Source organism: Dyadobacter crusticola DSM 16708 (assembly GCF_000701505.1).
Classification (GTDB): Bacteria; Bacteroidota; Bacteroidia; order Cytophagales; family Spirosomataceae; genus Dyadobacter; species Dyadobacter crusticola.
The window spans coordinates 345434-576119 of the sequence record NZ_JNJB01000001.1 but is presented as its reverse complement, the minus strand read 5'-3'; the positions used below and the strand labels follow the sequence as shown (position 1 = coordinate 576119).

The following is a 230686-nucleotide window of genomic DNA, read 5'->3' as shown; positions in this document are numbered from 1 at the left end:
GTCGGGAATTAAGGATGCAATGCGGGCTAAGGATCAGGATACGCTTCGTGCGCTTCGTGCTATCAAGTCGCTTATACTTTTGGAAGAAACCAAAGGAGGAGCAACAGGAGAGCTTTCTGCTGATGACGAACTTAAACTTTTGACCAAAGCCGCCAAACAACGCCGTGAATCTGCGGATATCTACAAAACGCAGGGGCGTGCAGATCTGTTGGAAAAGGAAGAAGCGGAGCTGGCCGTGATCGAGCAGTTTTTGCCCAAGCAACTTTCCGAAGACGAGGTAAAGGCGAAATTGCAGGAGATTATCGGCCGGGTAGGAGCATCCGGACCTTCGGATATGGGTAAGGTAATGGGCGTAGCTACCAAAGAGCTTGCCGGACAAGCAGAGGGAAAAGTGGTTTCAGCATTGGTGAAGGGATTGCTCGCATGAAGTTACTGGATGTGATCATCCTCATTCCGCTCCTCTGGGGAGCTTTACATGGTTATCGCAAAGGTCTGCTGATTGAAATCATCGGAATAGCCGGATTTGCGGTGGCAATGGTACTTGGATTTAAGTTTTTAGGTCTGGGCATGGAAGTGCTCACGCCTTATTTCAGCGATAATATGGCGAAGAAAATATTGCCTTACATCGGATTTTCGGCTATTTTCTTCCCTACCATATTTTTGTTAAACCAGTTTGGCTACATGATCCGCCGCTCGCTTAGGTACTCCATTCTGGGCACTTTCGACAGTTTTGCCGGCGCTATGGTGGGTGTGTTCACGTGGGTTTTTGGCATCAGCGTATTCTTCTGGTTGGTTAATATGATCGGGGTGAAAATACCTGCACACCGAACAGATGAGACTTATCTTTACCCGCTCGTAGTCCCCATTGCGCCTAACCTGATCACCAAAGCTTTGGCGCTTATGCCCGATGGTACCGCCCTGATCAGTGAATGGAAGAGCGAATATCTGGACGATTGAACTTTCAGAAACAGCCTAGGGTTAAGCTTTCGATATTGATTTTCAATAACTTTGCAGTTAAAACCGGTTGAATGTACTATGCATTTGACCAAATAAATTAAGATGACCGGATTAGAGGAAAAGCAGGATATCCGCAAAATGAGCGTTGATCAGCTTAAACAATGGATGGCTGAGCATGGGGAAAAAGCTTTCAGGGCAAAACAGATTTACGAGTGGATCTGGAAAAAATCTTCGCATTCATTTGCCGAAATGACCAACCTTTCTCTTGGCACGCGCCAGTTAATGGATCAGCATTTCGTGATCCGGAATATGGAAGTAGCCAAGCAGCAGCAAAGTAACGACGGTACGATCAAATCCGCATTCCGGCTGTTTGACGGTAATCTGGTGGAGGGTGTGTTGATACCTGCTGCGGACAGAATGACGGCTTGCGTAAGCAGCCAGGTGGGTTGTTCGCTCACATGTAAATTTTGCGCGACGGGCTATATGGACCGTAAGCGTAATCTCGAAGCTGGTGAAATTTATGACCAGGTTGTCGCAATTGCCAGGCAGGCAGAGGGCAGCTTTAAAGCGCCTCTTACCAACATCGTATATATGGGAATGGGAGAGCCGTTGCTGAATTACGCCAATGTATTTCAATCTATCGAGCACATTACCTCTCCCGAGGGATTGAATATGTCGCCGAAGCGCATTACGGTTTCAACCGCCGGTATCGCTAAAATGATTAAAAAGCTGGGAGACGATGAAGTGCGTTTTCGCCTTGCATTATCGCTGCATGCTGCTAATGACGCGAAGCGTAACCAGATCATGCCAATCAATGAATCCAACTCACTGGAAAACCTGGCAGAGGCGCTGAATTATTTTTACAGGAAAACGGGTAACCGCATTACCTTCGAATACATCGTTTTCAACAATTTTAATGATACACTGCAGGATGCCAAGGAGCTTTGGGAATTTACCAAGAAGGTTCCTGCGCGGGTAAACATCATCGAGTACAATCCGATTGCAGAAGCTGATTTTAAGAACACGGAAGGAGACAAGCTAGATAAATTCGCGGGCTTTCTGGAAGATCGGGGCGTATCGGTGCACGTTAGGAGAAGTCGGGGCAAAGATATCGATGCAGCTTGCGGGCAGCTGGCTAATAAGGAAACAGCGTAGCACTTTGGCTTAACAATTTGTTAATATTGCATCGCTTAAGAATAAGTAGCTTTGTGCTGTTATAGATAAACTTATATACTTCTTCTATGTTTGGTCTTGAAACCGACATTTTTATTCTCCTCGCTTTTAGCATTTTAGCAGCCTGCGCATTCGAATTTGTTAATGGTTTTCACGATACTGCCAATGCGGTGGCAACTGTGATTTATACAAATTCCCTGAAACCAAATGTGGCCGTAATCTGGTCGGGTTTTATGAATTTCTGCGGTGTTTTCTTCGGTGGAATTGCGGTTGCAATGGGAATTGTCAACCTGCTGCCTGTCGAATTGCTGATCGACCAGAATGTTTATCACAGCGCCGCCATGGTTTTTGCATTACTTTTCAGTGCGATTATCTGGAACCTGGGTACGTGGTATTTCGGATTGCCCAGCTCAAGTTCGCATACGCTGATCGGCTCCATTCTTGGAGTGGGACTTGCTTTCACGTTTATGCCTGAAAATTCAAGTGCCACCGGTGTAAACTGGTCCAAAGCGAAAGAACTCTTCATGTCGCTGCTCACTTCACCGATTTTCGGTTTTGCACTTGCAATCATCATTATGTTCATATTGCGCCGCTCGCTTTCCAAGCCGTTGCGCGAAGTTGTTTTCAGTGAACCCAAAAAGAACCAGGCTCCCCCATTGTGGATACGGGCGATTTTGATCACGACGTGTACTCTTGTAAGCTTTTTCCACGGCTCGAACGACGGTCAAAAAGGAGTTGGACTTGTGATGTTGATTCTGATTGGAATCGTTCCTGCTCACTTTGCATTGGACAATAGTCTGGATCCCGGCAAAATGAAGTCGGACCTGATCGGGATTGAACAGGCGGTAAGCCGGATCGATTCATCAAGATTATCCGTTACCGATCGCGTGAATTTGGCTACGATCAAACAGGAAGTTGCCAACCTGACAGTTCAGATCAACGATTCACTGCCGGAGCATAAACTACCGATGGAAAAAAGAATGGACGCCCGTCGCTCATTGCTTTTGATCAGCCGCAATACAAAGACGATTCTTGACAATGGTCACGCGAACCTTAATTCTGCTGATGTTTCTTATCTGAAAATGCAGTCAGGGAGTGAGAATGGGATCCGCCGGTATACGGATTACGCGCCAGATTGGGTTATTCTAATGATTTCCCTTTCTCTTGGCCTGGGGACAATGGTAGGCTGGAAGCGGATTGTAGTTACAATTGGCGAGAAAATCGGAAAGCAGCATTTGACTTACGCCCAGGGCGCATCTGCGGAGCTGGTAGCCGCCAGTACCATCGGGGTTTCTTCTTACCTGGGACTTCCGGTTAGTACCACCCACGTACTATCTTCGGGTATCGCGGGTTCGATGGTCGCCAGTAAAGGTGTGAAAAACTTGCAAGGCGGTACAATCAGAAATATTGTCATTGCATGGATACTGACATTGCCTGTCACCATGGTTTTGTCAGGTACACTCTATGCGTTTTTCCGCTGGATTTTGTAGAAATTAAGAATTTATAGTAAATGAAAAGCCGCAGGGATCGCTTCTGCGGCTTTTCATTTATCCGGGCGTCGCACTTTCTTTGCTTTGGATTGGTTTTAATGTTGTAATTTCGAAATAGAGTTTTAAGATCCATTAAAGCCAATTATTCACCAGAATGACTACTATTGAAGAGCAGGTAAACCGTTACGGTTACGTTACGGAGGCAGTTGCAGAAGACATTGATTTGATTGCCGAGATCAAGAGATTAAAGAAGGAAAAGAATGCGGTTATTCTCGCTCACTACTATGTTGATGCAGAAATTCAGGACCTGGCCGACTACATTGGCGACAGCCTCGGACTCTCGCAGCAGGCAGCAGCAACTGAGGCTGATATGATCGTTTTTTGTGGAGTGCACTTCATGGGTGAAACTGCCAAAATTCTCAGCCCGAACAAAAAGGTTGTTATCCCTGATCTGAATGCAGGCTGTTCGCTTGCTGACTCAGCACCTGCAGATAAGTTCGCCGCTTTCAAAGCGCAGTATCCGGATCATATTGTGATCAGTTATATCAACTGTTCAGCGGAAATCAAAGCGCTGACTGACATTGTTTGTACTTCCTCCAATGCATTGCAGATCGTAGAAAGTCTTCCGAAAGATCAGAAAATCATTTTCGCGCCAGACGCAAACCTTGGCAGATATGTAGCCCACAAAACCGGCCGTGATATGGTTTTATGGGACGGTGCCTGCATTGTACATATTGATATTTCGCGGGAAAAGTTGAAGCAGCTGCAGGAGGAAAACCCCGATGCATTGCTTATCGCGCACCCGGAATGCAAAGAAGATATCCTCAAACAGGCAGATTTTGTAAGTTCAACTACCGGACTTTTGAAGTTTGTAAAAGAATCCCCTCATACCAAGTTTATTGTTGCAACCGAGGCTGGCATTTTACACAAAATGAAACAGTCGGTCCCCGATAAAAAGCTGATCCCGGCTCCCGGCTCGGATAACAATACCTGCGCCTGCTCCGAATGTCCGTACATGAAAATGAACACATTAGAAAAAGTGTATAATGCACTTTATTATGAGCAGCCGGAGATTTTTGTTCCGGAAGATGTCAGGTTAAAAGCCTATGAATCAGTTGCCCGAATGCTTGAATTAAGCAAAGGTATCTGATCAAACTGTTATGTAATTTTATTCTGATTTATGCCCCAATTTGATTTTCTGATCATCGGTTCGGGAATTGCCGGACTTAGCTACGCAGCCAAACTTGCCCGACATTTCGATTCATCGAATCAGGAGAAATCCATTGCTGTAATTACCAAAGTTCAGGTGGATGAAACCAATACCAAGTACGCACAAGGTGGAATTGCGGTTGTTTGGGCCGAATCAGATTCTTTTGAGAAACATATTCAGGATACAATGGACGCGGGCGACGAGGTCAACAAGCGGAACATTGTAGAGATCGTGGTGAGAGAAGCGCCCGAGCGGATACAGGAACTGATCGATTACGGAACCCGCTTTGACAAGGAAAGCGGGGGAGAATACGATCTGGCGAAAGAAGGCGGGCACTCGGATCACCGGATTTTACATTTCAAAGACATTACTGGCGCGGAGATCGAGCGCGCATTGCTTGAAGAAGTCAGCAGACATAAAAGCATTCAGATTTTTACGCATTATTATGCAGTCGAACTGATCACCCAGCACCATTTGGGAGAAACAGTTTACCGGTATCAGGAGGATATCAAATGTTTTGGCGCGTATGTGCTGAACAGACAAACGGGAAAAGTCGAAAAATTCCTCGCTAAAACCACCATGCTCGCGACAGGCGGCATTGGCAATATTTACCAGAGTACTACAAATCCTACGATCGCAACCGGCGACGGTATTGCAATGGCGTACCGGGCCAAAGGTATTTGCGACAACATGGAATTCATCCAGTTTCACCCTACCAGTTTTTACAAACCCGGACAAAAGCCTTCTTTCCTGATCTCAGAAGCAGTACGTGGTTTTGGAGGTATTTTGAAGCGCGCTGATGGGAGTACCTTTATGGAAAACTACGACCTGCGGCTCTCATTAGCGCCAAGGGATATTGTCGCACGTGCAATCGACTCTGAAATGAAGAAGAATGGGGTCGATCACGTTTATCTGGACGTGCGGCATTGCGACTATGAAAAGTTTGTCGAGCATTTCCCGAATATCACAGAATACTGCCTGAATGAGGGAATTGATGTAAGACAAGACATGATCCCGGTGGTTCCGGCGCAGCATTATATGTGCGGCGGGATCAGGGTAAATGAGTGGGGAAAAACCAATATCGACTTCCTGTATGCAGTAGGTGAATGTTCATGCACCGGTTTGCATGGTTCCAACCGACTGGCTTCCAACTCGCTGCTGGAAGCGGTGGTATTTGGCCACCGGGCTTATGAAGATACACTCGCCAGCTTCGAAAGAGCACAAACGCCGGGTAACATACCGGAGTGGGACGATTCGGGCACAACACACCCGGAAGAGCAGGTGCTGGTTACTGAAATGACGCGCGAGCTAAATAGCATTATGTCCAACTATGTGGGTATTGTTCGCACCGATCGCAGGATGAAACGTGCCTACGACCGGCTTGAATTGTTACATCAGGAACATGAGCAGCTCTACCGCGAGTCAAAGGTGTCGGTCGCCATTTGTGAGCTCCGTAACATGATTTCGGTCTCTTATCTGATCATCAAAATGGCAATGGCACGCCGCGAGAACATTGGTCTGCATTACAATTCCGACCACGTTCACCAGGTTATTTCTTAGCCAGAGTTTCCCTGTTTTTTCTGGTAACTACCCGTGTCAGTACGTTTTGGCCGATTTTTTCGCCGAGATGTGTTCCTTCTTCAACTCCGTCACGGTAATGTATCCCGCCATAAACACGGCTGATGGAAGCATCCCAATAAGCATCTTCAAATGACTTAAAGGATTTCACGCCGTGGCCGTACTTCTTTTCAGTAGTATCTGTAAAAGCCACATTGTCGCCTATCAAATGCGTCAGTACTGTTCCGCAAGCTGCCGAAATGGAGCTGTGACCACTTACATATTCAGGAAATGCGGGCGTTTCCAGGAACGGTCGCCAGTCGGGTGCCCAGTTGTTATTAATTACCGTTTCAGGTCTGATCCGCACTGTTCTGTACTTCTCATCCCAGCATGCTACAAACGCATCGAATATAGATAACGCGCCGAGTGTGTAAGCTTCGGTCGCCTGCATTAAATCCAGCTTCTTGTCAGTCGTTACGGTGCGTATAATGGCGAGCCAGTGTCCTGCGGGAGTCATTTTCTTGTTGGCGAACATTGCGTGCCCCACGACATTGGTCACAAATGCATTATCATCCCAGAAATAAGCAGTCGCTTTCTGATCGTCTGTCAGATTGTTGCCGATATCGTACACTTCCATAACCAGCTTCATGAACTTGCTGTCTTTGTTCAGGTCGTACTTAGCCGGCGGCGGGCAGCGGAATTGTGTAACCGAATCCAATGTAAATGTCCGCACGGTGTTCCACATCGGCTCGCACGCATCAGCGTAAGCAGGCGGCGTAGGTACCCAGGTGCCGGGGGCATTTGTAACTGTATACCGGTATCCGCGGATCTCCTTATAATGATCCTTTGCAGAGTAGCGAATAATGTGTTTTGCAACTGAATCACCATACGCAAGTGACCGCGTATATACATCTTCGGGAATGCCCATTTGCGCGTATTTCTCGAACAGGTCTTTTTCGTATTTGTCCCACATATCGCCTGAGAATGTCAGCGTGCGACCAACCGATGTAAACGCTTTAATGCTCGCCAGCGGGTAGCAGTAAGCAAGCGATGAATCCGGCCGGGGAGGTGTTTCAAATTTCACAAGCTGACCTGCAAGTGACTGATATTCGGGATATCCTGGTGCAAGTGCTTCGTAAGCTGCCAGAAACGAATAGCTGTAAATTCGGCTGGCTACCGGGGGTTTGAAGATATCATGAATGATCACATCAGTAAGGTATGTCGCCGTTTGATGGAACAGCTGCGGGTCTGCCGCTTTGGCATTGTACTCGGCCGGTGACAGCTCTTTCCGGCAACTGAAAAACAAGGGAACAAGGATCAGAGGGAGTAAGCGAAATCTCATTAGCAATATGCAGGTGAATCAGGATCTTTTGAATGAATATACGAAGATAATTAAGATTGGAATGGATACCAATTCTGGATTAAATAACGAATAATTGTAACTTATATACTACTAAATAAGCCATTTATGCGGTAAAACAGACATTTCGTTGTTATTTTTCTATAAATTATATTCCAAAAGCAAGAACACTTTTTATTGTGAAAAAATTGATATCTTTTTGTACAATCAGACGAGTAAAAAAGATGTCAATGCGCTTATGCTAGCAGTTTTTAGCAGTGCTGCGGATCGAATTGTGTTATTAGTACACCCTTTCATATCAGTGCCCGGCTATCTATTCACTTAACAAGAAAACTATGTAATAGACTTTCCGAACTACTCTTTACAGATTTGTAGACAGGCTTCCCGGAGATGGAAGCAATGCAAGCTCTACGTTCCGTGCTTATACGGTTAAGCAATTTTCAATACCACTTTCTAACTCTAAATTTTAATCTATGAGATTTTCTACTGAATGGATACCTCGTGTCATTTCACGTGGTGTTTTTTCACTTATCCTTCTCGTTGCCACTGTCATGATCGCTCATGCTCAGAACACAGTCAAAGGCCGGATCAAGGATGAGCAAGGCCAGGCATTGCCGGGCGTGAGCGTCGTTGTGAAAGGCACAACGGCGGGAACTGTGACCGACAATGAAGGCAATTACTCCGTGAATGCGGAAAGAAATTCGACACTGGTGTTTTCGTTCATCGGTTACCTGACTCAGGAAGTCGCGATCGGGAGCAAAAACTCAGTTGATATTACATTGGCAGCAGATACCAAGGCGCTGGAAGAAGTGGTGGTTGTAGGTTATGGTACTGCCAAAAAAGCTACTTTGACAGGATCGGTTACCGCAGTAAAAGGCGCCGAGCTTCAAAAAGCGCCCGCAGCAAACCTTTCCAATACCCTGGGTGGTCGCTTGCCGGGTGTTTCGGCTGTACAAGCAAGCGGTGAGCCAGGTTATGACGGATCAGCGATCCGTATCCGTGGTACCAACTCGCTTGGTAACAGCAATGCATTGATCGTAGTAGACGGTGTACCTAACCGGAGTGGTGGTTTGGACCGCATCAATCCGGCTGACATCGAAAGTATCTCCGTTTTGAAAGATGCGGCGGCAGCTATTTATGGTTCGCGCGCGGGTAACGGGGTAATCCTCATCACTACAAAGCGTGGCAAGACAGGCAAGCCAATGATCTCCTACGATATGAACCTGGGTATCTCGGCTCCGACACGTACACCTGAAATGTCGAACGCGGAAGAATATGCAACGATCCGTAATGAATTGCAAATTTATGATAACCTGCCGGTAGGAGAGTGGCAAGGTGCTTACCAGGGATTCAACTCAACCGGTTCCTATACACGTAAGGATAATGGAAACGTGATCAACGCGGTTTTCAAGCCGGAAGATATGCAGAAGTTCAGGGATCAATCGTCGCCTCTGCTTTATCCTGATACTGACTGGTACGGTTCTGTACTTCGGAAATGGGCGCCTCAGCAGCGTCATAACTTGCAGTTGACAGGTGGAAGCGAGAACATCAAATATCTTGCCTCACTGGGTCACATCAGTCAGGATGGTTATTATGTGAACTCGGCAACGGGCTACAAGCAATATGATATGCGCGTAAACCTCGATACCAAGATCAACAAATATGTAACTGCAAACCTGGGACTTACATTGCGTGAAGAATACCGTCACTTCCCGAGTGGTGGAAACAGCGCACAGGCGATCTTCCGGATGTTGATGCGCGGTAAACCAACTGAAATCGCAATCTGGCCAGACGGTCGCCCCGGTCCTGACATCGAAAATGGTCAGAACCCGGCGGTGATTACTACCAATACAACAGGTTATAACGACGATAAAAGAGATTACATCCAGACAAACGGCGGACTTGAAATTCAAATTCCGGGTGTAAGCGGACTGAAAGTGAATTTAATGGCGGCTCTGGATAAGCAACTGCGTCGTCAAAAGAACTTTGAAACTCCCTGGACACTGTTTTTCTGGGATAAGAAAACCTACGAAGCTGACGGTACAACTCCGGTGCTTACAGGAACAGTTCGTTCTACATTCAAAGACCCACGTTTGAGAGAAAGCGCTTCTCAGGAACTTTCCATCCAGCTTACAGGTCAGGTTTCTTACGAGAAGTCGATCGGCAGCCACAACTTCAATGTAATGGCGGGTATCCAGCGTGAGAAAGTGGATGCAGACGGTTTCTTCGCTTTCCGCAGGTATTTCATTTCGCCGGTGGTTGACCAGCTTTTTGCAGGAGGTAACCCGGAGCAGGATATCAACAACTTCGACTTGTACAAAAGAGCACGTTTGAGCTACTACGGTCGTGCGGGTTACAACTTCAAAGAGAAGTACCTGGCTGAGTTCCTGTGGCGCGTGGATGGTTCTTATGTATTCCCGAAAGAAGGCCGTTTTGGTTTCTTCCCCGGGGTATCTGCCGGTTGGAGGGTTTCAGAAGAAGATTTCTGGAAAAACAACATCCGCTTCCTGAACAATGTAAAAGTGCGTGGTTCATGGGGTCAAATGGGTGCTGAGCCTTACTTCCTGGGAACAGAAACATTGGCTGAGTACCAGTATTTGTCCACAATGGGCTTTGGCAGCTACATTATCAATGATCAGGTTGCTAAAACTCTGCTTGAAACGCGTGTAGCTAACCAGAACTTTACATGGGAAGTTGCAAACAATACCAACGTAGGTATCGAGGGTACTTTGTTCAATGATAAAGTTGCATTCGAATTCGATTACTTCGTAAACAACCGCTCCAACATCCTGATCCCGAAAGCAGGTTCAACTCCGTCTTCCGCGGGTATCGACGGCAAGCTTCCTCCTCAAAACCTGGGTAAACTGCAGAACAAAGGATGGGAGTTTAAAGTGAGCTACGACGGAAATGCAGGCGATTTCACCTATTCTGTTAGTGTGAACGGTGGTTTTGCCAAAAACAAAATCAAGTACTGGGACGAAACGCCAGGTGCTCCATCTTACCAGAGATCAACCGGAATGCCTTACAACTCATTCCTGGTGTATCAATTTGACGGTGCATTCAAAGACCAGGCTGAAATTGATGCAAATACGCTTGATTACAGCCCGATCACTGGTAACCTCAGACCTGGTGATATGAAGTTCAAGGATGTAAACGGCGACGGAAAAATCAGCGCTGACGACCGTTTGCGTACCGAAAAAGTACAACGTCCATGGTTTACAGGTGGTGCTTCAATCAACCTGGGCTACAAAGCATTTGATTTGTCAGTATTGTTCCAGGGTGCAACAGGTGGTTTGCAGATCATCGGTCTGACAGAGTCCGGTGACATTGGTAACTACCTAAAATACGACTACGATCACCGCTGGACAATCGATAACCCAACTGACAAGTACCCACGTTTGACCAACCGTAACAACAGATACTACACCAACACAGGTCAGGCTGGTATCAACAACTATTTCCTGAAAAGCAGCAACTACCTGCGTTTGAAAAACATCGAATTGGGTTACAACCTGCCTTCTGAAATAGGTTCCAGGATTGGTTTGAGCAACCTGCGCATTTACGTGAATGGCTTGAACCTGCTCACAATCGACAAGATCAAGGTATGGGATCCGGAAGCGACCAGAAATGACGGTCAGTATTACCCACAGGCAAAAGTTATGAGCGCTGGTGTTCGTTTGGCATTTTAATGAAAATAAATATGAAATTGAGATATAAAGGTTTAGCTGTTATAGCAATGATGGCGGGCGGTTTAGCCTCTTGTGATACCGAGTTTCTGGACGTAACACCGCCTACCGAAATCCCTAGTGAAGAAGTTTGGAAGGACGGGGCGTTGGCAGAGGGTTTTGTGACAGGTAACTATTCCGGACTGCAGCAGGGAGGTTTTAGCGAGCAAATGCTTGCTTCTCTGACGGACGAAGCCGTATTTACACATACCGGGCGGAATATCAACACGGTAAATGAAGGTAGTTTAAGTCCTTCTAACCTCGGTTGGGTGGATGCTACTTACGGTTGGGGTCCGATGTATACGCAGGTTCGTAATGCGAATATCGCCCTCAATAACCTGCCTACTGCTACTTTCACGGATGAAACGCTGAGAGCAAGGTTAATGGGAGAAGCTTACTTTTTGAGAGCTTACTATTATCAGCAGCTGGTGCGTTACTATGGTTCCGTGCCTTTGATCAAAAAGGTGTACAAGCTCAATGAAGATTACTCAGTACCCCGCAGTACTTTCGAGGAGTGCATTAAATCAATCGTAAGTGACTGCGATAGTGCTGCATTGCTGCTTGAAGGGAAAACGATGGCAAAAGGCCGCGCTACCAAAGTAGCTGCGCTTTCGTTGAAAGCACGCGTGTTGCTTTACGCAGCCAGTGACCTGCACGATATCCCAACTGCAAAGGCGAAATCGGCGGTAATTGCTGCTTATCCGAATCCGGAATTCCTGGGTTACACTTCCGGCGATCGCAAGGCCCGCTGGCAGGCAGCTCAGGCAGCAGCAAAAGCCGCGCTTGACTCCTACAATGGCGGTTATAAGTTAAATCTGACCGCACCCGTAACGCCTGAGCAAGGTAAGATCAACTACATATCTGTTGCAATGGCAGGAGCCAGCGGCGATAAATCACTGGATGCAAGTGCAGCTTCTGAGATTATTTTCGGCCGCTACTTTACAGCGAGCTTAAATGAAGGAGCGCGTCAGACAGGTTTGAACAATGGTCCGAACGGATACCACAACTGGGCTGGAAATACACCGATTGGTCTGCTGGTTGATGATTACGAAATGATGGACGGATCGAAGTTTTCGTGGACAAATCCTGTTCACAAAGCTAGTCCGTACGTAAACCGTGACCCTCGCCTTTATGCAACAGTAATGTACGACGGTGCACCCTGGAAACCACGTCCGTCGGATGCGAAAGATCCTGCGAACCAGATCCAGACTGGCGCTTATGACCTGCTTGACGACAAAGGTGCTTTGATTAACCGCAAAGGACTTGATACCAGAAGCAGCAGCATTGAAGACTGGAATGGCAGCCGCACAGGTTACTACATGCGTAAATTCATTGATCCAAACCCTGCATTGTACGATAATACGGACCGTCAGAATATCCCCTGGCCGTTCATCCGTGTAACTGAAAACGTGTTCAACTATGCTGAGGCAAGTATCGAGCTGGGTGAAGAGGCAGTGGCGCTGGAATGGTTGAACAAAATCCGTTTCCGCGCTGGTATGCCTGCGTTGAAAGTTTCAGGTGCTGCATTGAGAGATGCATTGCGCCACGAAAAGCGCATTGAAATGGCCTACGAAGAGCAACGCTACCACGATGCACGCCGTTGGATGATCGCTGCCGAAACGCTCGGCCGTCCATTGCAGTATATCAACGTGATCGGGAAGTTCAAGCCTGGTAAGTCAATGAAAGAGCCTTACCATTATGACACAACGGTTTACGATTATACTTACACGCCGGTGGAAGAGAAGTCGCACGAAAACCGGAAGTGGGTGGACAAAATGTATTTCCGTCCATTCAGCCGTGATGAGATCAACCGTAATGCCAAGTTGGTTCAAAACCCGGGCTACGATAAATAGTAATATTTTATTGATTAATTTTACTGAAACTATGTCTTCGATGAGGAGACATAGTTTCTTTTTTCTATCCCTTTTAAATCTTCTTTCGCTGTATGAAGCGCTTTAAATCCTGGAAATCAGGTGTTGTGGCTGGGTTAGCAGGTCTGAGTCTCATCTGTTGTAATAAAGAGGCTGAAAACAGTAAGCAGAAAGAAAACAGCGGCCCGCCACTTTTTACATTGCTGGCTCCCGAAAAAACCAAGGTTGACTTTAGTAACACACTCACAGAGGGTTTGAATACCAATGTGTTGATGTACGAATATTTCTATAATGGCGGTGGTGTAGCAGTCGGTGACGTAAATGGAGACGGTCTCGACGATATCTACTTCACCGGAAATATGGTATCCAATAAACTGTACCTCAATAAAGGGGATATGGTTTTTGAGGATATCACAACGCAGGCGGCTGTTGGTGGCAGGGAAAAACCCTGGAAAACGGGGGTTACAATGGCGGACGTAAATGGCGACGGGAAGCTGGATATCTATGTATGCTACTCCGGAAATGTTTCACCCGAAAGTTTGCGCAACCAGTTGTTTATCAATAAGGGAAACAATCCGGCAGGTATACCGCAGTTTGAAGAAATGGCTGGCCAGTACGGACTTGCCGATCCGAGTAATAGTACCCAGGCTGCTTTTTTTGATTTTGACAAAGACGGAGACCTGGATATGTTTTTGCTCAACCACAATCCTAAGTCGCTGCCAATCCTCGACGAAGCCAGTACAGCCGACATTCTGAGTAAAGATGATCCGGTAACCGGAGTGCGCCTGTTCCGCAATGATCCGCAGGGTACCGAGCCTTTTTTTACGGATATTACTAAGAAAGCAGGCATTCACAGCTCTCCGCTGACTTACGGATTGGGTATTGGCGTTGCCGACGTTAATCAGGACGGCTGGCAGGATATGTACATTTCCAACGATTATTCAGTACCCGATTTTTTATACATCAATAACAAAAATGGCACTTTCACCGATGTGCTGGATGAAAGTATCGGTCATACTTCGCATTCCTCGATGGGCAGCGATATCGCCGACTTTAATAACGACGGGCTACCTGATATTTTTACGCTGGACATGCTGCCCGAGGACAACCGGCGGCAGAAGCTGCTATCCGGTTTGGATAACTACGAACTTTTTGACTTCAATGTAAAAGTGGGCTTTCATCACCAGTATATGCGCAATATGCTGCAAATGAATGAAGGTGTGGGCAAAGGTTCAAAGGTGCCGGTTTTTTCCGAAGTAGGACAGCTTGCGGGGGTTTCGAACACGGATTGGAGCTGGGCTTCGCTCTTTGCCGATTACGATAACGATGGTTGGAAAGACATTTTCGTGACCAATGGAAACCTGCGTGATTTCACCAATATGGACTTTGTCAAATTCATGGGAGATCATTTGAAGCGCATTGAAGGACAGGTTAAGCGGGAAGATGTGTTGCAGCTGGTATATCAAATGCCTTCTTCTAATATGAAGAATTACCTTTTTAAGAATAGTAAAGACCTTACATTCAGTAATGTAGTGGATAGCTGGGGGCTGGGCGAAATATCAAATAGCGGCGGCGCAGCTTACTCCGATCTGGATAATGATGGCGACCTTGATCTGATTGTCAACAACATTAACAAACCGGCATTCATTTACCAGAATGAAGGAAACAAGCTTTTGCAGAACAATTATCTCAAAGTGAAGTTGGCAGGCGAAGGGAAGAATACATTGGGCGCCGGCGCGAAAGTAACGATCTATCAAAAAGGGCAAAAGCAGTATCTTGAACAAATGCCGACGCGCGGGTACCAGTCGAGCGTTTCTCCCATTCTGCATTTTGGTTTGGGTAAAAATGGGATTGTGGATTCGCTTTCTGTCACCTGGCTGAGCGGCAAGCAGCAGAAAATTGTTGCGCCGAAGAGCAATCAGCAGCTGGTATTGCAAGAAACGGACGGAAAAATGACGAAACCTTTTCCGCCAAAATACAATCCGGCTTTCTCTCCCGTAGCTTCCCCGATCGCATTCAAAAGTCCGGCAATTCAGACAAACGATTTCAAGCGCCAGCCGCTGCTGATCAACCCAATCTCGTTTTCGGGACCTGGTTTGCGAAAAGGCGACGTGAATGGCGACGGACTGGAAGATGTTTTTATAGGCGGAGCGGCCGGCCAGTCTGCGCAGCTTTATATACAGCAAAAAGGTGGTGCATTCACAAACAAGCAGGTACCTGCATTGGAAGCGGACAAACAGTCGGAAGATACAGATGCATTGTTTTTCGATGCCAATGGTGATGGTTCACTGGATCTGTTCGTGTGCAGCGGAGGTTATGCGAGCTTTCTGCCCGAAGATCCTTTGTTGCAAAGCCGGTTGTACCTGAATGATGGAAAAGGGAATTGGACCAAAAGCACTTCCCTGCCGAAAATGCTGACAAGTGCAAGCTGCGTACGTTCGGCTGACCTGAATGGGGACTCGCATCCCGACCTGTTTGTTGGCGGGCGGGTTATTCCCGGCAGGTACCCCGAAGCGCCGAGAAGTTATGTGCTCATCAATGACGGAAAAGGCAATTTCTCTGACCAGACTACAAAGTGGAATGCAACTCTGGAAAAGATCGGCATGGTTACCGACGCAGCCTGGGCGGACCTGAACAATGATAAAAAGGCAGATCTGATCGTTATAGGAGAATGGATGCCGGTAAGTGTTTTCATCAATTCAAATGGAAAGCTGGAAAACAAAACGACCGAGTATTTTGCCAAACCTTACAAGGGATGGTGGAATAAGATATTGGTAGAAGATTTCAATGGAGATGGAAAGCAGGACCTGGTAATAGGCAATATGGGGCTGAATACGCAATGCAAAGCCAGCGATTCGGAACCTGTCCAGATGATCTACAAGGATTTTGATGATAACGGATCTATCGATCCGATCATGAGTTTTTATATTCAAGGCAAGAGTTATCCCTATGTGACACGTGACGAATTGCTTGATCAAATGAGCATTATGCGTACCCGTTTTCAGGATTACAAAAGCTACGCCGATGCTTCTGTTAAAGAAATTTTCACAGCAGAAGAACTCGAAGGCGCGCAGGAACTGGAATCGAATTATCTGAAAACGGCTTATTTCGAAGGCAATGCGGCAGGTAAGTTCGTTGAAAAACCACTCCCGCTGGAAGTGCAAAGTTCGCCGGTTTATACGATTACCAGTCTGGATTACGATGGCGATGGACAAAAAGACTTACTGCTTTGCGGGAATGTGAGCAAGGCGCGGTTGAGATTTGGTAAATATGATGCGAATTACGGGGTCCTGTTGAAAGGCGACGGGAAAGGGAAGTTCGCCTACGTGCGGCAGACTGAATCGGGTTTCAGCCTGAAAGGAGATGTGCGCAGCGTACTCCCTCTTGGTAATAAATTGTTGTTTGGAATAAATCAGAAGGAAATAAAAGCTTATCAGATTGGTAAAGTTCAGTAAAATCTTTGCGCTGCTTTTTGCACTTGGACTTTTGGCGGGTTGCACAAAAAAGCAAAAAGAGTATAACATCAGTCCCGAAACGATCGGGCAGGTTACTTTGCAAATGACCGACGTCATGGTGCATGATGTAACTAATCCGCCATTGAGTGCGCGCTTCTTTTCATATGCTTGTCTTGCAGGGTACGAAACACTGGCGCAGCATGACAGCGCGTACAAAAGTATGCACGGCGTTTTGAACGATTTTCCTGAAATAGCGAAACCTCCCATTGAAACATACTCTCACCAGCTTGCTGCGGTAATGGCGATGCTGGAAACTGCGAAGAAAATGCAGCCCTCGGGCGCACTTCTGCAGAAATATCAGGATAGGCTGCTCGATTCGTGCAGGACACTCGGGTGGGACGATGAAGTGCTCGAAGGCTCACGAGAATATGGAATTGCGATCAGCAAGCAGATCCTCAAATACGCAAAAGCGGACAAATACAACCTGATCAGCAACTTCCCAAGGTACGAGCCGCGAAATACGCCAGGTACCTGGTACCCGACGCCGCCGGGTTATTTCCCGCCGGTAGAGCCTTTTTTTAGTACGGTCAGGCCATTTACGCTGGATTCTTCCTCACAGTTTATCCCGCCGCCGCCTGTTGCATTTTCCGAAAAAAAGGATTCCGAGTTTTTCAGGCTTATGAAAATGAATTATGACGATACCCGGGAGCGGGAGCATGAAGTGACCGCAGCATTTTGGGATTGTAATCCATTCGCATTGGAAAACACAGGCCACCTGCTGGTAGGAATGAAAAAAATATCCCCGGGCGCGCATTGGATGGGCATAACCGATATTGCTTGCAAGCAGGCGAAAGCAGATTTCGGTAAGACTCTGCTCGTTAATACAAGTGTGGCGATTGGGTTAATGGACGGTTTTATGGCTTGCTGGGATGAGAAATACAGAAGTAACCGCATTCGTCCTGAAACTGCAATCCGGAAATACATTGACCCAACCTGGAAACCTTTCCTGCAAACCCCGCCATTCCCAGAATACCTGAGCGGTCACTCGGTTATCTCGACCTGCTCAGCCGTGATACTGACGCATTACTTCGGCGAAAATTTTGCCTATACAGATTCGGTTGAAGAGCGATTCAACTTGAAAGCACGAAAATTTCCTTCATTCAAGGCCGCTGCCCTTGAATCCGGTATGTCAAGATTTTATGGCGGTATCCATTTTATGGACGCAATCACGAATGGTCAAAAGCAGGGGCAGCAGGTAGGAGAGTGGGTCGTTAAAACTTTGCAAGGAAAACAGTAGCCAATTAACTAGGTTAATGTGTTTTTAAGCCTGCTGATATCAACACTTTGCAGTAGCCCGGCTGTATATGAATATCCTGCGTCAAATAATTCCTTTGCTTTCCTGAAATCAAAAATCCCGAAGCGGTTCAATGCAGGCGGCTCAATGAGCAGGTTGCACTTTTTGAAACGCTCGCGGTTTTTCGTGTGCATGGCCAGGATCAGGCTGCGGTAAACGATCTCGGTGGTTGTTTTTAGGGGTTTGTTCAAACTGAATGGATTGCAGTGACTGCCGATGATCGCGTCAACTTCGCCTTCAATCTGCTCGACTGGTAAGTTATTGAGTACGCCGCCATCAACAAGATCGTGGCCGTTTACCCTGATCGGACTGAAAAGGCCGGGAATGCAGCAGGACGCGAGCAGCGGCAATGCAAGTTCACCATTCCGAAATAATACTGCTTCCCCCGAGACAATGTCCGTGGCATTAATTACAAGTGGTATTTGAAGTGATTCAAATGAGTTTTCGGGAATGTACTGACAAATCACCGTTTCGATACGTTTCATTTGCAACAATCCACTTGCGCCGAAACCTGGCCGCAGATAGGGATAAAAGCTGGTTTGGACGATTTTATCGAGAATATCAGCGGGCGGGAAACCATAGGCGATCATGGCGCCGACAAACGCGCCGGAGCTGGTCGCACTGATGATATCGGGCTTTATACCTTGCTCTTGTAAAGCCTGGATCACACCTAAATGCGCAATTCCACGGGCGCCGCCGCCAGATAATACCAAACCAATCTTCATGTTAATTGCCGATAAAGTCGCTCAAAGGTCCGCGCGTACCTATTCTGATCCTTTTTTCGGTATGTACCACAATGCCCGCTTCGTAAACCGGATCGTGCTCGAAAATCAGCACGTGCTCCTCATCGGCTGCATTTTGAAGTACCAGCTGCTTTTCGTCCATTGTTTGCAGCGGTCGCATATCATAGCTCATAATCCACGGAATGGGCACGTGGAAGGAGGAAGGAAGCAGGTCGGCTGCGTAAACCAGTTTTTTGCCTTTATACGAAATAACGGGCAACATCATCTGCTCGGTGTGGCCGTCGACAAAAAGAAAGTTAATGGACGAAAATGGGGATACCTGGTGTTCGATAAACCGAAGCTGCCCCGCTTCCTGCAACGGGAGTATGTTTTCTTTAAGAAATGAGGCTTTCTCGCGCGGGTTCGGGTTGGTAGCCCAGTTCCAATGTGCCTCATTGGACCAATAGGTTGCATTTGGAAAGGTAGGCGTGAGTTTCGTGTAGTCTTTACTGAAACGCACAGCTCCACCAACGTGATCAAAATGCAAATGCGTCAGAACCACGTCGGTAATATCTGCTGGCTCAAAACCTTTGCTCCGGATAGAACCAAGCAGGGTAGCATCGCCGTGCAGATCATAATGTCCGAAGAAACGCGCGTCTTGCTTGTCGCCCATTCCGGTATCAACCAGGATCAGCTTTTCACCGTCTTCAATTAGCAAACAGCGCATTGCCCAGGAGCAGAGATTTTTCTCATCCGCCGGATTCTGTTTGTTCCAGAGTGATTTGGGTACGACGCCAAACATTGCCCCGCCGTCAAGTTTGAAAAAGCCTGTATCGATGATATGGATATTCATAAGGGATGAACCGATTTTTGATCGTCCTTCACGGGAAGGTCCGAGTGTATTGTGTTGATCTAACATAACATTATTTTCTCGATCTTCCGACTTTGACAGCCAATAAGCGCCTTAACATGCATTTTAAAAAGCTACCATTTCTTTATCTCTTTCCGGCATCTCTTTGTTTTTACGCGCAAGTATCCGCGCAAAAGACACCGGTTCAATACGTAAATACCAGGATCGGCACTGCTCCCTCCACCACCGAAAGCGCACGGGCGCACAGTGAAGCAGGTAGTGAGTTGAAGGGACAGACAATCCCGTCGGCCGGTGTGCCAAATGGCATGACGCAATGGACTGCCCAGACGCGGTCGACAGAAACAAAATGCATTGCTCCCTACTATTATACCGACAATAAATTTCAGGGATTCCGGGGAACTCACTGGCTGAATGGCTCCTGCGTTCAGGATTATGGTACGGTTACAATTATGCCAATGGCTGGGGAGCTGGTCACTAAACCCGAATTGCGCGCCAGTACTTTTTTACATGAAAAGGAACAAACCTCGCCGGATTATTACGGGATTTACCTGGAAGACGAAAAAATACATGCTGAGGTAACTGCATCAGCCCGCGCCGCGATCATGCGGTTCAGCTTTGAGAGCGGAGGCGAAACTTTCATTGTCATTGAACCAAACAGTGACGAGGGCCAGGGGTTTGTGGAAGTAAATCCGGAAAAAGGAGAGGTGGTAGGCTATAATCCGGTTCACCGGATCTACCAGGGAGCGGGGGAGCCGGCAGGGTTTAGCGGGTATTTTGTAATGAAATTTGATAGAAAGATTTTTCAGTCGGGCGTATGGCTGGCCGATACGATCACTCCGATAGGCAAGACCCTCGAAGGTCAGGGTAAAGGAGAGAAGCTAGGCGCCTACGTAGGGTTTGGAGATGGCGTGCAGACTGTAACTGTGAAGATCGGTACTTCGTTCACCAGCGTGGAAGGTGCCAGGCAGAACCTGGAAAAGGAAATCGGCAACACGGATTTTGAAACTGTAAGAAAATCGGCTGAAAAAGCCTGGAATGAAGCGCTTGGCAAGGTTCAGGTAAAAGGAAGTGAAAACGACAAAACACTTTTTTACAGCGCACTATACAGGACCAAGCTGCTGCCGCGGCTCTTCTCTGACGTGGATGGAAGTTATCCCTCTTTTGCGGGAGGTACTCCGGTTCAAAAAGCGGAAGGGTTTGACTATTACTGTGATTTCAGCTTGTGGGACAGTTTCCGGGGCGCTATGCCGCTTGGTATTCTGCTCGAACCTGCGAAGGCCGGGGATATGATGCAGTCACTTGTGAAAAAAGCAGAACAAGGTAACTGGATGCCTATTTTTCCGTGCTGGAACCACTATACCGCCGCAATGGTGGGCGACCACGCGCTGTCTGTTATTGCTGATGCATATAGTAAGAACGTCCGTAATTTCGACGTAAATACAGCTTACAATGCATTACGTAAAAACGCATTTGAAATTAATACTGATCCTGAAAGTTATGCATCGGGGAAAGGCCGCCGGGCGCTTGAATCCTATTTAAAATACAATTACGTTCCGCTCGAAGACAGTGTTCCGCTTGCGTATCACCAGCGCGAGCAGGTTTCCCGGACGCTGGAATATGCTTACGATGATTTCTGCCTTTCTGAGCTGGCTAATGCGCTTGGAAAAACAAAGGATGCCGAAATGCTTCGCAAAAGGGCATTTAATTACAAAAACGTGATCGATCCGTCCACAGGTTATGCGCGCGGTCGTTACGCGGACGGGCAATGGATAGGCGATTTCGATCCTTTTGCCAAACGCGCCAGCTTTATCACCGAAGGTTCACCTGCACAGTATACCTGGTTTGTCCCGCAGGATATTGCAGGTTTACAGAAAATAATAGGAGGTCGGGAAGCTCTCATCAGAAAGCTGGATACGCTTTTTGACCAGGGACATTACTGGCATGGCAACGAGCCCAATCACCAGATCGCTTACTTATATGCATTTGCCGGACAGCCCTGGAAAACGCAGCAGAGGACGCGCAAAATCATACGAGATGAATATGATACCAGTATCGGCGGGCTAAGCGGTAATGAAGATGGAGGACAAATGTCAGCGTGGCTGGCTTTCAGTATGATGGGCTTTTATCCCGTTACGCCCGGCATCAATCAGTATGTGCTTGGAAGTCCGATTTTTGAGGAAACAACCATTGACGTTTCGAAGGGCAAGAAATTTAGTGTCATTGCAAAAGGCATATCAGATACTGCCCCTTACATCCAGTCTGCGACTTTCAATGGAAAACCTTTTAATCGTACTTACATCACCCACGATGAAATTGTAAAAGGCGGTACACTTGTTCTAAAAATGGGCGAAAAGCCTAATACCCAATGGGGAGCAGCCGCGGATAGTGCTCCTTTTTCACTCACGGAAAGAAAGTGAAAAGGTAAGTTTGTTTGGTATAAATTAACGGAATACTTGGATAAAAGGAGATATTCTGAAATAATATTCTGGCTTACTGTTGCCCGGCAATACATTGTTTGTAAATATCGCCATTAGTCTTTAATTTTCACCCAATCATTCCTGTTTACTCCAACCCGATGAACCGTCGAAATTTCTTTGAAAAAGCGATACCAGCCAGTTTTGCATTAGGTACCATTGCTGCTTCATGCGCTCCCAAAACGCAGCAGTATTATCCTGACAAGCATTTTCACATCAGCCGTGGCTACCATCAGATCCCTAAATTAAGGCTTTCAATGGACCGAATTGTGAAAGAAACCGTGGGTCTTCGCCCCTTCCGTGCATCGGGACCCCGGCTTGACGTGGAGCAGCTTGGGAATAAAACACTTGTGCATAACTACGGACATGGAGGCAGCGGCTGGTCGCTTTCGTGGGGTACCGGCAATATTGCCCGTAACCATGTGCTCAAAACCGGGGAGAAGAAAGTCGCCGTCCTGGGTTGCGGTACCGTCGGCATTGCTACTTCACGGCTTTTGCAGGAAAGCGGCTGCGAAGTGACGATTTACACGAAAGATGTTCCACCCAATATCACAAGCAACCTGGCAACAGGTACCTGGTCTCCGGCTTCGCGGGTTTGCGACAAGAAGGTAGCCAGGCCCGAATTCCACGCGATCTGGGAAGAGGCAACGCGGTTTTCGCATCGGAGATTCCAGTTCCTACTCGGAATGAACGACATCGCCTGCTGGGCAGAGGAATACGGTGTTTTCAACCAGGCACCTGTGTATACGCCGGGAGCCGGCGGTGAAGATTTCGAAATAGAAGGCTTGCTGCCGGAACGTGTGCGGCTAAGTGCCAAAGAGCACCCTTTCAAAGCAGATTATGTGACGCGCCGCTCCAACATCATGTTCAATATCCCTACTTACCTGCGCCACCAGTTACAGGATTTTACCATGTTTGGGGGTGAAGTGAAAATTCAGGAGATTAGACGGTTAGAAGATATTGACGCATTGCCGGAAAAGGTGGTGGTGAACTGCATGGGGCTGGGTGCCAAGCCTGTTTTCAATGATGAAGAACTTACGCCGGTTTCTGGCCAGCTTTCCTGCCTGATCCCGCAGAGTGATGTCAATTACAAACTTTACACCCAGGGAGCTAATTTCATTTCCCGCAAAGACGGAATTTACATTGGAAGCAATGGGATTGTAGGTAACTGGGACACTACGCCAAGCAAGGAGCAAACCGAGAAAACGGTTGGTATTTTAATGAAAGTAATGGAGGATATGAAAGGCTAGTCTGCTATTCCTCTTTCACGTGATATCTTCTTCTGATTTCGTTGATCAGAAATTTTTTGTGCGCCGTAAAACTCTCGGGGTGCATTGTGGCAAATATGCTGCGCCACTCCTCAAAGCGGGCATTATCCTCCTTTTGGAATGCTGCCGGATCTATCTTTTTCAGGGTAAGGTATTCTTCAAACTCCATATCTCAGATTTTAGACGCAATATATCGGTTTAAAAGTATTCGCAACTTATCATGACTACTTGCGTTATTCGTTGATATTTGAATTCGCAACGTTCGTTGAGGACAATACTTTCGAAATTATTAAAAATGAAAATTGATTTACGCAGTGACACGGTCACCAAACCTACTCCGGAAATGCAGCAGGCAATGTGGGCGGCGGAAGTGGGAGACGATGTAATGGGCGATGATCCGACCGTGAATACATTGCAGGAAAAAGCCGCACAGCTATTTGGAATGGAAGAAGCATTGTTCTGCGCGTCGGGTACATTGACGAACCAGCTAGCGATTCGTGCGCACACACAGCCTGGCAGTGACGTCATTTGTGACAAATACTCCCACATTTACCTGTACGAAGGCGGCGGGATCATGCTCAATGCACTTTCGTCGGTGAAGCTGCTGGACGGCGACAGGGGCAGGCTCACAGCAACCCAGGTAGCAGATGCAATCAGCAACGAGCACGACATACATTCCACGGTAACACGCCTCGTTTCGCTTGAAAATACCATGAACAAAGGCGGGGGGAGTTACTATGCTATGGAGGAAATCCGTGCGATCAGGGATGTTTGTGATGCAAAAGGAATTCCATTGCACCTCGACGGCGCGCGGCTTTTCAATGCATTGGTGGAAACGGGTGAGCAGCCGGCCGAATATGGCGAACTTTTTGACAGCATCAGTATCTGTCTTTCCAAGGGGTTGGGCTGTCCGGTGGGTTCATTGCTGATCGGGACCAAAGAGGTAATCCGAAAAGCAAGGCGGTTTCGTAAAGTAATGGGCGGCGGCTGGCGCCAGGCAGGTTTTCTGGCGGCAGCGGGAATTTATGCACTGGATCACCACGTCCAACGCCTGAAAGAAGATCACCTGCGCGCCCGTGAGATTGGGGCAATGTTTGCAGCTAAACCGGAAGTAGAGGAGGTTTTTCCGGTTGATACCAATATCGTTATCATCAGACTGGCAGATGGAATGTCCGAGTCTGAGTATGTAAAGGATCTGGCTGAAAAGGATATTCTTGCTGTTGCTTTTGGAAAAAGCCTGGTGCGCTTTGTAACGCATCTTGACTTTACCGATCAGCATTTGGAAGAGTTAAGAAAAAGAACAGCCTGAACGATAACGTGCCAGGCTATACTTCGGGGATCGTTTCCTCGTATTCGTACTCAGAATTTGGTCCCTGGTAGATCACCGTCATTCCCGTGAGATCGGCTACGTAGGTATGTATGCCTGCGGCGCCTATCTCGCGCAGGAAAGTAGGGTAATCGGTTTCGCCTTCCTGTGAGCGCTTAATTGCCTTCTTCACTTCTTCCAGTTCAAAAGCTTCCGCACATTCAAATTCCGGAAGTTCGCCCGGGATCATCAGCTTGTCTCCATTCGCAGCAGTATAGGTACGCTGGTAGTTTCTCACTTTAACCTCATAATTATCCACCCCGATTGATTTCAGGGCCTTTACAAAATAAGGATAAGGTTGTCCCGCCGACCGCTGCTCTGCCGACCTGATCAGTTCTTCCGTTAATTCAATCATTTCCATAGCTATGTGTTTTTATTTAACTCCTAACCTTTAAAATTGCTGTGCCAGCTATTATTTGCGCCTTTTTGCCAGTCATCAGGCGATTCTGGCTGTATTGAGTGAGGGTACCCATTCATCTCGTTTACAAACCCGGCAGGTATGTGTCCCTGCTTTTAGCTCTTCGGTATTGCCGCAAAATGAACAGGAATGAAAACCGTCTTTAAAAACTGTCTTGCTTTTCTTGTAATACAAATTCGGTAACAGCGGCAGTCCGTATTTCACATCTTCGTCTTTGTAAAAAAAGATGCTCACTTCTCCCGAAGGTTCCAGCAAAGCTGTCCTGACCTGCCCCAGGTGCTCAATGCTTTTTGACCGCAGTTCCGAGAAGAATTCATCCTGTGCCAATGTTTCCTTTGAAAATTCGCTGATCGAAAACCTGCCTTCGTTGATCAGGCAAACGGTTTTTCCCTCAATCAATTTTTCAAAAAACTTACTCTTGCCTGTTAGCCAGGTTACAAGGCGATAGAGCATGATTATGGTCGCGAATACCACCAGCGCCGGGATAATCCCTACATCTTCATAAAACATCGGGTCACCTGCTGCCGAGCCCAGTGCGATAATGATGACCGTTTCGAAAATGGATAACTGCCTTACGCCCCGCTTACCCGTGATACGCAGGGCAGCGAGCAGGAAGACAAACATCACGGTCGATCGCAGGAGTACTTCCAGCAAAAAAATGGGAGGGAGTTCATTAAACAAAACCCGATCCCATTCCAGGATTTCCGTCATTTAGCAGAAAGATTTGAGCAAATGAAAAGATGTTACTTTACACCTGACGGGTAAGGTAACATCTTTTTGCACTTGTTTAGTCGAGGTATAGTGTGACTGGCGATTTTAATTCGCTACATCTTCATCATCGTGATGCACGATCAGAGAACTTCTTGTATCCAGCTTCTTAATCATTTCATTCGTCATAGTATCCGCATAAACCCCGTAGCTGCTGATCAGTGTTCCTTTAAGACCATCCTTTGATTCAATCGCATAAACAATGGACATATCTCCGGGGTCTGTCATACCTTCAAAACGGTAAACCTGAACAATGTCAAAATCCTCGGGCGAGAGGTTCAGGCAAATTCCATCCTCCTTGTGCACTTCTAACGCGTGTGCAGTAAGGTTGAAATCGTATGTGAAACCCTCTTTTTTCAAATCTTCAAGCGTCCCCACCAGAGTATCCGGTTCTGACATGTTTTTATTGGAAGGATGTTCCTTTTTGGTTTGATCCTTATCCGTTCCTTGCAAGTCCATATCTAATTTGTTTAAGGTTATAATTGGGATATCATATCTCCCGATATGTATATGTTCTAAACCTCTTTGTTTTTAGAGGCAGGTGATTCTGTTTGTTTTAAAAACGCTGCGCTGTTTACGGCCTCACCAGAAAAAAGTATGCCTTGCAGTCGCAATGTCACCGGTTAGTGATTTGCGAGTGCGTTAAATGCCTTCGCAGCTACGCAAATGTCCTTTTCACAACCTGCGAATGCCGGGTTGCGGTTGTTTGTAGATTGTTTTTGTACAGCTAAATCTTGCCAAAATTTTAAATTTGACACGTACATTTTGAGGTGCTTTGACCTCAGTTTGTCTTAAAATGTAGAAAGAAAAATGCCCTTGGAGCGACAGGAACTTACTTCGGGCGGTAAACCAGCTGTCCGGTATGGTAAGCTGCAAAGCAGCCTAGCCCGCCGTCGATATTGGTGAACACGAGCGAAGGCTCTACAAACGGATTATCGGCGTTTCGCGCATTGTCCAGTGACTTATGGTACCTGTAATAATCTTCATCGGTGTTCAGTACCTCCATAATTATCGCGATGATCTTCGGATTCGGGTATACCGTGAAGTAAGGTCCGCTGCCTGCGCCATAGCCCTGGGGAACAGGCAGGCGCAATGTACCCCGCGGGGAGGTAAAAACGGTTCCGTCGAGGTTAGCGTCGCTTTGGAAGTTATCGCGGCCGATCGTCTCTTCCCAGCTCACGTTGAATCGGTTTCGCACCCGGCGCTCCTTGTACTCAGTCGCAATCGGATCGTCGGGAATGCTGTATTCAAGATCAATGAATGCTCTTACACGATAATAGTTGCGCTCTCCCGGAATGTCATTCCATTTCATTTTCAATGTCAGCGTAGTATCGCCGAAGTTGGAATAGGTTGTATCCAGTTCAAAGTCTGTGGGTACTGCCACTTTACGGGGTACTACGCAAGAGGAGGTCACGGTGCGCTTTTCATCGGAGACCGTAATCTTGTAAGTTTTACCCGGTTCAATAGGGAATCTGAGTTTGTCGATAACATAAAGGTTATTGGCTGAGTCGAACGGGACGATTACGTCCCGGGTTCCGTCGGAAAGCTTGACCGATGCATTACGGATAATTCCAGGCGTAGCATTTGGCGCTCCGAAAAGCGGGCGGGATTGGGTGACAACTACGTAAGTACGCTGGTTCTCAGGAGCAATAAAGGCCTGAACTGTTAGCTTGGATTCTGTTTTGGGTAAATCGGCATCGTCAATTTCCGTCACCAGCGATTCGCAAGCAGACAAGCCGATCCACATTATTAAAGCCATTATAGTGCTGATTTTCATAGATCAAAACTTGAAATTATAGCTGAATGAAGGAAGTATAGGGAAAAGCGAGTAGCGTTTCAATGTTTTTTTGTTCCTGACGAATGGGCCTTCCGTTACCGTTTCACTGTCGATATTGTAAAAGAATGGATTGCGCCTGTTGTAGATATTGTAAACGTCGAATTCCCAGGTGCGCTCGTGTCTTTTTTTCTTTTTGTGAAACTGAATTGCGACATCGCCGCGGTGAAAAGGCTCAGCACGATAGCTGTTTTTTTGTCCATATTCATTTACTTCTCGGCCACCATAGTCGATTATGGTTTGTCCGTCTGGCATCACGCGCGGGATGAAATTGTCCCTCAATCCTGTATAAGTGGCGACAGGCAGCGTCAATGCATTTCCGGTACCGTAAACCCAGGTTGCACTCAGGGTAATGCGTTTACTAAGCTCGTAAATTCCCACAACCGACAAATCGTGTCTCCGGTCGTAGCGTGGGAAGAAGGTGCGTCCGAAATTCAGCTCGGGAAATTTCCAGTAAGTCCAGGACAGCGTGTAGCCGATCCAGCCAGAGAACCGACCTGTTTTCTTTTGAATTAAAAATTCAGTTCCATAGGACCAGCCTTTGCCGGCAGTAACATTTTCTTCCCAGCTCAGCTCATTTGCATTTTCCCCATTGAAACTCAAAAAAGAAGATCCTTCCTTGTAGTTGAGAATATTGTCCATTGCCTTGTAATAGCCTTCCAGCGTTAATGTAATAGCCGGTTTTTCGAGGTCCTTTGCAAAGCCAACTGCTACCTGTCTGGATTGCTGGGGAGCCACGCGGTCGGTAGTAGGTACCCAGAGATCGGTAGGCAGCCCAAGGCCGGTGTTGGACAACAAGTGTACATATTGGTTCATTTGTGCATAGGAGGCTTTGAACGAGAAATCTTTGGCCAACCTTAATGCAGCTGAAAACCGGGGTTCCGGTCTGATATAATTTTTGGTCTCGGTTTGAAAAGAGCTCAATCTGAACCCTGCATTAATTTTAAGTGCATCAAGTGCCTGCCAGGTGTCTTCAATGTACAGGCCGGCTTCGAGCGAGTTCACCGGCCTGACAGAGCGTTCGATAGCATTATTGATAAATGAGCCTTCAATCGCGAGTGCCGAAGGTATAAACCGGTGGAAAGTCGCAAGGCCGCCGAATTTCACGGCGTGCTTCGTTGACGGGTAAAAGTCAAAGTCTATTTTACCTCCCAGGTCACGTATTTTTGAGCTGTAAGCCAGGCTGAATTCATCCGTATTGCTTCCGCTGATCTCTTTGGAATAACTTGAAACCCCGAAGTCGAAATTGCTGTAAATGAAGGAGGTATTTACGAAAAGCTTTTGATTAAGTACGTGGTTCCAGCGCATGGTTGCAGTTGCATTCCCCCAGGCGAGTCCGGCCTTTGTTTCAGAATCAGAGCTTTTTTCATTGGCGTGGAACTTGTCTCTTCCAAAATAGCCGCTGATATAAAGCTTGTCTTTCGAGCCCAGATCGTAATTCATTTTCGCATTCAGATCATAGAAATAATAGCCAGGCTTTACCTGGCTGTCTGATCCCTGCTGTGACTGGGCTATAAAAGGAGCTGCCAGAATATCAATGTAAGTACGTCTTCCCGAGATCAGAAAAGAGGATTTACCTTTTGAAATAGGGCCTTCCAAAGTAAGTCTTGAAGATATCAGTCCGATTCCTCCTTCTCCGTGCAGCTTTTCTTTGCTGCCTTCTTTCATATTCATTTCCAGGACCGACGAAAGCCTGCCCCCGTAACGCGCCGGAAAACCGCCTTTTGTCAGTTCCACGCTTTTCAATGCGTCGCTGTTGAATATGGAAAAAAAGCCGAAAAGGTGATTGGCATTGTAAACTACCGCGTCGTCGAGAATGATGAGGTTTTGGTCTGGTCCGCCGCCGCGTACGTAAAGGCCGGTTTGTCCCTCAGTCCCTTTTTGAACGCCCGGCATCAGCTGCAAAACGCGGAGTACATCTTTTTCACCAAAGAAAGCGGGTATCTTTTTAAGCTGCTGAATGGGAATTTCCACCTTGCTCATTTGCACGTCACGGCTCACATAATCTTCCTGCTTTCTTGCAGAAACCAACACTTCTTCCAGCTGGGTAATGGTAGCAAGGAATATATCCAGCTCAGCATTGCGGCGTAAGCTTACCTGGCGGGTTACTTTTTCGTAACCGACAAAAGAAAATGAAATACTGGCAGAGTCGGCCTTTGGAAGGGTGAGTGAGTAAAATCCGTATGTGTTGGTAACTGTGCCGTAAGGAGAATCCTCGATGTACACATTCACGCCTGGCAATTGTTCCTGACTTCCGTTTTCTTTCACGAAGCCGCTGATTGTTATACGTTCCTGCGCCAGGGCAGCTATGGAGAGAAGAAAAAGAAGAGGAGTAAACAAAAATCGCATAGCGCGGGAGCTGGTTCGCTTTTGTAACGACCTGATAAAATTAATATTATGGTACGTATCAGCATAACCAGCCCGCCGCAGCGCTCCTTCTTAGTTCATACTTATCGCATTGTCTTCCATATTGTTCCGTAACATCAACCCCGAAGAGACACTCGCCAGAACAAGTTTGAGATTTGAATCCAGATCCTTCTTAAACCAGACTTTTCCATTGTTGATTGTAGATACTGCCGCCACTACCTTTCCGTCCAATGTAAATTGATAACCGTAAACGTCATTTTGGGTCAAAAACGAAGAGGAGCCTTCTAGTTCGCGAATACCTTCGATCTCTATTTTAGTACGATTCGTGCGTACAAAGCCGACTGTGCTGTTTTTACCTAAACTCCGGCTTGCTCCGTCTACATTGTGGACCAGAAAGTCCCAGGATTCATCGGATTCTGCTACTTTGACTGTTCCAGCAAAGTAGTTTTTGTATTTAAGAGAAATAGAAAAGTAATCTTCCAAAGGCTCGTATTCGGTTTCCTTAAACCTGCTGACAAGCGCTACATCGGCAGAGGCGCCATTTAAACCGAATTGCTGGAAGCTGATCTTTTCGCGGGCTCCATTGAACTTGACAATAAATGGAAGCGAATAGCTAAATGTCCACCCACGCTTAACCTTGCTGGTTGTGTAGTCACCGAAAGAAAGTACCTGACCGATCTGAAATCCCTGGCGGCCTTTTACCTGGTAAGTTTCAGTTTCGGTTTTAAGCTGGTTGTTCACCGCGACCTCGGCAGTCCGGCAGGCAAATAGAGAAATTGAGAAAGCGGCCGTGAAAAGAAGGCCTTTTGCAAAGTGTAAAGAGGATTTGAATCGCTGGTTCATGGTAATCAATTATTTTTTTATTTCCAGAACCAAGAAAAGACAGGAAGGTTGCAGCTGTGAGCAAAATTCTTCGTAAACGGCAAAGGAGGCCCATTCGAGCCTCCCTTAAAGTTGATTGCCGAAAGCCGACAGCCGAAGTCATTTCACCCCCTTAACCCTCATTTTTAATCCATAAACAGTGGTCTCCGCGGTTATAAAAAGCAAGTCACGGTTTTTGCCTCCAAAACAAAGATTTGCAGTCCAGCCGTTGTGAACCGGGAAGTGCGCAATTTGTTCACCTTTTTTATCAAAAACGGTCACTCCCTTCCCGGTAATGTACAGGTTTTCTTCCTCGTCCAGGATCATTCCGTCAGAACCTTTTGAAACAAAAAGCGTCCTGTTGGTCAATGTTCCGTCGTTCTGAATGTCGTATTTGTAAGTCTTGTTGTCGCCGATATCTGCGACATATAATGTTTTGCCGTCGGGTGTGCCGATGATACCATTTGGTTTTTTGATGTGCTCGTCTACACGTATCAATTTCTTGTGATCCGGGGTTAGATAATAAACGTGCTCGCCGTCCTGCTGCATAGCAGGGTCGCGTTTCCAGTAATCGCGTTTGTAGAGCGGATCGGTCAGGTAAATGCCGCCTTTTGCGTCTATCCAGAGGTCGTTTGGTCCATTCAGCAGCTTGCCTTCATAATCTTTGACAAGCACGGTTGCTTTTCCATTCTTATCAAAAGACCACACCTGATTGTCCTCATCCGAACAGGCCACGAGATTCCCTTTTTGATCAAAATACATTCCGTTTGCTCGACCGGGATTATCAGAAAAAACGGAGAATTTGCCTGTTTCTGCATCCCAGCGAATGATTTTGTTGTTGGGCTGATCAGTAAAGAATACATTTCCGTCTTTATCGGGAGTGGGTCCTTCCGTGAATTTGTACCCGTCACCTAGTTTCTCGACCTGTGCGCCCGGGGCTACTATTGATTTTGAATCCATGATTTGTGCTGAAAGTAAAACCGGAATGAACAATGCTGTTAATCCCGAGAAAATAGAAAATATACCTGCTGTTCGTTTCATAGTAAAAACAATGCCGGGTTGAGTTGCTTCGGCAATGTTCTAAAAAGTCGGTATGCGCTGTTTCCTTACTTATCAAATCCTGGACGGAGCGACGCCGTAGGCTTTTTTGAATGCGAACGAAAAGTGCGAGAGGTCTTCAAAACCAATTTCGAGGTACACATCCGAAGGCGCTTTTCCTTTTTCTTTAACGAGGTAATAAGCTTCCTGCAGCCTGCGCTGCACAAGCCAGCGACTGGGTGAAATGTGGAAGATCTTTTCGAAATCACGCTTGAATGTCGCCAGGCTTCTTCCTGTGAGGTAGGCGAAGCGTTTCAGCTGCACATTAAAATGAAAGTTCTGGTTCATAAAACCTTCCAGGTCAATTTTGCCCGGCTCGGTGAAATCAAACAGAATGTCTTTCAAATGCGGATTTGTTTGTAACAAAACCAGCAATGCCTCGCGCAATTTCAAAGCTACCAAATTTGGATTATCGGGCTGACTCGCCTCGTAATAGGGGATAAGCGAGTCGATAAAGCTTTTCAGCAGCTTGTCGGAATGCAATTCTATCACCGATTCGTTCCGCTGGTGCGGTTCTGCGCGGTAACCATATTCCAGACTGAAATTGCGCAACGTTGGCTGATCGAAAAAGATAGAGATCGCTTTGAAATCGCCATTTTCAGGTGGATACTTACTGAACTTGATCAGACTGTTTCTCCTGCTCAATCTGAAATCTCCTTCGTTGCTTTGGTACTCGCTACGCCCATCATTGAGCACCAGGGAGCCAGCAATCTGGAAGCTGAAAACATGTTCCTGAACAAACTGTTCGCCTTCGCGGCTCCTCGAATGGTAGCAGGAATACACAATGGGCGGTATTTTGGAATCTTGAACCGGCTCGATCATCAGTATCGAATTATATCAAAGAAACAGCATTGCAGGCGCGAATTGTTCTGCAATGCTGTTTTCGGTTTCAAATGCAATTTGACTAAATACCCTTCATTGTCTGATAAACCTTGCCGGCTTCTGATTCAAAGAAGTTCTCAGATTCATCGTGATCTGTGGAAAGACTTACCTGCATCCACCTTTCGAGTTCCGCCTGCCGGGTCGCGTCGGCGCGCTGTAAAATACCGACCGCCTCACTTCCAAGCACCAGATGCAGCGGAGGCTCGGGGTGATTGGCTACATCCACCATTACTTTTGCAGCCTTGTCAGGATCGCCCACTGGGATGAATGCGCCGCTTGCGAGAAATTTCTGGATTCCACCTACTGTTTGTTTATAGTCTTCTATCTCAGGCGCATAGCTCATGGAAGCACCTGCCCAATCCGTGCGGAATCCGCCTGGTTCAATGCATGTCACTTTGATATTCAGCGGCGCTACTTCCTTGGATAATGCCTCGCTAAATCCTGCCAGTCCGAATTTGGCGGCCTGATACATTGTCAGCCCGGCGCCACCTACACGTCCGCCGATGGAGCTGATCTGCAAAATGCGGCGGATCGTTGTTTACGCATGTGCGGAAGCACGGCACGGGTTACTTCAATGGGTGCGTACAGATTAGTATTCAGCTGACTTTGAACCTGTTCATCGGTAAATGCTTCTGCCGCTCCGGTGATGCCGAAACCTGCATTATTCACCAGCACGTCAATTCTTCCAAAATGCTGAACAGCGTCGGCCACCGCAGCGTAGATCTGTTCCTTGTCCGTTACATCCAGCTGTATCGGATAAATCTGGTCTGGATACCGGTGGACTAACTCTTCTAGTTGTTCTGTATTTCGGGCAGTCGCAGCCACTTTATCGCCGCTTGCAAGTAGTGCTGCTGTGAGGCTTTTTCCCAATCCACGGGAGCTGCCTGTAATAAACCAAACCTTTGTCATCGTATTTTCTTTTTGAATTAACGATAGCAAAGTTCGGCGGAAATGGATGGGTGAGCTTTGCTGAAAAGCTCAAATTTGGTTTGTTGAAAAGCTCAGATGATTGCAGCAGTCCGGTGATTTACAAAGGAACACAACTGACATTTTCTCCTGCAAACACTAATTTAAACGTTCGTGCACTTTCGTGCATTCGTGGCAAAAAACACTAAGGCGGTTAAAAGTCAAGCTGGCAAGCAAAATAAAAAAGGTGCCGCATGTGGCACCTCAATAACTATGGAATTAACCTCTGTTGGCTTTTTTCAAGACCTTCCAGAAACTGCCTGGCTCGGGCTGTTTTCTTTGGAAAGAGGTCACGGTCACCTATTTTTATCAGTAACTGCCGCAAAAACTCGGCTTGCTCTTCCGGGTCATTTGGAATGTTAGATGTATATTTTTCTTTTGTTTCCATGTTTTAAAGTTACAGTTATTTTTTAAAAAAGAGAATGGCATCATACAAGCGTCCTGGTATATAAAGCTCAGTTATAAGGCTGCTGTTTTCTTTTAAAAATCCACCTAAAAACCAGTAGTGTAAACCCAGTACCTGAAAGTTTTTCTCAACGTAACCGCGATAAAGCGTGATTCGCTGATTAAACTTACGGCAAGTTTTGGTGCAGCGTTTCATGCATGTTTCCCTGCATCTCTCTGCGAAGTCTGTACTGCTGTCGCTTCCCTGCACCATGATGATTGCTTCCGGGAAATTTTCAAAGAATGGTGGAATGGTAGAGAGAACGGTTCGAAATACCTTGTATGCATCGCCATTGTTAGACTTTGCCTGATCAATAATGTCGTCTGATTGCGGATCATAATCTCCAAACCCAAGGTTATATACATTTTTACCTTCAAACTTTTCGATAAAAGTGTACTGCACAGCCTTAATTATAGTAGCAGAGCCTTTGCTCGTAAACATGAATTTATATCCAACCGGTAATTTGATTTCCTGAATCCTATAAGCATCGGACAAGTTTGCCATTCAGAAGATGTTACATGAATTGGCAAAAGTTAGGAAGGCGTTTTAACTTCTTTGTCTTCGATTAGCAGAAGGCAATTGCAAAATGATCGTCCGGCTTCATTCCGGATTTAAAGCGCGCCAAGCTGCCGCAACACTTCCCTGGTGATTGTCTTCCGGCAATTTCCAAACTCCGCATTTACAGTACTTCGTTTCTTACTTACCCGCGTCGCAAAGAAATACACATTATCTTTCCGTTCCACATAGCCAACCCACCATCCAATGTCATTTCCATCGACGCGCGTCCAGCCGGTTTTGGCGCGGAGCGTGTAATCGGCAGTTTGTTCATTGATCATTACCTTTTTAAGAATGTCAAGATTCCGCTTTGAAAATGGCACTTTTCCAGCGTAAACCGCTTCGAGAAAGGCAACTTGATTGCGAGGTGAAACACCGAAGGCCCCGAAATTCCAAAAGTCGTCGCCTTTTTCTGACAGGATATTATTCCCGTATTTGGCAGCTTTCAGGTAATGCAGGTATCGTTCCCGGCCGATCCTTTTTGCCAGTTCAATAAACGCCCATCCAGCTGACTCCTCAAATGCTTCTTTGACAGAAATATCATGGTATATTTCTGGCCGGTAACCATACAGCGTCGTGTCGGTCGAACCTGGCCACTTGACGATCTCGTTTTCATCTTGAATCACCACCTGTTTGGAGCGCGATGAGCAGGTTGATGATCTTGAATGTAGAAGCGGGCTGCGTCTCCTGACGTGAATCCATTTCATCATTCGTCAGCCATTTTCCCTTTTTGTGATCGTAAATGGTGATGCTGCCGGTAAGGTTGCAGGACTTGAATGGAGTGGTAAGGTCCTGTGCGAGAGTGGCGAGGGAGAGGAGCAGAAGGAAAAGAGTATGTGTAACCGTTTGCATCAGGATGTTGGTTGCTATAGATTGATGAATATAAATTGTTTCTTCGATCATTAATAAGCTTTAATATGGAATGTGTTTCTCTGTAGCACTTACTAATAAGTATAATGTGACTAATGGTTACAGGAAGTCAATCCCAGATCTCCAATTGAGGATTTCTCCTCAATTCCCCCGCAGGCTCAATAATCAACTTATCGTCTTCCATCCGCACTGTAATGTGCTCGCCACAATCAAAGCCCAAATCTTCCAGCCATTTTCCACAAAGACGGATTTCGGGAACGAACTTGAAGTTCCATTGAGAAGTCTGCTGGAATTTGGGATAGATTTTTAGTCGGCGTTCTTTGAATTTATTCATCAATAAGAGATCTGTTTGTCATCACAAATGTTTACAGTAAATGTAGAGTAAATTCTGAAATGTAAACACATGTGATGACATCTTTTTTCCGTCAATGCGACAGCTTGTGTCGTGGAAAAAACAGAGCTTCAAAAATTAGTAGGAAAAAGAATCATCCAACTTCGGACAGAAAAAGGTTGGAGTCAGTCAGATCTTGCCCGGGCTTGTGAAAAAGACAGGCAATCAATAGAAAGGATAGAGAATGGAAAAGTTTCGCCTTCGCTTTATACGTTGTATGAGATTGCGACGGCGCTGGAAACCCGTTTGGAAGAGTTGGTCCAAGTATGATTGATGTGCGTGTGATCAAAGGATCTATTAGCTGCGCTGATAGACCGGGGACACTACCAACTCTTCAATTTCAGTCCATGCAATACGTCCGATCAGGGACTATCGCATTAACTGTGTAAACTTTCAATCGGGGTTGGGAAAGACTTAAAGCCTGACCCTGTTTTCAAAAATAGTTAAAAATTGATTCAGGATCATCCCCCAGTTTCGGATGGGCATGGTCCATTTTTTCGAAGCCTCTCTTAAAGCTAGATATACCGATTTGATCACTGCTTCATCAGTCGGAAATGACAGTTTGTTCTTCGTGTACTTTCTTATTTTCCCATTCAGGTTTTCAATGAGATTTGTGGTATAGATGATCTGCCTGATCTCTAATGGAAAATCAAAAAAGACAGTCAGCTCATCCCAGTTCTCACGCCAGCTTTTAATGGCATAGGAATATTTGCTGTTCCATTTTAGTTCAAGGCTATCCAGGGCAGCTAAGGCCGCCTGTCGGGTGGGAGCACCGTAAATGTCTTTTAAATCGCGGCTGAACTCCTTTTTATCTTTCCAGACCACATACCGGCAACTGTTCCGGATCTGGTGGACTACACAAATCTGGGTTGCCGATTCAGGAAAAACAGACCGGATTGTTTGGGTGAAGCCGTTGAGATTGTCGGTGGCCGTGATCAGAATATCTTGTAATCCGCGTGCTTTCATGTCCGTCAAAACACTCATCCAGTAGGCAGCAGACTCATTTTTGCCAAGCCACATGCCTAAGATTTCCTTGTAACCATCGCGTTTAAGCCCAACGGCGATATAAACTGTCTTGTTAACTACCTTGCTGTTTTCACGCACTTTGAAGACGATCCCATCCATCCAAACTATCAAATAAACAGGTTCCAAAGGCCGGTTCTGCCAGCTGACAATGTCTTCTACTATCCTGGAAGTGATGCGACTGATAGTTGATGTCGAAACCTCAAAATTGTAAACATCCCTGATCTGGTCTTCGATATCAGCAACGCTCATTCCCTTCGCATACAGCGACACAATTACCTCTTCAATTCCGTCTACCATATTCTCCCGCTTGGGAACAATCATGGGATTAAAACTGGCATCCCGGTCGCGGGGCATACGTATTTCCGACTCACCATAGCTGGTTTTAACCCTCTTTTTTCCATAACCATTACGGGAGTTAGTATTGAGCGACTGTTCATGTTTGTCATACCCCAAGTGGCCATCCAGCTCTCCTTCCAGCATTTTCTCAATGCCCCGCTTCTGTAACTGGCCAAGAAAGTCGTTTAGCGTGTCGCGGCTCTTGAACTGCTTTAAAAACTCATCAGTCAATAAATCTTCTGGTCTCATAAACTGTGCTTTGTTAAAAGTAAAAAATCGGAGTTACAAACCCCGATTTAAACTTTACACAGATTTTGAGATAGTGTCTCCGATCAACAATCGTAAGGATAAAACCCGTTGATATATACATTCGCGATTTCCGATGATCGAATTTGGAAATGTTTCATCATTGTTCATACAATCTTCCAAAAAGCCGGTTTATCGATCAATGCACAGAGAATTCTAGTTTCTTCCCTAAGCCAATTTCCAGAATTCGATAAAGAGTTGACAGCTGAATGTCTGTATGACCATTCTCAATTCTAGAAATGAAGCTCTTTTTTGCTCCGATTTTATCAGCAAGTTGCTCTTGCGTCAATTTTGCTATTCGTCTTTCTTCTTTGATAATCTCTCCGATCAGAAAGGCTTTCGCCTTTAACTCAAACTCCACGCGCTCTTTTGTTCCAGGCGCACCATGATAGCGCGTGAAATGCTCTTCAGCTGTTGTTATTTCTGGATTTGCATTCATTTGTTTTTTCCGTCAAAATACTCGTTCATTAGCTTCACGGCCAACCTAACCTCTTCACTCGGTGTCTTTTGTGTTTTCTTTTGAAATCCGTTGAAAAGAATGACGAGGTTACCTTTATCAAAACAGCAAAAGATTCTAAATATATTGGTGCCGACCTCTACTCGTAGCTCATACAAACCCTTTTCACCCTCTATGTGTTTTAAGAATTTTTCAGGAACCCGATCGAAGTGCATCAATAGATAGATTACATAATCCACCTTGTCTCTAACTTTTTGAGTTTGGCTACGATAAAAATCGTCAAAATGATTCCGAAAGTAAACCAGCTCTCGATGCTTCTCCATTATTAAACTATCTAGTGTGTGTGTAATGTAAAGTTAACCTTAAATGTAACATTTAGCAAGGTTCACCTCCCCTTCACAACCCCATCAATCTCCCCCAACAGCGACTTTACCCCAGTACTATCCTGCAACAACTGCCAGATCATCACTCCGCTTACCTTCTCCTTGGCCAGCTCAGTTTTTTTCCGGATCGTTGGCAGCCCATTGTAATAAACCATCCCGCCATTTAAATGCATTTGATCCTGGTTTACGGAATCGGGATATTGACGAAGAATGCTCTTGTAAGACATGCTTTCCGGAGCAGTACCGCCGAAACCGTAGCCGTAGAACGGGACGCCAAGGGTCAGTTTTTCTTTGGGGATTTTGCGGGTTTCCAACCAGTATTGAAGATCTTCTTCGGCCATTGAGTAGGGGGCGTGCGGACCGGGTTTCTCAGGGCGCCAGGGTCCGGTGCGGTCGTAGGACATAATGTTCACCAAGTCGAATTGGGCGAGGGCTTTGTCGGTGAACTGGGTCTTGTAAACAGTGGCTATTGCGGCCGTAATGAGCTTATTTTTCTGTCTCAATGCAGTTGCCAGGTCCACGACAAAGTTCTCGTAGTTCGCGTCTATCAATTCACCTTCCAAGTCTACATCGATGCCGTCGAGATTGTTGTCAACGGCAAGATTTACCAGGTCTTTGATCAGTTTATTTTTCTTTTCTCCGATTAAAAACGAAGGATAATACTTCGGCGCACCGCCGCCTCCGATGGAAGCCATAATCTTCACATTTCTGGAATGGGCAAGCGCGGCCGTTTCTTTCAAACCTTCGGTTCTCGTAAGATTCCCCAAAGAGTCGGGGTTGATGAAGGCGATGTACAAATGCGTGATTTTGGCGAAATCGACCTGATTGGCAGCAGCTTGTAGATTATTGCCATTGGGTAAATAGCCGATTACTTTGAACCGGTTGTCTGCATCCGCGCCGTTGGAAACGGTGACGCTTTTCTTACTGCAACTGGTAGTAAATGCAAGAATCACCATGAAAACGGAGATGCCTTGTTTGAACAACTTTGAAAATTTCATGGTAATTCCTGATGAGTTTAATTTGTTATTTACCCGCTAACATAACCTTCGCGCCGCCCTTGCGGATGGATTCATAAACTGCGTCGATGACGATCATATCCTTCAAACCTTCGGCCCCGCTTACATTCGGGTCGGGTTTGTTGTTGAGAATAATGTCAGCGATACCGTCCATTTGCAACGTTTGGTGCGTGATCACGGGCTGGTCCATCGGACCTTTGTGCGTGCGACCTTTAATCGGACCGTAGCTGAATGCGGGACTGAGTTCTACAAAACCTTTTTCGCCAATCACGTACAATCTTTCGTAGTTATTGAAATTGTAAGTCGTGCCGCAGCTCGCTACTACACCGCTAGGGAAACCCAGCTGGAACATAATCGTTTCGTCCACTTCCTTGAATTTCACCGGATCGGTTTTGGTCTCCTGCGCTGTTACCCAAATCGGCTCTTCACCCGTCGCGTATCTTGCGCCGTTCAATGCATAAATGCCCACGTCCATCATCGCGCCGCCGCCAGCCAAAGCTTTTTTCAGTCTCCATTGATTGGGATCGCCGGATTTGAAACCCATATAATTGTTCACATGCATGATCTTGCCCAGCTCGCCGGCTTCGCGCATCCGGATGAGCTCGCGGGTATGCGGCTCAAAATGCATGCGGTAACCAATGTAAAATTTCACCCCCGCCTTATCACAAGCTGCTATCATTTCACGCGTTTGCTTCGCATTGTCGGCTACCGGTTTTTCGCAAAGTACGTGTTTGCCAGCCGCGGCAATTTGCAACACATGTTTGTGATGCAGCGAGTTAGGTGTGCAAACGTAAACAAGGTCAATATCCGGATTATCCTTGATCTTGCTGACCGTCTCGTAATTGTAAGTGTTCTTTTCAGGAATGTTGTACTTCTTTTTCCATTCTTCCAGCTTCGCCGGAGTACCTGATACCGCACCAACGAGTGTAGCCATTTTACAATCTTTCATCGCATCTGCCACGCGTGTTCCATAGCTGCCAAGTCCCATAATCGCGACACGCAGCTGCTTGTCGGCTTTTGGTCCGGAATACAAGTCCCGCGCCGCCGCAGGCAGGTCCGCCAATGCAGTTACACCTATTCCAAAACCTATTTTTTGCAAAAAATCACGACGAGAATCCATAGTAATTGGGTGTTATTTTTTGTTGATAAATACTTGCGCTCCATTGAAAAAGGGGTGTAGAGGTTGTATCTCCTTATAAAAAGGCGAGATAAGCTTCTGGCGTAACTATTCTTATTTCTGCCAATTTATAATCCTTGAGATTTTTGGTGATCAGCACATGAATGCTATTCTCGATCGCCGTATTGTATTGAATTGCGTCTTCAAAGTTCGCAAAACCGGAGGCAATAGCACGATCTATTACTTTACTGTTCACGGATAATATCGTAACTAATGTTCTGAAACGCGCAATTAATAGCGTCGGCTCTTTGACACCATACTGGGCATGCAAAACATAGTGAATGTTAGATATCGAAAGTGCGGAAATACAGATCTCAATTTTTCCTTGCTCTGCCAATGTAAATATTCGCTCGGCGAAACTATTGAAAGGTTTCCGTCCGGATAATAAGTCGATACAAACATCAGTGTCAACGAAAACCTTTTCCAAATCGCTATTTCGAATATTTTTCTAGTATGTGTTTTTGGTAAGCTTCCTTTTCATCGTACTTCTCAGGCAGCGTGACTGCGCCGGAAAGACTTTTTACAAACGGTGTTATATCAGAAGACTGCTCGTCGACAGTTGTGACGAAATTCAAATAATTTTCAATCAAATGCGATAGACTCACTTTTTTAGTCCTCGCATAATTCTTTGCACGTTCAATGGTTTCCGTGTCGAGTCTTAAAGTCAGCTTGGTGTCCATATTTTTGAGTCTGTACGTCTAAATATAATTTATTTGGACGTACAAATCAAAAAAAAGCTCCCGAGGCGAACCCCGGGAGCTTGATCTGAATCTTAAAAAGTAAATTATTTGACGGTGACGATGCGTTCCACTTTTTGTTCTGACAGCTGGAAAGTTTTAGATTGAACCTCACTTCCGCTGATCACGTCCAGCTTGTACTGGCCAGCTTCCATGTTGTCCAGATTTAAGGTACGGCCGAATTTCTGTTGTCCTTTACCAACTGTCTCGCGGTAAACAACGTCGCCACTTTCGTTTTTAAGCAACAACGTAGTGCTTGATTCTGCATTAGATTTGTCGACCAGCACATTGATCTTACCTGATTTAGTTGGGTAAATACCTGTTCCCAACACAGCTTTCTTAGCGTCTTTGTCCTCTGCGTTGGCAGTGAAAGTAGTTGCTACGAATGCAAATGCTAATGCGAAAATTTTGATTGAAGTTTTCATGGCTAATTTATGTTTATGGCTGTTGTTTTGATTTGTTTTTCTTTTTTGTCCCTGAGGACATAACAAAGGTGGTGTAAAACCCAGTACTATGTATTGCAAAGTACAGGAATGGTGGTCTAAGTAAATGAGCGGCGGATATCTTTCATGAGCAATTAAATGTTTTGATGTGGTGGACTCAAATTCGGTCTAATGATGGGCGTATGAAGGTGAAAGTTGCATAGTGGAATGTTAATAACTGTTAAAAAAAATGGCTGCCCGCAATGCAGACAGCCATTTCCTGGTAAAGACGATAAGACCTGGAACTATTCCTTTTCAACAAAATCCATGTCTTTCGTAAAAGTTTCTTCGAGATAATACAAAGCCAGCAGAGCCACAGCCGAAGTTGCTACTCCAATTACCAACCCACTTTGAATCACACCCAGGTCGGGTTTGAAGCTCACGAATAACGCCGCCAGCGGAATTGTAGCGCCCCGTACAAAGTTGGGAACGGTTGTGGCGACAGTTGCCCGCAGGTTTGTTCCGAAAAGCTCGGCTGCAATCGTGATAAATAAAGTCCAGTATCCATTGCAAAAGCCCAGCAATGCGCACATCAGATAAAAAGAGAACAGATCCGTCATCGGGATCATCAAATACCCGACTACCATGGCCAGCGAAAGCAGGATAAACAGCCTGATTACCTTTTTTCTGCTTTTTAAATATTGACTCAATAACCCGCTGACAATATCCCCGCCGACTTGTCCGGAGAATGCGATCATAACCGCTTTCCCGGCATTGATATCTATAATACCTTTGGCAGCTCCGAATTCAGGTGAAAACGTGATCAGGATACCAACCACAAACCAGATCGGCAGGCCCACGAGGATTGCCATCATATATTTACCAAACCGTTTTCCATTGGTCAGTATCATCATAATATTCCCCCGGTCGACTGACTTTTCCTTCACGTGTTTGAACATCCCCGATTCAAAAACGTTGAACCTGAGCACCAATAGGAGCAAGCCCATTCCGCCCCCAACAAAGTAAGATATCCGCCACGCGAAAAGATCTGCCACAAAATAAGCCAGAATAGCCCCCAGCACACCCAAAGTTGCCACCAGCGTAGTTCCATAACCCCTTATTTCTTTTGGCAAAACCTCGGTTACCAGCGTAATTCCGGCCCCCAGCTCACCCGCCAAACCCACTCCTGCTATGAAGCGCAATACCGCATATTGATCAAGTGAGGTCACAAAACCATTCCCGATATTAGCCAGAGAATACATGATAATGGAGCCAAAAAGCACTGAAAGGCGACCTTTCTTATCAGCAATAACACCCCACAAAACGCCACCGATCAGCATTCCCGCCATTTGGTAGTTCAATAAACTGATACCTTCCGTGAGCAGCTGGTCTTCCGGCACATTAAGCGCTTTTAAACTTGGTACGCGCACGACACTGAACAAAAACAGATCGTACATGTCGACCAGGTAACCCAGCGCCGCCACAATAACCGGCACCTGCATTAATTGCGATAAAAGAGAAGGACGGGAAGTAGGAAGTTCGGACATGGAACAGTTTGTTTACTTCGGCTGTCGGCTTTCGGCAGTCGGGTTTTTGTTTTACTTCGGCTTTCGGCCGTCAGCAGTCGGCCTTTTTGAATTTCATTCATCAATTCAAGACAATAAAGCTGACAGCCGATTGCCGACAGCTGACAGCTATAATCTATCAATCAACATCCCCCCATCTACACCAATCACCTGGCCGGTGGAGTAGGGGAAGTCGCCTCTGGTGAGGGAGGCTACGGCTTTGCCGACATCGTCGGGCGTGCCCCAGCGTGGCTGCAATGCAATGCCGCTTTGGAACAGGTTATCATATTTTTCCTGGACTTTGGATGTCATGTCAGTCGAGATAATGCCGGGGCGGATCTCGAAAACGGGAATATTGAACTCGGCCATTCTTACTGCAAAAAGTAGGTTCGTCATCGCCAGTCCCGCTTTTGAAACACAATACTCTCCCCGGTTTACAGAAGCTACTGTCGCCGAAATGGAGGTGACAAAAATGATCGTCGCTTCAAATGCATGGTTATTCTGCTTCGTATGTGCCATTCTTTTTGCAACCGCCTGGGTAAAGAAAAACGGTCCCTGCAAATTGGTGGTCATTACTTCCTCGTAGTTCTCAACGGTAGTTTCAAGAATGTCGAGTCGCACGCGGGGTGCGATTCCTGCATTATTGACCAACACATTGATCTCCCCTAAAACAGCATAAGCTTTTTCAATAATTGCTTCGCGATCAGCGGCGGAAGCGATACTTCCCTGGCAGTAAACCACCTCTGCGCCGAGTGCTTTCAATTCTTCTAACGCTTCGGTCACGCTCTCTTCACCGCGCACACCATTGATCGCGAGGTTGTAACCTTCTTTCGCCAGTGCTTTTGCAATACCGAAACCGATTCCGCGACTTCCTCCTGTGATCAGAGCGGTCTTTTTCATAGTTCCTCAATATCAACCCAGGCGCGTTTTGCCCAGCTTTCCAAACCTTTTTCCGCCAATTGTACACCACGCGCGCCCGCCTTCAAATCCCAGGGGAACGGGGTGTCTTTTACAATGTGTTTCAAGAATAGCTCCCATTGTGCTTTGAATGCATTGTCGAAAAGCTCCTGCTCAGGCACTTTTGCCCAACCTTCAAAGAATGGGATCGGCTGTGGAATGTCGGGGTTCCATACTGGCTTAGGCGTATTTCCGTAATGCTGAATGTAGCAGTCACGCAAGCCGGCCACGGCTGATCCATGCGTTCCGTCCACCTGCAAAGTCAAAAGATCATCGCGGCGCACGCGTACTGTCCAAGAAGAATTGAAATGTGCGATCACATCGCCTTCCAGCTCAAAAGTGGCATAGCAGGAATCGTCGGCGGTGGCTTTATAAGGATTTCCGTTTTCGTCGATGCGCTCGGGTATGTGGGTAGCGCCAAGGCAGGAAACTGCTTTTACTTTGCCGAAAAGATTATCCAGCACATAGCGCCAGTGGCAGAGCATATCTACGATAATGCCGCCATCATCTTCCTTACGATAATTCCAGGAAGGCCGCTGAGCCGGGATACTGTGCCCTTCGAAAACCCAGTAGCCAAATTCACCCCGAACAGAAAGGATTTTTCCGAAGAAACCATTTTCCATTAGTCGCTTCAATTTCAGCATGCCCGGCAGCCAGAGCTTGTCCTGTACCACACCATTTTTCAAGCCGGCGGCAGTTGCCAGTTCGTAAAGTTCCAATGCTTCCTCGGTGGTGGTACCGGTTGGTTTTTCACAATAAATATGCTTTCCGGCCAAAATCGCTTTTTTCACAGCAGCAGCGCGGCGACCGGTTACCTGCGCGTCAAAATAGATCTGGTAATTCGGGTCGGACATCACAGAATCGAGGTCTGTCGTATATTTTTCTACACCCGATTGCTTGCAGAGTGCCTGCAATTTTGATTCATTCCTGCCCACGAGAATAGGGTCCGGCATGATCACTTCTTCCGCCGAAATTTTTACACCACCTTGTTCCCTGATCGCCTTGATCGAGCGCAGCAAATGCTGGTTCGTTCCCATGCGGCCCGTCACGCCGTTCATGATAATACCAATGTTATGTGTAGTCATTGTGTTGGCTGTTAGCTATTTAGCAGTTAGCGATTATTTTTTTATACTGTTTTTAGAAAGGCGTCTGTGATTTCTTTGAGGAAGATGTTCTGGTCTTTGGCCCAATGGATGTTTGAAAATATTTCTACTTCGCAAAATCCATTAAAGCCCGTTGCTTCGACCCAGGTCCTGATTTTTTTCAGGTCAATGCAGCCTTCGCCCATTAACCCGCGGTCGTTGAGGAGGTCAATGGTGTTGACTTTCCAGTCGCAGACGTGGTAGGCAAACAAATTTCCCTTTGCGCCGCAGCGGGCTATTTCTTTTTCAAGATCACCGTCCCACCACAAATGGTAAACGTCTACCGCAACTCCTACAAAAGGTGAGTTGAAATACTCTGCGAGGTCATTTGCCTGTGCCAGTGTGTTAATCGCCGAGCGGTCGGCCGCATACATGGGATGCAGCGGTTCGATAGCGAGTTTCACATTCAGTTTTTCGGCAAGCGGCAATATCGCCTGGATACCTTCTTTGATCTGCTCACGCGATTTTTCGAGCGACTGATCGGGTGAAGCGCCGCAAACGAGCACGATCATCGGCGCGCCCAGTGCAGCGGCTTCTTCCAGTAATTTCTTATTATGGTCAATCGCCTGCGCGCGGCCCGCGCTGCTGGTGTGCGGGAAAAACCCGCCGCGGACGTACGACACAATTTCAAGCCCGGCAGATCGGATCAGCTCTCCGGCATGGTGAGGGCCGATCCGTTCTATTGAACTCTGCCAGACGCTTATTCCTTTGACCCCCGCCGCCGCATACTTTTCCACCGCCTCAGAAAGCTCCCAGGGCTTGGTACTAATGGTATGAATGCAGCAACGATCGAGTGTTATATTTCCCAAGGTTTTGTTTTTGTTTTAATGAATGCGTTTGTACATGTTGCTTCGACTGCGCTCAGCATGACAAGTCCTTCGATAGTAACTTCTTCTTTTGTCACCCTGAGCGCAGTCGAAGGGACGTGCACAAAAGCATCCTGCATGTCCCTTCGACCGCCCGGCGGCCCGGTCCGCTCAGGGTGACAAGGAAAGATGCAGAAAATACTTTACCTCACAGCCCCCAGATAAGTATAATACGGCAATCCTTTATTAACTCTGTCCAGGTAGAGCGCTACTTCCCTCGCGTGGTAATCGCCCCACATGCTGGATTCGTTATTCGGGATTTTCTGCCCGGTAGGTATATTATCCCAGCCATTTGGCCGGTGGTAGATCGAATGCAGGATCAATCCCTGGTGCGTCGGATCTGTTGACAGATAGGGTTCTGCAAATAGTGAATCCAATGCAGTCAGACCGGCTTGCCAGTATTTTTTGCCATTCTCATTTTCACCTTTACCCTCTAAATATTTACCCAACCTTAACAAACCCTGCGCCCCGATAGCGGCGGCTGAGCTGTCGATTGGTTCAAATGCATTGTAAGGATCAGAAGTACGGCTCGTGTAGTCGCCCAATTTGTGCAGCTGCGGAGCGCCTGTGTCCCAGTAGGGAATTCCGTCTGCGGCAGTATTTTCAATGTAGAAGTCGCAGGTAGCTTTGGCAGCTTTGAGGTATATTCCTTCAATTTCTACTCTGCCGCCCATTGCGGCAAGTTCTTCGTCTGCGAAGCTGGAAAGGGATTCCAGCTGTTCGGCGAAGCCGAGCATTGCCCAGGCCAGGCCGCGGGTCCAGGTTGTAAATCCGGAAAAACCTTGCTGTGAATTCGGGCAGCGGTAGTTACCATCGTTTGTATTAAAAACACTTTCATGTGCCGTGCGACCCCATAGATCGTAGCTGTCCCGGCCTTCGCCGTAGTAAACGGAATAGTTGGCGGTAGCAATGGAATGCAATGTGCCACGTTCCAGCAGACTGGTTTTTACATCATTTTCACCCATTAAACTATGTCCCATTAAATGCGAAACCATCAATGCGCGAACCGAGCGGATAGTATCTACAAAAAGAGAATGCGGACCATTAAATGAGTGAATAAATCCCTGACCGTTTTTGGTATTGGTCCAGCGGCGAGCCTGGACAGCCCCCGATATTTTTAGGGCAATCTCATAAAAATTGCGCTCCCATTCATTTTCTTCAATGCGCCCCTCATTCATCAATCTCAACAAGTTGCCGTAGGTACTTACATTGTTAAATCCATGGTCATGGACACCGAAGTGGCCCACGTGGGATGCCATAAATCCGACTGTCTTCTTCTTCGCTGCATCGAGGAAAGCAGTGTCGCCGGTTGCGTCGAACTGTAAAACCTCAGCCCCGTACTGAAATCCTTGCGTCCATTCTGTCCAGCCTCTCAGCGTGTATTTACCATTTACCGTAAATACCGGCGTGCCTTTCGAGTTATCATACTCCCTGTTAATCAGGTTGATTTTCTCGGCGGAAACCTGCCAGAGTCGATCGAGTTTGGATTGAAGTGATGCGGCGGTAAGGTCGTTCCTGATCTGCATAGTATCCTGATAGTATTATTTAGTATTTTATTTATAGGATAATACAAAGATATAATGGCCAAAAAACCTGATCAAGGTACAAATCGGCTAATGGATGGTACTTTTCCGAACTTGCTCGCGGTATTCGTTGGGTGTTAAACCTGTTTTCTTTTTAAAGATCCGGCTGAAGTAGGAGGGATCGTCGAGGTGAATGTGATAGGCTATCTCTTTGCTGCTCAGTCCGGTAAAAACAAGTAGTCTCTTCGCTTCGAGCAGCAATTTGTCGAGGATATATTCCTGGGATGGAGTACCCAGGTATTTTTTGATGATTTTACTCAAATAATCGGGAGAGACTGAAAGTGCATTGGCATATTGCTGTACTTCATGCATCTGCAGAAAATTCTTCTCTACCATTTCCTGAAATCGGCCAACCAGTTCCGGTATCGGCTGTGTTGCTGACTCTTCCGGCTGCGCATTCTGGTGACTTAGTAGCGCGCATTTTTGTAAAAAAACACCCAGGTACCTGCCAATCAGCGCCTGGTCTGCTTCGTTGCTCAGGTGATCGGAAACCATGTTTTCCAAAATATTATGGAAATAGCGCTTCTCAGATTCTGATAGCGTGATAATGGGCTGGCGGCGGGTTGGCTGAAAGAATGTAAACTGGGAAAGCGGCTGACCGACGGGATTATAGAAGTTGTAAAAGTCCTCCGAGAAAGCAACTATAAAGCCTTGGAAGGAGTTGGAAAATGTAAGCAAATGCACCTGCCCCGGCGTAAGAAAATGCAGTCCCGCACCGAGCACGGGATAAGAACGAAAATCAATCTCGTGAAATCCCTGGCCTTCTTCTACAAACAGTATTTCATAGTAAGTGTGCCTGTGGGGCGTGTCGGTGGGTAAAGGCGTGATCGGGAGCGGAATGGAGAGCTCCCTATTGATCTCAATGCTGTTTTTAAACCGGAATATTTTCAATGCAGAAACCTGACTGGGTGTTTTCGGCAGGGAGTGAACCGGTATTGCGTCTGACACGGGAATCATAATCTACTTTTTCAGTTGCTACAATCTTTCCAAAGCCGCAGGATCATTAAAACTACCAGCAGAGGCAGTTTTTTGAAGTCGTTGGTGACATTTTTATAATTTACTTTGTTGGTCATTGACAACCACAACAATTTAATTTCAAGGTGAACCAGGAAACCAAGAGCGGCCAGATATTCGATCTTCCTACGTTAAGACGTCTATATGCATTCGTTCGCCCTTACCAGCGCCAGTTTTATTTATTGATCGGGATCATCTTGCTCAATGCGTTACTAGCTCCTCTCACGCCGCTGCTCATCAAGTATACTATTGATACGCCCATTGCAAATGGCGATTTTCAGCAGCTGACAATCATGCTGATCGTGATGGTGGTAGTCACTCTTTTTCAAGGTGTTGCTCAGTTCTGGAATACTTATATGTCGGGCTGGCTGGGGCAGTTCATCATCCGTGATATCCGGGTGCAGCTTTATCAGAAGATCATTGGTTTAAGATTAAAGTTTTTTGACAACACCCCGATTGGCCGGCTCGTTACTCGTACTATTTCAGATGTTGAGACGCTTTCCAATGTATTCAGTGACGGAATGGCGGCCATTGCCGGAGATATCCTGCAATTGATACTGATCATTGCTGTGATGTTTTATACCGATTGGAAACTGTCGATCATCAGCTTGTCGATGATCCCGCTGATGCTGATTTGTACCTATATATTCAAGGAAAAGATCAAGGATTCATTCAATGAGGTGCGCGCCGCGGTTTCAAACCTGAACTCGTTTGTACAGGAACATTTGACAGGAATGGGCATTGTGCAGATTTTCAGCAGCGAGGATATTGAGTATAAAAAATTCAGGGAGATCAATAAAGTGCACCGCAATGCGAATATCCGGTCTATTCTTTATTACTCCATTTACTTCCCGGTGGCTGATGTGATCGCCGCCGCAGGTACGGGGCTGGTAGTTTGGTACGGGTCAAAACAGATACTCGATAGTGAAGTGACATTTGGTACCGTTACCGCATTTGTAATGTTTATCAACCTTTTCTTTCGCCCCATTCGTCAGCTCGCAGACCGTTTCAATACTTTACAAATGGGTATCGTGAGTACGGATCGTATTCTGAAAGTACTCGATAGCGACGAGTACACCTCCAACGAAGGCACCTACGATCCTCCGATGATAAAAGGCAATGTCGAATTCAAAGATGTCTGGTTCGCCTACAATGAGGAAGAATACGTTTTGAAGGATATAAATTTTAAAGTAAACGAAGGTGAAACAATCGCGCTTGTGGGTGCGACTGGCGCGGGTAAATCTTCTATTATCAATTTATTGACACGCTTTTACGATATCAATAAAGGAAGCATTTATGTAGATGGAGTAGAGGTGCAAAACTATGAGTTGAATGCGCTTCGCAAGTACATTGGGATCGTATTGCAGGATGTTTTTCTTTTCTCAGATACAATTGAAAACAATATCCGTCTCGGAGACTTTTCGATTACCCACGAAAAGATAATAGAAGCTGCTAAACTGGTGGGTGTGCATGACTTCATTGAGCGGCTGCCGGGTGGTTACAGCTACAATGTCATGGAGCGCGGCGCAACGCTATCCGTTGGTCAGCGCCAGCTGATTTCGTTTGTTCGGGCAATGGTTCACGAACCAAAGATCATTGTTCTCGACGAGGCAACCAGCTCGGTAGACAGCGAGACCGAAGAGCTAATCCAGCACGCCATTGAAACACTGATGAAAGGCCGCACTGCCATCGTAATCGCGCACAGACTTTCGACAATTCAGGAAGCCAATAAGATCATTGTAGTTGACAAAGGCCGCATTGTAGAGGAAGGAAACCACGAGCAGCTGCTGGAAAAAGAAGGAGCTTACGCGAACCTGTACCGGATGCAGTACAAGGAAGTGTTGAAGATCGGGGCTTAAAACGTTGTCATGCTTCGACTCCGCTCAGCATGACAAAGCTGGATACTGTTAATTCCTCCTGCCGGTATCCAATGGAATAGGTGGCGGACCGATCAGGAATTCGTCTTCGTCGCTCCTTCCAGCTGGTGTACTATCGCCTTCAATGCCAAGTGAGTCGCTTACACTAGGCGCATATAGTGTCGGGCAGTTGTAATTTTTAGTGATTTTGAAGCTCGGTTTTGGGAATGGCCCGGGTTCATAGCCGATTGATTTATCACGATATACTTTTTCCAAGAAGCTTCCTACAATCGGCAGCGCGGTTTTTGCTCCTTCACCCAGATTCGTAGTCCGGAAGTGGATACTGCGATCATCGCCACCGACCCAGGCGCCAACTACCAGGTCGCGGGTGATGCACATAAACCAACCGTCGGAGTTATTGGATGTGGTTCCTGTTTTACCGCCCAGTTCATTTCCATTGCGGGTTACATCAAATTTCCAGCGAATGCTGCCCGATGTTCCGCCTGGTTCTTCAACACCCGCTTTCAGCATTTGCACCATCAGGAATGCCGATTCCGGCCTGATCGCCTCGCGGTGTTCTGCCTGGAATTCCTCGATGACTTTTCCGTTGCTATCTTCAATTTTTGTAACCAGAATCGGCTTTGTGTAAGTCCCGTTGTTTACAAACACGCTGTAAGCAGCCACCATATCATAAAGAGACACATCAAACGGCCCTAAGCCAATGGAGGGTAATCCTTTTAGAGGTGTTGTAATGCCCATCTTCTTGGCATATCTGGCTACGTTATCCGCTCCAACCTGATCTGTAAGCTCCGCTGTAACCGAGTTGATAGATTGTGCCAGAGCGCGGCGCAATGTCATGCTTGCGTAAGAGAAGGTACCTGTCGCATTGCGCGGTCTCCATTCCTTTTGCTCGCCGTCTTCCATATAAATTTTCTCAAAAGGCTTATCAACGATCTGATCACACGGCGTCATGTTGTAAGTAGTATCGTCAATCGCGGTTGTGTAAACAAAGGATTTGAACGTCGATCCCGGCTGCCTTTTGCCCTGCTTTACAGCGTCGTATTTGAAATAATTATAATCCAAACCACCTACCCAGGCTTTGATCTGGCCGCTTTGCGGGTTCATCGCCATCATACCTGCCCGCAAAATCCGCTTATAGTAATCCAGCGAATCCATTGAACTCCAGTACTTCTTCATTTCACCACTGTTTTTCCAGTCGTAAACTGTCATGGTGTCCTTTTTATTCAGGTAGTAATTGATACTATCCGGGTTGTTCGGGAATTTAGCTGCAAGCGATTTGTACTTGCTGGTCCGCTTCACCACATTCTGAAGAAAGTCGGTGATTTCCTTGCCTTGTTCGTCTACCCACGGGTTCTGGTTGCGCCAGTGGTCTTCAAAAACGCGTTGCAGCTGCTTCATTTTTTGCGTCATCGCCTCTTCCGCTTTTTCCTGCATCCGCGAGTCAATGGTAGTGTAGATTTTCAAACCATCGGTATACAAATCATAGCCGTTTTCGTCACCCCATTTTTTTACAAAATCAACAACCGCATTTTTGAAATAATTGGCATTACCATCGTAAGGTGTTTCAAACTTGGTTTTCAGCTCAATTGGCAGGGCGCTGATGGAGTCAGCCTCTTTTGCGCTGATATAGCCGTACTTTTCCATTTGGGCGATCACCACATTGCGGCGTTCAAGTGACCGCTTCATGTTGCGGATCGGATTGTAAGTAGTAGTGGCTTTTTGCAAACCCACCAACACCGCCGATTCCTGCACATTAAGACTGTCCGGCGATTTACTGAAATACGATTTGGCTGCTGTATTGATCCCGTAAGTGTTATTACCGTAATCAACGGTGTTAAAATACATGGTCAGGATTTCTTCTTTGGTGAAATTCCTTTCCAGTTTAATGGCAGTCAGCCACTCTTTTGTTTTGTAAATCAATGTACTAAACCCTGGAACATAACCCAGCGCACCCCGCGCGCCGGATTTACGGGTTTTGAATAGTTTTTTTGCAAGCTGCTGTGTAATAGTGCTTCCTCCTCCACGATCTGTCGCGCCGGTCATAATGCCCATTGCGACGCTCGCCATAGCTTTATAGTCAATTCCTGAATGTTTATAAAAACGCACATCTTCGGTGGCTATCAATGCTTTTACCAGGTTCGGCGATATCATTTTATAGGTAACCGGAGTCCTGTTCTCGGTGTAGAACTTACCAATCATCACGCCGTCAGCAGTATATATCTCAGAAGATTGGGCGACTTTTGGATTTTGAAGATCTTCAACGCTCGGCATACTTCCCATGAGCCAGAGAAAGTTGGTCTCCACGCAGAAGATGTAAACGGCAAATGTAACGAAGCCATAAGCAAATGTTTTCCATACAAACATGATCGGGCGGTAAAAACGGGATTGGGTATCCACGTTGTTCTCCCACCAGCTGCGCAGGGATCTTTTGTTATGGCGATAGGAATGGAACAGGTTATCGGCGCGTTTTTTACCAATAACCAGAGAAATAAGCTTGTATGCGATACGGTTGATGAGTGTGGCAATGAATCTGAATACTGCCTTTATTTTGTTAATAAACGATCGGATAACTTGCATCAAACGTTATGGTTCGTAAGAATTCAAAGATAAGAAAAGCCGGACATTTATGATTGCGTCCGGCTTTTACGGTATACTATTCGGCTTTGTGAAATTTCAGGGCAGCGCCGTTCATGCAGTATCTTAGTCCGGTTGGCTTCGGGCCGTCATTGAAAACGTGTCCAAGGTGCCCGCCGCACGTCCTGCAAACTACTTCAGTCCGGATCATTCCATGACTTTTATCGACAATCTCCTCCACATTCTCCTTTGCAACAGGCTGGAAGAAGCTCGGCCAGCCCGAGCCTGATTCGTACTTGGTTTCGGAGCTGAACAACGGTGTACCGCAAGCTGCACAAACATAGGTACCCTCTTCTTTATTATCATTATAGGGATGCGAAAATGGCCTTTCAGTCCCTTTCTCGAACAACACAAAACACTGTTGCCCAGTAAGTTCCTGCTGCCACTCTTCTTTTGTTTTCTGTACCTCTCTCATTTTGTCAGATTTGAAGATATGTTACGTGTTTAGAAAAATTGTACCACATCTATACGTAACGTAAGACAGCCCTTTATCGTTTAGAAAAAATGCGTCTGATCCATGAATCTTCGCGCGGCCAGCATTGGTTGGGCGACTCCGGCGGGCGGCGAAAAAGTCCGGCTGAAATACCGAAATAAAGGTTAAATGCTTTCGGGTTGCCAATGTTCAACAGTCCCGTTAAATGATCGGTACCAATCCACAAAGGACCCGCGCGGCCAGCCAGCCCTATCGCGGGTGATCTGTATCGGTTCATTAAAGATACAGGTACAGACAATTCATACCATTTATGTTCAATGCGGGGTGTTACTGACAGAAAGGATTCTGCTTTCATGCCAAATGCACCCTGACTGATCAGATTCTGTACCCAAAGTCCGTTCACGTAAATTTTTGAACGCACATGGTAGTCGACACTTGCCTGGAATGCAGTTGGTAATACAGATTTGAAGTTAGGTGCGATTGTTGGGCCGCCGTCAAGCGAAGAATTAATCGCATTGAAAAGCCCCTCGGATCCCTGCAGTTTTTGGAAAGAATCAAAACGGAATTCCTTATCTCTCGTACTGGTCTCCTGTTGTAGCAGGTAAGCAGGATTTTTGAAGTGTACCCGACCGATATCCGTCAGCGAAACCGCGACACGATAGAGGTACTTATTCTTGGAAGGATCACGCTTCCGCTCGCCGCGTTCTGTATAGGAAAATTTATTAATGTCCGGGCGGTATTCGTACACAGCGCCGATATCAAATCCCCAGCCGCTTCCCGGAGGTGCGCCGCCTAGCAGCCAGGCTGGGGAAGGTTTGATGTTTTGAAATCCCTCATCGCGGGTAATCGCGTATTTTACATTAATCTGCTGCACATTGATATACTGGCGCCGGTTTTCGTAAGCTTCGTCGGGCAGGATATTGTAGGTGGAATTATCGATGATCGCGTGCGCATTGTACAGTCCGATCAGTCTTTTTACAGTGAAACCGACTTTCAGAAACTCAGTCTCGTTATCCATTACAATACCGCCCAGCGTCAATGCGACTTCCCCTAATCCGTTGAAATGCAGCTGGCCAGACTGGTTCTCAAACGTAGTTTCCTGAAGATCTTTCATCTGCGTCGTCTTGCTGATCAGCCGGGCAAGTGGCTCGGTGAGCTGGGTAGTATTCAGGATGTACCGCGCCCTCGTTGAAATACCCACTCCCACTTTCCCTTTCAGCATATTGAACATAATGGACGGGAGCCGCGTATCTCCCCCTGCGTTCAGATATTTGTAATTACCGTTCAGCTTTTCTTTCAAATAGGCTCGCGGAAACATGAGCACACCGCGCTCATTTCTGTACTGATCCGGGACAGAGTTGGTCATCAAAGAAAGAAAGGAAAAGGGCGCGTCGTACTTAATATGGTTGTTTCCCGTGTAAAACTGCGTTCCAACCAGGTTCACGTGGATCGCATAACGGCTATCGGCGACAAAGGCAGGATTATGGTACAATGCATTGGTACCCGCGTAATTTCCCATCGCAACGCCAGGCAAGTGCTGGGCCGATCCATTCAATGCTATCCCAAATAAAATAAAGGATGCGAGTATCAGACTTTTGGGCATAGTCACTAGAAAACGTTGAATCGGCGAATTTTATATCCGTGTGCAAAGAAAAGCGGAACTGCACGGAGTTGCAACGAATGTTCATCGATTGGGAATATTTAATCTTCCGTGAGCGGCATGATTTTAATGTGATCCAATTTAAACACCGGAGCTGAAAATGATATTATCCCGGGATTAAATATGGGCGCTCTCATAAAAAGGGTTAGAAAGGTACAAAGGTGTAGGTTTGCCGTTTTAAACGATTAGGTGCAATCCGGAAGTGAATTCCCGATTGTTTTGTTAATTGAAACATAGACCATATATTGTTTTGTTAAAAACGGATATAGACTTATTCAAATTTTGTATTGTATGAATTTCTCTTTTTCAAATTATCAAAGTGAAAATTTCTTCGATGAAATGTTTTCTCCCGATGGACAGACTCGTCCCGGGTACGAGCATTTGAAGAGCAAATTTGAAAATCTGACCCACGAAGACCTTACCAATCGCCAGCTTGCGACCGAGCGGGCGTTGCTTTCAATGGGGATTACTTTCAATGTCTATTCCGAGGGAGAGGGGACCGAACGGATTATGCCGATTGATATCATTCCAAGAGTGCTGCCGAACGCAGAATGGGAGTGGCTGGAAAGAGGCCTGAAACAACGCATTAAAGCGTTGAATATGTTTATCGATGACGTTTACAATGAACAAAATATTCTTAACGACGGTGTGGTGCCGCGTGAGCTGATCGAGTCCAGTAAATGCTTTTTGAAGCCGTGTATTGGGCTTAAACCACCCAAAGGGATCTGGTGCCACATTACCGGAACCGATCTGATCAAAGGCGACGACGGCACTTTCATGGTCTTGGAAGATAACCTCCGTTGTCCATCGGGAGTATCTTACATGCTGGAAAACAGGGAACTATCCAAGCAGATTTTTCCCGATGTGCTGGCACGAACAGGCGTGCGGCCCGTTTCTGATTATCCTACGCGGTTGTTGCAAATGCTGCAGCACCTTGCCGACCGTCCTAATCCGACTGTGGCGGTTCTTACGCCGGGTATCTATAATTCAGCCTACTTTGAACATTCGTACCTCGCGCAGCAAATGGGCGTGGAGCTCGTGGATACACGCGATTTGGTTGTTTCCGATGGTTATGTGAAAATGCGGACAACCAGCGGATTGCAAATCGTAGATGTGATCTATCGCCGCATTGACGATACTTTCATGGATCCGGAAGCATTTAACCCGGATTCATTAATAGGTATCCCAGGTATTTTTGAGGTTTACAAAAAGGGACGTGTCGCACTTGCAAACGCACCTGGTACCGGCGTGGCAGATGATAAGGTTGTGTACGCCTACGTGCCGCGGATCATCAAATACTATTTGAATGAAGAAGCCATTATCCCGAATGTGCAGACTTACATTTGCGGTGAAGAAGAGGATTTCAATTATGTGCTTGAAAACATCAGCGAGCTGGTTGTGAAGGAAGCCAATGAGGCTGGCGGTTACGGTATGCTGATCGGGCCCAAAGCTACCGAGCAGGAACACGAACTTTTCAGACAAAAAATCCGGAACAATCCCAGAAACTACATTGCGCAGCCGACTATCTCCCTCTCCCGCGTACCTTGCATGGTCGACGGGCACGCCGAAGGTAGGCACGTAGATCTGCGTCCGTACATATTGTATGGTGACGATATCAGCGTGATCCCGGGCGGACTAACCCGGGTTGCATTGCGTAAAGGTTCTTTGGTTGTTAACTCGTCCCAAGGTGGAGGCGGCAAGGATACCTGGGTTTTGTATTGATTTATCAGCACAGTTACTGGCAGGCTGTTGATGATAATTGGTTCGAATATTGAACCGTGTTTGAAACATGCCTGTTAATCGTTAAGTAACTTAAATGGTAAGAAAATGCAACGTGAAGTAACCGGTTGGTATAGTCCGGCGCTGAATGAACATATGGATATTGCGGTTTACGGACACTATGGTTTTGCACTCCTGCTGATACCAACCGCCGCTTCTAATTACATGGAATATGAGGAAAATGGCCTGATTGAAAGTATTCGACCATTTATCGAATCCGGAAAAGTTAAAGTTTACTGCATTAACAGCATCAACTCGGAAAGCTGGCTTAATCCTTACATGCACGGTTACGACAAGGCAGTGAGGCACCAGCTGTTCAATGATTACGTAATTAAGGAGGTTATCCCATTTATAAAGGACACGTCAAGCCCGACTAATGAGATTATTGCAGGAGGCGCATCGTTTGGTGCTTTGCATGCAGCTAACCTGTTTTTCAGGCACCCGGACTACATTCATGGGATCATCGCAATGAGCGGTTGCTACGATCTGAGTGTGTACACCGACGGGTATTATGATGATAACGTATATTTTAATTCGCCCGTCCATTATCTGCCGCAATTGAAGGCGGAATGGCATTTGTCGATGTACCGGGACAGCCGGCACATTCATTTCATATCCGGCTCAGGTGCATACGAGCGGCCGGAATATTCTCGACAGATTTCGGCGATTCTTACCTCAAAGAATGTCCCGCATGAATTAGATATTTGGGGAACTGACATTCCACACGAATGGTGGGTTTGGAAGAGAATGCTTCCTTATTACCTGGAAACAAGATTTTAATATTGGAAAAGGTTTCGAGCAAACAGGCGCTTACCCGAAACCCTTTCATTTATGCTCCCTCGAACTGTCTGAGAAAGCGCACATCATTCTCTGTAAATAAACGCAGGTCATTGATCCCGTAACGCAGCATTGTAATACGCTCGATACCCATTCCGAAAGCAAAACCTGTATATTCCTCACTATCTATTCCGCAATTTTGCAGCACGTTCGGGTCCACCATTCCTGATCCCGCGATTTCTACCCAGCCGCTGTACTTGCATACATTACAGCCTTTTCCCTTGCATATAAAGCAACTTACATCGATCTCTGCGCTCGGCTCGGTGAATGGAAAGTAGGAGGGGCGCAGGCGGATTTTTGAGTCTTTCCCGAACATTTCTTTTGCGAAATGATAGAGTGTGTCTTTCAGATCCTTGAAGCTGACATTTTTATCTACATACAAACCTTCCACCTGGTGGAACACGCAGTGTGCGCGGGCAGAAATAGCCTCATTACGGAACACGCGGCCAGGCATAATTGAACGGATAGGCGGTTTTTGCCGCTCCATTAAACGAACCTGTACGTTGGAAGTGTGCGTGCGGAGCAGCACATCGTCCTTCACTTCACCTTCACTTTTGGAAATGAAAAAAGTATCCTGCATTTCACGGGCAGGGTGGTTATCGGCAAAGTTCAATGCGCTGAAATTGTACCAGTCCTTCTCGATTTCCGGTCCGTAAGACACATTGAAACCCATTCTTTCAAAAATCTCGATAATGCGGCGACGTACAATGGTAAGCGGGTGCAGGCTGCCCTGTAAGTTTGGAACAACCGGCAGGGTAAGGTCAATTACCATTTCCGGGTTCGCATCTGCGGCATTTTCCATTGCCGTCGAAAATTCCTGAAAACGGCCCTGCGCAAGATTCTTCAAAGTATTAAGCTCCTGTCCGACTGCACGCCTGTCTTCCGGCGCGATATTTTTCAAACCGTCGAACAGCTCGGTAACAACTCCCTTTTTGCTGATATATTTCAATCTGAAAGCTTCCAGTTGTTCTTTGTTTTCAACCGTGGCTTTCTCAATTTCTGATACTAATTCTTTTACCTTTTCGGTAATCATAACGCTTTGGATGTTATTGGTAACAGACTTATTTGTCGCCGTTTCTGCAAAAACTGACCGGCGAAATCAGGGTAAAGATAATCAAAGTTCAGGCGCGTATAGACTGGTAAGCTGTCTCGGATGCTGATTTTCCCTGTTTAAAGCACAAAATCCTACTTTTTGGGACTACGTAAAATTACGCATTTTGCTAAGGTCTGTTACGTCATTTCACCTTTGGTTCAACCGCAAGGGCCTTTAAATCAGGATATTGAAAAAACATGCGTAGTTCTACGTATTTTATTTGAGGTGCAGTATTGACTAATTTTGAATCAACAATCAAACATTATTAGTCATACGTTACCATGAAAAATTTCACAGCATTTACTCGTTCCAATCTTTCTGAAAGAACTTACAACGAGAATCGCAACTCCATTTCTGTACAATCAATGGGGCGCACCATCTTTTTGACTCCCGACGTAATCACTTTCCTGGAAGGTGAAGGAAACTATACATTTATATATACAAACACTGGTAAGAAATATCTGGTGTCGAAAACATTGAAATCACTTGCTGAGCAGCTTAACGCTAATTTCATGCGGGTACATAAATCTTACCTGGTGAACTCGGACTATATAGTGGAGAGACTGGAAGACGATCGCATGCTAAAACTTTCCTGCGGAAAAGAAGTGGCAGTATCTCGCAGAAAGATCAAAGAAGTAAGCGGCATCCTCAACCACAACAGCCTGCGCATCAGCGCATAACTTATTAAGGTATTTTGGTGAATTAAATTAGTGGGTTATTCATAAAAACAGCAGCCATCGCATGATCGAAGGCTGCTTGTTTTGTTTTTAAAAAAGGTATAATGGAGGAAGGAGGAAGGGGAGGAAAGGTTGTAAGTTTATGAGTTGAAGAGTTTATGAGTCAATTATTCAGTCATTCAGTCATTCACTCATTTTAAATCCTTCATTCCTTCCTTCATTCATTCATTCATTCGATCATTCAAAATTAAAACAGCTTCAACCCCAGCGTCACCTGCCAGGAACTGATCTTTTGTTTCACATCTCCTCCCTGACCGTCGGCTCTAAAAGCGGCTACGTTTGTGAAAGAACCTTCTTTTCGAACATCCAGACTAAAACTACCCAGGTCAAGTCCGCCTCCGAGCTGGTATCCGAAAGTCGCCTGCGATAATGAGTTATTTAAATCAGAAGTGTAGTATTTGAAAGCATCACGAAGCTTCTGGTTATCACCGATCCTGAAAGAAGTTACCGGCCCGGCCAATATCCGGAACGGTCCGCCTTTTAAACCAATCAGCAACGGTACGTCGATATTACTGTATTTGATGTTGATTGTTTTAGAAATCGGTTGCTCTTTATCCATTTCAATGATCTCAAATGAGCCTCCCTTGGTAGATACTAAAACTTCGGGCTGAATGAAAAGCGTGCGTCCGAATCGCGCGTAAATACCGCCGACTGCACCTGTTTTGGTGTTAAAACTTTGTTTAAGGTTGTCCCTCACCGCCTTTCCGTCATAACCCAGGTATGGGTTGCCTGCATCATCATACCGCGTTGTAAATACATCACCCATCGTAAGACGCGACAAATTCACCCCTCCTTTGATACCGAATGCAAAACCTTTTTTCTGAGCTTGTGCTGATCCAATCGCAACAATGCATAACATACAAATACAAGCTACTTTTGTCAGGATGTTCATGGATAATATCATTTTTTAAGTAAGACGGATAATAACGCCAAAAAGGAAAAAACTATACCTTACCTTCATTCTTTTTGATTTTGTGGGGAAAACATCCAATTTCCAGCTTCGGATCGATATTATCAGCTTAGTTGTTATACACTTATAAATTAGATTATTCTACTTATGGCCAAAGCCAAAACTGCCTACTTTTGTCAGGAATGCGGGTACAATTCACCAAAGTGGGTGGGGAGATGTCCATCATGCGGCGAGTGGAACACATTTGTTCAGGAGGTGATCGAAAAGGAGGATCCAAAGACTGCCGTTTCCTGGAAATCAGTAAACCTGGCCAGCAAGCCACGCGCCATTTCCGAAATAGAGTACCATAATGAGCCGCGCATAAAAACCTCTGATGAAGAACTGAACAGGGTCCTCGGCGGCGGAATCGTGCAGGGGTCATTGGTGCTGATCGGTGGAGAGCCGGGGATTGGTAAATCTACATTAATGCTGCAGATCGCGCTGACACTTTCGAATAAAAAGGTGCTTTATGTTTCCGGTGAAGAATCAGATCAGCAGATCAAAATGCGGGCGGAGCGAATGGACGCTAAAAGTGACAAATGCTATATACTGACCGAAACGCACACCCAAAACATATTCCGGCAAATTGAAGACTTTCAGCCACAGGTTCTGATCATCGACTCCATTCAAACAATGCAATCAACTTACATTGAGTCGGGAGCTGGTAGCGTATCGCAGGTACGCGAGTGTACTGCTGAATTCATGAAATATGCCAAGGAAATGGGCGTGCCCGTTTTTCTGATCGGTCATATTACCAAAGATGGCTCATTGGCCGGACCCAAGGTACTGGAACATATGGTGGATACCGTTTTGCAGTTTGAAGGCGACAGGCACAATACTTACCGAATATTGAGAACTGCCAAGAATCGCTTTGGAAGTACCTCGGAGCTCGGCATTTACGAAATGCACGGGACTGGCTTGCGGCAGGTAAGTAACCCTTCCGAAATCCTGATCTCACAACGGGAAGAGCCGGTCAGCGGCATCGCGATCGGTTCGATGATGGAGGGTAATCGTCCTTTGCTGATCGAAATTCAGTCGCTGGTGAGTGTCGCCACTTATGGTACTCCGCAGCGAAGCAGCACGGGTTATGATGCAAAAAGACTGCAAATGTTATTGGCTGTACTTGAAAAGCGGGGCGGATTTCGTCTCGGTACGCAGGATGTTTTCCTGAACGTAGCCGGTGGATTAAAGGTGGAAGATCCTGCGATTGACCTCGCTGTTGTGGCATCTATCGTTTCTTCTTATGAAGACAAATACATTCCGCCGTCCGTGTGTTTTGCTGCCGAGGTCGGACTGGGAGGAGAAGTAAGGGCTGTGAACAGAATTGAAAACAGGATTTCGGAAGCAGAGAAGCTGGGATTTAAAAAAATGTACATTTCCAAATACAACAGCAAAGGACTGGAATTGAAGAGAGGCAACATTGAGGTGATCCCGGTAGCGCATTTGGATCAGCTTTTTATGTCATTATTCCTGAACGAGGCTTAATGCAACTACTTATCGCATTTTGGCGTGTTTCACCAGGTACGCCATCAGGATCGGGTCAAAACCTTGTGCGATATCAGCCTCAATGAAGTCAATTTTGTATTGGCCGCATTTGAGTTTGAGTTTTTGGTAAAAATCGCTGACAAACTCTTTGTAAGAGTCCCTGACCTGATCAGGTTGTACTTTAATCTTCTCGCCGGTTTCCAAGTCTACAAATTCGTAAGGCCGGTTCTCAAACTGGAAGTTTTCCTCCGTTTTGCGGTCTGTAACATGAAAGAGCAATACTTCATGCAGGTTGTGGCGTAAATGCTGTAGCGAGGAGAATATCTTTTCAGCGTTTTCCAGATTGTCGAACATATCACTGAAAATAACGACCAGTGAACGTTTATGGATTTTTTCGGCGATCTGGTGGAGAACTTCGGCAACTGAAGTTTTAAGAAGCGGCCGGCTGCTTGTCAGCTGGTTTTCAAGTTCCAGCATGATCTTGTGCACGTGTGAAGGCGTCGACTTCACTGCAGTCTGCACTTCTATTTGTTCCGAAAATGTGCAAAGACTTACTGCATCTTTTTGACGTTGAAGCAAATACGTCAAACTCGCCGCTGCCATAACACTGAACGTCATTTTACCAAAATTCTCCTCCGGATAGTACATGGAAGACGATGTATCCAGTAAAATATGGCAGCGGAGATTGGTTTCTTCTTCGTACCGTTTTACGTAAAGCCGGTCAGATTTCGCGAAGACTTTCCAGTCAATATTCCGGGTAGATTCGCCGGTATTATAGAGCTGATGCTCGGCAAATTCCACAGAGAAACCGTGGAAAGGCGACTTATGCAAACCGGTGATAAATCCTTCAACGAGCTGTTTAGCAAGGAATTCCAAATTTCCGAATTCTCTGACTTTGGCTAAATCAAGCTGCCGGTTGCTCATTGAAGTTTTACATTATTGTTTACCTCTCATTGCGATTACTTTGCCGGATTTGGGATCAATATGTTCATTGGATTCCAGCAGTACCATTCCCTCCATTCCTACAACTCTTACTGAAACAGCTGCTACTCCTTTTGCAACAATACCTAACAATCTGGCGGCTTCCTTGCTAAGGTCAACGATCCTGTTCCGGGAGAAAGGACCTCTGTCGTTCACTCTGACGATCACTTTTTCATCATTTTCAAGATTCGTAATTTCCAGCATCGTATTCAGCGGGTAACTCCTGTGAGCGGCTAACAATTCAGTGCTTTTGTGCACTTCTCCGAAAGAAGTTTTTCTTCCGTTAAACATCGACGCATAATAGGAAGCGTGACCTGTTTCTGTTTTGCCTAATTTGACCTGGGCGAAAACCTCAGGCGAGGCAGCGAATGCTAATAAGATGAGAATCAGAATCCGACGATAAGTCATATCTCAGGATTTAAGTGAAACATAATAAGGGGAAAACGCCCTTACTTGATACTTGTTGCCCGGCTGTTCGTAGGAAATGGACAGCCCGGAATTTCAAAAGTAATAGAAAAAGATCAGAAAAGAGCAAATACTATGGCTAAAGTACAACTGAAGGGTCGAATAGTGTAGTTCTCAACAGGGTGCGCCGTAATATGTCAGCGTTTTTTTTGTTCGCAGCAATAAACGTTTTATTTTAGCGTTTGAAAACCTATTTAAAACTAAACATAGTGGAAGACAGAGAGCAAATCTACTCCAAAAGGGTTAGGGCGGGAAAACGGACTTACTTCTTCGATGTTCGCTCTACGCGATCTAACGATTATTATCTCACCATCACTGAAAGCCGTCGCCACCCACAGGGAGACGGGTTTACGTACGAAAAGCACAAGATGTTTTTGTACAAAGAGGACTTTGATAAATTCGTGGACGCTTTGAAAGAGGCCGTTGACCACGTGAAAACAGAGTTGATGCCAGAAGTTGACTTCTCTCAGTTTGAAACCAAGGCCGACGAGGTGGATGTGGTTGGAGAGTCGGATCTTAAGTGGGATTAAAAACATTACATGAATAGAAAAGCCTTTGCAATCAATTGCGAAGGCTTTTGGTTTTTGTACTCGCTAAATGGTAATTTTGCAAAAAATTAAATTTAGCAGACAGGAGTTCTTTGCTTTTCAACAAGAAGAATGCCTGCTATTCACTGCATACTTCTTAAAATATGAGTCTTCAATGCGGGATCGTCGGGTTGCCAAACGTAGGTAAATCCACTCTCTTTAATGCCATTTCTACGGGTAAAGCCGAAGCCGCCAATTATCCATTTTGTACCATTGAGCCCAATGTTGGTGTAGTTACAGTTCCTGACGAACGTCTGGAAGTACTTACTTCCCTTGTGAATCCTCAAAAGGTGATCCCAACTATTATTGAGTTCGTGGACATTGCCGGTCTTGTAAAAGGTGCAAGCCAGGGCGCGGGGTTGGGTAATAAGTTCCTGGCCAATATCCGCGAAGTTGATGCGATTGTGCACGTAGTAAGATGTTTTCAGGACGAAAATGTCGTGCACGTGGAAGGACGTGTTGATCCTGTTTTCGACAAAGAAATAATCGACGCGGAGCTTCAATTGAAAGATTTGGAATCAATTGAAAAGAAGATCCAGAAATCGGAAAAAGGCGCGCGGGCTGGTGACGCGAAAGCGAAAGTTGAACTGGAATGGTTGAAGAAATACAAGGCTACGCTCGAAGCGGGCAACAATGCAAGAAGTGTTGAAATCGACGAAGAGACCAAGGAGGCGGTAATTGGCGATTTGCAGCTCTTGACTGCTAAACCTGTTTTGTATGTAGCTAATGTGGATGAAGGATCAATGCTGACCGGAAATGAGTATTCCGAGAAGCTTAGAGAGACCGTAGCAAAGGAAGGCGCAGAAGTAATTGTGCTTTGTGCCGCAATAGAATCCCAGATTTCAGAAATCGAAGATCCGGAGGAGCATGAAATGTTTTTGGGTGAATATGGATTAAAAGAGTCAGGATTGAGCAAGCTTATCAAAGCTTCTTATAAGTTGTTGAACCTGATTACCTATTTTACAGCTGGTGTGAAAGAGGTACGCGCCTGGACAATCGTAAAAGGATGGAAAGCGCCACAAGCAGCCGGAGTAATCCACTCGGATTTCGAGAAAGGTTTTATCCGTGCGGAAGTAATCAAATTAGCTGATTACGAACAATATAAAACAGAGGCTGGCGTGAAGGAAGTTGGTAAAATGGCAGTTGAAGGAAAAGAATATGTAGTTGCCGACGGAGATATCATGCATTTCAGGTTCAATGTATAGATAATTATAAATCCAAATGAAAAAGAGCAGCCACCAAGGCTGCTCTTTTTCATTTAAAGCTACCGGCGCCGGTTCCATTCAACTGTGCGGTAACCTACCAGCAGGTCTGCCCTGCCTGCGGGTGGACGGTGATAGATCAGGATATCGTAATCATTTTCCGTAGCGCCGTAGTTGCCTTCGATAAAAGATTCGTCTGCTTTTCCATTGGCTGTTTTCATGGTGTAATCGTAATTGATTACGCCTTGTTTAAGCATGATTTCCGCTTCGTAAGCCTGAGTGCCTGGATTGTAGGTCATTTTGTTGCGATCATTTAATTGCCAAAGATTAAATGCGCCATTGACATAGAAGGTAGCGCCAGGCTCTTCCGCTATTTTCAAGGTGAACAACACCGGTGTATAGTCAGCTTCCACGCTTCCGCGGCCGGATTCCCTTTGGTCCACAATGTAGTTACCATTAAAATCATCGACCTGAATGTAAGCGCCTGTACTTCGTGGCTTATCCGGAAAGAGGCGGAGACTGGTAAATTCATCGGTACGCTCCATTTCACCAATTCCAAAACCCCTGGCCGATAAAGTACGGCTGTCGAAATAACGGAATTCATTGCCACCTGGGAATGTATTTTCCAAATCAAAAAAAGTGTATTCAAGCAGCCGGTCAAAAGGTCTGACACTGGTAGGCTTGAAACCGCTTTTCATTTGATCAAACCTGAAATTTTTACGAATAATCACTTTCAGGTCAGTTTGCGGCGCGATCAATTCGTAACCTTTGTAATCCACGGAAAAATCAATCTGCTGATCAGAAAATTGTTCCTGAATACCCTGTGAGAACCGTGCCCTGGCATTGATATTGACCCTGTTTTCAAAAAGCATAAACCTCCTGCTCAGCACCGGCTTGCGGTCACGATCTGAATAAACATAAATCACGTAGTTGCCGGATAACTTCAATCGGGGCAATTCCAGCCGGTAATGGAAGTAAGGTACTTTGGTACTGAATGCCTGCTCGGGACTATTGACTGGATATTCGTTGAACTCGTAGGTAAATTCTATATCATTCAGGTTCGACTTTGTCCAGTCTGCATTGCAATGGATAATCTTGGCCCGATATGTATTGAATTCTGCCGACAGATCGTCAAATTCCAGAACGAACGGCGCGCCTCCATTGAGCTGCTTCACCGGAGCAGTAAGCAGGCGGGTAGGGTTTTCAGGATCTTCGAGCGAAGGGTATAGTAAAACAGTACGGATTTTTTCATCATATATATAGTCTTCCAGCCGGAGCCCGTTCGGCTGCGCCTGTGCTTTCAAAGCACAAATGGTAAGACAAATTACAAGCAGTAGTCGCATTGGAAATCTTTCAAATAGTAACGTTACTTTTTGGGTCAAGGTACGTATAGTTAGTAAAAGTGATTTGAACATTATTAACTATTTTTGTTTACACACGTATGACAGCACAACCTATCACCATGTATTCAGCAGAAGAGTATCTCGAACTAGAAAGAGCCGCGGATTACAAAAGCGAGTACTATCGCGGGGAGATTTTCGCAATGGCCGGAGCCGGACGGAATCACAACCGCATTAAGGAGAATTTGTCAATTGAAATAGGGTCTTTCCTCAAAAGCAAATCCTGCCAAAGTTTTTCAAGTGATATGCGGGTGCATATTCCGGAAAGTACATTGTACACATATCCGGACTTGCTGATTGTATGCGGCAAGGCAGAATTTTTGGATAGTCACACAGATACCTTGCTCAATCCGTCTGTAATCATCGAAGTATTATCTCCAAGTACCGAAAGCTACGACAGGGGCAAGAAGTTTCGGTTTTACCGCGGCATCGACTCGCTGGTAGAATATATCCTGATAGATTCCACTGAGCTTAGCGCAGAAGTGCATCGCAAAGGAAGCGGTGATATTTGGGGCCTTTCGTCTGCGGCTTACGATTTGGAAAGCAGTATTGAAATCAGCCAGGCAGGTCTCACATTGAAAATGTCCGACATTTATTCTCAAACGGAAGGTATATTCTGAGTACAAAAAAGGAGCTATTTTCTAGCTCCTTTTTAATAACTTTATTTCCCAGCCAGTTCTTCCACTTCCATCATCAGGTTTTCCCAATCTTCGGTGGTTTTTTCCAGCTTTTGTTTGATATCTGTGTAAAAGCGGTTCATTTCAGCAAGCGCGACAGAATCGTTGTAAATCGCAGGATCTCCCAGCTTTGTCTCTGTCTCTGCCTTGCGGGTTTCCAGATTGTTAATGGTTGATTCCAGTTCTTCAATCTGTTTTTGGGCTTTTTTCAGCTTGGCTGAATCTTCGCTTGAATGCATTTTTGGAGCATTCTTAGCGGACGTGGCTTGTTGTTCAGATTTCTGAGGAGGCGCGCTGCTAACTGTTGCTTTTTCACTCACAGCAGACTGCAAACCTCTTTCTTCAACCCAGATTTCATATTCCTGATAAGTACCTGGATATTCCTTGATCTGGTGGTCTTCGATATACCAAATTTTGTTCGCAATATTTTCAACAAAATACCTGTCGTGGGAAACGACGATGTAACTTCCTTCATATTGCTGCAAAGCCTGGATCAGGATATTAACTGACTGCATATCCAAGTGGTTGGTAGGCTCATCGAGCAGCAGGAAGTTGGCCTGTGACAACAGTACTTTTGCCAATGCAACGCGGGATTTCTCTCCCCCGGATAGTACCTTGATTTTCTTAAAAACATCGTCCCCCGTAAACAGAAAGCAGCCCAATACAGTCCTGAGTTCCGTTTCTGTTTTGGTAGGATTGGCGTATTTGAGTTCTTCAATCAGATTGTGCGCGATATTCAAAGATTCAAGCTGGTGCTGCGCGTAGAATGTAAATGAAACATTGTGCCCCAATCTCCTTTTTCCTTCGATAGGCTCTGTTCCGGCAACAACGCGAAGTACCGTGGATTTACCGCGACCGTTTGCTCCGATCAATGCAATTTTGTCGCCGCGCTCCATGCTGATGCTCGTATTATCGAGGATTACCTTTTCTCCGTAAGCTTTGGATGCATTTTCCAATTGAAAAACGTGCCTCCCTGGCTGAGTAGTAAATTGAAAACGGAAATGGACTTTCGCGTTTTCATCAACGACTGCATCCACTACTTCCATTCTGTCAAGCGCTTTTACGCGGCTTTGTACCTGACGGGATTTGGTCGCTTTGGCTTTAAACCGCTCGATAAAACGCTCTGTCTGCCGTATTTTGGCCTGCTGGTTTTCATAAGCGCCGCGCTGTATTTCATTACGCTCTTCTTTTTCTTCCAGATAATAAGAGTAATTCCCCGCATAGTAAATCAGCTTTCCACCTGATACTTCTATGGTCGTGTCGATTGTATTATCAAGAAATTGCCTGTCGTGGGAAACGACAATCACGGCTCCTTCGTACGACTGAACATATTTTTCAACCCATTGAATGGAAGGTAAGTCAAGGTGGTTGGTAGGCTCATCGAGCATGAGCAGCGATGGTTTTTGCAAAAGCAGTTTCGCCAGCATTACGCGCATTCTCCATCCACCCGAAAACAACCTGAGTGGTTGGTTTAAATCGCCAGTCGAAAAGCCAAGGCCTTCAAGAATGGCTTCTGCCTTCGATTGTACTGAATATCCGTCGAGTGCCTCAAATTCGTCCTGCACTTTTGCCAGCTTATCTACCAACGCATCGGAGTAATTGTGCTCCATATCGTGCAAAATCTTGTCGATCTGCACTTGCAGCTGATTTTGTCTTTCAAATGCCTGCATGGCCACCGACAGAATGGAATCGTCACTTTGATACGAAAGCAGGTCCTGGTTCAGAAACCCGATTGTGCAGTCGCCTGACTTAGAAATATGTCCCTCATCGGGCTGGAATTCTCCATTGATCATCCGCAGGAGTGTGGATTTTCCTGTTCCGTTCAGACCAATTAGGCCAATTTTTTGTTTCGGCTTTATATGTAGCGACGCACCGTCGTAAAGTGCTCTGTCGCCAAGGAAATAACTGATGTTGGTAATTGCGATCATAGTACAAAGTTACACGGAAAGAAGCAGATAGTAAATGTCGCATTGTTGGAATAGTTATAAACCAGACCCAACAGGTAGAATGCAATCTAATTTTATAGTAAATTTGATTATAATCCATTCATCTAAACAACAAGCTGTGAACGAGCTTTTCCCTATTTTTATCAAGCTTGAAAACCTGCATACTCTGATTGTAGGGGGAGGTTACGTGGGGCTGGAAAAAATCACCGCGGTACTGGACAATTCACCAAGAGCTACGATTACACTTGTCGCGCCTGAGATCCGTCAGGAGATTCTGGATCTGGCTGCGGAAAAAGAAAGAATCACATTGATCCGGCGGGTTTTTGAAGATCAGGATCTCGACAATAAAGACCTGGTCATTGTGGCTACCAACGATAAGGAAGAAAATAAGCGTATCTGGAATACTGCAAGAGCGCGGCATATTCTTGCCAATGTGGCCGATACGCCCGCAATCTGTGATTTTTATCTCTCTTCGGTTGTCCGCAAAGGAAATCTCAAAGTGGCTATTTCCACTAATGGAATGTCGCCTACTTTGGCCAAAAGATTGAAAGAAGTATTGGGTGAAGCGCTGCCAGATAATCTTGAAACTGCAATGCAGCAGTTGAAGGCAGTCAGGGATATGCTCAAAGGGGATTTTGCGTATAAAGTGGACGAACTTAACCGCATTACTTCAGTTTTAACAAGCCCTGCCAAAAGTTCTGAAAACAATGCGAAAATAGATTAGATAACACCTCAGAAGGTTACAATAAATCTCGCGCTAAATTGTTTTAATAAAGATATTTATACCAATACTTATCGCACCCTCCACATCAGCTATAATTTCTGCGTACCCGGATTATCAACTCTGGAACTGAAATTCCATTCATCGTTTGCATGCTCTTGTCAAAAGCGAAAAAATGAGTTCGTTTTTTAAGACTATAATATGTATTATTGAACATACTAATTAACCAAAGCCGAGTAGTCGGAAGCCCAATAATTTTTGAGATAGACTTATACACAATCATATGGATCGTTTTTACCGGAACAGTGGCCAGGGTCGGCTTTCGTTGTGGCTTCTTGGTGTTTTATTCTTTTCAATTTTCCTTTCTCCCCGTTATTCCTTTTCGGCTGCGCTCGCTATCGAGGTGAGGGGTGTTGTTAAAAGCACTTCCGGCGAAGTGCTGATCGGCTCTACAGTGCGCGTCAAAGGCACGCAAAAAGGTACTGTCACCAACGAAAGAGGTGAATTCGTTATTTCTGATGTAAATGAAGGGGCTACGCTGGTGGTGACAATGATCGGTTTTTTGCCAAAAGAGTTGCCTGCCGCACGGAATATGACAATTGAGCTGGCTGAGGATGCCGTTGGTTTGCAGGATGTCGTGGTCACCGGTTTCCAGCAGATCGACAAGGATAAGTTTACGGGCTCGGCTGTTACGCTCAAAACGGACGATGTAAAGATTGACGGACTTCCCGATGTGAGCCGCATGCTGGAAGGCCGCGCTGCGGGGGTTTCTATTCAGAATGTGTCGGGTACTTTCGGAGCCGCACCTAAAATCCGCATCCGCGGCGCAACTTCTTTGAATGGAGACAACAAGCCACTTTGGGTGATCGACGGTGTAGTTCAGGAGGATATCGTTAATATTTCCAATGACCAGCTTTCCAGTGGCGATCCTACCACATTGCTCGGTTCGGCGGTAGCGGGACTTAACCCGAACGATATCGAGACTTTTGATATCCTGAAAGATGCCGCTGCGGCTGCATTGTACGGTGCCCGCGCGATGAATGGGGTAATTGTGATCACAACCAAAAAGGGTAAGAGCGGGAAGCCGGTGATTACTTACTCAGGTAATTTCAGCACTCAGCTTACGCCATCCTACCGCAATTTCAACATCATGAATTCTGCCCAGCAAATGTCGGTACTGGGCGAATTGGAGCGGAAAGGGTACCTGAATTCCGATATTCTCTCCAAACCTGACTTCGGTGTGTATGGGAAATATTACAATTCACTCAATGGCGACAGCCAGGGTAATTTCCCGATTCCCAACACCCAGGCAGCCAAGAAAAACTACCTGCTGAGGTATGCAAATGCCAATACCGACTGGTTTGATGTACTCTTCCGTCAAAATTTCATTCACGAACATTCGGTCAGCATTTCGTTTGGTACTGATAAATCAAGTTCCTATGCTTCCGTAAGTTACCTGGATGATAATGGATGGACGATCGCCGATAAGGTGAAACGGTACACATTGAATTTTAACAACACTTACCAGCTTTCCGATAAGCTGAGTATCGGCCTCACCACGCTTGCTTCCGTGAGAAGGCAACAGGCCCCAGGCTCCCTAAGCCGCCAAAGCAACCCGGTGGAAGGTAAGTTCGACAGGGATTTTGATATTAATCCATTCAGCTATGCACTGAATACCAGCCGAACTTTGACAGCTTACGATGAAAATGGCAACCTGGAATATTTCAGAAGGAATTTTGCGCCATTCAACATTGTATCCGAGCTTGCTAACAACAGGATTAACCTGAACCTGGCAGACATCAAACTTCAGGGAAACCTATCCTATAAGCTCACTGACCATATCAGCTACGATTTCCTGGGCGCATTGCGCTACATTCAGACGGGCCGCGAGCACATTATTACTGAGCATAGTAATATGGCGAATGCATACCGCGCTGCTGATAATTCAACTATTGCTCTGGCTAACAAATACCTCTACACAGATCCTGATGTGCCCAATGCATATCCTGTGATCGTGTTGCCGAGTGGCGGTTTTTACAATCGGAATGAAGATCAGATGCTGTTTTACAACATCCGGAATAATTTCAGGTTCAACAAGATTTTTGCTGAAAGGCACCAGATTGACCTGCTGGCTGGTCAGGAGATCAAGTATACGAATCGCCAGAATTCCAATAACACCGGATACGGATTTCAGTACGATCAGGGAGGAACTCCGTTTGTAGATTACCGCATATTGAAACAAACCATTGAGACAAACTTCCAGTACTACGGAATGCGAATGGACTATGAACGTTTCGCGGCATTCTACGGAAGTGCAGGGTACACACTGGATGATAAATACAACTTTACCGGCTATGTCCGCTACGATGGTTCCAATGGTTTTGGTAAATCGGCGATTGCACGCTGGTTGCCAACTTATACAATTGCAGGATCATGGAATTTTGACCGTGAGAACTTCATCAAGGGGTTCAAATGGTTGAGTATGGGCCGATTAAGAGCGAGTTATGGACTTTCAGCTGATACTGGCCCGGCCACCAACTCCGCCGCTTTGTTCCAAAGTATTATCACGAGAAGGCCTTTTGCAGACGAAAAAGAATCCGCAATCGCGCTGTCATCGCTTGAAAATACCGAACTGACCTGGGAGAAATTATACAGCGGGAATCTCGGACTCGATCTCGGCCTGTTTGCCAATCGGGTGAACCTCACAGTGGACGGTTATATCAGGAACAGTTTCGATTTGATTGATGAAATAAGAACCTCAGGTATCGGAGGGCAGATCTACAAAGTTGCCAACTACGCGGATATGCAATCTTATGGCGTCGATTTTTCAGTTGATGGTGTTTTGTACAAAAGCAATGACTGGGACTTCCGGTCCAGGATCACTGTGGGATATGCCAAAACCCACATTACCAATGTTGATAACTCCCCTGGCATTTTTGATCTTGTAAAAGCCGAAGGCGCGAATGTAAAAGGCCGGCCGGTGAGAAGCCTCTTTTCCATTGATTACCGCGCATTAGATCCGAAAGCCGGTGTGCCGATCTTTGTGAATGAAAATGGGGAAGTAAACTCCGATGTTTATTTGCAGGATCAAAATGTGTCTTTTCTCAAATATGAAGGTCCGGTGGATCCACCCGTAACCGGCGGGTTTAACAATACACTTACTTATAAAGATTTATCCCTAAATGTATTCTTAACTTACCAATATGGTAACAAGATCCGCCTGAATCCATTGTACAAAACTGTATTCAGTGATCTTGATGCAATGCCCAGAGAGTTTCTCGATCGCTGGTTGATTTCGGGCGAAGAAGGCGTAACGCCCGTGGCATCAATTCCTGACAAGCTACAAGCTCAGTATCTTGCAGGTACTTATCCTTACAATATTTACAATTACTCAACTGAACGGGTCGCGAAGGGTGATTTTATCAGATTAAAGTCCGTTTCGCTTTCCTATAAAGTTCCTGTTTCCATTGCTACTCGCTACGGTTTGAAGGGAGCAAGCATCCAGCTGTCGTCGATCAATCCGTGGTTGATCTATTCTGATAAGAAGCTGAAAGGACAGGATCCGGAATTCTTTAACTCAGGCGGAGTAGCGCAGCCTATTCAGAAGCAGTTTACAGTTGCATTGAAACTGACATTGTAACAGAGAGTAGCACGAAGATTTGATTAAAAATATTGATATGAAGAGCTATAAAAATATGAAATACGTGTGGCTCATCTTGCTGGTGACCATATCGGCAGGCTGTGAGGACTTCCTCTCCACCGAACCGGATAGCACAAGAGCTTTGATTAACACGCCGAAACAAGTATCGCAGCTGCTGACAACTGCCTATCCACAGGGCGGCTATGTAGTATTTGCAGAAACAATGAGCGATAATGTGACTGACAAAGGGATTGGTGAAGATGACAAGACAAACCGGTTTTCATTTTTCTTCGAGGAAGTGGAAGCCACAGTGGATGATCAGGATTCGCCGGACCAGTACTGGGCGGAATGCTACCGGGCAATTTCCGTAGCAAACCAGGCGCTCGACCTCATTAGTAAAGCGGAAAATCCGGAGGAATACAGTGCGCAGAAAGGGGAGGCGCTGGTGGCACGTGCTTACGCGCATTTTATGCTTGTAAACTTTTTTAGCAAATTTTACGATCCTGCCCAACCAAATACCGATCCCGGGATTCCTTATGTAACTGAGCCGGAGCGCGTGGTGCTGAAACAATATGAGCGCAGAACGGTAGCTTATGTTTACGAAATGATTGAAAAGGATCTGCTGGAAGGATTGCCGCTGATCAGCGACGGATCTTACACGGTGCCCAAGTATCATTTCAACCGTGCAGCTGCCAATGCATTTGCAAGCCGGTTTTATCTTTTCAAAAAGGATTACCAGAAAGTGCTGCAGTATGCCAACGCAGCATTTCCCGGTGGGAATATTGGTGAAAATCTGCGTCCGTGGAATACAACCTACGAAAGTTTGTCACCCGCTGAGCTGTACAACACCTATTCCCGCGCAAACCAGAATGCGAATTTGTTGCTTGCAGAAACATCATCCCTGTATGGCAGGCATGTGGCCCGATACCGTTACGGGATGAATTTCAGGAAATGGCAGGAAGTTTCAGCAGGAGAAGGGATTATTGGCGGCAATGCGAGCTGGGCGTATCCATTGTACACCCAGGGCGACAATAATTACTTGATCCCCAAACTGAATGAGTATTTTGTGCGTGAATCGGTGAATGCAGAAATTGGCTTACCTTATGTAATGCTGCCCTTATTTACCGTAGAGGAAGTTTTGTTCAACAGAATTGAAGCAAATGCGTACCTGAATAATACAACAGAAAGTATTGCGGACCTGAACCTGTTTGTAAGTAAACGGGTATCTAATTACAATCCTTCCACACACACGGTAACAGCTAGCAGAATGCGTAATTTTTTTAATGTTAATAACACGCGTTCAGCGATTATCAATACGGTACTGGCATTTAAGAGAGTTGAATTTGTACAGGAAGGGATGAGGTGGTTTGATTTGCAACGGTACGCAATACCAGTGGAACATGTAACTGCATCAGGGCAGGTGATTGCACTTGCGGCAAACGATCCGCGGCGGGTTTTGCAAATTCCACAATCCGCAACCTTGGCAGGTATAGAACAGAATAGCAGATAATTGATACAGACAATGATCACAAAGGTATTATCAAAAATATCCCTCGCCGGAATGTTGGCGCTCAGTACGCTGGTGACTTCCTGTAAGGAGGAAGAAATCGGCGAAGTGGAGGAAATTCCCGGACTTGGCGGTGACGAATGGGTACCCGGACCCGTGGATCAATGGATTCTGGATAGTCTCACCACGCCTTACAATATCTCTGCGAAGTATAAATGGGACCAGTTTGAGTTTGGCAATATCACCAAAACGCTTGTGCCGCCTGACGAAGCCCAGGTAGTTCCGCTGCTGAGCACGATCAAAAAAGCGTGGACGGTACCTTACGTTCAGGAAGCAGGGAAAGTGTTTTATAACCGTTTTTCTCCCAAATTCTTCATTCTTTCAGGCAGTAACGAGTACAATGCAGAAGGCTCTATTACGCTTGGTACCGCAGAAGGCGGTCGCAAAGTGGTTCTGTTTGGGGTTAACCTCTTCAAGATAAAGGGAATGCAGGGGTATAATGCAGGCAGGGATTCATCCTTTGTGAAAGACTGGTTCCTGCATACGATTCACCATGAGTTTGGTCACATTCTCCACCAGACGGTACTTTATCCGGTAGAATATCGTAACATCACCAAATCACTTTACCAGGGTGGGAACTGGATCAACTGGTCGGATGCGGATGCGAGGCGCGACGGGTTTGTTACTGCTTACAGCTCGCTCAATTTCGATGAAGATTTCGTAGAAATGATCGCTATGATGCTCACCGAAGGAAAAGCGGGCTTTGATAAGATCGTAAACTCCATTCCGGAAGGCACGAGCCCGCGGGGAGTAACCAAGGCTCAGGCGCAGGCTTCGCTCCGGCAGAAGGAGGCGATTGTAGTGGCATATTATAAAAATACCTGGAATATAGACTTTTACAGCCTCCAAAAAAGGGTAAGAGGGTCGATGAACCAACTTTTTTAGGATTGATGAAAAAAATCGTTTTATATCTTCTGGTTGCATCGGCAGGTCTTTTTTCCTGCGAGAACAGCGACGATACATTGTTTGAAGAATCGGCCGACACGCGTCTGAATGCAGCCCTGGCTTCTTATCAGAAAAAGCTGGTAGAAGCGCCTTATGGCTGGAATGCGGTGATTTATCCGGCTGGTGGCGGGAGCTACGGGTTTTACTTCAAATTCAATGATCAGAACAGGGTAGTGATGTATTCGGATTTTTCGACAGCCTCGGCGGAAGATTCCAAAGAAAGCAGCTACCGCCTGAAAGCAATGCAAACGCCGTCGCTGATCTTCGATACTTACTCGTATCTGCACGTTCTGGCTGACCCGGATAAGGCGGTAAATGGCGGGATTACGGGAGAAGGACTGCGGTCTGACTTTGAGTTCAGTATCTTTCCTGACTCGCTCGGGGAAGACCGTCTTGCATTTGTGGGCCGCAAAAATCAAAGCCGGCTTGTTCTAACAAAAGCCACGCAGGCACAAGCGACTTCCTACGAAAGCGGTGACCTGGCCAAAGCATTGCTTTTTAACAACATATCCAAGTACCAGGCTTATTTCAAAAGAATTACAGTAGGTAACGTTACCTATGAAATCACGCCGAACGCGAAAGCACGAACTATTAAGCTGACCTGGCTTGATGGGAATACCCCCCGGAACTTTACGACCGGGTATTATTTCAGCGGAGCGAACCTTGTCTTTCTTAATCCGCTCGTGAATGGATCGCAGACGATCAACGGATTTAGTAATTTCAGCTGGAATGAAAACGCGGTTCAGCTGAGGTTCAATGCGGGAAACCTTGCTACAACCGTGCAAGGCGCAATTAAGCCCATCTCAGTTGACCTGGCAGCTGCCAGAAGATGGTGGCAGGAGCCAATCGAATCAGGCGGTGACTGGGAGTCAAGAAACCTATTTCATATCAATGGAATAGATGATGCGCTTGGCGTGCAAAATGAAAAGTATGGGGATGCCCTATATGTTGCTTTTGTCTACCAACCAGGTGTGGATAACAGGTATGATTTGTTTGCACCGATCTTTTCCGACGGAGAGTCGTACATTTTTGAGTACGCGCACGCACCAGCCAGACCAACCTTTACGTCAGATGGGCGGGTCGTTTTTAAAGAGTATGGGAAATTAGGCCCGGTTCCTGCAACCGGCCCGGTTGCTAAGGCTGCTGAGCTATTATACGAACCAAATGGATTTTATCTCATTCAAACCTCAGAAACTACCTATGATATGGTAAGTGCGAAAGATGCGAAGGCCTGGATCAGCTGGCGATAGTCGAATTTTTTTCTATTTTAGTCAAAACAAAAAGACACTCCTCGTTAAGAAGAGTGTCTTTTTTGCTTGAATGCTTGTTGCAGATTAATATCCCTCGTTTTGTACCAGCTTTCTATTCACATCAATCTCACGCTGCGGAAGTGGCAGTATCAGTCTTGGTGAATTGTAGGGTAATGCGCCTACATTGCCTTTGGTACGTTTGATATCATGCAGCATGTGACCTTCAAAAGCAAGTTCCAGGTGTCTTTCCTTCAAAATGGCAGGTAATGTCAATGTTGTCAAATCCTTTATACCGGCACGTTTGCGAATGCGGTTGATGTCAGCAAGCGGCGTTGCGCCCACAGCTGTTCCAAGCCGGAAATTCGCTTCTGCGCGTGTCAGGTACATTTCTGCCGAACGGAATTGCAGCACATTTCCAAACTGATCAATGTGCTTCTGCGTGTAAGTATTGATAGAGCTTACAAAGAACTGACCGCGTACGTCGCCCGCTTCATACATATTGCGGTGCCGCGGAAGAATCCTGATGTCGCCACGTCCGGAGCTGCCCGAGATATCGTCAATAGTAGCGCCGAAATAGGTATTCAGATCATTTATTCCGTCTTGCTGCGTTACAATCATGGAGAAAATGTATTCTCTCGGATTAGCTCCGCCATTTCTCAGGAAAGTGTAGAACAATGAGGTAAAATCAGTTGCCAGTGGATATTCACCTGATTCAATCACTTCATTCGCTTCGTCGCGGGCCTGTGCAAAGTTTGACTGCATCAGATAAACACGGGACAGCTGGGCAGAGGCGGCATATTTGTTTGCATAAATGGTGTTACCCGCAGGCAGGAGTGACTTCGCCGCATTCAGATCTGCCAGCACTTGCTGGTACACTTCGGCAACAGAATTTCTTGCAATCTGATCAGCTTCTGTTACCACCCGCGTTGGTTTGAGTACAAGCGGTACACCCGGGTTCTGTGCCGCATCGCCATCGCCCCATGCTCTTGCAAACAGTCTTACCAGATCAAAATAGACAGATCCACGAATGAATCTCGCTTCTCCTTCCACGCGTGCACGTTTGTCCTCGTCTACAATGTCGAGTGCAGCAAGCACATTGTTACAGCGGTTGATCGCCACATAAGAATCGCGCCAGGTGGCCAGGGAGGTCACATTCTGAGTGGTAATTTGCTTGTTGTACATTTCGAGCAGGTTTTGGAAAGTCCCGCCGAAACCCAGCTCATCACTGTTGCCCAGCAGTTCAGAAGCATACTGGAAAGCGCCGCCGTAAACATCCGGATCCTGCAATGCATCGTAGGCGCCGACCAGCGTCACTTCTACGTCGCGTGAGGTACTTAGTGCAGTTTCCTCTCCGATACTTTGCGTCGGAGCTACGTCCAGTCTATTGTCACAAGCTGTGAGCAAGAAAGATCCCGTAGCAAATGCCAGGGAATATATATATGTTCTTTTTTTCATAATTCAGATAATTTAACAAGCTGAATGCGATTAGAAACCAACATTGATACCAACCATGATCGTGCGTGGCTGAGGTGCTGTATAAAAATCATTTCCCAAAGCAAATTTTGTATCCACCTCAGGCAAGTCGTCCGTGTTCACTTCGGGATCCCAGCCTTTGTAGTTGGTAAATGTCGCCAGGTTAAGTCCTGATACGTAAACGCGCACGCGCTCCATTTTAAGTTTGCTTGTGATGCTCGAAGGCAGGTTGTAGCCCAATGTCACTGAGCGTAAGCGCAGATAAGATCCGTCGAGAATGTAGCGGGTAGATGCCTGGTTTCCGTTTCCACGATAAAAACGCGCTTCCGGAACATCTGTGTTCGGGTTTTCAGGAGTCCACGCATTCATTTGGTCTGCGGTTTGGTTATCCTCATAAATCCCGTTTGCAGAAGAATACTGGCCTACTCCGTAAAAATTGATCTTGTTACCGGCAACTCCATTAAAGAAGACATTCAGATCCAGCCCTTTGAAGGAGAATGTGTTGGTGATACCACCTACAATTTTCGGGTTAGGACTTCCTGCTGCAATTCTTTGCGCGCTGTTATATCCGCTGTTGGTAACTGTACCGCGCGGGTCTGCTTCTGTGTTTTTGTAAAAAAGCGCATCGCCGTTTGCAGGATCAACACCTGCGTACTCCACTGTATAAAACACGCCCACAGGCTGGCCTTCCATGACGCGGTTCATGTTGCGGATACCACCTTCGATGATTTGTCCCTGAATGTCAGTCACCTCATTTTTGTTGGTTGCAAAGTTTAGCGAGGTGTTCCATTTAAACTTGCCGATCAGGTTCTGTGTGTTCAATACAAATTCAAAACCTTTGTTTTCCAGCTTACCAACATTGGCATATAGCGTGGAAAAACCAGTAGTTGCGGGAACGTTTACTTGAAGCAAAAGACCTTTCGTTTTCTTTTCATAGTAATCTATTTCTCCATTGATCCGGTTGTTGAATAATCCGAAATCCAACCCGATATCGGCCTGATTGGTTGTTTCCCATTGCAAATTCGGATTTGCAAGCTGTGATGGGCGCTGTCCGGCTGCTCCTGCATAACCTGCATCACCTGCAAATAAACCAAGCTGCGGAAAGTCGCCGATCTCGGAGTTACCTGTCGTGCCGTAGCTTCCTCTCAGTTTCAAGAAGCTAATTGTTACATTGTCTTTCAGGAAATTTTCTTCTGATAGGACCCAGCCTGCGGACACAGAAGGGAAAAATCCGTAGCGTGAATCAACACCAAAACGGGAAGATCCGTCGATCCTGGCGCTGGCAGATAACAGGTATTTGTCAGAGAACTTATAATTTACCCGGAGGAAGTACGAAAGGAAACGGTAGTTGGTTTCAGAGGAGCTACCGCCGGATTTAGTAGCAGCACTTGCGATCTTTTTGTATGAATTCGAAGGGAACTGGGTTCCTTCAATGGAGTTCTCCCTGCTTTGTGACTGTTGGTAAGACATCCCCAATGTACCGTCAAAAGCATGGTTATTCACTACCTTCTCGTACGAGAAGAAGTTGTTTGTATTATAGTTGGTAATGAAAGTGCCAAAATTCTCACCCAAACCAGCAACTGCTGTACTTACATTCCTGATATTCTGGGTTTGATAGTAACTCTCTTCGTTTTGGTTCAAAATGTCAATCCCCAACTCGCTTCTGAATCTCAGACCAGGCAATAAATTCAGCTGTCCGTATGCGGTCGTCAGGTTTCTGGACGTAGTTGCCACGAAGCTCGCATATTTGATGGAGATCATCGGATTGAAATAGAGCGGAACGCCGACTTCTCCCGGAGGGGTACCAGTAGGCAAGCCGGTAGCGGGGTCGTTGAAAGGCGTTAATGGAGTTAATGCAGCCATTTGCAATGGGTTGGAAAACGCATTGTCACCCGGCAGACGTTTATTAACTGTTCTCGATAAACCCATTGAAAGTCCTACCTGCAACCATTTGTACGCCTGGTGGTCAAGATTCAAGCGGCCGGATAGGCGGTCGAGCTTATTTCCGATGATGGTTCCTTTTTGATCCAAATACTGGCCGGAGACGAAGAACTTCGTTTTTTCATTTCCACCATTCAATTGAAAATCAAGCTGCTGCTGTGGAGCTTTTTGAAAAGCCTGGTCTTGCCAGAGGTATTCTTTCTGGTCTGGTGTTCCGTAAGTGCCGAGGCTGTACGTGTCCAGGAAACCACCTTCGCCCAGCATGTATTGCGTGTACGAATCAGGATCATTTGGATCCACACCATCAATGCGATCGCGGTTGTTGGCCGCCATTGTATAAAACTTTACATACTGTTCAGCATTCAGGAAGTCGACACGGCGGGTAGCTTCCGAAGAACCGATCTGGTAATTAACACTTACATTGGTTTTTCCCGCCTTACCTCTTTTGGTTGTGATAAGCACCACCCCATTCGCTGCACGAGAACCATAAATGGCGCCGGCAGAGGCATCTTTCAGGATTTCAATGGATTCGATATCATTGGAGTTGAAGTCTGCAAGCGGGTTCGTTGCGCCTCCGGTACTATTGCTCACGTCGGAGGTAGTTACCGGCATTCCATCGATCACGTACAGCGGCTGGCTGCTGGCGCTGATGGAAGAATTTCCGCGCACACGAACATTGATCGCCTGACCAAGCTTCCCGGTTCCACTGTTCACATACACACCTGCCGCTCTTCCCTGCAATGCAGCGTCGACACTTGTAACAGGCATATTCTGGATCTCCGAACCTTTTACCTGGGCGATATTCCCTGTCACATCACGCTTGATCTGGGACCCGAAGCCCGTCACAACCACTTCACTCAGATTGCGGGTATCAGTCAGGAGCTTCACGTCGATTACACTTTGGTTACCAACAGCGATCTCCTGAGAGGTCATTCCAACGAAGCTGAAAATCAGAATGGAAGATGAATTTGGGACATTGACGGCGTAATCTCCCTGCACGTCTGTCTGCGTTCCGATGGTGCTTCCTTTCACCTGCACGGATACACCGGGCAGGCCGGAGCCGTCGTCGCTTGTTACTTTTCCTGTGATTCTAACATCTTGTCCGTTTGCTGACACCCATGCAATCACACAGAAAAAAAATGCAAATAGCAGAATTTTTTTCATAACGATAGGTTTGGTTATATTAACAATTGATAAAACAAATATATCCTTAATGTAAGTTGCGCCAAATTTTGTTATGAAAAATCTGATTTTTCAATGAAAGACAGGTATTGTGATTTTGGTAAAAGATAGGATATAAGCCAGCTGAAAACCGTTTTTGGCTGCTAATTGGGCAACTTTTTTAAATAGGAATAAAAGAAGAGTGACGCTTACCAGTACTTACCTCTTCGCAATGCAAAAACGGCTCCCCGCCAGAATATACGCAGGTGATTGAGGGCCGCGCGGATCGTTCCGAAATGCTTTTGCAGAACCAGAAAACGGTCAACAAGCGAGCGGCCGTGATTTTGCACAGAGGTACCGCCCATCAGGTAACGGCAAAGAATGAATGGAAGAAACTGCGCATTCCCGGCGCGTTTGAGGCACATGATTTCCCAATCAATATCTGCACTCAGGTTGGATATATCGTAAAATGGCACAACTTGCTTACGGGCAATAAAAGCCTGGTGGCAGATTTTCATCCCCAATGCAAAATCCGTCCATTTGATGTTCTCCGGTAAGGTATGTGGCGTAAACTGACTCCGAAGACCGTGTTCACGACTGTTTTCATCCACCATCATCGCATCACTATAATAGATATCTGCTTTGCTGGCAGTTGCTATAAGCAAACCCGCAAGTACCGTCTTGTCAAAAATTTCATCTCCCGCATTGAGGAACCAAAGGTATTGGCCATTTGCCAGCCGGATTCCTTTGTTCATCGCATCATAAATTCCCCGGTCTTTCTCTGAAACAATCCGGGAAATAATGGAAGAGTACTGTTGGCAAATCGACAGCGTAGCATCTGTCGAGAGCCCGTCGATAATCAGGTATTCGATCAGTGCAGGGTCAGCTACGTGCGAAAGCGCCACTTGTACGCTGCGTAATGTGCGCTCTACGTACTCTTCTGCATTGTAGGTGACGGTAATGATCGTGAGGATCGGCTGATTATCCATTTAATAATGAATTATAAATAGCCTGGTAGCGCGCTGCAATCAGGCTTTCTGAGTAATTGTTAACCACTTTTTCGCGGGCCGCAGCAGACAATGCAGATGATCCGTTGTTTTCCAGCACCCAGCTGATCCCAGCTGCCAGCGAGCCGGCAGACTTCTGTTCAGCCACAAACCCATTGATCCCGTGATCGATCATCTCAGGAATACCGCCTGTATCAAATCCCACCGCCGGAGTGCCGCACGACATTGCCTCCATAATCGTATTGGGCAGGTTGTCTTCCAGGGAAGGTACCACGATCAGATCGGCTGCATTATAGGCATTTACCATTGCTTCGGTATCGCTGATCTTGCCTATATAATGGACGGGTACGGGAAAATCTGCAAATCCGGAAGCATCGGCTTTCCCAAATAGCATCACCTCGATCTCAGGATAACTGGATCGGACCTGCTTCAATGCTTCTTGAAAGTAAACGAACCCTTTTCTCTTATCCTGGATGTTTGCTCCGGTAAAAAGAATCAGCTTTTTGTCAGCCGGTAACCCGAATGCATCGCGGGCGGCGAGCTTGTTTACAGGCTTGAATAATGTGGTGTCAATGCAGTTTGGAATGCAAAAAGAACTCAGATCTTTTGTAAGTGCGGCTTTCTTTGTAAGCGTATCCAGCCATAAACTTGGAGAAATCAAGGCTGTTTTTGCCAGCGAATACAATGCTTTTTTTGCCTCAAACTGTGTAAATGAAATATCGTAAATGTCAGATTTGGCCAGATAGGGGCAGTATTGACAATGGGACAAGAATCTTTCGCAGCCACGGCTATAATGGCAGCCGCCGGTCATTGTCCACATATCATGCATTGTCCAGACGACCGGTTTGTTCAATGCAAAAAGTTTTTCCAGCGATTTGAGTGAAAGAAATCCGAAGTTGATCCAATGCAAATGCAGGATCTCCGCTTTTTGAACCAAAGGATGCGCACTGATATCTGCGCCTACACCAGCAGGAGAAAACGCGAACCTGACTGATTTGTCAGCTTCCTGGGGATAAAAAAGAAGCCGCTCGGCGGTGAACCGGCCCCACATTTTTCGCAGCTCCCATTTTGAACTGCCTAATCCATAAACATTTTGCTCCTCTTTTGAAGGGAATGCAACCAGCAGACTGGACTCAGTACCTGACTTCAATAATGCGTGATGCAACCTCGCAGCTGCTACTCCTGCGCCTCCTTCCAGATGAAATGTACTTAAATGAAGTACCATGTAAATGAGCTTTGCCGACGGTTTCCGCAGGGATGTTAATGTTTGATAGAGGTAAAATTAAACAGTTCCTCGCTTAAAAATTTTATTCGTTAATCTATCTTTATCCTGAACTAAGTAAACCGACGATAATGTCTAATGAAAAGCGCAGCCACGAGGCGCATTCGGAATGGTACGATGTCCAATACGCAACAAAGGAGGCGAAAGACCGTGCAATTGAGCTGTGGGAGTATGATAATCAGCATAAAACGATCAACCACTGGATTCACCAGCGGATGCTTACCCTGACTGATCCTTTTGTGACTGAGTCCAAATCATGGCTGACGGTAGGGGACGGTTATGGATTTGATGCCAATCATTTTTACAAAAAGGGTCTGGACGTAACAGCTACCGACATTTCAGAAGCGTTTCTTCCATTATCAAAATCAAGAGGGTTCATTGAAAAATATGCCGTTGAAAATGTTGAGAAACTCACTTTTCCCGACAGCAGCTTTGACTATATTTTTTGCAAAGAAGCTTATCATCACTTTCCGCGTCCCTATTTAGGCGTTTATGAAATGCTCCGGGTCGCAAGAGAGGCTGTTATACTGGTAGAGCCCCACGATCCGATTTCCAAAATGCCCCTGCTTCTGGCGCTACGAAATATATTTGACCGTTTTGATACAAGGGCTTTACAAAAATACTGGAAGAACAGGTATTCATTTGAGGAAGTTGGCAACTACGTCTTCAAGCTCTCGGAACGTGAGATGGATAAGCTTGCAAACGGTATGGGCCTTCCGATGGTTGCATTCAAAGGCATTAATAACAATTACTATCATCCTTCATACAGCCAGGAAAAGGCCGACGATTCGTCCCCGGCTTTCAGAAAGATTAAGCGCAAGCTGGCATTTCATGATTTTCTCACGAAAGCTACATTAATGCCGTCACAGGTACTTTGTGCCGTGATTTTCAAGAAAGTACCTTCCACAACGGTATTGAATGTAATGCAGCGCGAGGGTTTTCAGGTTCACGTTTTTCCACCAAATCCTTACGCCAGGTAAATTATTCACCTGGCTTGAAACCGATGGGTTCTCTTGCTGGCTGGGGCGGATCCAGCAGGTACTGCAATGCCTGATGGATATCCTCAAATTTGGTTTCCATCTCGGTTTCAATCGCTTCGATCCGCTGCCTGAGTTCGGCAGAGTCAAGGTAGTTCTGTCGCATTGTGACAAATGCGCGCATAATTGTAATGTTCACTTCCAGCGCTTTCGTGCTTTTCAATACGCTGGAAAGCATAGCAACGCCCTGTTCAGTGAATGCAAATGGGAGGTATTTACTATGAGTTCCACGACCGATTTCTATGGTCACATTTTGTGACCTTAAAGATTGGTATTCTTTCTGCGTCAGCTCAAACATGAAATCTGCGGGAAATCTGTTCATGTTCCTGCGTACAGCCTGTTTTAAAACTTTGGTTTCAATCTCGTACATATCTGCCAGATCATAGTCGAGCATTACTCTGGAGCCGCGAATAACAAATACTTTGTTTTGAATGATTTGTAAATCCATAAACGTGTTTAAAGGTGTCCTATACAACCAATACGTCGGTTTTTAGCTTTGGTAACGGGGTAAATTGAAATTTTTTGGTAGGTTGAAATATGCATAGTTTTATGCCCGACAATAAACATGCACACAGAATGCTTCCTGAATTTCAAGGTAAAATCGCGGTGATAGGATTGGGTTATGTTGGTCTGCCAGTGGCCATCGCGTTCAGTTACAAATACGATGTACTAGGTTTCGATATCAACAGTCAGCGCGTGGCCGAGTTGCGGCGGGGTGATGATGTGACAAGGGAGATTTCGGTGGATGATCTGGCCAATGCACATCGGCTGTTGCTTTCAGATGATGAGCATGATCTGCTGGAATGTAATGTATTCATAGTGACAGTTCCTACGCCGGTAGACAATAATAAAAAGCCGGATTTGCGGCAGCTTCTGGCTGCAAGCAGTACCATTGCCAAATATCTCAAAAAAGGCGACGTCGTAATCTATGAATCTACTGTTTACCCGGGCTGTACCGAAGAAGACTGCGTCCCGGTGTTAGCTGCGAGAAGCGGACTTGAGTATAATATTGATTTCTTCTGTGGTTATTCCCCAGAGCGCATTAATCCAGGTGATAAAGTGCATACGTTTGCCAAAATCAAGAAAGTTACTTCTGGCTCGACTCCCGAAGCTGCGTATTTCGTTGATCAGCTTTACAGTTCTGTGATCGAGGCTGGAACGCATTTGGCACCTAGTATCAAAGTAGCAGAAGCGTCCAAAGCCATAGAAAATGCTCAACGGGACGTGAATATTTCCTTTGTGAATGAGCTTGCATTGATTTTTGACAGAATGAATATTGACACAACGGAAGTGCTCGAAGCTGCTGCAACCAAGTGGAATTTTCTTACCTATAAACCCGGACTGGTTGGCGGGCATTGTATCGGCGTTGATCCGTATTACTTGGCTTATAAAGCGGAGTCGCTGGGCTATTATCCGCAGGTAATTTTATCTGGGCGGCGTGTTAATGATACAATGGGCGTTTTTGTCGCCAACAAATTGGTGAAGCTTCTGATCAAAAAAGGTCACAAAGTGGAGGGAAGTCGGGTACTGCTGCTGGGAATCACATTCAAGGAGAATTGTGCCGATATGCGTAACACCAGGGTTATTGATGTATATCGGGAATTGGTTGATTTTGGCTTAGAGGTCGATATTCATGATCCCTGGGCCTCGGCAGAACAGGCGTTATCAGAGTTTGGAATTCAGCTTGCGCCCGAGCCGACAGGTGAGTACGAGGCAATTGTGCTTGTGGTGGCACATGACATTTATAATCAGCTCGACTTCAAGCAATTTACCAATGGCGATTCCGTCGTATTTGACCTGAAATCAGTTTTACCAAGAGAAATGGTGGATTCCCGACTGTGAACATAAGCTATTCCCGCCAGCCGAAAATGTTCAGTTGCAGGTCCATAATTTCGTTGCCGCGGTACCTGTGGTTTGTAAAAGGTCTGAGGCGGTGTTGATTAGTATCAATGTAATATCTGAACCCATTTTTCTCAAATACTGCGATTACAGCTGCGAGGTCCTGCGGATTGTTGACATAAGAATGAAATTCCACAAACAGGTTCTGCACATGTTGCAAGTGATCCTGGCAATCGTTTAAAACTTCTTTTTCGGCGCCTTCAATGTCTATTTTCAGAAAGTCAATGTGCTTTTCAGCAAGTAGATAGTCCCGCAAACGTATGGAGGCTATTTTCTTTTTTGCGGCTGTGGAGTAAATGGAGGATGAGTCTGCTGATTCGCTGCCAAACCAGATACCTCCCTGATCGGTCCAGACAGCTTTGTCAACTACCTCGACATTTTCAATGGCGTTGTCCGACAGATTTTTCCGGAGCAGTAATGCAATGTCGGGCTCAGCTTCAAAGGCAGTAATCCTAGCATTTGGATAGAGTTTCTTGAAATACAAAACGCTCATACCAACATTCGCTCCGCAGTCAAATATGACCGGCGCAGGGTTGGATGTTTCGAAGTAATAGAATTCGTCAGCAAAAATCTCTTTGTGCTGCCATAAAAATGACATTGTATCTGGCACTGCGAGGCGGTACTTTCCGAAACTAACCTGTGTAAGCTTGTGTCGGGCACTGTTTCCATATTTAAACAACAATCCGACAAACTCACGGCCGGCAGGAGTGTTGAGTGAATTGTAAGGTTCTTTAAGCAGATAGCGCAGCCAGTACATATAAGTGGGATCAAATGCGGTATTTGATCCAGTTTTTGATTTTAACAGAAACCGGCAGATTGTAGTACTTCCGGAACTGATTGATAAGTGATTCGTCAGGTCTCAAATGCGGATCCATTTTCACATTCCCTGTTTTCAGTTCCTGTCCGTATCCGGTGGATTTAAATGTAAAATTAGTGCCGCTGCCGTCTGTTCCAATGTTTTTTATTTTTGAATGAACCGGGTAGAGTCCGTAAGCGTGATTTTTCGCCTGGGTCAATGTCCATCGGATCGCCCAGGAATCTATAGTGCCTGTCTGCTGCTTAATCAGCATTGGCCAAAGATCATCGCCGCCTTCAATGAGCGTGTTACGCAATTCGGCTGTTCTCTGAGAATCAGAGAAATCCTGCATTCCCCAATCCGCTTTTGCCCATTTGTGCGCCCAGGTACCCCAGCCCCAGGAACTTGCGCGCGGAACCAGGAACAAATCATTTTGGTAAACTTGCGGAATGGAAAAGGGAGGCGTATATCCTGTAACGGAGAAAATATCGTCGCGGAATGCAAATACATGCAGTGCCTTGTTCATGTAATCCAGGAAGTCGGGCGTGGTGAGCATATCGTCTTCCAGCACGATCACCTTACCATATTGTTCAATGACCTCGGTAACACCCTTTATAACCGAAGACGCTAGTCCCTGGTTATGTTCTGATTTGATAATTGTGATCTTCCGGAACCCATTTAGCTGTTCGAGGTACTCTCTGATTTGCCGGATTGCATTCTGATCTGCTTCCTTTTTGGGGCCGTCGGAGTATATAAAAAGCTCGCTTTGAGCTGCCAGAGAATTTGCCTGCAACGATCCCAAAGTCTGTTCCAGGTGCCAGGGGCGGTTGTAGCAGAAAAGAACGATGGGGGCGAGCTGATCCGGCAAATCCATTAGTTTTTGAATGCGTCGATGATCAATGAGGTGTAACCCAGCTTGCCGCCTTTGTTGCGGTCGTCGTGATCGGCGGAGCGCCTTACCATTCCATCTTCTACCTTCCAGGGATATTTGTGAAATTTACCGTGCTCGTCAAAGTATTCCAGTGGCTTAACTGTGAAGCCTATCTCGTGCAGGAAACCCGACATGAGCTGATAATTGTACAAAATCTTATGATCGTCGGCTCCCTCGCCGGTTCCGCCTGGTTTTACGTAATTGATGTAGTCCGGGTCGGGATGATAGCCGTCGGGAACAGCCACGCGGAGAAATCCGCCAGGTTTCAGGAAAAGATAGCAATGCAGGAATGCAAGTTTCCCCTCTTCCGGCGTCAAATGTTCCCAAACGTGCTCAGCCAGGATCCTGTCAATGGAGTTTTCGTCAAAATACTTTTCCCAGTCACTTTTCTTTAAGAGGTTCAATGTCTCTATATCAGAATGTATCCAGCCTTTATAAACAGAATACATTGAGCCGACCACCATATTAATGGGTTTGCTGTGGTCGTAAGTAGTTAATTGAAACTTGCTGAAAGGCTCTTTCAACAAGCCGGCTACTATTTTTTGTTTAAGTGACATTGAAAAGCTGAAATTTTAAATGTGCCCAAAAGCTCAGGCGGCTGATAGTCAAAGATAGCAAAGTTAAAAACACAAATGCCAGAAAGGAATGGTGCCTCTCTCGTGGGAGCGGAATTGCAGCCGGGTTATTTTTTCTTCAAAATGCCTGTTTTTACAAAACTCCAACCTGTTCCGATACCTGTCGCAATATCCTCGGAAACCTTCCAAACTAAAATCCCGCCTCCGAAAATGACAGTTACTATAACAGATCTCAACAGCACATCGACGATTACTGCATAGAGGTCTTTCTGATCGGCGGGGTGGGGGATGAAGTAAACTGCCAGGTAAGCCAGCGCAGCGAGTGTCGCCACCTTGATAGTGCCGGTTGTGAAAGGCTGAATGCCCATTTTGCGCTTGATAAAAAAGAGCTTTACAAAGTTGTATGTAATGGTAGAAAACAGAGCGGCGGCTGCGGCTCCGTTGTAGCCAAACATAGGTATAAGTATCTGATTACTGAAAAGCAGTAGAATCGTGAAGAAAAGCATGAACACGATATCGTACCTGTAAAACTTCGAATTGGTAAGTATCTCCGAGTTCAATCCTGTCGCCATATCCGCAATGCGCGATACGCCCACCATCAGTACCACCCATTTTCCCTGTGCATAAATGTCTGATTTGGGAATCAGTCCGAAGATAGAATCAATGTTGCACCAGATGCCCAGGAAAAGAAAGGTACCTATAATGAAGAGGTTGAGAGACGATTTCTTGTAGATACTGTCGATGTGCGCTATATCATTTTTGGCATAAGCTTCGGAGATAATAGGCGCACTGATCATCACGATACTGTTCCGCGGAATGGAGATCACAAGTGCAATGCGGGAAGCAATGTCGAATATGGCAGTGTTCCCGAGTCCGCCCTCGAATGCGGGCAAAAGGACCTTTTCGATATGCGGGAGTAATGCAGCGCTGGCTCCTCCAAGTAGTACCCACAGTCCGTAACGGTACATTTCGCGGAATGCAGGATGTTTGATAAACCCGAAATCCAATGAAGTGTAGAGCCGGTTTTGGAAATACAGGTAGATCAGCATCGCCGTAATCGCAAGTGCATAGCTCAGGACAGTGAGCCACACCATTGTATCAAAAGTGATGATTTTGAAACCAAACAAAATGACCAGCAAGCTATTCGCCAGCCTGAGCCCCACTTCGCGAATAAGGGAAGGAACTGCAATGCGCAGGTTAATACGTGAATAGGATTCCAGCGCCAGTAAATAAACCATCCCGACCGTTAGGGGAATGAAAACGTAATAGTACTTAACCAGCAGAGGAGAATGGTCAAGGTAAAACTTTAAATAGAGTGGTTTGAAGAGCAAATAGAGCGAAACGAATGCTGCCAGACCCACCAGCGGGGTTACAATAATGAATGTAAAAAGCTGGCGCCTGGCTACTTCATCCTGAAACCGGCTGTGAAAACGCACTGCCACTGAGGGCACACCCAGCAGCGCAAAAGACATATAAATCACCGGGAAAGTGAGCAGGGTAGAGGCATATAAGCCAAGCTGTTCCTGCGTCATAAACTGGTTGTAGAGGATCAGTATGTTGAAAGTCCCTATGATTACTCCGACATAAGAAACAATAGAACTTTTAAATCCCTGACGAACAATAATCCCCATTTGAATGAACTTGATTGGCAGGACGAAATAAGATAAAATGCAGCAGATAGCCTATGAAAATACTGATTGTCGCAGGTGCGCGGCCTAATTTCGTCAAAATAGCGCCTCTGTACCGCGCTTTCAATGCGTGTCCTGAATTTGTAACACAACTGGTGCATACAGGCCAACATAGTGATTTTTCCATGTCAGGTATATTCTTTCAACAGCTTGGGTTGCCGAAACCGGATCATTTTCTCGGTGTAGGAGAAGGAACACAAACAGAACAGACGGCGAAAATCATGTTGGCGTTTGAGAAAATCGTGGAGAAACAGAAACCCAACCTGGTGGTTGTCGTAGGTGATGTAAATTCATCACTGGCCTGCGCGCTCGTTGCTGCTAAGTTGCATGTTCCGGTTGCTCACGTGGAAGCAGGATTGCGATGTGGAAATCGTCAAATGCCCGAGGAAGTGAACCGAATGATAATCGACGCCATTTCAGAGGATCTTTTTGCGACGGAAACAACAGCTGTTGAGAACCTACGTAAAGAAAATATTCCATCAGCCCGCATTCATTTTACCGGAAATGTCATGATTGATTCGCTCGTGCATTCCATGCCTGAGATCGACCGGGTTAACCTGATCAAAATGCAGGGAATTAAGCAGCCGTACCTGCTGCTCACCATGCACCGGCCGCAAAATGTTGATACCAAGGCAGCTCTTGAAGAATTGCTTACATTGATAAAGGTTCTGGCAATCAAGTACCCGGTGATTTTTCCGGTACATCCAAGAACCTTTCACCATATCAACAAGTTTGGACTGATTTCTACATTCAATGAAATCGAAAACTGCAATTTGCTTCTTCCCGCAGGCTATTTTGAGTTCACAAACCTGATCAAGAATGCAAAGCTTGTAATTACAGATTCGGGTGGAGTCCAGGAAGAAACTACATTTTTGCGCATTCCCTGCTTTACACTTCGCAACGAAACCGAGCGGCCCATAACAATTCTGGAAGGAACAAACCACCTTGTCGCAGATTATACTGCAAAGAAAGTTGTAGCTATGATTGACAAAATCTTGTCGGAGCCGATCAAAGAGTTTAAAGATCCTTTCGGATGGGACGGGAAAGCTGCCGAACGCATTGCGGCAGTTTTAAGAGAAAAGTACATTAATTCGTAGGTTTGTGGCAAACAATGCCAAGCAAATCGATCGATGTTAAAACAAATAAAAAACAGTGCGTGGGGTTTTTTGAATAAAGTGGGTCTTGGCGGAGTTGTCCAGCTTCATCTGGACGGGGCTTTAAAGCAATACGGCTGGTTCAAAAGCTTCCATTCAAAACAGTCCGTGGACGCGAATGGTAATCCGCTTCCCTGGTACACTTATCCATTTATTCTTTTCCTTAAACCCCGGTTGAAGGCTGGATTTCGCGTTTTTGAATATGGATCGGGCAATTCAACAATCTGGTATGCGGGGCAGGTGAAGCACATTACCGCCGTGGAACATGAGAATGCATGGATTCGACAAATCGGACCTCGCCTTCCTGTCAACACAACCTTGCTGGAGAAAGCACTGGGCGAAGATTACATACAGGCGGTAAAAGCAACAGGTGAACTATACAACATCATTGTCGTCGATGGTAGGAACCGGGTTAAGTGTGCGATTTTTGCATCTGATTTTCTGAGGGCGGACGGAGTGATCATTCTGGATAACTCAGAAAGAGAATGGTATCAGCGGGCCAAAGACTATCTTGCACAAAAAGGATTTCGCCGGCTCGATTTCATTGGTATGACGCCCATTGTGGGCATTGAAACCTGTACGAGCGTGTTTTACCGTGACGGAAACTGTCTTGGTATCTAACTAAATTTCGCGACGATAGGTGATTTTCACACACTCCCTCGCGCCGAGATTCCGTTTGAACCGGCTTAATGATTCCTTATATCGACCAAAATGATCGAGCGACGTTCCTAAGTCGAGGATCTTGCAGTTTTCCTGCTGACAGAATTCGTATAGACTCTGCGTCAGAAGAACAATGGGGCTATACGCAGCGAATGCACTATCGTAGTCAGATAGGAAAACGTAGAGTATGTGCGGTGCTACGCGGACGGCGATAATGGTGGCGACGATTATATGCTTGTGAGCGGCTGTGAATGTCAGAAAGTGGTTTGGGAAACTCTGTATCAGTTTAAATAGAGCTTCCTTAGAGATTGGTAGCGGATATCCTTTCTGACAGCGGCATTTACTGATAAACGAATATATTTCCGAAAAACCGGCATTCCGGTCCAATGCGGCCTCGAAACCGGCATTTAAACTTTTTCGCAATCTTCTCGCTTCCGGTTTGCTGATTATATCCTTAAATTTCGTTTCAGTTACAAGAAGATATTGGTTAGTAAGGGTACGAACTGCACTGAAACCAGTATTTATATAATTCCAGTGTGTTTTGTCATGAATGCTGCCGTGATAGCACGAGGGTGGAGTTTTGATAACCAGGCTTTTACACGAACTTCGTGCAAGCCAGTCCGTAATTGAATGCAGCATAAAAATCAGTTCGCTGTTGGTACAGTTTTCCTGAAAAGCAACTCCTCCGAACGGGGCGTTCTGCAGTGAAACCCAACAGCCGGTGGCATCTACATTACAGTGAAATTCAGCTATAATCTGGTGAGAACAATTTCTAATTAGTAAGAAGGTCTGAACAGGATCCGGCGACAAGCGAAGATGCTGACTGTTAAAGAACAAAAAATCGGAAAGTGCGGCCTTGTGACTGGAAAGGGGATATTCGTCAAACACCATCATAGTTATTCGACTATTGCCACAAGAAAATATGGATGCCTTTTGTAAATCCTGAATCAGCAAGTGTGTGTAATCGTTATTTGGAAATATTGGTATACTAATTTGATATTTTTTATGTTTAATACAATGCAGATTACTATTTTTGTTAATTATTCAAACAGTCCGGTTCGAGTGTACGGTAATTGCATAGGTTGGTAATCAGGTCTTTGAATTCACTTGTTAAGTGTACAACAGCGACGCTTAGCTTTAATTTAATCAGATTTCATACATATAATTGGCCCGAGCCTATCCATGAAACACATACTTATCGCCGAAGACCATGCAGTAGTGAGAATCGGTACGAAGCACCTCCTCAAATCATTGATTCCGGATTCTACGATTTCGGATGTTGACGATTTTGACAAGATACTTCAGGAAATTGAAGTAAAAGCATACGATCTTCTCATCCTGGATATCAATATCCCAGGTGGAAATACAACTAAAATGGTCGAAACCATTCGTCAGAAATCTCCCGGAACGAGGATACTGATGTTTTCCAGCTATGACGAACAGCTGTACGGATTAATGTACCTTCAAGCAGGTGCAGACGGTTATCTGTCGAAAGATGCGCCGGAAGAGGAGTTTAAAACAGCTGTAATGAGCGTTTTGAACAACAAAAAATACATGAGCGAGGATATGCAGCAGATGAATATCAACCGCCTCATCAACCCCAAAGAGTATCTTCCAGACCCGGTCGTAAGTTTGTCACCTCGTGAAACCGACGTGATGAACCTTTTGAAGGAAGGTTTAGGTACAGCCAAAATTGCTGAAAAGCTTAACCTTCAACTTTCAACCGTAAGTACTTATAAAGCACGGATTTTTGAAAAGCTCGGTGTGAAGAACATCGTTGAGCTGATCACGAAAATCAAGTAAGAGTTCAAAAGATTAATGCTGCTCCTGGATCTGATTCAGGAGCTTTTTTATTTATGTGCGATATTGCAGCTGCAATAAATGATGAATATGCGAAAGCTGGAAGTTGAGGAGATGAACCGCCTGACCGTGGAAGAATTCCGGGAAGCGGAGAAGTTTCCATTTGTAATTATCCTTGACAATATCAGGAGTTTAAATAATGTAGGTTCATTTTTCAGGACTGCGGATGCATTCCGCGCCGAAAAGATATTTCTGTGCGGCTACACCCAGGAGCCGCCGCACCGCGAAATTACCAGAAGTGCACTCGGTGCCGAGCTTTCAGTTGAATGGGAAAAAAGCACCAGCGCAGTTGATACTGTGAAGCAGCTGAAAGAGCGTGGATACCAGATCTGGTGTGCTGAGCAGGCAGAAGGCAGTACATATCTTCAAAATTTTGAGCCCGTAAGCGGAAAGCCCTGTGCATTTGTGTTTGGCAATGAAGTGGAAGGTGTAAACCAGGAGGTAATTGCAGAAAGTGACGGCTGTATTGAAATCCCGCAGTTTGGCACGAAACACTCTTTCAATGTATCTGTATCAGCCGGGATTGTAATCTGGGAATTCGTGAGAAAAAATTTAACATAAATATAACACGAAATATTTGGCCATTCTCGCCGAATAAATGCTAATTGCAGGTTCAGCATTGGTCTTTGTCTACATAGAAAATCAGATTATGAAATCGGCTACAAAAAAGTTGTCCACGGAACTTGCGGAAACGCTTACAGGTAAAATCGAAGCAGTTTCGGCAGGATCTAAAAAAATAAAAAAATCCATTGAAAAAGCAGCCGCTAAACTAGCGAAGAAGGTTGCAAAATTTGAAAAGGAAACTCAGAAGAAAAAGGCAAAAGAGGCAAAGAACGCGGAGAAGAAAGTAAAGCAGAAAACGGGTAAGAAGGAAAGCAAAAAGGGCAAAACAGAAAAAATTGCAGCACTCGTTGCAGCAGCTTCTTCAAAAGCGCCGGTTGCTGCACCTGTGAAAGCAGTTAAGCCAGTTGCAACCAAGCCGGCAGCGGCGAAGTCAACCAGAGCCACTGCTCAGAAGCCAGCCTTAGCCCAGCCTGCACCGGTACAATCGGAAACCAGTCCAGCTGAACAAGTTTAGAAAATGTCAAAGAGAGCCGACGAAAGTCGGCTCTCTTTATTTAGTAAGCTGCATTTACAAACCCTATCGTAGCCAACATTCTGCCGGTTACGCCATTTTCGCTGCGGTACGAGAAGTAATCTTCATTATGTAAGACTGTCGAGTACGGCGAGATTTCAATTTTTTCAGCAGTTAAGCCTGCTTCTACGAGTTGCTCCTGATTTGTTTTTTTGAGATCAACAAAAAACTTCCCTTTCTCTTCATCCCACCTTTTGCAGGTATCGCCGAAATGCTGTGCCACATCTTCGCCGACTTCGAATGAACATTCGTCTACGCAGGTACCAATGTAAGCCAGGCAATTTTCAGGTTTGGTTCCGAACAATTCCTGCATTTTCAAGACTGTTTTAGCAACAATTCTTCCCGCAGTACCCCGCCAGCCAGCGTGAATTGCCGCAGCTGCATTGGCTTCCGGATCGAGTATCAGAATCGGCGTACAATCAGCTACCGTTACCGCGAGCTGGATCCCTTTTTGATTCGTGATCAATGCATCATAACCTTCGAATCTGCCGGGTTCTGTCACATTTAGTATCTCTGTCCCATGTACCTGGTGCGATTTGGCGACGGTAGCAAATGGAACATGCAATGCTCCGAAAAAGAGGCGGTTGTTTTCAAGTACATTTTCGTAAGTATCCTGCGTTCCGCCCAGATTGAGTGACTGGAATGGAGCGGGGCTGATACCTCCGTGCCTGGTGCTTTCGGCTGCTACCACATTTGCGAGCTTGCCGAAAATAGCAGGCGCGCGGAATGAAGGTTTGGTTTCAGAATGGATGGGATCAATCATACTGGTTTGTGTTTGTTCAAAAATAGCGTATTAGAGTAAGCCGGAATTACTGATATGAATTTATTTTAGCTATTAAAGGTTGCTTGAAAAGCCGCTTGGACCTGAGTATGTCGCGCTGCCACAAAATCAGCAGGTTCGGCGATTGAAAAATAAATGCGCTAAATTTGCCCCGGTGAATGCCCAAAAAAGATGATGAAGTGATTATGATAAAAGTGAGCGTCTGCGTAGTTACCTATAACCACGAGAAGTTTGTAGCCCAAATGCTGGATTCCATTCTGAGCCAGCAAACTACATTTCCCTTCGAAATTGTGGTCGGCGATGATGCCTCGAAGGATAACACGGCGGCTATTTTGAAGGAGTACCAACAACGTTACCCCGATAAGATCAGGCTGTTGCTGCACCCCAAAAACATGGGTCTCAATGGTAAATTTAATGCATTGTCCACATTCGCCGCTGCAAAAGGTGAGTACATCGCTCAGTTTGACGGGGACGATTACCTGATCTCGCCGCACAAGCTGCAAAAGCAGGTGGAAATGCTCGATGCAAATCCGCATTATTCCGCTTGTTACCACAATGCACGGGTTATTTTCGACGACAATGCTGCGCCGCCTTACCTGGTGAATACGCTCAAAAAGCCCGAAATAACGGTGGATGATCTGATCGGGGAGGATGAGCTTTGTTTTATTGCGACTTCCAGCCTGATGTTCAGAAGAGAGGATTTTGCCAAACATCCTGATCCGGAATGGACGAACTTGTCAACGAGCGGGGATATTCCACGTAATATCATGTTCGCAACGCGCGGCCCGATCGGGTATATAGATGAAGTAATGTCGGTTTACAGAAAAAACAGGGGAGGAGCCAGCTTTGCTGACAACCATTACAGCGCTGATTTCCTTTTCAACCGCATTCAACTGTACGAGAATATCAACAAGGAGCTGAATTATAAGTACGACGACCGCATTAAGAAAAACCTGAGCGTATATTACTACAAGCTGCTGTTTTCAAAAGAGTACGGCAATACTTACTGGCCGCGGTTGAAATATGCGCTGAAATATCTATCCCTGGCAGAACCGGCCCCTGAGAAGAAAAAAGAGGTAATACGCGATTTCGTCATACCGGGATTTGCATTGAAAGTTTACAGTTTTATAGCGCTCAGCCTCTATAATCTCAAAAGCAAAGCAAAGGCTTGATAAACAATAAAGGGTCGGCATGCCGACCCTTTTCTTTTTAGAATAACATCTCCTGCGGCGGAGTTGCACCTTTCATACGAATGTAAGGCGTGGTTTGTCCGCGATGGTGAGTTTGGTGTTCAAATGCTTTCTCGAAAGCTTCTCCCATTGTAATATCCCTTCCGAAAACTTTTATGCTTTTGTTCAAGTCTGCTTCGCTTACACCTTGCAGCGAAGTAATCACAAAATCATAGCTCGCCAGGACAGCTTTGGTAACAGCTGCTTTGGATTGATCGGCCATTTTCTCTGCGGATCCTTCAAGTGGTCCTTTTTTACCTGTTGCTGCTGCAACGAATGCGATATTCGCATCAGCCAGGTGGTCCATTTGTGCAGCGAAAGAGCGGATTTCCGGAGTTGGTTTAAATGCATACCCGTCTTCCGGCATCGCATCCAGATACGCTTTCGTGTAGGCTTTGGCTCTTTCCCAATCCTTCACTTGCTTCGTGATCGCAGATTGCGCGAATGCTGATCCGGTGGCCAGCAGCATTAAACAAATGATAGTAATTTTTTTCATTCGACTTTGTTTTAATGGTTAAAAAAACACCGAAAGGTAGCTTTAAGCGTCACGATTGTCAACAGGAGCCTGCACTAATTAACATTCGGCAAAATATCAGGGAATCCCGGTACTATCTTTCGGAGCAACTTCGGTGATTAATCATTTTATTGCGACTGGAAGGCTCTTACCTGCCGGAACGAATTTTTGAGATACTGTGATTTGCCAACTGTATTGACAGACTATGCCTGAAACTCCCCAAGAGCGTGCACAAAAATACCTGGATCTTGGCCACAGCGAGGTCGAAAACCACGCGAAGGTCCAGCTTGAACTTTATGAAAAGCGGGTCAAAGACACAGCCTCGGTCACCAATGTGATCTCGGAGTTTTTCAAAACAAACCTGATCGATTTTGCATGGCATTACTTTAAAAGCAGGTTTGGTCCCCGGCACCCATACCAGGCGTACCCAAAGAATGGCGATACCGGCGTCTATCCTTTACAATCATCAATTCCCTCGCGAGACGAAATCAGTGTCGCATTGCTGTCTGATTGGGCCAGCGATACGGCTGAGTCCGACAAAGTAGCTAACCTGGTTGCCCGTTACGCGCCCGATTACACCATACACATGGGCGATATCTATTTTGTTGGTACGCCCAAGGAGATTGAAGAAAACTTCACAGCGCCGCATGCTTCCTGGTACTACGGGGCCTCCGGGAGCCTTGCATTGTCGGGAAATCACGAGATGTACTCCAATGGAAACGCCTATTTTCAGCATTTACTGCCAGCTATGTATGCCATGGAAGGAGAGGTGAGGAAAACACAGCAGGCGGGCTTCTTCTGTCTTGAAAATGCGCATTGGCGAATCATCGGTATTGATACCGGCTATACTTCTGTTGGTCGACCGCTGCTGGAAATCATCTCCCCACCCGACTGCCACTTGCGAAAAGAGCAGCTTGAATGGCTGCGCGACGTGGTGAAATTAGGAGATGTAAATGACAAGCGCGGATTGGTTTTTCTTAGCCACCACCCATACATATCCGCATTCCGCGAAGAATATGCAAAGCCTGGTGAGCAAATCCGGGAGTTGCTCGGTGAAGCTGAAAGGCAGGTTATCTGGCTGTGGGGACACGATCACAGGTTGGTTATTTATGAAAAAGTGAAAAACGGTAACGGACCCGTGGCTTACGGCCGGTGCATTGGGCACGGTGGCTTGCCGGTGGAGATCAAAATGCCTGATGCAAAGGATATCGGCAAGATCAGCCAGTATGATCGTCGCGTAAGAACGGTGATCAAAAGGCATTCACTCGGCTACAATGGGTTTGCAAGAATGCAGCTGAAAGGCGAAAACCTTAAGATAGAATACCGCGACCTGGAAGATACCTGCGTGTATGAAGAATCCTGGACGGTGGATAAAGAGAATGGCCAGCTCTCGTGGGAAGTTGTTCAAGCACTTCCGGAGCTGGCCATTCGGTAATGTAATGTTTATCAGCGGGCTGAATGTCAGTGGTGCCCGGCGTCGTGGCTGTTGTCACGGTAGAATGCGGCAAAAGTGACCACAAGCCCGATTGTTCCGAGAATGAAGACGAACAAATCTGCAAATACTGCGAGTATAACAAACAGGATTATGAATGCAGCAACATATGTAAAGCTGGATAATCCGGTGGTTTCGGTATGTGGTGTTTCAGACATTTTATTAAGCTATTATTGAGATCGTTTCCTTCGCGAAAATAATAATTACTGCCCAAGTTTCTGGTTTTTGGGACTGTTTTTTTTGATAACAGATGTTATTCCATAGTTTTGTTTGAATAAAATTTGCGGCTAATCCAATTCAAAAACTGATCCTGCTGCTGCTAAAATGACGTGCAATGCCCTACATGATCGGTTGTGATATCGGCACAACAAACGCCAAATCCGTTGCTTTTGATTCAGTTTCCGGTAATATCCTGGCTATTCATAGTGAAGGATATGAAATGAACCATCCAAAGCCGGATTGGAGCGAGGAAGATCCTGAGGAGATTTTTCAGGCTGTTTGTAATACATTGAAAAAAGTCACCGAAGAAGTCGGCACAAGTAACGAGCTTCTGGGTATCAGTTTCAGTGCCGCAATGCACGGTGTGCTGGCACTGGATGCAAATGGAAAACACCTTACTGCCCTGATTATCTGGGCCGATAACCGCAGCTCCGACATTGCCGTCAAATTGCGGGCTTCACAGATCGGAAAGAAGATTTACAACAACAACGGTACTCCCATTCACGCCATGGCGCCCGTATGCAAGCTGTTGTGGTTCAAGAAGAACGAGCCGGAAATATACAGGAAAGCGAAACGGTTTGTTAGCATCAAAGAATACGTCATTTACCGGCTAACCGGACAGTTTCTGATCGATTATTCCATAGCTTCGGCGACAGGGATGTTCAATATCCGCGAATTACAATGGGACCCTTATACCTTAAAAAAACTGGGACTGAAAACGGAAAAGCTCTCAAAAGCAGTCTCGCCTTATCATATCGAAGCAATTTCCGGTGAAAATCCTGCGGCATTGCCGGCAGGTACCAGGCTGATCATGGGCGCCAGCGATGGTTGTCTGGCAAACCTCGGTAGCGGGGCAATCAGTCCGGGCTCAATGGCGGTTACAATCGGTACGAGTGCAGCAGTCCGGATTTGCTCTGATAAGCCATATTCCGATCCGTTAATGCAGACTTTCTGCTATTTGCTCGACGAGAAAACCTACATCGTCGGCGGGCCTTCCAACAACGGCGCGGTTATTTTTGAGTGGCTCGTTAATACGTTTTTTACAAATGAAGAGTTCGACGTCGTCATCCAAGAAGCTTCCGAAGTTGCACCCGGGTCAGACGGACTGCTTTTCTATCCTTATTTGCTGGGAGAGCGTGCGCCGCTGTGGAGCTCTACGGTGCGAGGCGGATTTTTAGGGCTGGATATTTCACATACACGTGCGCATTTCGCCCGGGCCGTCATGGAAGGAATCATGCTCAATTTATTTGGGATCGCCAAAATCCTGCCCGATATGCAAACCATCCAGACGATTTATGCCAATGGCGGCTTCGCCAGGAGTTCTGTTTGGGTGCAGATGCTTTCTGATGTTTTTGGTATCAAAGTAAAGTTGAATGAGACCGTCGAAACCGGCGCAGTAGGCGCGGCGATGATCGGTTTGAAAGCGCTGGGCGTTTATAAGCACTTTTCAGAAATGCAGTCTTTCACAACAGTAGGGCAGGAGTTTGATCCAGGAGAAACGGCACACGATGTTTATGAAGATCTGAATAAGAAATTCAATAAAGGCGCACACGTTATGTTATCGCACGCGGTATAAACGGGTAGCTATAATTGCAGGTCCTTTTTTCTTGTAAATACCTGCTAATCATTGACTTCCGGGAGATTGTGTGAAGACCTGTAATGCATCATTCTGGCGAGAGCGAGTGATGCAACGCCGGTAACGAGCCAGAAAAGGTCTGTATAGGCTACGTACAGGTTACCCTCACCCAGCATTTTCCAAAACCAATCGCCGGTTGTAAAGCCATTTACAATCGGGACTAACATTGACGCTACGCCCCCCACAAGTAAATTAAACCAGGTAAGCCGCGCTTCGGATTTGAAAAGCAAACTACCGGCAGCTAGTACCAGCCAGGAAACAAAAAACACGGTATTGACTACGAAAACGTGATTCTTCAATGCAGGTAGCAATAATTCACTGCTGAACAGGATTGCGATTGCCGGGAAAAGCGAAAAGCAAATGGCGAGGTAAATCATGGTAACCCGGTGATGAAAACGCTTTTGCACGTCGGTATAATTATTCTTATTGCGCGCCTCCTTCCAAAGCAATATGCCACTGATGATCACAAAACAGGTGAAAAGTGCGAGGAGAAAGTAGATGCTTTTCAGTAAGAATCCACCGAACGTAGCGAAATGCAGCTTACCAATGCCAAACAGTACAGATTGTGTATAGTTTTTCTTTCCAGGTAAAAGATCAAGTTCTGTTTTGCCTGTTTTCAACCGCACCGAAATGTAACCGTCGCTTGTGAACGACCGGTCGTTGGACATAGATAAGGTAAGCAGCGCATCTTCTCTGTCGTAGTTTTTCAGCTGTAAAAATTTGAAATGCAGGTCGGGATGCTGTTGCCGGATATCTTCCAGAATAGCCGAAATTCCTGGTGTGAATGTCCGGGCAGGTGCATTGTCGTTGATTGCAATACCTTCGCTCGGCCTGATCATTTCGAAAACTTTCTTTTGATCTCCGCCGTAAAACACCATCACTACGGGGAGTAAAATCAGTATCGAGAGAATGTAAAATGCGCCTGTGACTGCGTACATCAGCTGAAAGGGGAGTCCGATCATTCCGAACACAGTATGTGCATTGGTCCAGACCTGTTTCCAGGTCCCTTTAACCGAAAACCCGTAAAATTTTGAGAAGATATTCCGCCAGTGAACCAGTACCCCGGTGACAGTTGCAAAAAGAAAAAACAGCGCTACAAAGCCTGAAATATACCGCCCAATGTAAAATGGGACCTGATCAAAGAAGTGCAGCCGATAGAGCGTTTCGCCGATTGTTGATGTCCCTTCCTCGCTGAATGTTTTTTTTTGAGGTGAGTAGGAGATGTTGTAGTGTTCTTCCGGTCTACCTTTTGATACAGTCAAATGGCCGTAAATCATCATATGCGGCTCTCTTTCTGACGGGATTCGTAAGATAATGTCTTCTGTGAGATCAAATCGGGGCTTTGCTTTCTTTAAGTTTGAAAGCACCTGATTGTAGTCGATTTTTTCAGTCAGTTTCTGCCGGCTTACCGGATTTTCCCATTGGTAAAATTCACTTTTAAAAATGGTGAATGCGCCCGCAAAGAAAATGACGTACAAGCCAAAGCTCAGCACAATGCCCGACACGGTGTGCGTGTGGAAAAATATGTTGTACAGCCGGTTAGAAAGACCTTGAAGCTTCATAACTATCGGAGAAAATAGGTGAATGCAGATAAGGCAGAAATAGCAAGCAGGTAATATCCCCACACTTTCAAGCCGCTTTTCGCTGCAAAAGCCAGTATCATAAATGCGACCCAGAGGATAAACAGGGAAAAAGTTGCTGTCATCATTACTTCTGATTTGAATGGAAGCAATGCAGCAGCAAACAAATGGATTGCAAGTGACAGAAAGTAGCCGCCAAGTAGCCCGGCCGTGATTTTCAGCGTACGCTGTCCGCGTGTGCTCAGGTATTCTTTCTTAGCGGGCATAAGTGAAAATATTAGCGACCAACAGGATGTGGACAAGTACTGTTAATGCAATGAAATAACGTTTTCCCAAAACTGCAGTAAACGGGATCAATGTAGCTGCAAGGGAGCATGCAGCTACGGCCAGCAACAGGCCGGTAGCCCATTCCTCATTGTAGACAAAAAGGGCTGTTCCGATTAAAAGGAGCAAGCTGCCCACGAGTTTTGCAAAACCCGCCGGAAGTTTGATCAGGTATTCGGGGCAGTATTTTGATTTGGAATAATACGAATAGACGCCCACCAGGATCAGGTAAAATGCAGCCATAACTGTTATGAAATCGAGTTTGGGAATCTTAACAGAACAGTTCAGGCTGTAAGGCCCGAACTGTCTTCGATTTTCGAATGCGCACTTAAAACTTGTAAGCAATGCTCAGACGGTAGTTTCTCGGTGGCTCAGCCTGCCAGTAGAATGCGGGCAGGTAGTCGTAATATCCGCCGGTGTACAGGTAAGTATCCAGTACATTGAACACATTCAACGTCAGGCGGATTTTGTCTTTTTCCCAAAACAATCCTCCGTCAAGCTTGAAGTAATCAGGTTGGTTCTGGCTGCGGTTGCTGTTACTCCAGTTAGAAGTTGCACGGTCGCCGAGGAAGGTTGCGCCGGCAGAGATACCCGCGCCTTTCAGTGCGCCATTCTGTACTTTGTAGCTCAGCCAGCCATTTACTGTATGCTTGGCATAACCGGGAATTATATCGCCAACTTTCGCGACAGTCACACCCTCAGTCACTTTTGTAACCTCGGAGTTGGTATAAGCATAGTTGGCAGTCAGGTTAAGTCCCGGCAGGATTGTTCCGCGGAGGTCAAATTCTATACCCTGCGCCCTTTTTTGTCCCAAAACAATACTGAAAGAAGAGTTCGGTCGCGAGGGGTCCCCAGTCAGCTCATTGTTTTTGATAATGCGGTAAAAAGCAATGGTAGTGTTCCAACGGCCTTCTGCCCAATCCTTTTTCACACCGAACTCCGTGTTGTTCCCGGTGATCGGCTTCACTGAGCTTCGATCCGCAATGCGGCCCGACTGTGGTAAGAACGCCTGATCGAACAAGGCGTACAATGAGGTATTCTTGGTAACTGACACGCTTAATCCAATGCGTGGCGTGAAGTGGCTTCCTTTCTGCTGCTCGCCGCCATATTGCGACTGGCTTACGTTGGTATACCTTCCGGCAAGGGTCAGACGGATTTTGTTGTCAATAAAGCCAAGTTCATCCTGTAAATAAACGCCGGTATATCTCTGATCGCTTATTCCGGCGCCAGCTGCTGCTCTTGCTTCCAGGTTAAGGGTGCGATCAAATACAGGGTAACCATTACTCGGTACGCCGTATACAGGGTTCTTAGGATCAAACGGGGTTTTCAGAGAATCCAGCAGGTGTGTTTGTGCGTAATCCGCGAAATAGTCTTTGGTACCTACATCAATTCCGCCCAGAATGCGGTGCACGATACCAGCTGTATTAATAGTCCCATTCACAAATACCTGTCCCAGTGTCATTTCACTTTTCGCGTCCCAAATCCCAACACCACGGATCATTTTGCCTAGGGAATCCACTTCGTTCGGCCACATGCTGCTGCCATTCATATTATAGTTGAGGTAGGCTACCTGGGCTGTCAGTTTCCATTTGTCAGTCAGATCGTGTTGCAGGTTTACGAAAATGCTCTGGTCTTTGATCTTAGTAGGAGAGAGGCCGGGAGGTACAGTAGTGAAATTGCGCGGCAGCGAAGCATATCCGTCTTTGGAAAATACATAAAATGATCCGACGTCTGACATTTTTGCATACTGCATGGTATACTCGGCAGTCAGCTTGGTTTTTTCGTCGATCTGGTAAGAAATCACTGGCGCTATGCTGTAACGGTTGTTGTATTCATTCGGGCGGAAAGAACCTTTATTTTGTCCGGCGATATTCAGGCGGTAAAGCAACTTCCCGTCCTTGCTCAGCTTTCCGTCAAGGTCTAATGTAGCGCGGTAAAGGTCAAAGCTGCCGATTGTAAAACTTGCTTCGCCTTTGGTCTCGCCCGTTGGTTTTTTGGTCACTACATTGTACAAGCCACTTGGGTCGCCATTTGCCAGCATAAAGCCTGCGGGGCCTTTTACGAACTCAATATGGTCAACAAAGCTCATATCTTCCGTCAGCGGGCCCCAGGAGGAGTTTACTACGTTGAAACCGTTGCGGAAAGCCTGGATCTGAGAGCCGCGCATGCTGATGTTGGCGTACATATCTCCCCAGTGTTCGAGGCGCGTGGCGCCGCTTACGTTGCGGACCAGTCCGTCGCTCATGCTGATAATCTGCTGATCTTCCAGCACTTTGGAGGTGACTACCTGAACGTTCTGCGGCGTTTCGAGAATAGGAGTGAGCAGTTTCAAACTTGGTGATAAATTGTCGTTTTTGTAGGTGTTACCTCCTTTGACAATTACTTCCTGCAACTCATTCGCATTCTCGGCCAATGTAAATGACACTTCTGTGGTTTCTCCGGCGACTACATCAATCGGTTTTTCCTGAGTGGCTGATCCTACGAAACTAATCAGCAGAATATGCGAGCCGGGTTTAACGCGCTCAATTGTGAATTTTCCTTGAGCATCAGAAACTGCCCCTCTTGAAGAACCCTTAATGCCGACCGAAACCGACTCGGCAGGCTGACCGTCTGAGCTCAGTATCTGCCCTGAGACTCTGCCATTTTGTGCAAATGCGACGGCCGTCGACAATAGGAATAAGATAAGAATGTATACCTTTTTCATCTAAGTGTAATTGGACTTTTGAGTTAATGAGCAGCAAAGATGAAACGGGAAACTTTTTGACACAAGCTTTTATTTAGATTTATTTAAAATAAGGAATCTGGTGTGGACCAAGCTTTTTTCATTTATCTAAAAACAGAAAAGCCACGTGGTCAGAGCGACCGCGTGGCTTTGTAACGTTTCAAAGGAGCTACTTTTTCTCTTCTATCTCTTCGACCATTTTCTCGGTAATCATTTTCTTTTCCGAAGAATTGCCCCAGGAGTTCATAATGTAGTTCATCACATCAGCGATTTCGTCATTTCCGAGCCCCGGGTTGGGCATCATGTTATCGTACTCCACTCCATTTACCTTGATTTTTCCCATTAAACCAAACTTCACAGCTTTGATCCCGTTTTCCGGGTTCGGCATGAAGTAGTCCGACTTGGCCAGAGGTGGAAATGTGCCGGTTACACCTTCGCCGGTTCCCATGTGGCAGGTAATGCAATTTTCGGAATAGACCATTTTCCCACGCTCGATGCTTTTGGCAAGATCGTCATCTTGCTGCGGGAAAACGGCTGAGCAAAAGATCCCTGCCGAAAGTAATGTCAGGATAATTTTCATGTATTAACTAGCTTTTCGGACTGATACGCACCACTTTTCCGGAGTTCTCTAGAACAACATAGATGTTACCATCCCAGCCCTGGCGCACGTCGCGTACCCGGCCGATTTTGTCAAAAATCACTTCACGTTTGGTCACCTTATTGCCTTTGATGGTCAGGTGGTGCAATTGCATGAATTTAAGTGAACCCACGATCAGGTCGCCTTTCCAGTCCTTGAATTTATCGCTTGTTACGAAAGTCATTCCGCAAGGTGCTATCGACGGTCTCCAAAAGATCACAGGCTGCTCCATTCCTGCTTTCGCAGTATCTTTCGAGATAATGCTGTTGTCATAATCAATACCGTAAGTAATGAGCGGCCAGCCGTAGTTTTTGCCTTTTTCAACGATGTTCAGCTCGTCACCGCCCTGAGGGCCGTGCTCGTGCTCCCAGATCACGCCGGTAGTCGGGTGGATCACCATTCCCTGCGGGTTGCGGTGTCCGTAAGTCCAGATCTCAGGTCTTGCACCGGCTGTTTTTACAAACGGGTTATCTGTAGGAATTTTACCGTCTTCAAACAGGCGTACTACTTTCCCCTGATCTTTACCCAGGTTCTGTGAGTTCTCCTTTTGGCCTCTTTCGCCTAATGACAGAAATACATAGCCTTTTTTATCAAAAACAATGCGGCCGCCGAAGTGCACATTTCCCTTCACATTCGGGATTGCCTTGAACAAGTGCTGAATGTCAACCAGCTCTTTTCCTTTCAGTTTTGCGCGCATCAATGCAGTATTTGCTCCGCCTTCATCGCCTTCTTCACCTTCTTTTTTAGGAGAAGAATAGCTGATGTAAATCCAGCCGTTTGTCTTATAGTCTGGGTGTAAAGCAATGTCAAGCAAGCCGCCCTGACCTTTGTACCAAACTTCCGGAATACCTGAGATCGGCGTAGCATCCAGCTGGCCTTTGGAAACGAGCCGCAATTTACCGCCGCGCTCGGTTACCAGCAGGTCGCCGTTTGGAAGCAGTGCAGAAGCCCACGGCATGGTTAGTCCGGTTGCAACTGTGTCCACTTTCAGGTCAGACTCAGCAATTTTCTTTTTAGGGCTGTCAGTTACATTGTTGTAGCTCATCAGGCCCACAGAGGCGGTCATTAACAAACCTCCGAGTGCGACAGGGAGGTACTTTTTTAGAATAGAAGTTTTTCCGTTCATAGGTTATGGTGAATAAAAGCTTGGTTTTGGGGGTTAAATGTTTGATTATAAAAGTAATGAAAACAAAACGCGCTGTGTATGCAGCGCGCTTGTTCCTTATTTAACTAGTTCCAGCTCATTTAAGTGTGCTGTAATCGCATTGATTTCGTCCGCGCTCAGTTCAATATCAGCCGCAGCGGCATTTTGAAGTGCCTGTTTGGCATCACGCGCGCCCGCCAGTGCAATGGTAATACCTGGCTGCTGAATAGTCCATTTCAGTACAAGCTGACCGAGTGATACGTTCTTCTCATCTGCAATCGGTTTGATTTTCGCGAGGAATGCATCTACCCGTTTCAGATTCTCGTCTTTGAAAAAGTGCAGGGAAGCGCGGTGGTCGTTTTCAGCGAATTGATGACCTGGCTTCATTTTACCGGTTAGTAAGCCCCGTTCCATTGGGCTGTAAGCCAAAATCGCCTTTTCATGTTCGATGCAATAAGGTACTAGCTCTTTCTCGATCTCCCTTTTGACCATACTATAAGGAACCTGATCAGAAACGAGATGAATGTATTTCGAAGCCTCGCGCATCAGGCTTGCATCGTAGTTACAAACACCCGCATAACGCACTTTGCCTTGCTCGATCAGCTGGCTCACCGCTTCCATTGTTTCTTCAATGGGCGTGGTTTTGTCGTGCCAGTGTATTTGGTAAAGGTCAATGTAGTCAGTACCCAGACGGGTGAGGCTATCTTCACATTCTTTGATGATGCTGTCTTTCGCAGCATACTTGTAGATGTCGATGTCCTTTCCCTCATTGTTTTTGCTGTGCATCGCAAAATCACCTTGCGTCACATCCCAGCGCATTCCATACTTGGTAAGTATCTGGACTTTGTCGCGGGGAATGTCTTTGATAGCTTCGCCCACGATCTCTTCGCTGAGACCTTGTCCGTAAACAGGTGCTGTGTCAATGGAGGTAACACCTACGTCGTACGATTCGCGGATCGCCTTCACAGCGTCGCTCCGCTCAGAGCCACCCCACATCCAGCCTCCTGCTGCCCAGGCGCCAAATGTGATCACAGATAATTCAAGATCCGGTTTTTCAGGATGATCAGACTTTCCAACTTTGCGGTATTCCATGATTTTGTTGTGGCTGTCGGCTTTCGGCGAGCGGCCGTCGGCTTTTTAGCGTTTAGTTTAGATGAAATTTTTTAGCTGTCGGCCGTCAGCAATCGGCTTTCGGCTTTTTAGTTTTTTGGAAATTCTTATGGCTTTCAGCGTCAGTTAGAGCTTCTTCAAGTTTCTTAAATTCAGCTAACAGCTAACAGCCAAAAGCCGACGGCTGACAGCCGACGTCATTTCGTCAACGAAAACGGCACTGCTTCCGGCTTGGTTCCCCATGTTTTGGATGGTTTGCTGCCCATGTTGAACTGCACTGTGCCTCCTTTTTGAATATCAGCATGTTCGAGATACGTATTTCCATAGCTTTTTCCATTCAGATTGGCCGACTGGATATAGATATTGGATTCGCTGTTTTCAGGTGCCTGCATCGTAAACTTCTTGCCGTTTTCCATTGTCAACGTAGCTTTCTTGAATAGCGGCGAGCCGATTACGTACTGCGTTGTCCCAGGAGTTACAGGGTAAAAGCCTAGTGAAGAAAAAACGTACCAGGCAGAAGTTTGCCCATTATCCTCGTCTCCGCAGTATCCGTCGGGCGTAGGCTGGTACAACCTGCGCATTACCTGCCTCGACCAGTACTGTGCCTTGTCCGGCGCGCCGGCATAGTTGTACAGGTAAATCATGTGCTGGATAGGCTGGTTACCGTGCGCATAGTTACCCATATTCATAATCTGCATTTCACGGATTTCGTGGATTGGGAAGCCATAGTAGCTGTCGTCGAAAATAGGAGGTAATGTAAAAACAGTATCCAGTTTCTGAACAAAAGCTTCACGCCCGCCCATTAACCCGATCAGTCCCTTCACATCCTGGAATACAGACCAGGTATAATGGATGCTGTTTCCTTCGGTAAATGCATCGCCCCATTTAAATGGATTGAATGGTTTCTGAAACTGTCCGTCCTTGTTCTTTCCGCGCATCCATTTAGTTTCAGGATCGAAAAGGTTGCGATAGTTCTGGCTTCTTTTCAGGTATAAATCCACCTCTTTCTGGGGCTTCTTCATCTCTTTTGCCAGCTGCGAGATACAAAAGTCAGCGTATGCATATTCCAATGTACGTGCTGCATTTTCATTCACTTTTACATCGTAGGGAACATAACCCAGCTCGTTGTAATATTCATGTCCAAAGCGGCCAACTGAACTTACCGGTCCGGCATTTTCAGTGTTTTTCAGGATTGCTTCATACAGTTTGTTAATATCGTAGCCTCTGATCCCTTTAACATATGAATCAGCAATCAGGGAAGCGGAGTTGGAGCCTATCATACAATCGCGGTGACCCGGGCTGGCCCATTCGGGAAGGAAGCCGCTTTCGTCGTATGCATTGGCCAAACCTTCCATAATCTGTCCGTTCAATGTAGGGTACATCAGTGTAAAGAATGGGAAAACCGCACGGAATGTATCCCAGAAACCATTGTCTGTGAACATATAGCCTGGTCTAACCTCGCCATTGTACGGACTGTAATGCACTACTTTGTTTGCCTTATCCAGTTCGTAAAATTTCCTGGGGAATAACAGAACCCGGTAGAGGCAGGAGTAAAAAGTGCGGATCTCGTCGATATTATCACCTTCCACCTGAATCCTGGAAAGTTCATCATTCCAGATTTTCTCACCTCTTGCTTTTGTAACATCAAAACTGTCGTTTGCCAGTTCGCGCTGCAGGTTAAGCTCAGCCTGTTCCGGACTGATGAAAGATGAAGCCACTTTAAGGCCCACTTTTTCGCCTCTTTTGGTTTTAAATCCGATGACTGCCCCAACGTGATTTGCTTTCAGTTCCAGCGTATCCTTTGCCAGCTGCTTGCCACGGAATGCGGAAGAAAATGTAAATGCTTTGTCAAAAACCAGGACAAAATAGTTTTTGAAATTGGCAGGAACACCGCCGCTGTTTTTGGTGGTATAACCGATGATTTTGCGTTCACCCGGGATGATCTTCACGTAAGATCCTCTGTCAAATGCATCCAGCAATACGTACGAACTGTCGGACTCCGGGAATGTAAACCGGAATTGTGCGGCTCTTTCGGTAGGTGCGATTTCGGTCGTAACATCGTAGTCGGCCAGGTACACTTTATAGTAATGCGGCTTGGCTGTTTCCGCTTTATGAGAAAACCAGCTCGCGCGGCTCTCCTCGTCGATCTTCAATTTTCCGGTAATAGGAAGGATTGAAAATTGCCCGTAATCGTTGATCCAGGGACTGGGCTGGTGCGTTTGCTTGAAGCCCCTGATCTTCTCGGCATCGTACATATAGCTCCATCCGTCACCCATTTTGCCAGTTTGCGGCATCCAGAAGTTCATTCCCCAGGGAAGCGCGATGGCCGGGTAGGTATTGCCGGCCGATAAGCTGAATTTAGATTGGGTACCCATCAGCGGATTTACGTAGTCGACAGGCTTTGGCTTTTCAGCCGATTGTCCGAACAGGACGGATGCATTTAATAGAAAAAGTAAAAGGTAATAGCAGTTTTTTTTCATTGAGCTGATATAAATAGAATTCTTCAATTCGAAACAGTGACAAATGTAATGGAAGGGCGTCTAAGAAGAACAGAATCAATCAAGAATTGCAAACGGTTGCAGTATGACATTTTGTACCGGCATAATTCTTTTTGCATGGAGGCAAAAGCATCACGTTTGGCGATGATCTTCCTTTGCCAATTTAATGCTCCTGTTTTCCTTGCAAACAGCTTTTATACTGACATTATTATAACAATCGATATACATTAAAATGACTGAACACTTAAATCGCCTGACTCCCAGCCAAATCGTTTTTGAGCTTGACCAGTACATAATCGGACAAAATGACGCGAAACGAAACGTTGCTATCGCATTGCGGAACAGGTGGAGAAGAATGAACAGCCCGGCAGACATTCAGAAGGAAATTATTCCAAACAACATATTAATGATCGGGGCCACCGGGGTAGGCAAGACGGAGATTGCACGCCGGCTCGCGAAAATAGCTGATGCGCCTTTTGTGAAGGTAGAAGCTTCCAAATTTACCGAAGTAGGTTACGTAGGCCGCGACGTGGAGAGTATGGTGCGCGACCTGGTGGAGCAGGCTGTTGGGATGGTAAGAATGCAGAAGAAGGAGGAAGTGAAGATCAAGGCCGAACAGGCCGTGGAAGATATCATTTTAGACGCGCTCATTCCGCCTGTACACGGTTCAGGTGTACCACGTGTGCGGCCAGAGGGTGGGGCAGACGATATGCCGGACGACGACGGTGAGCTGAACCAGCGCACACGCGAACGTTTCAGGGAAAAAATCAGGAATGGAGAACTGGACAGCCGGAAAATAGAAATTGAAGTACAGCAAAATCAAATGCCGAATGTGGGTATGATCGGAGGGACTGTTGACGATGTTTCGATGATGAATATTCAGGAAATGATCGGTAATATGATGCCGCGCCGCGGTAAAAAACGGAAGGTGACTGTGGAAGAAGCCCGTAAGCTGTTGCTCGATGAAGAAGCTTCCAAACTGATCGATATGGACGAAGTGAAGCTGGAAGCGATCAAAAAGGCCGAAAATCTTGGGATTATCTTCATTGATGAAATTGACAAGGTAGCTTCCAGCAGATCAAACGGTGGCGGAGGCCCGGATGTAAGCCGCGAAGGTGTGCAGCGCGATCTGCTACCCATCGTGGAAGGCAGCGCAGTTAACACCAAACATGGTGTTATCAACACAGATCATATCCTGTTTGTGGCCGCAGGTGCATTTCACGTTTCAAAACCTTCCGACCTCATTCCCGAGCTGCAAGGCCGCTTCCCGATACGCGTGGAGCTGAATAGTCTTACAGAATCGGATTTCTACCAAATCCTGAAAACGCCTAAGAATGCATTGACAAAGCAGTATGAAGCGATGATGGAATCAGAAGGGGTAGAGTTGATTTTTGAAGATGGTGCGCTGCGCGAAATGGCAAAGATCGCTTTCGAGGTAAACAGCGAAGTTGAAAACATCGGAGCAAGGCGCCTGCAAACAGTGATGAGTTTGCTGCTAAACGATTTCATGTTCGACATTCCCGACCTGATCGGTGCAGATTCGCAGATTACTGTTACCGCAGAAATGGTACAAGAAAAGCTCTCGCACTTAGTCAAAAACAGGGATCTGAGTCAGTATATTCTTTGAAAAAGGAGGATGGAGAAAGGGGAGGAATGGGACGAAAGGGAAAACTATCGTTCCTTCGTCCCATTCCTCCATCCTCCTTTTCCTTCTTGCTTCCATCCTCCCTTTCCTCCCTCGTTTAATCTACTCCCCGAAGAAAAGCCACTTTAATGCAATTGGAAATTCTTTGCTCCAATGCTTCTCGCTGTGATCTGCTTTGGGATTTGTGCTGGTTTTTATCTGTACGCGGTCGTAGCCAAAACGCTGATTTTCCAGTGCCTCTGTCAATTTATTGAAGTTCGGGATCATGTTCGCGCCCTCTTTTCCACCTGCGTATAGGTAAATGCGTGTGGCAAAAGGCTCGAAGAAGTGGATTACGTCAAAATAGATGCGCTGGGAAATCCATAACGAGGGTGAAAATGCCATGATCCTGCCAAAAACCTGTGGGAACATCAAGGCGGCATAAATGCTCAGCAGTCCGCCAACAGAACTCCCGCCAATACCAGTATTTAGTCGGTCGGGCTTGGTACGATACTTCGAATCGATGTGGGGTTTCAGTGTCTCCGCGATGAACCTGATGAACAACTCGCCTTTGCCCTTTCCTAGTTTAGGATTGGTGTATGGTGAAAATTCCAGGATACGGTCTTCATTGCCGTGGTCAATCGCGACGATGATCACGCCGGATTTTTCTTCCTTCGCCAGCTTGGTAAGGCTCTTGTCAATGTTCCAGTTACCGAATTCTGAACCTTCTCCAAAAAGATTCTGGCCGTCTGTCATATACAAGACGGGGAACGTAAGATCAGGGCGGTCGTAGTAATCGTGCGGGAGCAGGATCTGCACCCGACGTGTTTTGCCGAACTGAGGAATTTCAAATTCTTCGGAAACGAGCTCAACAATGGGGGATATGTCTGTTTTTTTCAAAACGTCAGTTTGCCAGCGAAGTACTGTATCCTGTATTAAGGTGTCCTTTTCAGTAATCACCCGATTTCCGTACGGATTGCCAAACCGGTCAAGTTCAACCTGGTCCCAGCCTCCGCGGGTGTATTTGTATTCTACTGGAAAATCCAGCTCTGCATCTTCGGGAAACTGAAAAGTATACTTGCCCGGAGAAACGAGCATCATTTTGTATTCTTCGAGGTCCGGCAGCCATTTGCAAAAATTTCCGGTAATGTAAACGGGCCGCTTGTCAACAGGTGTGGTACTTAATTCGACAGTCAGGGTATCAATTAATACTTGCATTTTATAGAGTCACATGGGTTACGTAACTACAAAAATACTTATTAATCAGGTCTCTTTGAATAATTAACGAATTCAAATTTAAAAGCGTGTCTCTCGTCGTGCTCGTGCACAATGCGCTCGGTTTCTGCCCATGCGGAAGGGTCGCTAATATGAAAAAAGGTATCGCCCTCAATATCGGTATGTACCTCCGTTACGTATAAGCGGTCGGCAATGGACTGCGCCTGTCTGTACAATTCACCTCCGCCGATGATGAATGCTTCCTCTTCTTCAATTTGACGTGCAGCCTCAATTGCTTCCTCCAATGAATGGACAACCATCACACCTTCCGGACGGAAATCTGCATTGCGTGTTACAACAATAGAGGTACGACCTGGCAGCGGCTTTCCGATCGATTCGAATGTCTTCCGTCCCATAATCATCGGGTGACCAAGGGTTAACTGCTTAAACCGCTTCAAATCATCCGGCAACCGCCACAACAACTGATTATCTTTCCCGATAACGCCATTACCGGATACTGCAACTATAATCGCTATTTTCATCTACAAATATTTTATCGCTCTGCGATTTTTTGATGTATTCGTATTGTTCCCGACGTTTGTCGCTTTGCGGTTTGCCGCTGTGATAGTCGCATAGCGACGCCACATCGGTAAAAACAACGCTACTTTGGAGGTTCGAAGATATATTTTTCGTTGTAGTCGACTTCGAACTTTTCGAGGATCGATTTGTATTCGGCTATGAATTCTACTTTTCTGTGATGTTCTTTTTGATTGCGGATATAGCGGATCACATTTTTTACCGCTGATTTGCTGTAAGAAAACACGCCATAACCAAGTTGCCACTCAAACCTTGAACCACAATATCCGCGACTATTAATCCATTGAGACGAATCGGCTTTTACATCTTGCATCAGACTCGCAATGCTCTGTGTCGTTTGGAATCCGATCAGCATGTGTAAATGGTCTTCCATTCCGTTAATTGCGAGCATCTTGTGTTTATTTTTCTGCACGATACCCGTAATGTATTTATACAAATCATCTTCCCACGTAGGATCAATCAGCGCAGCGCGGTGCTTTGGGGTAAAAACAAAATGCAGGTGAACCTGAGAGTAAGTGTTTGCCATTATGATAGTGTTGTAGTGTGTAAATATTTCAAACCAGCTTCTCAGATCCGGTAACCCCTGAGAAAATCGCCAATCTGCATTCTCTTTTTTCCCTCTAATTGTAAAATCTCGATCCCAATCCACCCGTCACCCGTTTTGAAGTGAAGAAATGATTTTTGGTCCGTCCTGTATTCGCCTGCTTCTCCCGGCTCGTCTGATTCAATCTGGGTTGTTTTAAAAATCTTGCATGAAAGTCCATTCAGGGTAGTCCAGGCAGCGGGGTAGGGTGATAAGCCTCTTACAAAGTTGTGAATTGCAAGGGAAGGTTTGTTCCAGTCGATCTCGCAGGTTTCGCGGAAAATCTTGGGTGCCAGCTTGATGTCCGCCGGTTCTTCCTGCGGTACTTGCGGGTAGTCACCAGCCTCAATGGCTTTTACAGTTTTTACAACCAGCGCTGCGCCTTTTTCCATCAAACGATCATGCAAAGTACCTGCGTCGTCTTCCGGGAAAATGGACTCTTTGTCCTGGAAAATGATTTTGCCGGTATCTATATCTTTTTCAATGAAAAAAGTCGTAACTCCCGTCTCCGTCTCTCCATTGATCACCGCCCAGTTAATTGGCGCGGCGCCCCGGTAATGCGGCAACAGCGAGCTGTGCAAATTGAATGTGCCTTTCGGCGGCATATTCCACACCACTTCCGGCAGCATCCTGAATGCGACTACCACCTGCAGATCGGCATTGAACGCGCGCAATTGTTCCAGGAACTCGGGGTTACGAAGCTTTTCAGGCTGTAAAACCGGGATTCCCTGTTGCTCTGCATAGATTTTCACCGGCGAGGCTGTCTGCTTCTGACCGCGGCCCGAGGGCTTGTCGGGCACAGTAACAACCGCCACTACATTAGAATTGCTTTCGACCAGACTTTGTAAACTTGGGACCGCGAAATCGGGCGTTCCCATGAAGATTATCCTTAGTGATGTTGACATATACACATGCTGCTTTTGCAGAATTATGGTGTTACCATTCACAAATATTGTTATTTTTGTCGTTCTTAAAAGCAAAATATGGTGTACTCGAAATCACATAGTAACCGAAAAGACGAGGTTTTCTAGCCTTTTTCTACGAGTGTAGTTACTCTTGTAGAGCGGTCTTAGAGCCGTTCTTTTTTTTTATCTGGTAATTCAAAAATTTATAAGACTTAAAACCAAAATAAGGTCATGGCTAAAATTTCATACTATACGGAAGAAGGATTAACAAAGCTGAGGAATGAGCTGAATGATATGAAAACCAAAGGCCGCACGGAAATTGCACGTCAGATTGCAGAAGCGCGCGACAAGGGGGATTTGAGTGAAAATGCTGAATATGACGCAGCAAAAGATGCGCAGGGAATGCACGAAATGAAAATTGCAAAGCTGGAAGAAATTCTTTCCAACGCCCGCGTAATCGACGAATCTGCCATAGATAACTCCCAGGTTTCAGTCCTTTCCAAAGTGAAGATTAAAAACCGTAAAAATGGAATGGAGGTAACATACACACTGGTGTCGGAAGAGGAAGCCGACCTGAAAGCCGGCAAAATCTCCGTAGGCTCACCAATCGGAAAAGGCTTACTGGGTAAAAAAGTAGGCGAAACAACAGAAATCAAGGTTCCAGCCGGTTTAATGGAGTTTGAAGTACTGGATATCAGCCGGTTTCTGGAGTAAATTTTTCAAACTAAGAAGTGGATCGTGGTATCTGTAAGATATAGCGATCCATTTTTTTTGCTAATAGCTAATAGCTAATAGCTAAAAGCTGACAGCCGACCGCCGATAGCCGACGCCGATAGCCCCCGACCCCTATGATCCCCAAAGGCTTTATCCTCACTGTCTCTTTCCTCTGGGTGGACGCTATGGCCCTTTTTCCGTTCATTTTGCTGAAACGAAAATCGCCCAGTCGTTTCCTGATCAATCATGAACGCATTCACTTGAAACAGCAAATTGAGCTTGGACTGATCGTTTTCTACCTCTGGTACTTCATCGAATATTTTATAAGGCTGGTTCAGTACAAAAAACATTATTTAGCCTATCTTCATATTTCCTTTGAACGGGAAGCTTTTCAGCATCAATCCGATCTTGCGTATCTTGAAAAAAGGCGTTTCTGGGCTTTTTTGAAGTATTTGCGGGATTAGTGAAGTTGCCTGATGCCAATCCGTTCTGAAGGAAAAAGTACATTTTAGTCGCAATTTTAAAAGCAAAATATGGCAGACAAGAGCGTAGAATTTCTTTATAAGTATCTAAACAATGCATCGCCAACCGGTTTCGAATCAACTGGTCAGCAAATCTGGCTTGACTACCTCAGGCCCTATATTGAAGAGGAAATAATTGACACTTATGGTACCGCAGTCGGTGTAATCGGCCCGGGGCAGGATTACAAAGTGGTGATCGAGGCTCATTCCGATGAAATTTCCTGGTTTGTGAATTACATCTCCGACGACGGCTACATTCACGTACGTAGAAACGGCGGCTCGGATGCAGCTATCGCACCTTCGATGCGTGTTAATCTGCATACTGCCAAAGGTGTTGTCAAAGGGGTATTTGGCTGGCCGGCTATTCACGTGCGTGACGTGGCCAAAGATCAGGTGCCGAAAGTACACGAGCTGTTCATCGACGTCGGCGCTGCCAAAAAAGATGAAGTTTTTGAAATGGGCATTCATGTCGGCACAGTAGTAACGTTTGCCGACGGGCTCGATGAGCTCAATGAGAAGTACTATGTAGGTCGCGCGCTAGACAACAGAATGGGCGGTTTTATGATCGCTGAGGTAGCGCGTATGCTGCATGAAAACAATGTGAAGCTTCCGTTTACATTGTATGTTGTGAATGCGGTGCAGGAAGAAATCGGCTTGCGCGGCGCAGAAATGATCGCACGCAGGTTGAAGCCCGATCTGGCGATTTGTACCGACGTTACTCACGACACGCAGTCGCCGATGTACAACAAAAAGGAACAGGGCGACTTGAAAGCCGGAAACGGCCCGGTGATCTGCTACGGTCCGGCTGTACAGAACAATGTGCGCGATATGCTAATCGGTGTAGCTACTGAGAAAAACATTCCGTTCCAGCGCCAGGCTGTGAGCCGGTCTACCGGGACTGATACGGATTCATTTGCATACGCTACCGAGGGCATCGCATCCGCATTGATATCGTTGCCGCTTAAATACATGCACACTACCGTGGAAATGGTACATAAGGAAGATGTGAAAAATGTAATTCAGCTGATGTACGACGTGCTTTTGTCCCTCAAAGGCGACGAGGATTTCAGGTACATCAAATAAGTTAATTGTCAGGCTGAGCGCAGCCGAAGCCGCGCTCAGCCTGACAAGCCTAAAAGTAGCTTTGGCTGCGCTTAGGATGACCAACAAAGGACCCATACAACCCATTTAAACATCAACAACTATGCAAATCATTAACAAATGGACAACCGTGTTCGCGGTAGGGGAGCCGCCATCAATCCCAACAACAAATTCTTCAAGCAAAGCACGGAATACACTTCCGAAGACTGGCAGCAGTGGGAAGAGCCTGAGGTAAATCCCAAGACCCAGTTCATCGAAGAGCAATCCAAAACTTTATTAAGCGTCTCTGACAGTCCGGATCTCGGCACTTTCCATTCCATTAATCCTTACCGGGGGTGTGAGCATGGTTGTATTTATTGCTACGCCCGTAACTCGCACGAATATTGGGGCTACTCCGCCGGACTTGATTTTGAAACCAAGATCATTGTTAAAAAGAATGCGCCGCAATTGCTAGAAAAGCTCTTCAATTCCAAAAAATGGGAGCCGAAGAGCATTCACATATCCGGTAATACAGACTGTTACCAACCCGGCGAGAAAAAATACCGACTCACCAGACAAATCCTGGAAATATGTCTGCGCTACCGCAACCCGGTGAGTGTACTCACAAAAAATGCATTGATCCTGCGGGATGTGGATGTTCTGGAAAAGCTCGCGAAGCTTAATCTGGTTCACGGCGCCATATCCATTACTTCGCTCAATGAGGATCTGAGACACAAGCTGGAACCGCGTACAGTCACCGGAAAGCGCCGCCTTCAAGTGGTGAAAGCCCTTACCGAAATCGGCGTACCGATGGGTGTGATGACAGCGCCGATCATTCCCGGCCTGAATGACCACGAAATTCCTGCAATCATCGAAGCCGCAGCTGACAATGGCGCGCTTTGGGCCAATTATACGGTTGTGCGGCTAAATGGCGCGATAGCTACCTTGTTCGATGAATGGGTTCACCACCATTTTCCTGATCGTGCGGCTAAGGTGTTAAACCAGATCAAAGAATGTCACGGCGGACAGGTTAATGATTCCCGCTTTGGGCTGCGAATGGTAGGCGAGGGGCATTTTGCCGAGCATATCAGGCAATTGCACGATCTGGCCTGCCGCAAGTATTTCAAAGGTAGAGAGCTCCCGCCGGTAGATACCAGCCAATTTCTGCGCGCCGGACAAATGCGGCTTTTCTAAATTTATGCCACGAATACACCGCAGCGACCGCCGCGAAGGAATCACGAAAATTCGTGGGGATTCGTGTATTCGTGGCAATAAAAACTTAGTTTTAAAGCAACCAATTCTAATCCCATGAAAACCCTTTTAACCGTATTTAGTCTGACACTGACACTTGGCTTGCTGGGCAACTGCGTCAATTCCTCCGCTTCTAAAAACCCGGTTCTTTCAACCAACGATTCCATTAACACTGCCGGGACTGAGCGGCCAGCCAAAATGCCGGTTACCGCTGCCGACCAGATCTCGGAGTACATTGGTTATCTGAAAGGTAAAAAGGTAGGGATTGTGGTAAATCAAACTTCCATTATCGGGAGCAAACCGATGGTAGACAGCCTGGTTTCGCTTGGGATCAACATTGTAACCATTTTCGGGCCGGAGCACGGTTTCCGTGGCACTGCGAGTAATGGAGATAAGGTAAGTGACAGTGTTGACCCGAAAACAGGGATTCCGGCGATTTCATTATACGGCAAATTAAAGCGGCCGACTAATGAACAAATGGCAAAGCTCGACCTGATTGTATTCGATATCCAGGATGTGGGTGCCCGTTTTTATACTTATATCAATACACTCGGCCACGTCATGGAGGCTTGCGCCGAGAATAATAAGGAAATGCTGATCCTCGACCGTCCAAACCCAAACGGTTTTCTGATCGACGGCCCCATTCTCGAAGATCATCTGCATTCAGGGATAGGGATGTACCGTATCCCCATTTCGCATGGACTGACCGTTGGAGAATTTGCGCAGATGATCAATGGAGAAGGCTGGCTGCCAAACAAGATGCAGTGCAAGCTGAAAATTATCAAAGTGGCCAACTACACGCACGATACACCTTACACCCTGCCCGTGCTGCCTTCCCCAAACCTCAATACGCAGCAGTCGGTGATGTTATATCCGCATATCTGTATGTTTGAAGGCACCATCATCAGCCAGGGACGTGGCACTTACATGCCATTTACAGTGCTGGGCGCACCTGCTTTAAAGGGTAAGTACGAATTCTCGTTTAAGCCCCAAAGTATCAAAGGCATGAGCGAAACGCCGCTGCACCAGGATCTGGAATGTTACGGATTGGATCTGCGGAAATATGATCTTACGTCGGTAAGAAAATCAGGCAAGCTCAACCTCGGGTGGCTGATGGAAATGTACAAAGCCTATCCCGACAAAGCACGCTTCTTTGACAGATCTCAAAGCAAGCAAATGGGCGATTTTGATAAGCTCGCAGGTACCGAAAACCTGAGAAAACAAATCATCGCCGGCGCTTCCGAGGAGGAAATCCGCAAAAGCTGGGAGCCAGGGCTTTCACAATTTAAGGAAGCAAGAAAAAAGTACCTGCTTTATCCCTGAGCGTGCACATATTTCCGGTGCAATTGAAGTGCCGGTCAGATAACCATACTTTTGCGCCCTAAAACAAAACATCCCAGGGATAGCTTCCCAGGGATGTTTAATTATTCTCAACGATATTTAATTAAAGGCGCAAAATGATTTAGTTTAGGTTATAAGCTCTTGAAGAATGCATGTATAATGCAAAAAAACTGCTATTTAGTGCCATTTCATATAGATACGATAGCAGGATTAAAATAGATCTGTCGCACCTTGATTTTTTTAACAGTCAGTGTAATTATTTTTTTAAAAAATTAACTAAAACACAGATGTCGATCTACATGAAAATAGTTCTATACCGTCGATCTCCCAAAATTTTGGGACAAACCCGAAGTTTATAGGGGTGAAGTCCGGTAATTAATGGGTAAAGCACGGTCAAACTTCAATGCCGGTCAGGAAAATGTTTTAACCCTGCTGAGCAGATCGTTCCGGTTGTCGTTGGTGATCGGAATTTCAATATCGTTGATCATTACATGCACATAGTCGATCGCCGTAATTGCATTCAGATTGATGATGAAGGATTTGTGTACCCGGAAAAACAGATTGACTGGAAGCTGTTGAAGCATGTTTTTCAAAGTTTCCCGGATCGTATATTTTTTGCTTCTCGTATGTAGTTCAAGATAATTGTCGTCACTGCGAATGTAAAGGATATCGGCCAGCTGAATTTTCGTAAACATCTGTTTCTCTTTGATAAACAGTGCGTCTTTAATTACCGTCGTATCTTCTTTTTCCTTGCTTTTACTCTCTCCGGCCAACATAGCAAGGCGGTAGTTTTCCAGCGCGAGCTTCACCGCAGTATATACCGTAATCTTCTGAAAAGGCTTTTGTAAAAATGCATGCGGCGCCGATTGCAAGGCTGCATTTACCACCGCAATATCATCGTGGCTCGACAAGAACAAAAACGGTATACCCAGATTTTCCCGGATATGATCGGCAAGGTCAATACCGGTCTGGTAGCCGTTCAGATTAATGTCAAGAAGCGCCAGATGGAAGATCTTGGAATTCAGCATTTCTACCGCGGTAGCGTAGTCAGAAGCAATGTCATTGGCCTCATAGCCAAATCCATTCAGGAGAAATTGGAGGTGTCTGGCTATGATAAAATCGTCCTCAACAATTAGAATATTCATTTTGACAAATTGTACTCAACACGCTTGTTGAATCGTGATTGATAAAGTGTTTGATAGAAAAGGGTTCCTTGCCGTAATTAAACTATATACGCATTGAGATACGAAATAACTTGTACTAAGGATTCCTGGCTGCGTACTAGTGTTACAATAACCAGCTTCGCAAGATATTAAAATAAATATAAAATCGATTCTCGCACAATGACTTATAAATTTTGTAGAGATATTTCGAGTGGAAAATTGCCTGTCAATTCAGAAAAACATATTCTAAGTTTGCGCTTTACCAACTTTATGAAAAAATTTCTGCTTCTTTTTGGCTTGATCGCATTGGTGAATGCAGCTGCATACGCGCACCTTGGAAGTATTTCCGGTATGGTGCAGGACAAGGCGACTAACCTGCCCGTCGCCGGCGCTTCCATTCAACTGTCAGGGCTGGGGAAAGCCACTGTTACCAATGAGCTCGGTCAATATCGATTTGAAGGGCTCGTTCCCGCGCAGTACAAGATCGAGATATCGCACCTCAGTTTCGGCGCGCAGGTAATTGAAGTGACTGTTACGGAAGATAAAACCGAGTTTGTTAAAACGGTATTGTCAAAATCGGATATCATGCTCACCGAAGTGCTGGTCTCGTCGCAGCGCGCGCACGACCAGCAGCTGATCAGCAGTCTGGATATCAAGCTCAGGCCGATCACCAATTCGCATGAGATACTCAGGATCGTACCGGGGCTGTTCATCGGCCAGCATGCAGGCGGCGGAAAGGCGGAGCAGCTTTTTCTGCGTGGATTTGATATTGACCATGGAACAGATATCCGGCTTACCGTCGACGGGATGCCGGTAAATATGGTTTCTCATGCGCACGGGCAAGGTTATGCCGACCTGCATTTTGTAATTCCCGAGCTGGTGCAGGGAGTTGACTTCAAAAAAGGACCTTACAATGCAGATAAAGGGAATTTCACCACAGCCGGCTGGGCGGAATTCCGCACCAAAGATGCATTGGACCAATCATTTGTGAAGCTGGAAGCGGGGCAGTTCGACACTTTTCGTGCTGTGGCGGGAGTTGATCTTTTGGGCAAAAAAGGAAGAGACCGGAACCAATCTGCTTATGTGGCCTCGGAGTATTCCTTTACCAACTCCTATTTCGACAATCCGCAGCATTTCAATCGCGTGAATGTTTTCGGGAAATACCACGGGCACATTGCGCCGCAAACCAGCCTGACCTTAACAGGTTCGACTTTCTGGAGTAAATGGAACCACTCAGGCCAGATTCCCGACCGGGCTTATGAATCCGGTCAGATCGGTTTTTACGGGTCCATTGATCCCACTGAGGGTGGAGAAACCAGCCGTACCAATTTTAATGCAGAGCTCGTTACGGTAACTGCCCGTGATTTTGTGATCAAAAACCAGCTCTTTTACAGTAACTACAACTTTGAGCTTTATTCCAACTTTACATTCTTTCTCGAAGATCCCGTAAACGGAGACCAGATCCGGCAAAAAGAGAAACGTAACCTGTACGGGTACAATGGAAGTATTTCCAAAAAAGCTTACTTAGGCAGTACAGTCTGGACAACTACCGCAGGCATTCAGTACCGCCACGATCTGACCGACCGGACAGAATTATCGCACACCAAAAACCGGGTAACAATGCTCGAAGCGTATAAACTCGGCAATATCAATGAAATGAACGTATCTGCCTACTTCGACGAGCTAGTTCAGGTGACCAGTCGATTAACGGTAAATGCAGGCGTGCGGGTTGATTATTTCCGCGATCAGTACGAAGACTTGCTTGGCGCGCCTGAAAAGCAGCACGCAGGTGGATCGATTGTTTCGCCGAAGCTTAATCTGTATTATACATTCAATCCAAGGTTTCAGCTTTATATGAACTTGGGCAAGGGATTTCACTCTAATGATACGCGGGTAGTTGTACCTCAGAATGGTCGTCAGATTTTGCCAGGAGCTTACGGTTCTGACCTTGGATTTATATTCAAACCTTTTCCCAAAATGCTGGTCAATGCGGCTGCCTGGTACTTGTGGATGCAGCAGGAATTCGTATATGTAGGCGATGCTGGCGTTGTAGAGCCGAGCGGAAAAACAAAAAGGCAGGGAATTGATCTTTCGATGCGTTACCAACTTACAAAAACGCTTTTTGCAGATGTGGATATCAGTACAGCCAAGCCGCGGGCTATTGGCGAACAGGAGGGAATGGATTATTTGCCGCTCGCGCCATTGTTTACTTCAACAGGCGGATTGTCACTCCAAATGCCAAATGGGCTCAGCGGCTCGCTGCGGTACAGGTATCTCGGCAACCGGCCCGCTAATGAGGATAATTCCATTGTAGCAAAAGGCTATTTCGGGAGCGATATGCAGGTCAATTATACCAAGGGGAAATTCATGCTCGGATTCTCGGTTCAGAATCTTTTAAATACCAAATGGAAAGAAACGCAGTTTGCAACCGAAAGCCGGCTCGCGAATGAAGCCGCAGCTGTGGAAGAAATACACTTCACGCCCGGAACTCCATTCAATGCAAAGCTATCTGCTACGATCTTCTTTTGAATTAATGCGTTTTGTAACGGCCTGAAAGGATAAAGAGCAATGTAACCACCGCCAGTCCGCCGAAAAACCATAGGCTTAATGCGACATTATAATAAACAATCGCCACAAGACAGACGCTGGAAAGCAGGAGTGCGACTGCCGGAAAGTAAGGGTAAGCAGGGACTTCAAACGGTCTGTCCAGCGCAGGTTCTTTTCTCCGCAAGGCAAACAGTGCGAACATACTGATCATGTACATCACCACTGCGCCCAATGCAGCCAAAATGATCACCTGATCGGTAGTGCCGAGGAGCAAAGCAGCGCACCCGGCGCTTCCACCTGCGAGCAGCGCCCAATGCGGCGTTTGAAAGCGCGCATTTACATTGCCCAGAAAGGAAGGAAGATACCCGCTTCTTGCCAATGCAAAAATCTGCCGGGAATAGCCGATTACTGTTCCATGAAAAGAGGCGATTAAGCCGAAGAGACCGAGGCTGGCAAAAAGCTGCGTAAGTCCGCTGTCGCGACCCAGCACAATGCCCAGAGCGGCAGGAAGTGGGTAGTCGATCTCACTCAGTGACTGCCAGGGCGCGATACCACCTGTAAATATCATCACTGCCAGCGCAAGTACCACCAGTGTAAGGATACCATATATGTACCCTCTCGAAATAGTACGCTTCGGATCTTCGACCTCTTCGGCTACCATGGCTACACCTTCAATGGCCAGATAAAACCAGATCGCAAATGGAAGCGCAGCAAAAACGCCAGGCCAGCCAAACGGCATCGGGTCTGTCACGTAAGTCTCATAAGAGAAATGCGGGGCAATAATGCCGATGTAGATCAGCAGCTCGCCCACTGCCAGCAGTGTAACCACCAGCGAAAACATGGCCGATTCTTTGATCCCCAACAAATTGATCACAATGAAAATCAGGTAACACCCGAATGCGACGTGAAGTACTTCAAGCTGCGGATACAAAAAATGAGAGTAGCTGCCCAATGCAAATGCAATGGCAGTAGGCGTGACCAGGAACTCGACCAGCGTGGCGTAGCCTGCAATCAATCCGCCCCACCAGCCAAATGCCCGGTGCGCGTAAGAAAATGGCCCGCCAGCCTGCGGAATGGAGGTTGTCAGCTCGGTAAAGCTGAAAATGAAGGTCACGTACATCACCGTGACTATGAGCGTGGCAATCAGGAAACCGATCGTTCCCGAGACTCCCCAGCCATAATTCCAGCCAAAATACTCACCTGAAATAACCAGTCCGACCGCAATTGCCCAGAGGTGAATGGGCTTCAATACTTTTTTGAGAGAGGCAGTTTGTTCAGAGGACATCGGGTTCAGGTTAGTGATTCAACATTATCTCGGGGCAGTGCGCAGGTAATCGCCCATTTCCCTGACCTTGTCGGTGTTCAGGTAGTCGACATTCATCGACATGAGCGTGCGCCAGGAATTGATATTATCGGGCGTTGCCCAAATCCTTACTTTTTTGCCCATATCATGAACCTGGTTGATCATTTTCATCAGGTTTTTCTTCTCTTTCTCGGGAATTGCACCTTCTCCGTTCCAGCGCGAGTATTTCTGAAATGCCTGGCTGATCAGACCGATTTTGTGCATTTGCGCAGGTGTGTAGTTGATTTCCGGGCGTCCGTCGAAGTAAATGAATGCAGGATAGCTCTCGAATTTGGCGGGCTCAGGCACGTTTCCGCTGATCACGATTTTGACCGAACCTTCGGGAGCAAATATCGCTTTGTGCGGTTCCAGCTGTTTGATCAATGCGGCCAGGGTTTCTTCACCCGGCGTTTTCAGGTCGATCAGCAACTGCAGCGGCATATCCTGCGGGTAGATCTTGCCGCTGTTTTTGCCTGCTTGTTCCAAAATAGGTTGAAGGTAAAGTGCGGCGAAAGTTTTTTTAGGATTGATCTCCTTCATTTCATGCGCCACATAAAGACTGTCTTGCACGAGATACAAATCCGCTTCAATGGATCCGAACTGTTGTTCATAAGCATCGAAGAAAGGTTTTCGTCGCGTATAGTCATTGTGTGAATGCGCCTGGGCGGTGGTGTAAGCTTTGCTTTTTTGAGCGAATGTAAAAGGCGTAACGAATGCTAAAAGCAGGAATGTAATGGTCAATTTCATGTGGCTGGTGCGGAAAGGGTAATCTTGAATCAGATCGATAACACAATCTTCTTCGGTTTGATTTATAAAGCAAGAATTTTCTTCTGAAATAACAGCCGATTTCAAACAAATTTGCAATGAAGTGCGCAGATGAGCTGAGAATATCTTTATTTTAGCCCAACTTATCGCATTCCGATACAAGGTAAATCAGCTCCTGCATGAAACAAAATTCTTCGCTATTCCGAAAAAAAACGGTTGAACAAATTCTCAAAGATGCACATACCAATGAAGGTGGATTAGCAAAAATCCTGGGAGTCAGGGACCTGGTATCGCTTGGAATTGCGGCAATCGTAGGAGCAGGGATTTTCAGTACAATTGGTCTGGCGAGCTACAATGGCGGCCCGGCTGTTTCGCTACTTTTTGTTTTTACGGCCATTGCGTGTGTGTTCACTGCATTGTCTTACGCACAGTTTGCCAGTACGGTTCCCGTATCCGGTAGTGCCTACACGTACGCATACGTTGCTTTCGGCGAGCTCTTCGCGTGGATCATCGGCTGGGCGCTTATTCTCGAATATGCGGTGTCCAATATGGTCGTCGCCATATCGTGGTCGGAGTACTTTGTGAGTATGCTCAAAGGTTTCGGGATCACATTGCCAGGCTGGCTCACGATCAACCAGGAAAGTGCATTTGAAGCATATAGCAAGCTGCAAACCGCCGGCGCCGCGGAGTTGTCGAGCTACGAACAATTTGCTGCTACTGCTTACGAAACAGCTCCCCGCATCGGCGACTTCGCGATCATGCTCAACCTTCCTGCCGGACTGGTTACATTGCTGATCACCGCATTGGTTTACATCGGGATCCGCGAATCGCGTACAGCGAGTAATATTATGGTTGTTTTAAAAATAGGGGTGGTGCTGCTGGTAATTCTCGCCGGGGCCTTTTACGTAAAACCTGAAAACTGGTCGCCATTTGCGCCCAATGGAGCCAAGGGTGTACTGAGCGGAGTAGCCGCCGTTTTCTTTGCATTCATAGGTTTTGACTCCATTTCTACAACCGCAGAAGAATGTAAAAACCCGCAGCGTGACATGCCGCGCGCGATGATCTATTGTCTGGTGATCTGCACCATTTTATACGTATTGATCACGCTTGTTCTAACGGGAATGGTCAATTATAAAGAGCTGAAAGTAAGCGATCCGCTTGCATTCGTTTTTCAGCAAAACGGACTGGACTTTATGGCCGGCGTTATTTCGGTCAGCTCCGTCATTGCAATTACAAGTGCATTGCTGGTTTACCAGCTGGGGCAGCCGAGGATCTGGATGACCATGAGCCGCGACGGTTTGTTGTGGAAGAGGTTCTCTAAAATTCACCCTAAATACCAGACACCCTCATTTGCCACGATCGTTACGGGGTTCGTAGTAGGTATTCCCGCATTGTTTTTCAAAATGGATTTCTTCGTGGACCTGACCAGCGTGGGTACCTTCTTCGCCTTCATTCTGGTATGCGGTGGCGTTCTTTACCTGGATCACAAAGGCATTTCAGCGCAGTCGAAGTTTAAGGTGCCTTATCTGAATGGGAAATACCTGGTAGGGTTGTTGTTTGTGATTGCCGTTGCCGGGCTCGCCTTGTACGGTCAGGAGGTGATTGCTGAATGGGACAAATTGTCGGGCGCTGAAATTATTGAGCACAAGCTGCTGACAATCATTTTCTGGATTACCTGGGCAGTTTTTTCGGTGTTGAGCTTCAAACACAACTTCTCAATCCTGCCCGTAGCGGGTATCCTGACAAACCTTTATCTAATGACCGAACTCGGTTCCTCCAACTGGCTGATTTTCGTGATCTGGCTGGCGATTGGGCTGGTGATTTATTTCAGCTACGGATATAGAAGAAGCAAATTGGCCCGGTAGCAGCAGCTTACAATTTCTCCACTTTCAGTTTAATCCGGCGAACTTCTTTTTGACGCACGCTGTCGAGGGTTCGTCCCGGTTCTAATGCGGAAAGTATGAGTTTGTATTGTTGTCCCCCAAACGATTTGACTACGGTGTCATTCACCACGCGGGCTGCCTGAGTACTGTCTTTACGGACAAAATTGCATTCGCCGAGGCACATCTCCACATGTTCATTAATCCTGCCTTGCTCGGTTACGCCCGTTAATTCCAGGTCCACCAAAGCGTAGCCTCCCCAGATGCAGTTGACATCCTCAGGGCAGCGGCCATCCGCGTAGTCAAAAAATGTCAGCGTGGCCTTCGGTACATCATTAATTGTGATCGTTTCCTTGTACGAGATGTATTCGTTTTTATCTATAGAATTATTCTGGCAGGAAAAAATAGCACCTACACCGGCAATCAGGATCAGAAGCTTTTTCATTATAAACACATTAAGTTTTCTGAAAGACCTGTTTAATGTGTAAATGGTTGGAAGTTAATGATGCACCGCTAATTAAATTATAAGCGTGAAAGTAGTGCCTTTTCCTACCTCGGAAGTCACATTGAGCTGACCGTTATGCTGCTGTAAAATTTGTCGGGAGAGACTTAACCCAATTCCTGAGCCCGTTTTTTTGGTTGTATAGAAAGGAATGAAAATGTTCTCGATCGCCTCTGGCTCGATACCGTCTCCATTGTCGGCTACCTCGATCATTACAGTATTATCGGTCTGGTAAGCAGTGAGTTTGATGAGGCGATCTGTTTGAGCCGAGAATGATTCAGAGGCATTTTTAACGAGGTTGATCAAAACCTGCTGAATCTGGTCAGCGTCGGCTTTGACCATCAGGTTCTCGGGTTTTACGGAAAGCTTCCACAAAACACCCGACTTCGTCAGGTCCGTTTGCAGCAGCTGCAATACTTCCTGTAAAAGCTCGGCAACACCGTGGCTCGCGAAAACTGGTTTCGGCAATGTAGTAAAATCGCGGTACGCATTCACGAACTGCATCATACCCTTACTCCGCTTTTCGAGGGTCGATAATGCTTCTTTCAAGTCATTAACAGCCTCCTGGTCGCTGGTGGATTTTTCGATATCCTCATTCACGATCAGCCGCATGGTACCTACCAGCGACACGATCGGCGTCATGGAATTCATGATCTCGTGACGTAGAACCCGCGTCAGGTTTTGCCAGGATTCTACCTCCTGCTGCTGTAATTCTGTCTGGATATTTTGTAAAACCACAATCCTGACCCACATACCCCGCAACTGAATCGCCGCACCCTGCAATGCAAGCGGCTGGTCTGACGGAGTACGGTAGAGTTCACGCACGCCGCTGTTCAGATTGGAAAGCAGCTCGTAGAGGCGCGGGTGCTTGTCTTTCAGCTCAACGAGCTGGTGTAGCCGGTAAATACCGAGCATCCGCAAGGCCGCATTGTTGATCAGGTTAACCTGGCCCGTACTGTCGAAAGTGATCAACCCTGTACCAATGTGCTGCACGATGGTATTCAGATATTGCAGGTTCGCTTCCTTCTCCGCCCGCGCCTGACGAAATGCGTGCAGTACCTCATTGAATTGCTGGTTAAGCTCCTTGAAAGTACGCCCCATTTTGTTGTCAGACCGGAAATTGATCGTAAAATCAGAATAGCGGACCGATTCGAGGAAGTAAGTAAGCTTCCTGTTTACATTGGTCACATACTGATATAGCAGCGAGGCTTGTACAAATATGAAAATGGTTCCGAGCACATACACGAGCATTTCATTGGTATGCCTGGCAGCAAGCCACGCCAGTGCAATCACGCTCAGGATAATAACTGCTATCCTGATCATGATCATAATACTAAAGTGCCGAAGTCCGATCATGGAAGGGCTGATGGTTTTTTAGTCAATAGTTGTAGTCATTGAGTCAATCGTAGTCATTGTGTCATTTGTGGTCATTGGAGAAAGGTATGCTTTGAGTTGATTGCTGAATTCTCAAAAGAAAAAAAAAGTGACAATCATTGACCAAATGACCATCAATGACTACAAATGACAATCAATGACAATAACTCCCCCTTCTAATCCTCGACCACATTCGCTGGCACGCCCGACATTTCGCTCAATATATATTTTTCCAGCGAACTGATTTTATAATGCGCCATATCAAATTTCGGATCTTTGAAAACCTCCGCCGCTGGGACCGAAATGGTGACCATTCCCGCCGCATGCGCCGACCGCAATCCAGCGTGCGAGTCTTCGAATGCAATGCATTCTTCCGGAAGTACACCCAGCTTTTTGGCGGTGGTCAGGTACACAGCCGGGTGCGGTTTGGTAAATTCTTCCAGCTCACCGGAGTGCCAGGTATCGAAGAATTCAGTGATATTCAATCTTTCGAGCACGCCTTCGATCAGTTCCATGTGAGAAGCAGACGCTACGGCCAGTTTCAGACCCTCGGCTTTAAGCGTTTTCAGCAGTTCAATTGCACCCGGCATTGCCTCTGCATTGTTGAGTATCAATGTATGTGCCTTTTCGAGGATTTCTTTTTCAAGCTCTTCAAAAGAAGGCGTGTTCCAGGGCTGGATTTTGTGGCAAAAATCAAGAAATAGTTTGATCGATAAACCGGTGGTTTGAAGTTTAAGTGCATCAGTAATCTCAAAATTTACTTTTTGCATTACTTCCTGGGCCGCCTGGTGCCACATTGGCTCTGAGTCGATCAGGAGACCGTCCATGTCAAAAATTGCTGCTTTAATCATATTCAGGTTATTGTAAATGCGAAATCCGGTTCGTGATTGGTTGAGAATTGTTTTTTTATAACTCCTTAAAACTACTACTTTCGTAACTAAGAATGGCTTTGGGGGTGTCCAAATTAAGGACTGAGATTTATACCCTTTGAACCTGAAACAGTTGGTACTGTCGTAGGAAAAAGCGTGCGCGATCGTGTGATCTGCAATACCTTACAAAAAGCCCGCCAGTGCGCGGCCGCTCCCTCCATTTGTCCGTTCCGTTTTTAAATAAACACTGTTATGGATTTTCATCTTGAACAAAACCTTGCCCATTTGAGGAGTACCGCCCCGCTGGTGCACAACATTACCAATTTCGTGGTGATGAACTATACAGCCAATGCATTGCTGGCAATTGGCGCATCCCCGGTAATGGCGCATGCAGTGGAAGAGGTGGAAGAAATGGTGTCAATCGCGGGTGTGCTCGTTGTGAATATCGGTACATTATCCGCGCCCTGGGTAGCCGGTATGAAACTCGCGATGCGGAAAGCCGCGGAACTGAAGAAGCCCATCGTGCTGGATCCCGTCGGCGCCGGCGCAACCACCTACCGGAACCAGACTTTGACTGAGCTCCTGGAACTCGCCCCGCCCGCAATTATCCGGGGAAACGGGTCGGAGATACTGGCGTTGGCCGGTGCTAATATCCGTACAAAAGGGGTTGACAGTACCGCTAATTCTACCGACAGCCTCGAAGCAGCGCGCGCATTGAGCCGACAGTTTGGCTGTGTTGTAAGTGTAAGCGGCGCCATCGACGTAATTGTTAAAGGAGAACAAACCGCCTACATTTCGAATGGAGTGGCTTTAATGACGAAAGTAACCGGAATGGGCTGCTCCGCCTCCGCCATTGCCGGAGCCTACGCAGCGATCGTAGCTGATCCCTTTGAAGCCGCCATAGCTGCTGCGGCCACAATGGGTGTTTGCGGCGAACTGGCCCACCGCAATGCAAAGCTTCCCGGCTCGTTCCAGATTGCATTTCTGGATTGCTTGTCAGATATTACGCCGGCTCACCTTTCTGAGCTTGCCAAAATCAAATTGTCCTGAATTACCTATAAAAATCAATGAATGCACCTGATGAAAACGTACAGCTTTACCTGGTAACAGACGAGGCTGCCTGTATGGGACGTGATTTGTACTGGGTAGTTGAAGAGGCGGTGCAAGGCGGAGTTACTATGGTGCAGCTGCGGGAAAAAACGCTGTCGACCCGCGCATTTATAGATCGTGCCAAGAGGTTGAAGGAGTTATTACAACCTTATAATGTACCGTTGATCATCAATGATCGGGTAGATGTTGCCCTCGCAGCCGATGCGGACGGTGTGCACGTGGGTCAAAGTGATATGCCTTATGAAATCCTGAATGAAATGCTGCCCGCCAGCAAGATCATAGGGCTTTCGGTTGAAAGTGAGGCAGATGTTTTGGAGGCCGAACAATGGGACGTGTCCTACCTTGGACTAAGTCCGCTTTATGCCACTCCTACCAAAACAGACACAAAACGCCCCTGGGAAATAGAGGGACTAAGCTGGGCTGGCACAAATAGCAAGCATTCGCTCATTGTGATAGGAGGTATCAATTTTCTGAATGCCGAAGAAGCGATCAGGAATGGGGCGGGCGGAATTGCCGTAGTGTCCGCTATTTGCAGCGCACCTTCCCCGTACGAGGCTGCATTCCGGCTTAAATCCATTATTCTTAATGCAACGGCCGGATCTCCCGACCAAATCTGACTATACCCAACCACATCCACAACCGCATGATGACCCGATACCCCACAGTTCTCACAATTGCCGGCTCCGACAGCGGAGGTGGCGCAGGAATTCAGGCCGACCTGAAAACCATTGCCGCACTAGGTGCTTACGGCGCGTCGGCGATCACTGCGCTCACCGCTCAGAATACGCTGGGTGTGAGGTCTATCCATGCAGTGCCGCCTGCCTTCCTGAAAGAACAGATTGAAGCGGTGTTCGACGATATTACAGTTGATGCGGTGAAGATCGGGATGGTGAATACCATCGAAGTGGCGCAGGTAATTGCCGAAATGCTGGAACGTTACAAGCCAGTTTTTGTGGTATTTGATCCGGTGATGGTTTCCACAAGCGGCTCCAAGCTGATCCGCGACGAAACCGTGTCTGTACTCTGGGAAATGCTTTTCCCGCGCGTGCATTTGATTACCCCCAACCTCGACGAAGCGCGGATCCTGATTTCGGAGACCATCGATTCTGTTGAAACTATGAAAATGGCGGCAGAAGAAATGGTGAGCAGAGGCTGTAAAGCCGTGCTACTCAAAGGCGGGCACCTAGTTGCGCCGGTATTATCGGATATTTTTGCCCAAAAAGACCAGGATACCCTGATCCTCGAAAGCAGCTATATAGACAGCCGGAATGTGCACGGGACGGGTTGCACATTATCATCGGCGATTGCCGCGTTCGTCGCGGCAGGAAATTCGGTTCCGGAGTCGATTATTTTCGCAAAAGAATACATTTCCGGTGCGATAGCCGCTGGTAAAGGTGTGACTACCGGCAAGGGGCCCGGGCCGCTCAATCATTCTTTTTCTCCTGTTCCAATGCAAATTATATGATCCACTTTACCGACCTGCTCTGGGAGAGCGCATTGCCTGTTTACGAACAAATACAGGCGCATCCATTTAACCAGGAGCTGAAAGCAGGGACTTTGCCGCTTGATAAGTTCAAATACTATATTTACCAGGATTCGCTGTACCTGGCCGATTTTGCCCGGGCACTCGCCGCCACCGGCGTGAAAGCTGGTAACAGCCACGAGCTGCTGGATTTTTTACAGTTTGCACAGAATGCGATCCTGGTCGAGCGGGCGCTACATTTGAGTTACTTCAAAGAATATGCGATTGAATACCAGAGTGGAAAAGGATCCGGCTGTTTTGCTTACACCAATTACCTGCTCGCCACCAGCGCATTTGAACCTTACGAAGTGTCAGTAGCTGCATTGCTGCCTTGTTTTTGGATATATAAAAAAGTCGGCGACTATATTTACGCCAACCAAACCACGCCCAATCCTTACCAGAACTGGATTAACGCATACGCAGGCGAAGACTTCGCGCAGTCAGTACAGAAAGCGCTTAATATCTGCAACCAACTCGCCGAAAACGCCTCCGAACAAACCAGAACCCGCATGATCGAAGCTTATAAGACTGCAACGAGAATGGAGCACGACTTTTGGGAGAGTGCTTATCGGGCGTAGCTATTGGCTTTCGGCTATCGGCTATCAGCCGTCGGTAAGGCTTTGCGGCACCAAAAAAGCTTGTTAGTATGCGCCCGTCTTCCCTTCCTCCCCAAAGCCGCCTGCCGAAAGCCGACCGCCGGAAGCCAATAAATCATTTCTTTCCAAAAAAATAGGGTATCGCTTAGCTAGGTTGTCAATCTCGAAACAACTAGCTATGAAAAAATATATCTTCACTATTATCGCCGCTGCATTTGGTGCGGCCGCATTTGCTCAGCAGCCTGTTCAGACCGTAAAAGGACGGGTTGTTGACACTGAATCACAGCAGCCCGTTATTGGTGCCAATGTGATCGTTACTTCACTTAATCCGATCCAAGGCGCAGCTACTGACACGGAGGGGAACTTCCGGATTGAAAATGTGCCGGTAGGGCGGCATGCATTCAGGATTACATCGGTCGGGTACGATGACGCTTTCCTGCAGGAAATAGCAGTGGGTTCCGGTAAGGAAGTCGAGCTGAATATTAAACTCACCGAGTCTTTTCGTGCATTGGACGAGGTGGTTGTAAAGGCGCAAAAAGAGACCGGCGCGCCATTGAATGATATGGTGAGCGTGAGCGGAAGGTCATTTACCGTTGACCAGACTAAAAGATTTGCTGCTTCTGTCAACGACCCGGCGCGTATGGCGCTGTCTTTCGCAGGTGTGTCTACGAATGACGACGGGAGTAACCTGATCATTATTCGTGGTAACAGTCCCAAAGGTTTATTGTGGAGAATGGAAGGCGTTGAAATCCCCAATCCCAATCACTTTGCTTCCGAAGGCTCTTCGGGAGGTGGCGTCAGTGCGCTGAGTGCGAATGTGCTGGGTAACTCCGATTTCCTGACAGGCGCTTTCCCTGCTGAATACGGCAATGCAACTTCCGGGGTTTTTGACCTTAAACTCAGAAAGGGAAACAACGAAAAGCGCGAGTATGCATTACAAGCCGGCGTTCTGGGCCTGGACTTCGCTGCCGAAGGTCCGATCGGGGCAAAAGGAGGCGCATCTTACCTGGCCAATTACCGCTATTCGACACTTTCTATCCTGAGTAAGCTCGGTGTAACAATGGGCGATGCAGTAAATGATTTTCAGGACGGGGCATTTAAAGTGTATTTGCCTTACGACGAAAAGGCAGTGGTGTCGGTTTGGGGAATGGGCGGAATCAGTACTTCTACAGTTAATAATGACGATATCAAAGAGAAATTCACCTCCAACCGCGGTATGCTCGGGGTCAATTATCTCCGGTATATCAACAGCCGTTCGTACATGGAAACCATTGTTTCGTACGCAGCCACCAAGCAGACCGGCGATTTCCTGGATAAAGAAAGCCAGGACATTTACCAGCAAAACTTCATTAACCAAACCCTGCGGGTATCAGCCTTATTCAATGCGAAACTAAATGCGAGAAATACGCTCAGAGTAGGCGCGATCATCAATCATCTGGATTTCAACCTTTTTGACCAAAATAATGAAGACGGGCCTTTCGTGAAGAACCTGGAACAGAATGGAAATACGCAATTATTCCAGGCGTATGCACAACTGAAATCGCGGCTTTCACCGAATGTAACTGTGAATGCGGGCTTGCACGGCATGTTACTGGGGTTAAATAACCAATATTCCATCGAGCCGAGGCTGGGCATGAAATGGGCGGTGGCTCCCAGGTCTACGGTAAGTTTTGGAGCCGGGCTGCACAGCAGAACAGAGTCGATTTCTACCTATTTCGCACAGGTAAAAGGGATTGACGGACATACTAATTCCGTTAACAAAGACCTGAAACTAATGAAATCGGCGCATTTGGTTGCAGGATATGAATTCAGGCCGTCGGCGAGCTGGCGCGTGCTTGCTGAGACTTACTACCAGCACCATTACCACATTCCGATCGGTCCGGCCAACACGAACTCGCCATTTCTTTTGCATAATTCGATGATCAACGAAATTGATGGTTTTGTCAACGATTCGCTGGTGAGTGCCGGAAAAGGCAGGAGCTACGGACTGGAATTGACGATCGAGAAATCATTGACAGGAGGCATTTACCTGATGAGCACAACCTCACTTTATCAATCCAAATACACCGGACGCGACGGGATCGAGCGCAGCAGCCGTTTTAATGGACAGTTTGTTCAAAACCTGCTTGCGGGGAAAGAATGGAAAGTGGGTAAAAACAAAACCAATGTTTTTGCAGCAAACATCAAGCTGCTAGCGGCAGGTGGAAATATGACCACGCCGATTGATCTTGAAAAATCAAGAAAGGAAGGTCGCACCGAGCGCGACTGGTCCCGAAGCTACTCCGAGCAGCTGCCCCACTATTTCCGGAGCGACCTGCGCGTGAGCTATACGAAAAACAGAAGGCGCACAGCATCCACCATTTCGCTGGATTTGCAGAATGTCAGCAACAGGCTGAATGCATTTGACCGGTATTATGATAAAAAGGAAGACCGTGTGAAGCTGATCACGCAAGTGGGGCTGATCCCGGTGTTGAATTACCGGCTTGAATTTTAGCGCTGCAAAGCTTCACGCGTTAAAATTTACACTTGGTCGGGCAATTCCCAGGGTCTGTCGGAGATGGCGCATATCGGACTTTGTAACCAGGTATATTTGAACGTACCTGCTGGAAGCAGCTAATTGGCAGCAGTTCAATCTATTTACCTAAACAAACAAGATCATGGAAACGCAGCGTGACGCCGTACTTTGGAGGAAAGCAAAAAGGAGAGCAGCTTTCAAAATGCATTTGCGTACTTACCTGATAGTGAATGCCGGTTTGTGGCTGCTTTATCTCGCCACGAGTTACCCGCATCTGAACGTATTTCCTTGGCCGATATTCCCGATGCTTGGCTGGGGAATCGGGTTGGCTTCGCATTATTTTACCTCCTACGGAAACTATGACGAAGATAGCCTTGCGAAGCGCGAGTACGAAAAGCTGATCAGATAGTAGGCCGGCGATTTGAAGGTGATGGAACGGTTGTTTTAGTTTCAGTGAAAAATGATTCTGATAGAAAAACTAAAACAATCATGGAAAAAGACTTTGAAGATAAGGAAGCAATAAAAAAGCTGAAATCACTGGCTGAGGATATTCGTTTTTGTATGTATACCACTTATAAAAACAACCGGATAGACTCGCGTCCGATGACCACACAGCAGATTGACGAGCAGGGAAATGTATGGTTTTTCACCAACCGTAATTCTGAGCTGGGAGATACTTCCAACCATGGAGAAGGAGTGACGCTGATTTACTCTGACCCAAAAAACAATACTTACCTGAGCATTTCAGGGAATGCGGAGCTGGTCAACGACGAGCAAAAGAAAGACGAGCTCTGGAATGTGATGTCCAAAGCATGGTTTCCCGAAGGTAAAGAGGATCCGGATCTGGTATTATTGAGGGTTATCACAGAAGAGGCTGCTTACTGGGATGCCACGTCTTCCAGAATGGTGGTGTTCTTGTCCATGCTGAAAGCGGCGCTTACAGGAACTACTCCCGAAGGCGGCGACCACGGAAAGCTGAATCTGGCTTAATCTACATTGATTTTATAGGAAGTGCTGACTGGCGTAAGGCTGGTCGGCACTTTTTTTGTTAGACCTGGCTAAATGACGCCGGTGCGCCGGAACGCCGGTACGCCGGTACATGCTGTGAAGAAATTCCTACACATATACGTTGTGGGGCGATATAATGAACGGGAAAGTGCACCCATCAGCAGGAAAGTTTATCAAACTGGTCCGGGAATGCTTTTGTTAGTCTTAGCTTTTTACATCTGACAACCAATGAGAAACAAAAAACTCCTCGTCTATATTCTTGTTTTCGTACTTCTGATCGCAGCCGGCTGGGCGGGCTGGCATTTCTATAAAAGGGAAAATGCAAATCCTGTTTCCGGGCTGAAACCCCGGGTAGAAATGGGGATCGGGCATATTACCAATATTACAGACAGTACCATTGACCTCTCCCTGAAACTGCTCGTGCACAATCCATTGCCTGTGGAGCTTGACATAAAAGGTTTCGAGTATTTTGTTGAAATGAATGGCGTGAAGATCATTGAAAACGAATACTCCAAGCCGTTACTGATCAAATCCCGGGATAGTACGATGGTAATGCTGCCTTCTCAGCTGAAAATCAAGGCGCTCAAACAGGAAGGTAACTCGGAAGCCAGCCAGGGAGAAGATAGCGCCGACTATCACTTCGAAGGTACATTTGCATTGAACAAACCTTTCTTGGGCAAAGACTCAGTTACACTTTCGAAGGATAAAAGGTTGCCGCTTTACCGCCTGCCCAAAGTCGAGATCGTTGATTTCGATATCACCAAATTCCGCCTGGGAAATTCAGATGTAATGCTGCAATTGAAGTTTTCTAACCAGAATCCCTTTCCGGTCCAGTTTGAAGATCCTTCCTATGTAGTAAGTCTGGGCAGCCAGGAGCGGCTGGCGGAAGGCAGCGTAAAGGGGGCGACTAAAATCAAGGGCAAAAGCAGCGAGATTTATCAGATCCCGCTTTCCGTTGATATGGGTAAGTTTATGAAGGCTGTCGGTCAGGTGATTACCCAAGGCAAGTCTATTCCATTTACGCTTTATTTCAAAAGTAAGTTGGTTTCCGACAATGATATTTTCAAGAAAAGCGACGTAAACGTGGTGGTTGACGGCACTTTGAAGGATATCGAAACGGTGAAGAAAAACCTGTCCAAGTAGCGGAAGCTACCTGGACGCGGTAAACCAGACTGTCATTTCATTCGCACCCCGGTTCGCCCAGGCATAGTAGGGGATCAGGGTTACATTGTCCTGCGACTTCAATACATTCAGTCCGCCGAGCATATCCTTTCGGAACTCAGGTGTAAATGCCTGATCGGGCTTGATTTGCAGCGAAAGCGCCTTACCCTGGTTATCGTGTCCCTCTGCACAATACAGTATAGGACCGCGTTCGATGGCAACTTTCCCTTGATTTGACTTTATATTTTCATTTGAAACAACCTGTCTGACCGGCATATCCATTGTCAGCTCGATTACATCACCTTTTTTCCAGGTTCTGTTGAGCTTTACATATCCATTTACAACACCCGCTTCGCTCTTTTTACCATTTACCAAAATGCTGACAGGCTGTTTTGTTTGCGAAACGTAAGTGTACAGATCTCCGGGAATTGCCTGACCGGTCGCCCAGCCTGGAATGCGTACTGAAATCGGAAATGCGGCTGTTTTTTCGGGAGATACCATGATTTTTACCTTTCCTTCCCATGGATAATTCGTTTCCTGAACCAGCTTCACCGCAGCTCCATTGACTGCAAGCGTTGCCTCGTTTCCTGCAAAAAGATTAACAAACACCTCATTGTTTTTGACTGCATATATGTATCCCGGTATAGAAGGAAGAAAGCGTGATACATTGCTGGGGCAGCAGGCTGTGCCAAACCACTCGCTCCGAACCGCCGCGGTGCCTTTTCCGAAATCGTTCTTTCCATTCGATGACATTGGATTGACGTAAAAGAACTCATTTCCTTTCACCGACATGCCGCCCAGAAATCCATTGTAGAGCACCCGCTCAAACACGTCCATGTATTTGCTCTCTCCGGTATTCAGGTACATTTTGTGGTTCCAAAGCATATTGGCGATCGCCGCGCAGGTTTCCTGGTATGCATTGTCATTGGGAAGTACATAAGCTTTGTCAAAAGCCTCGCCATCCTCGCGCGCGCCCACGCCACCGGTAATGTACTGCTTTTTAAAAGTAGCATCTTCCCAGATTGTGTTAAGTGCGTGATTATATGCAGGCTCGTTTTCGACCATTAACATATCAGCCACAGCTGCGTACAGGTACTGCGCACGCACTGCGTGACCCACTGCTTCCCGCTGCCGCACAAATGGTACCTGGTCTTGAAAGTAGGAGGGACCCAGCTTGTGTTCGTCCAAGAACAACGGCCGTTTGTCGGACCGGCCGCGCATGGCGATGAAGAATTTTGAAAGTTCCAGGTAATCCTTTTTGCCTGTGGCGTGGTAAAGGCGGACCAATGCAGTTTCGATTTCCTGGTGACCGGGCACGACCAGTAATTGGCCAGGTTTGGGTCCGATCGTTTTCACGAGGTGATCTGCATTCTTGGTTGCTACATTCAGGAGTGTTTTCTTGCCGGTCGCCTCGTAGTGTGCAACTGCCGCTTCATAAAGGTGCCCCACGTTGTAGAGTTCATGGCTGCCGTTTTCAAAAGAGTAACGGTGTGGCCCCGCAATCCAGTCGTAAGAGCCGGTCGTGTCTTTGTTGATTGTTCTGATTGTATACAAATATCCGTCAGGCTCCTGTGCAGCTGCGAATAAGGTGATCAGACTGTCGAGGTAATGGTCGAGTTTGGGATCGTATTCATTTTGCAGCACATAGGCCGCACCCTCAACGACTTTGAAAACGTCTGAATCATTGAACCTTACACCTTCGAATTTTCCTTTTTTCAATCCGCCGGCGACCGCGAAATTGTCGATCCGTTTTGATTCCTCGCATTGGTGCAATGCGTGCGGGATCGTTACATTTTTTGCGACCTGAACTCTATCGTGCCAAAAACCCGCCGTGGTTTTTACATTTTTAAGTGCGACAGGCTGAATCGTTTGTGCCCGAGAATCCAAAATGATTGTAAAAATAAGATACAACGTTATCGCGATGTATTTTGTCATGTGAAAGTCTGTTGCTAATGAATATGAGGTAGTGATGTATTTTAAACGACAATAAATATACCAGCAATGAACCGTCTCATACTTATTCTGGCCTTAGTGACTGGCTTTTCTAAATCTTACGGTCAATCTTCACCTTGGATATTGGGAGGCAAAATAGGTTTCGGCACAAGCGGAATTAACAAAAGCGAATATGAGATTCCGGAGATTTACAGAGATTTTTCAAGAGGAGCCAGTTTCGCATTCGGCATCCGGGGCGGATATCGGTTTTTCAGATATTTCGCCTTGAATGTAGATGTTGAGTGGCAGCACCTGCGCGACAATCAGAAGCGAACTAATAGTTTCAGATCCGCGAACGAGGATTGGGTAACGAACACACTTCAGTACGAAGCCAATCTCCAACGCCTGCAAATGCCTGTCACATTGCAGTTTTCACCATTGAAAAAAGCGGAATTTAGGCCTTATATCGTGGTCGGGATTGTGCCCACTTACATTCTTTCTGGATCGTTTATGGAAAAAGGCAGATCTTCGGTCGAAGGCGTGATATTCCCTGACGTCGACCTGGACGCAGATTTTAGTATACCCCAAAATAGAAAGTACAAAAGTGCAAGTCATTTTGTGGCAGGTTTGGGACTGGGCATAGGCAAACACTTCGCCATTGAAGCGTTGCATCATTTTGGGGAGAAATTAGTTTACACCACTTTTGATCCAGGCAACACCTTTGTACTCCCGCCGACGCGAATTACTTATGCGCAAAGAATCTCGCAGCTTTCGCTTATATACCTGATCAGGTAACCTATAACCCGTACTTTTCCATTCTCCGGTACAATGCGGCGCGGCTCAGGCCGAGCTCGCGGGCAGCGTCGGTGATGTTTCCGTTGAAACGTTTCATGGCCTTCACGATCATGGTCTTTTCCATGTCTTCTAAATCAAAGCCGGTAGCTGTTGTGGGTTGTCCGGCTGAGCTTTTGAGGAAAAGATCGTCGGGCTGCAATGTTTTTTCCTGGGATAAAATCACGGCCCGTTCCACTGCATGCTGCAATTCACGGATATTTCCCGGCCAGTTATATTGCTGCATTTTTTTGATCAATGCACTGCTGATATCGTTGACGGGCCGGTTGTATTTTTTGGCGTATAGTTTGAGGTAATAGTCAGCCAGGGCGCTGATATCTTCCGGCCGCTCACGCAATGGCGGCAAATCGAGCTCAATGGTATTGATCCTGTAAAGCAAATCCTGGCGGAAGGTCTTTTCAGTAACCATTTTTTCAATATTCATATTAGTGGCGCAAATCAGGCGCACATCCAGGGTAATGGGCTTGTTGGAACCTACGCGCGTCACCCGCCTCTCCTGGATCACGGTGAGCAGCTTCGCCTGCAGGGGCAATGTGAGGTTGCCGATTTCGTCCAGAAATATGGTACCGCCCTTTGCTTCTTCAAATCTCCCGGCCCGGTCTTCCTTGGCATCTGTAAAAGCCCCTTTTACGTGACCGAAAAGCTCGCTTTCAAAGAGTGTCTCGCTCAGTGCACCGAGATCAACAACCACAAAAGGCTTGTCTGCCCGCTTGGAATGCTGGTGAATATGTTTGGCAAGCTGTGTTTTTCCTGTTCCGTTTTCACCCAAAATCAACACATTTGCATCGGTACCTGCCACTCTTTCCGAGGTACCAAGCAGCTGGCGCATGATTTCGCTCGTAGCTACAATGTTATCCGATGAGGATTTTGCTTTTTTAGGATCTTCCTTGGATTTTTCTTCCTGGACCACAGCGGGCTTGTCCTTCCCGCCTTCCAGCGCCACTGCGATCGTCGCCAGCAGCTTATCGTTTTCCCAGGGTTTAAGTACAAAATCAATTGCGCCGGACTTAATGGCGCGTATTGCCATTTCAATGTCTCCGTATGCCGTGATCATGATAACCTTCGCAGCCGGGTTGATATCCAGAATCCGGTCGAGCCAGTGAAACCCTTCGCGGCCGCTGTTCACGTCACGCGTGAAGTTCATGTCCAGCAGGATCAGGTTATAGTCTCCGTTTGTTACGAGGAAAGGTAACTTCTGCGGATTTTTTTCGATGTCTACTGCTTTTGCGTGGCGTTTCAACAGAAGTTTGGCCGCACTAAGTACGTCCACGTCATCGTCAATGATCAGGATTTTGGCTTCGGAGAGTTGCATGGCTGTTTAAATTGCCGTTGACTTCAGTCAACGGGTATTAATTGGTTTGGGGGTTGCCTGGGCAACTGATTTTTATTGTGCGGTAAGTTAGTTGATACAATTTGAAATTCTATTTCCTCCGCTACTAAAAACGCGTTATTTTGAGCTTTATCACGAAAAATCCGGCTTGTCCGCAGCCGAACAAGAATGTCCGATAACGAACATTGGAAGTGCTTCATCAATATGTAAGCGCATTGAAATTGAGCTTGTTATCCTGGTTTCTCTTCTTTGGCACAGCGATTGGATAATCTAGGGAAAACTATCACGGCGAATTTTCAATAACACATATAATGGAAGTCAGGACACCTAACTCAACAAGCACCAGCAACAACGGTTTCTCCGGAGGGTCATCAATGGACAAAATAAAACCAAAGAAATTCTGGACTACCCAGCGCATCGGGATTATCGCCGGTAGCACCTTGCTGGTCACTTTCCTGGTTTACCAGTTTTTCTTCGCCGACAAGCGGAGCAAGCTGAACGTAGAACAGGATAAATTAACAGTATCAACAGTAAAACAAGGCCGTTTCGACGAATTTATTGTTGTTACCGGGGTTGTTCAGCCACTCAAAACGATCCAGCTGGATGCAATTGTAGGCGGATATGTCACCGAGAAGCTGATCGAAGGCGGTAATATGGTAAAGCAGGGCGATATCTTGTTGAGATTGGAAAACCAGAATCTGAAACTAAGCTTTCTGCAATCAGAAACAGAGGCAAGCCGATTAGTGAACGATCTTCAAAATACGCGTCAGAGTTTGAAAATTGCGCGGTTTAATCTTCAAAAGACATTAAGCGATCTGGATTTCCAATTGGATCAGGCCAAAGATGCACATGACCGGAATGTGAAATTGTATAAAGATAAGGTCATTCCGGAGGCTGATTTTCTTAAAACGAAAAGAGATTACGAGAAGCTTGTCCGTCAGCGCGAGATTGAAATCGAATCGCAGAAATACCAGGAGGAAAATGCCCGGATGACGATCAACCAGCTGGAAGGTACCCTGGCAAATACACAGAAAAACGTAAGCCTGTGGCGCCAGACTTTGGATAACCTGGTGGTAAAGGCACCAGTGTCGGGTTTGCTTTCTTCGATGAATGTGGAAGTCGGCTCGAACATCAACCAGGGCCAGAACATCGGTCAGATTGACGATTTGAATGGTTTTAAAATGCGGGTTAGCGTCGACGAACATTACATTTCCCGGATTTTTGCAGGCTTGCAGGGTTCAATGGAGTTCAATGGAAAAGACTATGGGTTGAAGATCATTAAAATTTATCCTGAGGTACTCAGCGGTCGTTTTGAGGTAGATATGCAGTTTGACAAAGGTGCTCCGGAACTGATCAAGAGAGGGCAGTCAGCGCCGATCCGTCTGCAACTGGGCCAGCCTTCGCAAGCGACGTTGCTGCCGGTAGGAGGGTTCTTCTCTGAAACAGGAGGTAACTGGGTTTACGTAGTAGGCGACGACGGCAAGAGAGCCGCTAAACGCAGCATCACACTAGGCCGCAAAAACCCTGAATACTTCGAAGTACTGGAAGGATTAAAACCAGGCGAAAAAGTAATCACAAGTTCTTACGAGAATTTTGGGGATAATGAGGTGTTGGAATTTTAAACGATACTTCGGCCGTCGGCACTCGGCGGTCGGCCTTTTTAACTCTATTAGTAATTATCAAAATTAACAATAACCAAGGCCGACAGCCGAGTGCTGAAAGCCGATAGCCAAGAAACCAATGATCAAAATCACCAACCTGCACAAGGTCTTCTCTACAGAGGAAGTTGAAACTACTGCGCTTAATGGCATTGACATGGATGTGAAAGATGGCGAGTTTGTCGCTATCATGGGTCCGTCCGGATGTGGTAAATCCACTTTGCTGAACATTCTGGGTTTGCTGGACAACCCGAGTGAGGGCTCTTACGAGTTTTATGGCACGGAAGTCGCAAAAATGTCGGAACGCCAGCGTGCGCAGATCCGCAAGGGGAATATCGGTTTCGTATTCCAGAGCTTCAACCTGATCGACGAACTGACGGTATATGAAAACGTGGAGCTTCCATTGCTGTACCTCAAAACACCACCTGCCGAGCGCAAGGAAAAAGTAGAGGCTGCATTGACCCGCATGAATATGATGCACCGCCGCAACCACTTCCCGCAGCAGCTTTCAGGTGGTCAGCAGCAGCGTACCGCCATCGCCCGTGCTGTAGTAGCAACACCGAAGACCATACTTGCCGATGAGCCGACTGGTAACCTCGACTCTAAAAACGGGGAAGAAGTAATGAACCTGCTCAGTCAGCTGAATGCATCCGGAACCACCATCCTGATGGTAACCCACTCGCCTTACGACGCAGGGTTTGCCCACCGGATCGTAAACCTGTTCGACGGCAAGATCGTGACGGAGAAAGTACATGTTTAGTTAGCTGTCAGCCGTCAGCTTTCGGCTGTCAGCTTTATTTTACTGATCTTAAGTAGGATTGCTGATAACCATTTTTTCGACCGCCGACCGCCGACCGCCGACCGCCGACAAATATTTAGCCAAATTTACCTCATGAAAAAAATCCTGACCATTTTGCTGGCTTGTACCAGCACGTTTGCTCTGGCTCAGAAGAAGTGCCATTTGAGCAGAAGTATTGACGACGACGGCAAAACAATGTCGATCCGGGTTACCGGTACAATTGATGGTCGGGAGATCAACTTTTCCCGCTCTTTTGATGTGGCCGAATTAAGCCGCGCCGAGCGGGTGGAGTTGCGTGACAAGGTAATAGAATCATTGGGCAGCGGGAAAATGAATATACCCGAGCCGCCCAAGCCGGTAGTGGCAGTAGCGCCGGTACCTGCACCGCCGCCGCCGGTGCCTTACTCTCCCGAAGAACCCGTTTTTTATTCATCGGCTAATCCGGAGCCGGAATTTTCGCGGTCACGCGATCCGCACAGGAAGGCTTTTGAAGGACTTGAATCCGCGGGATACCGGAAGCATGTAAAATACAATCCGCAAACCGGTGAGCTGTTTTTGCAATACCATTTCAAGAAAGACGAAGAAGAGTTTGTCTTTGAAAAAACGGTAAACGCAGAGGATAAATCAGAGGCAGAACGCCAGCGCATTATTGATCGCTTCGAACGCGAAATTGAATTGCCAGGCAAGGGAGTGGACATGTAAACCGGCGAGATTATGCTTCAAAACTATTTGAAAATAGCCTGGCGGAACCTGCAAAAGCACAAGTTCTACTCATTTCTAAACATTTTCGGGCTCTCGCTCGGGCTGGCCAGCTGCCTGCTGATCACTTTGTACGTGATCGATGAGCTGAGCTACGATGACTCATTTGATGCCGCTGACCGGATTTACAGGGTAAATTCGGATATCCGTTTTGGGGGTGCAGATATGTCATTGGCCGTCGCGCCTGATCCGCTTGCATTCACCATGCTCAAAGATTATCCGCAACTGGAATCAGTTACGAGGCTGCGGGATGATGGGAGCTTTCTTGTACGCCGGAAAAACGCTACGGAAAGTCTGAAAGAGGATGTCGTATGTTATGCTGATTCCACCTTTTTTGACGTATTCTCAACACCTCTCATTGCAGGCGATCGTAAACGTGTACTCAGGGAGCCTTTTACGATGGTGATCTCTGAGCGCTTAGCGAAAAAGTACATCGGCTCGCAGAATCCTATCGGGCAAATTTTGGTGCTTGATAACAATCTCACCTATACCGTGACCGGTGTGATGAAAAACATTCCGGAGCACTCGCATTTGTCGGCGCTGAATATGCTGCTATCGATGAGCGCTTATCCGGAGAGTAGGGAAGATAATTGGGGTAGTCACAACTTTCAGACTTATCTCAAACTGCGGAAAGGGGTTAAAGCTGCACAGTTCGAAAAGAATTTTGATACCATTCTTGAAAAATATACGAGTAGCTGGTTGAAGCAGGTCATGGGCGCTACGCTAGGTGAAATGCGGAAGTCAGGGAGTAGTATCAAATACAGCCTCATGCCGCTGACCGACATTCACCTGCGCTCGGATCGTAAAGCCGAGATCAGTGCAAATGGTAACATTCAGTATGTATACATTTTTGGGATAGTTGCAATTTTTCTTTTGGCAATCGCGTGCGTAAACTTCATGAACCTGGCAACGGCACGTTCGTCAAACCGGGCCAAGGAAGTAGGTGTGAGAAAAGCGCTGGGCTCGAAACGTTCATTTTTGATGAGCCAGTTTCTGACAGAAGCAGTTTTGCTTAGCCTTTTGTCGCTTGCATTGGCACTCGTGCTCGCTTATGTTGCATTGCCGTTTTTCAATAATCTCGCCAGCAAGCAGATCAGCTTTCCATTCGGTAATGTCTTGTTCTGGGTTGTTGCTGTTTTTACCGCTGTTGCAGTCGGCATACTGGCGGGAAGCTATCCCGCATTCTTCCTCTCTGCATTTACGCCATTGAAAGTGTTGCGCGGCGGGGTGGATCAGAATGGAAGAGGTGGATACCTGCGCAATGCATTGGTCGTGTTTCAGTTTATGGTCTCCGTCATGCTGATCATCGGTACCGGAGTCATTTACAACCAGCTGAATTTCATTCAAACCAAAACACTGGGCTATACGAAAGACCAGGTTTTGATTATTAAAAACACGTATCCACTTGACAAAAAAGCCCGTGCATTCAAGGAAGAAGTGGCTCAGCTGCCGAATATTCAAAGTGCCACACTCACCAGCTTTTTACCAACTCCATCAGCCCGTACCGACAACACCTTTTTTCCAGAAGGCGAGATGCAGCAGGAAAAAGGGATCAGCATGCAGCGCTGGACAGTTGATTATGATTATATCAAAACACTTGACCTGAAAATGAAATCAGGTCGTGCATTTCAGCAAGATTTTCCAAGCGATTCTTCCGGCATCATTATCAATGAAGCAGCTGCCAAAATTCTCGGCTATGCAGATCCGGTAGGAAAGCGGATATACGATCTGGTTCTGGATTCTGCCGGAACGCGGCGGACGTATACTATACTGGGTGTAGTAAAAGATTTCCATTACGAGTCGCTGCGGAAAAACATCGGCGCGTTAAGTATGATACTGGCGCCGAGTAACGGACTGGTAGCAATGCGTATTAAAGGAGGGAATTACCAACAGACTATCGCCCGGGTGGAATCCCTCTGGAAAGAAATGGCACCCGGACAGCCTTTTAACTACGGGTTTTTAGACGAAGATTTTGATAACCAATACCGCAGCGAGCAGCGTGTTGGCCAGATCTTTATCACTTTTGCGGTAATCTCCATTATCATAGGCTGCCTCGGACTGTTTGGTTTGTCTGCATATACAGCTGAAAGACGAACCAAGGAAATCGGCGTGCGAAAGGTACTTGGTGCAAGCGTACCGAACATTATTGCTCTGTTATCCAAGGATTTCCTGAAACTGGTACTCCTCTCCATCCTGATCGGAAGTCCGGTTGCCTGGTACGCAATGAACAGCTGGCTGAAAGATTTTGCCTACCACATCGACATATCCTGGTGGATGTTCGCCAGCGCCGGCGCATTAGCTATTGTAATCGCATTGCTGACCGTAAGTTTTCAAAGTATAAAAGCAGCATTGATGAACCCGGTGAGGTCGTTGAAATCTGAATAGAGGAAGAAAGGGAGGAAAGGGATGAAAGGGAGGAAGGGGCATTGTCAGACTGACAATACAAGTTGAAATATTTCTTCCTCCTTCCTCCCTTTCCTCCTTCCTCCCTTTCCTCCTTCCTGCCAAATCACTAACAATCCCAAAATCCCATGCTAAAAAACTACCTGAAAATCGCCTGGCGGAACTTGTGGAAGAACAAGACTTTCAGCCTGATCAACATTCTCGGACTTGCGCTGGGAATGGGTTGCAGCCTTCTAATTATGCTGTGGGTTCAGGATGAAGTGAAGATGGACCGCTTTCATGCGAATGACGAGCGCCTTTTTTCGATCATGGAAAACCAGTTTTACTCTGGTACAATCAGCACTTTTGCTGCTACTCCCGGCGTCCTTGCAGAAGCGATTGTGAAGGATATACCCGAGATTGAAATGGCTAGCCAGGTACTTTGGGAAGAAGAGCCGGTGATGATGGTCAAAGATGTTTTTGACAATGAAAAAGGAAGATATGTGCAGGGTGATTTCCTCAACATGTTCTCTTTTGAACTCTCACAAGGCGACAAGAAAACGGCATTAAAACGCCCCGACGGCGTCGTAATATCTCGGAAGCTGGCTGACAAGTATTTCAAGGGCCAGGATCCGATGGGGAAGACGATCCGCGTCGACAATAAGGATGATGTGATTGTTACCGGTGTTTTAAAAGAGATCCCGACTTATGCTTCCATGAAGTTTGACTTCCTGATGAGTTACGACCGCTGGCTGAAACAAAACAAGTGGGCGAGTGAATGGGGCAACAATGGTCCGCGCTGCGTGGTGCTGCTTGCCAGGAATGCAGATCCTGAGCGGGTAAGTGCCAAGATCAAAGACTATATCAAAACCAAAAACAAGGATAGTAATGTGGAGTTGTTTTTGGTTAACTACGGCAAATCCTATCTGTATTCAAGATGGGAAGCGGGCAAGCAAAACGGCGGCAGGATCGAGTATGTAAGGATGTTCACGATCGTGGCGATTTTTATTCTCGTAATTGCGTGCATCAATTTCATGAACCTCGCTACCGCCCGCTCAGTGAAACGGGCCAAAGAAGTAGGTCTCCGGAAAGTTGTGGGCGCCTATCGCAGCAGCCTCGTTGGTCAGTTTATGGGTGAATCAATCCTGATCACTTTCCTCTCGCTGCTCTTTGCATTACTGATCGTCGTGCTGCTGATCCCGGCCTTCAACAACCTGACCGAGAAAAAACTCGCGCTCGATTTCCTTAATCCATTCCTGTGGTTGCTTCTGTTTGCATTGACAATCATTACAGGTATTGTCGCAGGCAGCTACCCTGCGATTTTTATGTCGTCGCTCAATCCGGTTACCATTCTCAAAGGTGCATTGAAGTTTAAGCCCAGCGCCACTTACTTCCGTCAGGGATTGGTGGTGTTCCAGTTTGGCCTGTCCATTCTCCTGATCCTCGCGATGATCGTGATCTATCGGCAAATCGATTATATACAAAACAAAAACCTCGGTTTTGCGAGGGAAAACCTGTTGTATATTCCCGATATCGAGAAGGGAATGGAAGGGAATTTTACATCCTTCAAGCAGGCACTTGAAAATGAACCCGGGATTAAGTCCGTCACGCATGCACAGTCCAGTTTGCTGGATATCGGAAGCTCGACAATGGGCGTTTCATGGCCGGGTAAAGACACAACCCAGCAACTGCTGTTCAGTGTAAATCCTGCGGGTTATGATTTTGTAAAAACAATGGGCATTCAGTTGCTCGACGGTCGTGATTTCAGCCGCGACTATGGTACCGATTCACTCAATTACCTCATCAATGAAGCTGCCGCTGCCAAAATAGGCTATAAAGATCCGGTCGGAAAGGAGCTGACGATGTGGGGCAAAAAAGGGAAGATCATCGGTTTGATGAAGAACTTCCATATGGGTTCATTGCACGTTCCGATAGAGCCGCTGATCGTCAACTTACAGCCGGCCAGATCAGTATGGGGCGTCGCATTGATACGCACGGGGGCCGGGCAAACAGACCTGGCGATCAGGAATATTGAGAAGTTGTTCAAGCAGTATAATCCAGGGCTGCCCTTTAAATACCAATTCGCCGACGAGGAGTTCGGCAATCAGTACAAAGCTGAAAATGTAGTCAGCAAACTCTCCAACTACTTTGCATTCCTGGCCATTTTCATTTCCTGCCTCGGGCTATTTGGACTGGCTGCATTCACAGCTGAGCAGCGCACGAAAGAAATCGGGGTCCGCAAGGTACTGGGTGCGAGCATAAGCAATCTGGTCGGAATGTTGTCGGCCGATTTTATCAAGCTCGTGGGAATAGCCGCATTGATCGCGTTTCCGATTGCCGGGTACTTCATGCAATCCTGGCTCGAAAAGTACGCCTATCGCATTGATCTCGAATGGTGGTATTTCCTTGTAGCAGGGATCGCCGCATTAATCATAGCCCTGGTAACCGTAAGTTTTCAAGCCATCAAAGCCGCATTAATGAACCCGGTGAAGTCGTTGAAGAGTGAATGATGGAGGAAAGGGAGGAAAGGGACGAAAGGGAGGAGGGATTTTATAATAACGCTCTTTTAATTTCCATCCTCCCCTTCGTCCATCCTCCCTTTCCTCCATCACCCCCTTTTATCCCCCGAAAAAATATGCTTAGAAATTATCTAAAAATCGCTATTCGTAATCTGACGAGGAACAAGGTTTTTTCGGGGATTAATATTGCCGGGTTGTCGCTGGGACTTACCTGCTGTATGTTGATCGTGCTGTATACCAAGGACGAAGTCAGCTTTGACCAGTTTCAGGAGCATAAAAGCCAGCTTTACCGTGTAAAGGTAACAATGGCCGATGAGCGGGAAACGAGGACTATCGGGAGTACCAATGCAGTTCACGGCCCGGCTTTCAAGGAACAGATCTCGGAAATCAAGGAGATTGTCAGAATGCAGAGCAATGCGTTTGTAGTCAAGAAAGGGGAGAACCTGATGAACGAGAATGTGCTCTTTGCAGACAATAACTTCTTCACCATATTTTCAATGCCGCTCTTGTATGGTGATCCTGAAACAGTATTGTCAGATATCAGCTCCATTGTTTTGAGTGAGCAGCTGGCAGAAAAGTATTTTGGCACAAAAGATGCGATCGGTAAGACGATGCAGCTGAAAATTGGCGAGCAGTTTGAGCCCTTTGTGGTGTCGGGCGTGGCTAAAAAATGCCCGGAGAATTCTTCCGTTCAGTTTGAAGCTGTACTTCCATTTAAGTTTCAGGAAGCGCGCGGGTGGACGGATAGTGAATGGCTGGGATTTTACATGAACACTTTTGTGCTGCTGCATGAGAAAGCAGATTTCAGGTCGATTGTACCTAAAATGAACGAGGTGTTTGCGGCTAAATCTGCCGAAGAAATCAGCAAGATCAAGGATTTTAACCGAAGGATTTCTTTTGACCTGCAACCGTTTTTACAAATTCACCTGGAAAGTGAAATCAGTGATGTGCGAAACGGTTTGAGCAACGGCAGCAGCCCCGTTTATTCTTATATCCTGTCAGGAATCGCTGTTTTCATTCTGCTGATCGCCTGTATCAACTTCATCAACCTCACTGTAGCCAGGTCTCTGAACCGTGCCCGGGAGATCGGAGTTCGGAAAGTTGTCGGCGGAATGCGGAAACAGCTTGTTTACCAGTTCCTGGGCGAATCTTTCATGCTTTCTTTCATTGCATTTGCAGCGGCCCTGCTGCTGACGCAGATCCTGCTACCCACTTTCAATGCGCTTTCCAATAAGCAGCTTTCGCTGTCTTACCTGCTGGATTTCTACCTAGTTGCGGGCTACTTTGCATTGTTCGTTCTGACCGGCCTGATTGCCGGATCGTACCCTGCACTTGTTTTGTCTGGTTTCAGTCCGGCGGAAGCGCTTTATAGCCGGATGAAGCTCGTGCGAAAGAATTATCTTACAAAAGGCCTGGTGGTATTTCAGTTTGCAGTCTCGGTTTGTCTCGTAATCGGTACGCTGGTGATCTATTCCCAATTCAAATACCTCACGAATAAGGATCTTGGCTACGACGACAAAAATCTCCTGAGTTTCCCGTTGGGCCGCGATGCAGGTCCGGATAAAGTGGAAGTGATCAAATCGGAGCTGAGGAACATTCCAGGTGTCAGCGAAGTCGCTGCTTTTAATGGAAATTACAATGGTACCGGCGCTAAAATCGGTAAGGGAGAAATCAGTTTTGGTTACATTGGGGTAGATGATGCTTTTTTGAAAACATTGAAAATACCGGTTACGAAAGGCAGGAATTTTTCGAGCAGTTTTCCTTCCGATCCGCAGAATTCGGTGATCGTCAATGAAGCTTTCGTGAAAGAAGCCGGCTGGAAGGATCCGGTTGGTCAGGAAGTGAATTTTGAATGGAAAAATCAGAAAATGAAAGTGATCGGTGTAGTTCGAGACTACCATTATGCCTCTTTAAAAGACACGATCAAGCCGCTGCTTTTAACCCAGGACCCAAACTACCGGCTGCAAACACTTTACGCCAAGCTGGACTCCAAAGACATTCCCGCTACCATTGCGGCGATTGAGCGTGTTTTCAGAAAAAACGTTCAGTTTATGCCATTTGAATACAATTTTGAAGATGTTACCAATCATAAACGCTACGAAGCTGAGGCGAGATGGCGCGGAATGATCACACTTTCTGCCCTGCTTTCCATTTTCGTTTCCTGCATCGGTTTGTTCGGTCTGGCTACTTTCAATGCGGAAACGCGTGTGAAGGAAATCGGCATCCGCAAAGTGCTCGGCGCTTCGGTTGCCAGTATTACTGCTTTGCTGTCCATTGATTTTGTAAAACTGGTGCTCATCTCCATTATCGTGGCGCTGCCGGTCTCTTACTATGCTTCGGAAATGTGGTTGCGGGACTTTCCTTATCGCATTGAAATTACATGGACCTATTTCGCCGCCGCCGCGATCCTGGCAATCATCGTAGCAATGCTAACAATCAGCTATCAAAGTATCAAATCAGCAACAATGAACCCGGTGAAGGCTTTGAGGAGGGACTAAGGGAGGTGGCTGTCGGCTGTCGGCTATCAGCCATTAGTCGTTAGCCATTAGCTATTAGCTCCGATATACCTGGAAACCCAAAACTTAAAACGCTAACAGCCGACAGCCGAAAGCCGAAAGCCATTAAAACCTACCCTTATGCTTAAAAATCAACTCAAAATCGCGTTTCGTAACCTTTATAGTTCGAAGCTTTTTACTTCGCTGAATGTCATCGGGCTTACTGGTGGGATGGTGGCGGGTGTTTTTATTTTGCTGTGGGTCCAGAATGAGCTGAGCTTTGACAGCTATCATCAAAAATCGGACAGGATCAGCCGCATTATCACACACCTGACGCTGAGCAAGGAGGAAACCTGGCATTGGGCTACCACGCCGCTGCCGCTGGCCGAGCAGATCAAACCGCTGCCGGAAATTGAAGCGGTGACCCGCGAAAATTACATAGGTAATCTGCCGATCAGGGTGGAAGAACGAAAAATCAATGGGCAAAATGCGGCTTATGTAGACACCAACTGGTTTGAAGTTTTTGATTACGAGTTTGTGGCGGGCTCTCCGGCGACATTCAAATCGGCCGTGAGGAATATAGCGATGACCGAGGCTAAGGCGGAGGAGCTGTTCGGGCAAACGGACGCAGTAGGAAAAACAGTTCGCATTGACTCACTTGATTACGCAGTCGCGGCGGTTTACAGGAATAATCCCGCGAATTCCAGTTTTCAGCTCGATTATATGCTCCCGATGTCTGCTTACCTGGCAGATCCTGGAAATCTTAAAAACAATGACAACTGGAATAGCTTCAATTTTCAAACCTTCATCTTACTAAAAGACAAGCCGGATCTTAAAAAGTTGAGCAAGAAGCTGACAGGGATTATTTCAGTATCCAAAAAAGACGATGACGGAAAGCCGTCGACTAACACAGCCCTTGAAGCGGAAATGCTGACTGATGTTCATTTTAATAATGAAATCCAGCATGCAAACAACACCAATGGCGACCGCAGGACGATTTACATATTCTTCGGGCTTGGTGTGGTGATTATCCTGGTGGCGTGTATCAATTACGTGAACCTCACTACCGCACGCGCCAGTGTGAGATCCAAGGAAGTTGGAGTGAAAAAATTGCTGGGCGCAAGGCACGCACATCTTTTCGGACAGTTTATGACAGAATCAGTTATGACCTGCGTGATTGCATTGCTGCTGTCTGTTTTGTGCATTTACCTGCTGCTTCCTGTTTTCAATTCAGTTACCTCCAAAACTTTTACGCTTTCCGTTGCGAACCCGGCAGTTTGGACGATCTTGTTAGGAACTACTTTACTCGCCATTGTTCTGACAGGCGTTTATCCTTCCATTTTGCTTTCCTCGTTCAAGCCTTTCGACACGCTCCGTGGTACCAATGTGCTTGGGACCAGCAATGCAGCTTTTCGCAAAGGGTTAGTGGTTGTGCAATTTACAGTCGCCATTGTTTTTCTGATTGCAATGCTGGTTGTCAGGCAGCAAATGGATTATATCCGCAACAAGGAGCTCGGCTATAACCGCGCGCATACATTTTCATTCAGTCTTCCGTGGGGAATGAAGTCCAAAATTGATGCAGCCACTGTCAAGGCGACGCTGCTTGCCGAGTCCAGTATTGCTGACGTGACGATCGCCAGCCAGAGCATTGTGCAGATCAATAGCAGTACCTCCGGTTCTTATGACTGGGACGGGCGCCCGAAGGATTTTGCTCCTACCGTCGCGCAAATTGTCGTGGAGGATAATTTTCAAAAGATGTTTGGTCTAAAACTGGCCGAAGGCCGCTGGTTTGAAGCAAATCGTGTAACGGATCAGGGCAATGTAATTTTGAATGAAACTGCTGTCAAAAAATTGAATTTGAAACAGCCGGTTATCGGAAAGCGGTTTGATTTTCAGGGTAACAAAGGGGTAATTATCGGAGTAGTGAAGGATTTTCATTTCAAAAGTCTGCGCGACAAGATCGAGCCCCTGGTGCTTTTCCGTAGCAGCGGCTGGCAATCTGCACTTTATGTAAAAGCGCAGCCCGGGAAAGATGCCGAGGCGATCCGGGCAGCAAACCGGATCTGGGACGAGTTCATTCCCGATTACGCGATGAAGTATACTTTCCTCGACGAGTCTTACGATATGCTCTACAAGAACGAGCAGCGGACTGCAACGCTTTTTAACACATTTACTATTACGGCATTGCTTATCTCCTGTCTTGGATTATTCGGTCTGGCCACATTCACGGCGGAGCGGAGGATCAAAGAGATCGGCATCAGAAAAGTGCTGGGTGCGTCGATTGCCTCGGTGGTATCCCTGTTATCAGCGGATTTTATAGTTCTGGTGCTGTTATCCGCTGCAGTTGCCTCTCCGATTGGCTATTATGCAATGGAAAAATGGCTGCAGGAATTTCAATACCGCATTGAAATCAGCTGGATTATATTTGCCCTGGCAGGCGCAGCGTCAATCATAATTGCATTGCTGACAATCAGCTACCAGAGTATCAGGGCCGCATTGATGAACCCCGTCAAAAGTTTACGTAGCGAATAAAGAGTAAAACCATCCATTCCATGCTAAAAAATTATTTCAAAATCGCGTTTCGCACGCTCTGGAAGAACCGGCTCTTTACGGTAATTAATCTGCTCGGGCTGTCTCTCGGGCTTGCCAGTGTTGCGGTGCTGATCCTGTTTGTGCAGCGGGGGATCACTTTTGATACTTTTCACGAAAACACGGACCAGATTTATCTTGTACAGACGCAAAATCGTGATGGCAGGTACAATCAGACGGTTCATCCTATTTTAAACCAACTCGTAAAAACATACCCTGAAATAGAGGATGGTACCCATTTCCAGGGTTGGTACGATTTGTGGATCGGCTACAAAGGCAAGGATGCGCAGGGTGATACGAAGTTTGTAGACCCCGGTTTTCTGAGCATTTTTTCTTTTAAACTAAAATACGGAAATCCTCAGACAGCATTGGCAGACCGGCAATCGATCGTGATCAGCCGGCAGATCGCCGAGTCGCTGTTTGGTAACAGGAACCCTGTCGGCGAGACGGTCTCTATCAACGATACCCTCAACTTCAAGATTACGGGAGTTTTGGAGAAAATTCCTGAAAATTCGTCCCTGCAATTTGATGTACTCGCGCCGATCGCTTTTCTGGAAGCCGATCCGAATTTTGCGAACAATGCCGATTGGTACAACACCTTCTCGAACGTATATCTGAAGTCGCGAAAAGATGCAGATGTAGCAAAGCTCCAAAAGCAAATGCCCGCTTTTGCAAAAGCACATTTCGGGGCCGAGGCTGCGAGCCGCGGCGTGCATATTGCGCCATTAAAGGAATACATTCATACGGAAAATCCAGGTTTCAAATGGATGATCTACGGCGCAATCCTGATCGCGGGCTTTATCCTGCTGATTATCAGTATCAACCTGCTCAATCTCAATACTTCCATTGCATTTACCCGCGCCAAAGAAGTGGCTGTGCGGAAAGTGACCGGCTCTACATTAAAACAGATCCTCTTTCAGTTCTGGACCGAGTCGGGCATTGTGCTGGTTGCCGCGCTGCTGCTCTCCATTGTATTTGCGGTAACATACCTGGTGCCGGAATTTAATGAGTTCAGAAAAGGGAGAATGCAGCTCGTACTAAGCTGGGAGCGCGATTATGTGACGCTTGTGGTGCTGGCGGCGGTTATCAGCCTCATTGCGGTGATAGCGGGCACGTATCCCGCACTTTATCTGAACAAACTGGATCTGAGGGATACGATCAAGGGAAAACTATCCAACAAGGCCGGCGGCAGGGGATGGACCCGCAGTACGCTGATCGTTGTTCAGTTTGTGATTGCATTTGCCCTGGCGATCGGCGCAATTACAGTAAGAAAGCAGGTGAGCTTTATGCGGCAGGCAAAGTTGGGATTTGAGCACAGTAATGTTGTGGTAGTCTCGTCGGACTTGCAGTACAAGAATGGAAAAGTTGCGAGTAGCCAATTTAAGTCGATCCTCGACGGCCTGAATCAGGATTCCCGCGTGCAAAGCATTGCTACTTCGAGTGTAGTTCCTACCAAATACTGGGGTAATTACAACATGTACCTGCCGGAAAAAGAGACGAACCGGGAAGTGCGGTTCAGGCATTTAGGTACGGGCTCCCGATATGCGGAGACGTACGGGATACAGATGATCGAAGGCCGCGAGTTTTCTGACGAAATCGACAAGGAGGGTAACAATAATCCGGTGATTATTAACGAAGCTGCGATGAAGGCCCTCGGCTGGAAAACAGCGGTGGGCAAGCGGCTGCGCCAGAAAAATAATACCCAGGTATACACGATTGTGGGGGTGATGAATGACTTCCATTATCAGGAGCTGAAAGACAAGATTGAACCGCTGCTGCATTGGTACGACGGCCCGGCAGGGATAAACAACTACCTGAGCATCAAGCTTCATGATGTAGGCCAAGCCAAGAGTGTACTATCGGAGATTGAGGCTAAAATGCAGAAAATCCCCGCGAGAAAGCCCTTTTCAGCATTTTACGCAACTGACGCATTGAGCAATCAGTACAATCACATGGACGGAATCTGGAAGATGGTCAATTTCGTCAGTCTGCTGGCTATCATTATCGCATTTGCGGGTGTTTTTGGTCTGATAACACTGGCGGCCAACCAGCGTACCAAAGAAGTGGGTATCCGCAAAGTGCTGGGGTCCGGGATCTTGGAGATTGTTTATTTGCTTTCAAAAGACTTTCTGCTCCTGGTGGTAATCGCGATTATCATAGGTTCGCCGCTGGCTTACCTGTTTGAGAAAAAGTATCTGCAAACATTCGAGTACCACATCAGCATTGACTGGTACATTTATGCACTGGTCGGGTTATTTGCCTTACTGCTCACCATGCTGACTGTTGGTTTCCAAAGCATCAAAACTGCATTGATGAACCCGGTGAAGAGTTTGAGAAGTGAGTAGAGGTGGGTGTTTACGTTTTGATATAAATCCTTATTTTTGATTAAACAAAATTTGACGGGATGTATTTAGAAAGGATAACATTTGACCCGAAAACCATGGGCGGTAAGCCTTGCATCAGGGGAATGCGGGTGACAGTTGGTACAATTGTTAACCTGGTTGAGTCAGGAAGCAGCTTCGAAGAGATCTTGCGGTTTTACCCGTATCTTGAAGAAGAAGATATCAAACAAGCATTAAGTTACGCTGCCTGGCGTTCTGAGGAAATGGAACTTCCATTTCTGGTTGCATGAAAGTGCTTATTGATATGAACTTGTCGCCAACCTGGGTGGAGTTCTTTACTTTCAACAACATCGAATTCCTCGATCAGAAATCGAAGGTCAGGATACTACCGTTAAAGCCATAAAAACCAAAGTCCAATACCGAACAAAAGTGTCCGAAACCGGACACTTTTTTAGTTTAATATTGATGTTAATCGGTTGTAAGTCAAATAGATAATCTCTATTTTCTAGCTTTGGTATAATAATTCACTAACGGATAGCAGAAGTTTGCAAATCTTCCATTATCCGTTAGCCATGATTAAAAATTATCTGAAAATCGCATGGAGAAATGTGCTTAAAAGTAAGCTCTTTTCCTCCATCAATGTATTTGGGCTCTCCGTTGGCATGACCTGCTGTATGCTGCTGTTGCTATATATACTCAGCGAACTTGCTTTTGACAAACACCATCGGAATGCCGGCGATCTGTATCTGCTCAGGAGTGAAAATGTGCAGGCAAATGGTGAGAAAATGGACAATCCACGCGCGCCTTCGCCTTATGCACAGGCTGTGAAAGCAGAGTTCCCGGAGGTAGTAGAAGTTACCCGTTTGTGGCAGAACTTCATGGAAGAGAAAACCCTCCTTAAAATTGAAGAAGCCGGCAGAACCGTTCGCTCTTTCTACGAAACAAAAGGCATCCACGTTGATCCCGCATTCTTCGATATGTTCTCGTATGAATTTGCCGAAGGGGATCCGCATTCCGCTTTACAAGACCCGCATTCCATTGTGCTTTCCGAGGAAGTAGCTGCAAAGCTTTTTGGCAATGGGCCGTTTTTGAACAAAAACATAAGAATAGGCGGTCGCAGCGGCAATAATGAGATTTTCAGGGTTACCGGCGTTTACAAGGACGAAAGCCGCAGATCGCATATCGATGCGCGCTACTTTCTTTCACTTCAGGCCGGTTGGGTTGGTAGTTATCTGCGGGAGTCAAAGCAGGATTTCACCAATAACAATATGTTTTACACTTACCTGCAGCTGAAACCTGGAACAAGCGCAGAGAAGTTCGGGCAAAAGCTGCCTTCATTTATAGACAAATACGCAAGAGCAGATCTGAAGCTGGCCGGTTTCGAAAAAAAGCTGCATTTGCTCCCCGTCACCGACATTCACCTTTTCAGTCTGATTGACAAAATTGTTACCCCGACTACCAGTACAACTTATCTGTACATTCTGGGCTGCATTGCCATTTTTACCCTTTTAATTGCCTGTATCAACTTCATGAACCTAGCTACCGCCCGTTCAGCCAAGCGTGCAGCCGAGGTGGGAATGCGGAAAGTAATGGGCGCGGGGAAAGCAGGGTTGGTAGGGCAGTTCCTGGGCGAATCGATGGTGCTTACTTTTCTGGCGCTGATCATCGCTGTGCTCGCTGTAGCGTTTTGTCTTCCATTCTTCAATCAGCTGGCTGATAAAACCTTGTTTATTAGTGATCTGCTCAGGCCGGAGATCATTCTCGCATTCATCGCACTTGCATTGGTCACCGGTTTACTGGCGGGCAGCTATCCTGCTTTCTTTCTATCCCTCTTCAATCCTTTGGATGTGATCAAAGGGAAATTTGTGAACTCGGTATCAGCTACCGCAATGCGCCGCGGGCTGGTGGTATTTCAATTTGTCATTTCGATTGGTCTGGTAGTAGGCACGATCGTCATTCAGCGGCAGATCAAATTCATGCGTGAGCAGCCGCTCGGGTTCAATAAAGACCAGCAGATCGTCATAGCATTCAGAAGTGAGGAGTCGCGCAAAGCGTACACTGCATTGCGTAACGAGCTTTTGCAAAATAACCAGATCAGCGCAGCTGCGGGCACCTCTTACTATCCTGGTATCCTCAATCCGAGCGATATGAAGGTATATCTGCCAGGCCAAAGCGCGGAGACTGACGAAATGGTCAAGACAAACTGGGTTGCACCAGAATTCATCGAAACAATGGGCTTTACTCCTGTTGCAGGAAGGATGTTTTCGAAGGAGTTTCCGGGTGATACCAACATGAAAATGATCGTCAACGAAGCAACGCTGCGGAAATTCGGTTTTCCATTGGAAAAGGCGGTAGGTCAGAAGTTGTATTTCGATGACCGGTTTGGCGGAAATGTCCCTGTGCCCATCGAGATCATTGGTGTGGTTAAAGATTTCCATTTCGCAGATATGCACCAGGTAATCGAACCTTACGCGTTTTTTCTGCAAAGCGGTACTTATTTCAATTACCTGATCGCGCACGTTAATACAAAAGATGTGACAACCGTGCTGCCGTTTGTGGAATCTAAATGGAAGGAGCTGGTGCCGGATGAGCCTTTCACTTTCAGCTTTGTCAATGAAGATTTCCAACGCAATTACGCAGCCGACGCGCGGACTGGCCGCATTGTCAACTCCTTCACCATCATTTCCATTCTGATATCTTGTCTTGGTTTGTTCGGTCTGGCTGCATTCGCGGCGCAGCAGCGGATCAAGGAAATCGGCGTGAGAAAGGTACTCGGTGCTTCGGTAACGAGCATCGTAGCATTGCTTTCAGGTGATTTTATCAAGCTGATCCTCATTTCAATTGTAATCGCCACGCCATTGACCTGGTACTTAATGGATAAATGGCTGGAAGATTTTGCGTATCGCATTGATATCAAATGGTGGATGTTCCTGGTAGCAGGGATCATGTCCATTGTGATCGCCTTGCTGACAGTAAGTACCCAGGCGATTAAAGCAGCCATCACCAATCCAGTGAAATCTCTTAAAAGTGAATAGAAGGATAAAAGGGAGGAGGGAGAATGGAGGAAAGGGAAGTAAACGCTCCTTCGTCCTTCCTCCCTTTCCTCCTTCCTCCATAATCAAAACAACCTATGTTCAAAAACTACATCAAAATCGCGATGCGCAACCTTTGGAAGAGCAAGGGTTATGCGCTTATCAATGTTACCGGGCTTTCTGTTGCTTTTTGTATCAGCGCTTTTTTGTTTCTGACAGCCTATTTTGCATTGTCATTTGACGATTTTCACAAGGACAAGGACCGGATTTATCAAACCTATTTCTTCTCCAATGATGCTGAAAAAGCGCGCCGCTCCGGTTCCATGCCGCTGCCGCTTACACCGGCGCTGAAAGCCGAGTTTCCCGAAGTGGAAGCTGCTGCGCGTATCCTGAACGGAAGCGATGTGGTGCATTATAAAGGCAAATATTTTGACAAGCAGATTAAATTCACAGATCCGGATTTCTTCAAAATCTTTACTTTTCCATTAGTTCAGGGCAGTCCGGTAAGTGCATTGAGCGACCTGAGCAGCATTGTCATTACTGAGAATATGGCAAAGGGTGTTTTCGGCCAGGAAGATCCCATTGGGAAGCAATTGGAAGTGGGCCTGGACGGAAGCAAAAAACAGTATATTGTTACAGGTGTCTTCAAGGATTTTCCCGAAAACTCGACCATCAAGTTTGATGCTTTTGTACGAATTGAAAATTCCGGCGATTACAGGGGAGCAAAAGATCAATGGGACGCGCATTCTCATCCCGTTTTCCTGAAACTCAAACCTAACGTAGATCAGGTCGCTTTTGAAAAGAGGCTCCGCTCATTAAGCCCAAAGTACTTCAGCGACAACATTGCAAGTTTGAAAAAACAAGGCGCCAAGCCCGACGAGCGGGGAGATATCTTTGCATTGCGGCTTACAAAATTGGAGGATGTACATTTCGATACTGCGCTGGCAGGCAGCTCGCCGGTTGCATTGGTTTATGCATTAATGGCAATCGGCGTTTTCATTTTGCTGATTGCTTGCTTCAATTTCATCAATCTGAATGTGGCGAGATCTTTTGTCCGTGCCCGGGAAGTGGGGGTGAGAAAATCGCTGGGTGCATTGAAAAAGCAGCTTTTCCTGCAGATCTGGGGAGAAGCGGGGATCATCTGTTTTCTCGGCTTCCTGGTTGGAATTACACTTACCATTCTGCTCCTGCCGACTTTCAATGCAACGTTTCAGTCGAAATTAACCCTCGACTATATCTTCCAGCCTGATAAGCTTGCGTTGATCACCGCACTTTTTGTATTTGTCGCCCTGCTCGCAGGCGGTTACCCGGCCTGGCAAATGTCGCGGTTCAATGCAGTGGAAGTATTGAAAGGAAAGGTTTCTCTGAAAAAGCCCGGCTTGCTCCGTAACTCTTTAATTGTGACGCAGTTTACTTTATCCAGTCTGCTGATTTGCTGTACAATCATTGCCGTGCAGCAGGTTAACCACTTACGCACGGAGCCGCTTGGCTTCAAAAAGGAGGAAGTGATCAGTATTCCGGTAGGCAGCAAGGTTGACGGGCAGGTTGCATTGCGCCGCCTGAGAAATTTGTTGAAAGACGATCCCAATGTACTGAGCATGACCGGCAGCGGGGTTAACCTGGGCATCGGGCTCGATAGAAGCACTTCCCGTAGCGTAATCGGTTTTACTTTCAAGGAAAGGGAAGTCACGACGGACTGGCTGCAGATCGACTATGATTATCTCAAAACATTAGATATTAAACTGCTCGCCGGTCGCGAATTCGACCCGGCTTACCCGACCGATTCACTGGGCCGCGTAATCATCACGGAGAGTATGGCCAAAATGATCGGAGAAAAAGATCCGGTAGGCAAGTTTTTCCAGACTGATACAGCCGGTGTGAAGTACCAGATTATCGGGCTTGTTTCTGATTTCAATCTTTATTCTTCCAAAAACGAGAAGAAGCCGATCACCATGCACATTTCACCTTCGGGCGGGATCAGCTACATATTCGTGAAGGTTGCGCCGAAAAGTCTGAGAGTTGCAATGGACAAATTGAAAGCCTCTTGGAAGGAAATCTCTCCTGAGTCGGATTTCAATGCTTCGTTTGTGGATGAAAATACAAACGCCTGGTACAAAGAAGAAGAGCGTATGTCGCAGGTTTTCAGCCTGGCTTCGGCGGTGGCGATCGTTTTATCCTGTCTTGGCTTGTTCGCCGTCGCGCTGATTGTCATCGAACAACGCACAAAAGAGATCGGGGTACGCAAAGTGCTCGGTGCGAGCATTGCCAATCTGGTTCTGGTTTTGTCCCAAGACTTCGTCAAACTCGTATTAATAGCAATTCTGATTGCAACTCCGCTGGCGTGGTATGCAATGCAATCGTGGCTGGATAATTATCCTTACAGGATCACTATCAATCCCTTGGTTTTCATTCTTGTAGGTCTGGCCGCCATTATCGTCGCAGTAGCAACAGTCAGTTTCCAAAGTATCAAAGCAGCATTAATGAACCCGGTTAAATCACTGAAATCGGAATGATGGAGAAAGGAGGAAAGGGAGGAAGGAGGAAGGACAAAGCATCCCTCGTCCCTTTCTTCCCCTTCTTCCCTTTCCTCCTTCCCCTAAAACAAAAACAGCCATGATTAAGAACTACGTTATCACTTCGCTGCGCAACTTGCGTCGCAACTGGAATTTTACGGTAATAAATATTGTCGGGCTCACACTTGGGCTGGCTTGTTGCGTGCTGATCTTTTTTACGGTCCGGTTTGAGCTGAGCTATGACAAGCACCACAAAAATGCCGATCGCGTATTTCGGATCCTGAACCACAGCATTGCTGATGGAGATAAGGGTTTTAACACCGGAATGCCAATGCCAGCCATCGGCGCACTTGGGAATGATTTTCCCGAACTCAAAAATCAGATAACCTGCACTTATGGACTGCGCAGTGCATTGATCACGGTTACTGAAGGCACAGAGAAAAAGAAGTTTTCTGATCCGGGAAATACGGTTGCATTCATCGGGCCGGAGTATTTTAATTTACTCGATTACAAATGGCTGAAAGGGTCTCCCAAAACTTCGCTGCAAAATCCCGGCTCAGTTGTACTTGCTGCCTCAGAAGCAAAAAAGTTCTTTGGCAATGCAGATCCGATGGGAAAAACGATTACAGTTGAAAACCGCCGGAGCTTTGTTGTGACAGGTATCGTAGCCGATCCCCCGGTGACTACCAGCTTTCCTTTTAAGACCATGCTCTCATTTGCTTCCTTGAAGGATTATGGTGCTTTTACAAACTGGGACGATTGGGTTTCGAGCTATGGCGGCGGACAGATTTACCTGCTTTTACCTAAGAATATCAGCAAAGCGCAGTTCGAGAAGCAGCTGGAATCTTTCAGCAAAAAGTACCGCGATCCGGAAGACGCTAAAAAATCCAAGTATGTGCTGCAGCCGCTTGATGAAATTCACTTTGCGACCAAAATCGGCAACTATTCAAACCGGTCGATCAGCAAAGGGATGATCTGGGCTATGTCGCTCGTTGGTATATTCATCCTGATCACAGCCTGTGTTAACTTCGTCAATCTGGCTACTGCGCAGGCAATGCGGCGGTCACGCGAGGTCGGCGTGCGCAAAGTGCTGGGGAGCACAAAGGGGCAGCTGTTACGCCAGTATTTTTCTGAAACAGGATTGATCACCACATTATCCGTTTTGCTGGCGCTTCTCTCGGCGCAGCTGGTTTTACCTTATATATCGGATATTCTGGACATTAATGCGGAAGGTGCGTTATTTTTCACCGACGCGAGTGTTCTGCTGTTTTGCCTGGGGCTGACAATCCTGGTTACCCTGCTGGCGGGATTTTACCCGGCATTGGTGGTATCCGGCTATCAGCCGATCCTTGCATTGAAAGGAAAAGTATCCAAAGGCGGGAAAGGCCAATCTAACCTGCGCCGCGGACTGATTGTGCTGCAATTCGCCATTTCCCAGGTTATCCTGATCGGCACGCTGATTGCCAATAGTCAGATGAACTATTTCCGTAACCTGGACCTTGGTTTCAGTAAAGACGAAATCCTCACGATCGGTATCCCTGATCCCGATGCAGGCAAAATCAATAATATGCGATCGAAGCTGGCCGCGATGCCGGGTGTAAAATCTTACAGTTTCAGCGCATTTACACCGATGTCTCGGAGCAACTGGCAAACCGGTTTTACGTTTGAAAACAATCCTGAGCCTTTGGATTTTGGCGTGGTCATGCGCCCGGCTGATACTGCTTACTTCAATACTTACGACCTGAAAATGGCGGCGGGCAGGATGTATCAGCATTCGGATACCATCAGGGAATATGTGGTTAATGAGGCTTTTGCACAAAAACTGGGTTTTAAAAACCCGCAGGATATCCTTGGGAAAAGGCTGGCGATCGGTGGAAGCGAGTTTAAGCTGCCGATCGTAGGTGTGGTGAAAAACTTTAATACGTTTAGCCTTCACCGTGAGATAATTCCTTGTGTGGTGACTGCAATGGGCGGATACAGGACTTTAAGTGTGAAGCTGGATAAAAGCAGCGGCCCGCAGCAAATCGAGCGGATCAAAGCAGAATGGACGGCGCTGTATCCTGAATACCTGTTCTCGTATTCCTTCCTAGATGAAACACTTGACAGTTTTTACGATAAAGAAAATAAGCTGTTTCAATTGTTCAGGATATTGTCGGGAATCGCGATTTTCATTGGCTGTATGGGGCTTTACGGTGTAGTTGCATTTATGGCTGAAGCACGAACCAAAGAAATGGGGATCAGGAAGGCGGTCGGCGCATCGGCGTTCAATATATTCGGGCTTTTTTCGCTGGATTTTATCAAGCTCGTGCTCGTTGCATTGGTCATCGCTTCTCCGATTGCCTGGTACTTCATGAATGATTGGTTGCAGGATTTTACCTACAAAATCAGCATCAGCTGGTGGATTTACGTCATCGCCGGACTAAGCGCAGTTGTACTTGCATTGATTACGATCAGCTTTCAAAGTGTCAAAGCCGCATTGACTAACCCGGTTACCGCACTACGAAGTGAATAATTTTTCAGGATTGGCCTGCTGCATGCAACTTTCAAAACCAGGAAGGTATCTGTTGTGCAGCAAGGCCAGTCTTTTCTTCTTTTACCAAACCAAACCCTAACAACTAACCCCAACAAGCATGATCAGGAATTTTTTGAAAATCGCTATGCGCAACCTGCTGAAAAGCAAGGTGTACTCTTTGATTAACATTGTAGGACTGGCAGTAGGCATAGCAGTGGCCATGCTGATTGGTCTGTGGGTTTGGGATGAGCTTTCTTACAATAAATACCATAAAAATTACGACCGTATCGTGCAAGCCTGGATCAGCCAGACTTTCAATGGACAAACCGGCACAGGTACGGCGGTCTCCATTCCGGCTGTAACAGAAATGGCAACCAAGTACGGATCCGATTTTAAGTATACTTCTCTTGCTTCCTGGAACTTCGGGCATTTGCTGGCCAACGGAGACAAAAAGATCAATAAAACGGGTATGTGGGCTCAGCCTTCGCTGCCGCAAATGCTGTCGCTCGAAATGGTGCGAGGCGATTACAGCTCATTGAAAGATCCCGGCTCCATCATCATCGCAGAGTCTGTTGCAAAAGCTCTTTTCGGGAATGAAGATCCAATTAACAAAACGTTGAAGGTTGACATCAAAAGGAATGTGAAAGTGACCGGCGTGTTTAAGGATGTTCCATTCAATTCAGACTTCAACGAGCTCTTTCTGCTGATGCCGTGGAGTGATTACCTGCAAGCCGAGCACTGGGTGAAAGAGGCCGAAACGCAATGGGGTAACCATTCATGGCAGTTTTTTGCGCAGGTAGCCGATCACGCCGACATTGCGAAAGTATCGCGTAAAATCCGTGATGTAGAGCTTCCGCACGCATTTTCGAAGACCGACAAGCCACAATATATGCTGCATCCGATGAGCCGCTGGCATTTGTATTCAGATTTCAAAGATGGCAAGAATGTGGGCGGCGCAATCCAGTTTGTCTGGCTTTTCAGTATCATCGGCGTTTTCGTACTGTTGCTGGCTTGTATCAATTTCATGAACCTCAGCACCGCACGATCTGAAAAACGCGCCAAAGAAGTCGGTATCCGGAAAGCCATCGGTTCAGTGCGCAGCCAGTTGATTTTTCAGTTTCTGAGCGAGTCTTTTCTGGTGGTCTGCTTCGCACTTGTCCTGGCGATTATCATTGTGCTGATCTCTCTTCCTGCATTTAATGACCTGAGCGGCAAGCACGTATCGTTCCCATTTATGCAGCCGCAGTTCTGGCTGCTGCTGATCGTATTCTCGCTGGTAACCGGCTTTGTTTCCGGCAGTTATCCTGCATTTTACCTTTCTTCCTTCAATCCGCTTGCTGTGCTGAAAGGCACATTCAGAGTGGGCAAATGGTCGGCGGTACCACGGAAGGTGATGGTGGTTATGCAGTTTACCGTCTCCATTACATTGATTATCGGTACAATTATCGTCTTTCAACAAATCCAGCATGCTAAAAACCGGCCGGTAGGCTACGACAGGCAGGGATTGTTGCAGATCAATATGACTCCAAACCTGTACGGGAAGTACACGACATTGCGGGATGATTTGCTTAAAACGGGCGTGGTGTACGAAATGAGCCAGTCGTCCAGCCCGACTACCGGTATCTACTCAAATCAGATTGGTTTTGAGTGGGAAGGAATGGAGCCTGGATCTGTGCCACTGTTCGGTACGATCGCCTGTACACATGATTTTGGTAAAACAATCGGCTGGAAAATTGTGAAAGGCCGCGATTTTTCACGCAAATATTCCACGGATTCATCCGGCTTTATCCTGAATGAGTCGGCTGTGAAACTTACCGGAATTAAGGATATCATTGGTAAAACCATCCGTTACAATGGCAAGCCGCGACAGGTGGTGGGTGTGGTCAAGGATATGGTTATGCAATCGCCTTATGAGCCTGCCGTGCCTACTATCTTCCTGATGGACTATGGCTGGGGCAGCCTGATCAATGTTAAACTGGCGCCTGGTAAGCCTGTGGACGAAGCTTTGAAGAAGGTAGGCGATGTTTTCCGGATGCACGATCAGGATTCTCCTTTTGAGTTCAAGTTTGCCGACCAGGAGTATGAAGCTAAGTTCCGGTCGGAAGAAAGGATTGGCAAACTTGCGCGGGTATTCGCGGTCCTGGCCATTTTTATCTCGTGCCTGGGACTGTTTGGATTGGCCGCTTACACCGCCGAGCAGCGGACGAAAGAGATCGGGATCCGAAAGGCGCTGGGTGCAAGCGTGGCCCAAATGTGGGCTCTGCTCTCCAAAGAGTTTGTCTACCTCGTGCTGCTATCCTGCGTCATTGCTTCACCGATTGCACTATACTTCCTGGCCGACTGGCTCGATAAGTACGAATATCACATTGAATTGAGCTGGGTAGTTTTTGCAGTATCCGCGCTGGTCGCAGTAATTATCACGCTGATTACCGTGAGCTTCCAGGCAATTAAAGCAGCGCTGATGAACCCGGTGAAGTCTTTGCGGAGCGAGTGAGGTAGGATGCAGGACACTACCAGATTAGCTGCACTAATTTCTTGTACAGCGTGAACTTAGGATCAGCAGAAATCAGCGCGGTTTTTAGAGGATAATCTCGGATTATCCTCTAAAAACCATAGCAAAGTGTGTGTATCTAATAAGATTTTCATTTAGCTATAACCGGTTCGTTTGAAGTAACCATTCGTCGATTGAAATTAGCAGGTGGTAGGTAAAGTCCGGGTGTTGGCAGATTGGGAGTTTGTGTCGGTTAAACTTAGTAGCTGAAATTGCTTCTAAACTACATAAACGAACAATTTAAACATTTGGAAACCATGAAAAAGACCATCTTAGCAATCGCAACAATCATAACCCTGACAGTAGGAAACGGCTTTGCGCAACGTTACAGAGCCCACGAAATCCCAGCGATCAAAAACGGGAATTCCAGAGTCGATAATTCTTATGAAGAGTATCAGATCAACAGGCTCGACAACATCGTAAAGCTTACCCGCAAGCAGGAAAACCAGATCAAGAAGATCGAGAATAAATACGATCGCCTGGCTGCGGGAAACAAACGCTTCCGTTCTTACCAGGGAACACGAAGATTGGAAGAAGAGAAACAAAGAGAAATTATTTCCGTACTAACCCCCGTGCAGCGCCAGCGGCTTTTTGCCTACCAACACGCTGGTAAGCGGAACAATTGGAGAGGATAATCAGGAGTAAATAGATAGCCATGAAAGATGTAAAGGCCAGGTCCACCCGATCTGGCCTTTGTTGTTATTGTGAGATTCACATTGTCTCAGATTGCGCAGGGATGCCGCTCGCCTATTTTAATTTGCCACTTGTCACTAAGCTGGGGAATTTTCATATAGTACCTTGCATCACAAAGTACCTTCTTATACATTTGTTACGATGATATTGATCTGGAATGTATTAGCCGTTTCAGTCCATCAATAAAAACCTTAAATGTATACTGTCCATTTTTAAAAGAGACCAAATCTCTTGCCGGAATTGCTTTGCCTTTTTGAATCTATTAGCCATTAAAAAACATCATGATGAAAGCATTACTTCTTTTCGTGACATCCCTGTTGCTCTCGGGTCTGATCTGCGTCAAATCTTCTGCCCAACCAGTGGGCGGAGGCAGGATACTCGGCATTGTGACCGACTCCGTAAGTAAAAAGCCGATGGATTTTATCACAGTAAATCTGATGATCAATGGGACACCGGTAAAGGCGGATTTCACCAAAGCTGACGGATCATTCCTGTTTACAAACCTCAAACCTGACAAATACACGGTAGTGCTTGTAGGAGTAGGGTATAAGACCAGGACAATGACCGCAGACCTGAGCGATCCTGCCCAAAATGAGCACAACGTGGGCACCATTTACCTGGCCGCCTCGGCTACGGGATTAAAGGAGGTGACTGTTACCAGTGCAAAGCCGATCGTCAAGCAGGAAGTTGACCGAATTACGTACGATTTGCAGGCGGATCCTGAAAGCAAGGTGTACAGCGTGCTCGATATGATGCGCAAGGTACCTTACCTGTCGGTAGACGGGGATGAGAATATCCAGCTGAAAGGAAATGCGGATTTCAGGATACTGATCAATGGGAAACCGTCGAGTATGATGGAGCGGAGCTACAAGGAAGTGCTCCGGAGTATGCCAGCCTCTTCGATCGAGCGCATCGAAGTAATCACAACCCCGCCGGCCAAATACGATGCGGAAGGTCTGGCGGGAATCATCAACATTATCACCCATAAAAAAATAGATAACGGCTACAACGGCTCACTCAATATCAGTGAGAAGTTCCCGGTCGGCGGCCCAGGCTTCGGCGGCTCTTTCGCGGCAAAGCTGGGAAAGGTGGGTATGACGGTCCTTGTGGGAGGAAGCCAGTATAATACGCCTTCAACCCGCAATATGGTGAACAGGAGCACTTTCGGTGAAGTGGAATCGGAGTTGAAGCAGGATGGTTTTGCCAAGTCAGGAAACAACAGCGGGTACCTGGGCTACGAGATCAGCTATGAAATTGATACACTTAACCTGCTCAGCGCGCAGTTTAATGTGAATGGGAGCAAATCAACCGGCTCGGGTTTTCAGACTTCGGGTTTGAGCCAGCTTGGTGAAACGTTAGAAAGATACCGCATTGAAAATATCAACCGGGGGAATGGAACGGGAATGGACGCCGCGCTCAATTTTCAGTGTACTTCCAAAGCTGACAAAAACAGGTTGCTTACATTCTCATACCGGTATTACGGGTTCAACAATACACAGGAAAATAACCTGGCTATCTCGGAAGAAATCAACTTCAACCTGCCTGATTACCGGCAGGTGAATGAGCAGAGCTTTTCGGAACAGACCATTCAGGTGGATTACGTTTATCCTATCAAAAAGCTGAGCATCGAAGCGGGTCTGAAAGGTATTATGCGTACCAACCGAAGCGATTTTCAATACGATACATTTGATCCTGAAAGCGGCAGGTATGTAGTGAATAACGAAATGAGCAACAAATTCAATAATACCCAAAACGTATTCGGCGCATACAATACCTACCAGTACAACCTGCAAAAATGGAGCCTGAAAGCTGGTGTGAGGGTTGAGCAGACAGTAGTTGATGCAGATTTCATTTCAACAGACTCGGAAGTGAAGCAAAACTATTTCAATGTCATCCCCTCTGTTTCTATCAACAGGAAACTGAAAAACAGCAATGCGCTCAATTTCGGGTACTCGCAGCGCATTCAGCGGCCGGGTATCTGGCAGCTGAACCCATTTATCGACCGCTCCAATCCCAATTTTGAACGCACAGGCAATCCCGATTTGCGTCCCGCATTCGTAAATGACGCACAGCTAACTTACAGCATCTCCAAAAAAGGTTCGCTCAACTTTGGCGTTGGAATCATCGCATTTCGTGACCTGATATTCGGTGTTGCTGTGTACGATCCTGAAACCGATATCACGCGCACTTCCTATGCCAATACCGGGAGCGCGCGCCTGATTATGAGCATGCTGAATGTAAACTATCCGATCTCGAAAAAGTGGAATTTCAGTGTGAATGCGAGGGCTGCGCACGGCAAGGTGCGGGGAGTTGTGAACAATGTACCTGTTACAAACCAGGGGATTATGTCGCAGGTGTCAGTTTCAACGGGTTACCGGCTGGAAAAGGACTGGCGACTCAATGCAAACCTGAACATCAATGGACGGAACATCAATTTACAGGGTACGAACAATGCGATGACGAGCTATTCTTTGAGTGTTAATAAAGATGTTGTGAAAGACAAACTGTCCCTTTCTGCGGCGGTGAACAATCCTTTTACCAAATTCCGTGAGTGGCGGAGGGAAACATCGGGGCCGGATTTCGATCAGGTGGATTCCCGCAGAGACTATTTCCGGACATTTAATCTGAGTCTCAACTACAAATTCGGCAAGCTGAAAGAGGCAATCAAGAAAAATAAAAGAGGTATCCGCAATGACGATGTGCAGAGCGGTAGTTAAACGTGATAGTCAAACCCGGCAAGTTCAATGGATTTGCCGGGTTTTTTATGTCAAAAATCGAGGTGCCGGGATCACATTAACTACTTTTCCGTTGCGCTCTATTTCGTCTGTCTGGTGAAGGGTAACCAATGTACCGGCGGGAAGGTTGAAAAATGACATCGCTTCAAAGAGTCCGTTCAGCTCTCTGTCGAGGTTATCTGGTGTGAGTTCGTAGCAAACCTGGATTACCTGCTGCACGGCGCCTTTGTTGGCAACTACAAAATCGCATTCTCCCTTTTCCGCAAAATAGTAGATCTCCTTGTAGCTTCTTCTCAAATGCAGGAACATCATGTTTTCAAACTTTCGTCCGAAATCGTCGGAAAACGATCCGGAGTTTGCATTGATCAATCCGGTATCAGCTGCATATATTTTTCGGGGGTTGACCAGCTGCTTTCGGGCTGAGTAACTGAATTTTGGTATAAAATGGAACAGGTAAGTATATTCCAAATGCGAAAGGTAATCCATCATTGTATTAGTGGACCCTACTTCAAAAACGCTTTTCAGCCGGTTGCCGGTTACCATTTTACCCACATTTGAAATGAGGTACAATGCAAGTCTTTGCAGCGTTTTTACATCCCTGATCCCGTACCTGACAGCGATATCCCTGATCAGTATATCTTCAAAAAGGTGGTGTAATACTTCTTCCAGCCCGGATTTGACATACTCGGGGAAGCCGCCTTCGTGCAGGTAAGCCATTACAGTTTCTTCTGAGGGTTTTTGTTTCCGGAAAGTCAGAAACTCGCTGTAAGAGAATGGGAAAAGCTCCTTTGTGATGTGCCTGCCTGTAAGTTTAGTTCCCAGCTCTCGGCTGAGTAAGGATGCATTGGAGCCAGTGATTACCACTTTGCAGCCTTCGTCCAGCTTCTGTCTAACATAACTCTCCCAGCGATTTATGATTTGTATTTCATCAAAAAACAAAACGTTGGTTTTCGATTCTTTGACGATTGCATCGATGCGGGCAAAATCATTGGGTTCGAAGTCGTACAGCCGCGTATCTTCGAAATTGAGGTATAATGCTTCCGGGTGCTTTTCTTTTAACAGCTGGTACAGCAGCGTACTTTTTCCTGATCGCCTTATACCTGACACGATCAATGCATGTGACGATACATCGGGTAACGCAGTAAGTGTATGCCGGCGTAGCCCAACATCAAGCCCATCAAGGTTCGCCTTCTGGGCCTCCATTACATTTTCCAGTACCGATTTCAGTATCATACCGCTATATTTTCACAAATATACATTTTTATGCGCTAGCGAAATATAAGATTATGCATTACTAATGCACAATTATGTTCATCGGTAATGCATAAAATTGTTCAGCACTGATATTGATGTACCAATTGACTCACCAGAATACAGAAAAGCGTAAAAAAGCATCTTGAACAAACCAATGTTCAACCCCCTGAACAACTGTCCGTTTTTGAACGCGATCACGGGATTAACGTATTGTAAAATAGATACTTAGATAAGTGGCATAACTTTGTTATTTACCAGCAAATCAACCCCAACGGCTAATAGCCAACAGCAAACAGCAAACAGCCAAATCCAACCAACATGCTTCGCAACTACCTCAAAATAGCTTTTCGCAGTCTGTGGAAATACAAGACGAACTCTTTCATCAGTATTACCGGTCTCGCAATCGGGATAAGCTGCTTCCTTTTGCTGGCCACTTATGTGCTGCATGAGCTGCGTTATGATCGTTTTCAACCCAATGCAGAACGGATCTCGCGGGTTACCTTATTTTATCAGTCTGGCGAAGGAGCGGCGGAGTACATTGCGATGACGCCCACGGCGATCGCGCCGCTGTTTGCCCGGGAGTTTGAAGAAGTAGAAAAAACAGCCCGGATATACCCTTACAGCGGCAATGGCGCGGTTTCTGTTCAATACCAAAATGCTTCCTTCAACGAGCGCAAAGTAATATTTGCCGATTCTTCTTTCTTCGGCATTTTTTCGTTTCCATTTCTAGAGGGAAATGCCGCTACTGCATTGTCTTCGCCTAATTCGGTGGTGATCGATGAGACAACCGCTAAGAAGATTTTCGGCAATGAAAGTCCGATTGGTAAGTCCATCAAAATGGACGAGCGGCTGACATTACAGGTGACGGGCGTGATCAAAGATGTACCTTCTTATTCGCACATTAAATTTAACTGGGTTGGCAGCTACAGTACACTTTCCCGCTCCAAAACAGAGGTATTCGACTCGGCCAACGACTTTTCCTATGTGCTGACCAAGCCCAATGCCGACCTGAAAGCATTGCAGTCGAAAATTGATAGTTATGTAAGCAAAAACATGAACAGCCCGCAAAATCAGGGCTTCAAAGTGCGGTTGGAACTGGAACCTCTCACTGATATCCATCTCTATTCCAAAGCAACAAACGGCCCGGAAGCAGTCGGGAATTACAAATACATTTACATACTTTCAGGCATTTCGATCCTGATCCTGCTGATTGCCTGCATTAACTTCATCAATCTGGTTACCGCGCGTTCAGCGGTTCGGGCGCGGGAAGTAGGAGTGCGCAAAGTAATCGGAGCTGTAAGGATGCAATTGTTTCGTCAGCATCTTTTTGAAAGCGGCATTATCACGCTGGCAGCAACAGTTCTTGCATTGCTTGCCACAATCTTGCTGCTGCCTGGGCTGAGCAATCTTACCGGCAAAGTGCTTGATCTGGCTGTCTGGCCGGGTTACAGCTTTGAACTCGTCATTCTTTCTTTGATCCTGCTGGTTACCTTACTGTCGGGCGCGTATCCTGCCGCGGTACTTTCTGGATTTGAGCCGGTGAAGGTTTTGAAAGGAGTACCGCTGTCGCACACGGGAGGCGGCGGGCTGCGGAATTTTCTGGTGGTTTTTCAATTCACCATTTCAATGCTCTTTATCATCGCCACCATTATTGCCAATCAGCAGCTTAACTACATTCAAACCAAAAATCTAGGCCTGAACCCATCTCAGATCATTGTCCTCGATATGAGCTCAGGCATATCGGCTGGTAAGCTGGCGGCTATGAAAGGCGAGCTGCTGAATAATGCCACTGTCCAGTCTGTTACCGCTTCTTACGATTCGCCCCTCAATGTGCAGGGCGGGTACTCGATCACGGCAGCCGATAAACCGGCAGGTTTCAACATGAGCATTACTGCAATACCCGTTGAAAAGGATTTTGTGCCGACAATGGGAATGAAGCTGGTTGCAGGGGAAAATTTCAGTGACGCCGACGTTGCCCAGGCCAGCCTGGATAGCACCGAGCTGCGGTCTTACGCATTCATTTTAAATGAATCGGCAGTGAAGGCGCTTGGGTGGACAGCCGAGAGCGCAATTGGTAAACTGGTGAATTTGAATGGCCGGCATGGAAAAGTCAAAGGGGTGGCGCAAGATTTTCATTTCCGGTCGCTTCACGAGAAAATAGGTCCGATCGCGATCATGCCTGAATACAGCTATTTTGGAAAAATGCTGGTTAAAGTTTCAGCCAGCAAAGCCTCCGATGCCATTGCCACGCTCGAAAAAAGCTGGAAAGCCAATTTCCCGCTCCGGCAGTTTGAATACCATTTCCTCGACCAGGAATTTGACGAAATGTACGCAGCCGAAAACAAGGTATCTACAATCCTGCAAGTGTTTTCTTTGGTAACAATTCTCATTTCCTGTCTGGGCCTGTTCGCATTGATTGCCTTTATTTCACAGCAGCGTACCAAGGAAATCGGAGTGCGGAAAGTGCTGGGTGCATCGGTGGCCAGTATTGTTCTGCTGCTTTCACGTGACTTCATCAAGCTGATCGTGATTGCCATCGTACTTGCCTCGCCAATAGCCTGGTATTTCATGAGCGAGTGGCTTAAAGATTTCGCCTATCGCATTCAGATCAACATGGGTGTCTTCGTGCTGGCAGGAATCATCGCCATGATCATCACCTTTATCACCATCAGTTTTCAAAGTATCAAAGCCGCATTGATGAACCCCGTGAAGGCGTTGGGGAGCTAGGAATGAAAGGGAATAAGGGGACGAAAGGGATGAAAGGGAGTAAGGGGACGAAGGGGAATACGGCGATGAAAGGGAGGAGTTTGAAAAGCATCCATCGCATCTTCCCTTTCCTCCATCCTCCCTTTCTTCCATCCTCCCTTTCCTCCAAATTTTAAACGAACAACAAAATGATCCAGAACTACCTCAAAATCGCGCTTCGTAATCTGCTTAAACATAAGGCTTTCAGCTTTATAAATATTGCCGGGATTACCATTGGGCTTAGCTGTTTCCTGCTGCTTTCGCTGTATGTAAAAGATGAGCTGAGCTATGACCGTTTTCATGTGAATGCAGACAGGATCTATCGCCTTTCGCGAACGTTTTTGTCCAAAGACGGGACCGAATCGCTTCGTCTGGGGCACGCTGCGCCGCCTTTCGGGCCCCTCGTGAAGCAGGATTTTCCCGAAGTGGAAGAGGTAGTCAGGCTCCTTCAGGTGAATGCCAATGTACGTTACGGGGAAAAGACTTTTAACGAAGAAGACGTATTCGCTGCCGAGGCAAATCTCTTCAAGGTTTTTAGTTTTCAATTGAAACAGGGAAACCCGGCCAATGCACTTGCCAATCCATTTTCGATCCTTTTTTCCAGGCCAATGGCCGAAAAGTATTTTGGCAAGGAAGACCCGATAGGCAAGATCGTCCGGCTGGATAATCAGCTTGACTATACCATCACAGGTGTTTTCGAGCCGCTCCCTTCGCAGTCTCATTTTCATCCCAATTTCCTGATTTCATTCTCAACCTTAAATGACGACCGGATTTACGGCGCCGAGGGCCTGAGGACCAACTGGGGTAACAATTCATTTTCTACCTTCCTGCTTTTACCTGCGGGCTACAACCCTCAGAAGCTCGTAAAAGCATTCCCGGCTTTTCAGAACAAACACATTGATCCGCGCGCTTCCACTTACTCGCGGCTGGATCTGATGAAACTGACCGACATCCATTTGCATTCACATTTGGATTCGGAAATTGAAGCAAACGGCGATATCCAATATGTGTACCTGTTTTCGGCAATTGCGCTTTTCATCCTGCTGATAGCCTGCATTAATTACATGAACCTCGCTACGGCCAAGTCTGCGACGAGAGCGAGGGAAGTAGGAATGCGCAAAGTGATCGGCGCGGTAAGGCACCAGCTGATCAGACAATTTTTGAGCGAATCCATGTTGCTGGTAACCATATCCCTCATTTTTGCATTGGTGACCGTTACGCTTTGCCTGCCTTTGCTGAACCAGTTTACTCAAAAGCAGTTAACATTTGCCGCACTGCTGGATCCTGTCTTCTTCTCGGTGCTCATCTCCATTACATTGTTTACCGGACTGATAGCCGGCAGTTACCCCGCATTTTTCATGACATCTTTCCAGCCGCTAAGTGTGTTTAGGGGGAAAGTTTCTTCTGCCTTGAAAAACGGGAAGCTGCGCCAAATCCTGGTTGTAACGCAGTTTTCCATTGCTGTGGTACTGATTGTGAGTACTACCGTTGTTTACAATCAAATGCGTTATGTGCAGAATTACAATCTGGGTTATTCCAAAGATCAGGTAGTGCTTTTGCAGGCGGGGAGTGATTCCAGTACCAACTATGAGAGTATCAAGCAAAGATTGAAATCAGGTAGCAATATCATTGAAGTAGGACGCTCTTCGCGGATTCCCTCAGGCCGGCTGCTCGACTCGTGGGAAGCTTACGTGATGAAGGGCGATTCAATGGCGCCGACAGATATTAATATTAAGTCGCTCAGCGTAGATGAAGATTTTATTCCCACATACCAGATCGGAATGGCGGCCGGCAGGAATTTTTCGCGCGAGTTTCCGACAGACCGGACCAATGCATTTGTCCTCAATGAAACAGCGGTCAAATTATTGGGCTGGAAAAACCCGCAGGAGGCAATCGGCGCCAGGTTTGGATATGGTGAAATCCGCGGACAGATCATCGGCGTCACCAAAGATTACCATTTCGAATCCCTGCACCAGAAAGTTGCACCTATTGTGATGTTCTGTCAGCCCGACAGACTGGGCTGGATGTCAGTACATATTTCGGGCGGCAATATGCAGCAAGCGCTCGCACACATCGAGACGGTGTGGAAACAACAATATCCCGAGGTGCCTTTTTCTTACGAGTTCCTCGATCAGCGTTTTGGTACTCTTTACGCCCGCGAGCAAACCCAGCAAATGCTCTTTGGTATCTTCGCAGGAATCGCCATCCTGATTTCGTGTATGGGGTTGTTGGGATTGTCCATGTTCATGGCCGAACTGCGCACCAAAGAAATCGGTGTCCGCAAAGTGCTCGGTGCATCGGTATCAAGTCTGGTCATCATGCTTTCCAACGATTTTCTGAAACTCGTTACAATCGCCATTCTGATCGCTTCGCCTATTGCCTGGTACGCAATGGACAGCTGGCTGCAGGATTTTGCATACCATACCGACATGCACATTGGCGTATTCATTTTCGCAGCTATCATCTCGGTCGGGATTGCATTGCTGACTATTAGTTTTCAAAGTATCAAAGCTGCATTAATGAACCCGGTTAAATCTTTGAAGTCGGAGTAAGAAGAATGTAGGAAGGAGGAAAGGGAGGAAGGAGGAGGGATAATGCTCTATAAACTCCAATTCTTCTGCTTCGCCCTAATCCTAAGAAATCAATATTTTATGCTGAAAAACTATCTGAAAATTGCGCTTCGGACGCTGGTACATAACAGAACTTACTCGGTGATCAATATTGCCGGGCTGGCTTTGGGAATGGCGGTTTCTGTTTTGATCCTCATTTTCGTCATGCACGAGCTGAGTTTTGATCGATTTCATGCGAACCATCAACGGATATTCAGGCTCGTGGCGCAGATTAAGATAGACGGGAATGATCTTCAAATGACTGGCTTCAATCAGCGCGTTGGTCCTGCATTGAAATCGACGGAAACGCAGGTAAAGGATTTCGTGCGCGTTAAAGAGTCTTACGAGAAAGTTGTGATCAAGTCACCGGCTACTGGCCAGCTTTTCTATGAAGAGAACTTCCTGTTCGCCGATCCCTCTTTCTTTACTGTATTTTCATTCAAATTCAAAGAAGGAAGCACAGCCCGCGCGCTTGACAAGCCTTTTACGCTGGTAATCTCGGAAAGAGCAGCACAAAAATATTTCGGCGCAGCAGATCCCGTTGGAAAGACGCTCTTATACGATGGAAAACACCCCATGCAGATCACCGGGATCATGGAAAACGCGCCTTCCAACTCTACATTCGACCTTGATTTCATTACTTCCACGGCTAGTTTCCCGCAGTTAAGCGCGCAAAACAAAGATCTTTATGAGAATGAGGGCGTTTTCACCACTTACCTCCTGCTTGATTCAGAAGCGTCGGTCGGCAAGGTGGAAAAAGCGATAGGCAAGCTTAGCAGTACGGCCGATTTTCTTAGTAAAAACTCGAAGTACGTGCTAGATCAATTCAGTACTATCCATTTAGGTAACAATTTCGGAGGGGTAGGAGCGGGCAAGATGATCCCGATTTTTGCAGGTATCGCATTGCTGATCCTGTTCCTGGCACTCTTCAATTACATGAGCCTCACCACAGCCCGCTCCACCTTGCGTGCGAAAGAAGTGGGTGTCCGGAAGGTAGTCGGCGCCGGCAAAAAAGGCCTGGTTGCACAGTTTTACATGGAGTCGGTACTGGTTTGTACGATCGCATTCCTGCTCTCTTTCGTGCTCGTCAACCTGCTGATGCAGCCTTTTTATAACCTGCTTGATCTGCATATAGATGCTGCATTCCTGCTATCGCCCCAGTTCATGACCTTCCTAGTCGCGCTGCTGGTTGTTACTGCAATGGTCGCGGGAAGTTACCCCGCGCTGGTGCTGTCGGGATTTGCGCCTTTGGAAGTGCTGAAAGGTCGTTTTTCGCGCGGACAAAGTGGTGCTGCGGTCAGGAAAACTTTCATGGTTTTTCAGTTCACAGTTTCCATTACGCTTATCGTGTGCAGCCTCGTTGTGAAAGACCAGCTTACATTCCTGCAAAACAAAGAGCTCGGCCTCTATAAAGATCAGGTGCTTGCTATTCCTATCACGCAGTCGCTTGCCAATAACTACTTTCCATTGCGGAATGAAATCCGCGACCGCGCCGGGGTCAATGGCGTTTCGGCCACTAACTCGGGGCTTTTCAAAGGATATAATATCTGGTTCCTGAAAAATTTCACTACCCGGAAAGATGTAGGGCTGATCACTATGGTGGCCGACAATAATTTCGTAAAAACAATGGGCTTGAAATTAAAAGTAGCACCTCAGCCGGGTACGTATAAAAACCGGAACTATGTGCTGCTGAACGAAGCTGCGGTCAAAGAACTGGGCGTAAAAGGCAATCCGGTCGGGCAGAAAATCGGCGATAAGGATGAAATAGCCGGTATCGTCAGCAACTTCCATTACAACTCACCGCAGGAAGGTATCCGCGGGCTTGGACTTTACGTGATGAGCGACACTACGAATATTCTAAAATACTCCAATTCCAGCGGAGTACTGTATGCCCGCCTCGATCCAAAAGCCGATATCAAAGCGAATGTGGAAGCGATCGGTCAAATCTTTAAGAAGTATGAATTGAACAAGCCATTCGAATACTACTTTCTCGACGACGCGTTCAATGAAACCTTTCAGACGGAGGTACGCATGTCGAAGATGTTTTCGCTGTTTACCGGAGTCGCCATTTTCATAGCCTGCATGGGGCTTTTCGGACTGGTGACATTCACGGCCGAGACGCGCACAAAAGAGATCGGCATCCGGAAGGTGCTCGGTGCTTCGGTGGCTGGTATTATCACTTTGTTGTCAAAGGATTTTATCAAACTGGTATTGCTTTCCATTGTTTTTTCCCTGCCGGTTGCCTGGTATTTCATGGAAAAATGGTTGGAAGACTTTTCCTATCGCATTCAAATCCCGGTTTGGATCTATCTGACAGCAAGTCTGGCCGCCATTGTAATTGCATTGATCACGATCAGCTTTCAAAGCATCAGAGCAGCATTGATGAACCCGGCCGATACATTGAGGCGCGACTAACGAGCAAGAAAACAAATTCACCATGTTAATCAATCATTTCAAAATTGCATTGCGCACGTTGCTGCGGTATCGCAACTACACGATCCTGAATGTGTTAGGCCTGTCAGTAGGTGTAGCTGCATGCCTGCTCCTGTACGTGGTCTATAATTATGAATCGGGATTTGATAAATTCCACGCAAAGCACGACCGCATTTACCGGATCGTGAGGGAAACGCAGTATACGAGTGGACAAACGGACTATTCCCCGGGCAACCCATTACCTTTTCCAGCTGCATTGAAAGTGGATTTGCCACAGCTCGACAAGATCGTCCCCGTACATGGTACTATGGACGCGCAGGTTACAGTTTTGGGAAAAAATGCAAACAATCAGTCGCAGGGCCAGAAGTTCAGAGAGGAGGATGAAGGCTTGATGACGGAGCCGGAGTTCTTTGACGTTTTCGATTTTGCCTGGCTCGCGGGATCAAAAGAAGTTTTGAAGGATCCAAATGTAATCGTACTGTCGAAGCGGCGGGCCGAAAAATACTTCGGCAGCTGGCAGGAAGCGGTCGGCAAATATTTGAAGATCAACAACAAGGTAGTAATGCAGATCGGCGGCATACTGGCCGACCCGCCTGTAAACACCGACTTCCCCGTAGACATGCTGGTATCTTACGAGAGCAAGCGGCAGCAGCCATTGCATTTTGGACACGGAGATTTCGAGAATTGGGGGACCACCAGCAGCAGCGATCAGCTCTTTGTGCTCCTTCCTGAAAACATGACGGTAGCGTCAGTTGAAAACCTGCTAGCCAAATTCGCTGTCAAGCATTACAACAAGAAGAACGATAATTCCAGGATCAAGCTGCTTTTAAGTCCACTCGCCGACCAGCATCACGACAACCGTTATCATAACTTCTCGAATCACCAAACCAGCAGGGGAGTACTATGGACGCTGGTGATTATCGGGGTACTGATCATTTTCATGGCTTGTGTAAACTTTGTAAATCTCGCTACCGTACAGTCAGCGAGAAGGGCAATGGAAGTGGGTGTGCGGAAAGTGCTGGGAAGCAGCCGTCAGGAACTGGTAAGTCAGTTTTTGAGTGAGACTTTTCTGGTGGTCAGCTTTTCGGTTGCATTCGGTGTCGTGTTAGCGACGCTTTGCATGCCGCTTCTTGGCAAAATATCTCAGGTACCCGCCGACCTTCCGGTCATCAGCAATCCCCGGATCTGGGTATTTGTGGTAGTGCTTTCTCTTGCTATCAGTATTGTTGCAGGATTTTATCCGGCCATTGTCATGTCGGGCTTCAAGCCGATTGAGGCTATCAAGAGCCGTGCAGCCACGCGTTCTATCGGCGGTATTTCCCTTCAAAAAGCATTGATTGTAATCCAGTTCGGCGTTTCCCAAATTCTGATAGTGGGTACAATCGTGACGATAACACAGATGGAATTCGTGCAAAATCTGGATCTGGGCTTTACCAAAGAAGGTGTGTACTCGGTTACACTCGATGATGCTTACGGAAGCCGTTTTCAAACTTTTAAAAATGAATTGCTCCAAAATCCTGCGATCAATGCGGTGAGTTTTGCTTCCGATGTGCCTTCGTCTGAGAACAAATGGTCGGGTAACTTCGCGTTCGGCAACAGGGGCAAAGACGAGGAATTTCAGATATTCAACAAGTTTGCCGATGAGGATTATTTCAAAACATACGGACTCGAGTTTGTTGCCGGAAAGCCCTACGAGCGCGGCGATTCGGTAGGTTCCTGCGTTGTGAATGAGACTTTGCTGAAAAAGCTGAACATCAAAGATCCCGCTTCGGTGATTGGTAAAAATATCAGGCTCGGCGGCGGCAAGTGGCAACCGATCGTAGGGGTTGTTAAAGACTTCAAAGCCAGCTCGGCGCGTGAGGCGATGACCCCGATTCTTATCACGCCTATGAAGCAGTTTTACTGGCGGGGAGGCATCAAAATCCGCACGCAGAATCTCTCCAAAGCAGTCGCGGATATCGAGCGCATTTACGGCAAAGTATTTCCCGAGGTAGCCTTCCAGGGTCAGTTTTTCGACGAGTCAATTGACGACTTTTACAAACAAGAAAGGCAAATGAGCCTGCTTTACCAGGCATTTGCCGGTTTATCCATTTTCATCGCCTGCCTGGGGCTGTTTGGCTTGGCTACATTCATGGCGCAGCAGCGAATGAAAGAAGTAGGGGTCCGCAAAGTACTCGGAGCATCAGTTTCCAGCATTGTAACCCTGCTATCCAAAGATTTCCTTACCCTGGTTTCTATCGCCATTCTGATCAGCTCACCCTTCGCCTGGTACTTCATGAACAAATGGTTATAGGATTTCCAGTACCGGATCGAAATAAGCTGGTGGATGTTCGCGGCCGGCGCAGCCCTCGCCATCACAATCGCATTTATAACTGTCAGTTTTCAAAGCATTAAGGCAGCTTTGACGAACCCGGTGAAGTCGTTGAAGAGTGAGTGAAAGGGAGGTCTTAGGCCAAGACATTAATTAGCTGTTTTGCTAGTACTTGGCATTTACTGAGAATGTTAAACATAAACACACTATGATCATGATCTTAAACTATCTAAAAATTGCATTTCGCAATCTTATTCGCAATAAAACCTATTCTATAATTAATATAGCTGGGCTTGCAACAGGAATCGCAGTGTCTGTTCTAATTCTGCTTTTCGTAATGCATGAACTTAGTTACGACAAATATCATAGTAACTATAAACAGATTTTTAGAGTTGTTCAATCACAAATAATCGGCCAGGAGGAGCTGCAATTTGCTTCATTTCCCTCTGATTTTGCACCAACTCTCAAAGCAAGAAATCCACATATTAAGGATTATGTACGATGGATGTCTCAACACGGCAATGTGGTGATGAAAAATCCTGACAGACCAGAGAGAATGTTTTATGAGAAAGAGATCCTCTTTGCTGATCCATCTCTTCTTCGCATATTTTCTTTTCCCTTAAAAAAAGGCGACATCAATTATGCGCTCAGGAAGCCTAATAGTGTAATTATATCTCGCGAGATGGCGTTGAAATATTTCGCGGATACCGATCCAATAGGCAAAGTGCTTCTGGTAGAGGGAAAACTTGTCTTACAGGTAACTGGCGTCACAGAAGACCTGCCATCTAACTCTTCGTTCCATTTTGACTTTCTGCTACCATTAGAAACATTTCCTGCTTTGAATGGAGTTGATAAATCTAAATGGGCGGCGGGAGGATCTTTTAATATCTATCTTTTACTAAATTCTGAAAACCGTGCAGCCAGTGTTGAAGAAGACATTAACAAGACTTTCAGCAAAACAGCAGGCTCAAATGAACAATTCTCCTATTCGCTGGAAAACCTATCTTTGGTTCACCTGAGTAAAGATCTGAGAAATCCAGGCAAGACGAAACTGGTTTACGTTTTTGCCGGAATAGCGATTCTAATTATCCTTTTAGCAGTAGTTAACTATGTAAGTCTGACTACTGCCCGTGCGACACTACGGGCAAAAGAAGTTGGCGTTAGAAAGTTTATTGGCTCGGGAAGAATTGGTTTAATAAAACAATTTTATATTGAATCATTGCTGTTATGTGTTCTTGCCTTTCTGCTTGCTGGTTTGTTGATCGAGTTTTTTCGCCAGCCGTTTTATCAATTACTTGATTTACGCATTGATATATCGTTTATTCTATCACCGGAATTTCTTGGATTTTTGCTGTTCCTTTTTTGCTTAATAGTCCTGATTGCCGGTGGTTACCCCGCATTAATGATCTCCGGGTTTGCACCGCTCGATATTATTAAAGGGAAGGTTGCCGGCAAGTATAGTGGGGCATCAGTAAGAAAACTATTGACAGTATTTCAGTTCGCAATTTCAACTACACTTATCATTTGTAGCGTGATTGTGAGAAACCAGATTTCTTATATGCAGAACAGAGATTTGGGATTGTACAAGGATCAAGTTTTATCAATTCCTGTTGATCACGACACCATACAGAATCTCTTCGCATTCAAAAATGAGCTAAGTCATTATACGGGCGTACAGAGCGTTTCCATTGCTGATCTAGGACTTTTCCGGAGTTATAACATCTGGTCAATCAAACATTGGCGCACAAAAGAAAAAATCAAATTGTACTACATAGTAACGGACGCTGATTTTGTCAAAACATTAGGTATTAAATGGAAAATGGCACCTGTACCAGGTACATTCACCAGCAGAAAACACGTCTTATTAAACGAAGCGGCTGTCAGCGCATTCGAAATCGAGAAAACACCTCTGGGGAAATCTATTAATGATTTGGATGAAGTTGCAGGTGTTATTCGAGATTTTCAATTCATATCTCCTCGTGACGGTATCAAACCTATGGCTTTGATGATAGAGCCTGATCCATTGAGTTTTGATAAAGAGGCTGGATCAAGAGGAGTACTTTATGCTCGTCTCGACCCCAAAGCAGAAGTAAGTGCTAATATTCAGATCATAAAGCAGCGGTTCGAAAAATATTTTCCCGGAAGACCTTTCGAGTACTACTTCCTTGATGATGCACTTGATCAAACAATTAAAACAGAGGTGAGAATGGGGAAGATGTTCAATATCTTCACCTTACTCGCAATTTTCATTGCTTCTATCGGATTGTTCGGTTTAGTAACCTTTGCGGCCGAAGTACGTACCAGGGAAATTGGGATCAGGAAAGTGCTAGGTGCTTCCGTGGGAAGGATTGTTGCTTTAATCTCTCAGGATTTTGCCAGATTGATAATGATTTCAACTGTCGGTGCTATCCCCTTCGCCTGGTACTTCATGAACAAATGGTTACAGGATTTCCAGTACCGGATCAAAATAAGTTGGTGGAGGTTCGCGGCCGGCGCAGCCCTCGCCATCACAATCGCATTTATAACTGTCAGTTTTCAAAGCATTAAGGCAGCTTTGACGAACCCGGTGAAGTCGTTGAAGAGTGAGTGAAAGGGAGGAAGGAGGGAGGGAGGATGGAGAGGGAAGTTTTTTATCCTCTCTTTCCTTCTTACCGAACAAAAACGTCCGAATGTGAACAGTAGTTTCTATGTATTCAATTTGTAATAATTGAATATTAGACTATTCGATAGTAAATCCTTAGTGGCGCATAATTTGTACAACAGCTAACAGCTAACAGCTAACAGCTAAAGTCCCCTCAATCCCGATACCTATGTTAAAAAACTATCTCAAAATCGCCTTTCGTAACCTTTGGAAGCATAAGGTTTTTTCCTTTATCAATGTAATGGGACTGACTGTCGGGATGTCGGCTTGCTTCCTGATTTTTCTGTATGTCAGCTTCGAGCTGAATTATGATGCGTTCCATAGTAAAGGAGACCGTATTTACAGGTTGGTTACGGACATCAAAACGCCTTCTGAAACCATTAACACGAGCTCTACCTCGTGGGCATTTGCGCCTGCGATCGCTGCGGATCTTCCCGAAGTGGAAGCTTTTACGCGGGTGAGTGGCGGCAGTTTTTTGGTCAGGAAAGGCGACATTAAGTTTCAGGAAGAGAATACAGCCTTCGCTGATTCCAGCTTTTTTCATGTTTTTGATTTTAAACTATTAAAAGGAAACCCAAAAACTGCCTTGAAGAACCAGCTGAGCCTGGTGCTGAGCGAAAAAGCGGTGAAAAAGTACTTCGGCAATGCAGACCCGATCGGACAAACGCTCCTGCTTTCGGGCGAGGGGCTGCCTGCCGTGGTAACAGGCGTTTTGCAGGATATTCCCGAAAACTCACAAATCAAGGCGGATATGCTCATTTCCATGTCCACGCAAACACAGCGGTTTAGCAAAGACCTGGACGAGCAATGGGGCAATTTCGGCGCGACTACCTACCTGCTGCTCAAACCCGGAACTACCGGGGCTGCATTAGAAAAGAAGCTTCCCGCTTTTTTAAAGAAAAGGGCCGGTAAGCTGATGGACCAAATGCAAATGCATTACACCCTTTTTCTCGAACCGCTGAGAAACGTATACCTGCATTCGACGCGTGGCGGCCAGGAGACGGGGAGTATGAATAATGTGTACATATTTGCGGCAGTTGCAATCTTTATCCTGCTGATAGCCTGCATCAATTTTATCAATCTCACCACTGCACGTTCTGTCGAGCGGGCGAAAGAAGTGGGCATCCGCAAAGTAGTGGGGGCGCCAAAATCATTGGTAGCGCGGCAATTTATCAGTGAATCGGTGTTGCTTTGTCTGATTGCATTTGTTTTATCAATGCTCCTGTCGGCTGCGTTGATGCCTTTGTTCAATACGCTCGCAGGAAAGATTATCAGCGAAGGGATTTTCAGTAATCTTTCCTATGTGCTGATCATGTTTGTGGCTGCATTGTGCATTGGGGTACTGGCGGGAATATATCCGGCGCTGGTTCTTTCGTCCTTTGAGCCGGTGGTTGTTTTAAAAGGGCGGTTTACGACAAGTGTGAAAGGTATTTTGTTGAGAAAAGGATTGGTAACCGTACAGTTTGCGATTTCAATTGCGCTGATTATCTCAACGATCGTGGTTTATACACAAATGAACTACATGCGTAACCGCGACCTTGGTTTCGCCAAAGACCAGATGCTGATCGTCAACTCTCAGGGTGACCCTAAAAAAGAAGCATTCCGTCAGTCACTGGCCAATCTTGCGGGCGTAAAATCGACTACCATTTCGTCCAGCGTACCCGGCAGTGGTAACCCAGGTGCCTATTCGGAAATTGAAAATAAAAGCGGCGATCTGCAGATAGCCAACCTGGATCTGTACTTCGTAGATTTCGACTATATCCCGCATTTCGGCCTTAAAATGGCGGCGGGCCGCCCGTTTGCAAAGGAATTTGGAACAGACACAACACAGGCGATGGTACTAAACGAAGCCGCTGTCAAGCTTTTTGGTTACAGCTCGCCGGAGGAGGCGATTGGCCGTCGGTTCAAGCAGTGGGGCAGGGAAGGCAAGATTGTGGGAGTTGTTAAAGATTTTCATTTTCGTTCGCTGCAGGAAACGATCAAGCCGCTCTCCATGCGCATTGAACCCAATGGAACCGAGCTGATTTCTGTTAAAATGGAAGGTAAGGATGTGAAAACCGTGCTCGCGGCAGTAGAGGAAAAATGGAAACAGATCATACCGGAGCGACCATTCAGCTACTATTTTATGGATGAATTCTTTGACCGGCAGTATCGGGCAGAAGAGCGTTTCGAGAAGCTGTTTTTCAACTTCGCGATCCTTGCTATTTTCATTTCCTGTCTGGGATTACTTGGACTTGCTTCTTACAGTACCATGCAGCGTACCAAAGAAATCGGCGTACGGAAAGTAATGGGCGCATCGATCGGCAGCATTGTGGGACTGCTTTCCAGGGATTTCCTGAAACTGGTATTCATCGCATTTATCATCGCCTCGCCGGTAGCTTACTACGCGATGTACAAGTGGCTTGAAAACTTTGCATACAAAACCGATATCTACTGGTGGATATTCGTACTAGCCGGCATTCTCTCCACCGCCATCGCCTTCCTGACCGTCAGCTTCCAGAGTATCCGGGCCGCAGTCATGAATCCGGTCAGGTCGCTTCGGAGTGAGTAATTTTTTAGGGGAGGAAAGGGAGGATGGAGGAAGGGGAGGATGGAGCAAGCTTCCTTCGTCCCTTCGTCCCTTTCCTCCCCTTCTTCCCCTTCTTCCCCTTCCTCCCTTTCCTCCTTAAAACTTCAAGGAGTAATTCCGCCTTTTTGGGTGTTGGCGCATAGATATACATGGCAAGCTCTTATCTTGCAGTACATTACTTCATCTAGCTAAGATGCCTCTGCCCAGAATATTTACCATCACTTTCACCGCGATCACATTTCTTTGGTCGGTCTGCTCTTTCGGGCAGAAAAATTCGTTACCAGCTAACCTTTCGGCCAAGGCCGAGCTTGGCGTGATTGCTGCTTCCAACAAAACTACCCCTTTCTGGCTGCGTACCAACCAGTTCGGTGTTATTCCTACCGACGCCCCGGCGGCGCTTGCGTCTGCCGCGGTACGCAGGAACTACGTGTTCTATGATAGTGTGAGCAAGAAGGCACGCAAGTTTGACTGGAGTGCCTCAGTAAACCCGGTACTGGTTTATTCCAAAGCAAACGACGCAAAAGTCCTGCTACCGGAGGCTTACGCCAGTGTGCGGTTTAAAAATGTGGAGTTTTACGCAGGCCGCAGAATGGAATTGATGGGTCTGGGGGATTCTACGATGAGTATGGGTTTTTATTCCGGCTCGGGCAATGCGCTGCCAATCCCCAAAGTACAGATCGGTACCATTGGTTTTACACCTCTGAAATTCACGAAAAACTTCCTCGCCATTCACGCGGGTTTCTCGCACGGCTGGTTTGCCACCAACTACCTTGAAGGTGTGCGTTTGCACCAGAAGTTTATGTACTTCCGGTTCGGAAAGCCGAAATCGAATGTGAAGGTGTATGCCGGTCTTAACCATAACGTGCTCTGGGCCGGCCAAGCCGATTACCTGAAAAACGAGCCGGACCTCGCCAAGGATGGAAAATTCCCTTCTTCATGGAGCCTCTATCCCAATATTGTATTTGCCTATACGCCCAAAAATTGGTACGAAAAAAACGGTTACGGCGCATTTGACAGCTACCGCCTAGGTAACCACCTCGGTAGCTACGATTTCGGGGTGGAAGCAAAGGTGCTCGGTTACAACATGTTTGTATACCACCAGCATCCATTTGAAGATGTATCGAGTATGATTTTTAAAAATGTACCTGACGGACTTTTTGGGGTAAGCTTCAAAACAAGCACTGCATCTGCGGGAAATATGTTCAGGCTAACGCGGCTTACACTGGAATTCCTGACGACCAAGGATCAATCGGGTTCTACATTCTATATCCCGGGCAGCAAATTCCAGGGTGCTGACAATTACCTGAACCACAGCCAATATACACAAGGGTGGTCTTACCAGGGTAATGCCGTGGGTACGCCATTTATTATCCCGGGGAAAGATATGGATCAAAGCAAGCCGAAGAGCGGGCGGTTTTATCCTAATAACAGGGTCAACGTATGGTATGCAGGGGCACAGGCTAATTTAGGCAACAGCTGGCAGTTTGGATTCCGCGGTTCATTCAGCCGCAATTTCGGAACACCCGGAGCCAGCTTTGAGCCTCCGCGCAGTCAATTGTCGCTGCTGGCTTCTGCCGGGTACAAATTGCCCAAGCTAAGAAACACAAGTCTTATAGCGCGCCTGTCGACAGACAGTGGCGAGATTTTCAGGAACAGCACAGGCGGATTCCTGGGTATTTCGCGGATCTGGTAACAGGCCGCATTGTCACTCCAATTTACAATGTTCAAAGGTGGACAAATCTGTCCGCTTTTGAACATTTTTTTTGTTTTATGCTGATGTAAGTATTTGATAGTAAATGCGTTTGGGTGCTTGGCATAAGTTTGTTGCTCAGGGTTATTTACATTGAATCGATTCCGGAATTGCCAATGTAATCACGCGACTGTAAACCCTTTCCCAGCCAGGCAAATGTTAAAAAACTACCTCAAAATCGCGTTTCGGAATATCTGGAAGAACAAGGTTTTTTCTGCAATTAATATTGTTGGTCTGGCCGTGAGTATGGCGGCTTGCATCGTGATTCTGCTGTTTGTTTTCTATGAAAAAAGCTTCGACAAGCAGCACACAAAAAACATTTACCGCCTCGACGAAGTGCAGAAGTTTGAAGGAATGGTGGCACCCCAGAAAGTGGCACTTTCTATGTTCCCGATGGGCCCGACCCTGAAAAACGAATACCCTGAGATCCGCAACTACACCCGCGTCAATGCGAGTACCAACATGATGGTAATGCGGGACCAGAAGAAAGTGGAGCTCCCAAGAATCCTCTGGGCTGATCCAAGCTTTTTCAGCTTGTTTGATTTCGAGCTGCTACAAGGTGAGCGGGAGAATGTGCTTAAAGAGCCTAACACGGTGGTATTATCCCGGGAATACGCAGATAACATTTTTGGAAAAGAAGATCCGATTGGAAAAACGATCACGCATTATGGAAGTGATACCCTTGCCTTGAAGGTGACCGGGATCATGGAAAATGTACCTGCTACTTCCCATTTGCAGTTTGATGCATTGTTTTCGTTCAGTTCCATCACGCGGCCCGACTTTATGGACAACTGGGGCGGTAACTGGCTGGTCACCTATCTTGAACTTGCACCAGGTACCAACGTTGCCAGCCTTGAAAAGAAATTTCCTTCTTTTTTGCACAAGCACATGAAAGGAGGTAACTGGAAGTTCTACGAGCTCTTTTTACAGCCGCTCGCCGAAGTGCATGCAAAGTCCACCGATATCACCCACGATTATATCAACTTCCAGAAATTCGACCAGAAATACACCTATATCTTTTCATTGATCGCGACGATCGTGCTGGTTATCGCTTGTGTGAACTTCATGAACTTATCCACGGCACGCTCTACCGGTCGCGCCAAAGAAGTAGGTATCCGCAAATCCATCGGTGCGCAGCGGCTGCAGCTTTCTGCCCAGTTCATCGGAGAGTCTATCCTGTTGTGTATGATCTCATTGGTGCTCGCTATTCTGATCGTCAAGCTGATCCTTCCGGCAGTGGCGAATTTCAGTCAGCGGAAGCTGGATTTTTCCATTTTTACCAACCTTCGGCTTCTGCTGCTCGTGCTGGCTGGAACCGTGGTTATCGGTATCTTTTCAGGATTGTACCCGGCTGCATTCCTTTCTGCATTCGAGCCGATCAAGGTTTTGAAAGGAACCTTAAGAACAGGGAAAAGTACATTCAGGAGCGCCCTGGTGGTCACGCAGTTTACCAGCGCTGTTTTCCTGATCATCGCCACTGGCTTCGCGGTTCGGCAGCTTCGTTTTATGGTCACCAAAGATCCCGGATTCAAGAAAGAGCAGGTGATTGTGATTCCGCTCGATTCGAAGTCCGGTCCGAAATATGCATCACTTAAACAGGAACTGCTTACCTGTCCGTATGTAGAGTCGGTCACCGGCTCGCAGCAGCGGCTGGGCAACAATTTTCACCAAACCGGCGTGCGGTTCCAGGGTACGGGACCTGTGAAGGAAATCACCTCTTCACAAGTGATTGTGGATCCCGATTACCTGACTTTATACAAGATCAAACTGATTGCAGGGCGAAATTTCACCGATACGCCGGGCGATAATGCAAAAACCTACATCATCAACGAGGCACTTGCCAAAAAGCTGCTGCAGGAAGAGCCCACGCTGACCATGCAGTCCCTGATCGGAAAGCGCTTTGGCTTTGGCGGAATGGATTCACTGTCTACAATTGTGGGTGTAGCGGAAGATTTCAATTTCAATTCCCTTCACCACAAAATAGAAACGCTGTGCCTTTTCAATCAAAAGGACTGGGGCTATTCGGAAATGTCCGTGCGAATAAAAGGTACCCAAAATAAGCAGGCAGTGGCAGCAATCAAGGCGCTATGGACCAAATTGGTACCCGACCAGCCTTTTACCTATTCGTTCCTGGATGAGCATTTTGCCGAGATGTACCGCGCCGACACGCAGGTCAGCAAAATTGTGGGGATACTCGCCGGGCTGGCGATATTCATTTCCTGCCTCGGACTGTTCGGCCTGGCTTCTTACTCTGCCGAGCGGCGCTTCAAGGAAATCGGGGTGCGCAAGGTAATGGGAGCCTCGGTCGCCGGCATTGTAGCACTGCTTTCGGGGGATTTTATCAAGCTGGTCATTGTGTCAATACTGATCGCCACGCCGGAAGCTTGGTGGGCGGTGACTACCTGGCTGCACGATTTTGCATACCGGATCGATCTGGAATGGGGCATATTCCTCGGCGCCGCGGTGCTGGCGGTGCTCGTCGCATTGCTGACGATCAGCTTCCAGAGTATCAAGGCTGCATTGATGAACCCTGTTAAATCGCTGCGTTCGGAATAGCTTTTCCGATGTATTTGTAAATGTTGGTTTGAACCTAAAATGAACATTAATATAACAATCTCATGAGCCACATTGCTATTCCAATCCCACCGCTTCAAGGAAAGCAGGAGATTAAAGTTGAAGTGACGATCAATGGAATTAAACAAAACTTATTTTACCGGGTCGAGCTGTTTTACTGGGAAGATTGCTCCAATCCGGTAGCCCATCGCGCGGACTGCATTAGTGAAATGCTGTCTCACCATGATCCCGAGTGGACGGTGTACTACATAGGCGCTCCGACTGATGAATTTGTACCCATTACGTTTGTCAAAAAAGAAAGCAGAAACCTGTTGAGAGAAGCTATCGCGTAAACACTACTTCTTTCAGTCGCTGAAAATCTTTAATTGCATCGTTGTTGCATTTGTGGTCGCTGAGGCTATCTTTGCATCATTGTTGCATTTAAAGATTTTTTTATGAAAAAGCATTTATTCAAAAGTTTACTGATTATTACTGCGCTGCTGACTGTTACAGCCTGCGATAATGACAAGGAAAAAGAAGTTGAACCCGAGCTGGAAACGGAACACCGTTTTGTCCGGATTTTGGTAAACGACGAGGTTTCAAATGAGATCTCGCTGATCGATCCACAGAAGATGACGGCTGAAAAGTTCACAGCCAGCTTCCCGAAATCTGCATTGTATCGTACGGCTGCGGGTCGTTTCGGAGCTTTGGTCAACGGAGCCAATAATCATGTGCAGCTTTTTGACACCGGTCTGGAAGGCCACGGCGACCATGTGGACGTAAAAGGTACTCCCAAATTTGGCTCCCTGATTGGCGACGGAAACAAGCCGACGCACTTCAAGAGCAAAGGCGACGAGATCATCACTTTCAACGATGGTGACGGGACATTGAGCATTGCCAAGCAGGCCGATTTCCACACAGCCGGCGCAAAAATGAAACTGATCAATGCGGGGAATGTAGCCCATCACGGCGCCATGACCAAGTTTGACAATGGAAATTATGCGATCACAGAAAAGGACGGTTCAGTTGCAGGAAGCTTGCCGGAACGTGTGAAAATCATTGACGCTAGCGGTAAAACGGTACATCCTTCTACCATTCAGACGAAGGGTATCCACGGAAATGCAACGAATGGACAGGTTTCTGTTTTTGGATCGGCAAGCGGAATATTGGTTGTGGAGCAGTCGGGTGCTCAGAAGCTGATCCCGCATCCCGCTGATTTTGGCGACGCTTGGTTTGGCAGCATTTACGAAGCAGGAGGTGTGGGTAAATTCGTAGGCTTCACGGCTGCGAAAGGCGCTTATCTGATTGATGTCAGCAAAGGCGAAGTGAAGCCGGTGCTGGCAAGTGCAGACATTATGCAGGCGAAAATCGACCTGGCAGGAAAGAACCTGGTTGCATTGATGTACAATGGCGATGTAAAGCTGTTTGACCTGGCGTCGGGCGCGGAGAAAGCGAGCGGATCTGTGATTGCTCCGGTAGCACGCGACGAAGTGCAGAAGCCGCAGGTAGAGGCGACAGCCAGATACATTTACATCATACAGCCAAAATCAGGAGAGCTGTTGCAGATCAGTACTGCAAACTTTGCCCGCAAGCAAAGCATGAGAGTGTCGGGAACACCTTACCGGCTCAGCATTCTTGGATTTGAATCCAGTGAAGGCCATTGATATTTGTGCATTCTGCCGTGGTGTAACAGCCCCGGCAGAATGCATTTATCCTAAACTCATTTCCTGCCGGTTTTCCGTCTTTTTGCCTTGCTTACCGGCCGGGCGTTGAAGTGCAGCTTTCCCCAATATTCGGGATAATGCATATTGATAATTCCCTGCGGCGACCACACCCAGTTATATTCCGGTATAATCTTCTTTGTCTCCGCATCACGCTTTCTGGCATATTTTCCATCGCTGTCCACTTCATGCTGCCAGTTTACCCGCGAAAAGTTAACGCGCCACTCAGACCCGTTTTCAGGAATCACAGCCGCTACATCGCTAGTGGACAATCCTTTGAACGGTATGGCAATTTCGACAGTCCACTGCTTATCACGGTCCGTTGCATTGTTGATTGTTCCTTCGATGGACACGGCCGTTTGTAGCCCTTCAATATCCCACTTGATATCTGCTTTTCCGCCGTTCCGGTAGGTTTTGGCGAGGAAAAGATCAAATATATTGTTGAGGGCATTCACTTCCAGCTCATAGTAGTTCTCGGTATCTCCATCGGGATCAATGAAAACTTCGAAATCATTTTCAAAATAAACGATCTGGTCTTTCCGGTTTTGGTAAGCCCAGATATGCTCTTCCTCGATCACGGCCGCGATGTAGAGGTAATCTTTGTCCCAAAGCATTTTGGCCCGCGTTTGCTGCAAAGGTTTTGGCTTTTTATTCCCTTCTATATCTTCGAAAAGCGAAGTCCAAGCGGCTTTTTTCCAGGAACTCTCATTGAGCTTGCCATCGATTACGAGTCGCTTGTCAGGCTGGTAGCATTCGTAGCTTTTTGGCTGCGCAGGAGCCTGCGCGAGATTTTCCTGGAAAAATCCCGGTAGTAACGAGGTGAAAAACGGCAGGCAGGTTTTGGATAAAGTCGCAGCAAGCCTGGTTCTGCGTTGTGGAAAGAATAGATGATAATATTTCAAGACTGGTCGATCAGGAATGTACAAAGCTTTGAATATAGTCCCAACCAGCCAGATTTGAAATATAAGTAACCGGGCTTCTGCTCACAGTTTTTTCTCAAAATAGAGTATCCCTTCGTGGGGATTATAGTTGTAAGGCGTCGTCGCGACAAACCCGAAAGACTGGTACAATTTAACAGCCGCCGGCATTTTAGGCCCAAGTGTGTCGAGCTTGATGGTGTGGTATCCCAGTGCCTCTGCTTTTTTGATCAATGCACCTAAAAGTGCTTTTCCAATGCCCATGCCCTGGAAGCCGGGTTTGATGTACATTCTTTTCACTTCACATGTGTGATCGTTTTCTATCCTCCGCAAACCTGCCACCCCGATCGTCTGACTGTTGGCTTCCACCAGGAACAGGGCGCCGGTGGGCTCCCCGTACATTTCCGGGAGAATGGTCAGTTCATTATCAAAACTTTGAAAGGATAAGGTGAAATCGAGTGAGTCGGCGTATTCGCGGAACATGGCCGCGCCTGTCTGGTATTCGAATTTTGTACTAGCTTGTTTAATGATATAATCCATACTATTTCGTTTTTTCTGAAAGTCTTCCCGCGCGCATCTGGTTGCTGAGTAAAGTCTGGAACAACTTCCAGCGGAGCTCCGGCGCATCGGCGGTGCCGCCTCGGGATTCAATGTAATTTTTGACAAGATCCTGCCCGTAATTATAGTTGATCACGTAGCTTCTGTATTTCCGGATAAAGCGGATATAGTCTGTCGCACCTTTCGGCGGGAGCAAACAATAAGCTTCCAGCCAGCGCTGTGCCTCTTTTTCATCCATCTTGCCACCCAGTAAGCCGCGCGCTACCTCGTTTCTTGCGTAGCCCAGCTGTGATTTGAGCGACAATGCATTGAAATAGGCACTTGTGCCCACGGTATCCAGACCCGCCACTGGTAACAGCACGCTTTTGCAGAATTGCTCCTGCTCTTTGCCCGGAAATGCAATGGAGATCCCATAATTCGCGCTGCCTTCTGCAATGAGCGACTGCGGACTGAACAGCGGATAAAGCGACACTTCAATCCAGCCTTTGTCGCGGAAAAGATTTTTTTCAAGCAATGCATTGTACACGTGGTGGCCCGGGTAACCTTCGTGGCAGGCCAGGTCTATCGCGCGTTCAATAAAGATCGGCTGGCTGACATTGATCTGGATCAGGCTGTGGTAATTGCCTTTGTACCAGTTGTAGCCCGACCAGGGTTTGTCAGTAACATATTCCAGCTCAAAGGTTTCATTTTCGGGTAATTTGTAATGCGATAATGTTCTCCTGCGCGCCTCGGCAATGGCGGTCTGAAAAACGGTGTCAATTTTGTCTTTTGGAATAAGAAATCGGCCGGCCGTTTTTTGGTACCGCTCCTGGATACTGCCTTTTCCGGGGAGTACGTGATCAAGTTTGGAGATCAAATCCTGGAAATGCTTTTCATCATAAACCGGCGCAACAGCATCGAAAAGCTCTTTTGACTCGGTGTCAAATGGGACGAAGTCTTTGGTGAACACTTTGATCCGCCGCTCAAAGGCGGTTAGCTGGTAAGTCAGCCAGTCTGCGCGCGCAGCGATCGTGTCATTGGAGGTGCCTTTCTTTAATGTCTGCAACTGCTCTTTCAATGCAGCTACTTTGGACAAAAATGCCGCTTTTGGAAAACTGTCAGATGTGCTTTCCGCCGACCTTAACGAATCCGGTCCATAATATGCATCCACGAAATCACTATCATAAGCACCGATCAAAAGCCCAAGTCTGACATATTCATTTCCTATTGCATTGAGCTTGATCCTATCGTCCTCATTGTCAGTAGGAGAGGAGCACCCTAAAAGTATAACTGACAGAAGGAAAAGAATGCATTTGGTCATAGCACTTACGGCTTAGTGGTTACTTGTACCAAGATAGGGATTTCGGTGAATGTGAGAAAATTGTGGAAGCACTTTGGGCACGCTGTGCACCTCAAATTCAACATACCCCAAAATGTGCCGGATTTTCCCAGTTTTGTCCGGGTCAAAATGCTGGAATAGAATTGATATTGTTTTCCCTGATTCCAAAATATTGTGAACCCTACAAATAAGACACAACGCTGACATGGGCAAAAAGGCGCTATATGCAGAACAAGAATTGGTAGTTCTGCTCAAGGACAACAATCCGAGCGGGTTCGACTATCTATATGAAAACTACTCAGCCCCATTGTACGGCATTGTGCTGAAAATCGTCAAAAGCGAGGATAATGCAGCCGACGTATTGCAGGATACGTTCCTGAAAATTTGGAAGAATATCGGCAGTTATCAGCCCGAAAAAGGTACCCTGTTTACCTGGATCCTGAACGTGGCCCGCAATACAGCTATCGACAAGTTACGCGGGGAAGTGAAGCTGGCAAGGATGATCAAGTTGCATGCTGTTCCGGAGCACGAATTAAACTCCAAACTGGCTTTCTATCCTGCTGCTGCTAATTTTGATATCAAACAGCTGGTTGATAACCTGCTGCCCGAGCGGAGAACCCTGATTGACCTGGTGTATTTTCAAGGTTATACGCACGAAGAAGCTTCGGAGTACCTATGCCTGCCGCTCGGCACGGTTAAGTCGCGGGTCCGCAAGGCACTGCAAGACTTGCGCGGCGTGTTCGCATTGCGTGAGTTGAGCTTGTACGCAAACTAGAAAATCAAAATTCTTTATAGCTAAAATGCATTAAACCTGGAATTTAGGTTGTGTATTCTCGGATAATGGCGTGTAAAACTTGTAGAACCCGAGTTTTTTCGAAAAATAAAATTGTCGAAATTCTTCAGTGCAGCTGCCCATTTTGCCCAAGCCGTTTTGAGAAATTGCTTCACTTTCCATTTAGCGTAAAGTTGAAAATGTGCGTTGAATGGCAGGCAGTTTCATTCCGTTGCGCTTGGAAGTAATTGTACTTTCAATCATCCGCCTTGTTCCTGCTTATTGTCGCCAAATGCGACTACCTTAATGCAGGCTCAAACTCTGCAACCCGTTTTCATTCCGAAAATTACCTCTACCCGTACGTTGCGATTGCAGCGCCAGCTGTGGTGCGTATCTGAGTTTGGTGCGAACAGGATGTTGGAATTGTTATATCATTCCTTTTAGTCTCTCCTGAGAATTACTCTTCTGCTCAAATCGAAATACATAAATCAAATGCAGAAAAATGCTTGATTATGTGAGATCTATATTGTAGAAATACTTTTTGAGCACCCTGTAATCTAATTTTGAAAAACCAGGTACACGTACTTTGGTTAAATATGTCATATAGAAAAAGTGATATTTTTAAATGATCTGCGAACGTACATTTGTCGATACATTTTATTGACTTACTTATTAAGCTAACCATTTACAAATCAATCACATTATGAGAAAATTTTCCGTACTGTTAATTTTATTTCTGCTTAATCTGGGACTTACCCTTCCCGGGTTTAGTACAGGCGCTGACTGCGGTTGCCTGGATGCCCAGAATGCCATTAAAAATGGAAGTTTCGAATCCGGAACAAATTACTGGAGCAAAACTGACGGCACCAACTTCGGAATCGACGCTGCCTACAATATGTGCGGCAGCAAAAATGGTCTGATTACAGGTTCAGGTACAGTTTATCAGGTAGTAGACCTGGCCGGCGGAAGCCAGGTTGACCTCTCCATTTACGGAGGTACCCACAACAACAGCAAAACACACCAGTTTAAGCTGACTTTCTACACCAGCAACAATCAGGAAATCGGGGGTGACGAAAACAGGAAAGTCATCAATATGGACTATGAGGTTCGCAATAACCAGCTAAGACAATACACAACTTCCATTACTGCCCCGGCCAATGCGGCCAAAGTGGTATTGTCCATCTACTCGAGTGGCGATTATTTCAAGTTCGATGTGGCTTGTATGAGCGTAACGCCACCTGCACCGGCCGATTGTGGCTGCCCGGATTCGGAGAATGCACTTGCAAACGGAAGCTTTGAAAGTGGCACTGTTAGCTGGTCAAGAACGAGCGGTACCAACTTTGGAACTGACAACGAATACAGCCAATGCGGTGCAAAATATGGTTTCATCGACGGCGCAGGCACAATTTACCAGGAAGTGAATGTGTCGGCAGGTGCAAAAGTGGATGTAAGTGTATATGGTGGAACTCACGACGCAGGCAGAACGCATCAGTTCTGGCTGACTTTCTACAACAGCGCAGGCCAAAAAATAGACGGAGGTCACAATCAGGTAGTGGATATGAACTACAAAGTGACCCAGTACCACAAGTTGGAACAATATAAGCTCTCAGGTACAGCACCTGCGGGCGCTGCCAAAGTTCGCTTATCGGCTTATTCCAGCGGCAACTATTTTAAGATTGATGTGGCTTGTATGAATATCACCACACCGCCGCCTACCGACTGTGGCTGCCCGGACGCGCAGAATGCAGTTAAAAACGGAAGCTTCGAGTCGGGTACCGATGCATGGACTAAGTCGGCAGGCACTAATTTCAGCCAGGATGAAGCTTATAGCGTTTGTGGCTCCAAAAATGGAGTAATCTCGGGCGCGGGCAGCATTTACCAGGAAATCAATCTCACTCCCGGCAGCGTAGTAAACCTGAAAGTGTTCGGCGGGACGCACGATACTTCCAGAGACCACGTGTTCAAACTTGAATTCTATACCAGCTCAGGTCAGCTGATTACCATTCCGGTAAATAATGACAACCAGGTACAAATGGATTACCGTGTGACGCAGACGCACAAACTGCAGGAGTACAACCTAACTGCTACTGCTCCTCTTTTCGCAGCCAAGGTTCGCTTTTCGGTGGTTTCAAATGGTGATTATTTCAAAATAGACGGTGTTTGTATGTCAATAACACCACCATCGAAGGAATGCGAAAGCTGCAGCGACAACAAGCTAACCAATGCGAGCTTTGAAGACGGAACTGTGGGCTGGACAACAACAGGCAATGTAAGCGCAGAAACGATCATCGCAAACTGCGGATCCAAAAGCCTTATCCTGCAAGGTGCAGGCTCTTTCCGCCAGGACGTAGCTGTTGACGGTAACTCCGGCAATACAGCTAATCTGATCTTCTACGGCGCGGTTACCGAAAACAGGGATCAAAGAGTTCAGATCATTTTTCTAGACGGATCCGGCAAAGTCTTGGGTACGATTACCAGGGATGTTGATAAAATTGTAGATGATGCTCCGTGGGGATTGCAGAAATATGTGCTCGCCGGAACAATGCCCGCCGGTACTACGATCGTCCGGATCCAGGCGTCGGGATCTGAAAACTACCTGGCAATCGACGGTACCTGCCTGACTTTTACAGGCCCTGCGCTTCCTGTAACACTTGCTTCTTTCCATGTGAAGAAAGAAGGCACAACTGCTTCCCTGGCCTGGACAACAACGCTTGAAACCAATTCTGACCATTTTGATGTACAGCACAGCGGCGATGGTAAAAACTGGTCAGTACTCGCCACATTGGCAGCGCAGGGTGAAAGCAAAGGCACTATCTCCTACAGCTATACACATACTAGCCCGTCTGCTGCAAATCTTTACAGACTGAAAATGGTGGATGCTGACGGAACCTTCGCGTACAGTTCTATCAAAAGCCTCAATTTTGATGTTGACGGACAAATGAGCATTTACCCGAACCCGACTTCGGACCGCATCAGGTTTACCGGCACTCAGCAGATCAGCAATGTAAAATTGTACAATGTGAGCGGTGTGCTGGTATTGAACACCAGCGTGGACGCAGAGAATGAAGTTGACCTGACGAAACTGGCACAGGGTACCTACTTTGTGAGAGTAAACGACGGTACGACCACCCGCAAGATTGTGGTAGTAAGGTAAGACAACTTCTCAGAACCCATTCAAGTGGTCCGAAACCCCTCCTCCTGAAACTCAGGGCGAGGGGTTTTTTACAATATGTTCCTAACTTTCCGGAAAAGTCACTTCGTCATTTCGTGGATTCTGTAAATAGTTTTTTTAAATCGCCGGAAGATACAATCGGGCAGCCGGTCACACTGTCCAGGTCAGACTTCGGCGCTGATTTTCGTTGGGGTGTAGCAACAGCTGCATATCAGATTGAGGGCGCGGTGAATGAAGATGGCAGGAAAGATTGTATCTGGGATACGTTTTCGCGAAAAAAAGGAAGGATCAAAAATGGTGATCACGCGCAGATAGCCTGTGATTTCTATCATCATTACGAAAAAGACCTGCTGCTGGTCAAAGAACTCGGCTTTACTGATTTCAGGTTTTCCATTTCCTGGTCGAGGGTACTCCCGCTTGGGCGCGGAGAAATCAATGAAAAAGGAATCGCATTTTACAACCGGCTGATAGATCAATGCATTGCACTCGGCCTCACGCCGTGGATCACATTATATCACTGGGATTTGCCACAGGCGCTGGAAGATCTCGGCGGCTGGACTAACCGGCAGATTGTAGACTGGTTTTCAGACTATGCAGTCATTTGTGCCAAAGCATTTGGCGACCGCGTTAAAAACTGGATTATTCTGAATGAACCAATGGCGGTTGCGGGACTGGGTTATACCACCGGATTGCATGCGCCGGGTAAAAAGGGTATCTGGAATTTCCTGCCTGCGGTACACCACCTTGCATTGTGCCAGGCCGAAGGTGGAAGAAGGGTCCGCGAGCTGGTACCGAATGCATTTATCGGTACCTCGGTTTCCTGTTCCTACGTGTATGCGGAGTCGGGTAATGCGGTGGATATCCGTGCAGCGAAAAGAGCTGACGCGGTGATGAACAAGCTTTTCGTGGAGCCGGCACTCGGGTTGGGTTATCCGGTAAAGGATTTTCCGTTTTTGTCAAATCTGAATCGCTACATGCGGGAGGGAGATCTGGAAAAGCTCCGTTTTGATTTTGACTTTCTGGGCGTTCAAAATTACTTCAGTGTGGTTGTGAAGCATTCGTGGCTCGCCCCGGTAGTTTGGCTCAAAGAAGTACCCGCGAAGCTCAGGAACGTACCTGTCACCAGTATGGGCTGGGAGGTGGACCCGGACGGAATGTATAAGATCCTGAAACAATATGCCGCTTACGAAGGAATCAAAGAAATCATTGTATCAGAAAGCGGAGCTGCATTTGAGGATCATTACAAAGACGGTAAAGTAGCCGATCCAAAGCGCAGGCAGTATTTCGAAGATTATCTGGCAGCGATCCTGAAAGCCAAAAATGAGGGTGTGAATGTAAGCGGCTACCTGGCGTGGACTTTGATGGACAATTTCGAATGGGCAGAAGGATATGCAGCAAGGTTTGGATTGGTTTTTGTTGATTTCAAAACGCAGAAGCGGACGATCAAAGAGTCAGGTTTTTGGTTCAAGTCGTTTTTAAATGAGTAAAAACTGAGGACTGTTTTACAACCAATGGAATAGCCCGCACGTCTTTGAACAAACCATAACCTTAGTAAGAGATGAAAATCCTCATTGTACTTTTCGGCCTGCTTGCGTGGATCGGCTGCCACGATGAAAACAGCGTGCTGAACGACGAGATCATGGAAGTAGAAGCAACCTGGGCAAACGAGCTGGCAGCAGACGGCTGCTCGTGGCATTTCAGCGTTTCAAATAAGGATAGCACCTATTATCTCCTGCCTGACGAAGCTTCACGTAAAACGATCGAAGCTGAGCTGGGTGTGATCAGAGAGTATTATGGATTTACGCCGGTTTATTTAGAGTATAGTAAAACCGGAAAAAATGCCGCTGTTCAGTGCGGCTGGGGTAAGACAGGTACTTACGACGAAATCAGGGTAATTGCAATCCGCAAAAAGTAACTACAAGTTCAAAATTTCCTTTGCCTCCTTCTCTGAATAGTAGGGGCCCAATTCTGCTTCATCTATAATTTCCTGCACCTGCTCTTCTGTGGCAGGTGTTGCTTTTTCATGATGTTCATACTGGTTATCAAGGTGAAGGGTAATCAGGCCTCTTTGTTCCAGCGTTTGCAGGATTTTCGTTACCAGCGCATTGTCTGTTTCATCAACCTGGATTTGATACGTTATCATAAGCGTTTTTGTGTTTGCTATCAGAGGTTCAAAAATCGTACCCGCTGGTAACTGTTGCAGCTGATATGCACGCATTGAAGTCAGGAAATGTCCGAATATGAACAGTGTTGATAAGGTAAGTAATTGATTTTAAGTTTCTTATTTCTTGGCTCTGTTTTATTGCAGATCATATAAAACAGACGAAGATCTGTTGTAACAAAGGAATTATGACGACGCGCGCAACTTTTGCTGCGTTTTTAACATCATTGAAAAAAAATCTGATAATCATGAAAAAGAGACATTTACTTCTAATCGCATTGCCGCTGTTGTTTTCAGCCGGAGCCAGGGCACAGTCTGACAGTGAGCAGCCTTATGTTTCCAAAAAATTCACCAGCCCGTCGTTAAAAGAGCTTGTTGTTGAAACTTCGGGAGGATCAATCGCCGTAACTGGCGGGCAAAGTGACGGATTCAAGGTGGATATGTTTGTAAAGCCCAATAACTGGAACGGAAAAGACGAGCTTTCGAAAGACGAGATTGAAGACCGGCTGGAAGATTACGATATCCTCATCGGGACAGAGGGAAACAGGGTGGTAGCTACCGCGAAGCGCAAGGCAGGAACCAAGTGGGACAATAAAAAGAGCATCTCAATAGGATTTAAAGTGTATGCGCCCAGAAATGTGGCGACTAATCTGAAAACCAGCGGGGGCAGCATTAAAATCGCATCCCTGACCGGCGAGCAGAACTTCCAGACAAGCGGCGGGAGCCTGAAAGTAGAAGACCTGAACGGAATGATCCACGGGCGTACTTCTGGCGGAAGCATCGATGTGGCGAATTGCAGCAACGAAATCGACCTGGAAACCAGCGGGGGCAGCATCAAGGCAGCCGGATTGAAAGGGAAAATTGAACTGAATACTTCCGGCGGCAGCATCACTCTGAACAGTATCAATGGCGATGTGGTAGCTCACACGAGCGGCGGCAGTGTAAAAGGCGACGATATCAGCGGCACACTGGACACCGGCACTTCGGGCGGCTCTGTGCGGCTTGCCAATGTTTCGGGCAGTATTAAGGCAAGCACAAGCGCGGGAAGCGTGGAAGTGGAACTGACCAAGCTCGGAAAGTATGTTGATATTTCAAGTTCGGCAGGCAGTGTGCGGGTAACCATGCCAATGGACGCAGGAATGGACCTGAACCTGAAAGGTAACAAGGTAAGTATCCCTTTGAAAAACTTCGACGGTCGTGTAGAAAAGGAATATGTCCGCGGCAAAATGAACGGCGGCGGTATTCCCGTGACCTTATCAGCAAGCAGCGGCAGCGTTTATGTAAACTGATCCTGCATTCAGCATTGAGAGAAAACGTCGGGTGATCGCCTGACGTTTTTTTGTTTTTCACCGAGACCAAATCGAATTCCGGACGTCAAAAGAGAAAAGCGCTTTTGACTTATGTTTAAAAAACTGACGGAGCAGATCCAGCATTTTTTTGGTATTTCAAGAAAGGAGGCACGGGGCGCGATTGCATTAATGGTGATTTGCGTGCTTATAGTTTGGTTTCCTTTTGTATTCAGAAGGTATATCCTGCCACTTTTTCCACCTGGCCCCGCGCCTTTGAGCCAGGCGAAGCTGGATAGCATTGTTGCCGACATTGAAGTTGAAAACAAAGCCAGGTACAAGGCACAGAAAAGAAAGCCACCGGAGTATTTCAAAAAACCGGCCAAACCAGTCCGCCTCTTTGCATTTGACCCGAATGCAGCCACAGTGGAACAGCTTTCTGAGCTTGGAATACCATTGTTTCTGGCCAGGCGGATTGATAAGTTCAGGTCGAAAGGAGGGAAGTTCAGAAAGAAGGAAGATTTGCTGCACATCTATGATTTCCCGCCGGAGCTGTTTCAAAAGCTGACGCCTTTTATAGAGATCCAGACTGGCAGCCCGGTAGGTACTCGTTTGTCCAAAGCACCTGAGGCAGTGAACACCCCCAAAGAAGGGACACGGAAATTTGCGCCTCCCGCGATTTCTCCATTTGACATCAATACTGCCGATACAACTGAGCTTGTTAAGCTGCGCGGGATCGGTACCAAACTTTCTGTAAGGATTTTGAAATTTCGCGATGGACTTGGCGGGTTTCATTCCAAGAGCCAGTTTGCCGAAGTTTTTGGTTTGGATTCGATTGCATTAGGCGAGCTTAACAAATATGCGGTGATTTCAACCGGCGTAAAAAAGATCAATATCAATACTGCTACGGCTGCTGAGCTGGGAAGTCACAGCTACCTGAAAAATAAAAAGCTGGTTTCAGTAATTATCAATTACCGTAACCAGCATGGAAGCTTCAAAAACAGCGCAGACCTGCGTAATGTTAAAATCCTGGACGAGGAGCAGCTCCGGAAAATAGAGCCTTACCTTGATTACTGAACCATTAAAAGTTTGGTTTCAGCAGGTATTTGGAATAAAATGTATCGATCACCTTCACAGCCTCGTCGGGTGTGTCCACCACGCTGATCAGTTTCATGTCTTCTGGATTGATGTTGCGTTCTGTGAGCATGGTACCTTTGATCCAGTCCAGTAGCCCGGTCCAGTAAGAGCTTCCTACGAGCACGATCGGGAACCTGCCGATTTTCTTGGTTTGGATCAGTGTTAATGCTTCAAAAAGCTCATCGAGCGTGCCGAAACCGCCGGGCATCACTACGAAACCCTGCGAGTATTTGACGAACATCACTTTCCTGACAAAGAAAAAGTCGAAGTTGATGCTTTTATCGTGATCAATGTAAATGTTGCTGTGTTGTTCGAAAGGCAGCTTGATGTTGAGACCAACGGACTTACCCCCTTGTTCAAATGCACCTTTGTTACCGGCTTCCATGATACCGGGCCCACCTCCGGTGATCACCCCGTAGCCGTGCCTTACCAGCTTCGCGGCAATTTCCTCAGCTGTTTTGTAATGCGGATTGTCTGGTAACGTCCGCGCCGAACCGAACAGGGAAACGCATGGACCAATCTTGGCAAGCTTGTCGAAACCTTCTACAAACTCTGCCATTACCTTGAATATAACCCATGAATCGGCACTCTTTATTTCACTCCAGTTCCTGTCTTCAAATGCTTCCTTGATCCTTTTTTCATCTTCGGGAACCGCCGGATTAAGAAGGGAAACATCTACCAACTCGGCATTGGTTGGCTTTGTTTGTTCACTCATATCACTCATATTCTAAACTCCATTTAATTGTTAAACCATATAATGGTATTTTTGTATTACAAGCGTGCCTTGCGGCCGCTTGCTATTCACTTGACCGCCTATAAAGGACGGGCTTTAATAAACAGAAAAGTAATGAGAAAAATTGCTATTGGTTCAGATCACGCCGGATTTCCATACAAAGAGCCGATCATTGAATGGCTGACTGCAAATGGTTTCGAAACCAAGGATTTCGGTACATACAGTCCCGACTCAGCGGACTACGCGGATTTCGCACATCCTGTTGCCAGTGCTGTTGAAAGCGGGGAGTTTGAAAAAGGCGTTTTGCTTTGCGGAAGCGGCCAGGGCGTTTGTATTACTGCGAACAAGCACCAGGGAATCCGCGCTGCATTGGTGTGGGATACTCCGCTCGCGGCATTGACGAGGCAGCACAATGATTCCAATGTAATCTGCTTTCCGGTACGTTTTATGGAGCTGGAAACTGCATTGGCCAGCCTGGAAGCTTTTCTTGCAACTGAGTTTGAAGGAGGCCGCCACCAGACGCGTGTTAATAAAATCGCGTGCTAGTTGGTGCGTTCGTAAATGCCTTTCCAGGCGCTGAGCTTGTATTGCTTCTGTAATGCCGGAACTCTGCTGAGCAGTTTCGGCATTAAATTCACCTTGTCGATCACGTAATCCGGCGGATCCTTTTTGAAGTTGTCGTAAACGTGGATTACACTGTCGAAGTTATCCAGGCTGCGCAAATCGTAGCTCGCCAGTTCCCAGTTCAGGTAAGGCGTGGCCGTGTAGTTATCGATATACTCCCCTGAATGGCTGCCCAAAACGAGGATCCGTTTCCCTGTAATCTGCTCGGGAAGGTTGGCAGGCTTGGTTCGCAGATTTTCCAGTCTTCCCATTGAAATACCCGGAATGATCCCCCTCAATCCCTGGTACTGAATCAGGACAATCACCGCGCCCATCAGGGTAAATTGCAGTTCATCGGCCCAGCTGTTTTTCTTGAAACTCTGAAAATAGTGGGTAGCAAAGAATGCCGCTGGCGGAATGAAGATCACAAACTGCATCGGTGCCAGGAACTGCATTAATGGGATTGTAAATACCGCAACAATGAACCAAAGCGCCATTACCTGCTGAATGCGGGTTTGATAGTTAACAAACCGTAGCGTAGTGAAGATCCGCATAAATCCCATGATCCCGAAGCCGAGCGGCAGCAGGAGTGAAGCGAGCAGCGACGAAAAATCGTTGAGGTTATATTGCTTTACCTGGAATACCGAGGTAAGCAGGTTCCTGTTCAAACTTTCAATCCCGTTGTTCAGGTAGAAAAAGAGCACGACCATTAGTAATGGAAACAGGGAGCCGAAAAGACCCAGTAAGTGGTGACGGATCGTGGAACCTGTGTAGAACAGCAGCGCCAGAAATGCCCAGATCACAAACAGGGAAGCCGGGAGGTAAAACAACGTCGCGATTCCGATGTAGAGACCCATTTCGAAAACCTGCGTAGTCACTTCGCGCCTCACGAGCATTTTGACGATTGACCCGAATGCAAAAAGCAAAAATGTGTTGGCCATCAACATGGGTGAAAGTGTACCCATATCAAAGGATATGTTGAGGAAAAGTGTATAGAGCGCCCCAGGCAGGAATGTGCGCTCGGGGAATACTTCACGCGAATGGATTACATAATTGAAATACAGGATCTGAACAATCGACACTGTCATCGCGGCGATCTGATACACCCACTGTGTGCGCCCGAAAAGGCTGTCGATCAACCAGTAAGTCAGGCCGGAGAATGGGCTTACATTGTCCCACACATCGCGGTAAAGCATGAAGCCGCGGCCCATTTGTTCGCCCACGAGCATCCAGCTCAGTTCAGGTATCAGCAGGGGCGCGCCACCCAGGAAAAAGGGGAGGCGGAGCAGCAGGAAGAATACTACCAGGCTGATGGTCTGATACCTTGCATTGACTCGGAAAAAACTAAGCAAGTACGATGCGGATTATGTAGCTTACGGGAATAACTTTTACGAAATTACAACGCTGCATTCTACAAAAACAAAATAAGTGCGGATATTTGTGATCATTGGAAAAACGTGGAAGGATGATTTAGGAATGTTAGTTTACATAAACCTAAACTGAGAAGCAGACAGTCTGAGTACCGCATACGCGACCCTTCTCCGATAAAGAATTTACACATGGAATCGAAAAGACAACAAAAAGTAGGCAGGCAGATTCAAAAGGACCTGGGCGAGATTTTTCAAAAGGACGCACAGCACCTGATCAACGGATCGATCGTGACGATTACAGCAGTGAGAGTTACGCCTGACCTGGGCATTGCAAGAGCTTACCTGAGTTTTTTGCCTGATAAGAAAAAGACCATTTTACTGGAAACGATCAAGGAGAATACGCGCTTTATCCGCCAAAAACTGGCTGAGCGTGTTCGTCACCAGCTGAGGATCGTCCCGCACCTTCAATTTTACGCAGATGATACCGCAGAATATGCAGCCAAGATGGAAATGCTGTTCTCTGATCTTGTAATACCGCCTGCCGGGCCGGACGAGGAAGAAGAAACAAATTGATTCCTCCCGGTTATGGATCTTTCTTACCGTATTGCCGTTCGCTATTTTTTCTCGCGTAACAAAAGAAGCTTTATCAGCCTGATTGCCCGGATTGCAATGGCCGGTGTGGCTGTTGGCACAATGGCGATGGTAGTGGTTCTTTCTGTTTTTAATGGAATGGAGGATCTCAACCGGCGAATTTTCAAGACTTTTGATTCTGACATCAAGATAGCACCGGCGGCGGGAAAGCGGTTTACGATTACGCCTGAGATGCTCAGCAGTATCAAAAAAGTGAATGGAGTGAGCTTGATTACACAGATAATCGAGGACAATGCACTGGCAAGATATGGTAATCAGCAGACCATAGTCAGGCTAAAAGGTGTTGACCGGACTTTTGAGCAGCAGGAAAGACTGGATACCGCCATCATAGAAGGTTCTCTCACATTACGCGGCGTAAATGGCACCCCGTACGCGATCGTCTCAGAAGGTATCCGCAATGCGTTGTCTATTTCGCTGGAAGATATCATTACGCCACTCGAATTCCTTTATCCCAGAACAAGTTCCAAAGCACTGAACCTGACCTCGCCGGAAGCTTTCAACCAGCTCGCATTGAGGCCGGGCGGCGTGTTTTTTATAGAAACGCGATACGATGATTACGTGATCGCGCCGGTGGACCTGGTCGATTCGCTGATGCAATACCGGGGCGACAGGTCTGCGATCGAGATCAATGTAAGTCCTGGGTTTCGTGAGCAAGAGGTAGGCGGGCGGCTTGCCAGCGTATTAGGCAAGGATTTTGTGGTAAAAGACCGGGATTCCCTGAATGCAGATTTACTGAGAGCGATCAAAATGGAAAAGCTTTTCGTGGCTGTTACCCTGTCCCTGATTATTTTAGTCGCCGCAATCAACATTTTCTTCTCACTGAGCATGCTGGCGATTGAAAAGAAAAAGGACGTTTCCATGTTGTATGCACTCGGTGCAACCCCGGCGCTGATCAGGAAAATTTTCCTTGCAGAAGGTGCGATTGTTGCGCTTTCCGGCGCAGTTTTCGGATTGATCGGAGGTATCCTGATTTGCTGGTTACAGATTAAATACGGCTTTGTTTCAATGGGAATGGCTACTTCGCTGGTAGATGCGTACCCAGTCAAATTAATATGGGAAGATATACTCTATACAGGCATTGTTGTCGTTATGATTACCATGGTAGTATCCTACATACCAGCCCGGCGCGCAGCCGAGGCGGGCGCTATTTTGCGGGTTTAAGTACTTCCGAGAACAGAAAACGACTTATTAAATTCAATAATTTGAATCACTCCCCAGCTAACAATTCGAAAGCAGATATGACCGGTCGCAATACCTTCTTTTTGAGCCGACTAATCGCTATAATTTTCGCACTTAACTTACTTCTATCGTCCGTTTCCGCCGCTCCCGACAGCCGGGTTCAGGCTGATACGGTGTACCGGAGAAACCCCGGTACCGTCACGAAAAAAGGTCCATACCGTCCTGAACGTACCAAGAAAAGCGACATTATCTACACCCGCCTCGATTTGCAATTTGACTGGGTAAAGCAACAGGTACCTGCCTCCGCGGTGATTGCATTCAAACCGCACTTTCATGCCCAGAACACATTGGAACTGGATGCAAAGGGTTTTGATATCAAAGGGGTTTCCATGCTGGATACGGTGGGAGACTATGGTGCACTTACTACCCAGGAGATTGCCGGCAAAGTGACCAAGAAGCTGAATTTTACCTATGAGGATAAAAGAAAGCTGATTATCAAGCTCGAAAAGAACTACACGAGAAATGATACGCTTTTTGTCAAAATCGATTATGTAGCAAAGCCGAATGATGTGCCCAGAAACAAAGCCGATGACAGTCAGACCGACAAAGGATTATACTTCATCAATGCGGATGGGCTGGATGAGGGCAAGCCGCGCCAGATATGGACCCAGGGCGAGACGGAAGGTAGCTCCTGCTGGTTCCCGACCATTGACGCACCCAATCAGAAGTTCACACACGATTTTTACATTACTGTAGACAGTACCTTCAAAACACTTTCAAATGGAGTGCTGATAGGGCAGAGCGAAGGTAAAAAAGGAACACGGACAGATCACTGGAAGCAGTCCATTCCCCACGCGCCTTACCTTGCGATGATCGCAGTAGGTGATTTCGTGGTTGCCAAAGATATGATGCCCAATGGTCTTGAATTAAGCTATTATGTAGAACCCAAGTACGGGCCCGACGCACACGCGATCTTCGGTCGCACTCCTGAAATGATGGGCTTCTTTTCCAACATATTCGGCGTTGAGTATCCCTGGGAGAAATACGCCCAGATCGCTGTCCGCGACTTTGTATCCGGGGCAATGGAAAATACAACTGCAACCGTGCATGAAGAGGGTATTCTGAATGATACGCGTTCGCTTGTTGACGGGAATTCAGATGCGGTGATCGCCCACGAATTGGCGCACCATTGGTTTGGGAACTATGTAACCTGTGAAGAATGGGGGCAACTTCCATTGAATGAGTCTTTCGCAAATTATTCCGAGTACCTGTGGAGCGAGTATAACAATGGAAAATACGAGGCTGACTGGGGTAACTTACAGGAAATGAAAAGTTACATGCTTGAAGCAGAGACCAAGCAGGTACCAATGATCCGCTACTTTTATAAAGACCGTGAAAATATGTTTGATAGCCACTCTTACGCAAAGGGCGGGCGCATTCTACATATGTTGCGGTCGTATGTGGGCGACGATGCTTTTTTTGCTTCTCTTAAATATTATCTACGAAAAAATGCATTAGGCACTGTCGAAATCGATGACCTGAGATCTGCATTTGAAAAAGTTACAGGAGAAGATCTCAACTGGTTTTTTGACCAGTGGTTTCACCGGCCCGGACATCCAACTTTGAAAATACAGCAGGAATATGCGGCGAATGCAGGCAAGGTTGTGTTGAAAGTTAAGCAGGCTCAGGATACACTCGCGACAACTGTTTACAGGCTGCCGCTCAAAGTAGACGTTTGGGTGAGCGGCAAGAAAAGCCAGTACAATGTGGTTATCGATAAGGTAAACCAGACGCTGGAATTTCCGGCTGCCAAAAAGCCGGATCTGGTAGTATTTGATGCAGACGCACAGCTGCTTGCAGTGATTGAGCACGAGAAAAACCGTCCTGAAATGCAGTTCCAGTATTTGAATGCAGATCGATTCCTGCACAAATATGATGCATTGTCTCAGCTGGAAGGTGCGTTGGCAGATACAACGGTGAAGAATATACTCGAGAAAGCAATGGGAGATCCATTCTGGAAATTCCGTCAAATGGCTGTGAGTAACTTCGCTGAATATGCAGGTGCCGGATTTGCTGATATTGAAACTAAAATCCAGAACCTCGCCCGAAAAGATCCGCACCCGCAAGTGCGCACCGAAGCTATCATTACGCTGGCTTCGTTTGGCGATAATAACAGCGATGCGATTTTCAAAGAGGCACTTAGTGACAGTTCTTATCTGGTGGTGTCGGTCGCTATCGAAAAATACCTGATGTCACAGCCGAATGATGCAAGTGAAATAGCGGCTCAATTTGAAGATTCTCCCAACGATGCAATCGTGACATCGGTCGCGAACTATTATGCAGGCTTGGCTCAGCCCGAGCGTTTTGACTGGTTCCTGGAAAAAATGCGCGCGATGAAGCCTACCGAGAAGTATAATTTCTTGCAGGTTTTTGGTAAATACCTGATCAAATCAAAACAGGATATTCAACGCAAAAGTATTCCGGTGCTCGAAGGTCTGGCGAGAGATAATCCATCCTATTTTGTGCGTTTCGGTGCATTCCAGGCACTGGGACTTTTAACCGACATTCAGGGTGTTACAGCGCTCAGAAAAGATATCCGCGCGAAGGAAACAGAGCCAAAGCTTAAAGAAATGTACGCGCAGTTCGGAGATCTTTAACAGGTCTTGTCACTGTGGATCGAGGTAGTAATCCAGATTTTCTTTCGTAATGATATCGAGCGGAAGAAATTTAATGGGTGCTACCTCTTTTTTAAACACGAGGTGGTTGGCCAGCTGGTGTATCCCCCAGTATCCCTGACCAAGCGGATTCTGGTTAATGAGGAAATGGATGACTTCTTTGTTAAGATAATCGAGGTTTGCTTCCACCAGATCGTAACCTATCAGCTTAATGTCGCCCAGGCTGTTTTGTTCCAGGTAAGCTGCTACTTCAAACGCTTTTGAATTGGTGACATAAATGGCTTTCAGGTCCGGGTTTTCGTTTCTGATTGCATCAAGTTGCTGGCCGGGACCCTCGTTTTCTGAAAAATGGACTTCCCTGCTGATTACCTCAAAGTTTCTTCCATTACCAAGACTTTTGAAATAGTCTTTAAAACCTTCTTCTTTCGTGATCAGGTGGGCTGAGTTGGAAATATCCTCATTGATATGCGCAATCAGAATGCTGCCCGATGATTGTAAGCCAAAGCTCAAGATTTTGGCAGCCAGACACCCGCTGCGATAGGAATCCTGCCCAATGTAGCACAACGGATTTACGTGCTCGATCTGCGTGTTGAAAAGCACATAGGGAATGTTCATCTCCGCCCATTCTTTGAAAAACGGCAGTGCCTCCTTGTAAAACACAGGCGCAATTAGCAGTCCGTCAGGCTTGTCGGCTGTAACCTCTGTTGCTCGCTCGATGAACGAACTGTCGTCGTGCGGATCAAAGGTAAATTGCGTGATAGACAGACCGTATTGCCGAAGCTCCTTTTCCGCCTTTTCCAATCCCATTCTCGGGGCTTGCCAGTAGGGATCCAATGCAGGATCAGGCACGAGTACGGCAAGGTTATAAGTACGCTGCGATTTCAGGGATTGTGCAATAAAGTTAGGCTCGTAGTTCAGCTCTTTGATAATGCTCAATATCCTTTCCCGCACATCGTCAGCAACCCTTCCGCGGTTATGGAGTACACGATCAACAGTACCTTTGGAGGTTTGTGCCCGTTCTGCTATATCTTTTATTCTTACAATTTTCTTTTTCACAATCAATCAGAGGTCATTAGCTTCTGTGAAGCATGCAAAAGTAGTAATTAACAGCACTTTCAGGAACAGAATCGCCGTCGGATTGCTGGATTAAGAATTACTTTTCAAATCTTTTTTATAACATATTTGAGATAAATCAATTTCTCAGCTAAATTCACGCTTGATAGCTTTTGCACAGGATATAAAATCGTGTACGATAACGATCAACAATTTTTCCTGCGTGTTCGTGCACTTTTTTACTAATTTGCTTTGTAAATATGTTTTTACAATTAATTTTGTAATCAAGTAATCAAGTAGAAGATTATTCGCCGTTTCTGCGGTTTAACATAATTGACTACCACTCTTAAATTGATACGTTTTAGAATTAAATACCTTTTGACGTTCCTTGCTCTTATACCTGAAATCCGCCTTTAACCTTTTCTATATTCCTAAATTTAAGATCCACTAATCCTAAATCCTGAGAAAGCGTAAGTCTGTCCGACTTGCGCTTTCTCATTTTGGATCAGGGAATTTCTATGGTAACATTGTCACTGTCGACGTAAGCAGAGCAAGTCAGTATCCAGCCTTCATTTAAATCTTTGTCCGTAAGCACTTCGTTGACGCTCATGTGGACAGTCCCTGTCTTGCAAATTCCCGCGCAGGTAGAGCAGCGTCCTCCTTTGCAGCTGTAAGGCAGACGAATACCTTGCGCCAAAGCCGCGTCGAGCACGGTAGTGTGTGCCGGAACATGAAGATGGTACAACGTTTCCCGAAAGTTGAGAACAATGTTGTGCGGGTGTGATTCAGGCGGGGGAGGAGGTGGGGAGGTAATCACAAAGTTTTCTTTTCGGATCTGGTCTTTTGAAAAGCCCATAAAATGGAGTGTGATCTCCGACGAGCGCATCAGCTCAAATGGCCCGCAAATAAAAAAGCGGGCGTCCGCGTGATCGTATTTCAGTGATTTATTAACAAGCTGTTCAAGTCGCGTGTTATTGATTCTTCCGCGGATCCCATTCCATTCATCAGAAGGTTGGCTATGAATGTGAATGGCGCGAAAACGTTCCTGGTGCTTGTTTTCCAGGTCAAGTATCTGTTGCCAGAAAAGCGTGTTCTTTACATTCCGGCTTGCATAGATCAGCGTTACGTGCGATTGAGGCTCTTCATTAAGGGTTTGTTTCAAAATTGAGAACAGAGGTGTAATTCCACTTCCGGCACCGATCAGGATAATGTCCCTCTCAACTGAAATGCTTTCTTCGAGAACGAACCGACCTGATGGAGACAGCGCTGTAAAAACGTCACCTTCCTGAACATGGTCAATCCAGAATCGCGAGATTTCTCCGTTGGGCACGCGCTTGATGGTAATGGAAGGATATTCGTCCACACCCGGCGCCGAGCTCATTGAATAGGAACGTCGTACTTCGTGCCCGTGCATTTCAATAAGAAAAGTAAGGAACTGACCGGCTTTGTAGGCAAGCGGATTCCCGTCGGTTCTTTCAAACACAAAGGTTTTTGCGTCCTCAGCCTCTGTGATAATTTGCCTGACTTTTATAGATATAGTCGAATCTGACATGCTATTTGCTCGATTGGTTTGACAAGTCGGACGCAGCAGTTTCAAGTTGCGACCACAACATTTCGTATTCCGCCAGCAATGTCCACGAATGTGCTTCACAAACCCATTTCATGTGGAAGAGCGGAGCAACCGAAAGCTTGTAGAGCAGCGGGTTTTCATACGCCGTCAAAAGGCCCGCAATGAAAAAGCCAAATCCTTCAAAATTCCTGACACTAAAATGCTCCACCGGAATGCGTTCCACAGGTACATCCAGTCGCATGAGCGAAATGGATAGCAAAACCCGGTCCATATCGTGCAGGGGAGTTGTGAGGAGCTGTTGTGTGTCGGCGATCAACTTAGTCCTGACCTGTTCAAGTGCGGCCGGCCTGAATGCAGCTATCAATCGCGCGACGTGGTAAACGATCAGCGGAGTTCGCGGGTACTGATGTGCGCAGCGAAAGGGGACTCTGATATACCTGTCGGTTGCTATCACTGAGCGAATGTATTCCAGACTGGCGTGATCGTGTTCATTCAGCGGTAGCCCGTATTTATAAATACAATACAGCATGTTGCTCAGCACGCACACATCGAACTCGACATACATATTTTTCCCAAACCACGTAGAGTATGCTTTCAGGTCCCGGTACTCTGGGTAGGTATTCCTGATCCACAACCTATGTCCATTGGAATGCAGCGCAAGCTTTTCTTTAAGCCAGGCCAGTTCCTCCTGCGTGGGGTTGGTGGTCATGTAAATGAATGCGGTGTCATCTATATCATCGGGAATGCGGAAATGCTCGAAATGGCGAAAGATATAACCGTTAGGGAAATGTTTGGTAGGTTTCGTTTTCCAGAAATTATAGGTTTTCAGCCCGTCTTTGTTTCTGAAATCGGGGTAATTCGCAATAATCTTTTCACAAATGCGATCGATCTGTTCGGCAACTTCGACGGTCACTTGCCTGCGAATGGATTGCAGCGTAAAGCAGATAATGGCCGAAAAGAATATTGTGGTATCCTGTCGTTTGTAGCCGATCAATGGGTTAATCCTTTGCGCGGGGAAAATCCCGGCTGGAAAATAATTGTCTCCCCGGGATTGCAGATTTTCAATCTCTGAAATAAATCGATGCAGCGGCTGCTTCATGTCCTGAAACTAACAAAACATTAAAAAAAAAGAAACCCCGCCTCGCGACAGGGTTTCCTTCGATATATCTGGAAAAGTTTAAACGCCTTCTGCAACTACTTCTTTTACGTCAGGTACCATTCTGGTGAGCAGGTTCTCAATTCCGGCTTTTAGCGTCAATGTAGAAGACGGACAGCCGCTGCATGAGCCTTGCAGCAACACTTTCACGGTACCGGATTCCTCATTGAACGAATGGAAGTTGATAGCTCCTCCGTCGGATTCTACCGCTGGCCGCACGTACTGGTCAAGCGCTGCTTTAATCTTCTGAACAGTATCCGAATCGCGGGAGTCGACGATTACGGTATTTTTATCAATGGTTTGCTGCGCGAAAACGGGATGGTTTTCTTCGAAATAGATTTTGATAAATTGCTTGGTATCTCTCAAAACCTCTTCCCAGGCAATGCTGTCATCTTTCGTAATTGTAACGAAGTTGCTCGCGATGAATACGCGTCTCACATGCGGGAACTGAAACAGGTCAGAAGCCAGCGGAGAAGCTTTTCCTTCTTCCAGGGCGGCTTCCAAAGATGGGTAATCAAAAGATAGCCCGTCTGGAACCAGCTCGAAGTTCAGGACGAACTTCATTGAATTCGGGTTGGGACTTAGTTCGGTATATACGAAAACTGGACGTGTAAGCATGTCAGTGGAATTATTGAAAACAGGTTGTACTTAATGCAAACAAGCAAAGCGCGCTTTTGGTTTTCCATTAGGTTTATTGTAAATGAAAAAACCCGTAAGGTGCGGAACCTGACGGGTTTTTAAAAAGCATTAACTAGAAACTAAGCTTCTGCAGTAGCAGTAGTTTCAGCAGCAACTGCGATCGGTTCGATGTGAACGTAAGATCTGTTTTCGCGAGTTTTACGGAAAACAACGTTACCATCAACCAATGCAAACAAAGTATGGTCACGACCGATACCTACGTTTTTGCCAGGATTGTGTTTGGTACCACGCTGACGAACAAGAATATTACCTGCTTTGGCAACCTGACCACCGAATAATTTTACTCCAAGACGCTTGCTTTCCGATTCACGTCCGTTTTTCGAGCTACCTACACCTTTCTTATGTGCCATGATATCTTAACTATTAATTGTTATTTCCTGATTGAATAAAGTTTGACTCCGTTTCCGGGCGTCAAAAGTTGCATTAAGCTACGATGTCGTCGATGCTGATCTTGGTCAAATATTGACGGTGACCATTTTTAACCCTGTAACCTTTACGTCTTTTCTTTTTGAAGACGATCACTTTCTCACCTTTAAGGTGTTCAAGGACAGTTGCCTTTACAGAAGCGCCTGCTACTGTTGGTAGGCCAACCGATACTGTGCCTCCGTTATCTACGAGAAGGACTTTGTCAAATACAAGTGCAGCGTTCACGTCACCTTCAAGCCTATGCGTGAAGATTTCGCGACCCTTTTCAACTTTAAATTGCTGACCTGCGATTTCTACGATTGCGTACATGTTAATAAATTAAGTAAGCTGTTTCAAAATGAGGTGCAAAGATAGAGAGCTAAACACAGAATGACAATAGTTTAGCGATATTATTGAGCCTGAATGCGGGGTAACTACGTATATTATTCACTCGGAGAATAGGGAAACCGCTGTATTGATTGTCTTTTGTTACATTTACCTGTGCAGCAACAGCAAAGTCGGGTCATTAAAGGAGTCTGTCACCAGACTTTTATATGATTACCAGTTACTCAAACGTTCTGTTTCTGCGGCAGTTACCATGTTTTAACAAAAATTAACAAGGCTACTTGTTACTTTTTCACAGGAATTCCGTCTCAATAGAGAATGCATTTAAATTCGACAATATGAAAATTGGTTTATGGTTTTCCCTGGTTCTATATGCAGGATTAGTGTTACCTTCTTACAGTGTAAGTCTGCAAAGGCAGGAGGCCGAGCTATACGAGCAAGGCCAGGGCGGGTACCAGATTGGCGACGCGGTAGCAGGTTTTCAGCTCAAAAACACGAATGGGAATACAGTATCCCTGGCCGATTATGCTAATGCAAAGGGTTTGATCGTGGTTTTTACAAGTAATCATTGTCCCTTTGCTAAAGCTTATGAGGACCGTATTATAGCGCTCAACAGCAAGTTTTCCGGTCAGGGATTCCCGGTAGTTGCTATCAACCCAAGTGATCCCGGCACACATCCGGATGATACTTTTGAGAAAATGAAAGAGCGGGCATTGTCCAAGAACTACGGGTATCCCTACCTGGCAGACCAGTCTCAACAGGTATCCAAAGCTTTCGGTGCAGGCAGGACACCGCAGGTTTTTGTGGTACAAAAAAGTGGTTCAAAGTTTATTGTGCGCTATATTGGCATGATTGACGACAATCCGCAGGATCCCGGCGGGGTTACAAAGCTTTATGTTGAAGAGGCTGTGAACAACCTGCTTGGAGGAAAACCTGTGGTGACCACTGTAACCAAGCCGGTGGGTTGTCCGATCAAATGGAAAAATTAAAAAACCAATGCATTAATCCCGATGAACAAACGTCTCCCTCTTCTCGCGATCACCCTATTAGTATTTGCTCAGATTGCGTTGGCACAGACCAAAAGCAAGAAATTTTCGAGCGAAGGTGAGTTTACCAGCAACTGCGAAGGCCCGGCGGTGGATGACGACGGCAATGTATACGCCGTGAACTTCGCACGGGACGGTACGATCGCGATCATGAATGGAAAGGGGAATGCGAGTTTTTTTGTGACTTTGCCAAAAGGGAGTACCGGTAACGGAATCCGGTTTGGAGATAAAAACACATTTTATGTGGCCGACTTTACAGGGCACAACATCCTGAAAGTCGACCTGATAACGAAGGATATTTCGGTTTTTGCCCATGAGCCGAAGATGAACCAGCCCAATGATCTTGCTATCACCGCCGCGGGACACATCTTTTGTTCAGACCCAAACTGGAAAGAAGGTACAGGTCAGATCTGGCATGTTTCTCCGGAAGGCAAAGTGAAGCTTGCAATGGAAAACATGGGCACTACCAATGGAATCGACGTGAGTCCTGATGAAAAGAAGCTGTATGTAAATGAGAGTGTACAGCGTAATGTATGGGCTTTTGACCTGGCTGCTGACGGGACTCTGAGTAACAAAAAACTGCTGTACCATTTTGAGGACGGCGGAATGGACGGTATGCGCTGCGACGTGAATGGGAACCTCTACATTGCGCGCCACGGAAAAGGCGAGGTCGCAATCCTTTCTCCGGAAGGTAAAATCATTCAAACCATTACTACGATCGGTAAAAAAGTATCCAACATCTGCTTTGGCGGCCGGAATGGAAAAACCTGCTACATCACATTGCAGGACCGCGGCTGTCTGGAAATGTTCAAAGCGCCGACGGCCGGAAGGGAATGGGCCATGATGAAAGCATTCGCCAAGAACAACAAATAGCAACTCCTTAGTTTTTCATTAAAAATTGTTAACTGCAATTGTAAGCTGGTGTTTAGTAATTTACTTTGTATATCAAAGTACTTTTCAGATTTATCATCAAAACTTATGATAATGGAATTTCTAGCAGGCTATTTACAGCGTAACCAGAAAATTGCATTGATCGCATTTGTGTCAGCTGCGGCAATGAGCTTATTGTTATTCAGGATCTTGCTGCACGACTGGGATTTTGTTTTTCTCGCATGGAACCTGTTTCTCGCCTGGGTACCACTTGTCTTTATCAAATGCGTCGACGAAATGGAAACCAGGCGCCGCGTACCTTTTGGGCTGCTGATGTGCTATCTCCTGGTCTGGCTGTTGTTTTTCCCTAATGCGCCTTACATTATCACTGATCTGAAACATTTACGTGGAATCGGTGACAATATCATCTGGTACGACTCGCTGATGATCTTTACTTTCTCGGTAGCAGGATTTCTCGCCGGGCTTTACAGTATCCGCATTGTGCACCGCATTATCACTGCACGCTGGAATGAGCTGCTTGCGTGGGCGGTAATTCTTTTTTCAATGATACTGAGCGGCTTTGGCGTATATCTTGGAAGGTACGGGCGCTGGAACAGCTGGGATATCCTCACAAAACCGATGTCGCTGTTCAGAGGTATTTTTGAAAGTATGCAAAATCCGCTGGCCATAAAACACACGATCACGTTTTCGTTCGTGCTGATGTTATTGTACTTTGCGTTCCACATTTTCGCAGAACTAAAACAAAATGAAGGGACCCATAGATATCCGTAAGGCACTGCGCAGTTTTACTTTCGCCGGTGTCGGGATCTTCAACCTTTTCCGGTACGAAAACAACGCCAGAATTCATTTAATTGCCTGTCTCGTTGTAGTCGCTGCGGGAGTAGCCTTCCAGATTTCAGCTACGGAATGGATGATACTTGTCATTCAGGTCGCCCTCGTTTGGGCGGCGGAAGCATTTAATACGGCACTTGAAAAGCTGGCCGACCTTGTTTCACCCGGCTATCACCCTGTGATCAAAGTTGTGAAGGATACTGCCGCCGCGGGTGTGCTGATCCTCGCTATTTCGGCAGTGATCGTAGGCGCGATTATATTCTTTCCAAAACTCATTTTATTGCTCTGATTTGTACTACCTGCATTTATTAATGTAAATATATTTATGAACTCCAACCAGGATTCCCTGCACACGCTGACCGAGATCCGCGATTTAATGGAGCGCTCGTCTAAGTTTCTTTCTCTCAGCGGGCTAAGCGGTGTATTCGCGGGCATTTTCGCTTTGATCGGCGCGGCGGCAGCTTATTTGAGATATAAAACAAATTGGTTTGAGGAGATACTAAGTCCGTTCGGGGCTTACCACGGTCCTTCGGGAAAGCCCCTCATCGGTTTTCTATTTGTGGACGGACTGCTGGTTTTGGTCCTGTCGCTGGCCGTAGGTATCCTGCTAACTGTACGGAAGGGACAGAAAAAAGGATTGACGGTTTGGAACAGCAGCTCCCGCCGATTGCTCGTAAGTATGCTGATCCCGCTCGGTACCGGTGGGGTTTTTTGCCTGGCAATGCTGCATTACGGCTTTGTCTGGCTTGTTTTTCCGGCTACGCTGCTTTTTTACGGACTGGCTTTGGTCAATGCAAGCAGGTTCACTTACCCGGAGCTTTTTTATCTGGGAATGCTGGAAATTGCGATCGGCTGCATTGCGCTGTTTATGACGGGTTATTCATTGCTCTTTTGGGCTTTCGGCTTCGGGGTACTCCACATTATTTATGGGCTTACAATGCACAACCGCTATGATCGTGACAAAAGTAAAAGTGGCAGCACAGCTGTAAAGGGTTTGATAATTGTGTTATTGATGATGTTCGGCACGCGAAGCAATGCGCAGGTAGCACCGGACAGTACGATCCGCCAGGCTATAAAGTGGTATGATAAGGAAACGATCTATTTACGCGGCGGCAATAGCTACATTAAGGATAATGTAATTTATTCGGGTCAGCGTGCATTGAAAAAAGAGTTTCTGGTATCAACTCGCGGACTTGATCTTTATATGAGATCGCGGCGGGTGAGAACTATCGGGTTGGTGATTTCGGTTGCAGGTTCAGCAGGTTCCATTATATCCCTGATTTCAGGTAACCGGGATAACCTGCGTACTTTTTTTTGGGTATCGGTGGGAACAGGTCTTGTTTCCGCCGGCTTCACAGGCAGGGCTAATAACCTGCGCGATGAAGCAGTTTGGGTAAGAAATCGCGACGTGATGCGCTTTATGCAACCCATTGTAGAGTAATTTGATGGGAGGCGAACAAATGGAATGGTTAGAGAAATTCAATAAGGTATTCGAAAGTAAGATCAGGCTGGGATTGATGTCAGTGCTGGTGGTGAATGATGCTGTCAGCTTCAACGAGCTGAAAGAGCTTCTGCAACTGACAGACGGGAATCTGGCGTCGCATTTAAAGGCTTTGGAGGAAATCAAATATGTTGAGGTTCAAAAGCAATTCGCCGGCAGAAAACCTTTAACAACCTACAAAGCCACCGACTTGGGCCACAAGGAATTTACCGAGCATTTGCAGGTGCTTGAAAATATGATCAAAGCGAATTTATAGATGGAGGAAGGAGGAAAGGGAGGAAGGAAAAAGGACGGGGGTACTGTGTTAGCAGCGCCCCGTCCTTTTTTTGTTATTCTGTATTCGGATATTTAGAACTTCACAGGAACTGAAAATCCTTCTTTGTCCCACTGAAAATCAACCGATTTGTCTTTAACTGTAAAGGTCAGTTTTTCTTCTGACGTAGCGTATTTCTTTGCAGGTACAGATACTTTCAAAACATCCTTGTCTTTGTTTTTCTCATAATCATAAGCACCTGACTGACCGAGTACGCTGTTCAGGATAATGGTCCATTGCTTTTCGCCAGGGATTGTGAACAAGCTGTAAGTGCCTGCTTTCACGTCCTTTCCAGCGAATTTTCCATCTTTCTTGAATGTGATTTCGGTTGAAGCATTTGCTCCTGTTCTCCAAATCTTGTCGTATTTTTCAAGGCTCTCGCTACCTTCTTTTCCAAATAGCACACGTCCTTTTTTAGATGGTTGTCCGTAAGCAACGCTGACATTTTTGCCTTCGGCCGTTACGCGCGGGCTTTGTGCGGAAGCCCATGTGAATGCAACCAGGGAGAAGAAAAGCGCTAAAAATGATTTTTTCATAAAAGCTAAAATTAGTTAAACAAAATAGGTGATTGGGAAACTTAAACTCCACGAAGTAATGAATTCAAAAGTTGTTAATCAAGTGCTCGCGTGCCAATCATTGCGATACGATGCAACATTAACGTTGATTAACATATCAGACGAGGGAAAACAATGGTTTTAGGGATTTCACGCTATATTTGAATAATGACATTTGACACAAATCCGACTGTAAGAACGCGCTTTTTCGATACCAAGATCGAATTTCTGAAAGGAGTAGGGCCACAAAAAGCAGCTCTGCTCAACCAGGAACTGAGCATTTTTACCTATGGCGACCTGATCCAGCATTATCCCTTCCGGCACGAAGACCGCACTGTTTTTCATCAGATTTCAAACCTGAATGAACAAATGCCAGCTGCCCAGATCAAAGGCAGGCTGCGGGAACTGACCACAGTAGGCGAGGGAGGCAAAAAACGGTTGGTAGCCTATTTTTCAGACGGTACCGGCATGATGGAGCTGGTCTGGTTCCAGAGCATCAACTGGTACGAAAAGAGCCTGCGTCCCAACACGGAATACATTGTTTACGGAAAACCAATGCATTTTGGCGGCAGGTGGAGCATTACGCATCCGGACATTGATCTGCTGACGCAGGAAAACGAGCGAGGCGGCTTTTGGCAACCTATTTACCCGCTCACCGAAAAGCTGAGGAGAAAGTTTATCGACAGTCGCGCAATCAGTAAAATGATGCGGAGCCTGCTCGAAATTTCCCGGCCGCATATCAGGGAAACGCTTCCGGAGACACTTACTCAAAAATACCGGCTGATTTCCAAGGCAGACGCTCTCTGGCATTTTCACCTACCCGAAAGCCAGAAATCGCTGCATCAGGCGCAACGGAGACTCAAATTTGAGGAGCTGTTTTACAATCAGTTCCGGTTGATTAAGAACAAGCTTTTACACAAAACTGAGTACCCCGGACTTGTTTTCTCAAAGACGCATTTAGTCAAAGCGTTTTACGAACATTTTCTTCCCTTTCAGCTTACCAATGCACAGATCAGGGTTTTGCATGAAATCCGCGAAGATCTGAATACGGGTAAGCAAATGAACCGGCTTTTACAGGGTGATGTAGGTTCCGGCAAAACGATCGTGGCATTTATCAGTATGCTTTTTGCATTGGATAATGAAGCACAGGCTTGCCTGATGGCGCCGACAGAGATTCTGGCAGACCAGCATTTTCAGGGGTTGAGAAAATTTGCCGACCTGCTTGGTGTGAATATCTGCAAGCTGACTGGTTCCACGAAGAAAAAGGAGCGCGAAATCATACATAAGCAGCTGCTCGACGGTACCATGCAGATTATCGTCGGAACGCATGCATTGATCGAGGATATTGTTCAGTTCAAAAATCTGGGCCTTTGCATTATCGATGAGCAGCACCGCTTTGGAGTTGCACAGCGGGCTAAGTTGTGGGCCAAGAATAGCCGCATTAATCCGCATATGCTGGTCATGACAGCCACGCCCATTCCGCGAACGCTCGCGATGACGCTCTACGGTGATCTAGACATTTCGGCCATTGACGAGTTGCCGGCAGGGCGGAAACCCATTAAAACAGTTCACAGGTACGATGCGCACCGGCTTTCGGTTTTTGGGTTTTTAAAAGATGAAATCGCCAAAGGAAGGCAGGTTTACATGGTTTATCCATTGATCGAGGAGTCAGAGAAAATGGATTTGAAGGATTTGATGGATGGTTACGAAAGTGTATCCCGCGCGTTTCCGGATGTTCCGCTGAGTATTTTGCATGGAAAGATGAAAGCCCAGGATAAGGACTTTGAAATGGGACGATTTGTTCGGAACGAAACCAAGATCATGGTCGCTACTACTGTAATTGAAGTGGGAGTGAACGTGCCGAATGCGTCGGTAATGGTGATTGAAAATGCTGAACGTTTTGGCTTGTCTCAACTACACCAGCTGCGCGGCAGGGTAGGGCGGGGCGCCGAACAGTCGTACTGCATTCTGATCACGGATTACAAAATTTCGAAAGATACCAAGCTGCGGATCGAAACAATGTGCCGCACCAATGACGGATTTGAAATTGCCGAAGTGGATTTGCAGCTGCGCGGGCCAGGAGATATTTCAGGAACGCAGCAAAGCGGGCTTGTGGACCTGCTGGTTGCAAATCTTGCCCAGGATGGTGAGATACTGAAAGCGGCGCGCCAGTCCGCCGAGGAGATATTGGAAAAAGATCCTGATCTGGTGGAAGCTGTCAACCAGCCGATCCGACTGCATTTGGCAAACCTACGTAAAGAGGAAACCAACTGGAGCCGGATCAGTTAATAGATCAAAGTACTATTTCTTTTATTTCTTCTATAAAATCAAATGTCTGCGGACGTGTGACGTGCAGGGCAGCTCCGAGGGAAGTCGCGTAGGGCAAGTCGGTCGCGTACACTTTGTGGTCCGGATAATGGCGGGCAATCAGTTTGGTGAAAATCTCGTTTCTAGCAAAACCCCCGTCGATATATATTGCCTGGACTTCGTTTACTGCTATCAGGTCAAGCGACACAAACAGCAGTTCGGTCAAGCCTTTAATCAGGTGATGATAGGCGATTTCAGCCGAAGAGAATGCACTTACCTGCCATTCCTGAGTATTTGGCTCCGGGAACGGGCCGTTTCCTGTCATGCATGCTGAGTAGAACTTCGGTGTATCCAGGTTGAGATATGCTTCATTGAACACAACGCTTTTGTAAAAATCGGGTTCAACCCGGAAGTACTCTGCAATGCGCGCAACCTGGAAATCGTGCTCACGTCCCAGGAACAAACGGGATGCGGTAACCCCGCTGCCTTCCGGCGTGAGGTAGTTCATACAGTCACGTTCGAGCTGGTAGGAGGTAAGCGGTTTTGATGCAAAAGAATTGAAGTTAATGCACCAGGTACCTGTTGAAAGCAGCACAAATGGTTTTTTGACGGCCATTCGGTACGGGATCAATGCAGAGGAACTATCGTGCAAGCCAAATCCTGACTGTACACCCTTGTCGCCGTGACGGTAGATGAAAGACGATGAAGCAAGTACCGGGGCCAGCTTTTTGTGAATACCTTCTTCTTTAACCCACTCGTGGTAATCCCACATTTCAAAACTCCACAATGCTGTGTGACAGCCCAGGGAGGTATAATCGCTCACTTTGCGGCCTGTCAGCAGATATAGAATGTACTGGGGCAGGTGCAGCGTGGTAGCGATCTGCTTGTAAATGTCAGGTTTGGTATGTTTCAGCCAGTAAAGCTGCATTCCCGAGTTCAGCATACCCATTGCAGGGGAACCTGTTTGAAGCGAAATCCGCGTCGGATCGCCGTAGGTGCTGTAAAAGTTCCTCAGCAGGTCCTCAGGAAATGGTTTCAGGTAAGAATAAAGCGGGGTAAGTGGCTTATTGGCAGCATCCAGGTGGACAAGGCTCGCGCCGTAAGCAGCTACATTAACAGCCTTGACATCGTATTCGGGATTAGCCAGCAGCTCATTCCATCGGTCCTGGACCCATTTAGTCAGCAGCTCGCAATCCTCTGTAGGAAACCCGTCCTCGTCGGTCGTCTCCGGCAACGATTCGGAGAATTCTTTAACGATCTCGTACTTTTCATTGAAGAGCACGTACTTTTTATTAGTCCTTCCAATGTCAAAAACCGCTGTTACTTTCATTAGCTAATGTTGTATCACTTTTACCCGGAAATATATTTTTTCGGTTAATATAGTGACTTTACGTTAAAACATGTACCCTTATTCTTTGTTTGTAAAATCTTGTTTATTGCCCGTTTTACCCACTATCAGGATGTTTTTTCAAGGATAGGTTTGAAAACCCGGGTCCACCTGCGGTAGCCTTCTTCATTCATGTGCAGGCTGTCGCTGGTGAAAATTGCTCCGTCCGGACGCCCATCTTTTAGCATAACCGGCCACACGTCAATGTATTTATGGTTCTTATCGGATCTGATAAAATCCTGAATGAGCTTGTTGGCTTTGATTACATCCTCCTTTCTGTCCCAGCGCGAGGGAGAAGGTTTCAGAGAAACGCCGTAAATGAGTACGTCAGGCTGTTTGTCGCGGATCGTTTTCGTAAGTGTCACATAAGCGTCGCGTACCTGCTCGGGTGTTTTCTTCTTTTTGCCAAACATATCGTTCTCACAATAGATGACTACGGTTTTTGGCTTGTATTTGGTAATGGTGCGGTCGGCGTAGTGGATTACTTCGGGCAAGGTGGAGCCGCCGAATCCCCTGTTGATAATCGGCAAAGGCGCCAGGTCTTCCGCGGCTGACTGCCATTTAGTAAATGAAGAACTACCCGTAAAGACAATTCCACCCGGAGCAGGCATCTGCTCAGCATCCTTTTTTTCGAAATTCAAAATCGCGTTCTCAGATCTATTCACCTCGTAGTCAGGCTGCCAGGGTGCGTCGAGGTTGTTGTAGTTGGGTTTGTGACAGGCTGTGAATGCCAGCAGCAGGAGGAATAATGATTGTTTTTTCATTCTAACAAAAAGTGGATATGCCCAAATAAGGCATATCCACCGTATTTTTAATGTATTGAAGCAAGTATCTTTTATTATTTCATACCATAAAAATACCGCAAACCCAGTCCAATACTTCCTGATGAAATGTTCGGCGAAAAGGAATAACTAATTCCGTTTCCTTCGTATTTAATATTTTCACCATTGGGGTATTTATTCTGAAAATACTCGGTGGTCAAAACTC

Annotated in this window: 186 protein-coding genes, 1 pseudogene and 1 riboswitch (2 of these 188 cut by a window edge); of the genes and pseudogenes, 96 read left to right on the top strand and 91 right to left on the bottom strand. The window is 46.5% G+C overall.

Features of this window, described 5'->3' with window-relative positions; all coding sequences use genetic code 11:
- From Q369_RS0102545 to nadB, 6 genes are all read left to right on the top strand, one after another.
- Positions 1-427 carry the 3' portion of a GatB/YqeY domain-containing protein gene (locus tag Q369_RS0102545; RefSeq protein ID WP_031526169.1) on the top strand. It extends 23 nt beyond the left edge of the window, so 427 of the gene's 450 nt are visible here — the last part of the coding sequence; its start codon lies off the left edge, out of view; the stop codon is at positions 425-427.
- On the top strand, positions 424-957 hold the full coding sequence (locus Q369_RS0102540; RefSeq protein WP_031526168.1) for a CvpA family protein: 534 nt from the start codon (positions 424-426) through the stop codon (positions 955-957). Before Q369_RS0102545 ends, Q369_RS0102540 begins: the two co-directional genes overlap by 4 nt.
- 102 nt (positions 958-1059) lie before the next feature.
- Positions 1060-2112 (top strand): dual-specificity RNA methyltransferase RlmN, encoded by a 1053-nt coding sequence (gene rlmN / locus Q369_RS0102535; protein ID WP_031526167.1) that lies wholly within the window; start codon positions 1060-1062, stop codon positions 2110-2112.
- Positions 2113-2198: 86 nt separating this feature from the next.
- Positions 2199-3620: an inorganic phosphate transporter gene (locus Q369_RS0102530; protein WP_031526165.1), complete on the top strand. Its 1422-nt coding sequence runs from the start codon at positions 2199-2201 to the stop codon at positions 3618-3620.
- 154 nt (positions 3621-3774) lie between these two features.
- On the top strand, positions 3775-4770 hold the full coding sequence (nadA, locus tag Q369_RS0102525; RefSeq protein ID WP_031526164.1) for a quinolinate synthase NadA: 996 nt from the start codon (positions 3775-3777) through the stop codon (positions 4768-4770).
- Positions 4771-4800: 30 nt separating this feature from the next.
- Positions 4801-6390 carry an L-aspartate oxidase gene (gene nadB / locus Q369_RS0102520; protein WP_031526162.1) on the top strand — a complete coding sequence of 530 codons (1590 nt, stop codon included), beginning with the start codon at positions 4801-4803 and terminating at the stop codon, positions 6388-6390.
- On the opposite strand, the gene Q369_RS0102515 is transcribed toward nadB, so the two are convergent.
- On the bottom strand, positions 6380-7729 hold the full coding sequence (locus Q369_RS0102515; RefSeq protein ID WP_031526161.1) for a vanadium-dependent haloperoxidase: 1350 nt from the start codon (positions 7727-7729) through the stop codon (positions 6380-6382). The genes nadB and Q369_RS0102515 overlap by 11 nt on opposite strands.
- 569 nt (positions 7730-8298) lie before the next feature.
- Between Q369_RS0102515 and Q369_RS0102510 the strand changes: the two genes are divergently transcribed.
- From Q369_RS0102510 to Q369_RS0102495, 4 genes are all read left to right on the top strand, one after another.
- A complete protein-coding gene (locus tag Q369_RS0102510; RefSeq protein ID WP_031526160.1) occupies positions 8299-11436 on the top strand; it encodes a SusC/RagA family TonB-linked outer membrane protein in 3138 nt (1045 codons plus the stop codon).
- An 11-nt stretch (positions 11437-11447) separates the two neighbouring features.
- Positions 11448-13325 (top strand): RagB/SusD family nutrient uptake outer membrane protein, encoded by a 1878-nt coding sequence (locus Q369_RS0102505; RefSeq protein ID WP_031526158.1) that lies wholly within the window; start codon positions 11448-11450, stop codon positions 13323-13325.
- Between the two features lie 92 nt (positions 13326-13417).
- Complete coding sequence (locus Q369_RS0102500) at positions 13418-16798, top strand: VCBS repeat-containing protein (RefSeq protein WP_031526157.1); 3381 nt, start codon at positions 13418-13420, stop codon at positions 16796-16798.
- Complete coding sequence (locus Q369_RS0102495) at positions 16782-18095, top strand: vanadium-dependent haloperoxidase (protein ID WP_310588964.1); 1314 nt, start codon at positions 16782-16784, stop codon at positions 18093-18095. Before Q369_RS0102500 ends, Q369_RS0102495 begins: the two co-directional genes overlap by 17 nt.
- An 8-nt stretch (positions 18096-18103) precedes the next feature.
- On the opposite strand, the gene Q369_RS0102490 is transcribed toward Q369_RS0102495, so the two are convergent.
- Together Q369_RS0102490 and Q369_RS0102485 are read right to left on the bottom strand one after the other, a co-directional pair.
- On the bottom strand, positions 18104-18877 hold the full coding sequence (locus Q369_RS0102490) for a patatin-like phospholipase family protein (RefSeq protein WP_031526154.1): 774 nt from the start codon (positions 18875-18877) through the stop codon (positions 18104-18106).
- 1 nt (position 18878) lies between these two features.
- Positions 18879-19727 (bottom strand): MBL fold metallo-hydrolase, encoded by an 849-nt coding sequence (locus Q369_RS0102485; RefSeq protein WP_031526153.1) that lies wholly within the window; start codon positions 19725-19727, stop codon positions 18879-18881.
- 116 nt (positions 19728-19843) lie between these two features.
- On the opposite strand from Q369_RS0102485, the gene Q369_RS0102480 reads away from it, so the two are divergent.
- On the top strand, positions 19844-22162 hold the full coding sequence (locus tag Q369_RS0102480; RefSeq protein ID WP_031526152.1) for a GH92 family glycosyl hydrolase: 2319 nt from the start codon (positions 19844-19846) through the stop codon (positions 22160-22162).
- Positions 22163-22320: 158 nt separating this feature from the next.
- Entirely contained in the window at positions 22321-23469 is a 1149-nt protein-coding gene (locus Q369_RS0102475; RefSeq protein ID WP_031526150.1) for an FAD-dependent oxidoreductase, read from the top strand.
- Between the two features lie 4 nt (positions 23470-23473).
- On the opposite strand, the gene Q369_RS0102470 is transcribed toward Q369_RS0102475, so the two are convergent.
- Complete coding sequence (locus Q369_RS0102470) at positions 23474-23656, bottom strand: hypothetical protein (RefSeq protein WP_031526148.1); 183 nt, start codon at positions 23654-23656, stop codon at positions 23474-23476.
- Positions 23657-23782: 126 nt separating this feature from the next.
- On the opposite strand from Q369_RS0102470, the gene Q369_RS0102465 reads away from it, so the two are divergent.
- Positions 23783-24796: a threonine aldolase family protein gene (locus tag Q369_RS0102465; RefSeq protein WP_031526147.1), complete on the top strand. Its 1014-nt coding sequence runs from the start codon at positions 23783-23785 to the stop codon at positions 24794-24796.
- 16 nt (positions 24797-24812) lie between these two features.
- Here Q369_RS0102465 and Q369_RS0102460 read toward each other — a convergent pair whose 3' ends face one another.
- The 14 genes and pseudogenes from Q369_RS0102460 to Q369_RS0102395 form a co-directional block, all read right to left on the bottom strand.
- Positions 24813-25214 carry a DUF1398 domain-containing protein gene (locus tag Q369_RS0102460; protein WP_031526146.1) on the bottom strand — a complete coding sequence of 134 codons (402 nt, stop codon included), beginning with the start codon at positions 25212-25214 and terminating at the stop codon, positions 24813-24815.
- A 75-nt stretch (positions 25215-25289) separates the two neighbouring features.
- A complete protein-coding gene (locus Q369_RS0102455) occupies positions 25290-25982 on the bottom strand; it encodes a DUF421 domain-containing protein (RefSeq protein WP_031526145.1) in 693 nt (230 codons plus the stop codon).
- Between the two features lie 105 nt (positions 25983-26087).
- A complete protein-coding gene (locus Q369_RS0102450) occupies positions 26088-26498 on the bottom strand; it encodes a hypothetical protein (RefSeq protein ID WP_031526143.1) in 411 nt (136 codons plus the stop codon).
- A 373-nt stretch (positions 26499-26871) separates the two neighbouring features.
- Entirely contained in the window at positions 26872-27798 is a 927-nt protein-coding gene (locus tag Q369_RS0102440) for a DUF4249 domain-containing protein (protein WP_229206717.1), read from the bottom strand.
- A 21-nt stretch (positions 27799-27819) separates the two neighbouring features.
- Positions 27820-30222 (bottom strand): TonB-dependent receptor, encoded by a 2403-nt coding sequence (locus Q369_RS0102435; RefSeq protein ID WP_031526139.1) that lies wholly within the window; start codon positions 30220-30222, stop codon positions 27820-27822.
- A gap of 90 nt (positions 30223-30312) precedes the next feature.
- Entirely contained in the window at positions 30313-31083 is a 771-nt protein-coding gene (locus Q369_RS0102430; protein WP_031526138.1) for a hypothetical protein, read from the bottom strand.
- 138 nt (positions 31084-31221) lie between these two features.
- Entirely contained in the window at positions 31222-32061 is an 840-nt protein-coding gene (locus tag Q369_RS0102425) for an SMP-30/gluconolactonase/LRE family protein (protein WP_229206716.1), read from the bottom strand.
- Between the two features lie 153 nt (positions 32062-32214).
- A complete protein-coding gene (locus Q369_RS0102420) occupies positions 32215-33021 on the bottom strand; it encodes a helix-turn-helix domain-containing protein (protein ID WP_031526136.1) in 807 nt (268 codons plus the stop codon).
- Between the two features lie 82 nt (positions 33022-33103).
- Positions 33104-33601 (bottom strand): SDR family NAD(P)-dependent oxidoreductase, encoded by a 498-nt coding sequence (locus tag Q369_RS29805; protein ID WP_374754341.1) that lies wholly within the window; start codon positions 33599-33601, stop codon positions 33104-33106.
- Positions 33571-33990, bottom strand: coding sequence for an SDR family NAD(P)-dependent oxidoreductase (locus Q369_RS29800; protein ID WP_374754340.1), 420 nt, complete (start codon positions 33988-33990; stop codon positions 33571-33573). The genes Q369_RS29805 and Q369_RS29800 overlap by 31 nt, the downstream gene beginning before the upstream one ends.
- Positions 33991-34258: 268 nt before the next feature.
- The gene (locus Q369_RS28960) at positions 34259-34435 is read right to left on the bottom strand and encodes a hypothetical protein (protein ID WP_157488010.1); all 177 of its coding nucleotides are present in this window, start codon (positions 34433-34435) and stop codon (positions 34259-34261) included.
- Between the two features lie 15 nt (positions 34436-34450).
- Positions 34451-34996, bottom strand: a complete 546-nt coding sequence (locus tag Q369_RS0102405; RefSeq protein WP_031526135.1) for a DUF6934 family protein — start codon at positions 34994-34996, stop codon at positions 34451-34453.
- Positions 34997-35103: 107 nt separating this feature from the next.
- Positions 35104-35899 (bottom strand): annotated as a pseudogene (locus Q369_RS27480) (penicillin-binding transpeptidase domain-containing protein).
- A gap of 127 nt (positions 35900-36026) precedes the next feature.
- Positions 36027-36251: a SymE family type I addiction module toxin gene (locus Q369_RS0102395; protein WP_031526134.1), complete on the bottom strand. Its 225-nt coding sequence runs from the start codon at positions 36249-36251 to the stop codon at positions 36027-36029.
- A 111-nt stretch (positions 36252-36362) separates the two neighbouring features.
- Between Q369_RS0102395 and Q369_RS0102390 the strand changes: the two genes are divergently transcribed.
- Positions 36363-36578, top strand: coding sequence for a helix-turn-helix transcriptional regulator (locus Q369_RS0102390; RefSeq protein WP_031526132.1), 216 nt, complete (start codon positions 36363-36365; stop codon positions 36576-36578).
- Positions 36579-36722: 144 nt separating this feature from the next.
- On the opposite strand, the gene Q369_RS0102385 is transcribed toward Q369_RS0102390, so the two are convergent.
- The 14 genes from Q369_RS0102385 to Q369_RS0102315 form a co-directional block, all read right to left on the bottom strand.
- Positions 36723-37919 carry an IS256 family transposase gene (locus Q369_RS0102385; protein WP_031526131.1) on the bottom strand — a complete coding sequence of 399 codons (1197 nt, stop codon included), beginning with the start codon at positions 37917-37919 and terminating at the stop codon, positions 36723-36725.
- Positions 37920-38115: 196 nt separating this feature from the next.
- On the bottom strand, positions 38116-38415 hold the full coding sequence (locus Q369_RS0102380) for a helix-turn-helix domain-containing protein (RefSeq protein ID WP_031526130.1): 300 nt from the start codon (positions 38413-38415) through the stop codon (positions 38116-38118).
- The gene (locus tag Q369_RS0102375) at positions 38412-38756 is read right to left on the bottom strand and encodes a type II toxin-antitoxin system RelE/ParE family toxin (protein ID WP_031526129.1); all 345 of its coding nucleotides are present in this window, start codon (positions 38754-38756) and stop codon (positions 38412-38414) included. The genes Q369_RS0102380 and Q369_RS0102375 overlap by 4 nt, the downstream gene beginning before the upstream one ends.
- Before the next feature lie 62 nt (positions 38757-38818).
- The gene (locus Q369_RS0102370) at positions 38819-39814 is read right to left on the bottom strand and encodes a glycosyl hydrolase family 18 protein (protein WP_051663869.1); all 996 of its coding nucleotides are present in this window, start codon (positions 39812-39814) and stop codon (positions 38819-38821) included.
- A 25-nt stretch (positions 39815-39839) separates the two neighbouring features.
- A complete protein-coding gene (locus Q369_RS0102365; RefSeq protein ID WP_031526127.1) occupies positions 39840-40952 on the bottom strand; it encodes a Gfo/Idh/MocA family protein in 1113 nt (370 codons plus the stop codon).
- 73 nt (positions 40953-41025) lie between these two features.
- Complete coding sequence (locus Q369_RS0102360; RefSeq protein ID WP_031526126.1) at positions 41026-41436, bottom strand: type II toxin-antitoxin system VapC family toxin; 411 nt, start codon at positions 41434-41436, stop codon at positions 41026-41028.
- A gap of 4 nt (positions 41437-41440) precedes the next feature.
- Entirely contained in the window at positions 41441-41689 is a 249-nt protein-coding gene (locus tag Q369_RS0102355) for a DUF6364 family protein (protein WP_031526125.1), read from the bottom strand.
- Between the two features lie 104 nt (positions 41690-41793).
- A complete protein-coding gene (locus Q369_RS0102350; protein ID WP_031526124.1) occupies positions 41794-42171 on the bottom strand; it encodes a hypothetical protein in 378 nt (125 codons plus the stop codon).
- Positions 42172-42473: 302 nt separating this feature from the next.
- Entirely contained in the window at positions 42474-43715 is a 1242-nt protein-coding gene (locus tag Q369_RS0102345) for an MFS transporter (protein WP_031526122.1), read from the bottom strand.
- A gap of 147 nt (positions 43716-43862) precedes the next feature.
- A complete protein-coding gene (locus tag Q369_RS0102340) occupies positions 43863-44633 on the bottom strand; it encodes a 3-ketoacyl-ACP reductase (RefSeq protein WP_031526121.1) in 771 nt (256 codons plus the stop codon).
- Positions 44630-45775, bottom strand: a complete 1146-nt coding sequence (locus tag Q369_RS0102335; protein ID WP_031526119.1) for a Gfo/Idh/MocA family protein — start codon at positions 45773-45775, stop codon at positions 44630-44632. The genes Q369_RS0102340 and Q369_RS0102335 overlap by 4 nt, the downstream gene beginning before the upstream one ends.
- A gap of 41 nt (positions 45776-45816) precedes the next feature.
- On the bottom strand, positions 45817-46641 hold the full coding sequence (locus tag Q369_RS0102330) for a sugar phosphate isomerase/epimerase family protein (protein ID WP_031526117.1): 825 nt from the start codon (positions 46639-46641) through the stop codon (positions 45817-45819).
- Between the two features lie 200 nt (positions 46642-46841).
- The gene (locus Q369_RS0102320) at positions 46842-48224 is read right to left on the bottom strand and encodes a glycoside hydrolase family 88 protein (RefSeq protein WP_031526115.1); all 1383 of its coding nucleotides are present in this window, start codon (positions 48222-48224) and stop codon (positions 46842-46844) included.
- A gap of 87 nt (positions 48225-48311) precedes the next feature.
- Positions 48312-49238: a helix-turn-helix domain-containing protein gene (locus Q369_RS0102315; protein WP_031526114.1), complete on the bottom strand. Its 927-nt coding sequence runs from the start codon at positions 49236-49238 to the stop codon at positions 48312-48314.
- Between the two features lie 143 nt (positions 49239-49381).
- Here Q369_RS0102315 and Q369_RS0102305 point away from each other — a divergent pair, with 143 nt between their 5' ends.
- Positions 49382-51154, top strand: coding sequence for an ABC transporter ATP-binding protein (locus Q369_RS0102305; protein ID WP_031526113.1), 1773 nt, complete (start codon positions 49382-49384; stop codon positions 51152-51154).
- A 48-nt stretch (positions 51155-51202) separates the two neighbouring features.
- Here Q369_RS0102305 and Q369_RS0102300 read toward each other — a convergent pair whose 3' ends face one another.
- The 3 genes from Q369_RS0102300 to Q369_RS0102290 all read right to left on the bottom strand — a co-directional run bounded on the left by Q369_RS0102300 (position 51203) and on the right by Q369_RS0102290 (position 55842).
- Positions 51203-53749, bottom strand: a complete 2547-nt coding sequence (locus tag Q369_RS0102300; RefSeq protein ID WP_031526111.1) for a penicillin-binding protein 1A — start codon at positions 53747-53749, stop codon at positions 51203-51205.
- A gap of 76 nt (positions 53750-53825) precedes the next feature.
- Entirely contained in the window at positions 53826-54221 is a 396-nt protein-coding gene (gene msrB, locus Q369_RS0102295) for a peptide-methionine (R)-S-oxide reductase MsrB (RefSeq protein WP_031526109.1), read from the bottom strand.
- A gap of 73 nt (positions 54222-54294) precedes the next feature.
- On the bottom strand, positions 54295-55842 hold the full coding sequence (locus Q369_RS0102290) for a DUF5723 family protein (RefSeq protein WP_031526107.1): 1548 nt from the start codon (positions 55840-55842) through the stop codon (positions 54295-54297).
- A 348-nt stretch (positions 55843-56190) separates the two neighbouring features.
- On the opposite strand from Q369_RS0102290, the gene Q369_RS0102285 reads away from it, so the two are divergent.
- Positions 56191-57621 (top strand): circularly permuted type 2 ATP-grasp protein, encoded by a 1431-nt coding sequence (locus Q369_RS0102285; protein WP_031526105.1) that lies wholly within the window; start codon positions 56191-56193, stop codon positions 57619-57621.
- A gap of 105 nt (positions 57622-57726) precedes the next feature.
- Positions 57727-58458 carry an esterase family protein gene (locus tag Q369_RS0102280; RefSeq protein WP_031526104.1) on the top strand — a complete coding sequence of 244 codons (732 nt, stop codon included), beginning with the start codon at positions 57727-57729 and terminating at the stop codon, positions 58456-58458.
- Positions 58459-58507: 49 nt separating this feature from the next.
- On the opposite strand, the gene pheS is transcribed toward Q369_RS0102280, so the two are convergent.
- A complete protein-coding gene (pheS, locus tag Q369_RS0102275; RefSeq protein WP_035332832.1) occupies positions 58508-59548 on the bottom strand; it encodes a phenylalanine--tRNA ligase subunit alpha in 1041 nt (346 codons plus the stop codon).
- 341 nt (positions 59549-59889) lie between these two features.
- Between pheS and Q369_RS0102270 the strand changes: the two genes are divergently transcribed.
- Positions 59890-60288: a LytR/AlgR family response regulator transcription factor gene (locus Q369_RS0102270; RefSeq protein WP_051663868.1), complete on the top strand. Its 399-nt coding sequence runs from the start codon at positions 59890-59892 to the stop codon at positions 60286-60288.
- A gap of 244 nt (positions 60289-60532) precedes the next feature.
- Here the strand turns inward: Q369_RS0102270 and Q369_RS0102265 are convergent, their stop codons facing one another.
- On the bottom strand, positions 60533-61237 hold the full coding sequence (locus Q369_RS0102265) for a porin family protein (protein WP_031526100.1): 705 nt from the start codon (positions 61235-61237) through the stop codon (positions 60533-60535).
- Positions 61238-61402: 165 nt separating this feature from the next.
- On the opposite strand from Q369_RS0102265, the gene radA reads away from it, so the two are divergent.
- Positions 61403-62779: a DNA repair protein RadA gene (radA, locus tag Q369_RS0102260; protein ID WP_031526099.1), complete on the top strand. Its 1377-nt coding sequence runs from the start codon at positions 61403-61405 to the stop codon at positions 62777-62779.
- Between the two features lie 9 nt (positions 62780-62788).
- Here radA and Q369_RS0102255 read toward each other — a convergent pair whose 3' ends face one another.
- A complete protein-coding gene (locus tag Q369_RS0102255; protein WP_031526098.1) occupies positions 62789-63703 on the bottom strand; it encodes a DUF58 domain-containing protein in 915 nt (304 codons plus the stop codon).
- A gap of 12 nt (positions 63704-63715) precedes the next feature.
- Entirely contained in the window at positions 63716-64168 is a 453-nt protein-coding gene (locus Q369_RS0102250; RefSeq protein WP_031526096.1) for a septal ring lytic transglycosylase RlpA family protein, read from the bottom strand.
- Positions 64169-64407: 239 nt separating this feature from the next.
- Between Q369_RS0102250 and Q369_RS0102245 the strand changes: the two genes are divergently transcribed.
- Positions 64408-64755 carry a DUF3276 family protein gene (locus Q369_RS0102245; protein ID WP_031526095.1) on the top strand — a complete coding sequence of 116 codons (348 nt, stop codon included), beginning with the start codon at positions 64408-64410 and terminating at the stop codon, positions 64753-64755.
- A 161-nt stretch (positions 64756-64916) separates the two neighbouring features.
- Positions 64917-66017 carry a redox-regulated ATPase YchF gene (gene ychF / locus Q369_RS0102240; protein WP_031526094.1) on the top strand — a complete coding sequence of 367 codons (1101 nt, stop codon included), beginning with the start codon at positions 64917-64919 and terminating at the stop codon, positions 66015-66017.
- A 59-nt stretch (positions 66018-66076) separates the two neighbouring features.
- Here ychF and Q369_RS0102235 read toward each other — a convergent pair whose 3' ends face one another.
- Positions 66077-67357 (bottom strand): type IX secretion system plug protein, encoded by a 1281-nt coding sequence (locus tag Q369_RS0102235; RefSeq protein WP_031526092.1) that lies wholly within the window; start codon positions 67355-67357, stop codon positions 66077-66079.
- A 98-nt stretch (positions 67358-67455) separates the two neighbouring features.
- On the opposite strand from Q369_RS0102235, the gene Q369_RS0102230 reads away from it, so the two are divergent.
- Complete coding sequence (locus tag Q369_RS0102230; protein WP_031526090.1) at positions 67456-68034, top strand: Uma2 family endonuclease; 579 nt, start codon at positions 67456-67458, stop codon at positions 68032-68034.
- A 41-nt stretch (positions 68035-68075) separates the two neighbouring features.
- On the opposite strand, the gene Q369_RS0102225 is transcribed toward Q369_RS0102230, so the two are convergent.
- Positions 68076-70019 (bottom strand): ABC-F family ATP-binding cassette domain-containing protein, encoded by a 1944-nt coding sequence (locus Q369_RS0102225; RefSeq protein ID WP_031526089.1) that lies wholly within the window; start codon positions 70017-70019, stop codon positions 68076-68078.
- A gap of 136 nt (positions 70020-70155) precedes the next feature.
- On the opposite strand from Q369_RS0102225, the gene Q369_RS0102220 reads away from it, so the two are divergent.
- The 5 genes from Q369_RS0102220 to Q369_RS0102200 all read left to right on the top strand — a co-directional run bounded on the left by Q369_RS0102220 (position 70156) and on the right by Q369_RS0102200 (position 78160).
- The gene (locus tag Q369_RS0102220; protein WP_031526087.1) at positions 70156-70761 is read left to right on the top strand and encodes a precorrin-2 dehydrogenase/sirohydrochlorin ferrochelatase family protein; all 606 of its coding nucleotides are present in this window, start codon (positions 70156-70158) and stop codon (positions 70759-70761) included.
- 280 nt (positions 70762-71041) lie between these two features.
- The gene (locus Q369_RS0102215) at positions 71042-74398 is read left to right on the top strand and encodes a SusC/RagA family TonB-linked outer membrane protein (RefSeq protein ID WP_031526086.1); all 3357 of its coding nucleotides are present in this window, start codon (positions 71042-71044) and stop codon (positions 74396-74398) included.
- Between the two features lie 37 nt (positions 74399-74435).
- Complete coding sequence (locus tag Q369_RS0102210) at positions 74436-75908, top strand: RagB/SusD family nutrient uptake outer membrane protein (protein ID WP_051663867.1); 1473 nt, start codon at positions 74436-74438, stop codon at positions 75906-75908.
- 12 nt (positions 75909-75920) lie between these two features.
- Entirely contained in the window at positions 75921-76850 is a 930-nt protein-coding gene (locus Q369_RS0102205) for a zinc-binding metallopeptidase (RefSeq protein WP_084165623.1), read from the top strand.
- Positions 76851-76855: 5 nt separating this feature from the next.
- On the top strand, positions 76856-78160 hold the full coding sequence (locus Q369_RS0102200; protein ID WP_031526081.1) for a DUF4302 domain-containing protein: 1305 nt from the start codon (positions 76856-76858) through the stop codon (positions 78158-78160).
- A gap of 84 nt (positions 78161-78244) precedes the next feature.
- Here Q369_RS0102200 and Q369_RS0102195 read toward each other — a convergent pair whose 3' ends face one another.
- From Q369_RS0102195 to Q369_RS0102180, 4 genes are all read right to left on the bottom strand, one after another.
- On the bottom strand, positions 78245-79615 hold the full coding sequence (locus Q369_RS0102195; protein ID WP_031526078.1) for a RagB/SusD family nutrient uptake outer membrane protein: 1371 nt from the start codon (positions 79613-79615) through the stop codon (positions 78245-78247).
- Positions 79616-79645: 30 nt separating this feature from the next.
- Positions 79646-82738: a SusC/RagA family TonB-linked outer membrane protein gene (locus Q369_RS0102190; RefSeq protein WP_031526077.1), complete on the bottom strand. Its 3093-nt coding sequence runs from the start codon at positions 82736-82738 to the stop codon at positions 79646-79648.
- Between the two features lie 206 nt (positions 82739-82944).
- Positions 82945-83724, bottom strand: coding sequence for a glycosyltransferase family 2 protein (locus Q369_RS0102185; protein WP_031526076.1), 780 nt, complete (start codon positions 83722-83724; stop codon positions 82945-82947).
- Positions 83717-84967, bottom strand: coding sequence for a glycosyltransferase family 4 protein (locus Q369_RS0102180; RefSeq protein ID WP_031526075.1), 1251 nt, complete (start codon positions 84965-84967; stop codon positions 83717-83719). The genes Q369_RS0102185 and Q369_RS0102180 overlap by 8 nt, the downstream gene beginning before the upstream one ends.
- Before the next feature lie 128 nt (positions 84968-85095).
- Between Q369_RS0102180 and Q369_RS0102175 the strand changes: the two genes are divergently transcribed.
- Positions 85096-86004, top strand: coding sequence for a class I SAM-dependent methyltransferase (locus tag Q369_RS0102175; protein WP_031526073.1), 909 nt, complete (start codon positions 85096-85098; stop codon positions 86002-86004).
- A gap of 1 nt (position 86005) precedes the next feature.
- On the opposite strand, the gene Q369_RS0102170 is transcribed toward Q369_RS0102175, so the two are convergent.
- On the bottom strand, positions 86006-86509 hold the full coding sequence (locus Q369_RS0102170; protein ID WP_031526071.1) for an ORF6N domain-containing protein: 504 nt from the start codon (positions 86507-86509) through the stop codon (positions 86006-86008).
- 128 nt (positions 86510-86637) lie between these two features.
- On the opposite strand from Q369_RS0102170, the gene Q369_RS0102165 reads away from it, so the two are divergent.
- Complete coding sequence (locus Q369_RS0102165; RefSeq protein ID WP_031526069.1) at positions 86638-87903, top strand: nucleotide sugar dehydrogenase; 1266 nt, start codon at positions 86638-86640, stop codon at positions 87901-87903.
- Positions 87904-87910: 7 nt separating this feature from the next.
- On the opposite strand, the gene Q369_RS0102160 is transcribed toward Q369_RS0102165, so the two are convergent.
- The 4 genes from Q369_RS0102160 to Q369_RS0102145 all read right to left on the bottom strand — a co-directional run bounded on the left by Q369_RS0102160 (position 87911) and on the right by Q369_RS0102145 (position 91893).
- Entirely contained in the window at positions 87911-88717 is an 807-nt protein-coding gene (locus Q369_RS0102160) for an FkbM family methyltransferase (protein ID WP_031526067.1), read from the bottom strand.
- Positions 88718-88727: 10 nt separating this feature from the next.
- Positions 88728-89630 (bottom strand): glycosyltransferase, encoded by a 903-nt coding sequence (locus Q369_RS0102155; RefSeq protein WP_035332823.1) that lies wholly within the window; start codon positions 89628-89630, stop codon positions 88728-88730.
- Positions 89630-90244, bottom strand: a complete 615-nt coding sequence (locus tag Q369_RS0102150) for a class I SAM-dependent methyltransferase (RefSeq protein ID WP_051663866.1) — start codon at positions 90242-90244, stop codon at positions 89630-89632. The genes Q369_RS0102155 and Q369_RS0102150 overlap by 1 nt, the downstream gene beginning before the upstream one ends.
- A gap of 125 nt (positions 90245-90369) precedes the next feature.
- Positions 90370-91893, bottom strand: a complete 1524-nt coding sequence (locus tag Q369_RS0102145; RefSeq protein ID WP_031526063.1) for a lipopolysaccharide biosynthesis protein — start codon at positions 91891-91893, stop codon at positions 90370-90372.
- 53 nt (positions 91894-91946) lie between these two features.
- Between Q369_RS0102145 and wecB the strand changes: the two genes are divergently transcribed.
- Positions 91947-93047, top strand: coding sequence for a non-hydrolyzing UDP-N-acetylglucosamine 2-epimerase (gene wecB, locus Q369_RS0102140; protein ID WP_031526061.1), 1101 nt, complete (start codon positions 91947-91949; stop codon positions 93045-93047).
- 33 nt (positions 93048-93080) lie between these two features.
- The gene (locus tag Q369_RS0102135; protein ID WP_031526059.1) at positions 93081-93725 is read left to right on the top strand and encodes a hypothetical protein; all 645 of its coding nucleotides are present in this window, start codon (positions 93081-93083) and stop codon (positions 93723-93725) included.
- Here the strand turns inward: Q369_RS0102135 and Q369_RS29235 are convergent, their stop codons facing one another.
- Positions 93726-94187, bottom strand: a complete 462-nt coding sequence (locus tag Q369_RS29235; protein WP_169739228.1) for a GNAT family N-acetyltransferase — start codon at positions 94185-94187, stop codon at positions 93726-93728.
- Between the two features lie 759 nt (positions 94188-94946).
- On the opposite strand from Q369_RS29235, the gene Q369_RS0102125 reads away from it, so the two are divergent.
- The 3 genes from Q369_RS0102125 to Q369_RS0102115 all read left to right on the top strand — a co-directional run bounded on the left by Q369_RS0102125 (position 94947) and on the right by Q369_RS0102115 (position 96702).
- Positions 94947-95567 carry a response regulator transcription factor gene (locus tag Q369_RS0102125; protein ID WP_031526055.1) on the top strand — a complete coding sequence of 207 codons (621 nt, stop codon included), beginning with the start codon at positions 94947-94949 and terminating at the stop codon, positions 95565-95567.
- Positions 95568-95654: 87 nt separating this feature from the next.
- Positions 95655-96185 carry an RNA methyltransferase gene (locus Q369_RS0102120; protein WP_031526053.1) on the top strand — a complete coding sequence of 177 codons (531 nt, stop codon included), beginning with the start codon at positions 95655-95657 and terminating at the stop codon, positions 96183-96185.
- Between the two features lie 88 nt (positions 96186-96273).
- Positions 96274-96702 carry a hypothetical protein gene (locus Q369_RS0102115; RefSeq protein WP_035332928.1) on the top strand — a complete coding sequence of 143 codons (429 nt, stop codon included), beginning with the start codon at positions 96274-96276 and terminating at the stop codon, positions 96700-96702.
- 40 nt (positions 96703-96742) lie between these two features.
- Here the strand turns inward: Q369_RS0102115 and pgeF are convergent, their stop codons facing one another.
- The gene (pgeF, locus tag Q369_RS0102110) at positions 96743-97522 is read right to left on the bottom strand and encodes a peptidoglycan editing factor PgeF (protein WP_031526049.1); all 780 of its coding nucleotides are present in this window, start codon (positions 97520-97522) and stop codon (positions 96743-96745) included.
- Positions 97523-97698: 176 nt separating this feature from the next.
- On the opposite strand from pgeF, the gene Q369_RS0102105 reads away from it, so the two are divergent.
- Positions 97699-98712: a glycosyltransferase family 2 protein gene (locus tag Q369_RS0102105; RefSeq protein WP_229206712.1), complete on the top strand. Its 1014-nt coding sequence runs from the start codon at positions 97699-97701 to the stop codon at positions 98710-98712.
- A 37-nt stretch (positions 98713-98749) separates the two neighbouring features.
- Here the strand turns inward: Q369_RS0102105 and Q369_RS0102100 are convergent, their stop codons facing one another.
- The gene (locus Q369_RS0102100) at positions 98750-99265 is read right to left on the bottom strand and encodes a DinB family protein (protein WP_031526045.1); all 516 of its coding nucleotides are present in this window, start codon (positions 99263-99265) and stop codon (positions 98750-98752) included.
- 223 nt (positions 99266-99488) lie between these two features.
- Between Q369_RS0102100 and Q369_RS0102095 the strand changes: the two genes are divergently transcribed.
- A complete protein-coding gene (locus tag Q369_RS0102095) occupies positions 99489-100718 on the top strand; it encodes a metallophosphoesterase family protein (RefSeq protein ID WP_031526044.1) in 1230 nt (409 codons plus the stop codon).
- Positions 100719-100744: 26 nt separating this feature from the next.
- Here the strand turns inward: Q369_RS0102095 and Q369_RS0102090 are convergent, their stop codons facing one another.
- Entirely contained in the window at positions 100745-100933 is a 189-nt protein-coding gene (locus Q369_RS0102090) for a hypothetical protein (protein ID WP_031526043.1), read from the bottom strand.
- A gap of 176 nt (positions 100934-101109) precedes the next feature.
- On the opposite strand from Q369_RS0102090, the gene Q369_RS0102085 reads away from it, so the two are divergent.
- Entirely contained in the window at positions 101110-102570 is a 1461-nt protein-coding gene (locus tag Q369_RS0102085; protein WP_031526042.1) for a gluconokinase, read from the top strand.
- 44 nt (positions 102571-102614) lie between these two features.
- Here the strand turns inward: Q369_RS0102085 and Q369_RS0102080 are convergent, their stop codons facing one another.
- From Q369_RS0102080 to Q369_RS0102045, 8 genes are all read right to left on the bottom strand, one after another.
- Positions 102615-104192 carry a PepSY-associated TM helix domain-containing protein gene (locus Q369_RS0102080; protein ID WP_031526041.1) on the bottom strand — a complete coding sequence of 526 codons (1578 nt, stop codon included), beginning with the start codon at positions 104190-104192 and terminating at the stop codon, positions 102615-102617.
- 2 nt (positions 104193-104194) lie between these two features.
- Positions 104195-104476, bottom strand: coding sequence for a hypothetical protein (locus Q369_RS0102075; RefSeq protein ID WP_051663864.1), 282 nt, complete (start codon positions 104474-104476; stop codon positions 104195-104197).
- On the bottom strand, positions 104466-104777 hold the full coding sequence (locus Q369_RS0102070; RefSeq protein ID WP_031526039.1) for a hypothetical protein: 312 nt from the start codon (positions 104775-104777) through the stop codon (positions 104466-104468). The genes Q369_RS0102075 and Q369_RS0102070 overlap by 11 nt, the downstream gene beginning before the upstream one ends.
- An 85-nt stretch (positions 104778-104862) precedes the next feature.
- The gene (locus Q369_RS0102065; protein WP_031526037.1) at positions 104863-107238 is read right to left on the bottom strand and encodes a TonB-dependent receptor; all 2376 of its coding nucleotides are present in this window, start codon (positions 107236-107238) and stop codon (positions 104863-104865) included.
- Positions 107239-107425: 187 nt separating this feature from the next.
- Positions 107426-107836, bottom strand: a complete 411-nt coding sequence (locus Q369_RS0102060) for a c-type cytochrome (RefSeq protein WP_031526035.1) — start codon at positions 107834-107836, stop codon at positions 107426-107428.
- A gap of 7 nt (positions 107837-107843) precedes the next feature.
- A complete protein-coding gene (locus Q369_RS0102055; RefSeq protein ID WP_031526032.1) occupies positions 107844-109019 on the bottom strand; it encodes a PQQ-dependent sugar dehydrogenase in 1176 nt (391 codons plus the stop codon).
- A 96-nt stretch (positions 109020-109115) separates the two neighbouring features.
- Positions 109116-110129 (bottom strand): aldo/keto reductase, encoded by a 1014-nt coding sequence (locus Q369_RS0102050; RefSeq protein ID WP_031526031.1) that lies wholly within the window; start codon positions 110127-110129, stop codon positions 109116-109118.
- 215 nt (positions 110130-110344) lie between these two features.
- The gene (locus tag Q369_RS0102045; RefSeq protein WP_031526030.1) at positions 110345-112627 is read right to left on the bottom strand and encodes a GH92 family glycosyl hydrolase; all 2283 of its coding nucleotides are present in this window, start codon (positions 112625-112627) and stop codon (positions 110345-110347) included.
- Positions 112628-112877: 250 nt separating this feature from the next.
- Between Q369_RS0102045 and hslU the strand changes: the two genes are divergently transcribed.
- Positions 112878-114272 carry an ATP-dependent protease ATPase subunit HslU gene (hslU, locus tag Q369_RS0102040; RefSeq protein ID WP_031526029.1) on the top strand — a complete coding sequence of 465 codons (1395 nt, stop codon included), beginning with the start codon at positions 112878-112880 and terminating at the stop codon, positions 114270-114272.
- Between the two features lie 120 nt (positions 114273-114392).
- Here hslU and Q369_RS0102035 read toward each other — a convergent pair whose 3' ends face one another.
- The 4 genes from Q369_RS0102035 to fmt all read right to left on the bottom strand — a co-directional run bounded on the left by Q369_RS0102035 (position 114393) and on the right by fmt (position 117569).
- Positions 114393-115487, bottom strand: coding sequence for an alpha/beta hydrolase (locus Q369_RS0102035; RefSeq protein WP_031526028.1), 1095 nt, complete (start codon positions 115485-115487; stop codon positions 114393-114395).
- A gap of 41 nt (positions 115488-115528) precedes the next feature.
- Positions 115529-116026, bottom strand: coding sequence for a dihydrofolate reductase (locus Q369_RS0102030; protein ID WP_031526026.1), 498 nt, complete (start codon positions 116024-116026; stop codon positions 115529-115531).
- 119 nt (positions 116027-116145) lie between these two features.
- Positions 116146-116607, bottom strand: coding sequence for an IS200/IS605 family transposase (tnpA, locus tag Q369_RS0102025; RefSeq protein WP_031526024.1), 462 nt, complete (start codon positions 116605-116607; stop codon positions 116146-116148).
- 41 nt (positions 116608-116648) lie between these two features.
- Positions 116649-117569 (bottom strand): methionyl-tRNA formyltransferase, encoded by a 921-nt coding sequence (fmt, locus tag Q369_RS0102020; RefSeq protein ID WP_031526022.1) that lies wholly within the window; start codon positions 117567-117569, stop codon positions 116649-116651.
- Positions 117570-117800: 231 nt separating this feature from the next.
- Here fmt and greA point away from each other — a divergent pair, with 231 nt between their 5' ends.
- From greA to Q369_RS0101995, 5 genes are all read left to right on the top strand, one after another.
- Positions 117801-118283: a transcription elongation factor GreA gene (gene greA, locus Q369_RS0102015; RefSeq protein WP_031526021.1), complete on the top strand. Its 483-nt coding sequence runs from the start codon at positions 117801-117803 to the stop codon at positions 118281-118283.
- Positions 118284-118417: 134 nt separating this feature from the next.
- The gene (locus Q369_RS0102010) at positions 118418-118747 is read left to right on the top strand and encodes a hypothetical protein (protein ID WP_031526020.1); all 330 of its coding nucleotides are present in this window, start codon (positions 118418-118420) and stop codon (positions 118745-118747) included.
- 69 nt (positions 118748-118816) lie between these two features.
- On the top strand, positions 118817-119887 hold the full coding sequence (locus Q369_RS0102005) for a M20/M25/M40 family metallo-hydrolase (RefSeq protein ID WP_031526019.1): 1071 nt from the start codon (positions 118817-118819) through the stop codon (positions 119885-119887).
- 138 nt (positions 119888-120025) lie between these two features.
- Positions 120026-121078 carry a PA0069 family radical SAM protein gene (locus Q369_RS0102000; RefSeq protein WP_031526017.1) on the top strand — a complete coding sequence of 351 codons (1053 nt, stop codon included), beginning with the start codon at positions 120026-120028 and terminating at the stop codon, positions 121076-121078.
- 114 nt (positions 121079-121192) lie between these two features.
- Entirely contained in the window at positions 121193-122458 is a 1266-nt protein-coding gene (locus tag Q369_RS0101995; protein WP_031526015.1) for an exo-beta-N-acetylmuramidase NamZ family protein, read from the top strand.
- Between the two features lie 428 nt (positions 122459-122886).
- Here Q369_RS0101995 and Q369_RS0101990 read toward each other — a convergent pair whose 3' ends face one another.
- Positions 122887-123621 (bottom strand): LytR/AlgR family response regulator transcription factor, encoded by a 735-nt coding sequence (locus Q369_RS0101990; protein ID WP_031526013.1) that lies wholly within the window; start codon positions 123619-123621, stop codon positions 122887-122889.
- Positions 123622-123909: 288 nt separating this feature from the next.
- Between Q369_RS0101990 and Q369_RS0101985 the strand changes: the two genes are divergently transcribed.
- Positions 123910-126168, top strand: coding sequence for a TonB-dependent receptor (locus tag Q369_RS0101985; protein WP_031526011.1), 2259 nt, complete (start codon positions 123910-123912; stop codon positions 126166-126168).
- Position 126169: 1 nt separating this feature from the next.
- Here the strand turns inward: Q369_RS0101985 and eat are convergent, their stop codons facing one another.
- A complete protein-coding gene (gene eat, locus Q369_RS0101980; RefSeq protein WP_031526009.1) occupies positions 126170-127471 on the bottom strand; it encodes an ethanolamine permease in 1302 nt (433 codons plus the stop codon).
- A gap of 24 nt (positions 127472-127495) precedes the next feature.
- Positions 127496-128275 carry a phosphatidylinositol-specific phospholipase C/glycerophosphodiester phosphodiesterase family protein gene (locus Q369_RS0101975; protein WP_051663886.1) on the bottom strand — a complete coding sequence of 260 codons (780 nt, stop codon included), beginning with the start codon at positions 128273-128275 and terminating at the stop codon, positions 127496-127498.
- Between the two features lie 197 nt (positions 128276-128472).
- On the opposite strand from Q369_RS0101975, the gene Q369_RS0101970 reads away from it, so the two are divergent.
- Positions 128473-130158 carry an amino acid permease gene (locus Q369_RS0101970; RefSeq protein ID WP_031526007.1) on the top strand — a complete coding sequence of 562 codons (1686 nt, stop codon included), beginning with the start codon at positions 128473-128475 and terminating at the stop codon, positions 130156-130158.
- Positions 130159-130165: 7 nt separating this feature from the next.
- Here Q369_RS0101970 and Q369_RS0101965 read toward each other — a convergent pair whose 3' ends face one another.
- From Q369_RS0101965 to hxpB, 3 genes are all read right to left on the bottom strand, one after another.
- Complete coding sequence (locus Q369_RS0101965; protein ID WP_031526005.1) at positions 130166-130618, bottom strand: hypothetical protein; 453 nt, start codon at positions 130616-130618, stop codon at positions 130166-130168.
- A gap of 72 nt (positions 130619-130690) precedes the next feature.
- Complete coding sequence (locus tag Q369_RS0101960; RefSeq protein WP_229206726.1) at positions 130691-132004, bottom strand: sensor histidine kinase; 1314 nt, start codon at positions 132002-132004, stop codon at positions 130691-130693.
- 221 nt (positions 132005-132225) lie between these two features.
- A complete protein-coding gene (gene hxpB / locus Q369_RS0101955; protein ID WP_031526003.1) occupies positions 132226-132900 on the bottom strand; it encodes a hexitol phosphatase HxpB in 675 nt (224 codons plus the stop codon).
- A gap of 90 nt (positions 132901-132990) precedes the next feature.
- Positions 132991-133086: riboswitch (TPP riboswitch) on the top strand.
- 84 nt (positions 133087-133170) lie between these two features.
- On the opposite strand from hxpB, the gene thiM reads away from it, so the two are divergent.
- The 8 genes from thiM (at position 133171) to Q369_RS0101915 (ending at position 140812) form a co-directional block, all read left to right on the top strand.
- A complete protein-coding gene (gene thiM / locus Q369_RS0101950; RefSeq protein WP_031526002.1) occupies positions 133171-133968 on the top strand; it encodes a hydroxyethylthiazole kinase in 798 nt (265 codons plus the stop codon).
- 17 nt (positions 133969-133985) lie between these two features.
- Positions 133986-134645, top strand: a complete 660-nt coding sequence (thiE, locus tag Q369_RS0101945; protein WP_031526000.1) for a thiamine phosphate synthase — start codon at positions 133986-133988, stop codon at positions 134643-134645.
- A 26-nt stretch (positions 134646-134671) separates the two neighbouring features.
- Positions 134672-135493 (top strand): bifunctional hydroxymethylpyrimidine kinase/phosphomethylpyrimidine kinase, encoded by an 822-nt coding sequence (gene thiD / locus Q369_RS0101940; RefSeq protein ID WP_310588963.1) that lies wholly within the window; start codon positions 134672-134674, stop codon positions 135491-135493.
- Positions 135490-136128 carry a TenA family protein gene (locus Q369_RS0101935; protein ID WP_229206711.1) on the top strand — a complete coding sequence of 213 codons (639 nt, stop codon included), beginning with the start codon at positions 135490-135492 and terminating at the stop codon, positions 136126-136128. The genes thiD and Q369_RS0101935 overlap by 4 nt, the downstream gene beginning before the upstream one ends.
- 196 nt (positions 136129-136324) lie before the next feature.
- Positions 136325-138640, top strand: a complete 2316-nt coding sequence (locus Q369_RS0101930) for a TonB-dependent receptor (protein WP_031525995.1) — start codon at positions 136325-136327, stop codon at positions 138638-138640.
- Positions 138641-138803: 163 nt separating this feature from the next.
- Positions 138804-139070, top strand: coding sequence for a 2TM domain-containing protein (locus Q369_RS0101925; RefSeq protein WP_031525994.1), 267 nt, complete (start codon positions 138804-138806; stop codon positions 139068-139070).
- Between the two features lie 80 nt (positions 139071-139150).
- A complete protein-coding gene (locus Q369_RS0101920) occupies positions 139151-139651 on the top strand; it encodes a pyridoxamine 5'-phosphate oxidase family protein (RefSeq protein ID WP_031525993.1) in 501 nt (166 codons plus the stop codon).
- A gap of 246 nt (positions 139652-139897) precedes the next feature.
- Positions 139898-140812: an LEA type 2 family protein gene (locus tag Q369_RS0101915; protein ID WP_031525992.1), complete on the top strand. Its 915-nt coding sequence runs from the start codon at positions 139898-139900 to the stop codon at positions 140810-140812.
- 6 nt (positions 140813-140818) lie between these two features.
- On the opposite strand, the gene Q369_RS0101910 is transcribed toward Q369_RS0101915, so the two are convergent.
- Positions 140819-142765, bottom strand: a complete 1947-nt coding sequence (locus Q369_RS0101910) for a glycoside hydrolase family 127 protein (RefSeq protein WP_031525990.1) — start codon at positions 142763-142765, stop codon at positions 140819-140821.
- 66 nt (positions 142766-142831) lie between these two features.
- Here Q369_RS0101910 and Q369_RS0101905 point away from each other — a divergent pair, with 66 nt between their 5' ends.
- On the top strand, positions 142832-143557 hold the full coding sequence (locus tag Q369_RS0101905) for an outer membrane beta-barrel protein (RefSeq protein ID WP_031525988.1): 726 nt from the start codon (positions 142832-142834) through the stop codon (positions 143555-143557).
- A 1-nt stretch (position 143558) separates the two neighbouring features.
- On the opposite strand, the gene Q369_RS0101900 is transcribed toward Q369_RS0101905, so the two are convergent.
- Positions 143559-144926 carry a sigma-54-dependent transcriptional regulator gene (locus Q369_RS0101900; protein ID WP_031525987.1) on the bottom strand — a complete coding sequence of 456 codons (1368 nt, stop codon included), beginning with the start codon at positions 144924-144926 and terminating at the stop codon, positions 143559-143561.
- 392 nt (positions 144927-145318) lie between these two features.
- On the opposite strand from Q369_RS0101900, the gene Q369_RS0101895 reads away from it, so the two are divergent.
- The 15 genes from Q369_RS0101895 (at position 145319) to Q369_RS0101815 (ending at position 174505) form a co-directional block, all read left to right on the top strand.
- Positions 145319-146566: an efflux RND transporter periplasmic adaptor subunit gene (locus Q369_RS0101895; protein ID WP_031525985.1), complete on the top strand. Its 1248-nt coding sequence runs from the start codon at positions 145319-145321 to the stop codon at positions 146564-146566.
- A 118-nt stretch (positions 146567-146684) separates the two neighbouring features.
- Positions 146685-147362, top strand: a complete 678-nt coding sequence (locus Q369_RS0101890; RefSeq protein WP_031525984.1) for an ABC transporter ATP-binding protein — start codon at positions 146685-146687, stop codon at positions 147360-147362.
- Positions 147363-147494: 132 nt separating this feature from the next.
- Positions 147495-148103 carry a hypothetical protein gene (locus tag Q369_RS0101885; RefSeq protein WP_031525983.1) on the top strand — a complete coding sequence of 203 codons (609 nt, stop codon included), beginning with the start codon at positions 147495-147497 and terminating at the stop codon, positions 148101-148103.
- Positions 148104-148115: 12 nt separating this feature from the next.
- On the top strand, positions 148116-150545 hold the full coding sequence (locus tag Q369_RS0101880) for an ABC transporter permease (RefSeq protein ID WP_031525982.1): 2430 nt from the start codon (positions 148116-148118) through the stop codon (positions 150543-150545).
- Positions 150546-150691: 146 nt separating this feature from the next.
- Positions 150692-153052 (top strand): ABC transporter permease, encoded by a 2361-nt coding sequence (locus tag Q369_RS0101875; RefSeq protein ID WP_031525980.1) that lies wholly within the window; start codon positions 150692-150694, stop codon positions 153050-153052.
- Positions 153053-153177: 125 nt separating this feature from the next.
- Positions 153178-155559: an ABC transporter permease gene (locus Q369_RS0101870; RefSeq protein WP_031525979.1), complete on the top strand. Its 2382-nt coding sequence runs from the start codon at positions 153178-153180 to the stop codon at positions 155557-155559.
- 138 nt (positions 155560-155697) lie between these two features.
- On the top strand, positions 155698-158088 hold the full coding sequence (locus Q369_RS0101865) for an ABC transporter permease (protein WP_031525977.1): 2391 nt from the start codon (positions 155698-155700) through the stop codon (positions 158086-158088).
- Between the two features lie 20 nt (positions 158089-158108).
- Positions 158109-160490 carry an ABC transporter permease gene (locus Q369_RS0101860; protein ID WP_031525975.1) on the top strand — a complete coding sequence of 794 codons (2382 nt, stop codon included), beginning with the start codon at positions 158109-158111 and terminating at the stop codon, positions 160488-160490.
- Between the two features lie 59 nt (positions 160491-160549).
- A complete protein-coding gene (locus tag Q369_RS0101855; protein WP_031525974.1) occupies positions 160550-160777 on the top strand; it encodes a DUF433 domain-containing protein in 228 nt (75 codons plus the stop codon).
- Between the two features lie 282 nt (positions 160778-161059).
- A complete protein-coding gene (locus Q369_RS0101845; RefSeq protein WP_031525972.1) occupies positions 161060-163522 on the top strand; it encodes an ABC transporter permease in 2463 nt (820 codons plus the stop codon).
- A 95-nt stretch (positions 163523-163617) separates the two neighbouring features.
- The gene (locus tag Q369_RS0101840) at positions 163618-166032 is read left to right on the top strand and encodes an ABC transporter permease (RefSeq protein WP_031525970.1); all 2415 of its coding nucleotides are present in this window, start codon (positions 163618-163620) and stop codon (positions 166030-166032) included.
- Positions 166033-166132: 100 nt separating this feature from the next.
- Positions 166133-168544 carry an ABC transporter permease gene (locus tag Q369_RS0101830; RefSeq protein WP_031525969.1) on the top strand — a complete coding sequence of 804 codons (2412 nt, stop codon included), beginning with the start codon at positions 166133-166135 and terminating at the stop codon, positions 168542-168544.
- 118 nt (positions 168545-168662) lie between these two features.
- A complete protein-coding gene (locus Q369_RS0101825) occupies positions 168663-171038 on the top strand; it encodes an ABC transporter permease (RefSeq protein WP_031525968.1) in 2376 nt (791 codons plus the stop codon).
- 314 nt (positions 171039-171352) lie between these two features.
- Positions 171353-171730: a hypothetical protein gene (locus tag Q369_RS0101820; RefSeq protein ID WP_031525966.1), complete on the top strand. Its 378-nt coding sequence runs from the start codon at positions 171353-171355 to the stop codon at positions 171728-171730.
- A gap of 339 nt (positions 171731-172069) precedes the next feature.
- Positions 172070-174505 carry an outer membrane beta-barrel family protein gene (locus Q369_RS0101815; protein WP_157488006.1) on the top strand — a complete coding sequence of 812 codons (2436 nt, stop codon included), beginning with the start codon at positions 172070-172072 and terminating at the stop codon, positions 174503-174505.
- 45 nt (positions 174506-174550) lie between these two features.
- Here the strand turns inward: Q369_RS0101815 and Q369_RS0101810 are convergent, their stop codons facing one another.
- On the bottom strand, positions 174551-175756 hold the full coding sequence (locus Q369_RS0101810) for an ATP-binding protein (RefSeq protein WP_031525963.1): 1206 nt from the start codon (positions 175754-175756) through the stop codon (positions 174551-174553).
- A gap of 339 nt (positions 175757-176095) precedes the next feature.
- On the opposite strand from Q369_RS0101810, the gene Q369_RS0101805 reads away from it, so the two are divergent.
- The 10 genes from Q369_RS0101805 (at position 176096) to Q369_RS0101760 (ending at position 197052) form a co-directional block, all read left to right on the top strand.
- Positions 176096-178504 (top strand): ABC transporter permease, encoded by a 2409-nt coding sequence (locus tag Q369_RS0101805; RefSeq protein WP_031525962.1) that lies wholly within the window; start codon positions 176096-176098, stop codon positions 178502-178504.
- Positions 178505-178671: 167 nt separating this feature from the next.
- Positions 178672-181074, top strand: a complete 2403-nt coding sequence (locus tag Q369_RS0101800) for an ABC transporter permease (RefSeq protein WP_031525960.1) — start codon at positions 178672-178674, stop codon at positions 181072-181074.
- A gap of 99 nt (positions 181075-181173) precedes the next feature.
- Positions 181174-183546 (top strand): ABC transporter permease, encoded by a 2373-nt coding sequence (locus Q369_RS0101795; RefSeq protein ID WP_031525958.1) that lies wholly within the window; start codon positions 181174-181176, stop codon positions 183544-183546.
- A 22-nt stretch (positions 183547-183568) separates the two neighbouring features.
- The gene (locus Q369_RS27475; RefSeq protein WP_051663863.1) at positions 183569-185857 is read left to right on the top strand and encodes an ABC transporter permease; all 2289 of its coding nucleotides are present in this window, start codon (positions 183569-183571) and stop codon (positions 185855-185857) included.
- Between the two features lie 232 nt (positions 185858-186089).
- The gene (locus Q369_RS0101785; protein ID WP_031525956.1) at positions 186090-188465 is read left to right on the top strand and encodes an ABC transporter permease; all 2376 of its coding nucleotides are present in this window, start codon (positions 186090-186092) and stop codon (positions 188463-188465) included.
- A gap of 220 nt (positions 188466-188685) precedes the next feature.
- A complete protein-coding gene (locus tag Q369_RS0101780; protein ID WP_031525954.1) occupies positions 188686-191067 on the top strand; it encodes an ABC transporter permease in 2382 nt (793 codons plus the stop codon).
- 211 nt (positions 191068-191278) lie between these two features.
- A complete protein-coding gene (locus Q369_RS0101775; RefSeq protein ID WP_084165621.1) occupies positions 191279-192778 on the top strand; it encodes a capsule assembly Wzi family protein in 1500 nt (499 codons plus the stop codon).
- Positions 192779-192991: 213 nt separating this feature from the next.
- Positions 192992-195391: an ABC transporter permease gene (locus Q369_RS0101770; protein WP_031525951.1), complete on the top strand. Its 2400-nt coding sequence runs from the start codon at positions 192992-192994 to the stop codon at positions 195389-195391.
- A 62-nt stretch (positions 195392-195453) separates the two neighbouring features.
- The gene (locus Q369_RS0101765) at positions 195454-195741 is read left to right on the top strand and encodes a hypothetical protein (protein ID WP_031525949.1); all 288 of its coding nucleotides are present in this window, start codon (positions 195454-195456) and stop codon (positions 195739-195741) included.
- A gap of 102 nt (positions 195742-195843) precedes the next feature.
- Entirely contained in the window at positions 195844-197052 is a 1209-nt protein-coding gene (locus Q369_RS0101760; RefSeq protein ID WP_031525948.1) for a hypothetical protein, read from the top strand.
- A 56-nt stretch (positions 197053-197108) separates the two neighbouring features.
- Here the strand turns inward: Q369_RS0101760 and Q369_RS0101755 are convergent, their stop codons facing one another.
- The 3 genes from Q369_RS0101755 to Q369_RS0101745 all read right to left on the bottom strand — a co-directional run bounded on the left by Q369_RS0101755 (position 197109) and on the right by Q369_RS0101745 (position 199884).
- Positions 197109-198011, bottom strand: coding sequence for a carbohydrate-binding family 9-like protein (locus Q369_RS0101755; RefSeq protein ID WP_229206710.1), 903 nt, complete (start codon positions 198009-198011; stop codon positions 197109-197111).
- A gap of 81 nt (positions 198012-198092) precedes the next feature.
- On the bottom strand, positions 198093-198566 hold the full coding sequence (locus tag Q369_RS0101750) for a GNAT family N-acetyltransferase (protein WP_031525944.1): 474 nt from the start codon (positions 198564-198566) through the stop codon (positions 198093-198095).
- 1 nt (position 198567) lies between these two features.
- Positions 198568-199884: a hypothetical protein gene (locus tag Q369_RS0101745; protein WP_035332810.1), complete on the bottom strand. Its 1317-nt coding sequence runs from the start codon at positions 199882-199884 to the stop codon at positions 198568-198570.
- 223 nt (positions 199885-200107) lie between these two features.
- Between Q369_RS0101745 and Q369_RS0101740 the strand changes: the two genes are divergently transcribed.
- The 4 genes from Q369_RS0101740 (at position 200108) to Q369_RS0101715 (ending at position 205761) form a co-directional block, all read left to right on the top strand.
- On the top strand, positions 200108-200677 hold the full coding sequence (locus Q369_RS0101740) for an RNA polymerase sigma factor (protein WP_031525942.1): 570 nt from the start codon (positions 200108-200110) through the stop codon (positions 200675-200677).
- Positions 200678-201377: 700 nt separating this feature from the next.
- Positions 201378-203828 (top strand): T9SS type A sorting domain-containing protein, encoded by a 2451-nt coding sequence (locus Q369_RS0101725; RefSeq protein WP_031525940.1) that lies wholly within the window; start codon positions 201378-201380, stop codon positions 203826-203828.
- Between the two features lie 113 nt (positions 203829-203941).
- Positions 203942-205333 (top strand): GH1 family beta-glucosidase, encoded by a 1392-nt coding sequence (locus Q369_RS0101720; RefSeq protein WP_229206709.1) that lies wholly within the window; start codon positions 203942-203944, stop codon positions 205331-205333.
- A 71-nt stretch (positions 205334-205404) separates the two neighbouring features.
- A complete protein-coding gene (locus Q369_RS0101715) occupies positions 205405-205761 on the top strand; it encodes a hypothetical protein (protein ID WP_031525936.1) in 357 nt (118 codons plus the stop codon).
- Here the strand turns inward: Q369_RS0101715 and Q369_RS0101710 are convergent, their stop codons facing one another.
- Positions 205762-205989, bottom strand: a complete 228-nt coding sequence (locus tag Q369_RS0101710) for a hypothetical protein (protein ID WP_031525934.1) — start codon at positions 205987-205989, stop codon at positions 205762-205764.
- A 266-nt stretch (positions 205990-206255) separates the two neighbouring features.
- Here Q369_RS0101710 and Q369_RS0101705 point away from each other — a divergent pair, with 266 nt between their 5' ends.
- Both Q369_RS0101705 and Q369_RS0101700 read left to right on the top strand, forming a co-directional pair.
- Complete coding sequence (locus tag Q369_RS0101705) at positions 206256-207296, top strand: DUF4097 family beta strand repeat-containing protein (RefSeq protein ID WP_031525932.1); 1041 nt, start codon at positions 206256-206258, stop codon at positions 207294-207296.
- Between the two features lie 111 nt (positions 207297-207407).
- A complete protein-coding gene (locus tag Q369_RS0101700; RefSeq protein ID WP_031525931.1) occupies positions 207408-208370 on the top strand; it encodes a ComEA family DNA-binding protein in 963 nt (320 codons plus the stop codon).
- A gap of 4 nt (positions 208371-208374) precedes the next feature.
- Here the strand turns inward: Q369_RS0101700 and Q369_RS0101695 are convergent, their stop codons facing one another.
- Entirely contained in the window at positions 208375-209145 is a 771-nt protein-coding gene (locus Q369_RS0101695; protein WP_031525928.1) for an LOG family protein, read from the bottom strand.
- Positions 209146-209277: 132 nt separating this feature from the next.
- Here Q369_RS0101695 and rpiB point away from each other — a divergent pair, with 132 nt between their 5' ends.
- Positions 209278-209709, top strand: a complete 432-nt coding sequence (gene rpiB, locus Q369_RS0101690; protein ID WP_031525927.1) for a ribose 5-phosphate isomerase B — start codon at positions 209278-209280, stop codon at positions 209707-209709.
- Here rpiB and Q369_RS0101685 read toward each other — a convergent pair.
- Positions 209706-211118, bottom strand: a complete 1413-nt coding sequence (locus tag Q369_RS0101685; RefSeq protein WP_031525926.1) for a hypothetical protein — start codon at positions 211116-211118, stop codon at positions 209706-209708. The genes rpiB and Q369_RS0101685 overlap by 4 nt on opposite strands.
- A 207-nt stretch (positions 211119-211325) precedes the next feature.
- Here Q369_RS0101685 and rbfA point away from each other — a divergent pair, with 207 nt between their 5' ends.
- From rbfA to Q369_RS0101670, 3 genes are read left to right on the top strand one after another with little or no spacing between them, the layout of a single operon-like run.
- On the top strand, positions 211326-211709 hold the full coding sequence (rbfA, locus tag Q369_RS0101680) for a 30S ribosome-binding factor RbfA (RefSeq protein WP_031525924.1): 384 nt from the start codon (positions 211326-211328) through the stop codon (positions 211707-211709).
- 12 nt (positions 211710-211721) lie between these two features.
- On the top strand, positions 211722-212948 hold the full coding sequence (locus Q369_RS0101675) for an ABC transporter permease (RefSeq protein WP_031525923.1): 1227 nt from the start codon (positions 211722-211724) through the stop codon (positions 212946-212948).
- 41 nt (positions 212949-212989) lie between these two features.
- Entirely contained in the window at positions 212990-215623 is a 2634-nt protein-coding gene (locus Q369_RS0101670; RefSeq protein ID WP_229206708.1) for a M1 family aminopeptidase, read from the top strand.
- A gap of 9 nt (positions 215624-215632) precedes the next feature.
- Here the strand turns inward: Q369_RS0101670 and Q369_RS0101665 are convergent, their stop codons facing one another.
- The 6 genes from Q369_RS0101665 to rplU all read right to left on the bottom strand — a co-directional run bounded on the left by Q369_RS0101665 (position 215633) and on the right by rplU (position 220854).
- Positions 215633-216697, bottom strand: a complete 1065-nt coding sequence (locus tag Q369_RS0101665) for a substrate-binding domain-containing protein (protein WP_031525920.1) — start codon at positions 216695-216697, stop codon at positions 215633-215635.
- 502 nt (positions 216698-217199) lie between these two features.
- Entirely contained in the window at positions 217200-218246 is a 1047-nt protein-coding gene (locus Q369_RS0101660) for a ferredoxin--NADP reductase (protein ID WP_031525918.1), read from the bottom strand.
- A gap of 1 nt (position 218247) precedes the next feature.
- A complete protein-coding gene (locus Q369_RS0101655) occupies positions 218248-219363 on the bottom strand; it encodes a hypothetical protein (RefSeq protein ID WP_031525916.1) in 1116 nt (371 codons plus the stop codon).
- A 78-nt stretch (positions 219364-219441) separates the two neighbouring features.
- A complete protein-coding gene (locus tag Q369_RS0101650; RefSeq protein ID WP_031525914.1) occupies positions 219442-220038 on the bottom strand; it encodes a NifU family protein in 597 nt (198 codons plus the stop codon).
- Positions 220039-220178: 140 nt separating this feature from the next.
- Positions 220179-220469, bottom strand: a complete 291-nt coding sequence (rpmA, locus tag Q369_RS0101645; RefSeq protein WP_031525912.1) for a 50S ribosomal protein L27 — start codon at positions 220467-220469, stop codon at positions 220179-220181.
- A gap of 73 nt (positions 220470-220542) precedes the next feature.
- Positions 220543-220854, bottom strand: coding sequence for a 50S ribosomal protein L21 (rplU, locus tag Q369_RS0101640; protein ID WP_031525911.1), 312 nt, complete (start codon positions 220852-220854; stop codon positions 220543-220545).
- Positions 220855-221207: 353 nt separating this feature from the next.
- Between rplU and Q369_RS0101635 the strand changes: the two genes are divergently transcribed.
- The 6 genes from Q369_RS0101635 (at position 221208) to Q369_RS0101610 (ending at position 225394) form a co-directional block, all read left to right on the top strand.
- The gene (locus Q369_RS0101635; protein ID WP_031525910.1) at positions 221208-221858 is read left to right on the top strand and encodes a thioredoxin family protein; all 651 of its coding nucleotides are present in this window, start codon (positions 221208-221210) and stop codon (positions 221856-221858) included.
- 21 nt (positions 221859-221879) lie between these two features.
- Complete coding sequence (locus tag Q369_RS0101630) at positions 221880-222788, top strand: SMP-30/gluconolactonase/LRE family protein (protein WP_031525909.1); 909 nt, start codon at positions 221880-221882, stop codon at positions 222786-222788.
- A gap of 111 nt (positions 222789-222899) precedes the next feature.
- Positions 222900-223577 (top strand): DUF1361 domain-containing protein, encoded by a 678-nt coding sequence (locus Q369_RS0101625; RefSeq protein WP_157488004.1) that lies wholly within the window; start codon positions 222900-222902, stop codon positions 223575-223577.
- Positions 223552-223926, top strand: coding sequence for a diacylglycerol kinase family protein (locus Q369_RS0101620; protein WP_031525905.1), 375 nt, complete (start codon positions 223552-223554; stop codon positions 223924-223926). The genes Q369_RS0101625 and Q369_RS0101620 overlap by 26 nt, the downstream gene beginning before the upstream one ends.
- A 36-nt stretch (positions 223927-223962) precedes the next feature.
- A complete protein-coding gene (locus Q369_RS29740; RefSeq protein ID WP_031525903.1) occupies positions 223963-225078 on the top strand; it encodes a hypothetical protein in 1116 nt (371 codons plus the stop codon).
- A gap of 19 nt (positions 225079-225097) precedes the next feature.
- Entirely contained in the window at positions 225098-225394 is a 297-nt protein-coding gene (locus Q369_RS0101610) for a winged helix-turn-helix domain-containing protein (protein WP_031525902.1), read from the top strand.
- 92 nt (positions 225395-225486) lie between these two features.
- On the opposite strand, the gene Q369_RS0101600 is transcribed toward Q369_RS0101610, so the two are convergent.
- Entirely contained in the window at positions 225487-225987 is a 501-nt protein-coding gene (locus Q369_RS0101600; RefSeq protein ID WP_031525901.1) for a DUF2911 domain-containing protein, read from the bottom strand.
- A 186-nt stretch (positions 225988-226173) separates the two neighbouring features.
- Here Q369_RS0101600 and recG point away from each other — a divergent pair, with 186 nt between their 5' ends.
- The gene (gene recG, locus Q369_RS0101595; RefSeq protein ID WP_031525899.1) at positions 226174-228294 is read left to right on the top strand and encodes an ATP-dependent DNA helicase RecG; all 2121 of its coding nucleotides are present in this window, start codon (positions 226174-226176) and stop codon (positions 228292-228294) included.
- Between the two features lie 4 nt (positions 228295-228298).
- Here the strand turns inward: recG and Q369_RS0101590 are convergent, their stop codons facing one another.
- From Q369_RS0101590 to Q369_RS0101580, 3 genes are all read right to left on the bottom strand, one after another.
- The gene (locus tag Q369_RS0101590; RefSeq protein WP_031525897.1) at positions 228299-229642 is read right to left on the bottom strand and encodes an FGGY-family carbohydrate kinase; all 1344 of its coding nucleotides are present in this window, start codon (positions 229640-229642) and stop codon (positions 228299-228301) included.
- A gap of 125 nt (positions 229643-229767) precedes the next feature.
- Positions 229768-230463, bottom strand: a complete 696-nt coding sequence (locus tag Q369_RS0101585) for a GDSL-type esterase/lipase family protein (protein ID WP_031525895.1) — start codon at positions 230461-230463, stop codon at positions 229768-229770.
- 74 nt (positions 230464-230537) lie between these two features.
- Positions 230538-230686, bottom strand: the end of a protein-coding gene (locus tag Q369_RS0101580) for a hypothetical protein (protein ID WP_031525894.1). 547 nt of this gene lie beyond the right edge of the window; only the last 149 of its 696 coding nucleotides appear in the window; its start codon lies beyond the right edge, outside the window — the gene reads right to left on this strand; its stop codon occupies positions 230538-230540.

Excerpts from the sequence above, each read along its gene's own strand:
- Q369_RS0102210 (WP_051663867.1), top strand. The coding sequence starts at position 74,436 with ATGAAGAGCTATAAAAATATGAAATACGTGTGGCTCATCTTGCTGGTG.
- hxpB (WP_031526003.1), bottom strand. The coding sequence starts at position 132,900 with ATGATTAAAGCAGCAATTTTTGACATGGACGGTCTCCTGATCGACTCA.
- thiE (WP_031526000.1), top strand. The coding sequence starts at position 133,986 with ATGAATGCACCTGATGAAAACGTACAGCTTTACCTGGTAACAGACGAG.
- Q369_RS0101635 (WP_031525910.1), top strand. The coding sequence starts at position 221,208 with ATGAAAATTGGTTTATGGTTTTCCCTGGTTCTATATGCAGGATTAGTG.
- Q369_RS0102105 (WP_229206712.1), top strand. The coding sequence starts at position 97,699 with ATGCCCAAAAAAGATGATGAAGTGATTATGATAAAAGTGAGCGTCTGC.
- Q369_RS0102270 (WP_051663868.1), top strand. The coding sequence starts at position 59,890 with ATGAAAAATTTCACAGCATTTACTCGTTCCAATCTTTCTGAAAGAACT.
- radA (WP_031526099.1), top strand. The coding sequence starts at position 61,403 with ATGGCCAAAGCCAAAACTGCCTACTTTTGTCAGGAATGCGGGTACAAT.
- Q369_RS0102280 (WP_031526104.1), top strand. The coding sequence starts at position 57,727 with ATGCAACGTGAAGTAACCGGTTGGTATAGTCCGGCGCTGAATGAACAT.
- Q369_RS0101885 (WP_031525983.1), top strand. The coding sequence starts at position 147,495 with ATGAAAAAAATCCTGACCATTTTGCTGGCTTGTACCAGCACGTTTGCT.
- Q369_RS0101765 (WP_031525949.1), top strand. The coding sequence starts at position 195,454 with ATGAGCCACATTGCTATTCCAATCCCACCGCTTCAAGGAAAGCAGGAG.
- thiM (WP_031526002.1), top strand. The coding sequence starts at position 133,171 with ATGGATTTTCATCTTGAACAAAACCTTGCCCATTTGAGGAGTACCGCC.
- Q369_RS0101740 (WP_031525942.1), top strand. The coding sequence starts at position 200,108 with ATGGGCAAAAAGGCGCTATATGCAGAACAAGAATTGGTAGTTCTGCTC.
- Q369_RS0102365 (WP_031526127.1), bottom strand. The coding sequence starts at position 40,952 with ATGGATTCTCGTCGTGATTTTTTGCAAAAAATAGGTTTTGGAATAGGT.
- thiD (WP_310588963.1), top strand. The coding sequence starts at position 134,672 with ATGATGACCCGATACCCCACAGTTCTCACAATTGCCGGCTCCGACAGC.
- Q369_RS0101965 (WP_031526005.1), bottom strand. The coding sequence starts at position 130,618 with ATGAAAAAGCTTCTGATCCTGATTGCCGGTGTAGGTGCTATTTTTTCC.
- Q369_RS0101705 (WP_031525932.1), top strand. The coding sequence starts at position 206,256 with ATGAAAAAGAGACATTTACTTCTAATCGCATTGCCGCTGTTGTTTTCA.
- Q369_RS0101895 (WP_031525985.1), top strand. The coding sequence starts at position 145,319 with ATGGACAAAATAAAACCAAAGAAATTCTGGACTACCCAGCGCATCGGG.
- Q369_RS0101805 (WP_031525962.1), top strand. The coding sequence starts at position 176,096 with ATGCTTCGCAACTACCTCAAAATAGCTTTTCGCAGTCTGTGGAAATAC.
- Q369_RS0101630 (WP_031525909.1), top strand. The coding sequence starts at position 221,880 with ATGAACAAACGTCTCCCTCTTCTCGCGATCACCCTATTAGTATTTGCT.
- Q369_RS0102510 (WP_031526160.1), top strand. The coding sequence starts at position 8,299 with ATGATCGCTCATGCTCAGAACACAGTCAAAGGCCGGATCAAGGATGAG.
- Q369_RS0101775 (WP_084165621.1), top strand. The coding sequence starts at position 191,279 with ATGCCTCTGCCCAGAATATTTACCATCACTTTCACCGCGATCACATTT.
- Q369_RS0102290 (WP_031526107.1), bottom strand. The coding sequence starts at position 55,842 with ATGCCCAAAAGTCTGATACTCGCATCCTTTATTTTATTTGGGATAGCA.
- Q369_RS0101860 (WP_031525975.1), top strand. The coding sequence starts at position 158,109 with ATGCTAAAAAATTATTTCAAAATCGCGTTTCGCACGCTCTGGAAGAAC.
- Q369_RS0102475 (WP_031526150.1), top strand. The coding sequence starts at position 22,321 with ATGAACCGTCGAAATTTCTTTGAAAAAGCGATACCAGCCAGTTTTGCA.
- Q369_RS0101825 (WP_031525968.1), top strand. The coding sequence starts at position 168,663 with ATGATCAGGAATTTTTTGAAAATCGCTATGCGCAACCTGCTGAAAAGC.
- Q369_RS0102355 (WP_031526125.1), bottom strand. The coding sequence starts at position 41,689 with ATGGACACCAAGCTGACTTTAAGACTCGACACGGAAACCATTGAACGT.
- Q369_RS0102090 (WP_031526043.1), bottom strand. The coding sequence starts at position 100,933 with ATGTCTGAAACACCACATACCGAAACCACCGGATTATCCAGCTTTACA.
- Q369_RS0101905 (WP_031525988.1), top strand. The coding sequence starts at position 142,832 with ATGAACCGTCTCATACTTATTCTGGCCTTAGTGACTGGCTTTTCTAAA.
- Q369_RS0101700 (WP_031525931.1), top strand. The coding sequence starts at position 207,408 with ATGTTTAAAAAACTGACGGAGCAGATCCAGCATTTTTTTGGTATTTCA.
- Q369_RS0102250 (WP_031526096.1), bottom strand. The coding sequence starts at position 64,168 with ATGACTTATCGTCGGATTCTGATTCTCATCTTATTAGCATTCGCTGCC.
- Q369_RS0101875 (WP_031525980.1), top strand. The coding sequence starts at position 150,692 with ATGCTAAAAAACTACCTGAAAATCGCCTGGCGGAACTTGTGGAAGAAC.
- Q369_RS0102010 (WP_031526020.1), top strand. The coding sequence starts at position 118,418 with ATGATCCCCAAAGGCTTTATCCTCACTGTCTCTTTCCTCTGGGTGGAC.
- rplU (WP_031525911.1), bottom strand. The coding sequence starts at position 220,854 with ATGTACGCAATCGTAGAAATCGCAGGTCAGCAATTTAAAGTTGAAAAG.
- greA (WP_031526021.1), top strand. The coding sequence starts at position 117,801 with ATGGCTAAAATTTCATACTATACGGAAGAAGGATTAACAAAGCTGAGG.
- Q369_RS0101995 (WP_031526015.1), top strand. The coding sequence starts at position 121,193 with ATGAAAACCCTTTTAACCGTATTTAGTCTGACACTGACACTTGGCTTG.
- Q369_RS0102530 (WP_031526165.1), top strand. The coding sequence starts at position 2,199 with ATGTTTGGTCTTGAAACCGACATTTTTATTCTCCTCGCTTTTAGCATT.
- Q369_RS0102395 (WP_031526134.1), bottom strand. The coding sequence starts at position 36,251 with ATGAATAAATTCAAAGAACGCCGACTAAAAATCTATCCCAAATTCCAG.
- Q369_RS0102145 (WP_031526063.1), bottom strand. The coding sequence starts at position 91,893 with ATGGGGATTATTGTTCGTCAGGGATTTAAAAGTTCTATTGTTTCTTAT.
- Q369_RS0102050 (WP_031526031.1), bottom strand. The coding sequence starts at position 110,129 with ATGGAATACCGCAAAGTTGGAAAGTCTGATCATCCTGAAAAACCGGAT.
- Q369_RS0102230 (WP_031526090.1), top strand. The coding sequence starts at position 67,456 with ATGACAGCACAACCTATCACCATGTATTCAGCAGAAGAGTATCTCGAA.
- Q369_RS0102485 (WP_031526153.1), bottom strand. The coding sequence starts at position 19,727 with ATGAATATCCATATCATCGATACAGGCTTTTTCAAACTTGACGGCGGG.
- Q369_RS0102385 (WP_031526131.1), bottom strand. The coding sequence starts at position 37,919 with ATGAGACCAGAAGATTTATTGACTGATGAGTTTTTAAAGCAGTTCAAG.
- Q369_RS0102480 (WP_031526152.1), top strand. The coding sequence starts at position 19,844 with ATGCATTTTAAAAAGCTACCATTTCTTTATCTCTTTCCGGCATCTCTT.
- Q369_RS0101865 (WP_031525977.1), top strand. The coding sequence starts at position 155,698 with ATGCTTAAAAATCAACTCAAAATCGCGTTTCGTAACCTTTATAGTTCG.
- Q369_RS0101820 (WP_031525966.1), top strand. The coding sequence starts at position 171,353 with ATGAAAAAGACCATCTTAGCAATCGCAACAATCATAACCCTGACAGTA.
- Q369_RS0102450 (WP_031526143.1), bottom strand. The coding sequence starts at position 26,498 with ATGGACTTGCAAGGAACGGATAAGGATCAAACCAAAAAGGAACATCCT.
- Q369_RS0102125 (WP_031526055.1), top strand. The coding sequence starts at position 94,947 with ATGAAACACATACTTATCGCCGAAGACCATGCAGTAGTGAGAATCGGT.
- Q369_RS0102170 (WP_031526071.1), bottom strand. The coding sequence starts at position 86,509 with ATGGATTTACAAATCATTCAAAACAAAGTATTTGTTATTCGCGGCTCC.
- pheS (WP_035332832.1), bottom strand. The coding sequence starts at position 59,548 with ATGATTACCGAAAAGGTAAAAGAATTAGTATCAGAAATTGAGAAAGCC.
- wecB (WP_031526061.1), top strand. The coding sequence starts at position 91,947 with ATGAAAATACTGATTGTCGCAGGTGCGCGGCCTAATTTCGTCAAAATA.
- Q369_RS0102500 (WP_031526157.1), top strand. The coding sequence starts at position 13,418 with ATGAAGCGCTTTAAATCCTGGAAATCAGGTGTTGTGGCTGGGTTAGCA.
- Q369_RS0101870 (WP_031525979.1), top strand. The coding sequence starts at position 153,178 with ATGCTTAGAAATTATCTAAAAATCGCTATTCGTAATCTGACGAGGAAC.
- Q369_RS0101695 (WP_031525928.1), bottom strand. The coding sequence starts at position 209,145 with ATGAGTGAACAAACAAAGCCAACCAATGCCGAGTTGGTAGATGTTTCC.
- Q369_RS0102100 (WP_031526045.1), bottom strand. The coding sequence starts at position 99,265 with ATGAAAAAAATTACTATCATTTGTTTAATGCTGCTGGCCACCGGATCA.
- Q369_RS0101590 (WP_031525897.1), bottom strand. The coding sequence starts at position 229,642 with ATGAAAGTAACAGCGGTTTTTGACATTGGAAGGACTAATAAAAAGTAC.
- Q369_RS0102540 (WP_031526168.1), top strand. The coding sequence starts at position 424 with ATGAAGTTACTGGATGTGATCATCCTCATTCCGCTCCTCTGGGGAGCT.
- Q369_RS0102005 (WP_031526019.1), top strand. The coding sequence starts at position 118,817 with ATGGCAGACAAGAGCGTAGAATTTCTTTATAAGTATCTAAACAATGCA.
- Q369_RS0102000 (WP_031526017.1), top strand. The coding sequence starts at position 120,026 with ATGGACAACCGTGTTCGCGGTAGGGGAGCCGCCATCAATCCCAACAAC.
- Q369_RS0102430 (WP_031526138.1), bottom strand. The coding sequence starts at position 31,083 with ATGAACCAGCGATTCAAATCCTCTTTACACTTTGCAAAAGGCCTTCTT.
- Q369_RS0101660 (WP_031525918.1), bottom strand. The coding sequence starts at position 218,246 with ATGTCAGATTCGACTATATCTATAAAAGTCAGGCAAATTATCACAGAG.
- Q369_RS0102370 (WP_051663869.1), bottom strand. The coding sequence starts at position 39,814 with ATGAAATTTTCAAAGTTGTTCAAACAAGGCATCTCCGTTTTCATGGTG.
- Q369_RS0102320 (WP_031526115.1), bottom strand. The coding sequence starts at position 48,224 with ATGCAGATCAGGAACGACCTTACCGCCGCATCACTTCAATCCAAACTC.
- Q369_RS0101930 (WP_031525995.1), top strand. The coding sequence starts at position 136,325 with ATGAAAAAATATATCTTCACTATTATCGCCGCTGCATTTGGTGCGGCC.
- Q369_RS0102440 (WP_229206717.1), bottom strand. The coding sequence starts at position 27,798 with ATGGCTTTAATAATGTGGATCGGCTTGTCTGCTTGCGAATCGCTGGTG.
- Q369_RS0102470 (WP_031526148.1), bottom strand. The coding sequence starts at position 23,656 with ATGGAGTTTGAAGAATACCTTACCCTGAAAAAGATAGATCCGGCAGCA.
- Q369_RS0101650 (WP_031525914.1), bottom strand. The coding sequence starts at position 220,038 with ATGCTTACACGTCCAGTTTTCGTATATACCGAACTAAGTCCCAACCCG.
- Q369_RS0101855 (WP_031525974.1), top strand. The coding sequence starts at position 160,550 with ATGTATTTAGAAAGGATAACATTTGACCCGAAAACCATGGGCGGTAAG.
- Q369_RS28960 (WP_157488010.1), bottom strand. The coding sequence starts at position 34,435 with ATGGAAACAAAAGAAAAATATACATCTAACATTCCAAATGACCCGGAA.
- recG (WP_031525899.1), top strand. The coding sequence starts at position 226,174 with ATGACATTTGACACAAATCCGACTGTAAGAACGCGCTTTTTCGATACC.
- Q369_RS0101925 (WP_031525994.1), top strand. The coding sequence starts at position 138,804 with ATGGAAACGCAGCGTGACGCCGTACTTTGGAGGAAAGCAAAAAGGAGA.
- Q369_RS0101910 (WP_031525990.1), bottom strand. The coding sequence starts at position 142,765 with ATGACAAAATACATCGCGATAACGTTGTATCTTATTTTTACAATCATT.
- Q369_RS0101915 (WP_031525992.1), top strand. The coding sequence starts at position 139,898 with ATGAGAAACAAAAAACTCCTCGTCTATATTCTTGTTTTCGTACTTCTG.
- Q369_RS0102225 (WP_031526089.1), bottom strand. The coding sequence starts at position 70,019 with ATGATCGCAATTACCAACATCAGTTATTTCCTTGGCGACAGAGCACTT.
- Q369_RS0102075 (WP_051663864.1), bottom strand. The coding sequence starts at position 104,476 with ATGCCCGCTAAGAAAGAATACCTGAGCACACGCGGACAGCGTACGCTG.
- Q369_RS0102505 (WP_031526158.1), top strand. The coding sequence starts at position 11,448 with ATGAAATTGAGATATAAAGGTTTAGCTGTTATAGCAATGATGGCGGGC.
- Q369_RS0102215 (WP_031526086.1), top strand. The coding sequence starts at position 71,042 with ATGGATCGTTTTTACCGGAACAGTGGCCAGGGTCGGCTTTCGTTGTGG.
- Q369_RS0102165 (WP_031526069.1), top strand. The coding sequence starts at position 86,638 with ATGCTTCCTGAATTTCAAGGTAAAATCGCGGTGATAGGATTGGGTTAT.
- Q369_RS0102285 (WP_031526105.1), top strand. The coding sequence starts at position 56,191 with ATGAATTTCTCTTTTTCAAATTATCAAAGTGAAAATTTCTTCGATGAA.
- Q369_RS0102205 (WP_084165623.1), top strand. The coding sequence starts at position 75,921 with ATGATCACAAAGGTATTATCAAAAATATCCCTCGCCGGAATGTTGGCG.
- Q369_RS0102095 (WP_031526044.1), top strand. The coding sequence starts at position 99,489 with ATGCCTGAAACTCCCCAAGAGCGTGCACAAAAATACCTGGATCTTGGC.
- Q369_RS0101800 (WP_031525960.1), top strand. The coding sequence starts at position 178,672 with ATGATCCAGAACTACCTCAAAATCGCGCTTCGTAATCTGCTTAAACAT.
- Q369_RS0101985 (WP_031526011.1), top strand. The coding sequence starts at position 123,910 with ATGAAAAAATTTCTGCTTCTTTTTGGCTTGATCGCATTGGTGAATGCA.
- Q369_RS0102195 (WP_031526078.1), bottom strand. The coding sequence starts at position 79,615 with ATGAAAAAAAGAACATATATATATTCCCTGGCATTTGCTACGGGATCT.
- Q369_RS0101845 (WP_031525972.1), top strand. The coding sequence starts at position 161,060 with ATGATTAAAAATTATCTGAAAATCGCATGGAGAAATGTGCTTAAAAGT.
- fmt (WP_031526022.1), bottom strand. The coding sequence starts at position 117,569 with ATGTCAACATCACTAAGGATAATCTTCATGGGAACGCCCGATTTCGCG.
- Q369_RS29800 (WP_374754340.1), bottom strand. The coding sequence starts at position 33,990 with ATGACAAAGGTTTGGTTTATTACAGGCAGCTCCCGTGGATTGGGAAAA.
- Q369_RS0102340 (WP_031526121.1), bottom strand. The coding sequence starts at position 44,633 with ATGAAAAAGACCGCTCTGATCACAGGAGGAAGTCGCGGAATCGGTTTC.
- Q369_RS0102380 (WP_031526130.1), bottom strand. The coding sequence starts at position 38,415 with ATGAATGCAAATCCAGAAATAACAACAGCTGAAGAGCATTTCACGCGC.
- nadA (WP_031526164.1), top strand. The coding sequence starts at position 3,775 with ATGACTACTATTGAAGAGCAGGTAAACCGTTACGGTTACGTTACGGAG.
- Q369_RS0102405 (WP_031526135.1), bottom strand. The coding sequence starts at position 34,996 with ATGGCAAACTTGTCCGATGCTTATAGGATTCAGGAAATCAAATTACCG.
- Q369_RS0102460 (WP_031526146.1), bottom strand. The coding sequence starts at position 25,214 with ATGGAAATGATTGAATTAACGGAAGAACTGATCAGGTCGGCAGAGCAG.
- Q369_RS0102035 (WP_031526028.1), bottom strand. The coding sequence starts at position 115,487 with ATGCAAGTATTAATTGATACCCTGACTGTCGAATTAAGTACCACACCT.
- Q369_RS0102435 (WP_031526139.1), bottom strand. The coding sequence starts at position 30,222 with ATGCGATTTTTGTTTACTCCTCTTCTTTTTCTTCTCTCCATAGCTGCC.
- Q369_RS0102060 (WP_031526035.1), bottom strand. The coding sequence starts at position 107,836 with ATGAAAATTATCCTGACATTACTTTCGGCAGGGATCTTTTGCTCAGCC.
- Q369_RS0101815 (WP_157488006.1), top strand. The coding sequence starts at position 172,070 with ATGATGAAAGCATTACTTCTTTTCGTGACATCCCTGTTGCTCTCGGGT.
- Q369_RS0102120 (WP_031526053.1), top strand. The coding sequence starts at position 95,655 with ATGCGAAAGCTGGAAGTTGAGGAGATGAACCGCCTGACCGTGGAAGAA.
- Q369_RS0101675 (WP_031525923.1), top strand. The coding sequence starts at position 211,722 with ATGGATCTTTCTTACCGTATTGCCGTTCGCTATTTTTTCTCGCGTAAC.
- Q369_RS0102455 (WP_031526145.1), bottom strand. The coding sequence starts at position 25,982 with ATGACGGAAATCCTGGAATGGGATCGGGTTTTGTTTAATGAACTCCCT.
- Q369_RS0101585 (WP_031525895.1), bottom strand. The coding sequence starts at position 230,463 with ATGAAAAAACAATCATTATTCCTCCTGCTGCTGGCATTCACAGCCTGT.
- Q369_RS0101620 (WP_031525905.1), top strand. The coding sequence starts at position 223,552 with ATGAAGGGACCCATAGATATCCGTAAGGCACTGCGCAGTTTTACTTTC.
- Q369_RS0101970 (WP_031526007.1), top strand. The coding sequence starts at position 128,473 with ATGAAACAAAATTCTTCGCTATTCCGAAAAAAAACGGTTGAACAAATT.
- Q369_RS0102375 (WP_031526129.1), bottom strand. The coding sequence starts at position 38,756 with ATGGAGAAGCATCGAGAGCTGGTTTACTTTCGGAATCATTTTGACGAT.
- Q369_RS0102465 (WP_031526147.1), top strand. The coding sequence starts at position 23,783 with ATGAAAATTGATTTACGCAGTGACACGGTCACCAAACCTACTCCGGAA.
- Q369_RS0101880 (WP_031525982.1), top strand. The coding sequence starts at position 148,116 with ATGCTTCAAAACTATTTGAAAATAGCCTGGCGGAACCTGCAAAAGCAC.
- Q369_RS0101625 (WP_157488004.1), top strand. The coding sequence starts at position 222,900 with ATGGAATTTCTAGCAGGCTATTTACAGCGTAACCAGAAAATTGCATTG.
- rbfA (WP_031525924.1), top strand. The coding sequence starts at position 211,326 with ATGGAATCGAAAAGACAACAAAAAGTAGGCAGGCAGATTCAAAAGGAC.
- nadB (WP_031526162.1), top strand. The coding sequence starts at position 4,801 with ATGCCCCAATTTGATTTTCTGATCATCGGTTCGGGAATTGCCGGACTT.
- Q369_RS0102345 (WP_031526122.1), bottom strand. The coding sequence starts at position 43,715 with ATGTCCGAACTTCCTACTTCCCGTCCTTCTCTTTTATCGCAATTAATG.
- Q369_RS0102180 (WP_031526075.1), bottom strand. The coding sequence starts at position 84,967 with ATGGTACTTCATTTAAGTACATTTCATCTGGAAGGAGGCGCAGGAGTA.
- Q369_RS0101900 (WP_031525987.1), bottom strand. The coding sequence starts at position 144,926 with ATGCAACTCTCCGAAGCCAAAATCCTGATCATTGACGATGACGTGGAC.
- Q369_RS0101750 (WP_031525944.1), bottom strand. The coding sequence starts at position 198,566 with ATGGATTATATCATTAAACAAGCTAGTACAAAATTCGAATACCAGACA.
- Q369_RS0101840 (WP_031525970.1), top strand. The coding sequence starts at position 163,618 with ATGTTCAAAAACTACATCAAAATCGCGATGCGCAACCTTTGGAAGAGC.
- Q369_RS0102070 (WP_031526039.1), bottom strand. The coding sequence starts at position 104,777 with ATGGCTGCATTTTACCTGATCCTGGTGGGCGTCTATTCGTATTATTCC.
- Q369_RS0101960 (WP_229206726.1), bottom strand. The coding sequence starts at position 132,004 with ATGATCATGATCAGGATAGCAGTTATTATCCTGAGCGTGATTGCACTG.
- Q369_RS0101975 (WP_051663886.1), bottom strand. The coding sequence starts at position 128,275 with ATGAAATTGACCATTACATTCCTGCTTTTAGCATTCGTTACGCCTTTT.
- eat (WP_031526009.1), bottom strand. The coding sequence starts at position 127,471 with ATGTCCTCTGAACAAACTGCCTCTCTCAAAAAAGTATTGAAGCCCATT.
- Q369_RS0101745 (WP_035332810.1), bottom strand. The coding sequence starts at position 199,884 with ATGACCAAATGCATTCTTTTCCTTCTGTCAGTTATACTTTTAGGGTGC.
- Q369_RS0101610 (WP_031525902.1), top strand. The coding sequence starts at position 225,098 with ATGGAATGGTTAGAGAAATTCAATAAGGTATTCGAAAGTAAGATCAGG.
- Q369_RS0102425 (WP_229206716.1), bottom strand. The coding sequence starts at position 32,061 with ATGGATTCAAAATCAATAGTAGCCCCGGGCGCACAGGTCGAGAAACTA.
- Q369_RS0102030 (WP_031526026.1), bottom strand. The coding sequence starts at position 116,026 with ATGAAAATAGCGATTATAGTTGCAGTATCCGGTAATGGCGTTATCGGG.
- Q369_RS0102300 (WP_031526111.1), bottom strand. The coding sequence starts at position 53,749 with ATGCAAGTTATCCGATCGTTTATTAACAAAATAAAGGCAGTATTCAGA.
- Q369_RS0102255 (WP_031526098.1), bottom strand. The coding sequence starts at position 63,703 with ATGAGCAACCGGCAGCTTGATTTAGCCAAAGTCAGAGAATTCGGAAAT.
- rpiB (WP_031525927.1), top strand. The coding sequence starts at position 209,278 with ATGAGAAAAATTGCTATTGGTTCAGATCACGCCGGATTTCCATACAAA.
- Q369_RS0102335 (WP_031526119.1), bottom strand. The coding sequence starts at position 45,775 with ATGACTACACATAACATTGGTATTATCATGAACGGCGTGACGGGCCGC.
- Q369_RS0102200 (WP_031526081.1), top strand. The coding sequence starts at position 76,856 with ATGAAAAAAATCGTTTTATATCTTCTGGTTGCATCGGCAGGTCTTTTT.
- rpmA (WP_031525912.1), bottom strand. The coding sequence starts at position 220,469 with ATGGCACATAAGAAAGGTGTAGGTAGCTCGAAAAACGGACGTGAATCG.
- Q369_RS0102065 (WP_031526037.1), bottom strand. The coding sequence starts at position 107,238 with ATGAAAAAGGTATACATTCTTATCTTATTCCTATTGTCGACGGCCGTC.
- Q369_RS0101890 (WP_031525984.1), top strand. The coding sequence starts at position 146,685 with ATGATCAAAATCACCAACCTGCACAAGGTCTTCTCTACAGAGGAAGTT.
- Q369_RS0101810 (WP_031525963.1), bottom strand. The coding sequence starts at position 175,756 with ATGATACTGAAATCGGTACTGGAAAATGTAATGGAGGCCCAGAAGGCG.
- Q369_RS29740 (WP_031525903.1), top strand. The coding sequence starts at position 223,963 with ATGAACTCCAACCAGGATTCCCTGCACACGCTGACCGAGATCCGCGAT.
- Q369_RS0102155 (WP_035332823.1), bottom strand. The coding sequence starts at position 89,630 with ATGGATTTGCCGGATCAGCTCGCCCCCATCGTTCTTTTCTGCTACAAC.
- Q369_RS0101920 (WP_031525993.1), top strand. The coding sequence starts at position 139,151 with ATGGAAAAAGACTTTGAAGATAAGGAAGCAATAAAAAAGCTGAAATCA.
- Q369_RS0102080 (WP_031526041.1), bottom strand. The coding sequence starts at position 104,192 with ATGAAGCTTCAAGGTCTTTCTAACCGGCTGTACAACATATTTTTCCAC.
- Q369_RS0102350 (WP_031526124.1), bottom strand. The coding sequence starts at position 42,171 with ATGAAAACTTCAATCAAAATTTTCGCATTAGCATTTGCATTCGTAGCA.
- Q369_RS0101760 (WP_031525948.1), top strand. The coding sequence starts at position 195,844 with ATGAAAAAGCATTTATTCAAAAGTTTACTGATTATTACTGCGCTGCTG.
- Q369_RS0102420 (WP_031526136.1), bottom strand. The coding sequence starts at position 33,021 with ATGATCGAGCCGGTTCAAGATTCCAAAATACCGCCCATTGTGTATTCC.
- Q369_RS0102045 (WP_031526030.1), bottom strand. The coding sequence starts at position 112,627 with ATGAAAAAAAACTGCTATTACCTTTTACTTTTTCTATTAAATGCATCC.
- Q369_RS0102175 (WP_031526073.1), top strand. The coding sequence starts at position 85,096 with ATGTCTAATGAAAAGCGCAGCCACGAGGCGCATTCGGAATGGTACGAT.
- Q369_RS0102115 (WP_035332928.1), top strand. The coding sequence starts at position 96,274 with ATGAAATCGGCTACAAAAAAGTTGTCCACGGAACTTGCGGAAACGCTT.
- Q369_RS0102265 (WP_031526100.1), bottom strand. The coding sequence starts at position 61,237 with ATGAACATCCTGACAAAAGTAGCTTGTATTTGTATGTTATGCATTGTT.
- ychF (WP_031526094.1), top strand. The coding sequence starts at position 64,917 with ATGAGTCTTCAATGCGGGATCGTCGGGTTGCCAAACGTAGGTAAATCC.
- Q369_RS0101715 (WP_031525936.1), top strand. The coding sequence starts at position 205,405 with ATGAAAATCCTCATTGTACTTTTCGGCCTGCTTGCGTGGATCGGCTGC.
- Q369_RS0102185 (WP_031526076.1), bottom strand. The coding sequence starts at position 83,724 with ATGGATAATCAGCCGATCCTCACGATCATTACCGTCACCTACAATGCA.
- Q369_RS0101780 (WP_031525954.1), top strand. The coding sequence starts at position 188,686 with ATGTTAAAAAACTATCTCAAAATCGCCTTTCGTAACCTTTGGAAGCAT.
- Q369_RS0101795 (WP_031525958.1), top strand. The coding sequence starts at position 181,174 with ATGCTGAAAAACTATCTGAAAATTGCGCTTCGGACGCTGGTACATAAC.
- Q369_RS0101990 (WP_031526013.1), bottom strand. The coding sequence starts at position 123,621 with ATGAATATTCTAATTGTTGAGGACGATTTTATCATAGCCAGACACCTC.
- Q369_RS0102150 (WP_051663866.1), bottom strand. The coding sequence starts at position 90,244 with ATGTCACTTAAACAAAAAATAGTAGCCGGCTTGTTGAAAGAGCCTTTC.
- Q369_RS0102085 (WP_031526042.1), top strand. The coding sequence starts at position 101,110 with ATGCCCTACATGATCGGTTGTGATATCGGCACAACAAACGCCAAATCC.
- Q369_RS0101770 (WP_031525951.1), top strand. The coding sequence starts at position 192,992 with ATGTTAAAAAACTACCTCAAAATCGCGTTTCGGAATATCTGGAAGAAC.
- msrB (WP_031526109.1), bottom strand. The coding sequence starts at position 54,221 with ATGAGAGAGGTACAGAAAACAAAAGAAGAGTGGCAGCAGGAACTTACT.
- Q369_RS27475 (WP_051663863.1), top strand. The coding sequence starts at position 183,569 with ATGTTAATCAATCATTTCAAAATTGCATTGCGCACGTTGCTGCGGTAT.
- Q369_RS0101655 (WP_031525916.1), bottom strand. The coding sequence starts at position 219,363 with ATGAAGCAGCCGCTGCATCGATTTATTTCAGAGATTGAAAATCTGCAA.
- Q369_RS0102490 (WP_031526154.1), bottom strand. The coding sequence starts at position 18,877 with ATGAAGATTGGTTTGGTATTATCTGGCGGCGGCGCCCGTGGAATTGCG.
- Q369_RS0102135 (WP_031526059.1), top strand. The coding sequence starts at position 93,081 with ATGTTAAAACAAATAAAAAACAGTGCGTGGGGTTTTTTGAATAAAGTG.
- Q369_RS0101935 (WP_229206711.1), top strand. The coding sequence starts at position 135,490 with ATGATCCACTTTACCGACCTGCTCTGGGAGAGCGCATTGCCTGTTTAC.
- Q369_RS0102235 (WP_031526092.1), bottom strand. The coding sequence starts at position 67,357 with ATGCGACTACTGCTTGTAATTTGTCTTACCATTTGTGCTTTGAAAGCA.
- Q369_RS0101830 (WP_031525969.1), top strand. The coding sequence starts at position 166,133 with ATGATTAAGAACTACGTTATCACTTCGCTGCGCAACTTGCGTCGCAAC.
- Q369_RS0102190 (WP_031526077.1), bottom strand. The coding sequence starts at position 82,738 with ATGAAAAAAATTCTGCTATTTGCATTTTTTTTCTGTGTGATTGCATGG.
- Q369_RS0102160 (WP_031526067.1), bottom strand. The coding sequence starts at position 88,717 with ATGTACTGGCTGCGCTATCTGCTTAAAGAACCTTACAATTCACTCAAC.
- Q369_RS0101600 (WP_031525901.1), bottom strand. The coding sequence starts at position 225,987 with ATGAAAAAATCATTTTTAGCGCTTTTCTTCTCCCTGGTTGCATTCACA.
- Q369_RS0102515 (WP_031526161.1), bottom strand. The coding sequence starts at position 7,729 with ATGAGATTTCGCTTACTCCCTCTGATCCTTGTTCCCTTGTTTTTCAGT.
- hslU (WP_031526029.1), top strand. The coding sequence starts at position 112,878 with ATGACTGAACACTTAAATCGCCTGACTCCCAGCCAAATCGTTTTTGAG.
- Q369_RS0101725 (WP_031525940.1), top strand. The coding sequence starts at position 201,378 with ATGAGAAAATTTTCCGTACTGTTAATTTTATTTCTGCTTAATCTGGGA.
- Q369_RS0102315 (WP_031526114.1), bottom strand. The coding sequence starts at position 49,238 with ATGATTCCCGTGTCAGACGCAATACCGGTTCACTCCCTGCCGAAAACA.
- Q369_RS0101785 (WP_031525956.1), top strand. The coding sequence starts at position 186,090 with ATGATCTTAAACTATCTAAAAATTGCATTTCGCAATCTTATTCGCAAT.
- rlmN (WP_031526167.1), top strand. The coding sequence starts at position 1,060 with ATGACCGGATTAGAGGAAAAGCAGGATATCCGCAAAATGAGCGTTGAT.
- tnpA (WP_031526024.1), bottom strand. The coding sequence starts at position 116,607 with ATGGCAAACACTTACTCTCAGGTTCACCTGCATTTTGTTTTTACCCCA.
- Q369_RS0102055 (WP_031526032.1), bottom strand. The coding sequence starts at position 109,019 with ATGAACGGAAAAACTTCTATTCTAAAAAAGTACCTCCCTGTCGCACTC.
- Q369_RS0101710 (WP_031525934.1), bottom strand. The coding sequence starts at position 205,989 with ATGATAACGTATCAAATCCAGGTTGATGAAACAGACAATGCGCTGGTA.
- pgeF (WP_031526049.1), bottom strand. The coding sequence starts at position 97,522 with ATGATTGATCCCATCCATTCTGAAACCAAACCTTCATTCCGCGCGCCT.